The sequence below is a fragment of the Aliidiomarina sanyensis genome (genome assembly GCF_003987175.1).
Taxonomy (GTDB): domain Bacteria; phylum Pseudomonadota; class Gammaproteobacteria; order Enterobacterales; family Alteromonadaceae; genus Aliidiomarina; species Aliidiomarina sanyensis.
In genome coordinates, this window is sequence record NZ_PIPM01000001.1 from 1 (window position 1) to 230,686 (window position 230,686).

Annotated in this window: 207 protein-coding genes and 2 riboswitches; of the genes, 142 read left to right on the forward strand and 65 right to left on the reverse strand. The window is 50.2% G+C overall.

All coding sequences use genetic code 11. From position 1 onward, the window contains the following. Window positions 1-175 precede the first annotated feature (175 nt). Window positions 176-754, forward strand: a complete 579-nt coding sequence (locus CWE11_RS00005; RefSeq protein ID WP_126775554.1) for a hypothetical protein — start codon at window positions 176-178, stop codon at window positions 752-754. Window positions 755-813: 59 nt separating this feature from the next. Here the strand turns inward: CWE11_RS00005 and CWE11_RS00010 are convergent, their stop codons facing one another. The 9 genes from CWE11_RS00010 to CWE11_RS00050 all read right to left on the reverse strand — a co-directional run bounded on the left by CWE11_RS00010 (window position 814) and on the right by CWE11_RS00050 (window position 13,752). Next, a complete protein-coding gene (locus CWE11_RS00010) occupies window positions 814-2,463 on the reverse strand; it encodes an electron transfer flavoprotein-ubiquinone oxidoreductase (protein ID WP_126775965.1) in 1,650 nt (549 codons plus the stop codon). A gap of 51 nt (window positions 2,464-2,514) precedes the next feature. Beyond that, complete coding sequence (locus CWE11_RS00015) at window positions 2,515-4,710, reverse strand: putative bifunctional diguanylate cyclase/phosphodiesterase (protein WP_126775555.1); 2,196 nt, start codon at window positions 4,708-4,710, stop codon at window positions 2,515-2,517. An 86-nt stretch (window positions 4,711-4,796) separates the two neighbouring features. Next, window positions 4,797-6,743: an acetoacetate--CoA ligase gene (locus tag CWE11_RS00020; protein WP_126775556.1), complete on the reverse strand. Its 1,947-nt coding sequence runs from the start codon at window positions 6,741-6,743 to the stop codon at window positions 4,797-4,799. Between the two features lie 20 nt (window positions 6,744-6,763). Then, window positions 6,764-7,660 (reverse strand): hydroxymethylglutaryl-CoA lyase, encoded by an 897-nt coding sequence (locus tag CWE11_RS00025; RefSeq protein ID WP_126775557.1) that lies wholly within the window; start codon window positions 7,658-7,660, stop codon window positions 6,764-6,766. Between the two features lie 24 nt (window positions 7,661-7,684). Then, on the reverse strand, window positions 7,685-9,658 hold the full coding sequence (locus CWE11_RS00030; RefSeq protein ID WP_126775558.1) for an acetyl/propionyl/methylcrotonyl-CoA carboxylase subunit alpha: 1,974 nt from the start codon (window positions 9,656-9,658) through the stop codon (window positions 7,685-7,687). Next, window positions 9,655-10,488 (reverse strand): enoyl-CoA hydratase-related protein, encoded by an 834-nt coding sequence (locus CWE11_RS00035; RefSeq protein ID WP_126775559.1) that lies wholly within the window; start codon window positions 10,486-10,488, stop codon window positions 9,655-9,657. The genes CWE11_RS00030 and CWE11_RS00035 overlap by 4 nt, the downstream gene beginning before the upstream one ends. 9 nt (window positions 10,489-10,497) lie before the next feature. Then, window positions 10,498-12,105 carry a carboxyl transferase domain-containing protein gene (locus tag CWE11_RS00040; protein ID WP_126775560.1) on the reverse strand — a complete coding sequence of 536 codons (1,608 nt, stop codon included), beginning with the start codon at window positions 12,103-12,105 and terminating at the stop codon, window positions 10,498-10,500. A gap of 21 nt (window positions 12,106-12,126) precedes the next feature. Then, window positions 12,127-13,299, reverse strand: a complete 1,173-nt coding sequence (locus CWE11_RS00045) for an isovaleryl-CoA dehydrogenase (RefSeq protein WP_126775561.1) — start codon at window positions 13,297-13,299, stop codon at window positions 12,127-12,129. An 18-nt stretch (window positions 13,300-13,317) separates the two neighbouring features. Further along, the gene (locus CWE11_RS00050) at window positions 13,318-13,752 is read right to left on the reverse strand and encodes a MerR family transcriptional regulator (protein WP_241971679.1); all 435 of its coding nucleotides are present in this window, start codon (window positions 13,750-13,752) and stop codon (window positions 13,318-13,320) included. Between the two features lie 220 nt (window positions 13,753-13,972). On the opposite strand from CWE11_RS00050, the gene CWE11_RS00055 reads away from it, so the two are divergent. After that, a complete protein-coding gene (locus CWE11_RS00055) occupies window positions 13,973-15,154 on the forward strand; it encodes an acetyl-CoA C-acyltransferase (protein WP_126775562.1) in 1,182 nt (393 codons plus the stop codon). Window positions 15,155-15,641: 487 nt separating this feature from the next. On the opposite strand, the gene sppA is transcribed toward CWE11_RS00055, so the two are convergent. Beyond that, entirely contained in the window at window positions 15,642-17,483 is a 1,842-nt protein-coding gene (sppA, locus tag CWE11_RS00060) for a signal peptide peptidase SppA (protein ID WP_126775563.1), read from the reverse strand. A gap of 146 nt (window positions 17,484-17,629) precedes the next feature. On the opposite strand from sppA, the gene CWE11_RS00065 reads away from it, so the two are divergent. After that, window positions 17,630-19,528: a hypothetical protein gene (locus CWE11_RS00065; RefSeq protein ID WP_126775564.1), complete on the forward strand. Its 1,899-nt coding sequence runs from the start codon at window positions 17,630-17,632 to the stop codon at window positions 19,526-19,528. Here CWE11_RS00065 and CWE11_RS00070 read toward each other — a convergent pair. The 6 genes from CWE11_RS00070 to CWE11_RS00095 form a co-directional block, all read right to left on the reverse strand. After that, window positions 19,485-20,453 (reverse strand): metallophosphoesterase, encoded by a 969-nt coding sequence (locus CWE11_RS00070; RefSeq protein WP_157981263.1) that lies wholly within the window; start codon window positions 20,451-20,453, stop codon window positions 19,485-19,487. The genes CWE11_RS00065 and CWE11_RS00070 overlap by 44 nt on opposite strands. A 1-nt stretch (window position 20,454) precedes the next feature. Further along, complete coding sequence (locus CWE11_RS00075; protein ID WP_126775566.1) at window positions 20,455-21,351, reverse strand: EamA family transporter; 897 nt, start codon at window positions 21,349-21,351, stop codon at window positions 20,455-20,457. A gap of 82 nt (window positions 21,352-21,433) precedes the next feature. After that, window positions 21,434-21,820 carry a DUF3192 domain-containing protein gene (locus CWE11_RS00080; protein ID WP_198675550.1) on the reverse strand — a complete coding sequence of 129 codons (387 nt, stop codon included), beginning with the start codon at window positions 21,818-21,820 and terminating at the stop codon, window positions 21,434-21,436. A gap of 9 nt (window positions 21,821-21,829) precedes the next feature. After that, window positions 21,830-24,931, reverse strand: a complete 3,102-nt coding sequence (locus tag CWE11_RS00085; RefSeq protein ID WP_126775567.1) for an efflux RND transporter permease subunit — start codon at window positions 24,929-24,931, stop codon at window positions 21,830-21,832. Further along, window positions 24,924-28,193 (reverse strand): efflux RND transporter permease subunit, encoded by a 3,270-nt coding sequence (locus CWE11_RS00090; RefSeq protein WP_126775568.1) that lies wholly within the window; start codon window positions 28,191-28,193, stop codon window positions 24,924-24,926. The genes CWE11_RS00085 and CWE11_RS00090 overlap by 8 nt, the downstream gene beginning before the upstream one ends. A gap of 11 nt (window positions 28,194-28,204) precedes the next feature. Next, on the reverse strand, window positions 28,205-29,263 hold the full coding sequence (locus tag CWE11_RS00095; RefSeq protein ID WP_126775569.1) for an efflux RND transporter periplasmic adaptor subunit: 1,059 nt from the start codon (window positions 29,261-29,263) through the stop codon (window positions 28,205-28,207). A 252-nt stretch (window positions 29,264-29,515) separates the two neighbouring features. Between CWE11_RS00095 and CWE11_RS00100 the strand changes: the two genes are divergently transcribed. Continuing rightward, window positions 29,516-30,808, forward strand: coding sequence for an O-acetylhomoserine aminocarboxypropyltransferase/cysteine synthase family protein (locus CWE11_RS00100; protein WP_126775570.1), 1,293 nt, complete (start codon window positions 29,516-29,518; stop codon window positions 30,806-30,808). A gap of 13 nt (window positions 30,809-30,821) precedes the next feature. Here the strand turns inward: CWE11_RS00100 and CWE11_RS00105 are convergent, their stop codons facing one another. Together CWE11_RS00105 and CWE11_RS00110 are read right to left on the reverse strand one after the other, a co-directional pair. Further along, window positions 30,822-31,703, reverse strand: coding sequence for a homoserine O-acetyltransferase/O-succinyltransferase family protein (locus CWE11_RS00105; RefSeq protein ID WP_126775571.1), 882 nt, complete (start codon window positions 31,701-31,703; stop codon window positions 30,822-30,824). A 178-nt stretch (window positions 31,704-31,881) separates the two neighbouring features. Next, a complete protein-coding gene (locus tag CWE11_RS00110; RefSeq protein ID WP_126775572.1) occupies window positions 31,882-33,162 on the reverse strand; it encodes a citrate synthase in 1,281 nt (426 codons plus the stop codon). A gap of 308 nt (window positions 33,163-33,470) precedes the next feature. Here CWE11_RS00110 and sdhC point away from each other — a divergent pair, with 308 nt between their 5' ends. From sdhC to CWE11_RS00155, 9 genes are all read left to right on the forward strand, one after another. Beyond that, window positions 33,471-33,845, forward strand: coding sequence for a succinate dehydrogenase, cytochrome b556 subunit (gene sdhC, locus CWE11_RS00115; protein WP_126775573.1), 375 nt, complete (start codon window positions 33,471-33,473; stop codon window positions 33,843-33,845). Continuing rightward, window positions 33,839-34,186, forward strand: coding sequence for a succinate dehydrogenase, hydrophobic membrane anchor protein (gene sdhD, locus CWE11_RS00120; RefSeq protein WP_126775574.1), 348 nt, complete (start codon window positions 33,839-33,841; stop codon window positions 34,184-34,186). The genes sdhC and sdhD overlap by 7 nt, the downstream gene beginning before the upstream one ends. A gap of 9 nt (window positions 34,187-34,195) precedes the next feature. Continuing rightward, a complete protein-coding gene (sdhA, locus tag CWE11_RS00125; protein WP_126775968.1) occupies window positions 34,196-35,956 on the forward strand; it encodes a succinate dehydrogenase flavoprotein subunit in 1,761 nt (586 codons plus the stop codon). A 12-nt stretch (window positions 35,957-35,968) separates the two neighbouring features. Further along, complete coding sequence (locus CWE11_RS00130) at window positions 35,969-36,685, forward strand: succinate dehydrogenase iron-sulfur subunit (RefSeq protein ID WP_126775575.1); 717 nt, start codon at window positions 35,969-35,971, stop codon at window positions 36,683-36,685. Window positions 36,686-36,828: 143 nt separating this feature from the next. Beyond that, on the forward strand, window positions 36,829-39,627 hold the full coding sequence (locus CWE11_RS00135; protein WP_126775576.1) for a 2-oxoglutarate dehydrogenase E1 component: 2,799 nt from the start codon (window positions 36,829-36,831) through the stop codon (window positions 39,625-39,627). Between the two features lie 16 nt (window positions 39,628-39,643). After that, entirely contained in the window at window positions 39,644-41,242 is a 1,599-nt protein-coding gene (gene odhB / locus CWE11_RS00140) for a 2-oxoglutarate dehydrogenase complex dihydrolipoyllysine-residue succinyltransferase (protein WP_126775577.1), read from the forward strand. A gap of 129 nt (window positions 41,243-41,371) precedes the next feature. Beyond that, window positions 41,372-42,538, forward strand: coding sequence for an ADP-forming succinate--CoA ligase subunit beta (gene sucC, locus CWE11_RS00145; RefSeq protein WP_126775578.1), 1,167 nt, complete (start codon window positions 41,372-41,374; stop codon window positions 42,536-42,538). Then, a complete protein-coding gene (sucD, locus tag CWE11_RS00150; protein ID WP_126775579.1) occupies window positions 42,538-43,410 on the forward strand; it encodes a succinate--CoA ligase subunit alpha in 873 nt (290 codons plus the stop codon). Before sucC ends, sucD begins: the two co-directional genes overlap by 1 nt. A gap of 111 nt (window positions 43,411-43,521) precedes the next feature. Next, window positions 43,522-43,725, forward strand: a complete 204-nt coding sequence (locus tag CWE11_RS00155; protein WP_126775580.1) for a hypothetical protein — start codon at window positions 43,522-43,524, stop codon at window positions 43,723-43,725. Here the strand turns inward: CWE11_RS00155 and CWE11_RS00160 are convergent. Next, complete coding sequence (locus CWE11_RS00160; protein WP_126775581.1) at window positions 43,691-44,425, reverse strand: hypothetical protein; 735 nt, start codon at window positions 44,423-44,425, stop codon at window positions 43,691-43,693. The two genes, CWE11_RS00155 and CWE11_RS00160, sit on opposite strands and share 35 nt — an antisense overlap. A 248-nt stretch (window positions 44,426-44,673) precedes the next feature. On the opposite strand from CWE11_RS00160, the gene CWE11_RS00165 reads away from it, so the two are divergent. Next, the gene (locus tag CWE11_RS00165) at window positions 44,674-46,002 is read left to right on the forward strand and encodes a YncE family protein (RefSeq protein WP_126775582.1); all 1,329 of its coding nucleotides are present in this window, start codon (window positions 44,674-44,676) and stop codon (window positions 46,000-46,002) included. Between the two features lie 109 nt (window positions 46,003-46,111). Here the strand turns inward: CWE11_RS00165 and CWE11_RS00170 are convergent, their stop codons facing one another. Further along, the gene (locus CWE11_RS00170; protein ID WP_126775583.1) at window positions 46,112-47,023 is read right to left on the reverse strand and encodes a LysR family transcriptional regulator; all 912 of its coding nucleotides are present in this window, start codon (window positions 47,021-47,023) and stop codon (window positions 46,112-46,114) included. Window positions 47,024-47,105: 82 nt separating this feature from the next. On the opposite strand from CWE11_RS00170, the gene CWE11_RS00175 reads away from it, so the two are divergent. Genes CWE11_RS00175 through CWE11_RS00200 form a run of 6 tightly spaced genes read left to right on the forward strand, consistent with a single transcriptional unit; the run spans window position 47,106 to window position 52,772 of the window. After that, on the forward strand, window positions 47,106-48,338 hold the full coding sequence (locus CWE11_RS00175; protein WP_126775584.1) for an acyl-CoA dehydrogenase family protein: 1,233 nt from the start codon (window positions 47,106-47,108) through the stop codon (window positions 48,336-48,338). A 1-nt stretch (window position 48,339) separates the two neighbouring features. Further along, window positions 48,340-49,437: a phosphotransferase family protein gene (locus CWE11_RS00180; RefSeq protein ID WP_126775585.1), complete on the forward strand. Its 1,098-nt coding sequence runs from the start codon at window positions 48,340-48,342 to the stop codon at window positions 49,435-49,437. Continuing rightward, a complete protein-coding gene (locus tag CWE11_RS00185) occupies window positions 49,437-50,150 on the forward strand; it encodes a histidine phosphatase family protein (RefSeq protein WP_126775586.1) in 714 nt (237 codons plus the stop codon). Before CWE11_RS00180 ends, CWE11_RS00185 begins: the two co-directional genes overlap by 1 nt. 34 nt (window positions 50,151-50,184) lie before the next feature. Beyond that, complete coding sequence (locus tag CWE11_RS00190; RefSeq protein WP_126775587.1) at window positions 50,185-50,937, forward strand: SDR family oxidoreductase; 753 nt, start codon at window positions 50,185-50,187, stop codon at window positions 50,935-50,937. 46 nt (window positions 50,938-50,983) lie between these two features. Beyond that, window positions 50,984-51,790 carry a PhzF family phenazine biosynthesis protein gene (locus tag CWE11_RS00195; RefSeq protein ID WP_126775969.1) on the forward strand — a complete coding sequence of 269 codons (807 nt, stop codon included), beginning with the start codon at window positions 50,984-50,986 and terminating at the stop codon, window positions 51,788-51,790. A 31-nt stretch (window positions 51,791-51,821) separates the two neighbouring features. Continuing rightward, complete coding sequence (locus CWE11_RS00200; RefSeq protein ID WP_126775588.1) at window positions 51,822-52,772, forward strand: alpha/beta fold hydrolase; 951 nt, start codon at window positions 51,822-51,824, stop codon at window positions 52,770-52,772. Here the strand turns inward: CWE11_RS00200 and CWE11_RS00205 are convergent. Both CWE11_RS00205 and CWE11_RS00210 read right to left on the reverse strand, forming a co-directional pair. Further along, window positions 52,769-54,763: a PhoX family protein gene (locus tag CWE11_RS00205; protein ID WP_241971680.1), complete on the reverse strand. Its 1,995-nt coding sequence runs from the start codon at window positions 54,761-54,763 to the stop codon at window positions 52,769-52,771. The two genes, CWE11_RS00200 and CWE11_RS00205, sit on opposite strands and share 4 nt — an antisense overlap. A 90-nt stretch (window positions 54,764-54,853) precedes the next feature. Further along, a complete protein-coding gene (locus tag CWE11_RS00210; RefSeq protein ID WP_126775589.1) occupies window positions 54,854-55,792 on the reverse strand; it encodes a pirin family protein in 939 nt (312 codons plus the stop codon). A 178-nt stretch (window positions 55,793-55,970) separates the two neighbouring features. On the opposite strand from CWE11_RS00210, the gene CWE11_RS00215 reads away from it, so the two are divergent. From CWE11_RS00215 to glnS, 5 genes are all read left to right on the forward strand, one after another. Next, complete coding sequence (locus CWE11_RS00215) at window positions 55,971-56,441, forward strand: hypothetical protein (protein WP_126775590.1); 471 nt, start codon at window positions 55,971-55,973, stop codon at window positions 56,439-56,441. After that, the gene (locus CWE11_RS00220; protein ID WP_420808377.1) at window positions 56,442-57,206 is read left to right on the forward strand and encodes a 5-oxoprolinase subunit PxpA; all 765 of its coding nucleotides are present in this window, start codon (window positions 56,442-56,444) and stop codon (window positions 57,204-57,206) included. Then, window positions 57,203-57,958 carry a 5-oxoprolinase subunit PxpB gene (gene pxpB / locus CWE11_RS00225; RefSeq protein ID WP_126775591.1) on the forward strand — a complete coding sequence of 252 codons (756 nt, stop codon included), beginning with the start codon at window positions 57,203-57,205 and terminating at the stop codon, window positions 57,956-57,958. The genes CWE11_RS00220 and pxpB overlap by 4 nt, the downstream gene beginning before the upstream one ends. Beyond that, window positions 57,955-58,881, forward strand: coding sequence for a 5-oxoprolinase subunit C family protein (locus CWE11_RS00230; protein WP_126775592.1), 927 nt, complete (start codon window positions 57,955-57,957; stop codon window positions 58,879-58,881). The genes pxpB and CWE11_RS00230 overlap by 4 nt, the downstream gene beginning before the upstream one ends. 67 nt (window positions 58,882-58,948) lie before the next feature. Continuing rightward, window positions 58,949-60,622: a glutamine--tRNA ligase gene (glnS, locus tag CWE11_RS00235; protein WP_126775593.1), complete on the forward strand. Its 1,674-nt coding sequence runs from the start codon at window positions 58,949-58,951 to the stop codon at window positions 60,620-60,622. 48 nt (window positions 60,623-60,670) lie between these two features. Here the strand turns inward: glnS and CWE11_RS00240 are convergent, their stop codons facing one another. Beyond that, the gene (locus CWE11_RS00240) at window positions 60,671-60,934 is read right to left on the reverse strand and encodes a DUF1289 domain-containing protein (protein ID WP_126775594.1); all 264 of its coding nucleotides are present in this window, start codon (window positions 60,932-60,934) and stop codon (window positions 60,671-60,673) included. After that, window positions 60,924-61,850, reverse strand: a complete 927-nt coding sequence (locus CWE11_RS00245) for a helix-turn-helix transcriptional regulator (protein ID WP_126775595.1) — start codon at window positions 61,848-61,850, stop codon at window positions 60,924-60,926. The genes CWE11_RS00240 and CWE11_RS00245 overlap by 11 nt, the downstream gene beginning before the upstream one ends. Before the next feature lie 158 nt (window positions 61,851-62,008). Here CWE11_RS00245 and CWE11_RS00250 point away from each other — a divergent pair, with 158 nt between their 5' ends. From CWE11_RS00250 to CWE11_RS00280, 7 genes are all read left to right on the forward strand, one after another. Then, complete coding sequence (locus tag CWE11_RS00250) at window positions 62,009-63,514, forward strand: CoA-acylating methylmalonate-semialdehyde dehydrogenase (RefSeq protein WP_126775596.1); 1,506 nt, start codon at window positions 62,009-62,011, stop codon at window positions 63,512-63,514. A 16-nt stretch (window positions 63,515-63,530) separates the two neighbouring features. Next, entirely contained in the window at window positions 63,531-64,688 is a 1,158-nt protein-coding gene (locus CWE11_RS00255; protein ID WP_126775597.1) for an acyl-CoA dehydrogenase family protein, read from the forward strand. A gap of 26 nt (window positions 64,689-64,714) precedes the next feature. Further along, window positions 64,715-65,872, forward strand: a complete 1,158-nt coding sequence (locus CWE11_RS00260; protein WP_126775598.1) for an enoyl-CoA hydratase/isomerase family protein — start codon at window positions 64,715-64,717, stop codon at window positions 65,870-65,872. Between the two features lie 10 nt (window positions 65,873-65,882). After that, on the forward strand, window positions 65,883-66,782 hold the full coding sequence (gene mmsB, locus CWE11_RS00265; protein WP_126775599.1) for a 3-hydroxyisobutyrate dehydrogenase: 900 nt from the start codon (window positions 65,883-65,885) through the stop codon (window positions 66,780-66,782). 14 nt (window positions 66,783-66,796) lie between these two features. Further along, a complete protein-coding gene (locus tag CWE11_RS00270) occupies window positions 66,797-67,561 on the forward strand; it encodes an SDR family oxidoreductase (protein ID WP_126775600.1) in 765 nt (254 codons plus the stop codon). A gap of 142 nt (window positions 67,562-67,703) precedes the next feature. Beyond that, entirely contained in the window at window positions 67,704-68,315 is a 612-nt protein-coding gene (locus tag CWE11_RS00275) for a hypothetical protein (RefSeq protein ID WP_126775601.1), read from the forward strand. 45 nt (window positions 68,316-68,360) lie between these two features. After that, on the forward strand, window positions 68,361-69,227 hold the full coding sequence (locus CWE11_RS00280) for a mechanosensitive ion channel domain-containing protein (protein ID WP_126775602.1): 867 nt from the start codon (window positions 68,361-68,363) through the stop codon (window positions 69,225-69,227). A 45-nt stretch (window positions 69,228-69,272) separates the two neighbouring features. On the opposite strand, the gene CWE11_RS00285 is transcribed toward CWE11_RS00280, so the two are convergent. The 3 genes from CWE11_RS00285 to CWE11_RS00295 are packed head-to-tail and all read right to left on the reverse strand — an operon-like array spanning window position 69,273 to window position 73,025. Continuing rightward, entirely contained in the window at window positions 69,273-69,668 is a 396-nt protein-coding gene (locus tag CWE11_RS00285; RefSeq protein WP_126775603.1) for a DUF1318 domain-containing protein, read from the reverse strand. A 12-nt stretch (window positions 69,669-69,680) separates the two neighbouring features. Further along, a complete protein-coding gene (locus tag CWE11_RS00290; protein ID WP_126775604.1) occupies window positions 69,681-69,902 on the reverse strand; it encodes a YnbE family lipoprotein in 222 nt (73 codons plus the stop codon). A 9-nt stretch (window positions 69,903-69,911) separates the two neighbouring features. Next, a complete protein-coding gene (locus CWE11_RS00295; protein ID WP_126775605.1) occupies window positions 69,912-73,025 on the reverse strand; it encodes an intermembrane phospholipid transport protein YdbH family protein in 3,114 nt (1,037 codons plus the stop codon). 138 nt (window positions 73,026-73,163) lie between these two features. Between CWE11_RS00295 and CWE11_RS00300 the strand changes: the two genes are divergently transcribed. From CWE11_RS00300 to rlmM, 5 genes are all read left to right on the forward strand, one after another. Further along, the gene (locus tag CWE11_RS00300) at window positions 73,164-73,715 is read left to right on the forward strand and encodes a DUF1415 domain-containing protein (protein WP_157981264.1); all 552 of its coding nucleotides are present in this window, start codon (window positions 73,164-73,166) and stop codon (window positions 73,713-73,715) included. A gap of 160 nt (window positions 73,716-73,875) precedes the next feature. Beyond that, a complete protein-coding gene (locus CWE11_RS00305; RefSeq protein WP_126775607.1) occupies window positions 73,876-74,901 on the forward strand; it encodes a sensor domain-containing diguanylate cyclase in 1,026 nt (341 codons plus the stop codon). 104 nt (window positions 74,902-75,005) lie between these two features. After that, window positions 75,006-75,935 (forward strand): transcriptional regulator GcvA, encoded by a 930-nt coding sequence (locus tag CWE11_RS00310; RefSeq protein ID WP_126775608.1) that lies wholly within the window; start codon window positions 75,006-75,008, stop codon window positions 75,933-75,935. Beyond that, window positions 75,925-76,548, forward strand: coding sequence for an alpha/beta family hydrolase (locus CWE11_RS00315; RefSeq protein WP_157981265.1), 624 nt, complete (start codon window positions 75,925-75,927; stop codon window positions 76,546-76,548). The genes CWE11_RS00310 and CWE11_RS00315 overlap by 11 nt, the downstream gene beginning before the upstream one ends. A gap of 40 nt (window positions 76,549-76,588) precedes the next feature. After that, window positions 76,589-77,662 carry a 23S rRNA (cytidine(2498)-2'-O)-methyltransferase RlmM gene (rlmM, locus tag CWE11_RS00320; protein ID WP_126775610.1) on the forward strand — a complete coding sequence of 358 codons (1,074 nt, stop codon included), beginning with the start codon at window positions 76,589-76,591 and terminating at the stop codon, window positions 77,660-77,662. Window positions 77,663-77,752: 90 nt separating this feature from the next. Here rlmM and CWE11_RS00325 read toward each other — a convergent pair whose 3' ends face one another. From CWE11_RS00325 to queF, 4 genes are all read right to left on the reverse strand, one after another. Continuing rightward, entirely contained in the window at window positions 77,753-78,757 is a 1,005-nt protein-coding gene (locus CWE11_RS00325) for an isocitrate dehydrogenase (RefSeq protein ID WP_126775611.1), read from the reverse strand. Window positions 78,758-78,959: 202 nt separating this feature from the next. Continuing rightward, window positions 78,960-79,331 carry a DUF3192 domain-containing protein gene (locus CWE11_RS00330; protein WP_126775612.1) on the reverse strand — a complete coding sequence of 124 codons (372 nt, stop codon included), beginning with the start codon at window positions 79,329-79,331 and terminating at the stop codon, window positions 78,960-78,962. A gap of 2 nt (window positions 79,332-79,333) precedes the next feature. Next, window positions 79,334-80,692 carry a nucleotide 5'-monophosphate nucleosidase PpnN gene (gene ppnN, locus CWE11_RS00335; RefSeq protein ID WP_126775613.1) on the reverse strand — a complete coding sequence of 453 codons (1,359 nt, stop codon included), beginning with the start codon at window positions 80,690-80,692 and terminating at the stop codon, window positions 79,334-79,336. A 203-nt stretch (window positions 80,693-80,895) separates the two neighbouring features. After that, the gene (queF, locus tag CWE11_RS00340; protein ID WP_126775614.1) at window positions 80,896-81,765 is read right to left on the reverse strand and encodes an NADPH-dependent 7-cyano-7-deazaguanine reductase QueF; all 870 of its coding nucleotides are present in this window, start codon (window positions 81,763-81,765) and stop codon (window positions 80,896-80,898) included. 60 nt (window positions 81,766-81,825) lie between these two features. On the opposite strand from queF, the gene syd reads away from it, so the two are divergent. The 3 genes from syd to lysC all read left to right on the forward strand — a co-directional run bounded on the left by syd (window position 81,826) and on the right by lysC (window position 84,834). Continuing rightward, window positions 81,826-82,383: a SecY-interacting protein gene (gene syd, locus CWE11_RS00345; protein WP_157981266.1), complete on the forward strand. Its 558-nt coding sequence runs from the start codon at window positions 81,826-81,828 to the stop codon at window positions 82,381-82,383. 26 nt (window positions 82,384-82,409) lie between these two features. Continuing rightward, window positions 82,410-83,078 (forward strand): GNAT family N-acetyltransferase, encoded by a 669-nt coding sequence (locus CWE11_RS00350; RefSeq protein WP_126775616.1) that lies wholly within the window; start codon window positions 82,410-82,412, stop codon window positions 83,076-83,078. 100 nt (window positions 83,079-83,178) lie between these two features. Then, a riboswitch (Lysine riboswitch) is annotated at window positions 83,179-83,357 on the forward strand. A gap of 67 nt (window positions 83,358-83,424) precedes the next feature. Then, window positions 83,425-84,834, forward strand: a complete 1,410-nt coding sequence (gene lysC, locus CWE11_RS00355; protein ID WP_126775617.1) for a lysine-sensitive aspartokinase 3 — start codon at window positions 83,425-83,427, stop codon at window positions 84,832-84,834. Between the two features lie 26 nt (window positions 84,835-84,860). On the opposite strand, the gene CWE11_RS00360 is transcribed toward lysC, so the two are convergent. Both CWE11_RS00360 and CWE11_RS00365 read right to left on the reverse strand, forming a co-directional pair. Continuing rightward, window positions 84,861-85,442 carry a DUF3301 domain-containing protein gene (locus tag CWE11_RS00360; RefSeq protein ID WP_126775618.1) on the reverse strand — a complete coding sequence of 194 codons (582 nt, stop codon included), beginning with the start codon at window positions 85,440-85,442 and terminating at the stop codon, window positions 84,861-84,863. Then, the gene (locus tag CWE11_RS00365) at window positions 85,439-86,545 is read right to left on the reverse strand and encodes a DUF3549 family protein (protein ID WP_126775619.1); all 1,107 of its coding nucleotides are present in this window, start codon (window positions 86,543-86,545) and stop codon (window positions 85,439-85,441) included. Before CWE11_RS00365 ends, CWE11_RS00360 begins: the two co-directional genes overlap by 4 nt. A gap of 90 nt (window positions 86,546-86,635) precedes the next feature. On the opposite strand from CWE11_RS00365, the gene CWE11_RS00370 reads away from it, so the two are divergent. Continuing rightward, entirely contained in the window at window positions 86,636-86,971 is a 336-nt protein-coding gene (locus CWE11_RS00370) for a YqcC family protein (protein ID WP_126775620.1), read from the forward strand. Continuing rightward, on the forward strand, window positions 86,958-87,698 hold the full coding sequence (gene truC / locus CWE11_RS00375) for a tRNA pseudouridine(65) synthase TruC (protein WP_126775621.1): 741 nt from the start codon (window positions 86,958-86,960) through the stop codon (window positions 87,696-87,698). Before CWE11_RS00370 ends, truC begins: the two co-directional genes overlap by 14 nt. A 62-nt stretch (window positions 87,699-87,760) precedes the next feature. Here the strand turns inward: truC and dapD are convergent, their stop codons facing one another. The 3 genes from dapD to map are packed head-to-tail and all read right to left on the reverse strand — an operon-like array spanning window position 87,761 to window position 91,993. Next, window positions 87,761-88,585 carry a 2,3,4,5-tetrahydropyridine-2,6-dicarboxylate N-succinyltransferase gene (gene dapD / locus CWE11_RS00380; RefSeq protein WP_126775622.1) on the reverse strand — a complete coding sequence of 275 codons (825 nt, stop codon included), beginning with the start codon at window positions 88,583-88,585 and terminating at the stop codon, window positions 87,761-87,763. A gap of 22 nt (window positions 88,586-88,607) precedes the next feature. Next, window positions 88,608-91,211: a [protein-PII] uridylyltransferase gene (gene glnD, locus CWE11_RS00385; RefSeq protein WP_126775623.1), complete on the reverse strand. Its 2,604-nt coding sequence runs from the start codon at window positions 91,209-91,211 to the stop codon at window positions 88,608-88,610. Next, on the reverse strand, window positions 91,208-91,993 hold the full coding sequence (gene map / locus CWE11_RS00390) for a type I methionyl aminopeptidase (protein WP_126775624.1): 786 nt from the start codon (window positions 91,991-91,993) through the stop codon (window positions 91,208-91,210). The genes glnD and map overlap by 4 nt, the downstream gene beginning before the upstream one ends. 299 nt (window positions 91,994-92,292) lie before the next feature. On the opposite strand from map, the gene rpsB reads away from it, so the two are divergent. The 20 genes from rpsB (at window position 92,293) to lysS (ending at window position 113,789) form a co-directional block, all read left to right on the forward strand. Continuing rightward, complete coding sequence (gene rpsB, locus CWE11_RS00395; RefSeq protein ID WP_126775625.1) at window positions 92,293-93,042, forward strand: 30S ribosomal protein S2; 750 nt, start codon at window positions 92,293-92,295, stop codon at window positions 93,040-93,042. A gap of 102 nt (window positions 93,043-93,144) precedes the next feature. Then, window positions 93,145-94,023: a translation elongation factor Ts gene (tsf, locus tag CWE11_RS00400; RefSeq protein WP_126775626.1), complete on the forward strand. Its 879-nt coding sequence runs from the start codon at window positions 93,145-93,147 to the stop codon at window positions 94,021-94,023. 108 nt (window positions 94,024-94,131) lie between these two features. After that, a complete protein-coding gene (gene pyrH / locus CWE11_RS00405) occupies window positions 94,132-94,875 on the forward strand; it encodes a UMP kinase (protein ID WP_126775627.1) in 744 nt (247 codons plus the stop codon). A gap of 19 nt (window positions 94,876-94,894) precedes the next feature. Continuing rightward, entirely contained in the window at window positions 94,895-95,452 is a 558-nt protein-coding gene (frr, locus tag CWE11_RS00410) for a ribosome recycling factor (RefSeq protein WP_126775628.1), read from the forward strand. A 78-nt stretch (window positions 95,453-95,530) separates the two neighbouring features. Continuing rightward, on the forward strand, window positions 95,531-96,307 hold the full coding sequence (uppS, locus tag CWE11_RS00415) for a polyprenyl diphosphate synthase (protein ID WP_126775629.1): 777 nt from the start codon (window positions 95,531-95,533) through the stop codon (window positions 96,305-96,307). A gap of 2 nt (window positions 96,308-96,309) precedes the next feature. After that, on the forward strand, window positions 96,310-97,176 hold the full coding sequence (locus CWE11_RS00420) for a phosphatidate cytidylyltransferase (RefSeq protein ID WP_126775630.1): 867 nt from the start codon (window positions 96,310-96,312) through the stop codon (window positions 97,174-97,176). Window positions 97,177-97,191: 15 nt separating this feature from the next. Continuing rightward, the gene (ispC, locus tag CWE11_RS00425) at window positions 97,192-98,406 is read left to right on the forward strand and encodes a 1-deoxy-D-xylulose-5-phosphate reductoisomerase (protein WP_126775631.1); all 1,215 of its coding nucleotides are present in this window, start codon (window positions 97,192-97,194) and stop codon (window positions 98,404-98,406) included. A 3-nt stretch (window positions 98,407-98,409) separates the two neighbouring features. Next, window positions 98,410-99,753: a sigma E protease regulator RseP gene (gene rseP, locus CWE11_RS00430; RefSeq protein ID WP_126775632.1), complete on the forward strand. Its 1,344-nt coding sequence runs from the start codon at window positions 98,410-98,412 to the stop codon at window positions 99,751-99,753. 29 nt (window positions 99,754-99,782) lie between these two features. Then, complete coding sequence (gene bamA / locus CWE11_RS00435; RefSeq protein ID WP_126775633.1) at window positions 99,783-102,266, forward strand: outer membrane protein assembly factor BamA; 2,484 nt, start codon at window positions 99,783-99,785, stop codon at window positions 102,264-102,266. A 56-nt stretch (window positions 102,267-102,322) separates the two neighbouring features. Further along, the gene (locus CWE11_RS00440) at window positions 102,323-102,835 is read left to right on the forward strand and encodes an OmpH/Skp family outer membrane protein (protein WP_126775634.1); all 513 of its coding nucleotides are present in this window, start codon (window positions 102,323-102,325) and stop codon (window positions 102,833-102,835) included. A 44-nt stretch (window positions 102,836-102,879) separates the two neighbouring features. Continuing rightward, on the forward strand, window positions 102,880-103,902 hold the full coding sequence (gene lpxD / locus CWE11_RS00445) for a UDP-3-O-(3-hydroxymyristoyl)glucosamine N-acyltransferase (protein ID WP_126775635.1): 1,023 nt from the start codon (window positions 102,880-102,882) through the stop codon (window positions 103,900-103,902). A 13-nt stretch (window positions 103,903-103,915) separates the two neighbouring features. Further along, entirely contained in the window at window positions 103,916-104,371 is a 456-nt protein-coding gene (fabZ, locus tag CWE11_RS00450) for a 3-hydroxyacyl-ACP dehydratase FabZ (RefSeq protein ID WP_126775636.1), read from the forward strand. Further along, window positions 104,372-105,139 carry an acyl-ACP--UDP-N-acetylglucosamine O-acyltransferase gene (gene lpxA / locus CWE11_RS00455; RefSeq protein WP_126775637.1) on the forward strand — a complete coding sequence of 256 codons (768 nt, stop codon included), beginning with the start codon at window positions 104,372-104,374 and terminating at the stop codon, window positions 105,137-105,139. After that, window positions 105,136-106,326: a lipid-A-disaccharide synthase gene (lpxB, locus tag CWE11_RS00460; RefSeq protein ID WP_126775638.1), complete on the forward strand. Its 1,191-nt coding sequence runs from the start codon at window positions 105,136-105,138 to the stop codon at window positions 106,324-106,326. Before lpxA ends, lpxB begins: the two co-directional genes overlap by 4 nt. A gap of 133 nt (window positions 106,327-106,459) precedes the next feature. Further along, complete coding sequence (locus CWE11_RS00465) at window positions 106,460-107,440, forward strand: glutathione S-transferase family protein (protein WP_126775639.1); 981 nt, start codon at window positions 106,460-106,462, stop codon at window positions 107,438-107,440. 10 nt (window positions 107,441-107,450) lie between these two features. Next, entirely contained in the window at window positions 107,451-108,278 is an 828-nt protein-coding gene (locus tag CWE11_RS00470) for a pirin family protein (RefSeq protein WP_126775640.1), read from the forward strand. A 74-nt stretch (window positions 108,279-108,352) separates the two neighbouring features. Continuing rightward, window positions 108,353-109,246, forward strand: coding sequence for a site-specific tyrosine recombinase XerD (gene xerD / locus CWE11_RS00475; RefSeq protein ID WP_126775641.1), 894 nt, complete (start codon window positions 108,353-108,355; stop codon window positions 109,244-109,246). A gap of 51 nt (window positions 109,247-109,297) precedes the next feature. After that, entirely contained in the window at window positions 109,298-111,016 is a 1,719-nt protein-coding gene (gene recJ, locus CWE11_RS00480) for a single-stranded-DNA-specific exonuclease RecJ (RefSeq protein ID WP_420808380.1), read from the forward strand. A 127-nt stretch (window positions 111,017-111,143) separates the two neighbouring features. Beyond that, window positions 111,144-112,242 (forward strand): peptide chain release factor 2 gene (gene prfB / locus CWE11_RS00485; protein ID WP_126775643.1). Its coding sequence is split into 2 segments (ribosomal slippage): window positions 111,144-111,218 and window positions 111,220-112,242, totalling 1,098 coding nucleotides; the frame shifts between segments, so codons are not numbered across the junction. A gap of 29 nt (window positions 112,243-112,271) precedes the next feature. Further along, entirely contained in the window at window positions 112,272-113,789 is a 1,518-nt protein-coding gene (lysS, locus tag CWE11_RS00490; RefSeq protein WP_126775644.1) for a lysine--tRNA ligase, read from the forward strand. 4 nt (window positions 113,790-113,793) lie between these two features. Here lysS and CWE11_RS00495 read toward each other — a convergent pair whose 3' ends face one another. From CWE11_RS00495 to ygfZ, 3 genes are all read right to left on the reverse strand, one after another. Beyond that, the gene (locus CWE11_RS00495) at window positions 113,794-114,600 is read right to left on the reverse strand and encodes an EAL domain-containing protein (protein WP_126775645.1); all 807 of its coding nucleotides are present in this window, start codon (window positions 114,598-114,600) and stop codon (window positions 113,794-113,796) included. A gap of 339 nt (window positions 114,601-114,939) precedes the next feature. Then, entirely contained in the window at window positions 114,940-115,425 is a 486-nt protein-coding gene (locus CWE11_RS00500) for an FKBP-type peptidyl-prolyl cis-trans isomerase (RefSeq protein WP_126775646.1), read from the reverse strand. Beyond that, a complete protein-coding gene (gene ygfZ, locus CWE11_RS00505; protein ID WP_157981267.1) occupies window positions 115,400-116,386 on the reverse strand; it encodes a CAF17-like 4Fe-4S cluster assembly/insertion protein YgfZ in 987 nt (328 codons plus the stop codon). Before ygfZ ends, CWE11_RS00500 begins: the two co-directional genes overlap by 26 nt. Window positions 116,387-116,554: 168 nt before the next feature. Between ygfZ and CWE11_RS00510 the strand changes: the two genes are divergently transcribed. Next, window positions 116,555-116,827 carry an FAD assembly factor SdhE gene (locus CWE11_RS00510; protein ID WP_126775648.1) on the forward strand — a complete coding sequence of 91 codons (273 nt, stop codon included), beginning with the start codon at window positions 116,555-116,557 and terminating at the stop codon, window positions 116,825-116,827. Between the two features lie 334 nt (window positions 116,828-117,161). Here CWE11_RS00510 and nadB read toward each other — a convergent pair whose 3' ends face one another. Beyond that, complete coding sequence (gene nadB, locus CWE11_RS00515; RefSeq protein ID WP_126775649.1) at window positions 117,162-118,781, reverse strand: L-aspartate oxidase; 1,620 nt, start codon at window positions 118,779-118,781, stop codon at window positions 117,162-117,164. Window positions 118,782-118,938: 157 nt separating this feature from the next. On the opposite strand from nadB, the gene rpoE reads away from it, so the two are divergent. From rpoE to rpoS, 25 genes are all read left to right on the forward strand, one after another. Then, entirely contained in the window at window positions 118,939-119,520 is a 582-nt protein-coding gene (rpoE, locus tag CWE11_RS00520) for an RNA polymerase sigma factor RpoE (RefSeq protein ID WP_126775650.1), read from the forward strand. A gap of 21 nt (window positions 119,521-119,541) precedes the next feature. Further along, window positions 119,542-120,156, forward strand: a complete 615-nt coding sequence (locus CWE11_RS00525; protein WP_126775651.1) for a sigma-E factor negative regulatory protein — start codon at window positions 119,542-119,544, stop codon at window positions 120,154-120,156. A 23-nt stretch (window positions 120,157-120,179) separates the two neighbouring features. Then, entirely contained in the window at window positions 120,180-121,208 is a 1,029-nt protein-coding gene (locus CWE11_RS00530) for a MucB/RseB C-terminal domain-containing protein (protein WP_126775652.1), read from the forward strand. Between the two features lie 11 nt (window positions 121,209-121,219). Next, window positions 121,220-121,681 (forward strand): SoxR reducing system RseC family protein, encoded by a 462-nt coding sequence (locus CWE11_RS00535; RefSeq protein WP_126775653.1) that lies wholly within the window; start codon window positions 121,220-121,222, stop codon window positions 121,679-121,681. A 67-nt stretch (window positions 121,682-121,748) separates the two neighbouring features. Next, window positions 121,749-123,566 (forward strand): translation elongation factor 4, encoded by a 1,818-nt coding sequence (lepA, locus tag CWE11_RS00540; protein ID WP_126775654.1) that lies wholly within the window; start codon window positions 121,749-121,751, stop codon window positions 123,564-123,566. Window positions 123,567-123,617: 51 nt separating this feature from the next. Then, window positions 123,618-124,511 carry a signal peptidase I gene (gene lepB, locus CWE11_RS00545; protein ID WP_126775655.1) on the forward strand — a complete coding sequence of 298 codons (894 nt, stop codon included), beginning with the start codon at window positions 123,618-123,620 and terminating at the stop codon, window positions 124,509-124,511. Next, window positions 124,508-125,215, forward strand: coding sequence for a ribonuclease III (rnc, locus tag CWE11_RS00550; protein ID WP_126775656.1), 708 nt, complete (start codon window positions 124,508-124,510; stop codon window positions 125,213-125,215). Before lepB ends, rnc begins: the two co-directional genes overlap by 4 nt. Further along, window positions 125,212-126,135, forward strand: a complete 924-nt coding sequence (gene era, locus CWE11_RS00555) for a GTPase Era (RefSeq protein WP_126775657.1) — start codon at window positions 125,212-125,214, stop codon at window positions 126,133-126,135. Before rnc ends, era begins: the two co-directional genes overlap by 4 nt. Further along, window positions 126,135-126,872: a DNA repair protein RecO gene (recO, locus tag CWE11_RS00560; RefSeq protein ID WP_126775658.1), complete on the forward strand. Its 738-nt coding sequence runs from the start codon at window positions 126,135-126,137 to the stop codon at window positions 126,870-126,872. The genes era and recO overlap by 1 nt, the downstream gene beginning before the upstream one ends. Further along, the gene (pdxJ, locus tag CWE11_RS00565; protein WP_126775659.1) at window positions 126,853-127,611 is read left to right on the forward strand and encodes a pyridoxine 5'-phosphate synthase; all 759 of its coding nucleotides are present in this window, start codon (window positions 126,853-126,855) and stop codon (window positions 127,609-127,611) included. The genes recO and pdxJ overlap by 20 nt, the downstream gene beginning before the upstream one ends. Beyond that, the gene (locus CWE11_RS00570; RefSeq protein ID WP_126775660.1) at window positions 127,612-127,992 is read left to right on the forward strand and encodes a holo-ACP synthase; all 381 of its coding nucleotides are present in this window, start codon (window positions 127,612-127,614) and stop codon (window positions 127,990-127,992) included. It begins immediately after the preceding gene. An 89-nt stretch (window positions 127,993-128,081) separates the two neighbouring features. Next, complete coding sequence (gene relA / locus CWE11_RS00575; RefSeq protein WP_126775661.1) at window positions 128,082-130,292, forward strand: GTP diphosphokinase; 2,211 nt, start codon at window positions 128,082-128,084, stop codon at window positions 130,290-130,292. 8 nt (window positions 130,293-130,300) lie between these two features. After that, the gene (gene mazG / locus CWE11_RS00580; RefSeq protein ID WP_126775662.1) at window positions 130,301-131,143 is read left to right on the forward strand and encodes a nucleoside triphosphate pyrophosphohydrolase; all 843 of its coding nucleotides are present in this window, start codon (window positions 130,301-130,303) and stop codon (window positions 131,141-131,143) included. Between the two features lie 106 nt (window positions 131,144-131,249). Beyond that, the gene (locus CWE11_RS00585; RefSeq protein WP_126775663.1) at window positions 131,250-132,887 is read left to right on the forward strand and encodes a CTP synthase; all 1,638 of its coding nucleotides are present in this window, start codon (window positions 131,250-131,252) and stop codon (window positions 132,885-132,887) included. A gap of 46 nt (window positions 132,888-132,933) precedes the next feature. Further along, window positions 132,934-134,223: a phosphopyruvate hydratase gene (gene eno, locus CWE11_RS00590; RefSeq protein ID WP_126775664.1), complete on the forward strand. Its 1,290-nt coding sequence runs from the start codon at window positions 132,934-132,936 to the stop codon at window positions 134,221-134,223. 10 nt (window positions 134,224-134,233) lie between these two features. Continuing rightward, complete coding sequence (locus CWE11_RS00595) at window positions 134,234-134,908, forward strand: hypothetical protein (RefSeq protein ID WP_126775665.1); 675 nt, start codon at window positions 134,234-134,236, stop codon at window positions 134,906-134,908. Between the two features lie 77 nt (window positions 134,909-134,985). Continuing rightward, entirely contained in the window at window positions 134,986-135,279 is a 294-nt protein-coding gene (gene ftsB, locus CWE11_RS00600; protein ID WP_126775666.1) for a cell division protein FtsB, read from the forward strand. After that, complete coding sequence (gene ispD / locus CWE11_RS00605) at window positions 135,276-135,974, forward strand: 2-C-methyl-D-erythritol 4-phosphate cytidylyltransferase (protein WP_126775667.1); 699 nt, start codon at window positions 135,276-135,278, stop codon at window positions 135,972-135,974. The genes ftsB and ispD overlap by 4 nt, the downstream gene beginning before the upstream one ends. Beyond that, window positions 135,971-136,468: a 2-C-methyl-D-erythritol 2,4-cyclodiphosphate synthase gene (gene ispF, locus CWE11_RS00610; RefSeq protein WP_126775668.1), complete on the forward strand. Its 498-nt coding sequence runs from the start codon at window positions 135,971-135,973 to the stop codon at window positions 136,466-136,468. Before ispD ends, ispF begins: the two co-directional genes overlap by 4 nt. Continuing rightward, on the forward strand, window positions 136,465-137,583 hold the full coding sequence (truD, locus tag CWE11_RS00615; RefSeq protein ID WP_126775669.1) for a tRNA pseudouridine(13) synthase TruD: 1,119 nt from the start codon (window positions 136,465-136,467) through the stop codon (window positions 137,581-137,583). The genes ispF and truD overlap by 4 nt, the downstream gene beginning before the upstream one ends. Next, window positions 137,561-138,310, forward strand: coding sequence for a 5'/3'-nucleotidase SurE (gene surE, locus CWE11_RS00620; RefSeq protein WP_126775670.1), 750 nt, complete (start codon window positions 137,561-137,563; stop codon window positions 138,308-138,310). The genes truD and surE overlap by 23 nt, the downstream gene beginning before the upstream one ends. Beyond that, window positions 138,307-138,948, forward strand: a complete 642-nt coding sequence (locus tag CWE11_RS00625; RefSeq protein WP_126775671.1) for a protein-L-isoaspartate(D-aspartate) O-methyltransferase — start codon at window positions 138,307-138,309, stop codon at window positions 138,946-138,948. Before surE ends, CWE11_RS00625 begins: the two co-directional genes overlap by 4 nt. Then, window positions 138,945-139,523 carry a YqaA family protein gene (locus CWE11_RS00630; RefSeq protein WP_126775672.1) on the forward strand — a complete coding sequence of 193 codons (579 nt, stop codon included), beginning with the start codon at window positions 138,945-138,947 and terminating at the stop codon, window positions 139,521-139,523. Before CWE11_RS00625 ends, CWE11_RS00630 begins: the two co-directional genes overlap by 4 nt. Window positions 139,524-139,558: 35 nt before the next feature. Next, on the forward strand, window positions 139,559-140,434 hold the full coding sequence (locus tag CWE11_RS00635; RefSeq protein WP_126775673.1) for a peptidoglycan DD-metalloendopeptidase family protein: 876 nt from the start codon (window positions 139,559-139,561) through the stop codon (window positions 140,432-140,434). 24 nt (window positions 140,435-140,458) lie between these two features. Continuing rightward, window positions 140,459-141,457 (forward strand): RNA polymerase sigma factor RpoS, encoded by a 999-nt coding sequence (gene rpoS, locus CWE11_RS00640; protein ID WP_126775674.1) that lies wholly within the window; start codon window positions 140,459-140,461, stop codon window positions 141,455-141,457. A gap of 24 nt (window positions 141,458-141,481) precedes the next feature. Here rpoS and mutS read toward each other — a convergent pair whose 3' ends face one another. Then, window positions 141,482-144,031 carry a DNA mismatch repair protein MutS gene (gene mutS / locus CWE11_RS00645; RefSeq protein WP_126775675.1) on the reverse strand — a complete coding sequence of 850 codons (2,550 nt, stop codon included), beginning with the start codon at window positions 144,029-144,031 and terminating at the stop codon, window positions 141,482-141,484. Between the two features lie 88 nt (window positions 144,032-144,119). Between mutS and CWE11_RS00650 the strand changes: the two genes are divergently transcribed. From CWE11_RS00650 to CWE11_RS00665, 4 genes are all read left to right on the forward strand, one after another. Next, the gene (locus CWE11_RS00650; RefSeq protein ID WP_126775676.1) at window positions 144,120-144,656 is read left to right on the forward strand and encodes a CinA family protein; all 537 of its coding nucleotides are present in this window, start codon (window positions 144,120-144,122) and stop codon (window positions 144,654-144,656) included. 112 nt (window positions 144,657-144,768) lie between these two features. Further along, on the forward strand, window positions 144,769-145,815 hold the full coding sequence (gene recA, locus CWE11_RS00655) for a recombinase RecA (protein WP_126775677.1): 1,047 nt from the start codon (window positions 144,769-144,771) through the stop codon (window positions 145,813-145,815). Between the two features lie 287 nt (window positions 145,816-146,102). After that, complete coding sequence (locus CWE11_RS00660; protein WP_241971681.1) at window positions 146,103-147,863, forward strand: DUF885 domain-containing protein; 1,761 nt, start codon at window positions 146,103-146,105, stop codon at window positions 147,861-147,863. A gap of 44 nt (window positions 147,864-147,907) precedes the next feature. Next, a complete protein-coding gene (locus CWE11_RS00665) occupies window positions 147,908-148,981 on the forward strand; it encodes a patatin-like phospholipase family protein (protein WP_126775678.1) in 1,074 nt (357 codons plus the stop codon). A 47-nt stretch (window positions 148,982-149,028) separates the two neighbouring features. Here the strand turns inward: CWE11_RS00665 and CWE11_RS00670 are convergent, their stop codons facing one another. Continuing rightward, window positions 149,029-149,229 carry a YfhL family 4Fe-4S dicluster ferredoxin gene (locus CWE11_RS00670; RefSeq protein WP_126775679.1) on the reverse strand — a complete coding sequence of 67 codons (201 nt, stop codon included), beginning with the start codon at window positions 149,227-149,229 and terminating at the stop codon, window positions 149,029-149,031. A gap of 1 nt (window position 149,230) precedes the next feature. Then, entirely contained in the window at window positions 149,231-150,580 is a 1,350-nt protein-coding gene (gene trhP / locus CWE11_RS00675; protein WP_126775973.1) for a prephenate-dependent tRNA uridine(34) hydroxylase TrhP, read from the reverse strand. Between the two features lie 164 nt (window positions 150,581-150,744). After that, window positions 150,745-150,886, forward strand: a riboswitch (molybdenum cofactor riboswitch). Here trhP and moaA point away from each other — a divergent pair. The 9 genes from moaA (at window position 150,876) to modC (ending at window position 156,759) form a co-directional block, all read left to right on the forward strand. Further along, complete coding sequence (gene moaA / locus CWE11_RS00680) at window positions 150,876-151,850, forward strand: GTP 3',8-cyclase MoaA (RefSeq protein WP_126775680.1); 975 nt, start codon at window positions 150,876-150,878, stop codon at window positions 151,848-151,850. Its footprint overlaps the riboswitch before it by 11 nt. A 1-nt stretch (window position 151,851) precedes the next feature. Next, window positions 151,852-152,454 carry a molybdenum cofactor guanylyltransferase gene (gene mobA / locus CWE11_RS00685; protein WP_126775681.1) on the forward strand — a complete coding sequence of 201 codons (603 nt, stop codon included), beginning with the start codon at window positions 151,852-151,854 and terminating at the stop codon, window positions 152,452-152,454. Then, window positions 152,435-152,980, forward strand: coding sequence for a MogA/MoaB family molybdenum cofactor biosynthesis protein (locus tag CWE11_RS00690; RefSeq protein WP_126775682.1), 546 nt, complete (start codon window positions 152,435-152,437; stop codon window positions 152,978-152,980). The genes mobA and CWE11_RS00690 overlap by 20 nt, the downstream gene beginning before the upstream one ends. A gap of 7 nt (window positions 152,981-152,987) precedes the next feature. Further along, window positions 152,988-153,506 (forward strand): cyclic pyranopterin monophosphate synthase MoaC, encoded by a 519-nt coding sequence (moaC, locus tag CWE11_RS00695; RefSeq protein ID WP_126775683.1) that lies wholly within the window; start codon window positions 152,988-152,990, stop codon window positions 153,504-153,506. Between the two features lie 10 nt (window positions 153,507-153,516). Then, window positions 153,517-153,765, forward strand: coding sequence for a MoaD/ThiS family protein (locus CWE11_RS00700; RefSeq protein WP_126775684.1), 249 nt, complete (start codon window positions 153,517-153,519; stop codon window positions 153,763-153,765). Between the two features lies 1 nt (window position 153,766). Continuing rightward, window positions 153,767-154,231: a molybdopterin synthase catalytic subunit MoaE gene (gene moaE / locus CWE11_RS00705; protein WP_126775685.1), complete on the forward strand. Its 465-nt coding sequence runs from the start codon at window positions 153,767-153,769 to the stop codon at window positions 154,229-154,231. Then, complete coding sequence (gene modA / locus CWE11_RS00710; protein ID WP_126775686.1) at window positions 154,228-155,019, forward strand: molybdate ABC transporter substrate-binding protein; 792 nt, start codon at window positions 154,228-154,230, stop codon at window positions 155,017-155,019. Before moaE ends, modA begins: the two co-directional genes overlap by 4 nt. After that, window positions 155,012-155,698, forward strand: a complete 687-nt coding sequence (modB, locus tag CWE11_RS00715; RefSeq protein WP_126775687.1) for a molybdate ABC transporter permease subunit — start codon at window positions 155,012-155,014, stop codon at window positions 155,696-155,698. The genes modA and modB overlap by 8 nt, the downstream gene beginning before the upstream one ends. Continuing rightward, entirely contained in the window at window positions 155,695-156,759 is a 1,065-nt protein-coding gene (gene modC, locus CWE11_RS00720) for a molybdenum ABC transporter ATP-binding protein (protein WP_126775688.1), read from the forward strand. Before modB ends, modC begins: the two co-directional genes overlap by 4 nt. 13 nt (window positions 156,760-156,772) lie before the next feature. Here modC and moeA read toward each other — a convergent pair whose 3' ends face one another. Together moeA and narL are read right to left on the reverse strand one after the other, a co-directional pair. After that, entirely contained in the window at window positions 156,773-157,993 is a 1,221-nt protein-coding gene (gene moeA / locus CWE11_RS00725) for a molybdopterin molybdotransferase MoeA (protein ID WP_126775689.1), read from the reverse strand. Next, window positions 157,993-158,640, reverse strand: coding sequence for a two-component system response regulator NarL (gene narL, locus CWE11_RS00730; protein ID WP_126775690.1), 648 nt, complete (start codon window positions 158,638-158,640; stop codon window positions 157,993-157,995). The genes moeA and narL overlap by 1 nt, the downstream gene beginning before the upstream one ends. A 563-nt stretch (window positions 158,641-159,203) precedes the next feature. On the opposite strand from narL, the gene CWE11_RS00735 reads away from it, so the two are divergent. Continuing rightward, entirely contained in the window at window positions 159,204-160,856 is a 1,653-nt protein-coding gene (locus CWE11_RS00735; protein ID WP_198675553.1) for an MFS transporter, read from the forward strand. A gap of 54 nt (window positions 160,857-160,910) precedes the next feature. On the opposite strand, the gene CWE11_RS00740 is transcribed toward CWE11_RS00735, so the two are convergent. Next, window positions 160,911-162,728, reverse strand: coding sequence for an ATP-binding protein (locus tag CWE11_RS00740; protein ID WP_241971682.1), 1,818 nt, complete (start codon window positions 162,726-162,728; stop codon window positions 160,911-160,913). A gap of 245 nt (window positions 162,729-162,973) precedes the next feature. Between CWE11_RS00740 and CWE11_RS00745 the strand changes: the two genes are divergently transcribed. From CWE11_RS00745 to CWE11_RS00785, 9 genes are all read left to right on the forward strand, one after another. After that, window positions 162,974-166,693 (forward strand): nitrate reductase subunit alpha, encoded by a 3,720-nt coding sequence (locus tag CWE11_RS00745; RefSeq protein WP_126775692.1) that lies wholly within the window; start codon window positions 162,974-162,976, stop codon window positions 166,691-166,693. A gap of 89 nt (window positions 166,694-166,782) precedes the next feature. Continuing rightward, window positions 166,783-168,318, forward strand: coding sequence for a nitrate reductase subunit beta (gene narH / locus CWE11_RS00750; protein WP_126775693.1), 1,536 nt, complete (start codon window positions 166,783-166,785; stop codon window positions 168,316-168,318). 4 nt (window positions 168,319-168,322) lie between these two features. Next, window positions 168,323-169,066 carry a nitrate reductase molybdenum cofactor assembly chaperone gene (gene narJ, locus CWE11_RS00755; RefSeq protein WP_126775694.1) on the forward strand — a complete coding sequence of 248 codons (744 nt, stop codon included), beginning with the start codon at window positions 168,323-168,325 and terminating at the stop codon, window positions 169,064-169,066. Next, window positions 169,063-169,746: a respiratory nitrate reductase subunit gamma gene (gene narI / locus CWE11_RS00760; RefSeq protein ID WP_126775695.1), complete on the forward strand. Its 684-nt coding sequence runs from the start codon at window positions 169,063-169,065 to the stop codon at window positions 169,744-169,746. Before narJ ends, narI begins: the two co-directional genes overlap by 4 nt. Before the next feature lie 26 nt (window positions 169,747-169,772). Continuing rightward, a complete protein-coding gene (locus CWE11_RS00765) occupies window positions 169,773-170,588 on the forward strand; it encodes a peptidylprolyl isomerase (RefSeq protein ID WP_241971683.1) in 816 nt (271 codons plus the stop codon). Between the two features lie 185 nt (window positions 170,589-170,773). Next, entirely contained in the window at window positions 170,774-171,991 is a 1,218-nt protein-coding gene (locus CWE11_RS00770; RefSeq protein ID WP_126775696.1) for an alginate export family protein, read from the forward strand. Between the two features lie 242 nt (window positions 171,992-172,233). Continuing rightward, the gene (gene nrdG / locus CWE11_RS00775) at window positions 172,234-172,686 is read left to right on the forward strand and encodes an anaerobic ribonucleoside-triphosphate reductase activating protein (protein ID WP_126775697.1); all 453 of its coding nucleotides are present in this window, start codon (window positions 172,234-172,236) and stop codon (window positions 172,684-172,686) included. A 16-nt stretch (window positions 172,687-172,702) separates the two neighbouring features. After that, complete coding sequence (gene nrdD / locus CWE11_RS00780) at window positions 172,703-174,559, forward strand: anaerobic ribonucleoside-triphosphate reductase (protein ID WP_126775698.1); 1,857 nt, start codon at window positions 172,703-172,705, stop codon at window positions 174,557-174,559. A 109-nt stretch (window positions 174,560-174,668) separates the two neighbouring features. Further along, window positions 174,669-175,073: a ribonucleotide reductase subunit alpha gene (locus CWE11_RS00785; protein ID WP_126775699.1), complete on the forward strand. Its 405-nt coding sequence runs from the start codon at window positions 174,669-174,671 to the stop codon at window positions 175,071-175,073. Between the two features lie 67 nt (window positions 175,074-175,140). Here the strand turns inward: CWE11_RS00785 and ubiT are convergent, their stop codons facing one another. Beyond that, window positions 175,141-175,653, reverse strand: coding sequence for a ubiquinone anaerobic biosynthesis accessory factor UbiT (gene ubiT, locus CWE11_RS00790; RefSeq protein ID WP_126775700.1), 513 nt, complete (start codon window positions 175,651-175,653; stop codon window positions 175,141-175,143). 104 nt (window positions 175,654-175,757) lie between these two features. Here ubiT and ubiU point away from each other — a divergent pair, with 104 nt between their 5' ends. From ubiU to mog, 3 genes are read left to right on the forward strand one after another with little or no spacing between them, the layout of a single operon-like run. Next, window positions 175,758-176,753: a ubiquinone anaerobic biosynthesis protein UbiU gene (ubiU, locus tag CWE11_RS00795; RefSeq protein WP_126775976.1), complete on the forward strand. Its 996-nt coding sequence runs from the start codon at window positions 175,758-175,760 to the stop codon at window positions 176,751-176,753. 9 nt (window positions 176,754-176,762) lie between these two features. Beyond that, window positions 176,763-177,638 carry a U32 family peptidase gene (locus tag CWE11_RS00800; RefSeq protein ID WP_126775701.1) on the forward strand — a complete coding sequence of 292 codons (876 nt, stop codon included), beginning with the start codon at window positions 176,763-176,765 and terminating at the stop codon, window positions 177,636-177,638. A 30-nt stretch (window positions 177,639-177,668) separates the two neighbouring features. Beyond that, the gene (mog, locus tag CWE11_RS00805; protein WP_126775702.1) at window positions 177,669-178,211 is read left to right on the forward strand and encodes a molybdopterin adenylyltransferase; all 543 of its coding nucleotides are present in this window, start codon (window positions 177,669-177,671) and stop codon (window positions 178,209-178,211) included. Here the strand turns inward: mog and CWE11_RS00810 are convergent, their stop codons facing one another. Continuing rightward, complete coding sequence (locus CWE11_RS00810; RefSeq protein WP_126775703.1) at window positions 178,212-179,972, reverse strand: bifunctional protein-serine/threonine kinase/phosphatase; 1,761 nt, start codon at window positions 179,970-179,972, stop codon at window positions 178,212-178,214. Then, window positions 179,972-181,462, reverse strand: coding sequence for a NarK family nitrate/nitrite MFS transporter (locus CWE11_RS00815; RefSeq protein WP_126775704.1), 1,491 nt, complete (start codon window positions 181,460-181,462; stop codon window positions 179,972-179,974). Before CWE11_RS00815 ends, CWE11_RS00810 begins: the two co-directional genes overlap by 1 nt. 301 nt (window positions 181,463-181,763) lie before the next feature. Here CWE11_RS00815 and CWE11_RS00820 point away from each other — a divergent pair, with 301 nt between their 5' ends. The 3 genes from CWE11_RS00820 to CWE11_RS00830 all read left to right on the forward strand — a co-directional run bounded on the left by CWE11_RS00820 (window position 181,764) and on the right by CWE11_RS00830 (window position 184,805). Beyond that, window positions 181,764-183,038 carry an MFS transporter gene (locus CWE11_RS00820; protein ID WP_338022154.1) on the forward strand — a complete coding sequence of 425 codons (1,275 nt, stop codon included), beginning with the start codon at window positions 181,764-181,766 and terminating at the stop codon, window positions 183,036-183,038. Window positions 183,039-183,083: 45 nt separating this feature from the next. Further along, window positions 183,084-184,298, forward strand: coding sequence for an NnrS family protein (locus tag CWE11_RS00825; protein WP_126775705.1), 1,215 nt, complete (start codon window positions 183,084-183,086; stop codon window positions 184,296-184,298). 132 nt (window positions 184,299-184,430) lie between these two features. Next, on the forward strand, window positions 184,431-184,805 hold the full coding sequence (locus tag CWE11_RS00830; protein ID WP_126775706.1) for a putative zinc-binding protein: 375 nt from the start codon (window positions 184,431-184,433) through the stop codon (window positions 184,803-184,805). 4 nt (window positions 184,806-184,809) lie between these two features. Here CWE11_RS00830 and CWE11_RS00835 read toward each other — a convergent pair whose 3' ends face one another. Continuing rightward, window positions 184,810-185,607: a HesA/MoeB/ThiF family protein gene (locus tag CWE11_RS00835; RefSeq protein WP_126775707.1), complete on the reverse strand. Its 798-nt coding sequence runs from the start codon at window positions 185,605-185,607 to the stop codon at window positions 184,810-184,812. 178 nt (window positions 185,608-185,785) lie between these two features. Between CWE11_RS00835 and CWE11_RS00840 the strand changes: the two genes are divergently transcribed. Continuing rightward, entirely contained in the window at window positions 185,786-186,328 is a 543-nt protein-coding gene (locus CWE11_RS00840; protein ID WP_126775708.1) for a hemerythrin domain-containing protein, read from the forward strand. Window positions 186,329-186,396: 68 nt separating this feature from the next. Here CWE11_RS00840 and putP read toward each other — a convergent pair whose 3' ends face one another. From putP to pspF, 7 genes are all read right to left on the reverse strand, one after another. Further along, window positions 186,397-187,932 carry a sodium/proline symporter PutP gene (putP, locus tag CWE11_RS00845; RefSeq protein WP_126775709.1) on the reverse strand — a complete coding sequence of 512 codons (1,536 nt, stop codon included), beginning with the start codon at window positions 187,930-187,932 and terminating at the stop codon, window positions 186,397-186,399. 234 nt (window positions 187,933-188,166) lie between these two features. Next, window positions 188,167-188,934: an ATP-binding cassette domain-containing protein gene (locus tag CWE11_RS00850; RefSeq protein WP_126775710.1), complete on the reverse strand. Its 768-nt coding sequence runs from the start codon at window positions 188,932-188,934 to the stop codon at window positions 188,167-188,169. Beyond that, window positions 188,931-189,926, reverse strand: a complete 996-nt coding sequence (locus CWE11_RS00855; RefSeq protein WP_198675562.1) for an oligopeptide/dipeptide ABC transporter ATP-binding protein — start codon at window positions 189,924-189,926, stop codon at window positions 188,931-188,933. Before CWE11_RS00855 ends, CWE11_RS00850 begins: the two co-directional genes overlap by 4 nt. Continuing rightward, the gene (locus CWE11_RS00860; RefSeq protein ID WP_126775712.1) at window positions 189,926-190,819 is read right to left on the reverse strand and encodes an ABC transporter permease subunit; all 894 of its coding nucleotides are present in this window, start codon (window positions 190,817-190,819) and stop codon (window positions 189,926-189,928) included. Before CWE11_RS00860 ends, CWE11_RS00855 begins: the two co-directional genes overlap by 1 nt. Continuing rightward, a complete protein-coding gene (locus CWE11_RS00865; RefSeq protein ID WP_126775713.1) occupies window positions 190,806-191,834 on the reverse strand; it encodes an ABC transporter permease in 1,029 nt (342 codons plus the stop codon). The genes CWE11_RS00860 and CWE11_RS00865 overlap by 14 nt, the downstream gene beginning before the upstream one ends. Beyond that, complete coding sequence (locus CWE11_RS00870) at window positions 191,831-193,486, reverse strand: ABC transporter substrate-binding protein (RefSeq protein ID WP_126775714.1); 1,656 nt, start codon at window positions 193,484-193,486, stop codon at window positions 191,831-191,833. The genes CWE11_RS00865 and CWE11_RS00870 overlap by 4 nt, the downstream gene beginning before the upstream one ends. Further along, entirely contained in the window at window positions 193,479-194,609 is a 1,131-nt protein-coding gene (gene pspF, locus CWE11_RS00875) for a phage shock protein operon transcriptional activator (RefSeq protein ID WP_126775715.1), read from the reverse strand. The genes CWE11_RS00870 and pspF overlap by 8 nt, the downstream gene beginning before the upstream one ends. Before the next feature lie 228 nt (window positions 194,610-194,837). Between pspF and pspA the strand changes: the two genes are divergently transcribed. From pspA to CWE11_RS00935, 12 genes are all read left to right on the forward strand, one after another. Continuing rightward, a complete protein-coding gene (gene pspA / locus CWE11_RS00880; protein ID WP_126775716.1) occupies window positions 194,838-195,509 on the forward strand; it encodes a phage shock protein PspA in 672 nt (223 codons plus the stop codon). A 61-nt stretch (window positions 195,510-195,570) separates the two neighbouring features. Next, window positions 195,571-195,822, forward strand: a complete 252-nt coding sequence (pspB, locus tag CWE11_RS00885; protein WP_420808378.1) for an envelope stress response membrane protein PspB — start codon at window positions 195,571-195,573, stop codon at window positions 195,820-195,822. Window positions 195,823-195,830: 8 nt separating this feature from the next. After that, complete coding sequence (gene pspC / locus CWE11_RS00890) at window positions 195,831-196,265, forward strand: envelope stress response membrane protein PspC (RefSeq protein ID WP_126775717.1); 435 nt, start codon at window positions 195,831-195,833, stop codon at window positions 196,263-196,265. A gap of 225 nt (window positions 196,266-196,490) precedes the next feature. Then, window positions 196,491-197,714, forward strand: a complete 1,224-nt coding sequence (gene megL, locus CWE11_RS00895; protein ID WP_126775718.1) for a methionine gamma-lyase — start codon at window positions 196,491-196,493, stop codon at window positions 197,712-197,714. A gap of 9 nt (window positions 197,715-197,723) precedes the next feature. After that, window positions 197,724-198,527, forward strand: a complete 804-nt coding sequence (gene phhA, locus CWE11_RS00900) for a phenylalanine 4-monooxygenase (RefSeq protein WP_126775719.1) — start codon at window positions 197,724-197,726, stop codon at window positions 198,525-198,527. Window positions 198,528-198,608: 81 nt separating this feature from the next. Continuing rightward, complete coding sequence (locus tag CWE11_RS00905) at window positions 198,609-198,950, forward strand: 4a-hydroxytetrahydrobiopterin dehydratase (protein ID WP_126775720.1); 342 nt, start codon at window positions 198,609-198,611, stop codon at window positions 198,948-198,950. A 139-nt stretch (window positions 198,951-199,089) separates the two neighbouring features. Further along, window positions 199,090-200,643 (forward strand): transcriptional regulator TyrR, encoded by a 1,554-nt coding sequence (gene tyrR, locus CWE11_RS00910; RefSeq protein WP_126775721.1) that lies wholly within the window; start codon window positions 199,090-199,092, stop codon window positions 200,641-200,643. 252 nt (window positions 200,644-200,895) lie between these two features. Continuing rightward, window positions 200,896-201,972 (forward strand): 4-hydroxyphenylpyruvate dioxygenase, encoded by a 1,077-nt coding sequence (gene hppD / locus CWE11_RS00915; RefSeq protein WP_126775722.1) that lies wholly within the window; start codon window positions 200,896-200,898, stop codon window positions 201,970-201,972. Continuing rightward, complete coding sequence (locus CWE11_RS00920; protein ID WP_126775723.1) at window positions 201,965-203,101, forward strand: homogentisate 1,2-dioxygenase; 1,137 nt, start codon at window positions 201,965-201,967, stop codon at window positions 203,099-203,101. The genes hppD and CWE11_RS00920 overlap by 8 nt, the downstream gene beginning before the upstream one ends. Continuing rightward, window positions 203,098-204,123 carry a fumarylacetoacetate hydrolase family protein gene (locus tag CWE11_RS00925; RefSeq protein ID WP_126775724.1) on the forward strand — a complete coding sequence of 342 codons (1,026 nt, stop codon included), beginning with the start codon at window positions 203,098-203,100 and terminating at the stop codon, window positions 204,121-204,123. Before CWE11_RS00920 ends, CWE11_RS00925 begins: the two co-directional genes overlap by 4 nt. Then, window positions 204,120-204,764 carry a maleylacetoacetate isomerase gene (gene maiA, locus CWE11_RS00930; RefSeq protein ID WP_126775725.1) on the forward strand — a complete coding sequence of 215 codons (645 nt, stop codon included), beginning with the start codon at window positions 204,120-204,122 and terminating at the stop codon, window positions 204,762-204,764. The genes CWE11_RS00925 and maiA overlap by 4 nt, the downstream gene beginning before the upstream one ends. Before the next feature lie 150 nt (window positions 204,765-204,914). Next, window positions 204,915-207,413, forward strand: coding sequence for a prolyl oligopeptidase family serine peptidase (locus tag CWE11_RS00935; protein ID WP_126775726.1), 2,499 nt, complete (start codon window positions 204,915-204,917; stop codon window positions 207,411-207,413). A 47-nt stretch (window positions 207,414-207,460) separates the two neighbouring features. Here the strand turns inward: CWE11_RS00935 and CWE11_RS00940 are convergent, their stop codons facing one another. Together CWE11_RS00940 and rrtA are read right to left on the reverse strand one after the other, a co-directional pair. Next, complete coding sequence (locus CWE11_RS00940; RefSeq protein ID WP_126775727.1) at window positions 207,461-209,416, reverse strand: serine hydrolase domain-containing protein; 1,956 nt, start codon at window positions 209,414-209,416, stop codon at window positions 207,461-207,463. A gap of 58 nt (window positions 209,417-209,474) precedes the next feature. Continuing rightward, a complete protein-coding gene (gene rrtA, locus CWE11_RS00945) occupies window positions 209,475-210,050 on the reverse strand; it encodes a rhombosortase (RefSeq protein WP_126775728.1) in 576 nt (191 codons plus the stop codon). A 79-nt stretch (window positions 210,051-210,129) separates the two neighbouring features. Here rrtA and ggt point away from each other — a divergent pair, with 79 nt between their 5' ends. Together ggt and CWE11_RS00955 are read left to right on the forward strand one after the other, a co-directional pair. After that, window positions 210,130-211,911 carry a gamma-glutamyltransferase gene (ggt, locus tag CWE11_RS00950; protein ID WP_126775729.1) on the forward strand — a complete coding sequence of 594 codons (1,782 nt, stop codon included), beginning with the start codon at window positions 210,130-210,132 and terminating at the stop codon, window positions 211,909-211,911. Between the two features lie 43 nt (window positions 211,912-211,954). Continuing rightward, window positions 211,955-212,317 carry a histidine triad nucleotide-binding protein gene (locus CWE11_RS00955; RefSeq protein ID WP_126775730.1) on the forward strand — a complete coding sequence of 121 codons (363 nt, stop codon included), beginning with the start codon at window positions 211,955-211,957 and terminating at the stop codon, window positions 212,315-212,317. 58 nt (window positions 212,318-212,375) lie between these two features. On the opposite strand, the gene CWE11_RS00960 is transcribed toward CWE11_RS00955, so the two are convergent. Further along, the gene (locus CWE11_RS00960) at window positions 212,376-213,560 is read right to left on the reverse strand and encodes a class I SAM-dependent rRNA methyltransferase (protein ID WP_126775731.1); all 1,185 of its coding nucleotides are present in this window, start codon (window positions 213,558-213,560) and stop codon (window positions 212,376-212,378) included. A gap of 12 nt (window positions 213,561-213,572) precedes the next feature. Further along, a complete protein-coding gene (metG, locus tag CWE11_RS00965) occupies window positions 213,573-215,621 on the reverse strand; it encodes a methionine--tRNA ligase (protein ID WP_126775732.1) in 2,049 nt (682 codons plus the stop codon). Between the two features lie 174 nt (window positions 215,622-215,795). Here metG and apbC point away from each other — a divergent pair, with 174 nt between their 5' ends. Both apbC and dcd read left to right on the forward strand, forming a co-directional pair. Next, a complete protein-coding gene (apbC, locus tag CWE11_RS00970) occupies window positions 215,796-216,893 on the forward strand; it encodes an iron-sulfur cluster carrier protein ApbC (RefSeq protein ID WP_241971685.1) in 1,098 nt (365 codons plus the stop codon). 9 nt (window positions 216,894-216,902) lie between these two features. Next, the gene (gene dcd, locus CWE11_RS00975) at window positions 216,903-217,484 is read left to right on the forward strand and encodes a dCTP deaminase (RefSeq protein WP_126775734.1); all 582 of its coding nucleotides are present in this window, start codon (window positions 216,903-216,905) and stop codon (window positions 217,482-217,484) included. A gap of 74 nt (window positions 217,485-217,558) precedes the next feature. Here the strand turns inward: dcd and CWE11_RS00980 are convergent, their stop codons facing one another. The 4 genes from CWE11_RS00980 to CWE11_RS00995 form a co-directional block, all read right to left on the reverse strand. After that, on the reverse strand, window positions 217,559-217,726 hold the full coding sequence (locus CWE11_RS00980) for a DUF1328 domain-containing protein (protein ID WP_126775735.1): 168 nt from the start codon (window positions 217,724-217,726) through the stop codon (window positions 217,559-217,561). A gap of 216 nt (window positions 217,727-217,942) precedes the next feature. Further along, window positions 217,943-219,994 (reverse strand): S9 family peptidase, encoded by a 2,052-nt coding sequence (locus CWE11_RS00985; RefSeq protein ID WP_126775736.1) that lies wholly within the window; start codon window positions 219,992-219,994, stop codon window positions 217,943-217,945. Between the two features lie 32 nt (window positions 219,995-220,026). After that, entirely contained in the window at window positions 220,027-222,699 is a 2,673-nt protein-coding gene (locus CWE11_RS00990; protein ID WP_126775737.1) for a M14 family metallopeptidase, read from the reverse strand. A 17-nt stretch (window positions 222,700-222,716) separates the two neighbouring features. Next, window positions 222,717-223,670 carry a gluconeogenesis factor YvcK family protein gene (locus CWE11_RS00995; protein ID WP_126775738.1) on the reverse strand — a complete coding sequence of 318 codons (954 nt, stop codon included), beginning with the start codon at window positions 223,668-223,670 and terminating at the stop codon, window positions 222,717-222,719. Window positions 223,671-223,806: 136 nt separating this feature from the next. Here CWE11_RS00995 and waaA point away from each other — a divergent pair, with 136 nt between their 5' ends. The 8 genes from waaA to CWE11_RS01035 all read left to right on the forward strand — a co-directional run bounded on the left by waaA (window position 223,807) and on the right by CWE11_RS01035 (window position 230,651). Continuing rightward, on the forward strand, window positions 223,807-225,117 hold the full coding sequence (waaA, locus tag CWE11_RS01000) for a lipid IV(A) 3-deoxy-D-manno-octulosonic acid transferase (RefSeq protein ID WP_157981269.1): 1,311 nt from the start codon (window positions 223,807-223,809) through the stop codon (window positions 225,115-225,117). Next, entirely contained in the window at window positions 225,114-225,647 is a 534-nt protein-coding gene (locus tag CWE11_RS01005) for a DUF192 domain-containing protein (protein ID WP_126775740.1), read from the forward strand. Before waaA ends, CWE11_RS01005 begins: the two co-directional genes overlap by 4 nt. A 20-nt stretch (window positions 225,648-225,667) precedes the next feature. Then, window positions 225,668-226,099, forward strand: a complete 432-nt coding sequence (locus CWE11_RS01010) for a hypothetical protein (protein ID WP_126775741.1) — start codon at window positions 225,668-225,670, stop codon at window positions 226,097-226,099. Between the two features lie 61 nt (window positions 226,100-226,160). Continuing rightward, window positions 226,161-226,688, forward strand: a complete 528-nt coding sequence (locus tag CWE11_RS01015; RefSeq protein WP_126775742.1) for a YgjV family protein — start codon at window positions 226,161-226,163, stop codon at window positions 226,686-226,688. Window positions 226,689-226,808: 120 nt separating this feature from the next. Then, window positions 226,809-228,863: a M13 family metallopeptidase gene (locus CWE11_RS01020; RefSeq protein ID WP_126775743.1), complete on the forward strand. Its 2,055-nt coding sequence runs from the start codon at window positions 226,809-226,811 to the stop codon at window positions 228,861-228,863. Window positions 228,864-229,065: 202 nt separating this feature from the next. Beyond that, window positions 229,066-230,070: a low-specificity L-threonine aldolase gene (ltaE, locus tag CWE11_RS01025; protein WP_126775744.1), complete on the forward strand. Its 1,005-nt coding sequence runs from the start codon at window positions 229,066-229,068 to the stop codon at window positions 230,068-230,070. A 72-nt stretch (window positions 230,071-230,142) separates the two neighbouring features. After that, window positions 230,143-230,355, forward strand: coding sequence for a hypothetical protein (locus CWE11_RS01030; protein WP_126775745.1), 213 nt, complete (start codon window positions 230,143-230,145; stop codon window positions 230,353-230,355). Next, entirely contained in the window at window positions 230,352-230,651 is a 300-nt protein-coding gene (locus CWE11_RS01035) for a hypothetical protein (protein ID WP_126775746.1), read from the forward strand. Before CWE11_RS01030 ends, CWE11_RS01035 begins: the two co-directional genes overlap by 4 nt. Window positions 230,652-230,686 lie beyond the last annotated feature (35 nt).

Consider the following 230,686-nt stretch of genomic DNA (forward strand, 5'->3'; position numbering starts at 1 on the left):
AGCTGCCGATAACTCATGTTGGAACTCACTTTTTTTGGTCGAAAAGTAAGACTACCACATGTCGGTAGCTGACCTCCTTTCGACCTATCCCATTACATGAGTGTTGCGGTTATTATCTGAATTCAGGGAGAATTTATCGAGATTGGACTAAATTTTAACCTGGAGGTGGAATGTCATGAAAATACTAAAATCAAAATTAATCCTGACCACCAGCGTCCTTCTTTGCGTGATGTGGTCGAGTAATGTGTCGGCAAACTCTGAGTCCGAACAGCGCCAGATGATACGTGCGTGTCTTGACGCCCTCGAAAACTTGGATGGTGTGAACTTCCAAACTGAACGTCAAGGACTAGAGCTTCATAGAAAAGCCGCAGATCAGGAAATAAAACATCAAAACCTGCGCTCGGTTCAAAACAATCTTAGAATCATGGAACAAAATGCTCGTCAATGTAATGCTTATATGGATCCAGTTGGATGCAATAATCGACTCCAGCAGTTACGGAGCTATGCTTCCTATGTTCAGAATCGAGAAGCCCAATTCAATCGAGAAGTAAGGGAACTCCGCCAATTGTTACGTCAGGTTCAAGAGCTTGAAGCTCGGCAGGAGCCAGCTCATGACCGCATGGACCGTACATGCGGCCCTGCAGAAGCCGCGAGCCTCCCTATTCACCTCTGGCGTCAAGAGGTTCCCCGTTATCATCTCCGTACAACAGCAGCACGAGACTATGCTTCCCGTATGCAAAATCGGGCGTATTAAAAAAATAAGGCCCTTGGAAACGAGGGCCTTATTTGAGAAGTTTATTGTGGATCTTTTAGTTACATATTCGGGTAATTTGGACCGCCTGTTCCCTCAGGTGTTACCCAGCGAATATTCTGACTCGGATCTTTAATATCGCACGTTTTGCAGTGGATACAGTTCTGCGCATTGATCTGAAACCGCTTTTCTCCGTCGTCAGTGCTGACCACTTCATAAACTCCGGCAGGGCAGTAACGCTGCGCCGGCTCATCATATTTCGCGAGGTTTACCGCAATAGGAATGGATGCATCGGACAACTGTAAATGACACGGTTGGTCTTCCTCGTGATTGGTATTGGACAAATACACGGAAGAGTTGCGATCGAAGGTAATCACCCCATCAGGTTTCGGATAATCAATGGACTTTGCTTGATCTGCAAGTTCCATTCCTTCATGGTCGGCCCGCTCATCTTTAATGGTGAAGGGCAGTTTGCCACCAAACCAGTTTTGATCCAGTGTGTTGTAAGCACCCCCAAGCCACATGCCCCATTTGTGAATGACGGGACCAAAGTTACGGGACCGATAGAGTTCGTCGTACACCCATGAGCTTTTGAAGCGCTCTGTGTAATCCGTTAACTCGGTATGCGCATGATTTGCGAACAACGCGGCCGCAATTGATTCGGCAGCCAACATGCCGCTCTTCATCGCGGTGTGATTGCCTTTGATTTTTGCAAAGTTTAAGGTCCCGGCATTACAACCGACCAATAGAGCGCCAGGCATGGTCATTTTCGGTAAAGAGTAGAAGCCACCTTTCGCGATGGCCCGCGCACCATAGCTTACGCGTTTGCCACCCTTCAGATATTTGAGAATTTCTGGGTGTGTTTTATAGCGTTGAAACTCAGCAAATGGATTGAGGTGCGGGTTGGTATAGTTCAGATCAATAATTAAACCAACAAACACCTGCCCATTTTCTGCGTGGTAAAGGTATCCTCCACCGGTTCCATTATCATTGACCGGCCAACCTGTGGTGTGGACGACCAAACCGGGTTGATGCTGCTCTGCGGGCACGTCCCAGATCTCTTTAAAGCCAATTGCATAGTGCTGCGCCGTGGCGTCTTTATCTAAATCAAATTTTTGGATTAATTCTTTACCGAGATGCCCGCGACACCCTTCAGCAAATACGGTGTACTTGGCGCGCAGCTCCATGCCAGGCATATAACTATCTTTTGGCTCGCCTGTTTCGCTAACGCCCATATCACCGGTAATCACACCCGCAACGGCGCCATCGTCGCCATAAATTACATGCGCTGCGGCAAACCCAGGAAAAATCTCAACGCCCATAGCTTCTGCTTGCTCCGCTAGCCAGCGGCATACGTTACCCATACTGACGATATAGTTTCCGTCATTGTGGAACGTCTTGGGCACCATAAAGTTGGGGAGCTTTTTGCCTTTCTCACCGTCACTGAGCATATAGATATCATCGCCGGTGACAGGGGTGTTTAACGGTGCCCCGCGCTCTTTCCAATCGGGGAAAAGCTCGTTTAATGCGGTGGGCTCAAAGACCGCACCGGAAAGAATATGGGCACCAACTTCTGAGCCTTTTTCAATGACACAGATTTGGAGGTCTTGCTCTTTTTCTTGGGCGAGTTGCGCTAAGCGGCAGGCTGTTGATAATCCGGCAGGGCCTGCGCCAACGATGAGGACATCAAACTCCATACTTTCGCGTTCCACGGCTTGGTCCGCCATAGCAAATACTCCTCAAATCAATTCAATTAGTGACAGTTAGCTTATTTTAACAGGAATTAGACCGTCTGGCTGCGTTAGCAACTGGGTGATTTCATCGGCGGGGAGCGGGCGGCTGTAATAGAAGCCTTGGCCAATGGTACAGCCCCGTTCAATTAAGAACTCAGCTTGCTCTTCGGTTTCTACCCCTTCTGCAACAATCCCAATATCGAGGTTGCGTGCCAAACTAACAATGGTTTGTGTGATGGTTGCGTCGTCTTTGTCATCGGGTAGGTCTTTGACAAACGACCGATCAATTTTGAGCGCGTTAATTGGAAAATGCTTTAAATAGGACAAAGAGGAATAACCCACACCGAAATCGTCAATCGCTAGCGTGATCCCATTGTCGCGCATATCGTGCATGAATTGCGTGTGTGAACTGCTGTTCTCGATAAGCACTTGCTCGGTTAATTCAAGCTCAAGAAACGCAGTGGGAATACCCGCACTGCGAATTGCATATAAGATTTGTTCGGTGAGATCAGGAAGCTGGAAGAGTCGGCCGGAAATATTCACCGACATACGCAAATCCGTGAAGCCAAGATCGCGCCAGCGCGCAAGCTGGCGACACGCTGTCTGTAATACAAATTCGGAGATTGGGATAATTAACCCGGAATCTTCTGCGATCGGAATAAATCGGTCTGGCCCAATCATGCTCCCATCGTCCTCAATCCAACGAACGAGCGCTTCGACCCCAATAATTTTGCGAGTCGTCATATCCACTTGCGGTTGGTAGAACACGGTTAACTTGTTTTGCTCGATGGCATAGCGCAGCTTCTTCGATAAATCGAGACGTTCAGAGAGCTCATCATGGAGTTCTTGGCTATACACATGCCAAATGTTTCGGCCTTTGTCTTTCGCACGGTAGAGTGCCGTGTCCGCGTGACGCATCATTTCCTCGGCGTCTTCCTCACCCGTTTGGGTCAGTGCAATTCCAATACTGCCGGTAATGAAAATTTCGTATCCTTCGACATTAAATGGGGTATCGAGGATATGAATCACTTCATCAGCTAATTGCTCGAGCTCGCTTTGTTCATGGACATCACCCACAAGAATGGCAAATTCATCGCCTCCCAAGCGTGCGAGCAAGGAACGCCCGGTCTGGATTTCAGATAGGCGGCTTGCAGCTTGTTTTAAGAGCGCGTCGCCGATGTTGTGACCAAGCGTGTCATTGACTTCTTTAAAGTGGTCTAAATCAATCAGAAGTACGCCAATGAGTTCACGTTGTTCGCGTAAACGAAGGAGTTCACTTTTGAGGTGTGCGATAACTGCATTTCGATTCGCAAGGCCGGTGAGTGGATCATGCTCCGCGAGATAGGCTACGCGCTGTTCAACTTTCTCGCGCTCTTCAATTTCATCGTAGAGTTCTCGGTTGGCTTCCTGCAACATGCGTTCGCGAACCCGACTGACGCCTAAAAGATAGAGAACAAATGAGATCAAGGCAGTGACTAACAGGCCGGCTATCAGGATGAGGAGTGGTAATTTACTGCGCATCTCTTGGAGCCGAGCGGGTGTCGGCCATAGCTCGAGGTACCAAGTTTCACCAAACAATTGAAAGACGCGCCCGACAGACCAGGCCTCGCGTAATATGTCATTGCGCCCATGGTTAAATAGGATTTCTTCATCAGACTGCCGGACAACTTGGAACTGCGTGCCTTCGACAATGTGCCGCCCCGTAATCAGATGAAGGAGGCGGTTGGTATCGAGGAGTCCGGCGTAATACCCTTGAGGCTCTCGTTCGCGCTGGGGGACCACGAGCAGAAGATCCGCGGGATGGTCGCTCAGCCCGTCTGCCGCAATTAAATAGCGCACACCATGGTTAAATTTATGCAACCAATACCGCGCCTCGTCTGGAAGCGCGACAGGATGTTCTGTTCCTGCGGGATAGACACTCCTAATCTGTCCATCTGTATCCAGCCAATAAAGGTGTCTAAATTGGCGGTAGTAGGACGTGATGGTTTCGCCTTCGTCCACCCAGCTTGGGCCGTTTACGCCTTGGCGACTAATCCACGTGAATCCAAACATATGGGATTGGAGTTCTCGTCGAATTTCAAATTGGAGAGCGTAGAGCTCGGCGTCGAGTTGATCGCGAATGGTGTGGTTGTCTGCAAACCGTAGCGAAAAGGTCAGGACAAGCGTCAAAACGACGCCTGTGAGGCCTGCTATGATAGCTTCCCGATGTCTTCTCAGTTTGCGCATCTATCGATGTTCTTTATTATTGTAGGATGAAGCGGCGTCTCATCATTACGTAAACAGAGCAAGAACGCAATTCTTGCTCTGATATATCAGCTCAATTCCGGTCGATTTCTAAAAAACTCGAGCGCTTCAGGGTTGGCCAAAGCGTCGGTATTCTTCACGATCTCACCGTGAACTACCTGACGAACTGCGAGCTCGACGATTTTGCCACTAATGGTTCTCGGTATATCGGCCACTTGCAAAATAACTGAAGGGACATGTCGAGGTGTTGCATTGGCTCGGATGGTCTTCTTGATTGTTTCCCGCAGCGCGTCATCGAGCGTCAGGCCGTCTCTGAGTTTGACAAATAAAACAATGCGTTCGTCATCCTCCCAGCGTTGGCCAATAGCAATGCTCTCAAGCACCGCATCGATTTTCTCAACTTGCCGATAGATTTCTGCTGTTCCGATGCGAACCCCACCAGGATTAAGGACTGCATCGGAGCGGCCGTAAATGATCACCCCTTGCTCTGGGGTTAACTCCGCATAATCACCGTGTGCCCATCTATTTTCAAAGCGCTCAAAGTAGGCTGCACGGTATTTGCTGCCATCTGCATCGTTCCAAAAACCAATGGGCATACAGGGAAAGCTTTGTTCACAGACTAATTCGCCTTTTTCCCCTTGGACTGGCTGGCCCATATCGTTATAGACGCTGACGGCTAAACCGAGGCCCCGACACTGAAGTTGCCCTCGATACACGGGTAAGATGGGGTTCCCAAGGGCAAAGCAAGAGATAATATCGGTGCCTCCTGAAATAGAGCTCAAACAAAGATCGGCTTTGATATCACGGTAGACATAATCAAAGCTTTCTGGCGCCAATACGGACCCTGTGGTCAACACCGCTCGGAGCGACGTGAGCTGATGGGTTTGGGCTGGCTTCGCGCCGGCTTTTTCCAACGCAGCTAAATATTTGGCACTGGTCCCAAAGACGGTAATCCCTTCGCGGTCAATAAGATCTGGCATAGCGTTCGGTGACGGATAGAAGGGAGAACCGTCGAACAAGGCAAGCCGCGCTCCTAAAGCGAGGCCAGAAACCAACCAATTCCACATCATCCAGCCACAGGTTGTGAAATAGAATAGGGTATCTTCGCGGCGCAGATCCGTATGCAGAGCATGCTCTTTTAGATGTTGCAGTAGGGTTCCACCGATCCCATGCACGATACACTTAGGTACTCCGGTCGTGCCTGAGCTGAACATAATGTAGAGTGGGTCGTTGAATTTGCGCGGTACAAAGTCAATTTCAGTGGCGTCGCGGTCGAGGAAATCGGCCCATGCAACTGAATTTGAAGGTTTTCGTTGGGTGCTCGCGAATGGAATAGTCACCAGCGTTTCGACGCTGGTCAAATGGGTATGGATGGACTCTACTTTGTTCGTGACATCAATGGTTTTGCCGTTATAAAAGTAGCCATCGACCACAAATAGAACCTTGGGTTCTACTTGACCAAATCGGTCAAGCACACCTTGTTCACCAAAGTCAGGAGAGCAACTCGACCAGACTGCACCCAGACTTGTAGTCGCTAGCATCGCAACCAGTGTCTCGATGCAATTGGGGAGCATGCCGGCAACGCGATCACCCGCTTGCACACCATTTTTTTTCAGTGCGGCAGCGAGTTGCGCCGTGCGCACGTAGAGTTCCTGATAGGTTATTTCCTCGCGCGTACCATGCTCGTTGGTGAATACAACGGCAGGGCGATCGTCACGAAAGCGCAGCAAATTTTCGGCGAAATTTAAGGTTGCATCAGGGAAAAATTGTGCTCCGGGCATTTTTTCGCCGTTGGACAGAACGATTTCACCTTTTTCACCTTGAACATCAAAATAATCCCATAGGATCGACCAGAACGACGCGCGTTGTTCGACGGACCACTGGTAGAAGGCATGATAGTCGCCATTGAAATGCACCCCTTCAAGGCCTTCTACATGGCGCATAAAATGCGTCATCTGGCTGTTTTCAATATGTGCCTTTGAAGGTTCCCACAGTTTTTTTGCCGAACTCGTCATATTTACTCTCGTAGATTTTTTTAGTGTGAACCGCGTGCAATGCTGACTTGTGACCGAGGTGTCGTGTTCAATTCGCGAGTAATTGCATAGCCCGCGCGAATCACTCGTTCTAGATCGATCCCAGTCTCGATCCCCATCCCTTGGAGCATATACAGAACATCCTCGGTGGCGACGTTTCCGCTCGCACCTTGTGCATAAGGACAACCACCGAGACCGGCCACAGCGCTGTCGATGACACGCACGCCGAGGGGTAAGCATGCCGCTAAATTAGCTAAAGCCTGACCATAGGTGTTGTGAAAGTGCAGGGCAAGTTGGTCCATCGGAACCACATCAGCCACTGCGGACAGCATCCGTTGCGCATGCAGAGGGGTTCCCACACCAATTGTATCGCCCAACGAAATTTCGTAGCACCCCATATCGTGTAGCGCTTGCGCGACCCGAACGACCTCAGACACAGGAACTTCGCCTTGGTAAGGACAGCCTAAAACACAAGAGACATATCCTCGGACCGGTATGCCTTTCGCTTGTGCGGCTTCAAGAACAGGTGCAAAGCGTTCAAGTGATTCGGCAATCGAACAGTTGATGTTCTTTTGACTGAATGCTTCAGAGGCAGCACCGAAAATTGCAACTTCATCTGCCCCTGCGGCCATCGCAAGCTCAAAACCTTTTAAGTTCGGCGTCAGGGCTGTGTAGCGAATCCCCGGTGTGCGGGTAATACCACGCAAGACTTCACCGCTATCCGCCATCTGCGGCACCCATTTTGGACTGACAAAGCTGCCTGCCTCAATTGTGCGATACCCTGCTTCACTGAGTGCATTAATCAGCGCAATCTTCGCGTGGGTTGGAACCGCTGCTTCATTCTGTAATCCGTCGCGCGGACCGACTTCAACGATTCTGACATCCTTTGGTAGAGCCATAGCTTATCCTCCGACTCAGCGGTTCTATTCGTCCGATGACAGGCTGAGAAGTTCCGCGCCGTCCGATACGAGGTCACCTGCCGCGAAGTATACGTGTTCAACCGTGCCGGCAAATGGTGCCCGAATGGTGTACTCCATCTTCATCGCTTCCATAATGACTAACGCCTGCCCTTCGGTGACCGTATCACCCGCACCAACATGCACCGCAACGATTGTACCGTTCATGGGAGCAGTCAGTGAGCCGGCCTCCTCTTCATGGATGAGCGCTTCCACCGCATCATGTTTGATCGCATCAAAGCGTCCATAGTCAGTGAATAGTGTCCACTGAGCGTCCACGCAGGCGACGTCGACGCGCATTCGCTTGCCGTTCAAAGTAATTGCGTGATCATCGGCCCACGTGACTTCAATTTCCTCTTGGCGCCAATAGAACGTATTCCGATGCTGCGTAAAATCAATCGAAATAATGTCGTCGTGCCCCGGAATCCGGAACTCGACATGTTGGCGCGCTTCCGCGTTCATCCGGAACCCATCGGCAAAGCCCCACGGGTTGGAAGAGATGTTCTGGTGCGAACGGATCCAGGCGCACGCGAGAACAAATAGCGCTTCATTTTGCGGTAAAGCCGGCGTTTTTTGCAGAAGCGTGTCGCCAAATTGCTCAATAAACCGAGTGGTCACTCGACCGGCACGGAATGCTTCATGATCAGCAATCCGATATAAATAATCCGTATTCGTTGTGACACCAGCGATGCGGGTGTCGCGCAACGCATTGCGGAGTCTACGGAGCGCTGAATCGCGGTCTTCGTCCCAGACGATGAGCTTGGCGATCATGGGATCATAGAACGCGGTCACTTCGTCCCCTTCGATAATTCCGCTATCCCAACGGGAGTAGGGTGAATTTTCTGGGTGGCGTAAGAAGCTGACCGTGCCCGTGCTCGGCATAAAATTCTCATCTGCATTCTCTGCGTAGATCCGAGCTTCAAATGCATGACCGTCAAGCTCAATATCGTCTTGCTCAAGGGGTAAGACATCACCCGCAGCGACGCGAATTTGCCAGTCCACTAGATCAATGCCGGTAATCATCTCAGTCACTGGATGTTCGACCTGCAGGCGCGTGTTCATTTCCATGAAATAGAAATCTTCATTTTCATCGAAGAGAAACTCAACGGTTCCGGCACCCACATAATCAATGGCTTGTGCTGCACGAACTGCCGCTTCACCCATGGCTTTTCGCAGTTCTGGAGTAAAGCCGGGGGCTGGCGCCTCTTCAATGACTTTTTGATGACGACGTTGCACGGAGCAATCACGCTCCGCAAGGTACAATGCGTTGCCATGCTGATCACAGAATACTTGAATCTCCACGTGACGTGGTTGTGTGATGAATTTTTCGACCAACATTTTATCGTTACCGAAAGACGCTTTCGCCTCACGCCGTGCTGAGGCGAGCGCTTCGTTAAATTCATGCGCAGCATTCACGATCCGCATGCCTTTTCCACCACCGCCGTAGGCCGCTTTCAAAAGCACTGGATAACCGATTTTCTCGGCTTCTTGCGCCAGAAGGTCGTCCGATTGGTCGTCTCCATGGTAGCCCGGTACTAGGGGCACACCGGCTTCCTGCATGATTTTCTTTGCTGCACTCTTTGAGCCCATCGCGGCAATCGCTGACACCGGTGGACCGATAAAAATGAGGCCGGCTTCGGCCAGTTGTTCTGCAAAGGTTTCGTTTTCGGAGAGAAATCCATAGCCAGGATGAATGGCTTGAGCGCCGGTTGCTTGCGCCGCAGCGATAATACGATCCGCCCGTAAATAGGATTCGCTGCTAGCGCTTTGCCCAATGTGAATGGCTTCGTCAGCTTGCAGAACGTGCTGCGCGTGACGGTCTGCGTCCGAATAAACTGCAACGGTCTTGATACCCATTTCGCGAGCCGTGCGAATGATTCGGCAGGCGATTTCACCGCGATTCGCGATCAGAATTTTATCGATAGGGGTCACAGTGGTCATGATGAGGTTCCATTCGTTTGTTTTTGTTGCCACAGCGGGGCCCGCTTCTCTAAAAAGGCGCTCAAACCTTCCTGTCCTTCTGGGGACACACGGATTTCAGCGATTCGACGTGCCGTTTCATTGACAAGCTGTTGATCGAGCGTGTGATTGCTCACGTGATCGATTAATTGTTTGCAGGCAGCGACTGCCGCGGGGCCATTTTGCAACAGCGCCTGGATAACGGGGGCAGCAAGATTTTCAAGACTGTGCTGCGCATTATCACCCGCTTCGATGATTCCGTGAATGAGGCCGTATTTCTCGGCCGTTTCTGCATTGAATCGTTCGGCGGTCAACATGTAGCGACGTGCCGCAGACAGTCCGAGCGCTCGCACAACATAGGGGCTTATCACAGATGGGATGAGGCCAATCTTGACCTCAGACAAACAAAAGCTAGCCCGTGTGGTGGCAAAAGCCATATCACAACAAGCCACCAGTCCGACGGCACCCCCAAATGCAGCGCCTTGAACGAGGGCGATGGTTGGCAGGGGAAGGTGATCCAGTTCCCACATCAGCGCGCCTAACTGACCTGCATCCTCTAAGTTTTCTTGATAGTTTTTCTCTGCCATGGAGCGCATCCATTGCAAGTCGGCTCCTGCCGAGAAGTTCTTTCCATTGGCTTGCAGGATAAGGATACGGGCAGTTTTGTCCTCGCATACGGCGCGCAACGCCGCACGCAATTCACCAATCATGACATCATCAAATGCATTGTGAACGTCGGGACGATTCATCGTCAGACGTGCAACCCCTAGGCTGTCTGTTTCTAACGTAATAAAACGAAAAGCGGTGGTCATGAGCACTCCTTACATCCGGAACACGCCAAAACGGGTGTCCTCAATGGGGGCATTTAACGCTGCACTTATTGAGAGCCCAAGCACCATGCGCGTTTGCGCCGGATCGATGATGCCATCGTCCCACAGACGGGCAGAGGCATAATAAGGATGCCCCTGATGCTCGTAGGTATCAATGATGGGTTGCTTGAACGCTTTTTCATCATCCACACTCCACGTTTCACCTTTGCGTTCCTTGCCGTCTCGCGTTACTTGCGCCATGACTCCTGCGGCTTGTTCACCACCCATCACCGAGATACGCGCATTCGGCCACATAAACATCAATGTTGGGTCATACGCACGACCGCACATGCCATAATTACCCGCTCCATAACTACCGCCAATTAAGACTGTAAATTTCGGGACCTTGGCACAGCTCACTGCTGTCACCATTTTGGCACCATGTTTCGCGATCCCCTCGGCTTCGTACTTTTTACCGACCATAAAGCCCGTAATGTTCTGCAAAAACACTAAAGGAATCTTGCGTTGTGAACACAACTCAATGAAATGCGCCCCTTTTTGCGCAGATTCGGAAAATAAAATCCCGTTGTTAGCGACTATTCCGACTAAATGGCCATGAATTCGTGCGAATCCCGTGACGAGGGTGTTGCCATAGTTTTGTTTAAACTCGTCAAAATCTGAGTCATCCACAATTCGGGCAATCACTTCACGCACATCGTAGGGCTTGCGAAGGTCGGTCCCTACGATGCCATAGATTTCTTCTTCGGCGTATCGCGGCGGTTTAGTTGGTTGCACATCAAGGGTGGCTTTTGGGGGACGATTGAGGCGAGAGACTGCGCGGCGGGCAAGCTCAAGCGCGTGCTCGTCATTCAGTGCGAAATGGTCTGCCACGCCGGAGATCCGCGTGTGAACATCGGCGCCACCGAGTTCCTCTGCACTGACTTCCTCACCCGTTGCCGCTTTCACGAGCGGTGGTCCGGCAAGAAAAATGGTCCCTTGCTCCTTCACGATAATGGATTCATCTGCCATTGCGGGCACGTATGCGCCGCCGGCCGTACACAGCCCCATCACCACAGCAATCTGCGGAATGTTTTTGGCTGACATATTTGCTTGATTGAAGAAAATGCGACCAAAATGATCCCGGTCTGGAAACACTTCATCTTGACGTGGCAAATTGGCACCGCCTGAATCGACAAGATAAATACAGGGTAGGTGACAGCGCTCAGCGATTTCTTGAGCGCGAAGATGTTTTTTCACTGTGAGGGGATAATAGGTCCCTCCCTTCACAGTCGCATCATTTGCGACAATCATACATTCCACACCGCTTACGCGGCCGATGCCGGCCACAACACCCGCTGCCGGAACGTAATCTTCATAGACATCCCAAGCGGCGAACTGACCAATTTCAAGAAACGGGCTACCCGCATCCAGGAGTCGTTGAATACGATCGCGAGCAAGGAGTTTGCCGCGCGCCACATGACGCTCTTGGTAACTTTTCCCACCGCCTTGTTTGATTTGTTCGGCTTTCGTTTGCAAATCACGAATGACGTCTCGCATGGCTTTGTCATTTGCGATAAAGGCTTCGTCGCGCGCATTTACTTTACTGGTCAGGATCGCCACTGCTGAGCTCCTTGTTCAATCTTATTTCGATTCGGTGAAAAGTTCGCGGCCGATTAACATGCGGCGAATCTCCGAGGTTCCTGCACCGATTTCATAAAGCTTAGCATCTCGGAGGAGGCGTCCGGTGGGGTATTCGTTGATATAACCATTTCCACCGAGTAGCTGGATCGCGTCGAGGGCCATTTTTGTCGCAAGTTCCGCGGCATATAAGATAGCGCCCGCGGCATCTTTGCGCGTGGCCTCACCTCGGTCACACGCTTTTGCAACGGCGTAGACATAAGCACGTGCCGCATTCATTTGCGTGTACATGTCCGCTACTTTCCCCTGGACTAACTGGAATTCACCAATGGCCTTACCAAACTGCTCGCGTTCGTGAATGTACGGGACAACAACGTCCATACACGCTTGCATGATCCCCAAGGGGCCTGCTGCAAGAACGGCTCGCTCATAGTCGAGGCCGCTCATGAGCACCTTCACTCCTTCGTTGAGCTCACCCAAGATATTCTCAGCGGGGACACGTGCGTCCGCGAAAATTAATTCACAGGTGTTCGAACCGCGCATACCCAGTTTGTCGAGCTTCTGCGCGGTGCTGAATCCGGGGGTATTGTCCTTCTCGATGATAAATGCGGTGATTCCTTTTGACCCTGCCGACGGTTCGGTCTTTGCATAGACAACAAGAATGTCTGCATCTGGACCGTTGGTGATCCACATTTTATTGCCATTTAGAATATAGTGGTCGCCATCTTTCTTGGCATGAAGTTTCATACTCACCACGTCGGAACCTGCGTTCGGTTCACTCATGGCTAGCGCTCCGACATGTTCGCCACTCACCAACTTCGGCAGATACTTTTCCTTTTGTGCTTGTGAGCCGTTAATTTTGATTTGATTCACACAGAGGTTTGAGTGAGCACCGTAGCTTAAGCCGACCGATGCAGAAGCGCGGCTGATTTCTTCCATTGCGACAACATGTTCAAGGTAGCCCATCCCAGCTCCACCAAACGCTTCAGGTACCGTAATACCCAGCAATCCCATATCGCCAAATTTGCGCCACAAATCGGCTGGAAATTCATTCTTCTCATCAATTTCGGCTGCTCGCGGGGCAATTTCATCGCGAGCAAATGCGTTTACGTGGTCCCGCAACATATCAGCGGTTTCACCTAAATCGAAATTAAATGGTTTGTAGGTACTAAACATAACGACTCCTAAACAGATTTAATTGGCGCTGCGGGATGTTTTGGTTGCGAGTTCGGTGCGGCAACCGTTTTCGACGGCGCTTAACTCATGGAGAACAACCTTGATGTCTTCAAGTTGTTGACGCAACGCGGCCTTCTTGTCTTCAATTAAGGTGAGCATGGTTTGTAACTGATTGACACTGCTGCCATCACGGTCATACATATCAAACAAGGTGCGTGTTTCCGCGAGGGTAAAGCCGAGTCGTTTACCCCGTAAGATAAGCTTCAAGCGAACACGGTCTTTCTGTTTGTAGATGCGCGTTTGACCGCGACGTTCGGGCGTAATGAGGCCCTGATCCTCGTAAAAACGAATGGTCCGGGTTGTAACATCGAATTCGCGAGCGAGATCACCGATACTAAAGGTATCTTGCGTCCGACGCACGCGCTCGGGATTCATTGCAAACTCATCGTTCATTGCGGATGTGCACCTTGCCAAGTTTGTTGAATACGCGTTAAGCTAACATGAAGTTTACGTTAACGTAAAGTGCGATGCAAAGGTTGCCGTAAACGGAACCCTTGTCGCTGGTACGAGATATTTACGCCCATAAGACTGGGCTATAAAACAGTTTATACCGCGCTTTCCGACGAGGGGAGTGGGGGGGACATTAATTTATTTAGAATGGATGGAGAGCCGTATGAGTTCCGATGCAATTGTAATCGTGAGTGCGACCCGGACGCCGATGGGTGGTTTTATGGGTGAACTGAGTCCTGTCACTGCGCCAACCCTAGGAGCGACCGCAATTCAAGCGGCGATCAAGCAAGCGGGTGTAGCCTCTGAAGGCGTTAGCGAGGTCATTATGGGGTGTGTCTTGCCCGCCGGTTTGAAGCAAGCTCCCGCACGTCAGGCCATGCTTGAAGCAGGTCTGCCATTGGGGACGGGCGCGACCACGATTAACAAAGTGTGTGGTTCGGGCTTGAAAGCAGTGATGTTCGGCCATGACTTGATTCGTGCTGGCTCTGCGGACGTTGTGGTCGCTGGAGGAATGGAGAGTATGTCGAATGCTCCCTATTTGCTCGATAAAGCGCGTCAAGGATATCGGATGGGGCACGGCCAGGTGTTGGATCACATGATGCTAGATGGCCTTCAAGATGCCTACGAAGGAAAGGCAATGGGCTGTTACGCCCAAGATACGGCCGATGCTTATGGCTTCACGCGTCAGGACATGGATGCATTTGCGATTCGATCGTTAGAACGCGCGCAAGCTGCCATCGCCTCGGGTGCGTTCGAAGCAGAAATCGTCCCGGTCACATATCAAGATCGGAAAGGTGAGGTGACCGTTGCTATTGATGAACAGCCAGGCAAGGCTCGAATTGATAAGATCCCATCGCTGCGCCCTGCGTTTGCAAAAGAAGGGACTGTGACCGCTGCGAATTCGAGCTCCATTTCAGATGGCGCCGCGGCGCTTGTGCTGATGCGTGAATCCGATGCGAAAGCGCAAGGGTTGCAACCGATTGCCCGGATCGTTTCTCATGCAACCCATTCCCAGAAGCCATCGGAATTCACGATGGCTCCGGTGGGTGCCATGCAGAAAGCACTCGAAAAAGCTGGTTGGTCAAAAGAGCAAGTGGATCTGTGGGAAATCAATGAAGCATTCGCCATGGTCACGATGATCGCGCTGAAAGATATGAACTTGGATGCCAGCAAAGTGAATGTGAACGGTGGAGCGTGCGCATTGGGCCATCCCATCGGAGCGTCGGGGGCTCGGTTGTTGGTGACATTGATTCACGCATTAAAGCAACGCAAACTTCACAAGGGAATGACTTCATTATGTATCGGTGGGGGTGAGGCGGTTGCATTAGCCGTTGAGCTCGTCTAGGCCCCGCTGTTTGAAGCGAAGAATGAAAAATCCCGCAGCGGGTTGGGAATCGCTGCGGGATTTTTGTATGACGGGATATGTCCTGTGTGACCTCGCGAGGTCATCGACTCAGATTGCCGTTAGGCTGCAAACTAGCGGCTTAGAGTACGAACAAGTAGAGATACACAGACCCGATGATAATTCCAGCGACTGTTAGAACGCCGGGAATGATGACATTGGCTAACAGGTTCTTACGGATTTCTTCATTCATGGTCCACTCCTCAGTGTGCCGTTCGGCACTCACGACTAAAATATATTAACGCGAAAGAGAGCTCTGTTTCTCTTAATCCCTTGGGATTGCGCGTATTATATCGAAACGCACGATCGAAGTGGAAAAAATTCGCATGAAATCGATTTATGGATAACCTGAATTTCTTTTGGGTAAAAAATAAACAAAAGGGGCCCTCGGCCCCTTTACAGGTTTTCTGCTCGACGTGTTGTTAGAAAACTAAGGTCGTGTCACGCACTCTTGGCAGCGCAAATAAATGCCGCGCGGGTCGTTGTACTGACGGAACAAACTCCACGAGGACGCTGCATCCTGCATCAACTGTTTAATTTCATCATCGCTGCGTAGGTTAGCGCGGGAATTGAAGAGGTTTTGCAGGAGCTGATCACGGAATGATAACTCCCGCTCTGGCCACAGCACGGCGTAGTCTTCAACCTCTGCAAGCTCAGCGGCGCGTTCAATTGCATTCTCAACGCCACCAAGCGCATCCACGAGGCCGAGCTCGAATGCGCGTTTGCCGGACCATACTTTTCCTTGCGCCACTTCATGGACTTCCTCAACGGACATACCACGAGATTCCGCCACTAATGACAGAAAATCGTCATAGATTTGATCTACGCCTGATTGGAGCATGCGTTCAAAGCTCGCAGTAAGAGGCTTAGTGATGGTCATAAAAGGCAGTTCAGTCGTTTTTACACCGTCGTAGTGAATCCCGATGTCCGCTAACGCGCCATCGACTAGAGGAATCATCCCAAATACACCGATTGAACCGGTGATGGTGGTCGGCTCAGCGATGATGTAATCACTGCCGGCAGCGATCCAATATCCACCGGATGCAGCAACGGTACTCATACTGGTGACCACGGGTTTTCCGGCCTCACGCAACATGAGAATCTCCTGACGAATGACTTCTGAAGCCATGGCACTTCCGCCGGGGCTGTCGACCCGCAAAACCACGGCTTTTACATTGTCGTCAAAACGAGCCTTGCGGAGTGCCTCAGCCATGCGGTCACTGCCAATTTCGGTTGGACTACCGCGGCCGTCGACAATCACGCCAGTGGCCTGAATCACCGCAACCTGTGTACTCGAGCCATGAGTCTGTGTGTTTCTTTGCTGAATGGCGACAGGCAATGTCGTGAGATAATCTTGATGACGAATGCCGCGGAACCCTTTGGTATCCTCATCTCTTCCCGCAATATCCACCAAGAACTGGGTCATTTCGTGGCGATGCTTGAGTCCATCGACTAACCCTGCGTGAACGCTGACCTGCGACAAGTCATTGTTGTGCTCCTCAAGGAGAGCAATAAAATCAGCTTCGGTTCCTGAAACAATGCGCGGATCAAGGTCACGACTACGCTGCACGGTTGCGAGATACTCATCCCACAACTCATTTAGCCAAATTGCCAAATTGTCGCGCGCCTCATCTGACATACCGTCTAGGATGTAGGGTTCGACGGCTGATTTAAAATCGCCGACCCGGAAGACGTGGACATTGATATTCAGTTTTTCGAGTAAACTTTTGTAGTAGGGTCGCAGACTCTCCAAGCCCGTAAATTCGACGGCGCCCATTGGGCTGACAAAAACCTCAGTTGCTTGGCTTGCGAGCAGGTATGGACTTTGCGTGAAGAAATCCGCATAGGCATATACGGGTTTACCCGAGGCTTTGAACTGCTCGATTGCATTGGCGACACGGATGAGCTTGCTGACACCGCCACCGCCAAAGTTGCGAAGGTCAAGATAGACCCCGGCGATACGATCATCGGTCGCAGCGTAGGCAAGAACGCGCTCAATTTCATGAACGGGTTGCTGTGCCGGCGGAGTTCCAAAGAGTAGGGTGTCCGATAGATTGTCGAATGGGTTAATGCTTGTAGCCTCATCAACTAAAACCCCAGTTGGGGCAAGGACTAACAATCCACCCTTTGGGACCTCGACTTTATCGGTAGAGGAGAAAATCGCACTTAAAACCAGGACAATAACAACCACGGTCAACACGTGGGCAGTGTAGCGGCGAATCGCTGATAAGACAGCACCGATTCGACCGAAAACTTTTTTCAAAATTTCCATATTGAACTCCGGGATAATGATGTGGCGGACATTCTACGTGAATGTCGCGAGCCACGTGTTAGAATTTTGTAACAAGCTGTGTCATTTGTAAAGTTTTATTGTCCAACTTCTCGCAATTGAACGATTCCTAATGCACGAGGAGATGTATGCAGGTCCTGTTCAGAAAATTTCTCATGTTCTTTCTCCTTCTGGGGGTTATCGGAAGTCTTGGTTGGCTCGGTATTGGGCGGGGCTATCAAATCCTTCCTGCATGGGGACTTTTGCTTGTCGTGGGAGCCTTTGCATGGATGTATTTTAACTATCTAAGCGAAACGCGTCTGATTCGACGGCATGCTTTACTTAATTATGCCTTACGCGAAAACAGTGCGTTGAAGCAGTGGCTCTGGGACGGATTCTTCACACAGTTTGTGCATGCACTTAGCGCATGGCTGCTGGCCATCGCGGTGTTGATCTTTTGTATTCGGATGCGTCTTGATGAATGGATTGCTGTAGCGGTTGGGGTGTTATTATTCGCTCTTGTCTATACCCTGTCACGTGAGCGGTTTTGTCGCCAGTTCACCGATCACGTGGCCAAGTTAATGCAGGTTCGTTTCAGTTTGTGGGTGAGTGTTGGGCTCGTTGCGGTTGGTCTCTCCATTTGGCATCTCTTCTTTCTCGATCTACCTGATCTTCGGGGGCGGGAATTATCTGCAGTGCTCCATGAGGTTTGGTCAGAACGATCGGAAACACGCATTCCAGGCTTAGGAGCGTTCTTGCAAGTGGATGCAGTGCTGCGTCATTTGCTTTGGTTTGCTTTACAAAGTGCCCAACAGTTTCCGGTGTTTCTCAGTCCTTGGACCCAGTTCATTCTCTGGTTCGGTGTGTTTCTTTTGAATGCGCTCAAGCTTGGATTGATCGGCGTCTTGTTACTGGCGAGTGTATTGCCCGGACAACAAGGGCGTATCCATAAGTCAGCGGCTTTGGACAGAAAACCTATGGTGTGGGGATCTATGCTTGGGCTTCTCGCTCCGGCGGTACTCCTCGCTATGCTGGTGTATCTTGGTCCGAATGCGTGGGAACAACGTCAAGCCCGAACCGACCGAGCAATGTCTTCCGAGTCAAGCACGCCGGGTCAGATCGATGATCCCTGCGCACCTGACGTGCTCACAGCCGAAATCGATCAGCTATCCGCGGAAGGTGAATCGCAACTGAGAAGACGAGAAAGGGAGCTGAATCGAGCACTTGAGGCGAAACTTGTACGTGAGGTTGAACGTGCCTTTGGACCCGCAGAACAGGCGGTTGACCAGTTTCTAGATTGGAACTTTAGTGTTCGAGGTCAATATCAGCAATTAGGGATGTTATTGGCGAGTAGCATGACTGAGGAAGCGTTTGCAACACGGCTTGCCGAGCGCCTCGAAGCGCAGCTTTCCGCTGCATTATCACCGGAACTCACACGGCTGCAACGAAGCCTTGATGCGGAATACGCTGCCGCGCTCTCCGGCTTGATTCGGCAGCATGAGCGTTGGATGACTCAGGTTCAGCAACGGGCAGAATGTGAACTCCAGAACATTCGATTGGCACCGCTTTCGATTGACTTGGCATCTGCTGGCGTTGGTTCGGGAGCCGCAGTCGGCACGTTATTGGGTGGGCGAGCCTTGGTAGGGATCGGAGCACGCTTGACCGCTGGGGCTGGAACGCGGCGTGCGCTCGCGCAGATTTTTCGTCGAGCAGGCGCTCGCGCTGCAGCAACGGCCGGAGGCGCTGCAACGGGTTCCATATGTGGACCGATTTGCGTTGCTGTGCTCGGAACAGGCGCTGCACTTGCTGCGGATTTTGCACTGGTTGAACTTGACGAATATCGGAATCGTGCGGTCATGCGGGAGGAAATGCTGGAGGCGATTCGAGAGGAGCAAGTGCGATTAGTGGCTGCTTTACACAGTATTTATCAATCCGAAATCGCTCGGGTCGTTCTGGCCGTTGAAGCGCAGCAAAATGCCCGCTTCAACGTATGGCGCGATGGTATTAATCCGCCGTCGGCAGAAACCCCACGAAGTGAGCTGGATTGAGAACCGTTTCGCCCGACCAACGATAGGCCATCAACGGACCGTTGCGACCAGCCGAATAATCAACACAAGCACACAAAGGAGACTGCAGGTGAGGTTCTCCTTTCATCCAGTAGTGACCAAAGAAAACCGGCTTCGTTCCTCGATACGAAAATTCCTCGAGAACGGTCGGATCGGCACTTAAATCCGCGAGTGCATTCAGGGCGTCTTTGTTGCGCGCTGGATTCGGAATATGCGCGATCGCCGCCAGTGACTCGGGTGCTGTTTCCCACCAAGAAATACGAACCTGCCAGCGCTCTTTATCTTTATGATCACGAAAGGAAACGCCTTTTGGAAGGTCTACTTCAACGCCTTTAAGTACAGTTTCGGTTGCACGATAGAGCGCATGTGACTCGTCAAATGCAGGCACCCAAGCATGCTCAAGAAGACTATTATCCGCATTTAAATAGGGTTTCAGCACGTTCAGGGAAGGCTCGTGCCAACATGCATGAACGACACGGAATGGACCGAGATCAAGAAAAAGCGGAAGGGTTTTGAACCAATCTAACCATGGTTGTCGTTCCACCGGATCAGGAATCTCTTCCAAGAACTCAATATGATGAGCGACATTTTCGGGAATGTGGCGACGGAGAAAATCGTCACCCCCAGGGCGCGGAATTGCGAAGCCGACCGCATTAAACTCATGATTCCCCATGATGACATGGGCCGTTTGCGCATCATGCATGGCCTTTACAATTTGCATCACCCGCAAATTTTGACGGCCATTATCGATGAGGTCACCAATAAAAATCGCGCGACGGCTTGGATGACCAAATACGCCATTGTGTTCCTGATAACCGAGGGTCTCGAGAAGCCCAATCAGTTTGTCCGCGTGCCCGTGAACATCACCAATAATATCGAATCCATCCGTTCGCTTCGTATCTTCCACCTTAAATATTCTCCTTGCTTGGGTCGCTCGTGTTTGTTCCGTGACGTCGATTGGGCTGAACGCGCGATGCAATGACGACGGCAATCACAATGATAGTGCCACCAAGAATGAGCTGAGGCCAGTTTACATCCTGTCCCCACAAGGCAAAATTAACTAAGAGACCCGCGGGAATTAGTGCGTTGTTCATCGTGGCCAGTTGTCCGATGTTCACTCGCTTACTGGCAATGCTCCACAGCAAATAGCCGACCCCAGAGGCGCCTAAACCGAGCCACAGAAGAACGATCCAGTGAACCGTTGTCGTTGGCGTGCGGTTGAAATCGGCAAACAACAGCATACCGAGTCCACTGACAATCGTCGCTCCGACGAAAAAGAGGCCATAGTGCTGAAGCTGCTGTCGTGGAGTACCCAGCTCAAGGCGTTTGTAGGCGACTTGACCTAATGCAAAGCACAGGTTTGCCCCTTGAATAAGCACAAATCCAGTGATGAATCCGACGGATAAACCCTGATAGCGAATCAATCCTGCGCCAATAACCGAGATAAGCGCCGCAATCCACCAAGCCAAGGGAAGTTGCTTTTTGTTGAGCACGCGTTCATCGAGCAGGGTGATGTAGAGCGGCGTAAAAATCGTAAATAACAGCACTTCCGCCACACTAATATATAAAAATGCATGGTAAAGCAGCAGGTACATCAAGCCGATCTGAATGGCGCCAATGCCCATCAAGTAGAGACGTTTTTTTGTGGGAGTCTGGCCGATACGCAAGAAAGGAACAATGAGGACACAGGCCAGTACCATCCGAATAAAGACCGCGATGTAGGCGTCGACATCAGCAGCGAGATACTCACCGATCAACGAAAAACTGAATGCCCATACGAGGGTCATTAAAATGAGGATTGGCATGTCTGGCGCTCCGACAAAATTCGAGGCGCCAGTATGCCGCGCGATGAATGCAAGCGCAATCGTCTCGGGCGCGATGCTTTCCTTAACCTTGGATGAGACGAAGCTTTGATTCACCCCAACCGACGAGCTCGCCGTTTAGAAACACCAGAGGTGTACATTCATCCCGCGTTGTCATCCCATCGGCAGTGACTCGATGCGTGCGGTAGTACAACACTCGGTAACTGCGATCATCAACGACCACAAATTCGTCGAAATCGGGAGTTCCCATGGTGCGCATGACTGAGTTGACCGAAGCGCCGGGCGAGAGCTTTGCAATGGCCTCGCGGTTCTTCTGTTCTTGTCGCTCCCAATTTGATTCTGTCCCGCGGGATGAGCGGGTATCCCCGCCGACAGCAACCACGCACCCGGTAAGGGTTGTGGCAATCAGACCGGCGAGGATGGTGGTTTTAATAAGAACCATTTTTTGCATTATTTTCTCCTAACTTAATGGGTTGCTTTCACTTGATTTGGTTGGTGCGCGCAAGGGGCCTCCAGCGTGTTGCCAAACATCAGCCCAGTAAGCGCGCCAGGCCAAGAGGCGACTGTATGCATGCGGCACAAAGTAGAGACTCGTGATAGTTGAAAAAATCAGCCCGCTGATGATGGTAATGGCCATCGGCGCGTAGGGCGGACCATCGCCACCGATTTGTGTATTCCCCATCGCCAATGGGAGCATTCCAAGCACAGTCGTTGCGACTGTCATGAGAATCGGGCGCACGCGCCGTGACGCAGCTTCAATCAGCGCAGTCTCGAGTGCGGCGCCGGCTGCGCGCTGTTGATTTACTGCATCGACCAGAACAATGCCATTGTTTACAACAATTCCCATCAGAATCAGGAGCCCGATAAGCGCCATGACATCGAGCGATGTACCCGTAAACAGTAATCCCCAAAAAGCACCACAGATTGCCATGAGGAGTGAGCCAATGACCGCAGAGGGCAGTAGCAGGGATTCAAATAGCGCTGCCATCACCATGTACACGAGCGCCACGGCCAATAACATATTCACCAGCATGATTTGGTTCTGCTGTTGCTGGGTTCTAAATCCGCCATCCAGGGACCAAGAAGTTCCCGCAGGAAGCTCAATCGATCCGAAGAGATTTTGTAGTTCCGCACGGGCCTCGGACAGCGAGATCTCGTCAAGATTGGCGGTGATTCGGACGGCTGTTCTGCGATCAAACCGGCGAATCGCACCCAATTGCGCCACTTGCTCAAACTCAGCGACTTGATTCAAGGTGATCAGCTGGCCGTCGGCCTGACCTACGATCAGGGTCTCAAGCTCCCGTACATCGCGTCGAATGGAATCAGGGAAAGTGACCTGAATTCGCATATCCCCTTCCGGATGATGGCGAAACGAGCGCAGATTGCGTCCTCGTAAGGCGACATCAACCTGATCGGCTACCTGTCGCGTTGATAAACCAAATCGCTCGAGTTGTGCGCGGTCGAGGTGAATTTGAATTTCATCAAGCGCATTACGCGTTGCAGTTTGCACGTCGGTAAGACCTTGAATTTGACTCATCTGTGGGATGAGTTGGTCTGCAAGTCGCTCGAGCTCAGCGGTTGAGCGTCCTTGTAGCGTGACTTGGACGCCACTGGTGTTTCCTCCCTGAAACCCAAAGACGGGGCGTGAACGAGCGAGCGGAGGCATATCGGCCCGAATCCGACGTTGAATCTCCGATACCGAGAGCGTGCGGTCCGGTTTGAGAAGGATGACGGACATTGCGTAGCCGGGGGTGTAGTAGCTATAAACATGCTCGATCTCGAATCGCTCACGATGCTCATATAAATAGGCTTCGAGCCGATGCACATCGGTTTCCACCTGCTCAAGTTTATATTGACCTGTGACAAAATAGTTCATGAAGAGGCGGTCATTGAACGCCATATCAGTCTGATTTCCACTCACTTGGATAAACGGAATAGCAGTGCTCAGCAGCAGAGCAAGCATGATTACTGTTGTCCAACGCGGATGCCGGTGGCTCCAACGAAGCGAGTGTAAGTAGATCTGTTTCACGCGCCCATCACTGGCAGCTGTGGGCTGCCCATTGGTGATCAATTTGCTTAAGAGGAGCGGAATTAATGTTTGTGCAATCAGCAGTGATGCGAGGAGTGAAATACAAATTGCGACCGCAACGTGTTCAAGAAAAATCGTGATTTCTTGTTTTTCGCCAAAAATATTCGGCAAGAACACGATAGCTGTGGTGAGCGTTCCTGCGATGATGGCGAGCGAAACACGCCCTGCACCTAACTCAATCGTTGTTTTGTTTGGTGTTTCACCCCGTGCAAACGCGTCCTGTTGTTCTTGTTTGATACTCTCAGATACTACCACCGCATTATCTATCAGCATCCCGACCGCTAGCATCAGTCCCATCATCGAGAGAATATTGAGGCTGTAGCCCAGTAAATACATGAATCCCATCGTCAGGAACAGGGCAATCGGCACCGAAAGAACAATGACTGCAGTGACTCGCCAATCCCGTAAGAATAAATACAGCACAATGATGGAAAGCACGGCACCAAGCAGCCCCGCAGCCAGCAGATCACGCAGGGAGGTCGTGACACTCTCCGCTGTATTATCTAAGGTCATCAGGTAGATACCTGCAAATTCTGGATGCCCATCCGCTGCCTGGATCACTTGCGTGGCGGCCCGCGCAACGTCGACAAGATTAGCACTGCTCTCTTTGTAGATATCAATTCCGATCGCATAGGTTTGGTTAAATGACCTTCCAGCGCGAGGGCGAGGTAGTTCATAACCAATGTCTGCAACATCTGCGAGGGTCAGGTGTGCTGTAACCGGCAGACGGCGAATGTCATCTAGGTTACGAAACTCGCCGACCGGCTTGACCTGAATTCGCTCTCGGTCCGTCTCGACCGCACCTGCATTGAGCGTAAAGTTGGCTTGATTGAGGATCTGCGTAATGTCGAGGGTTGAAAGTCCTGTGGCAATGAGTGCATCGGGTCGGAGACGGATGATAATTTCTGGTTGATCCACCCCAAATAATTGCACGCGAGAGACTCCCTCGACACGTTCCAGCGGCTGTTTCAGGTTCCGGTTGATGAGATCGTATGCCATGGATAGGTCTCGGTCACTGGAGATACGTAGCTGCATGACGGCCATGTCGTCGGTATTAAATTGATAGACAAAAATCCGTTCGACATCAGCAGGCAGGGTATGACGAACCGTATCAATGGCCTCCCGAACCTCGATCCCACGCGCTGAGATGGGGTCATTCCAGTTGAAGTTTAGAACCACTTCCGAGGCGTCATCCCGTGACTCCGAGCGCATTTCGACAACGCCACTGATGGTCGCGAGTGCCTCCTCGATTGGACGTGTAATCAATCGTTCCACTTCTGCAGGCGTCGCTCCGGGATAGGGGACGACGACAGCAATTTGCGGAATGTCAATTCCAGGAAACTTTTCCAGCGGTAATAGACGGCTTGAGACCAAACCGAGCACCAAGAATGACAAGAACAGCATGCATATGGTCACCGGACGACGCAGCGCTAGTCGAGCCAAGGGCGCTGAAATATCGGATAGATCACGCATTCGATGTCTCCCCATCAAACTGTTTGCGATCAAATAGCTGATACACCAGTGGAATGAATAGGAGTGTCAACAGTGTTGCGAAAAGCAAACCGCTCATGACAGCTATGGCCATGCTGGCGCTGAGTTCTGCGCCTTCGCCGATACCGAGCGCGAGCGGCGTTAACCCAAGCACCGTGGTTAAAGTTGTCATCAAGATGGGTCGTAAGCGCTGCGCCGATGCTTCGCGAATTGCTTGCAGTTTCTCAACTCCAGATTGACGGAGCTGATTGATTCGATCGATCAAAACAATCGCGTTATTGACGACGATTCCCGCGAGCATAATTAAACCGATAAAGACCACAACGCTGAGTGGCGTGTTGGTCAGCCACAAGCCAACCACAGAGCCTGCAGCGGCAAGAGGAACCGAGAACATAATGAGCAATGGGTGTCCAAAGCTCTCAAATTGAGAAGCCATCACCAGGTAGACCAAGAAAACCGCAAGGCCTAGAGCAAGTGCCATGGAGCGATAGGACTCGGCTAAGAGTTCACCTTGCCCTCCTAGGCGTGCAGTGACTCCAGGAGGAAGTTGTAAGTTAGCGAGAATCACACTCAGCGCTTCTTGCGCACTGCGAATGTCGGTATTTGCAGGTGAGGCGGTGATAAGTGCCACGCGTTGCTGACCCAGGCGAGTGATCTCGCTTGGGCCGATGGCGCGTGTTATTTCGGCCACCGCAGAAAGTGGAATTTCGACCTCTGCGCCTGGATTAATAATGAGATCACCTAGGGCGTCTGGATTTTGGCGGGCATCGTCTGGAAGACGAACACGCACATCAATCTGCCGATCGAGTACTTGATAGCGCGTCGCAATTTGCCCACCAATATGGGTACTGATGAGGCGAGCGACATCGGGCGCGTTCAATCCGGCCCATGCAAGCCGCGCATGATCGAATTGAATTTCAAGTTCCGGCTGCCCCGCAGTCAGTCCATTTTGCACATCGCGAAAGTTTGGATGTTCCGTGAGTGTATCCGTTAGGCGTGCAGCAACTGGCAATAGCCGATCGAGCTCATAGCCATACAGCTCGACGACCAGAGGCATATCCATTGAAACGAGGCTTGGAAAGTCGATACGGGCTTGGACGTCCGGTTGTTGCGCGAGATAGTCACGAATGTCTTGCATCAACTGTTGGCGAGCTTCGGGCGACAAACCAGATTCCGTTACGACATGCATGCGCCCCCAGAAGTCACCCCCTTGGTTGGCCTGGACTTGCATCAAGCTGCCGGTTCCAGCAATCGAGTAGGTTCGTGTAATCCGAGGATCTGACGCAAACGCTGCGGCAAATTGAGCTAAAAATGCATCAGTTCGGGCAATCGGAGTGCCACGGGAAAGTTCGATGTCGACATAGAACTCACGTTGTTCCATGGCAGGTATAAGCTCTGCGTCGAGCCGTGGTAGGAGTAAGAAGCACGCAAAGGTAAGGAGTGCAAATCCAGCAAAATATGGCCAGGGTTTCTTTTGGGCTTTTTGAAGCGCATGTTGTTGCGCCCGGCTGGTGGTTTCGAGAACTCGGTCTACGGCAAACAGGAATGGTCGAGTCACCATGCGGCCGACCCAAGCGAGCCCAGCAATGAACAACCGAAGCCCACGCAAAACAAGTACTGGAAGCCAGTAGAATACTCCACGCAGCAAAGAACGAACGGGCCAGCTCAACCAAAATAACACACCGCGACGGGTTGGGGGCGCCGAGCGTGCTGTTGGTTGAGCGGCCGGTTCAAATTGCAGTTCAGTCGAGCCTTTGCGACTTGCGAGCATGGGGATTAACGTCAGTGCGACGGCCAAAGACGCAAGAAGCGCTACACTGACCGTAATGGCCTGTTCTGTGAAAAGCTGCCCAGCCATGCCTGTGACAAAAATGAGTGGAATGAACACAGCGAGCGTGGTCAACGTAGCCGCAATAATCGCGCCCGTTACTTCGTGTGCACCATGAATGGCCGCATCGCTTACATCATCGCCTTGTTCGCGTCGCCGTGCGATGTTCTCGAGCACAACGATCGCGTTGTCGACGAGAAGTCCAATCGCAAGGGCGATGCCACCGAGAGACATCATGTTCAGGCTCAAATTACTCATGAACATAAACAGGAAGGTGGCAATGACTGAGACTGGGATTGCAACGGAAATAATTAAGGTAGGGCGTATTTGTCGCAAAAAGAGAAATATGACGCCCATGGCCAATAGACCACCGATCCAAGCGTTCTGTTGTACCGAAGCAATTGCATTGCGAATAAATGTCGATTGGTCGTTGAGCAGTTCAAGTTGGTAATCACGAGGAAGCTGTCCGCGAACTTGGGGCAAGCGACGGTGCACTTCGTTCGCAACACGCACGGTGTTGGCATCGCCCTCTCGGTAAATATTTATTTCAATTGCTTCACGGCCGTTGACTCGGCTGATTGACGTTCGATCTTTAAACCCACTGCGGACCGTCGCGATATCCTGCAGCTGAATCGGCGCACCATTTCTTGTGGCAATATAGATATTTTCAATGTCGTCTAATGTTTGGAACTGATTCACTGTCCGCACGAGAAACTCGAGCGTGTTGGTCTCAACGCGGCCACTTGCTTGATTGAGGTTTTCTTGGCGAAGCCGAGACACGACAGTTTGTACATCGATGTTGAGTTGGCTGGCGCGACGCTCATCGATCAGAATTTGGACCTCGTCTTCAAGTCCACCGCCGACACGCACCGCAGCAATCCCCTGAATGCTCTCTAGCTGCCGCTTTAACTCTTCATCGGCAAACCGACGCATTTCCTGCATCTCACCTGGGCTGCTGATTTGCGGTTGATTCAGCGCGAAACGCATCATGGGTTCAAGGTTCGGGTTGAAACGAAGAATGATTGGTTTTTCAAGGTCAAGGGGTAAGCGCACTGTATCTAACTTTTCACGGACTTCGAGGCCCGCCATATCCATTTGCGTTCCCCATGCAAATTCAAGGACGACGTCCGATTGACCAGCCCGTGCATACGACGTGATGCTTCGTACGCCACGGACGGTACCGAGAACTTCCTCAATGGGGCGATTGACCAGTTGTTCGACTTCACTCGGGGCGGCACCGGGGTAGGCTGTACGCACTGTGAGCGTAGGGTAGCTTAGGTCGGGCAACAGATTCACCGGTAAGCGGCCAAGACTCACAATACCAAAGAGGACGATCGCAAGCGTAAACATCACGATGGTAACTGGGCGACGGACGGCTAGCGCGGCGATTCCAGATTTCTTATTATTCTGACTCATTTCGGTGGTCCTTACAGTGCAATCACTTCAACACGAGCATCTTCACGCAAGGTGTTTTGGCCGGTCACCACTAATGTGGAGCCCGCATCAATTCCCTCAATTATTTCAATGTAGCCATTTTCGCGCAGTCCTGGAATCACTGCTTTGCGCACGGCCTTGTCGTTCTCCACAACGAAAACATACGCAGTTTGATCGATGCGAATCAGTGCATGATGTGGAATCCGTACCACATTGTCTTTCTCGGCATAATGAAGCTGCACGCGGGCAAACATTCCTGCGCGATATTCATGGGCTTCGTTGGGAATGCTGAGGACAACACGGAAAGTCCCGGATGTTGCATCAACAACGGGGCTGATCCGAGCGACTTGTGCATCAATTTGTGTCAGGCCAGTTTGATTTAAGCTAATCCGCGCATTTTGACCAACCCGAACACTCGAGAGGGCTTGCTCTGGGAGGTGAATGGTGGCGCGCAAGGTTTGGTCATTTACGACGTGGAAGAGGGCACGTGGTTGATAGGCTTGAATCATGTTGCCAGTCCGGACGAAGCGCTGCGCGATATGACCAGAAATCGGTGCGCGGATAACCGCCTCGGATAAATCAAGTTCGGCCAGTGCTAATTGCGCACGAAGTCCCTCATAGCGCGTGTTTAGCCGTTCAAGGGTCTCTTTGCTGACCATTTGTTGCGTGGCTAACTGTTGCATCCGCTCAAGTTCTTTTTCAACACCACGGAACTCCGCAGCAATTTGGTCGCGGCTGTGTTGATAGCGAGAAGACTCAATGCGCGCAAGAGGCTGACCTTGTTCAACAAAGTCGCCTTCTTCTACATAAATTTCCGTAATTACACCACTGACACGGGCGATCACGTCGGTTTCTTCTTCAGCTTCGAGCACACTGCTTGCTTGGAAGCTGGCTCGTATTAATCCGCGCTCGACGGTAACCGCTTCAACGGGCACACCGCGTTCCCGCGGTTCCGCGGCAGAGGCTTGCACGTTGGTTGCTGATGAGTTTCCGCATCCTGTTAGGGCCACAAAGGCAAGTAATCCGATCACAATAAACGCTGAAGTTTTCATTTTCCTGTCCTAGTTAAAAACTAAAATCTCTCGTGCCTAGGAATATGCTAAGTTCGTGCCAGTAAATTTAAATTATTGATATATAACGAATATAATTATTTATTAGAAGGTGGTTACACCCATCAGTGAAGAAATGTAGTCAGATTGACGATTTGAGTTGGTGAAAAATACAAAAAAATTTTAAATTAATTATGGACATTTAGACGTCTGAACGTGTAGATTCCCAGAGTAAACATCGTAAGAGAGGTTATTATGCGTTTAGAGTCATTGGCGTTACATCACGGTTACACGGCAGAAGCGACGACCCGAGCTGCTGCAGTTCCGATATACCAAACAACTTCATTTACCTTTGAGAATACTCAACACGGGGCCGATTTATTTGATTTGAAGGTAGAGGGAAACATTTACTCGCGGATTATGAATCCTACCAATGCCGTACTTGAAGAGCGGCTTGCTGCGATTGAAGGTGGGATTGGTGCTTTGGCGGTCGGTTCTGGGATGGCTGCGATTACCTATACGATTCAAACATTAGCCTCGGCAGGGGACAATATCGTCAGTATCAGCAAGTTATATGGCGGAACCTTTAACCTCTTCGCTCACACATTACCCCAGCAAGGCATCGATGTAAGATTTGCCGATGCAGATGATTTTGAGGGGCTTGCTGCCTTGATTGACGGCCGAACTAAACTGCTGTTTTGTGAATCCATCGGAAATCCGGCCGGCAATGTCGTCGATTTGGTTCAACTTGCGAAAATCGCGCATCAACACGGGATCCCTCTGGTGGTGGATAATACGGTCGCAACCCCTGTTCTGTGCCGTCCTATTGAGCTTGGCGCAGATATCGTGATCCACTCGTTGACCAAGTATATTGGCGGTCATGGCACCACGGTGGGAGGGATTATTATTGATAGTGGAACGTTCGATTGGTCAGCGCAGCCCGAGCGTTATCCGCAACTGAATCAGCCGGATCCCTCCTACCATGGCGTGGTGTACACCGAAGCACTCGGACCGGCGGCATTTATTGGACGTTGTCGTGTGGTTCCGCTGCGTAATACGGGTGCGTCATTGGCAGCGCAAAGTGCCTTCAATATTTTGCAAGGCCTTGAGACCCTTGCATTGCGCGTTGAACGTCACTGTGCAAATGCGTTGAAAGTCGCTGAATATTTATCTGCCCACCCAGACGTCAGTTGGGTTCAGTATGCTGGACTTCCGACCGATAAGTATCATGGTTTGGCGCAAAAAATCACTGCAGGACAGGGCTCGGGGATATTGAGTTTTGGTATCAAAGGCGGAAAAGAGGCGGCCACCCAGTTCATTGATGCGCTCAAGCTTTTCTTGCGCTTGGTCAATATTGGGGATGCCAAGTCCTTGGCGTGTCATCCGGCATCCACCACACATCGGCAGCTATCGCCGGAGGAATTGGGGCGAGCCGGTGTCAGCGAAGATCTTGTTCGTTTGTCGGTTGGAATTGAGCATATTGATGACATTATCGCCGATCTCGATCAGGCGCTTGCTGTCGCTCATAAGGCCTTGCGTGTCGCTTAACAAAACTCGGTGATTAGCGAACCCAGGTCTCAAGCCAGTTTTCTAACAGACGAACCCCGTGGGCTTGCCAATCAGCCTGCGGGGGATGTTCTCTCTCGACTCCCTCCGATTCATCATCGGTTTCCAAATAATAGAATTCAGGTTCGTTTGGACTCAACCCTCTGGACACATCTCGTTGAAATTCGCGATGTAAGGTGTCGGCTTCATATTCAGGATGACCGAGGACAAACAATCGCTTGCGAATCGGATCAATGGTCACAAAAGCACCCGCGCGGCGTGAGTCCATCAGCACACGCAATTCAGGATGTGCGTACATCTGATTTTGTCGTGCTTCTGCGTTGCGCGAATGGGGGACTCGGATGTCCCGCGGAATCCCCTCGATAATCGGATGTTTTCGTAAAATCCGATGTTCGTACAACCCACTAATTTTCTTCGCACGCTGCACGCGCGGGATACCATAATGATGATAGAAGGCAGCATTTGCTGCCCAGCACAAATACATCACACTTGCGTAGCTCAGGATTGCGTCATCAAAGATGTGGCGGAGCTCTTGCCAGTAGCTAACCTCGTCGTAATCGCGCGTGCCAAGCGGCGCGCCCGTGATAATTAATGCATCGAGGTCATCCCGTGCATCCCAATCTTGGTAATACCGATCGAGATGGGCTTGACGGGTTTTTGATTTCCATTGCTTTAGCTTGAGACAATGAAGTTCCAGATCGAATTTCGTCTGTGCCAACAGACGTAACCAATGCCGTTCAGCAACTTCCTTTTCAGGCATTAAATTTAGAAAGCCTATTTTCAACACGCCGCGATGATTCGGATCGCAGCGCACGGGCAAACCTTCTTGCTGTAATTGCGAGATGATTGGTAATGGGCGATGCAGGGTTAATGGCATAAAAGTCTCATTCGAAGATCATGACAGGCCAAGTTTTGCCCTATTCTGATCTGAAACGTTATAGTTCGCCATGATGACATTTGATTATGGTCAAGACAAGCCAAGAGAAAGGTGACTAAGCCGATTAAAGGCATGAAAAAAGCCGCTCTCAGTGAGCGGCTTTTCGTATCATGGTGCTTTACTTCGCAATAGGCTTAAATTTGCGTTGTGCTTCGCCGGTGTATAATTGGCGCGGACGGCCAATTTTCTGGCTTGGTTCACTCAGCATCTCATGCCAATGGGAGATCCAACCGACTGTCCGTGACAATGCGAAAATCACCGTGAACATGTTGGTCGGGATACCGATCGCTTTCAAGATAATTCCCGAGTAGAAATCCACATTCGGATACAGTTTCTTCTCTACGAAGTACTCATCCTCAAGGGCAATCCGCTCTAATTCCATTGCAACGTCAAGGAGTGGATCTTTGATGTTGAGTTCTGATAGGACTTCATGACAGGTCTCGCGCATGACTTTCGCGCGTGGATCGAAGTTCTTGTAGACCCGATGACCAAAGCCCATCAGACGGAATGGATCGTTTTTATCTTTCGCTTTTGCGATGTACTCAGGGATCCGATCAACCGAACCGATTTCCGCGAGCATCTTCAAGCAGGCTTCGTTTGCGCCGCCGTGTGCTGGGCCCCAAAGTGATGCGACACCAGCCGCAATACATGCGTATGGGTTTGCGCCTGAAGAGCCTGCTAACCGAACCGTGGAGGTCGATGCATTTTGCTCATGGTCCGCGTGCAAGGTGAAGATCCGATCCATTGCGCGTGCAACAACGGGACTCACTTTGTATTCTTCCGCAGGAACCGAGAACATCATGTTCAGGAAGTTTTCCGTGTAGCTTAGGTTGTTTTGTGGATAAACAAAGGGTTGCCCGATGTTATGCTTGTAGCACATGGCCGCAATGGTTGGCATTTTCGCCACAAGGCGATAAGCACTGCGAGCGCGCTGCTCGGGATCTGCGATGTTTAAATCGTCATGATAGAACGAGGAGAGGGCACCGGTTACAGCGCACAACATGGCCATCGGGTGGGCGTCACGGCGGAATCCGCCAAAAAACTCATGAATCCCCTGATGCACCATCGTGTGCTTGGTGATGGTTTTCTTAAATTTCTGATATTCCTCAGCAGATGGGGCCTCACCATGAATCAGCATGTAGCAAACTTCGAGATAGTCTGCCTCGGTGGCTAACTGCTCAATTGGGTAACCGCGGTGTAAAAGTACACCGTTATCGCCGTCAATGTAGGTGATTTTCGACTCACATGAGCCAGTGGCGAGGAAGCCAGGGTCAAACGTGAAGTAGCCGTGCTTGCCAAGGGTCCGTACATCAATTACATCGTGACCGGCGGTGCCTGAAAGCACCGGCAGCTCGATACTATTGCCATCGATTTGAAGAGTGGCTTTACGCTCAGCCATGGATATCTCCTTGTATTCTGTGCGTCTTAGGTCAAAAAAGTGCGCTATTTGTACTTGATCTTGGGGTGATCTGTCAATTTAACGTAAACGGTAGTTGTTTGGATGCCTACCTCTTTTTTGCTACGACTTTAGTCTAATTGTTATAGTTCTATTGAGGTTGCAAGCCGTTCATTTACAGGGCTGTAACGACTGATGGGACCTGGCAATCTAAACCTTATTTTGCCGATGTCAGTAATTGTAATTGTAAACTGTGCCCGATATACTTGGGCGCACTGATTTCAACAGCGTTTTCAGATAAGGCAACAGTTGTGAAAAAACAAAGACCTGTTAACCTGGAGCTGACCACAATCAGCTTTCCACCTTCTGCAATCGCCTCCATTTTACACCGGGTTTCCGGCGTTATTATGTTGGTTCTCGTTGGCCTTTTGGTCTGGTTGCTCGCGCTATCGCTTCGTTCTTACGAAGGGTTCGTTCAAGCGCAAAATATTTTAGCAAACCCCGTCCTAAAGTTTGTCATCTGGGGCTTCCTCACAGCAATGGGTTACCACTTGCTTGCCGGTTTGCGTCACATGGTGATGGATTTGGGCTTCTGGGAAGAGCTTGAGTCGGGGAATACCAGTGCGGTGGTTACCATCGTGTTGGCTGTCATTCTAGCCGTCTTAGCAGGGGTTTGGTTATGGTAAAAATTGCTTCTACATTCGGTCGTAGCGGTACGCACGACTACATTCTGCTGCGCGCAAGTGCACTTATTTTGGCATCATACGCCGTCTTTTTGATTGCCTGGTTGGTATGTAACCCAGGCGTCAGTTATGCCGACTGGGTGGGCTTCTTTGGCCACATCGGGGTGAAAATATATACGTTGCTAGCGCTAACTGGACTCCTAATCCACGCATGGATTGGCATTTGGCAAGTGCTTACCGACTACGTGAAGAATTCACTGTTGCGCGGTGCAATTCAATACGTGGTTGTGATCGCCTTGTTCGTCTACTGGTTCACCGGCTTATTTGTTTTGTGGGGTGTCTAAGTGAGCAACTTGAAAGAACTACAGTTTGATGTAGTCGTTATCGGTGCGGGTGGTGCAGGTATGCGCGCTGCATTGCAAATCTCACAAAACGGGATGAGCTGTGCGCTGATGTCAAAAGTATTTCCTACCCGTTCTCATACGGTTTCAGCGCAGGGCGGTATAACCGTTGCACTGGGAAATGCGCACGATGACAACTGGGAATGGCACATGTTCGATACGGTGAAAGGCTCTGACTATATCGGAGACCAAGACGCGATTGAATACATGTGTAAGACCGGGCCAGAAGCCATTTTGGAACTTGAGAACATGGGCTTGCCTTTCTCTCGTTTCGAGAACGGAAAAGTGTACCAGCGTCCGTTTGGTGGACAGTCAAAGAATTTTGGTGGTGAGCAGGCGGCGCGGACCGCAGCGGCAGCAGACCGAACCGGTCATGCCCTGCTGCATTTGCTTTATCAACAAAACGTGAAGAATAAAACAACCGTCCTTTCTGAGTGGTACGCGCTTGATCTCGTTAAGAATCAAGATGGTGTTGTGACCGGCGTCACCGCATTAGAGATTGAAACCGGCGAAATCTATCACATTCGCGCGAAAGCAGTTGTGCTTGCGACGGGTGGAGCAGGGCGTATTTATGCGTCAACCACCAACGCACACATTAATACGGGTGATGGCGTTGGGATGGCATTGCGTGCGGGAGCCCCAGTCCAAGATATGGAAATGTGGCAGTTCCACCCAACGGGGATTGCTGGTGCAGGCTCCTTGGTGACCGAAGGGTGCCGCGGGGAAGGTGGATATCTGTTGAATAAGGACGGCGAGCGCTTTATGGAGCGTTATGCTCCGAACGCTAAAGACCTCGCAGGACGTGACGTTGTGGCCCGTGCCATGATGACTGAAATTCGTGAAGGCCGAGGGTGTGAAGGCCCTTGGGGTACTCACATTAAATTGAAACTCGACCACTTGGGCCGCGAGACCTTAGAAGCGCGTCTGCCGGGTGTCTGTGATCTGGCGAAAACCTTTGCCCATGTCGACCCAGCGGAAGAACCGATTCCTGTGATTCCAACCTGTCACTACATGATGGGCGGTATTCCAACCGACGTAAACGGTCAGTGTCTCCAAGTCGATGCAAAAGGTAATGTAACACCTATTCAAGGACTCTTTGCCTGCGGTGAGATTGCTTGTGTGTCTGTTCACGGTGCTAATCGCTTGGGTGGAAACTCACTGCTTGACTTGGTTGTATTCGGACGGGCGACGGGTCTGCACTTAGGTGATGCACTAGCGGCAACAACCGAGTCGCGTGCCGCATCAGACAGCGACGTCGATGCCGCGTTAAGCCGATTAAATCGCTGGAATAGCACCCAGAAAGGTGAAGACCCGTATCAGATTCGGAAGGATCTGCAGAAGTGTATGCAGCTGAATTTCTCGGTCTTCCGTGAAGGGGAAGCGATGGAACAGGGCTTGAAAGAGCTCCGTGAGATTCGTGAGCGTCTGAAGCATGCGCGATTGGATGACACGAGTCAGGATTTCAACACCGCGCGTGTTGAATGCCTCGAGTTGGACAATTTGATGGAGACCGCTTACTCAACAGCAGTTTCTGCATCGTTCCGTCAAGAAAGCCGTGGCGCTCATAGCCGTGCCGACTTCCCTGATCGGGATGACGAGAGCTGGTTATGTCACACTGTGTATCGTCCGGAAGATGAGAGCATGGTGAAGCGGGAAGTGAACATGGCGCCGAAGTTGCGTGAAGCGTTCCCTCCGAAAGCACGTACTTATTAAGAGGTTTGTACGATGAAAAAACTTACCTTTTCGATTTATCGCTACAATCCAGAGGTCGATACCAAGCCGCGGATGCAAGATTACACGCTCGAGCTTGAAGATAACCAAGACCTGATGGTGCTTGAAGCGCTCATTAAGATTAAAGAAGAGCAGGATCCGTCTCTGGCGTTCCGTCGTTCGTGTCGTGAGGGTGTATGTGGGTCTGACGGCTTAAATATGAACGGGAAAAATGGGTTGGCGTGTATCACCAACTTGTCTTCGTTAAAGTCAAACAAGATTGTCATTCGTCCGCTTCCTGGCTTGCCCGTTATGCGCGACCTGATTGTCGATATGACGCAGTTCTATAAGCAGTACGAGAAAGTAAAACCGTATCTGATTAATGACGAAAAAACGCCACCGGCGCGGGAGCGTCTGCAGAGCCCAGAAGAGCGGGCAAAATTAGACGGTCTATACGAATGTATTCTGTGTGCTTGTTGTTCAACATCATGCCCTTCGTTCTGGTGGAATCCAGATAAGTTTGTCGGTCCTGCGGGATTGCTTCATGCTTATCGATTCTTGGCAGATAGCCGGGATACTGCGACTGAGCAGCGTCTTGACGATTTGGACGATGCGTTCAGTGTGTTCCGGTGTCACGGCATCATGAACTGTGTGAATGTATGTCCGAAAGGGTTAAACCCGACGAAGGCTATTGGACACATCAAGTCTATGTTGTTGAGCCGCGCTGTTTAGCGAAAGCAGGCGGTCTCTGATATAGTATTGAATATGTTGTACAAATAGCCATCCCGCTACGGATGGCTATTTTTTTAAAAAAGTCGTGACCATTAACGCATATCTGCTGTTTTTCGCAGTCCGAACTAGTGAAAGGAAAAGCAATGCAAGAAGGCGCAATGCAAGCCTGGATTGAGTCCTCTCAGTTTGCGGGAGGAAACGCAGCTTACATCGAAGAGCTGTTTGAGTTGTACCTCGACGACCCCACGGCAGTCAGCCAAGAATGGCGAGAACTGTTCGATACCCTGCCGCAAGGTGCTTACGATGTGAAGCACAGCGAAATTCGTGAGCAATTTCGTGAAGCGGCAAAAAATAAGCTGAAGCAAGCGGGCTCGGGCTCGTTTAATGCAGAGCTTGCTGAAAAGCAAGTGCGTGTATTACAGCTAATTAATGCGTATCGCTTCCGTGGTCATCAGCATGCCAACCTTGATCCGCTTGGATTGTGGAAACAAGAGTCGGTTCCAGATCTTGACCCGAACTATCATGGTCTCAGCAAGGAAGACATGGACCTCGAGTTCAATGTCGGTTCCTTGATGATCGGCAAAGATACAGCGAAGCTGAATGAAATTCATAAGGCACTTGATGCCATCTACTGCGGGTCGATCGGTGCTGAATACATGCATATTGTGTCGACCGATGAGAAGCGCTGGATCCAGCAGCAACTTGAGTCGCAGCTGGGTAAGCCGAAATTTAGCACGGAAGAACGCAAACGCGCACTGAAAGAATTGGTGGCAGCGGATGGTCTTGAGAAATACCTCGGTTCCAAGTTCCCAGGTGCGAAGCGGTTCTCCCTCGAAGGTGGTGATGCCCTCGTTCCATTGATCAAATCATTGATTCGTCGTGCGGGTGTTCATGGGGCCAAAGAGGTCGTTATTGGGATGGCGCACCGTGGGCGCTTAAACGTTTTAATTAACGTCCTTGGTAAGAAACCCAAAGAATTATTTGATGAGTTTGCGGGTAAAAACACGACGGATAAAGCCGGTGATGTGAAGTATCACATGGGGTTCAGTTCTGACTTCGAAACGGAAGGCGGAAATGTTCACCTCGCATTGGCATTTAACCCGTCGCACCTTGAAATCGTCAACCCAGTCGTGATGGGATCCGTGCGCGCACGAATGGATCGTCGCGGTTGCAAAGATGGCAGCAAAGCACTCCCGATCACCATTCATGGTGATGCAGCAATTGCTGGGCAAGGTGTCGTCCAAGAAACCTTTAACTTGTCGAAAACACGTGCCTATGGTGTGGGCGGAAGCATTCGGATTGTGGTCAACAACCAAGTCGGTTTTACCACTTCGAAGCAAGAGGATGCGCGCTCAACACAGTACTGTACGGACATTGCAAAAATGGTCCAGGCGCCTATTTTCCATGTCAACGCAGACGATCCAGAAGCCGTATTGTTTGTTTCTCAGCTTGCTGTGGATTATCGCAATACCTTCAAACGCGATGTGGTGATTGACCTCGTGTGTTACCGTCGTCATGGTCACAACGAGGCGGATGAGCCGAATGCGACTCAACCACTGATGTATCAAAAGATCAAGAAGCATCCCGTTCCACGTGAGATCTACGCGAAGCGTTTGATCGAAGAGAAGATCGTGGAAGAGGATGATGTCAAAGGCTTGATGTCGGACTATCGTGATGCACTGGATCATGGTGAGTGCGTGGTTGACGAGTGGCGTCCGATGGAAGCGCATTCGGTTGATTGGTCGCCGTACATCGATAACGATTGGGACGTGGCCTACGATTCCAAAATTACGGTCGATGAATTAAAAGACCTCGGACACAAGGTCACCGCTATCCCGGCCGGATTCAAACTGAACTCGCGGGTTGCGAAGGTCTACGAAGAGCGCGTCAAAATGGCTAAAGGCGATCGCGCGCTCGACTGGGGAATGGCAGAAACACTGGCTTATGCCTCCTTGGTGAAATCCGGAGCAAGAATTCGGATGACTGGACAGGATTGCGGGCGTGGAACCTTCTTCCACCGGCATGCTGTGCTGCATAATCAAAAAGATGCGGCAACCTTCCTACCGTTGACTAAGATCGATGAAAAGCAAGCGCCGATCGAGATTTACGACTCCGTGCTTTCAGAAGAGGCCGTCATGGCGTTCGAGTACGGTTATGCGACTGCGGAACCGAACACCTTAGTCATTTGGGAAGCGCAGTTTGGTGACTTTGCGAACGGTGCTCAAGTGGTGATTGACCAATTCCTGAGCTCAGGCGAGCAAAAGTGGGGGCGTCTCTGTGGCCTTACATTGCTTTTGCCCCACGGCTATGAGGGACAAGGTCCGGAACACAGTTCTGCTCGGTTGGAGCGCTTCTTGCAGCTTTCGGCAGACCACAACTGGTCCGTTTGTGTGCCAAGCACACCAGCCCAAGTATTTAACATGATCCGCCGTCAACAATTGCGCCCTGTGCGTCGACCGTTGATTGTGATGACTCCGAAGTCACTTTTGCGTCATGCGGACGCAGTAAGCTCTTTGGAGGATCTGGCTGATGGTAAATTCCACAACGTTATCGGAGAAATCGATAAGATCAATCCGAAAAAAGTAAAACGTGTGGTCTTCTGTAGTGGTAAAGTCTACTACGACTTGCTAGCGGCTCGCCGCGAGCGCGAACTGGATAATGTGGCGATTATCCGTATTGAGCAGTTGTATCCATTCCCTCATGAAGAAATGGCCGAAGTGCTGAAAGAGTATCAGCACGTGAAAGATTTTGTTTGGTGTCAGGAAGAACCACAGAATCAAGGCGCCTGGTATTGCAGCCAGCACCATTTCCATGCTGCCATTCCAGACGGAGCGAAGCTTAGTTACGCTGGCCGTGCCGCTTCATCATCTCCGGCAGTGGGATATGCCTCGGTGCATAAGGAACAACAAGAGAAACTCGTGAACGAAGCACTCAGTATTTAACAGGTGAGACGAAATCATGGCGATTGAAATCAAAGTACCCGAATTACCAGAATCCGTAGCGGATGGCACTATCGCGACTTGGCATGTCAAGGAAGGCGATAAAGTGACGCGTGACCAGAACCTGGTGGATATCGAAACCGACAAAGTCGTGCTTGAAGTGGTTGCTGAGGCAGATGGAGTAATCGGCAAAATTAGTGCCGAAGAAGGCGCGACCGTGAAAAGCCAAGAAGTCATCGGCTCAATTGAAGAAGGTGATGGTAAATCGGACGCAAAAGCCGACAAGAAAGAAGCCAGCAAAGACGATAAGAAAGACGATAAAAAAGACGAGAGCAAAGACGAAAAGAAAGCCGACAAGAAAGATGACGGTGCGTCTGAGAAAAAATCGTCTAAGTCTGATGAAGAGAGTGGCGAAAGCATTGAGGTCAAAGTACCTGAATTGCCCGAATCTGTGTCTGAAGCAACGATCGCAACGTGGCATGTAAAAGCCGGTGATCAGGTTGCTCGGGATCAGAACTTGGTTGATATCGAAACAGACAAAGTCGTCCTTGAGGTGGTCGCGGAAGCCGACGGCGTGCTCGCTGAAATCATTCACGATGAGGGCGCGAATGTGGGTGCGAAAGAAGTGATTGGCAAAATCACAAAAGGGGCGAGCGGAAGTGTGAAAGCATCGTCTGAGGACACAAAGGAAGAGAGTGCTGATGACGAAGGGTCTGACAAAGACTCTGATGCCGTGAGCCCATCGGTGCGTCGTTTACTGGCCGAACACGATATTAAAGCAAGTGATGTGAAGGGAACCGGAAAAGACGGTCGCATCACGAAGGAAGATGTAGAGAAACACATGAAGTCAGCGAACGACAAATCTTCTTCAGAGAAGCAAGAAAGCAAATCTTCTGGACAGCCGGCCGTCAGCGGCGACCGCACCCAGAAGCGGGTTCCTATGACGCGTTTGCGCAAGACCATCGCGAAACGGTTGCTCGAGGCAAAGAATTCAACGGCCATGTTAACCACCTTCAATGAGGTGAACATGAAGCCAATCATGGATCTGCGTAAAACGTACCAAAAAGAATTCGAAGATCGTCATGGAATTCGATTGGGCTTTATGTCGTTCTATGTGAAAGCGGTTGTGGAAGCACTGAAACGCTTCCCAGAGGTAAATGCGTCGATCGACGGAGATGACATCGTGTATCACAATTACTTCGATGTCAGCATTGCGGTATCAACGCCTCGTGGGTTGGTGACACCGGTACTTCGTGATTGCGACAAATTGAGTTTGGCAGAAATCGAACAGGGTATTCGTGACCTCGCAATCAAAGGGCGTGATGGGAAGCTTACCTTGGATGAAATGCAAGGTGGTAACTTCACCATCACCAATGGCGGTGTATTTGGCTCCTTGCTATCGACGCCTATCCTGAATCCACCACAAAGTGCGATTCTTGGCATGCACAAAATCCAAGACCGCCCGATGGCGGTCGATGGGAAGGTAGAAATTCTGCCTATGATGTATCTTGCGCTTTCGTATGATCACCGCATCATCGATGGCAAAGAGTCGGTCGGCTTCTTGGTCACCGTGAAAAACCTGCTGGAAGATCCGCAACGTCTGTTGCTCGACATCTAACAGTATTGCGGCAGCAGGGGTCTGCTGCCGCTGTCATTTGCGCGGTAAAGTACGTATAATTGCGCGCGAAAATTCGGGTAAGCAGCGTTTCGCTGCTTTCGTTTTGAATGAACAAACGGAATAAGCATCATGAATTTGCATGAGTATCAAGCAAAACAGCTTTTCAGAGAGTTTGGTCTACCGGTATCTGAAGGATTCGCGGTTGACACACCTGAGGAAGCTGTCGAAGCGGCCAAGAAAATTGGTGGCGACAAATGGGTAGTTAAGTGTCAGGTTCACGCAGGTGGCCGCGGCAAAGCTGGCGGTGTGAAACTCGTCAGTAGCCTTGATGAAGTCCGTGCATTTGCCGAAAACTGGGTAGGCAAAAATCTCGTGACCTACCAAACCGACGCGAATGGTCAGCCGGTTGCAAAGATTTTGGTCGAAAGCTGCACTGATATCGATAAAGAGCTTTATCTTGGTGCCGTTGTTGACCGTGCAACACGTAAAATCGTATTTATGGCATCGACCGAAGGCGGTGTTGAAATCGAAAAAGTTGCAGAAGAAACACCTGAGAAAATTCTAAAAGCGATCATCGATCCAACGGTCGGCCCACAGCCTTTCCAAGGCCGCGATCTGGCATTCCAATTGGGTCTCAATCCGGAGCAAGTAAAGCAGTTCACGAAGATCTTCTTGGGCCTTGCGAAGATGTTCGAACAGTATGATTTTGCATTGCTGGAAATCAACCCGCTGGTCATCACAGACGAAGGCAACTTGCACTGCTTGGATGGTAAGATCAACATCGATAGCAACGCGATGTATCGTCAGCCGAAGATCAAAGAAATGCATGACCCTTCACAAGAAGACGCACGGGAAGCTCATGCAGCGAAGTTTGAGTTGAACTACGTTGCGTTAGACGGAAACATTGGCTGTATGGTCAATGGTGCAGGTCTGGCAATGGGCACGATGGACATCGTGAAGTTGAGCGGTGGTGAACCGGCAAACTTCCTCGACGTTGGTGGCGGTGCAACCAAAGAGCGTGTGACCGAAGCGTTCAAAATCATTCTTTCAGACGAGAATGTGAAAGCGGTTTTCGTAAATATCTTCGGCGGTATCGTTCGCTGCGACATGATCGCAGAGGGGATTATCGGTGCAGTAGAGGAAGTTGGCGTCAAAGTACCTGTCGTTGTTCGCCTCGAAGGAAACAATGCAGAACTGGGTGCGAAGAAATTGGCCGAGAGTGGCTTGAATATCGAAGCAGCGACCAGCTTGACAGACGCAGCACAGAAAGTTGTTGCTGCAGCCGGAGGTAAATAATGTCTATCTTGATTGATAAAAATACCAAAGTAATCTGCCAAGGCTTTACCGGTGGTCAGGGTACCTTCCACTCTGAGCAAGCAATCGCCTATGGTACGAAGATGGTTGGTGGTGTGACGCCTGGTAAAGGTGGTCAAACCCATCTTGGTTTGCCAGTATTTAACACGGTGAAAGAAGCGGTTGCGCAAACTGGCGCAACAGCATCGGTCATTTACGTCCCAGCACCTTTCTGTAAAGATTCAATTATCGAAGCTGCAGACGCAGGAATTGAGCTGATTGTGTGTATCACAGAAGGCATTCCGACCTTGGATATGCTGTATGTAAAAGAATATCTGACGCACAAAGGCGTGCGGATGATCGGTCCAAACTGTCCAGGTGTGATCACGCCAGACGAATGTAAGATTGGTATTATGCCAGGCCACATCCACAAGAAAGGTAAGGTCGGTATCGTCTCGCGCTCAGGCACGTTGACGTACGAAGCGGTCAAGCAGACTACCGATGAGGGCTTTGGTCAATCAACATGCGTAGGTATCGGTGGTGACCCGATTCCAGGCTCAAACTTTATCGACATCCTTGCGTTGTTCGAAAAAGATCCTGAAACCGAAGCGATTGTCATGATCGGTGAGATCGGCGGGACCGCTGAAGAAGAAGCTGCTGAGTACATTAAAAACAATGTGACCAAGCCAGTTGTCTCTTACATTGCGGGCGTGACTGCTCCTCCAGGAAAGCGGATGGGTCACGCAGGCGCGATTATCTCAGGTGGTAAAGGAACAGCTGATGAGAAGTTCGCTGCACTTGAAGCTGCTGGTGTGAAAACAGTGCGTAGCTTAGCGGATATCGGCAAGGCACTGCGCGAGAAAACCGGTTGGTAATCATCTTGCTTTAATAGAATGAAAGGCGCTCTTCGGAGCGCCTTTTTTGTTAAGGGTTGCGACGTTAGGTCAGGACTGATATATTAATCAAATCTAATATAAGGAGGTCCTATGCGTGACCGGATTTATCAGTTCTCAAGTAATCGAGGCGCTGCATCACATCGTGTCCGTTATGTGGAGGGCGCGCGGGCGGCAAATGAAGACGCTGGCGAATGCCGATTGTGTGCCGGCAGTCTGTTTATTCAAGAGACAAGGGATGCAAAAGTGCGAGGACGTCAGGCTAAAAACCCTGACGTCGAGCATTTGGAGTTCTGAGGTAAGCTTCATTTTGAATCAGCAGTTCGATCGCTGAGCGATACGTTCGCTGAATGGCGAGCTGCTCCTCTCCTGAGATTCCACAGCTCCGATAAAAATGATTAAGTTCTGAATCCAAATATTCCTCAATCATATAGATTTCTGCGCCGAAGCTGATGAAGAGCGCATTGAACCAATCTTCGCGGGCAAGACGATTCAAATCCGACGCAAGTGTCCACGCATGACGCGTTGCAGGCCGAAGTGTGCACGCTTCTAAGAGGTCTGGCAGCGGTGTGTATTCCCGATACATGAGTACAGGGTAGCCGTCTGTTTGACGCTGAAAAGGGTGAATAAATGCGATTAGCATATATCCATTCATAAAGTCCGCGTGTGAGACTTCGAGGACATAGCCACTCCGATAGCTTCCTCCAACGGTCGGAAGACGCCATGTGGTGCGTTCCTCTTCCCAAAGCGGAATCGAAAATTGCCCTGGAGTATCGCTCGTGAGGGGCGGTGAAGGGTAAAACTCATCGTTCTCTGTGCGTGCACGTAAGGTTACTTGACTTACTGCATCACCGGTGTGAGCGTCCCAAACCGAGCCTGTGGTTTGTGGAACCACGACCACTTCCTGTTGAATGGGAACACAACTTGCAAGGATGAACGTAGTCGCGACTAGCCATACCGGCAAGCGACCGAGCGTGATCTTAACCAGTGTCCACATATCCACCCCATCCCCGTTGAATAGAAAAGAACATAAAAACGAGACGCCTGCCAAACAGATGTAGAACGCCCGAGGGTCTTGATTATAGTTCAAAATGTAGACAAATCATGACGACAAAGATCATACGTCTTGGAATTTTATTTGTTATTAGAACTGTTATCTTATAACATAACGATTCGGCATGTATTGCGTTCGCCATTGAACGTTGTATTCCAATGACAACCAACCTGAATGATGGGTACATAACAATGAAGTCAAATACACTTCCGGCAATCAAATCTATTGTGCTCGCAGTGACCGCTGCTTTGGCCCTTTCAGCCTGCGGAGAGAATCTAGAGGTTCAATTGATTAATCCGCCAACCGGTGACGATCATGGTCATGACCACGATCACGACCACGACCACGATCACGGTGACCGTTCAGGTCGCTTAGTCATGACCTCGTTTGATTCGGATCATGCATATGTGCTTGATCTTCACGATGAAGAGATCATTGCTGATTTTCACCTTACAAACCCGGCGGCCCGTATTTATCCGAGCCCAGGCTATCGTTTCGCCATTGCAATTGAGCGAAATGACGGGGTGGTTCGCTTTATCGATAGTGGGTACGAAACCGAGGACCACGGTGACCACGGACATACCCATGAACATGATCCGTCATTACTTGATTTCCAATTGTTTGGTGAATTGCCGACCCATTATGACTGGTTCGAAAACCGTGGTGCGGTCTTTTTCGATGGTGTACCTGGCGTTGCAGCAAAAGTCGATGCACTGAGTGATCATAGCTTAAGCGAAGGCCGTGTGTTGGCGACTCTCGAGCTTGAGCGCAATCAGCATGGAGCCGCCGAAATTCGTGGGCATGATTTATTTGTAAGCTATCGAAGTGCAGACGCAGAGGGTGTGTTACCTGACTTCGTTGAGCAGTATGAGCGCCACGGAAGTCACTTTGACTTTGTTCAACGGTTTGAAGAACCTTGCTCACGCTTGCATGGCAGTGCGATTACCCAACTGTATGTGACCTTTGGCTGCGCCGATGGAGTCTTGGTTATTCAAGCGGGCGATGACGGATATGAGGCAACTAAGTTGCCGAATGTCGCAAGTATCACCGATGCGGGGACCCGCATTGGCACGCTCTATGCTCATGACACGACGCAGAACTTTGTGGGTCGAGCAGGTCAGGCGCTGTACTGGTTGCACATCGAAGCGAATGATATGCACAGCGTTGAATGGCGTGGTGAAGAGAATTCGGAAGCAACGATCATTTCTGCAGGATTCAATTTCAGTGGAAATCGTTTCGCAATTCTCGATAGCACGGGTCATTTGACGATCGTTCGCTTCCGCACTGATCACTATGAAATCCAAAGTGTAATGCATGTGCTTGACGAAGTCGGCGAACAAGCGCCAAGTATGGCCTTCAGCCCGGTAAACCATGACGCATTTATTGCGGATCCTGCCGGCCGTGAAGTGCTGGTCGTCGATTTGCATGATGGCGTGATTGAAGATCGTTGGGCTCTTGATTTCTCCCCGGCTGCTGTCACTTGGCTTGGCTTTACTGAAAGCCACGGTCACGCTCACTAGAGCGCAAGTTAGGTAGCCACAAGAGGGCGTATTTTCCCTCGTACGTTTTACCGCGGCGCCTTTGGCCCGCGGTTTTTTCTTTCTCGCGGATCATAGCGCAGGGAGTGATTTAGCTTCCATTTTCAACATGATTCACACCACTGATTACGTTGCGTAGCCATTCTGTGCCTGGATCCTGCGCATGGGCGTCGTGCCAATAGATTTGAAGCCGAGTAGGTGTTAGGTCAAATGGCGTCTCCCAAAGTTCGACTGAGAACTGATTAACGAGGCGTGCCGCTATCGACTTTGGAAGCGTCAGTAAGTCATCGGTACTTGCGACTAACTGCCCAGCAGTTTGATAGCTTTGCACCCTGCTCCCCAGTCGTCGTTCGATCCCAAGCTCACGCAATAGATAGTCTTCGAGAGCCGTGCCGCGCGGTCGTGAGGAGACGACAATATGTCGGGCGCTCAAATAACGGCCGCTCGTTAGCGTTGAAAGCCCATTGCGACGTCCCAGAACCACAAAAGGCTCCCGCGAAAGGGGTCTTTGATGGATAGGTCCTCCAATCGGAAGGGCTACATCAATCGCAACATCCACGATTCGATTTAATAGATGCTCACTGAGTTGGCTGTGTGGAACGGCGATACTTTCAAATCGAGCATGTGGTGCCGCATTTGCAAGACGCGTGTAGAGTCTTGGAAAAAGCTCAGGCTCGATTGCTTCAGGGATACCAAGCCGAAAGACGCGCCGTGTCTCATGCGGGACAAATGACTTTCCGCGCTCAATCAGGCCCTGCATTCGGAGTAGTAGTTCGTGCACTTCAGGGGCAAGTTTGTCGCACATGGGCGTTGGACGAAGCTGACGCCCACTTCGCAGAAATAGTGGGTCGTTGAATTGTTCTCGAAGGCGCCGCAGTGCATGACTAATAGCGGAGGGTGTTAAAGCGAGTGACGCAGCGGCCCGAGCGAGTTGACGCTCCCGATAAATGGCCACAAGCACCCGAAGTAGATTTAAATCGGTCTTTAAATGAATATTGTTCATGTTATTAGCTGATTAAATTTCACTTCATTCATCTTAGGAAACTTCGTAGGATGAGCCAACTTCTTTTTTTAAGGGATTGGGTATGTTTGGACGTTCAGAACTCGCACAGCAATATTTAGGGCGCGTAAAAGCTTTTATGGCTGAGCATATCGAGCCAATTGAGCATGAAGTGTTGCAAGCTATGCATACAAGCCAAGGGCATGGTCGTTGGCAGGAATGGAAAGTTCCTGCGGTGATCGAGACGCTGAAGGCACAAGCGAAAGCAGACGGTTTGTGGAATCTTTTTTTACCAGATAGCCGTCTGGCACAAGGATTAAGCACATTAGACTATGCGCCGCTTGCAGAGCAAATGGGTCGCTCGATCATTGCCCCTGAAGTTTTCAACTGCAATGCACCCGATACTGGGAACATGGAAGTGTTATATCACTACGGAACCGATCAACAACGTAAAATGTGGCTTACCCCGCTACTCAACGGCGAGATTCGTTCGGTTTTCGCCATGACGGAACCCGATGTAGCCTCATCCGACGCGACGAACATGGAAACGCGCATCGTTGCCGATGGCGATGATGTGATTGTTTCCGGACGTAAATGGTGGACTACCGGGTTGGGCCACCCAAATGCAAAAGTTGCGATTGTTATGGGGCTTACCGATCCTGAAGCAGATCGTCACGCGCGCCATTCGATGGTTCTCGTCCCCCTTGATGCCCCCGGCGTAACCATTGCGCGGATGTTACCTGTATTCGGAGACTACGATGCGCCTTATGGCCACGGCGAAGTCATTTTCGATGAAGTTCGTGTCCCCAAGAGCTACGTAATTGGACGATTGGGTGCAGGATTTGCGATTGCCCAAGGACGCTTGGGTCCGGGTCGTATTCATCATTGTATGCGTGCATTAGGAGCTGCCGAGCGTTGCTTGGAACTGATGATTCAACGAGCGACATCACGGATCGCTTTTGGGAAGCCGCTGATCAAGCTCGGTGACAATGGAACGCGCATCGCGAAACATCGGATGGCCATTGATCAAGCGCGCTTGTATACGTTGTATACGGCAGGTGTTATCGATAGTCACGGGGTGCGCGCTGCGGCGAGTGAGATTGCTGGCATCAAAGCCGTGGTTCCGACTGTGCTTCAGAGCGTTGTAGACGATGCAATCCAAATGCATGGCGGCGGTGGGTTGAGCCACGATTATCCCTTCACTGCTTTTTATGCAGTCGCACGCGCGTTGCGCCTTGCCGATGGCCCAGATGAAGTGCATCAAGCGATGGTGTTGCGCCAAGAGCTACGTAAATATAAATCAACACAGGATGTCTAACATGCCGAGCACGCATTCAACGGTGATTGACCGGGGCGTCGAGGTCCGGCCGGAAGAGCGTTTTGATGTTCAGGCGGTCACTGAGTGGTTATTACGAAAACGTCCTGAGCTTGAGGGAGAGCCTGAAGTTACACAGTTTCTAGGGGGCGCATCGAATTGGACGTACCGTTTAAAGTACGCCAATGCAGACCTTATTTTACGTCGTCCGCCGGCGGGAACAAAAGCAAAATCCGCGCATAATATGCAGCGAGAACACGATATTCAGCTGATGTTGAAGCGGTTTTACCCAACTGTTCCTACCATGGTGGGGTATTGCAGTGATACATCGATCATAGGAACAGATTTTTACGTCATGGAGCGAATCGAGGGCATCATTCCTCGCAAGAATCTCCCGGGTGATCTTCAGTTATCAAGCGAACAAGTTCGCACACTTTGTACCGAAATGCTTGACCAGCTTATTGCCTTGCATCAAGTGAATTATGTTGAAGCTGGGTTGGACAGCTTAGGCAAAGGCTCCGGTTACATTGAGCGACAAGTTGAGGGCTGGATCCGCCGCTATGATCAAGCAAAAACGTGGAATGTGACGCACGCTAAACAGATTAAGCGATGGCTCCGCGAGCACCAGCCGAGACAAGAAAACTTGTGTATAACCCATAACGATTTTCGTTTTGATAACTTGGTCTTGAACCCGGATAACCCGACCGAGATTCTCGCCGTGCTTGATTGGGAGCTTGCGACTATCGGTGATCCTCTCATGGAGCTTGGGAATATGTTAGCGTACTGGGTTCAAGCAGATGACGACCGACTCGCTCGTGCCACCCGGCGTCAACCCACCCACCTGCCAGGAATGTTCACGCGAGAAGAAGTGATTGCGTACTATTGCGAGAAAATGAATCTCGGTGATGTTGATATGACTTTTTATGAGGTGTTCGGTCTGTTTCGTTTGTCCGTCATTGCGCAGCAAATCTACTATCGATACCATCACAAACAGACTCGCAATCCTCAGTTCAAGAATTTCTGGATAATTGTCAATTACTTGCATTGGCGTTGCTGGCGTCTCATCCGTCGCAACGGACGGACTCAGAGGCGGGGTCGCTGATGCCGCTCGTAAGCTTAGTTCGCCATGGGCAAGCGTCATTTGGCGCCGCTGACTACGATCAGCTTTCGGATTTAGGGTATCAACAGTTAGAACATCTGGGTGCTCAGCTCAGGGAGCGTGATGAACATGTTGATGTTTTTGTCCGCGGAACCTTACGGCGTCACGCGCAGTCGCTGGATGCATTGATGACAGGATATGGTACATCCGGTGGGGCAACGGATGTTGTTGTGGATGCTGCATGGAATGAATTCGATCACCGCGCGGTGATGCGTGCACTTGGTAAAGCGCAACCGGAACTTCGTTCCTTGTTTGCGACAGATGGTACGCCATTGATTGATGGAGATAGCGTTCTAGCGCTCTTTATGCAGTCGGTAGAACGGTGGCAAAACGACGAGCATGATGCGGACTACGAGGAATCCTGGAGCGCATTTGTTGCACGGGTCGAACGGGCGTGGTCCCAACTTCAGGCGCGCTTCGATGCGTCACGGATTTTGGTGTTGACGTCCGGCGGTCCGATTTCTCTGTCGGCGTCTGCTAGTTTAGGACTGCCTTCAGAACACATGATGAAAATCAACGCTCAGTTAGTGAATAGTGGGATTTCACGTTTTCTCTGTCGTTCGCAGCGAAACACAGGCCCACATCGAAAACTTTTGAGCCTAAACGAACACAGCCACGTCAGTGGCCGCCACCAGCATTTGCTCACGTATCGTTGAGTGAGTGCATCAGGAATAGTGAAGGGAATTTAGAATGCGCAAGAATATAGTAATTACGGGAGCAAGCTCAGGTCTTGGAGAAGAAATGGCTCGGCAATTTGCGGCTATGGGGCGAAATCTCGGTTTGTGCGCCCGCCGGACCGAACGACTTGAAGCATTGAAGGCGGAGATCGAAGCAAAGCATCCGGATGTTAACGTCATTTTAAAGGAGTTAGATGTCAACGATCATGAGGCAGTCTTTCGCGTTTTTAATGAGTTTAAAGCAGCGTTTGGAACCATTGATCGGGTGATCGTGAATGCCGGGATGGGGAAGGGTGGACCGCTTGGAACAGGTCTATTTAAATACAACAAGTTGACGGCAGAAACCAACTATATCGCGGCGTTGGCGCAATGTGAGGCAGCTTTGGAAATCTTCCATGCGCAAAAATCTGGGCATCTCGTGACTATTGCATCGATCAGTGCATTACGCGGCATGCCTCGAGCGATGACATCCTATGCCTCGAGTAAAGCTGCGCTCGTAAATTTAACCGAGGGGATACGGGCTGAGCTCATTCGGACCAACAGTCCGATAAAAACGAGCTGCATCCTGCCGGGCTTTATTCGCTCTGAAATCAATGAGAAGGTGAAGAATACGCCGTTTATGTGTGATACCGTGCCCGGTGTGCGGAGTATGGTTCGTGCGATAGAAAAAGAGCGCGTTCATGCTTACGTCCCAGGTTGGCCGTGGACATTGGTGGCGTTCTTACTAAAGCGACTCCCGCTGAAAACGACACTAAAGCTCGGCTAATCCGCAAGCACTGGTGTTGATGGAACGGTTAACGAAGGAGGCAATGATGGATATTAAGCTGTATCAGGTGGATGCATTTACCGAACGTCCATTTGGTGGAAATCCTGCCGCAGTGTGCCCCTTAGGTGGATGGCCTGAAGATACTTTATTGCAAGCAATTGCCGAGGAAAACAATCTTTCGGAGACTGCGTTTTTCGTGCCTGAAGGTGCAGGCTTTCGCTTGCGTTGGTTTACCCCGAAAGCGGAAGTTGATCTATGCGGTCATGCTACCTTGGCGACCGCCCATGTCCTTTTTGCACGACTCGCATACGAAAAACCTGAAGTTACCTTTTACACGCGCAGTGGAGAACTTCGCGTAAAACGTGTTTCGGAAGGGTATCAGATGGATTTTCCCGCATCGATTCCGCTTCCTGTTGATCCTCCACAGGCGCTCATGGTGGGACTCGGTGTTGCACCTGAACAGGTATTGGCCGCTTATGATTATGTGGTCGTTCTTGGGTCCGAAAAAGAGGTTCGTGAGTTGAACCCTGATTTTCAAACACTTTCGGAATTGGACGGGCGCGGTGTGTTAGTGACCGCGCCGGGCGAAGACGTCGATTTCGTGAGCCGGTGCTTCTTCCCCAAACTTCGTGTTAATGAAGATCCGGTCACCGGTTCAGCTCATTGTGAGCTTGCCCCGTATTGGGCGGAGCGTCTGAATAAACACAACCTTCGTGCAAAGCAACTCTCAGCGCGGGGTGGACAATTACAATGTATGGTCGAAGTAAATGAAGAAACGCACGCTGCTGAACGCGTACTTCTCGTTGGTAAAGCGGTCGATTATCTCGACGGGATGATTCGTCTTCCAGACTAATCGCTGCATATCTTATTTGTGAGAACTCCGCATGAAGACTTTAAAATGGATTGGATTGACCCTTGCCTTGCTCCTGCTGGTGGTACTCGTTTTCGTTTTTTATAACCACTTTCGTCATTTTGATGAGTCTGTCACCTTAAGTGAGACTCATCGCACTGCAGCCCCTGGACATTTTGTTCGGTTATCGCAAGGCTATACACATTATGAGATTGCCGGTCCCGATGAAGGTGCTGTGGTGGTGCTCGTGCACGGGTTTAGCATTCCGGGGGTAGTTTGGGGGGATACGTTTGAGGCGCTGGCAGACGCCGGATTTCGGGTGATTCGTTACGACCTGTATGGACGCGGCTATTCTGATCGCCCGCGGGTACAATACAATCATGCGGTGTTTGTGAATCAGTTGATTGAGCTTCTTGATGCGCTCGAAATTCAAGATAAGGTGCAGCTTGTTGGGCTCTCAATGGGTGGGGCGGTGACCATGCATACAGCGGCCCTTCATCCGGAGCGAGTACAAGCTGTCGCACTCATAGCGCCTCTTCACCAGCCACTTCAACCGCCTCCGATGCCTGAGCGGATCGGGTATTACATGATCTCTGGATTCTACGTCCCGGGATTACGGAGCAGCCTGGAAGCCGAATATCTGCGTCCTGAGCAGCGCTCTGAGATGCAAGCAGCCTATGATGCGCAAATGCGCTTCCGTGGCTTTACCCAAGCGCTTACATCCTCATTTTATGCTTTCACCACCGAAGATCATCCGAGTCGCTATCGTGCGACCAAGGAATACGATTTACCCGTGATGTTAATTTGGGGAACGCGCGACACCATTGTTCCATACGGACAGCATGAAGGGGTGCTTACGGATGCAAATGTAGTGAAGTTCCTTACGATCGATGGTGCGGGTCATACACCGCACCTCGAGCAGCCAGATTATGTAAATGATCGCTTGGAGTACTTTCTTCGCAGAACGCTGCGCAACGGCCATTAAGTGCCAATCACGCCGCCGTCTTCGCGGGTAATGATGACGGTGGCGGATCGCGGCCGTGAGCCGAAGTTTCCGGGCCAATGACTCGATGGCGCCTCAATGGTTGAACCTTCCCCGGGGTGTTGGACGTTGATGAACATGGTTTTCCGATCCGGTGTGGTGACCACACCGGTGATTTCACATCCTACGGGTCCCGTTAAAAAGCGTTTTACCAGCCGGCGGTTTGGATCCGCCACGAGCATTCCATTGTTGCCATAGACCGGACCGCCCTGAATTGCGCCACTCATGTCAGTTTGGATCCAGAGAAGTCCGGCCGAATCAAACCACAGCCCATCGGCACACGCATGGTGATTGTCGTCGGAAAGCTGAATTGATGTCGCAGGCGTGTAGGTTCCCGGAGCGCCACCAAATAAAAAAATATCCCAGACAAACGCAGTGCTTGCTTGTTCTCCCTGTTCTCGCCAACGAATGATATGGCCTGCGTAGTTTTCTGCTCGCGGGTTCGCTGGGTCAACTTGTCCAGCAGTCCGTCGCGTGTTGTTGGTGAGCGTGAAATAGACTTCCCCTGTATCTGGATGCACTGCGCCCCATTCAGGACGGTCCATGGGCGTTGCCCCCGCAAGATCCGCAGCTAGTCGCGTATTAATGAGAAGATCGCCTAGGTCTTCGAACACAATCCCTTGTTCCATCGCACGTTTTTGTAGTTCTAAGTTTTCAAGGGTAAGGGGGAGCCACTCGCCGCGTCCTTGCTCATTGAAGCGGGCGACATAGAGGGTTCCTTCAGTCAGCAGATGAGAGCCCGCATTCGCTCGATAATAGGGCCGCGACGAAACGAATTTATAAATATATTCAAAGCGAGAGTCATCGCCCGAATAGGCGACCAGAGGCTCCCCTTCGACTGGAGGGGCAAACACCACGCCTTCGTGCGCAAAGCGTCCAAGTGCCGTGTGTTTCACTGGAACATGGCGTGGATTGAACGGGTCAATTTCGACAATCCAACCAAAGGTGTTCGGTTCATTGCGATAGTCCTCGTGAGCAGACGCTCCGCGCGGAGTTGCGTCAAAGCGGCGATGCTCATCAGCGGCGTCCGATGCCGTCTCCCAGTAGTACCGTCCATGCGTTGTCCCGACGCCATAGCGTGTATGCTCTTTAGGCTGTGAGTCGCGATTCACAAAGTATCGAGCCCAGTTTTCCTCGCAGGTCAGGTAGGTTCCCCAGGGCGTGTACCCATGTGCACAGTTATTCAAGGTGCCACGCGCCGCGTTCCCTTCCGGACTGTATTTTGTTATGAGTTTCTCATGTCCAGCGGCAGGGCCGCTAAACTTCATCGGTGTGTAGCCGGTGATCCGCCGATTCAAAGGGCTTTGTTGTTGCAGCTGCCAGGTTGCTCCGGTTTTTTTGATATGCGCAATGGAGACGCCATGCGCGGCCATTTCTTTGTGCACCTCATCGGCGGGTCGAGGCGGTGGAGTGGGGCCATGTGCATGCAGGAAGTTCGGATCCACGTATTCATGGTTCATCACCAATAAGCCTTCGTCTGAATTCAGCCCCGTGGTTCGCGCATCGAGCGGAAAGAAATGCATTCCATCGTGGTGGGCGCCGACCTGCGCCAACTGATCATTCCCCGTATTGGTCCCATCGGCTTTATATTCAGGAGCATTCGGTAACAGTGGCGATCCTTCAGGGAGAAATGCCTGCGCGCGGTAGCCGTCAGGTACCGTGACGTTATCCGCGTGACTAATCGGGATCGCTGAGAATGCGAGGGACTGCTCGCCGAGATTGAGGGGGTTATAAGAGCTCGCACATGCACTCAAGAGCGCAAGCGAGGCCCCACCTAAGGAAGCTTGTAAGAATCGACGCCGGCTAAGATTTACATTGACGACATCGTAGAAATCACGATTGCCACTATAATTCGTTTGCGGATCGATACCTGAATTATCGATCCGGGGGACGTCGTGGCGCCACATGGTGCTTTTGTTGGATTCTGGACGCATGAAAGGTGCCTCACTCGGTAAAGGGATGATTGCGTCCGTGACCCTAGCAAGGCAATGTGACAATTATATTTCAACGTAGCGCTTTTGCGATTAATCCCATGTCGGACTGGTCAGGCGCGCAGGACCATCGCCATATTGGCGATAACTTTCAACTGAACCGAACTTCTCGTGATGCGCATTCCATTCCTGCGCAGCTTGCTTTAAGGATTCGTTATCCATAGCCACAAAGTTCCAAAACATTTTGACAGGCTCGGGGAACGGTGTTCCGCCGACGATCAGTAAGCGTCCTTGACCGGTTAGAACAATGTTTTCGCGGCCCGGTCCAACGACATAACCTTCATGCATTCCGATCGTACCATCGTGTCCTTCGATAATGATCTCACCACTGGCAACGTAAAACAGATATTCGAAATCCGGATTCAGTTGAATATCGGCGTGTCCCGGAGCGTCACTTTCATACAGCAGATCAAAGGCCACCGCAGGTGAGCGCGTGGGGACTGATGACAAGCGATCACCTAACTCACCAAGGATAAGCTGTCCATGAAAATCACCAAAGGTGATCGATGGTAATTGATTTACGTGCTCAAAGGCGGGCTCGCAGTCCATTTCCTCTGGGGGAAGGGCAAGCCAAAGTTGAACACCGTGCAGTGCATCTGCGCTTTGGCGACCCGCAGGTATGAGCTCTGCATGAGAGATCCCTTTCCCAGCCGTCATAAGATTGACTTCACCGGGACGTAACCACTGTTCATACCCTAAACTATCAAGATGAAGAATGGAGCCCGACCATAACCAGGAGAGTGTTTGTAGTCCAATATGCGGGTGGGGTGGAACATCGAACTCGAGCGTTTTATCTGGGGCTGTCGGCCCAAAGTGGTCTAGAAAGCAAAACGGGCCAATCATTCGCTGTTGCTTCTGTGGAAGGATGCGTGCCACGCGCATCTCGGGGGTTAGTTCACTGGTTTTGGAGTGCAGGTGGCGTCCTTGGGTCTCACGTGGAGCACAGGCGCAGTCTTTATCGTAGTTCGTCATGGGTGTTTTCTCGCACAGATAAGCGGTCCAGAATAACTACGATGGCGTAAATAAGGGGCGATGTAAAATAGAATGCTCGAATTTTCAGTTGCATCATTACGACATTGGTCTGGTTTCTTTCAAATTTGGCATCTGGCATCATGCAGCCATGACAATTCGATTTTAAGCGGAAATCTGTATGCAACAACCTGACTCTCCGAGTAACCCGAATCGACCGAGTATTCAGCGTGTCATTGCGCTTGTTACCGCGCCCGTGGGATTGATTTTTCTTTTGTCGGACCCTCAAGACTTGTTACGTTTAATCATGCACACCGGCCTGAGTTGGTATGCAATCTTTACGCCGGTGGCGTGGGGAATTATTTTGGGAACCATAGCGGGTTTGCTCCGATGGGATCGTATTCAGAATTATTCAGAATGGGGGGTCTGGTTGAGCACGGCGCTGATGACGTTTGGCATGGTCGGAACGTTCGCAATCTATTTTGAACATCGCCTGTGGTATTTGGCATGGCCTACGATGTGGCTCGCGATGCTTGGGCTCGGTATTTTTGCCTTTTTCGCCATGCAAGTGCGTTTCTCGCTTAAAATTCAAGATGGTAAACAGAATCCAAAAGCACGGAGAACCTCCGGGCAAAATACCAAACGGAAGTAAATGATGGTGCAACTTAATTGCGATTTAGGTGAAAGCTTCGGCGCCTGGTCAATGGGTGACGACGCAGCGGTGATGGCCTTTATCGACGAAGCCAATATCGCCTGTGGATTTCACGCAGGCGATCCGCTGACCATGGAAAAGACCATCGCCCTTGCGAAGGCTCATGATGTTGCAATTGGTGCCCATCCCGCCTACCCAGACCTCGAAGGATTCGGACGTCGCTCGATGGCATTGAGTGAGCAAGAGGTCTACAGCAATGTGCTTTACCAAGTAGGCGCTTTGTCAGCATTTTGTCGGGCACAGGGTGTCGCGCTGCGATACGTGAAACCTCATGGCGCGCTTTATCATGATCTCCTCATCCAAGATGCAACTTTTCGGGGTGTCGTGCGTGCCATCGCGGACTTTGATGCGACCCTTCCGCTGGTTATTTTAGCGCAGCAGAATCCGTCGCATTGGCAAGAGCAAGCAGCCAAATATGGGGTGGAATTACGATTCGAAGCTTTTGCTGACCGCACCTATGAAGATGACGGTCGACTGCGTTCGCGGCGGGAGCCGGGGGCCGTGCTTCTGGAGCCCGCACAAATTGTGGCTCAGGCGCTACAAATTGCCCAGTTCGGTACGGTCACTACCTATTCAGGTCATACGATAGCACTGTCCGCTGACACCTTGTGTGTCCATGGCGACACACCGAGCGCTTTGGATGCCGTGAAGCAGATCCGGACAGCGCTTGATGCGCTTCGAACCTCTGCAGGAGAAGGAATATGAAGGATGGACCAGAAGCATTATTGGAGCGACCAGAACTGACGTTCACAGCAGCGGGCGTTGATGCACTTTTAATGCAGTTCGGACGGACCATGAATCCCTGTTTGCCTGATTTTCTGGCCCAGCTCCGCGAGACTATTTTGTCGGATCTTTCATCTGTGGTTCTTGAAGTCGTTCCCGCTTACACCACCTTGTTGGTGTACTATGAACCACGACTCGTTCGTATTTTTGACTTAGAACAGGCGTTGACACAATTAAGCGATGCGACGCCGTGGGCGTGCACTCCATGGTCTGGTGATCCTGAAAAAAACGAGTCGCTGATTCAAGTGCCTGTTTGTTACGACCGGCGGGTTGCACCGGATCTACAGGCAATTTCCGAAGCAACCGGAATGTCCGAGGATGACATCATTAAGTGCCACACCGACCCTATTTATCAAGTCTATGCGCTAGGCTTTGCCCCCGGTTTTGCTTACCTTGGCGAAGTACCTAAGCCACTGCAAATCCCACGTCTCGCAGAACCACGGACGCACGTACCTGCAGGCTCCGTTGGTATTGCAGGGGCGCAAACAGCGGTCTATCCCGACGATTCTCCCGGTGGGTGGCATTTGATTGGCCGGAGTCCGTTTCGTTGGTTCGATCCCCAAAGCACCCCAATGACCCCGGTACAAGTGGGTGATCGTATCCGATTCTACGGCATCGAGTACGATGAGTTCGAGGCGTTATGGAGTAAGCATCATGGGGAGAAGCCAGAATGACAGGATTTCGTGTTCTCAAAGGGGGAATCCTTACGCTCATTCAAGATATAGGGCGCTTGGGATATCAGCATTTGGGGGTATCTCGTGGCGGACCCTTGGATGCGCAATCAGCCTATTGGGCAAATCGACTACTGGATAATGAACCGAGCGCGGCAGTGCTCGAAATTACTGCCGGTGGATTTGAAGTTGAGGCGCAATCACAGACCATGGTGGCGGTCACGGGCGGTGACTTGAATTTAACCATCAACGGTGAGCCACAGGCTCCATGGCGCAGCTTCTGGGTTCGGCAAGGGGATCGTCTGAAGTTTGGAACACCTCGATATGGTTTTCGTGCTTACCTAGCGGTTTCTGGTGGATTCCAGACGGAGCCGGTGCTTGGAAGTCGGGCAACCGTTGCGCGGGATAAGTTAGGCGGCGTGAATGGACACGGGGAAGCTGTTCGAGAAGGGGATTACCTGCCTTGTAAGCATCTGACAAGTGAAGGGATTGCACGGCAAATTCCACAGCGCTATCTGCCGCAAATAAGCCAACAGATCACGTTACATCTCATACCTGGCTATCAGCAACATGAGTTCAGCAAGGGCACGTGGCAGCAACTGTGGAATCAGGAATTCAAACTCGATCATCAGAGCAATCGGCAGGGGGCGCGCCTGCAAGGTAAAGCACTTCCAGTTCCTGCGGGAGAGTTTTTATCGGAAGGCGTGAGTTACGGTGCGGTTCAAGTTCCTCCGAACGGTCAGCCGATTATTATGCTCGATGACCGTCAATCACTCGGTGGGTATCCAAAGCTGGGTAATATCCTTCCATTAGATGGCTTTAAGCTTGCGCAATGTGCGCCTGGAGCCGTCATTCGATTCCAGCCGATTCATCTGGCGGCAGCGCAACAACAAATGCGACGCTATCTTCGCTTTTTCGGCTTGTAAGCAACGCATATTATTGCGATCATAGCGGCCATTTTGCAGTCGCAACGAATTTACGGAGAGCATGTTCATGGCCGAAAGCGCCTCGCGTCCGACCAACTTTATTCGCAAGATTATCGATCAAGATCTTGAATCCGGTAAACACCAAAGCGTTCACACGCGGTTTCCACCTGAGCCGAATGGCTATTTGCACATTGGCCATGCGAAATCGATCGTGCTCAATTTTGGTATCGCGGATGATTATCAGGGTACTTGCAACTTGCGCTTCGATGACACGAACCCGTTAAAAGAGAGTCAAGAGTACGTCAGCGCGATTAAAGAAGATGTTCGTTGGCTCGGATACGAGTGGGAAGGAAAAGAACGCTATTCGTCGGACTATTTCGATGCATTGCATGGCTTTGCGATAGAACTTATCGAAAAGGGGCTCGCGTATGTAGATTTCAGTGCGCAGGACGATATCCGTGCGATGCGTGGAACCCTCACTGAACCGGGCGTGAATAGCCCATATCGGGATACTGATGTGGCCACCAACCTTGCGGAGTTTGCGAAGATGACCGCGGGAGACTATCCCGAGGGACATTGTTCGTTACGTGCCAAAATTGACATGGCGTCCCCGTTCATGTGTATGCGTGATCCAGTGATTTATCGAATTCGCCATGTTCATCACCATCAAACCGGCGATGCGTGGTGTGTTTATCCGATGTACGATTTTACGCACTGTATTTCCGATGCCCTCGAAGGAATTACACACTCGCTATGTACGCTTGAGTTTCAAGACAATCGTCGTTTGTATGACTGGATTTTGGATAACATCACAATTCCATGTCATCCACAGCAGATCGAATTTTCGCGTCTCAACCTAGAATATACGGTGATGAGTAAACGGAAATTAAACTTGTTGGTGACGGAAGGGCATGTATCTGGTTGGGATGATCCGCGTATGCCGACGATTGCAGGTTTGCGCCGCCGTGGCTATACACCTGCCTCGTTACGGGAGTTTGCACATCGGATCGGTGTGACCAAAATGGATAACATGGTCGAAATGGGGCTTCTGGAATCCTGTATTCGGGACGACCTCAATGAAAATGCGCCCCGTGCGATGGCTGTGTTGGATCCAGTCAAAGTGGTGATTGAAAACTACCCGAGCGGAGCAAGTGAAGTTCTTACGGCCCCAAATCATCCAAATCGAGAAGACCTTGGCGTTCGTGAGGTTCCATTTAGCGGTGAAATATACATCGAGCGTGAGGACTTCAAAGAGGAGGCAAATAAGAAATTTAAGCGTCTCGTGCTTGGCAAGGAAGTTCGTTTGCGTAATGCGTATGTGATTAAAGCCGAGCGCGTTGAGAAAGACGCGGATGGCAATATCACAACCATTTTCTGTCAGTATGATCCGGATACCCTTGGGAAAGATCCCGCGGATGGCCGTAAGGTAAAAGGCGTAATTCATTGGGTTTCTGCAGCGCATGCGTTACCTGCAGAAGTTCGATTGTATGACCGCTTGTTCAATGTCCCAAATCCGGCGACTGCGGAAACCCTTGATGACGTGATCAATCCTGAGTCGTTAATCGTGAAGCACGGCTTCGTAGAACCTTCATTGGCCCAGGCTAAGCCGGAGCAAGGCTTTCAGTTTGAACGCACGGGATACTTTTGCCTCGATAATAAGGATGCCACGAACCAGACGCTTGTGTTCAACCGAACGGTTGGACTCCGTGACTCGTGGGCTAAAATGAGTGGCGATGATTAAAGCGCTGGCCGGTGCTCAATGCGCCGGCCTGTTGTCATCTCGGGACGGCTACTTTAATAAATCAAGCTGTCCCGAACTTTCCTGTTCCTCTTTCTCTGCTGCAGATTGTTGACGAAGAAATGCAGCACGACGCTTTTGACGATCCGCTAATAGTCGTAAGATTCGCGCTCGCTCTGCTTCGGGCTTCTCGTGCCAGTTAAACCGTTCATCGCGCGAACGGAGGCAGCCACGACAATACCCACGAGGCCCGGATTCACAAACACCGATGCACGGGTTCGGCAGCTCGAAAAGTTCAATTTGATCAGCGGCCATCGTGTGTTCGCTCCTCGTGAGAATCTTGACGGTCTTCCGCTGCTTCGCGATAACGTTGAGGCGCCATTCCAATCACCTTTTTGAAAAGCCGCGAGAAATAATACGGATCGTCAAAGCCGAAACTCAAAGCTATTTGACGTACGCTCTGTTCTGTTTCTTCGAGCATCTTTCTCGCAGCTTGCATCTTCATCTCGTTAAAGTATCGGATGGGGGGAAGGCCCGTGAGCTCTCTAAATCGCTTACTAAAATAATAGCGGGAAAGCCCAGTAAACGCAGCAAAGTCATCCAATTCAAGTTGCCGATGGCTATTATCTCGCATAAATCGATCAAGTGCGGTGAGATTAAACCCAGATTCTAGCTTATCTGGATCGCGCACCAACAGCGGAAGCTGGGCGAGGAGTTTACGCAAGAGGGCAGCAGCAAGCATCGCGCGCTCGAAGGTAAGTCGCTGATGTTGTAAGTTTAACAACTCAGTGACATCGGGCAGTAGTGCTTGCCAACGACGCAAGGTAAGCACCGGAGGGCGCCCGGTGTGTCGTTGAATCCCAATATAGTCCATGAATTGTTGGGAATGTTCTCCGGCAAAATGGGTCCAATAGATACTCCATGGTTGTTCAGGGTCACTATGGTAGCTATGGGCGACACCTTTTGGGAGAAATAGGACTTCTCCTGCGGTGATTGTGCCTCGGTGCTGTTCGGTTCGATAAAAACCCCGTCCTGCATGACAAAAAATCAGCAAGTGATCCGTATGTGTAGAACGACGAACTCGATGATCACGTGCTTCAAGATAGTGCCCATAGGCCACAGGGTATAGTTGGCTGCTCAATGGATGCTGAGCAAGCTGTCGGGTAATATTATGGGGCAGCAAGAGGCGCGAACTTCCCGCGGGAAGGGGCCAATCAGACGGTTGACTCATCAATTAGGGTCTTCATCGTAAATAGCAATATTGTCCATCATACAGGCAATTTTATCGATTCTAAAGTGCGCGCGGTTTTGTTCTAATGCTGAACAGGTAAAAACCGAACAAAATTTTTACATCTGAGCGCATCAGGCATGCGCTCGAGCGAGGATATCATGAGTACGACACAAGGTTTGAAGGTCAAGTTGTTTATCGAAGGTGAATTTGTAGAATCGCAAACGACCCAGTATATCCCTGTCACAAATCCGGCGACCCAAGAGGTCATCGCCGAGGCTCCGTGTGCGACGGATGCTGAAGTTGAGCGGGCGATTGCACACGCGAAAAAAACCTTTGAAACATGGAGAGATACGCCAGTTCCAGAGCGCGCTCGTGTGATGATGCGCTATCAAGCGCTTCTCAAAGAGCATCACGACGAGCTCGCGACCATTCTTGCCAAAGAGACGGGTAAGACCTTTGAAGATGCCAAAGGCGACGTATGGCGTGGGATTGAAGTCGTTGAACAAGCCGCGAATATCCCTGCACTCATGATGGGTGAAACCGCTGAGAATGTCGCACGGGGTATCGACACCTATAGCTATATCCAACCCTTAGGCGTTTGCACGGGAATCACCCCCTTTAACTTCCCTGCAATGATTCCATTATGGATGTTCCCGATGGCTATTGCCTGCGGAAATACGTTCGTGCTGAAGCCGTCTGAGCAGGATCCGCTTACGCCCATGCGTCTCGCGGAGCTTTTTGAGGAAGCAGGCGCGCCGAAAGGGGTGTTGCAAGTGATTCACGGTAGCAAAGCCCAAGTGGATATTCTTCTAAAACACCAAGATATCAAAGCGATATCTTTCGTTGGCTCAGTCCCAGTCGGACAATACATCTATCGGACAGGTACAGAGCATTTGAAGCGAGTCCAAGCGTTTGCAGGTGCCAAAAACCACAGTGTCATTATGCCAGATGCGAATAAGCAAATGGTCATCAATAACTTGGTAGGTGCGTCCGTGGGTGCTGCGGGCCAACGTTGTATGGCAATCTCTGTTGCGGTATTCGTCGGCCAGTCAAAAGAGTGGATTCCTGAATTGGCGAGTGAGTTGGCCAAGGTCAAGCCAGGTGCTTGGGATGATCCAAAGGCAGCCTATGGCCCGTTGATCAGCCCACAGGCCAAGCAACGCGTTCTTGATATGATTCAGAAAGGAAAAGAAGAAGGCGCGGAGTGTCTCGTGGACGGCACGAATTGCGAAGTGGACGGATTCCCGAATGGAAACTGGGTGGGGCCGACGTTCTTTAGCAAAGTCACCAAAGAGATGAGCATCTATCAACAAGAGATATTTGGTCCGGTGCTGTGTGCTGTAGAAGTGGACACACTCGAAGAAGCGCTCGAACTCGTAAATAGCAATCCGTTTGGAAACGGAACCTCTATTTTCACCACAAATGGTGCTGCGGCGCGTAAATATCAGCATGAGGTTGAAGTCGGTCAGGTGGGTATCAATATCCCAATCCCTGTTCCATTGCCTTTCTTCTCGTTCACTGGTTGGAAGAATTCGTTCTTCGGTGATTTGCACGCTTACGGAAAGCAGGCGATCCGTTTTTACAGTGAAACCAAAACCATTACCGCCCGTTGGCCTGAAACCGATATTGATACAGGTCCTAACATGACAATCAAGCTGCAGTAATCGAGGAGAATTTCGCGTGAACTTCAACTTAACAGACGATCAACAAGCTTTTGTCGATACTGCGCGTGCGTTTGCGGAAAAGGAAATGGCACCTTATGCGGGTCAGTGGGATGCGGAACACCATTTCCCGCTTGAAGTCTTCCGTAAAGCCGGCGAGATGGGTTTTATGGGCATGTATACCCCTGAGGATGCCGGTGGTTTCGGGATGAGTCGCCTGGATGCGGCGCTTATCTTTGAACAGTTGGCGATGGGTTGCACCGCAACGACGGCCATGATGACGATTCACAACATGGTGACTTGGATGATCGGTTCATTCGCGCAACGTGAGATCATGGATGCGTGGGTTCCAGACCTCGTGGCTGGCGAAAAGCTGGGTTCCTATTGCTTGACAGAACCCGGCTCGGGTTCCGATGCTGCTAGTTTGCGGACGAGCGCCAAGAAAGACGGCGATGATTATGTCCTGAATGGCTCGAAAATGTTTATTTCTGGTGCAGGGTCGACCGATGTACTGGTGGTGATGGCGCGGACCGGTGGTGAAGGTGCGAGTGGGATTTCCGCTTTCGTCGTTCCTGCCGATGCTGCGGGTATCAGCTATGGAAAAGCGGAAGAGAAAATGGGTTGGAATGCTCAGCCTACTCGCTTGGTCACCTTTGAAGATGTGCGTATTCCTGCTAACCACTTATTGGGCGCCGAGGGCGAAGGATTTAAATTCGCTATGATGGGGCTCGATGGTGGTCGTATTAATATCGCTGTATGTTCTGTGGGCACCGCCCAAGCGGCTTTGAATACCGCGCGCGACTACATGCATGAGCGGAGTCAATTTGGCAAGCCGTTAGCAGCCTTCCAAGCACTGCAGTTTAAGCTCGCGGATATGGCAACTGAACTCGTCGCGGCGCGTCAAATGGTGCGTCTAGCTGCGTTTAAAGTTGATCAAAATGACAGCGATAAAACGGCATATTGCGCGATGGCGAAACGTTTCGCGACAGATATCGGCTTTCAAGTGTGTAACGAAGCGCTGCAAATTCACGGTGGCTATGGCTACATCAAAGAATACCCGCTGGAAAGGCATGTGCGTGATGTTCGGGTTCACCAAATTTTGGAAGGAACCAATGAAATCATGCGCTTGATTATCGCCCGTCGTCTGCTTGCGGATGGTGCCGCTGAGCTTTTGTAAGTGAATGCGACAGAAAAGGAATGAGCATGACGCAATCTCAACAAGTTGATTTAGACGCGATCCAAAATCCGGAAGCCGTTTTGTTTTCGGAACTCGAGACCGTGAGCGGAAAAAAGATTGGTGTGGCTTGCTTGAACGCGGAGCGCTCATTGAATGCGCTGAGCCTTGATATGATCAATTTGCTGTATCCTAAGTTGCTCGAATGGCAGGCCGATGACGCAATCGCGTGTGTCTGGCTCGAGGGAGCGGGGGATAAAGCATTTTGTGCGGGCGGCGATATTGTCGCGATGTATCACGCGATGAAGGCTATGCCCAACACCGCAGTGCCGGAAGTTGTCGGATTTTTCGAACGAGAATATCGACTCGACTACCTTATTCAAACCTATGAAAAGCCCATGGTGGTATGGGCCAACGGGTTTGTGATGGGGGGCGGCATGGGTTTGATGAATGGTGCATCCCACCGGGTCGTAACAGAAACGGCGCGGCTTGCAATGCCAGAGATTAGCATCGGTTTGTACCCGGATGTCGGTGCGACTTATTTTCTCGGGCAACTACCGGATAACATGGGTTTGTTTCTTGGATTGACAGCGACCCAAGTCAATACGTCCGATGCTCTGTACCTGGGAATGGCCGACTTTGCATTGGCGAGTACAGATCGCGAAGGAACTAAACAAGCGTTGATCAATGCGAGTTGGAGTGATGATTCAGACCTGAATTTAGCAACCTTGAGCGATACCTTGCAGCAACGAGCATTGGCGTCAGACGTCCTGCCCAAAGCAGAACTGAGCGAACGGCGTGAAACCATTCTCCGCCTTATGGACGGTTCTTCCATTGAGGCAGTTTGTGCACAGTTTTTACAACATGAGACGGATGATCCCTTGTTGCAACGTGCGCAGAAAACACTGGCTCATGGTTGTCCATTGACCGCTCATATTGTGTGGCAACAACTGCAATACGGGGTGGATATTGGCCTTGCGGATGCATTTCGGTTGGAACTCACCTTGTCTGTGAATTGTGCAGTGAAAGGCGATTTTGCAGAAGGGGTTCGAGCACTGTTGATTGACAAAGATCGCAAGCCAGCCTGGTCTCATGCGACTATAGAGGCCGTCACGACGGATGATTTGGATGCATTGTTTACCCCGCCTTGGGAATCTGATGTGCATCCATTGCACGATTTAGGATAAGGAGAATAGCATGGCGCGGATTGGATTTATTGGATTGGGAAACATGGGGGGTCCCATGGCGACCAACCTTGTGAAAGCCGGGCATGATGTGCGTGTTTTTGATTTATCACAAGAAGCACTTCAACGGCTGAAGGCTGTGGGAGCGAGTCCGGCCGCGACTGCACAAGAAGCAGTGCAGGGCGCCGAGTATGTGATTTCGATGCTTCCTGCGGATAAGCATGTACAGGCGCTTTATCTGGGTGAACATGGAATTGCGGATGACATCCCGAAAGGAGCGCTTGTTATTGATTCGAGCACGATTTCGGCTGATACGGCACGCTCGATGGCAGCAGAACTTGTCGAGAAGGGCTTGCGCTTTATTGATGCACCGGTATCGGGTGGTGTCGGTGGTGCCAAGGCTGGCACCCTCACTTTCATCTGTGGTGGCGAAGGGGCTGACATTGAAGAAGCGCGGCCAATTTTAGAGAACATGGGGAAAAACGTGTTCAAGGCGGGCGCACATGGTGCAGGGCAAGTTGCCAAAATTTGCAACAACATGCTATTGGCTGTGCTGATGGCGGGAACCTCTGAGGCGCTTCAACTCGGGCGTGCGAATGGATTGGATCCTGCTGTTCTATCAAATATCATGTTGCAGAGCTCGGGGCGCAACTGGACACTTGAAGTCTACAACCCTTGCCCGGGAGTGATGGAAGGCGTTCCATCGAGTAATGATTACCAAGGTGGGTTTCTGGTCGATCTGATGATTAAAGACTTAGGACTCGCGCAAGGAAACGCAGTGGACTCGAATGCAGCAACACCCATGGGAAATCTGGCGGCGGAGCTCTTTCGACAGCACAGTGAACAAGGGAACGGAAGTCTCGATTTTTCAAGTATTTTCCGCTTCTTTGAAACGCTCCAAAACAAATCTTAAAAGGTTAATTTTCGATGCAAATTGAATCCTCTGTAATTGTAATCACGGGCGGTGCGCAGGGACTCGGTCGGTCCATGGCAGAAGATTTTGCCCAGCGTGGTGCGACGCTTGTGCTGATCGATATGAATGATGAGATGCTGCAAGAAGCTGCATCTTCATGTCTGCAAAAAGGTGCCAAGGCGGTCACAACCCACAATGTAAATGTCACCGATGAAAAGGCTGTAGAAGCAGCATTTTCCGCTATTGATGCTGAATTTGAAGGCATTGATGTGCTCATCAACAATGCTGGGATCTTGCGTGATGGGATGTTGATCAAGTGCAAGGACGGGGAAGTGACCCATAAGATGCCCTTGCAGCAGTGGCAATCGGTTATTGATGTCAATCTCACAGGAACATTTCTGTGCGGCCGTGAGGCCGCTGCGGTGATGGCGAAACGTAATCGGAAGGGCGTGATCATAAACATTTCGAGCGTTGCGCGCGCTGGAAATATCGGTCAAACCAATTACGCCGCGACGAAAGCGGGTGTCGTTGCGATGACGGTTACGTGGGCTCGCGAGTTGGGTCGTTTTGGAATTCGCTGTGGTGCAATTGCACCGGGGTTCATTGAAACGCCGATGACGGCTCAAATGAAGCCGGAAGCGATCGAACGGGCACTTTCGATGGTTCCATTGCGCCGCTGGGGCCAGCCGAACGAGGTGGCCGATTCTGCGCGCTTTATTATCGAGAACGACTTTTTCAGTGGTCGGGTTATTGAGATTGATGGCGGCGTTCGCCTGTAGAGCTCCGATAAATTATCAGATTTGCTCTGAAAGCCCAGCCAGATGCTGGGCTTTTTTTCAGCCTACCTTGTGTAGTATCTCTTGTTCAAATGCTTTGAATTTGTTATCACTACAGTCTATTTCATGAGCGACCGAGTCTTCTATGTTCCAGACATTCCGACACTTTTTATCTCTCTCCTGCGTGATTTTATTCCTGGTTGGCTGTGCTTCGACCCCTCCCTATGAGCATTTTGATGGAGTCAGTAAGGTGGAGCGCTTGCTCACATATCGCGACAACAATGCGTTAGAGGAGGTGTGTTGGGACCTCGTCTGTCGAGAAGACTTTGAGTTGTATTTAAAGCTCCCGGAGGATGAACTGGATATTGAGCTTCCGCTTTTTTGGCCCGCCATTCACGACGGCACGGTAAGCTTGATGCCAGGCGAAACCTATTATTTGGCGATGGAGCGCGAGGGGAATTTCTTGACACCGATCTCGGTGCATGCCGATGACGATGCGGATGCACCGCGCGTGCGACTGTCTATGCGTCAAATTGGTGATGGTGTCGCGACCATGGTCTCAATTCAGAACCCGTATGAGTATCCCCTGAAACTTCACGCCCATGTGATTGACTTTGAATCACAAATTTTTCCGATCTCGACCTGTTCTGTAGCGCCTGACAGTGTGACCTTCAGTTCTCTAGCACACCCTATCCCTGAGTACTTTTTTACGCACTTTCGCTTATTGCCGGGAGTGCGTTCGGTCTGTGACTATTAATTCGAGTCCGCTTACATTATTTGATGTTTTGGTAAGGCTAAACGAATGGAATTTTTAACCGAAATAATCCGAAACGTGCAAATCCCGGGGAGTTCCGCTCGGCTGCTTGCGAGTTCAGGCCTTCTGCTGATCATCGTTCTTGTCCTGCGCGCGTTTCTTGCTCGTTTCATTCGTAAAAGCGTGAATTCCTCCGAGATGCGTCGGCGCTGGCTTGTACAAAGTCGTAATGGTTTATTGTTACTGCTCGTGTTGGGCTTAATTTTGATTTGGGCTCATGAGCTTCGCACCTTTGCACTATCGATTGTGGCAATTGCGGTGGCCTTTGTTGTGGCGACCAAAGAGCTCATCCTCTGCTTAATTGGCTCGATGGTAAAAACGGCGGGGCGGAGTTTTAATATTGGCGACCGAATTCAAATAAAAGATTTTCGTGGTGACGTCATTGATCAAAACCTACTGACCACGACGATTCTTGAAGTGGGTCCCGGAAAGTTAACTCACCAACGGACCGGCCGCATGACGGTCATCCCAAATGCGATCTTTGTTTCTGAACCACTCGTCAATGAAACTTACACCCATGATTATGTGTTGCATGTTTTTGTGGTTCCATTTAAGCGAGAGGAAAATTGGAAACTCGCAAAACAAGCATTGCTTGATGCGGCGAATAAGCATATCGCGCCTTATCTTGATGATGCTCGGCGTTACATGAAGCGAATGAGTGATCATAAAGGCATGGATATTCCTTCCATTGATCCACGCGTGACGCTGCAAGTCCCAAGCGCCGGTGAGATTCACCTGATTGTGCGAATTCCGGTAAAATCAGCACAACGCAGCTTCATTGAACAAGCGATTTTAACCGATGTTTTTATGCAAAATGATTTTGTGAAAGGGAAAGAAGATACGAGCAAAAACTAAAGCCGGAATAGTCGACACACTATTCCGTCTCTTGCGTGCCCAGATTTAGGGTTTGCGAACCCACTCACCATCGATCTGAATGAAATGGCCTGACCGGGTGTTATGAATGCTTCGTTGGCCCGCCATGGCTTCAATTTCCATTACGGAGACATTATGTTCCGCTGCGAGGCGCACAAATTCCTCGCGCCGCACTTCATTGACAAGACGGGCAACTTCCACTGCATGCTCTTCATCGCGAACTACACCGACATAGCCGGTTTGTGTTTCACCTAATAAACCGCGCTCTTTGTATTCGCGAATTAAGTGTGAAGCATCCTGCATGGTAATCGTGGTTTGCGACTGTTGGCCGGCAGCGGCTGGTTCTGCGATCAACGACGTTGTACCGGTGATCAGCAGGAGCAGGGTGAGGCTGCAGATAGCGCGTTTCATTTGTTTTTTCATCCTTTGTCTCCCTTAGAACAAACCGCTCGATTCACTGAATATTTGGTCGAGCTCCCGGGCGACACGAATATAAATCTCGTGCTCTATTTTTACATTTAAATTAATCGTTATAGGCTCGGGTGTGGCTACTTGCACGGTAGGGGTACATCCCGTTGTAAAGAAACCCAATCCAAGCACCCCGATGCCTAAAGCGAGGGAGCGCCGTATGTGGCGAGCCGCGTTGAGAGTTTGCATAGTGCCTCACTATCGTCCTTGCCCTTGCGGGCTATGGCGCAGTTGTTCAAGTAGTCGTTGCTGCACCCGTTGATGAATAATGTCATTGACTTGATTCGTTAATTGGAGCCCGGTAATTAAGGCGGGTAAGTTCTCAATTAACGAGAGATTCAAGTGAATGGGCCGTCCATCTCTTTGCTCTGGATTTTGACCGTGCAACCGGAGTTTCAGTTCCAAGGTTCCATCATCATGATAGATGACATTGCCATCGAGCACATTGTAATGGAAATTTTCAAGGGCTCCAGTCAGAAGACGCATTGCTTGATTTCCTTGACCGAGGGCCGCGGTGCGTTCAGACCGGTAATTCAAAACCCCACCCGGTGGTAGCGCAGCAATCTGCCCTTCATCAATACGCCACCCTTGGCTGCCGTATCGTAGGGGCAGAACTCCGGAAAAGTAGCCCGTTCCTGAGAGATCGGGGGCTGGATACTGGGTGAGCAATTGCTGCAGATCAAGCGTATCCAGTTCAATCGGTAAAACGAATGGCCGCTGGGCTAGATCATAGGTTCCGGGGCGCAATCGAGCGGATCCGCCAAATAAACTCAGACCATTCTCGCGTGCAGTCAGTTGACCCATGGGCATCCAAGGTTCCATATTCAGCATGGTCGTCAAGTCGTCAATTGAAATCTGATAATTACCGACGAAATAGAAAGGTCCGAACTCCATGCCTTGTTGCACTTGCAGAACGCGAAGGTTATCGGTGCTTAATACGAGTTCTTCCGGCGTGTAATGGACAGACAGCACGCCGTTTAAACCTGAAAAGCTTGTTGTATCGAACAGGCCCACAACATTCGCGAACTGAAGATCTGTTCTGAGTATTGGCGAAAACGTCGACAAATCAATTTCCAACTCGCCGGATATCCCCATTCGCCCGCGTTGGAGTGTTAGAAGCTCAGGCCAATCGGCCAGGGAGCGCGCTAAGGGATTTCCAGTCAGGAAAAAAATATCTTGCAGCGACCAGTTCAGTCGCAGGTGTTCTTGATTGACAGACGCTTCATGTCGAACACGCAATCCCGCTTGATTGGTTAATTCTGCTTGGGAGATGGACCAAGGTCCTTCGCTTGTGTCGAATGCGTATTGACCTCGCCAGTCCCAGCGTTGAGGTAAGAGGTATTCATGCTCGACTTGAGGTAAGTGGAGGTGAAAACTGCCGTGACTTACGAGACCGTGCTCGCTTATGGTCACCCGAGAAGGGGTAACATTCGCGCGAAATTGTGTTTCTAAACGTGCATCCTCCGAGCGAATGATTGCGTCGGCCACCAGCACGATAGGTTGAGTAAATTGGAAGTCCCAATTCAGCGCGCGAGCCTCGTTGGCCTGGACACTTCCTGCTAGGTTTAAACGGGCATTTTGTAGGGTCAAGTTCTCATTAAGTGTCAGCTCTGGATGGTCCAATCGTCCCGTAAAATCGGCCGTACGAAGCGCCACTTGCCAATCTGATTCCGATTGATGTGAGCGATAGATATCGACCGTCCAGGGCATATCGAGGGCGAAGCTTCCGGGCTCATCCGTCTGCGATGCCGCATCACCCGCTCGCGCATGAAACTGACCTTCGACCACCAAGGCGTCCGCTGTAAATATGTTGGTGCTTTCCTGGACCGATGCTGCATTCACCTGCCATTCAATCGAGCGCCATGGAAGCTCGACTGGCATGAGGCTTTCTCGTAATTTTTCATATGGAAAGAGCTGCCCACCGAGTTGGAGATCGAGTTGGGTGAAGGTCGAATCAACCACACGGGCATTGGCGAGCAGTGAGAGTGAAACATCCGCGTAGTCAGGCACATGAAGCATAACTTCATCTTGATGAATGGAAGCGAGCTGACCATTCCATTGCGCGGTCGGTGGGGACCAGTTCAGGTTCCATTCAAAACCGAGAGAACGCGGCAGCGTGGTGCCCTCGGAAGGATGCCATTGAGCGGCGCCAAGCGTAAGCGGTTCGAGCGCGCGTAACGCTTGAACGTCGATGTCTGAGAGTCTTCGCTGAGACTGGCTAAATATTAAGTTGCCAAATAAATGCGGTTCGGGATGCGCATCATGCTCAAGACCTGCGACCAACGTCAGCTGTCCGTCGAATACTTCGGAGAGGAGAAGTGCCGTTGTTCCAGATATCGCCTGCGGCCACTGGTGTATGCCATGGTCGAGCTCGGCTCGCACATCCCATTCTAATTGCGCGGTCGCCTGTGCTTGATGACGCAGCCAATAGGGCTCGAGGAACGCGGGCAGCTCAGATGCAAGGGAAGGTCGGAACACATGCAAAAAATCGATTGAGCTCGCGATGGCACCGGAGCTATGCAGGCTGTGAATCTGCCCTGAAGGTTCGTATGAAACCCCAACATCAAAGGATTGCGTTTCCATCTCATAATCTGGAAATACCAGGTGACTGGACAACTCGAGGAGCATCCCATTGTCATGGCGTGGGTTCCAGGCGAGTTTGTGGTGCCCCTCTATACGGGGTAGATGATATTGTGCTGGAAAATCTATCTCCAGGTGCAAAGAACGAGCATTGCGAGGGCGTTCGACGCGACCTCGCACGCGCAGTGGACACACGCGATTCGCATTGACACAAAACGCGAGGGGGTGTTCCTGCGTAACGTCTGTGAAATGCAGGGTCAGATTGTCGACGGATACGCGTTCGGGAAGCCACTGGTCGAATGGGTTTTGATGTAAAAATGCGAGCGAATCCCAGTGTTGGAGTGCTTCTGGAACCTGATCACGTAAAAGTACAGGTTCGCCATTACTCGATGTGAGCCACGCAGAGGGTAGCGTTATATTTGGAGCCTTGAGATGAACGGATATGGGTTGTGGAAGCGGAAGCCGATTCGGACGTAACCAACGCCAGTGAATCTGAACCTGTTCCATACGGACGGTAATAACTTCACCTTCGGCTTTATACAAAAACGATAGATTATTGAGGGTGGCTTCGGTCCGACGGATTTGAATTTGGGCATAGTCAAGATCATGAACTCCAGCCCGTGCGAGCTCTTGATGAAACCAGCGCCATGTGAGGCCAATACTGATCGCAATAAGCGAGGCCAGCAGGAGCATGCTTGCTAGTATCCACAGCCCAATCCGCTTTGCTCCCATGCAACACTCCCGTTCAGGAACTTATCCATTTCTTTCTATGCTATTTTAGCAATGGGATGGATCCAATGCCTGCAGTTTCACAGAATTCAGGATACACTTCATCGCAGAATTGACGATGTCCATAGCTTGGAGGATAGGGTGAGCGACAAAGTTCAACAGACACAGAAATGGGTTCAAGAGGTAGTCGTGCGGCATAATTTCTGTCCATTTGCCCACCCCGTAGTAAAAAACGATGCGGTACGTTATCAAATCATTGCGCCCGAGGAGTCCGAATCCTTGTTGCGGATTCTGGCGGATGAATGTGCATATCTCGAAGCCCATCCCGAGGTAGCAACCACATTGCTCGTATTCGAGACGCTTGCCGAAGATTTCTATGACTTTCTCGATTGTGTTGCGGAAGCGGATCATTGGATTGAAGCATCAAGATTCTATGGTGTATTTCAGCTCGCGAGCTTTCATCCGGATTACGTCTTTGCTGGGTCACAATATTCTGATCCAGCGAATTTCACCAACCGCTCACCATTTCCGATGCTGCATATCCTTCGTGAGGAGGAGCTTGAAACGGCCCTTGCAAACTGGCGCGAGCCAGAACAGATTCCGGAACGAAACATTCGACTTGCGCGAGAAAAAGGGGGACGTCATTTTGCGGATATCTTGCAGCAGATCAGAGGGACATCGTCAAAACGTTAAGTTTTCGCTCCAATCTTAAAAATCTTAACTGACACACACGATGGAAATTTCAGCATTTTTTTTCTAAAGTTTGATCCCTAAGAGTTTTTTATAATCGTAACCTAAGTGAGAAGTGAGAACACAGGTTAGGAATGCGTTGCTGAGGTACTACTAGACTATTATGGCTGATTTACTCGAAACACTGGCGCAGGTCATTGATAAAGATGGCATGGATGAGAGTGATATCGAGCAGTTCGTGCGCCCCCTATTGAGCTTATTGACGGAAGTCACCGCATTAGAATCGACCTACTTAACGGCGATTCATGAGCATGCATCAACCCAGGAAGTTTTGTACTCGCTGAATACGGGGCCATCTCCGCTGATCCCCGAAGGGCTTGTTGTGCCGTGGGACGATACACTGTGTAAGCGGGCGCTTGAAACTGGGGAACGAATCACCTGTGATGTTCAATCAAAGTGGGGCGATTCTGATGCGGCTCGACAGCTAGGCTTGACCACCTATGTGAGCCATCCAATTTGTGATGTGGATGGCAAGGTTGTTGGAACCCTCTGTGGTGCAAGTGTTGAACGTAAAGAGGTCAGCCTTGAAGCGCAACGCATGCTAAGTGTGTGCGCACGGCTTATTGAATGGCAGCTGCAACGCTCTCGCTTGTTACGGGAGCTTCGAACGCAAAATCAAGCCTTTGAAGCATCTGCGCATCAAGACCCACTGACCGGCGTTCTAAACCGGCGTGGTCTGGAAAAAGAACTCCGCAAAGCATTGGCAGCGTTTGAGCGGTCTGGAACAATCTTTTATGCGGTGTTTATTGATTTAGATGGTTTCAAGCAGATTAACGACACCTTTGGTCATGATGCGGGTGATCGCTTTTTAATTCACGTCTGTCATCGGCTTAACGAAGCATTACGGGAGGATGATGTGCTCGCGCGGGTTGGCGGCGATGAGTTTGTTGTTTTACTCCGGGATCAGCAATCAACGGCCATGCAGATTGAAGATATAAAAAAGCGGCTGTACGCTGTGCTCGTAGGTGATTATACCATTGATGACTTTGTGATTCCGTATGAAGGTGCGAGTATGGGGTACACTCAAGTAAAGCGTGGGGATAGTTCTGAGGCGTTACTTGAACGTGCAGACGATGCCATGTATGCAGAAAAACGGGCTCGCAAAGCAAAACGGAGTGCCTCCGCTTAGGTTTTTCTATCCTGCGACGGGCGCGCAATACACGCGATGGATTCGTGTTATCTGTAACCCTACCTGTTAAACTGTGGCAATCAAAGCCACCCGAGATTCCTGTTATGCGAAAACTTCCCCCGCTTAACGCACTCAAGTCATTTGAAGCTGCGGCAAGGCATTTGAGTTTCACCAAAGCCGCCGAAGAGCTTTTTGTGACCCAGGCTGCTGTTTCACACCAAGTGAAAACTCTTGAGGAGTATCTGGGGATTGCGCTGTTCATCCGTCGTAATCGGACACTATTACTGACTGAGGCAGGGCAAAGTTATTACGTCGACATTCGGCAAATGTTTGAGCAACTGACACTTGCCACGTCCAAAATAATGCTGGCGAGCGAGCAGGGTTCGTTGACGGTCTGTGTTCCTCCTGGGTTTGCCATTTTATGGTTGGTGCCTCGACTCAGTCGATTCCATGAAGCCCACCCGGAAGTGGATGTTCGACTCAAAGCAGTCGATGAGATTACGGGGTCGTTGACTGACCATGTGGACGTGGCAATATACTACGGGCGCGGCACGTGGCCAGGTGTAAAAGCCTACCGATTGCATAAAGAATATCTCATTCCCGTGTGTTCTCCGCTGTTATTGAGCGGTCCAAAAGCACTGAAAACACCAAAAGACTTAAAAGAGCATACCTTGCTGCATGATGAAACGCGCAATGCTTGGCGTGAATGGTTCTTAATGGTGAATGAGGAGCCACCCGCCAAGAAATCGGGGCCGGTATTTTCCCACTCTGCGCTCGCTCTCAAAGCAGCCGTGCATGGCCAGGGTATCGCGCTCGCTAACAGTGTATTAGCAAAACCCGAGTTGGATTCGGGACACCTGATTCAAGTCTTCCCACAAATCTTGCCAACCGCCGATGCGTTTTTCATGGTGTGCCGTGAATCACAGGCGGATGTAGGCAAAGTGGCTCGATTCCGCGATTGGATACTGTCGGAAGTACAGCGCGATGAAAACGAACTGCACATGATGGATGATGTGGTGTCCGATGACCGTTAATCTTTTTTTTGCGCACGGGGCCGGCGCGGGACCGGAAAGTGAATTTATGCAAACGATAGGGCAGTTATGTGAAGAAAAAGGCTATCGGGTGCATTGGGTGACCTTTCCTTATTGGCAAAAGGTTCAAGAAAGTGGTACAAAGCGGCCCCCGGATCGCGCGTCTGTGCTCGATGCCTATTTTGTAGACTATGTGAAGCAACAGCGAATTGGTGTCAATTCGCCCACTTTTCTGATGGGGAAGTCGATGGGCGCTCGCGTTGCTTTTCGGACGGCAGAGGCCTTGAATGCTGTAGGTGTGATAGGGCTCGGTTTTCCGTTCCATCCGCCCGGGCGAAGTGAAAAGCATCGATTGAATGAGGTTTTAGACACAGTACAACCCGCGCTTATTCTGCAAGGAGAGCGAGACCCATTTGGGAACCGAACGTGGGTTGCTGCGCATCATCAAGCGTTGCAGTCCAGGAAAAACCTCAAGATGATTTGGATGCACGAGGGCAACCATGATTTGGTGCCACCGAAGCGGTCTGGTCGAACATCGTCTGATGCATGGGCACAGGCGGTCGCAGCTATCCATGAATTTATAGAAAATACTATGGCGTCTCAGCAAGCCCGGTAAGTGAACCGTTGGTGGAGATGCATTGAAAAAAGGAATCAACATGTCCGTTGTTTTGCACTGCCGAGCAGGTTTTGAAGGTGAATGTGCTGCCGAGATTCAAGAGCGAGCGGCATCCCTTGGCGTGTATGGGTACTGCAAAACGCAACCCGAGTCCGCGTTGGTTATTTTTGAGTGCAAAACCGAAGAAGGGGACCACCTTGCCCGCAAGATTCCTGTCTCGGACTTGGTCTTTACCCGTCAACTGTTTGTCAAAGTGGCGGAACTGAATCAACTTCCCCTTGAAGATCGAATTACTCCGATGGTCGATGCCCTTAAGGAAGTTCAGTTGGCCGGGCGGCTCTGGTTAGAAACATCCGACACCAACGATGGGCGCGCGCTCTCTCCGTTGTGCAAAAAAATATCGCGTCCGTTTGAAACGGCGCTGCGTGACGCGGGCTTGCTCACGGCGGAGCCTGTTTTGAATCGTCCTGTGATTCATGTGCTTTTTCGAAGCACCCATGCAGCGTTAGTAGGATACTCTTATAGTTACAACCACGCTCCTTATCCAATGGGGATTCCGCGGGTTCGCACTCCGAAAGGCGCACCCTCGCGTTCAGCAGCAAAACTCGCTGAAGGGTTTAAGGTCATGATTCCAGAGAGTGAGTTTGAAAAACGCGTCAGTTCTGGAATGAATGCGGTCGACTTGGGTGCCTGCCCCGGTGGTTGGACTTCGGTCTTGGTGTATCACGGGATGATGGTCGCTGCGGTGGATAACGGCCCGATGGATGCTGGACTAATGGAAACGGGTCAAGTCCGCCACTATCAGGAGGATGGTTTTAGCTTCTTACCCAAAAAGAAAAATGTGCGTTGGTTGGTCTGTGATATGGTTGAAAAGCCGGTTCGAGTTGCTCATTTAATGGCGGATTGGTTTATCGGCGAGTGGTGCCATGATGCCATGTTTAATTTAAAGCTGCCAATGAAGAAACGGTACGCGGCGGTGCAACAATATCTCCAGGCGCTTCACGAACGGTTGTCAGAAGCGGAAGTCCGTGGATATGAGTTATCGGCAAAGCATCTGTATCATGACCGCGAAGAGATCACGGTGTACCTGCGCAAAAAACTAAAAACAGGGTGACCCTTTACCGGTGCGCCGATCGAACATGTGTTACAAAAAAGCCACGGGGAGCGAAGTCCAACCGTGGCTTTTCTTCAATAACCTGCCTGCTTAAAGTCGGTCAAGGATTGCCTGAGTGAAGTCTGTCGTCCCGTGATTTCCACCGAGATCGCGCGTGGTGCGGTCGCCGGTCTCAATCACATCACGTAATGCATTCAGGATCTTCTTTGCTTGTTCTTGCATGCCAAGGTGCTCGAGCATCTGAATGGAAGCTAAGATTACCGAGCTCGGATTCGCCAAATTTTGACCGGCAATGTCAGGTGCTGACCCATGAACAGCTTCAAAGATGGCACATTTTTCACCGATATTTGCGCCAGGCGCCATGCCCAAGCCACCCACAAGACCTGCACACAGGTCTGAAATGATGTCGCCAAACAAGTTTGTGGTGACAATCACATCAAAGATCTCGGGTGACATGACAAGTTTCATACAGGTGGCATCAACAATCATTTCGTCGAATTGAATGTCTGGATAGTCTTGCGCAACTTCGCGCGCGACCGCGAGGAACATGCCAGAGGTTGTTTTCAATATGTTCGCTTTGTGGACTGCGGTGACTTTCTTGCGTCCTTCGCGGCGAGCGAGATCGAAAGCGAAACGAACAATTCGTTCACAACCACTGCGAGTCACTTTACTCATCGCCTCTGCTTCGCTGCCGTCTTCTGCAGTGCGCTGCCCAAGGCCTGAATACATGCCTTCCGTATTTTCACGAATGGTAATGATATCGATATTTTCGTAGCGCGCTTTCGTGCCTTTAAAGGAATTTACTGGGCGTACATTGGCATAGAGGCCAAAGTGTTTCCGAAGCGTCACGTTGATTGAGGTAAAGCCACCACCCACCGGGGTTGTTAAAGGGCCTTTCAATGTAATGCCATTGCGCTCAATCGCCTCAAGCGTTTGCGGTGGCAACAATTCGCCGTGCTTGTCGAGAGCAACTAAGCCAGCATCCGCGTATTCGTACGTGAAGCCGCAACCGGCTTTGTCGAGAATCTGAATTGCAGATTCAATAATGTCCGGTCCGATACCGTCACCAGGAATCACTGTGATTGTTTGACTCATGAAATAACCCTTACTGTACAACTGAAATCTGTGGGGGAGTGTGTTGTGAATTTAGTCAAAAGACGCAACACCATGAGGCTACTTGCCCCAGAATGTGCGGTATCTTAGCATTTTTCCCATCTTCGGGGCGATGAGTGCGGTTATATCGGGTATTTATATGACGAATTCAGGCGCGCTATGCGCTGCATAATTTCAGTCGGGGCTAATTGTTGAATTCAGCTTCATAAGCGGAATCACCCCACGCAAAGAGCTCGTCATTGACGAATAACAAAGGAGTGGTTTCATCGCGTGTGGTCATCCCATCGGATTTCACATGATGCGTCCGATAAAACAAAATCAGCACATCCCCACGTAAACTGGTCCGTGCTTCACTGATATCGGGCGGCCCGAGTAAGCGCAAAACCTCATCTCGATGGGTGCCGATCTTAAGACGCCCAATATATTTTCGATTAAAGATTTCGCGCTCACGCCAGGTCATGGTTTCTGGATTTGCAGTATAAAACTGCTGTATGCCCACAAAGACGAGGGCATACAGGGCAAAACCCGCAAACATAATCAGAAACCCTTTCTTCATCGTTAACCTTTTACCACACGATAGCATGGCTGATATTTTGTACCACCTGGAAGCTTCATACGATCCTGTTGAACGAAGCTTTCGAGCAGTTCATCGAGTTCATGCATTAAATCGGTGTCGCCATGAATCAAATAGGGACCGTGTTTCCGAATTTCACGCAGTCCTGGCTCTTTCACGTTGCCTGCGACAATGGATGAAAATGCGCGGCGCAGATCCGCAGCCAGCTTTTCTTTCGGCTGGTTCTTACTTAGATTCAACGACGCAACATTCGTGTGAGTCGGCTCAAACGGCTGTTGGAACTGCTCGTCAATGTGTAATGTCCAGTTGAAGTGATATGCATCACCACTGTCTTGACGGTAGCGCTTCACGGCCGCCATACCTGTTTGAATGTGTTGGGCTACTGCAACAGGGTCATCGACAATGATTTTATAGTGCTTCGTTGCTTCCTCACCGAGCGTATTGGTGATGAATGCATTGACATGTTCCCAATATGCTTTGGCACTACTTGGACCCGTCAGAATGACAGGAAGTGCTTGGTCGTTGTTCTCTGGGTGCATCAGAATACCCAACAGATACAACAACTCTTCCGCGGTGCCTGCACCACCGGGGAAAATAATAATGGCGTGTGCGCAGCGCACAAAGGCTTCGAGGCGTTTCTCAATGTCTGGCATGATAACCAGCTCATTCACGATTGGATTCGGTGGCTCCGCAGCGATAATTCCCGGCTCGGTTAATCCGAAGTAGCGAGCATCTTTTACGCGTTGTTTTGCATGGCCAATCGTTGCCCCTTTCATTGGGCCCTTCATCGCGCCGGGCCCGCATCCTGTGCAAACGTTGAAGCCCCGTAAGCCTAATTCATAACCGACGACTTTGGTGTATTTGTACTCGATTTCAGAAATGGAGTGCCCGCCCCAGCAAACCACCATATCAGGCTCTTGAATTGGTTTTACCACACCCGCGTTGCGGAGGATGTCAAACACCACATGAGTTAAATGGCGTGTGCTAAGACTTTGCAAGACATCTGCGGGGTATTTCTCACCCACAAACAGAATATCCCGGAGGACCGCTTCCACATGCTCCCGTATCCCGACAATAAGCTCCCCATCAACGAATGCGGAGGGTGGGGGATTGATCAACTCAAGCTTCACTCCGCGTTCGCGGCGTAAAACGTTAACTTCAAAATCAGTGTACTGATCAAAAATATCGGCGCTATTGTCTGTATGACTGCCAACGTTAAGCACCGCCAGCACGCAGTTCCGGAAAAGGCGATAGAGCGGGCTGTCGGTTGATTGTTGCAGGCGGTCAATTTCTACCTGCGAAAGCAGGGACATACTGCCCTGTGGGGATAATGAAATTCTCATGATTAAATGGTTCTCCTCAGTGCCCGTTTTCCTTAGGCAGCTGTTGTTCGTCATGTTCTTTTTTGAATTTTTAGAATTCGCGCGCGTTAGACTACCAGAAACCTAACGCGACGGCATCTTATGAAGAGAAGATACGCAGGAAACTGCCGAATGATCAACTTTGATTCGTGTAAGCGAAGCCATTGATTAGTCGAGAGCCGGCTTTATTGGCGGACCAATCGGCGGCGTAATAGCAGTTCGGGATCCAGGACCAAATTTTGTCCGTGGGAATAGCGTAATGGATTGATATCTAAGCCTCCACGACGGGTGTAACGCGCGAGAACCAGCAACGATTCACATTTCGCATACTTCATTAAATCGGTGTAGATGCGCTCGACACATTGTTCATGAAATTCATTATGGGAGCGGAACGAAATAAGATAGGCCAAGAGCACAGATGGATTTAACTTTGGACCTTGGTAATGGATATAGACGGATCCCCAATCGGGTTGATTGGTGATCAAACAGTTCGATTTTAATAGATGACTATGAAGTTGCTCAGTCGTTACCTGACCCGATGGATCGCAGATATTCTGAAGCAGCTCCGGTGCATAGTCGTAGGTGCTGACAGTGAGTGGCGCTTGGTCAATGCACTGGCTTTCCCAGTGATGGATACTTCGTGCGGTATATGCATCGAGGGAATAGATTCGGACCGCAACCGGAACGCCGGCACAGGCTGATAGATCAGTTTGCAATTGGTGTTGAACGGCCTCAGTCGATGGGAAAGTTGTTTGATTAAATCCGTTGAGATAAAGCTTGAAGGACTTCGATTCAATCAAATTTGGGCTCGTTACTGGAACCTCGACTTCCAAAATAGCAACTGCTGGGACACCCGATGGTTGGAGCCATGACAGTTCATATCCGGTCCATAAATCGACCCCCTCGAATGGTAATGCATCATCACGCAGTTCGATTTCTTCACGATTCAAGGCACGGGGAACCGGATGTAACAGATTTGCATCAAAATGTTCTGGATAATCGGTTACTTGTCCGAGTGTTAAGTGTCCCATGGCCGTGTTGTGGTTTTCTGGCATTACATCAATCCTCTGCGTAGAATGACTTCTATTGTAAAAAGAAAAGGGCCCGGAGACCAGATGACAAATGCAACCACAGCGCTCGCTGAATTACATGAGCGTTATGCCGCTTGTTATGCGGCAAAGGAGCGGCACCCAACAACAGAATACATCAGCGGTTGGAATGCCCCCTGTTATCGCGGTAAACCCGCATCCGGTGAAATCGGTTGGGAAGCGGTTCCACAAGAGCCTGAGCTTGATTTCTCGGGTGTCGAACATGCGCTAGAGATGTCTATTGACCAAGGTGTGAAGGATTTTTACAAGGCCTATTATGCGGGCGATATGTATGTTCGGTTTCGTGATCGACCCCTGGTGCTTTTGCAGGTCATCCATCCAGAAGACGGTGAGCGCCTCCTGAAAAACTTGATTGGTCATGTGATGATGAAGCAGCGGCTTGAGCAAGCGGTCACGTTATTTATCGGGTTGACTGATGAAGATGATTTGATGTTAACCGTGAATAATCAGACCGGAGCGGTGGGGCTCGAGTACGTAGGCAAGGATCAGCATGAGATTTTGGCCGGTGACATGGAGTCTTTTCTTCGGCGGTTAGACCCTGTATATGTAGATGAATCGGAATGAGCGTAAACCTTCGAGAGTGAGTCGTTATGTCTTCAATTGCATCTGCCGAACATCAAGAACAGCACAGCCTTCAAGCTGCTTCCGGAGAACTCCTTTATCTTGGTGATGAGCATCTCGCCTCTGCCGCTTCGCTGCTGTTTCAAGCGTACAGAGATGATCCGCTGTTTCAGAGAATCTTTGTTTTTGAGAAAGAAGGCTATGAGCAACGGCTGCGGGCGGCCATTCGGGAAGAGCTGATGTTCTTTAAGACCAGCGAACAGCCGATGTATGGTTGGTTTGATGGAGATACCTTAGAGGGCGTTGTTTGCTTGACGCGAGCGGGTGCAGAATGGGCACCACAACGCGTCTGGCACTGGCGGTTACGTATGCTTCTGACAGCAGGGTTTGTAAGTACCCGTCAAATGCTCGAAAAAGAGCGTGTGATTGCAGAGGCGATGCCAGTAAATGATTACCACATGCTCTCCTTTATAGCAGTGCATCCTCGTTACCAGCAACAAGGTTTAGGGGCCCTCTTGGTGAAGGCTGCTGATAATATTCTGTCGGAAGTCCCTGAATCGGCCGGTATTGCGGTCTTCGCAACGCGCCCGGAGTATGCGCGCTTTTTTCGGCAACGGGGTTATGTTGAATTACGCGATGTGCAGGTCGATTCAATTCGTGGTCAACTGTTATTTCACAGCCGAGATGATTTGGGCTGAGTTCAAAAAAACATCAGTTAATCGCCTTGGGCTTGACATCAACTCTGATTTTCAGTCAAATTCCGCCCCTTGCTCAATTGGCACTTTGCGAGCCTTATTGAGCACCAGAAGAGGAGCGTTACCCAGGTAGAGCACTGGAAGGCACCATGGCCTGTTGAACGTGTTTGAGGGGGAGTAACGCCGAGGTTAATCATGGCATGGGGCGTGGTTGATCGGTCGACCGGGTTGAATCCCGTAGGCTGTCACCTATTCATTCTCAGGTGGAGAGCTTCTGGAGCGATGCCTTAACCGGCTTCCGGTTTTGTTCCGTTCCTGAACTCTCCGAACACGCAAAAGGTTCGGAGTTATGACACAATCAAAGTCTGTAGCGAGGTCTGTAGCGAGAGAAACCCCAACCACGGGGCTTGTCGTTGCTAAATTCGGCGGAACATCCGTCGCAGATTATCCCGCACTCCTGCGCTGTGCGCACATCATCGAAAACAATCCTATGACGCGCATTGTGGTCGTCAGCGCCGCCGCCGGTGTGACGAATCGTTTGGCCGCGTTATCCGCGGGTATTGACGAGCAGGCAGAACGCCAGCGCCTATTAAGCGAAATCATGGATATCCAACATCGGATTACCGCGGAACTCAAACCACGTCCCGAGGCGAGTGCACAATTACGCGAGTACTTAGTTCTGATGGCCCAGTACAGCGAGTTGATTGCCGAAGGAGCGGGCGATGGTGGAACACCTGACGCCTTGCTGGCGCTCGGAGAACGTTGTTCGAGTCTATTGCTCGCAGAGTTACTCCAACAGCGCGGGGTTCAAGCGAGAGATTTCAACGCGTGTGAGGTGATTCGTACCGACAGTCATTTTGGGCACGCGGAACCGCGTCCAAAACGAATTGGGATGTTGGCCCGCGAATTTCTTTTACCTGTTATTCAAGACGAGGTTGCCGTAACGCAAGGTTTTATTGGTGCAGATGCAGCGATGCGCACAACCACCTTAGGGCGTGGTGGGTCTGACTATAGCGCTGCATTATTCGCGGAAGCTGTTCGAGCACAGTCACTGGAAATCTGGACGGATGTTGACGGTATTTATACTTGCGATCCGCGACAAGTGCCAAAAGCACGCCCCATTGCGGAATTAACCTTTGCGGAAGCTGCAGAAATGGCGACATTTGGCGCAAAGATTTTACATCCAGCAACCTTATTGCCGGCACAACGCGGGGCGATTCCGGTATTTGTCGGATGCTCTCGTGAGCCAGAAAAGCCGGGAACCTGGATCCGAAACCAAACAGCATCACGTCCTGTGTGCCGCGCTTTGAGTGTCCGTCGAGGTCAGACGCTGCTGACGGTTCGTAGCTTAAATATGCTTCACGCGCGTGGCTTTCTCGCGGAACTCTTTGCGACTCTAGCACGTCACAGAATTTCCGTGGACCTCATTACAACATCTGAGGTTTCTGTCGCTTTAACTCTCGATCCGACCGGCTCTCACTCATCGGGACGCAAGTTAGTAACCGAAGCCTTGTTGGCCGATTTGAAAAAACTCTGCGATGTATCGGTCGAGGAAGGGTTAGCCTTAGTGGCAGTGATAGGTCATCAGCTAACGTCCACTCCCGATGTTGCGAGCCGACTGTTTAGCATGATTGGTGCGCGAAACATTCGGATGGTCAGTCATGGGGCGAGTCCGAATAACCTGTGCTTTCTTGTCCACGAAGCGGATGCAAGTGATGTCTTGCAGACGTTGCATCGAGGATTTCTCGAGAACCCGTAAGTTTTTATGGTTTTCTCTGGTTGCGGTTATCCCAGCCCATCACTATTGGAAGTGTGAGAGTCGATAGTGAATGGTGCTGGGGTCGCATCCGGTGATTCGTTTTTAAATACCGCATCAACAATCTCGTCGTCTGTTGATGTGGTTTCCTCCTGATGTCCGAGTCCCTTGCTTGCAGCTTGCCACGGAGCAACAGCAGGGAGCGTGCCGTAGGTGATACGAAATTGGTGGCGCGGTGGCTCTGAGGCGCGCTGCGTTGATTTTGCGCCTGTCGCTTCGGGGGACACATCTTCTGCGGACGGTTCGGTTGATTGGCGGTAGGTTGGCAGGGTGTAATCCAACATATGCCGATTCATCAAAATCACCGTTGCTTCATAGCGCGACTGACTGTCACTGCTAAATCCAAACACAAAAGTAGCTTCCCAGCCTGTTCGCGGGCGAAAACGGGGACGTCCTGAATGGCGCGCAATATCCAAAAACTGAAGTTTGTAGCGCTTACAGAGTGCTTCTGCATGTTGTCGCGCAAATTCCTCTTGCATCCGCCACTGCCAAAACAAGTAGCCGAGCAATAACAAGCTAAGAAGAACAACGAGCTCGAGCAAATTGATCATGCAGAACGACCTCGTGTGTGCTGTATCAAGGAGTCAATCGCGCGCTGTAAATCCGGTGAGGAGGGTGGTTGTCGGAGAAGGTTAAGAAGGAGTGGCCGAATGGCCGCCAACATCACCAAGTCTTTAAATGTCTGAACAAAAAGGCTCTCCGAGTGAGCCGCAAGCGCTTCGATGTACTGCCGTAAATTGTCATAATCAAGTAACGCCTCCCAACTGCGGGCCGCTAGCGTGACCAAGAGTGCCTCTGATGACGGAAACGCGTCCAATAATGTCCGCACGCATCCTTGATAATCGGTTGATAGTGATCGTCCGCTGGTCGACCGAAGCAAGCGGAGACTGTGTTCAGAGAGCGTATTTTGGGCAACATCATGAGCAATGGATTGTGATAAATCCGAAAGCAGCTTAGCCTGTAATGCCTGGGGCAACATCTGATGCTCCATTGCAAGCATAAGCGCATCAGCGAGAGGTTCTGGCCACTGTGAGTACTGTTCGGATAGATTACTCTGCAGCGCAGCTTGTCCTGGAGCATCCGGGTGCTGCAAACGAGCGATCACATCATGAATGCCTTGAATCCCAATGTCTTGCCACCTTGCTTCTTCTTGGACACCACTCAAAAAGCTGTGAGCATCTTCGTAAAATATCGAGGGGGGAAGGTCTAGGTCTCGGCTGACTTGAGCATGAAACGCTGCGAGCTTCACTTCGTCTGGGGTAAAAAGGTAAGGGTTTTGTTGCAAACGCTCTCGTTGATTTTCATCTAACGCCGCCGCTGGATCAGTTCCAAGGGCTTCAACAATGATGCGAAGAAAGTGTTGGCGCGCCGCATGCTGAAAAAGAGCGCGTTCATCCAGAGGTAATTTCACAAACCAAATATATGGATCGTGCGCTTGTACATCGGTCCAAAATACTACACCGAGCCAAGCATGTGCTTGTCGAGGGTGAGGGAACGGTTGTTCATCGCGCTCGATGGAGGCAAAACGTGTGGAGTCTATTGCTTGCACACGTCGACTGAGATCATACACACGAAATTGAGCCGCTTGTTTTTGCTGAGCAGCACCTTGAGCTGCTGCGGTCAGGAATTCAGTGATGGTGTCGATTGATTGCATGGTTTTCCGTTATAATCTGTCTCATTCGCCGCCACCGCGGCCTCAAAAATTTACATTGCGCTCATTGATTGTAGGAGAACGCTGCTGCTCATGTCCGTTGCCGAACGTACGCTAAGATTACTGACTGAATTAGAACATTCGCTCAAGGAACATTCACTGTGGGATGCCACACCACCGTCTCCTCGCGCACTTCAAAGCACCTTGCCATTTGCGACGGATACACTCGAATTTTATCAATGGTTGCAGTTTATCATGATCCCCGCGTTACGACAGCGGATTCAAACAAAGCAATCGTTACCAAACGCAATTTCGGTGCATCCGATGGCAATTGAAGTGTGGCGTGGGCAATTACGTGAATACAAAACGATTATTCTAACGCTCAAGGAAATCGATACATTGTTGGACGGTCACCATGGACGTCACTGAACCGAGTCCTTTGGAAATTTGCTATGAAGACGAGGCGTTGATCGCGATCGACAAACCAGCCGGATTGCTGGTGCATCGAACCGCTCTAGCACGCGGAGAACGATGGTTTGCCATGCAATTGCTCCGTGATCAAATTGGTCAACACGTATTTCCAGTTCACCGTCTCGATCGTCCGACGTCCGGAATTTTGTTGTTCGCGAAATCCGCAGAGCTCGCGACCTTAGTGAGTGAGAAATTTGCCGAACGTAGCGTAGAAAAAATCTATCACGCGGTCGTGCGAGGATACGTACCCGAATCGGGGCAGGTGGATTACCCACTGAAAGAAGAGCTCGATAAAATTGCCGATAAAATGGCAGATCAAAACAAAGCCCCACAGCCTGCGGTAACTGATTTTAAACGCCTCGCAACGGTTGAACTCCCCTATGCGGTCAGTAAAAAACATGCAACAACCCGCTATTCGTTGGTTCGGTTAAAACCGTATACGGGTCGTAAACACCAAATTCGCCGCCACATGGCGCATTTGCGTCATCCCATTGTGGGGGACACGAATCATGGAGACGGGCGACACAACCGGTTTTTCCGGGAACATTTCGGAATCCAGCGTTTACTGTTAGCTGCGACGTCATTGCGCATTCAACACCCGTTGACTGGACAGGCGTTGGATATCGAAATCTCAGTGCCAGATGATTTTTATCGACCGTTCCCCGATGCCGTAGAGCACCGATAACTGCCGGACAAAAAAGGGCCGCTTGCGCGGCCCTCTGTAGGGGACTGGTGTCGAAGAAATAGTTAATCTACGCTGCGTAGAAGCTCATTGATACCGACTTTCGCTCGGGTTTTCGCGTCGACTTTCTTGACAATAATCGCCGCATACAGCGAGTGGGTGCCGTCTTTTGCCGGCAGAGAACCGGGGACCACGACAGAACCTGCTGGAACACGGCCATAGTGGACTTCGCCGGTTTCGCGGTCATAGATACGGGTGCTTTGACCAATGTAAACGCCCATCGAGATAACCGCACCTTCCTCGACAATCACACCTTCAACAATTTCGCTGCGAGCACCGATGAAACAGTTATCTTCGATGATCGTTGGATTTGCTTGGAGTGGTTCCAGAACGCCGCCAATGCCAACCCCGCCACTTAAATGCACGTTTTTACCGATTTGCGCGCAGGATCCAACAGTTGCCCAGGTATCAACCATGCTGCCGCTGTCGACATAGGCGCCAATATTTACATAGGAAGGCATCACCACGACGTTTTTGCCGACAAATGCTCCACGACGGACCATGGCCGGTGGAACAATCCGGACACCATCAGCGGCGAAATCTGCGGCACTGTAGTCTGCGTACTTGCTTGGCACCTTGTCATAAAACTTCGTTTCACCGCCTTCCATGACCGCATTGTCATTCAGACGGAACGACAGCAAGACCGCTTTCTTGACCCATTCGTGAACAACCCATGCGCCGTCGATTTTTTCTGCGACACGAAGTGTTCCGGCGTCGAGCCCTGCGAGGACTTCATTGACCGCGGCGCGGATCGCTTCAGGGGCTTTGCTGGGGCTCAATTCGCCGCGGTTTTCAAAGGCGTTTTCAATGGTTTGCTGTAATTGGCTCATGTTCACTCCTCACTGGCCACATCTATTCTTCATCAAGGGCATCTATGATAGCTTTTTTCAGGCGTTCTCGCTCGCTTTCTGTCAACGCTTCCTGTTGATTCGACGCAACAATAAATAAATCCTCTGCCTGCTCACCAACGGTCGTGATTTTTGCCGCGACGAGGTTGATATCCAGTTGCTGAAGAACCTGAGCCAAACGCGCGATGAGTCCAGGGCGATCGAGCGCTGTCAACTCAAACGTGGTGCGGCGCTTGTTTTTACTTTGAATAAACTTAACGCGCGTTGGGACGTGGAAATTTCGCATTCGGCGGGACAGCGGTCGATATCCGCGTGGTACCGATTTGCGCTTTCGTAAGACGTCGTGGAGATGTTGATGGACTTCTTCAATGCGGGTGACATCGGCTAAAGCGCGTCCATCCCGTTCGAGGACGATAAAAGTGTCCATCACGTAGCCATCACGGGTATTGAGGATTTGCGCGTCATGGATGCTTAACTGTTCGCTGTCGAGGACGGCGGCAACTTTTGCAAATAAGTTACTTTCCTCCGTGTGGTAGATAAATAACTCGGTGGTTCCGTTGTTATTCTCATCTCCAATCAAGATCAGGGGCAGTTGATGTTCTTGCACGTGCATGATGTGCGTCGAATGCCAAGCAATTTGCTCTGGAGTGTGACGAAAGAAATAATCTGCGGTGAAACGTCCCCACAAGAGGGTGATGTCCTCAACGGAAAACCCGGCGCTTAACAACAGGGCCATGGCACTCTGACGATTTTGTTGAACCCGCTCGCGAACGTCGATCGTTTTACGATCACTCTGCGCAAGCACTGCATGCGTGGCACGATACAACTCTTCGAGAAGGGTTGCTTTCCAGTTATTCCAAAGATTTGAGTTGGTTGCGCGGATGTCAGCAACCGTCAAGCAATATAAATAATTGAGCCGCGTGACGGATTGGCAGGTCTCGGCAAAACGAGCAATGACTTCAGGATCATAAATATCGCGTTTTTGCGCCGTGACTGACATCAAGAGATGCTGCTCGACGAGCCAAGCGATAAGTTCAGTTCCTTCGGTCGGGAGTTGGTGTAATTCACCAAATTCACGTGCATCGATTGCCCCTAACTCGGAATGATCGCCACCACGCCCTTTGGCAATATCGTGGAAAATACCGGCCAAGAACAACCACTCTGGATGCTCCATCCGCTTGACCAACTCTGCACATAGCGGGAACTGCACTGCTGATTTCGGCAGGGTAAATCGATAGAGATTTCGAACGAGTCGGTAGGTATGCTCATCCACTGTATACGCGTGAAATAGATCGAATTGCATTTGTCCGACAATCTGATCCCAGGCAGGAAGGTAGCGCGCCATTACGCCGTATCGGTGCATTAATTCAAATGCATAACCAAATCCACGCGGATGTCGAATTAACTCCAAAAACCGTGTTCGTGCGGCCGGATCTTCGCACAAGGGGGTTGTCATTTCTCGCCGCGCGTTGCGCAATAATCGAATCGTGTGCGAGTGAACCTCTCGAACTGATTTATTTGCTGCGATGTGGCAGAAAAAACGCATAATCTGCTCGGGGGTGGCGAATGCTTGATCATGTAGGGCCATAATTTGCGAGCCTGATAGAGCGAAATCATGGTCTAGGGGGCGCGGTGTGAGCAGCTCCATAGGCCCAAGAATGGCTTGCTCGAAGAATTGCAGCAGCATGCGGTTCAATTCACCCACACGGACCACGGTTTTAAAGTAATCCTTCATCATGCGCTCGACTGCGGCCTTGCCGTCATTGCCGTAGCCAAGGAGTCGTGCAACATCGGGCTGATAGTCAAAGAGCAGTCGGTCCTCGCCTTTTTTTGCGACAACATGAAGAGCAAAACGGACCCGCCAGAGCATCTGCGAACAGGCTTTTAATTCCACAAACTCTTCGGCGGTGATGTAGTTGTACTCGACAAGACTTTCTTCACTGCGGGTGTTGAAATGCTGTTTCGCAATCCAGCTGATCGTTTGGATGTCGCGCAGTCCGCCTGGCGATGCTTTAATGTTCGGCTCGAGATTGTATGCAGTCCCATGGAAATGGCGATGACGTTCATCCTGTTCGTCTTTCTTGGCTTGATAAAAGTCTCGGCTCGACCACGGGAAATGGTGAAACACTTCTTGCTCAAGCTCAGCCATAAGCTCGAGGTCGCCCTGTAATAGGCGGCTCTCTATGAGACTTGTTGCGACGGTAATTTCATTTGCGGCTTCGTTCAGGCATTCATCGACGGTTCGAACCGCGTGACCAACCTGTAATTTGAGATCCCAAAGCAATGTAATGCACTGCCCAATCTTTTCTTCCAGCGCAGGGGATACGGTGTTCTTAACCAAAAACAGTAGGTCGATATCGGAAAAAGGATGAAGCGCGCCGCGCCCGTAGCCGCCCACTGCAAGCAGCGCAATCCCTTTGGTTTCAAACCCAAGGCGTTGCCACAGCGCCGCAAGCAAGCTGTCTATCAGACGGGCGCGATCTTCAATTAGGAATTCAATATCGGCGTGGACAAATTGCTCAGCCGACCATTCATCATAGGTACGTAGCTGCTGCCGCCAAGCCGCGGTCGATGTTAAACTGTCGGGCCAAGCAACGGTTGCACTCATGCGTGTTCGATAACGCGAGGTAAATCTTCATCGGAGCGTAACGTCAGCACCTCAACCCCGTTATCAGTTACCAGCAGCGTATGTTCCCATTGAGCACTGAGGCTTCGATCTTTTGTTAGCACCGTCCAACCATCACCGAGAATTTTCGTATGCGGTTTGCCCGCATTAATCATCGGTTCGATCGTGAGGCACATGCCGGCCTGGAGGACCTCGCCGGTTCCGGGCCGACCGTAGTGGAGAACTTGAGGTTCTTCGTGGAATTCATTGCCTATTCCGTGGCCGCAGAATTCTCGAACAATCGAGTAGCCAAAGCTTTCACCGTATTGTTGGATCACAGCGCCGATATCACCGAGGCGGACACCGGGCTTGACCATTTTAATTGCACGGTAGAGAGCTTCTTGAGTGACCGAGACGAGCCGTTTGGCTAGGATTGAACCCTCGCCAACGATAAACATTTTACTGGTGTCCCCGTGATAGCCATCTTTTCGAACGGTCACGTCGATGTTGATGATGTCTCCGTTTTTCAGGGGTTTATCGTTTGGAATCCCGTGACAGACACAATGGTTTACCGATGTGCAAATAGACTTTGGAAATCCATGGTAGTTAAGCGGCGCCGGGTAGGCATCGTGGGCCACAATGTAGTCATGGCAAATCGTATTGAGTTCATCTGTTGTGATGCCCGCTTGAACATGGGGTGTGATCATATCAAGCACGTCCGCCGCGAGTTTTCCAGCAATCCGCATTTTCTCGATTTCTTCGGGCGTTTTAATCTTTGCAGCCATGTCGGTCCTACTTTTACTGTGTCGTTTTCAAACTCTTATTGGGGGCTAATTGTATCAGAATCCGGAGAACTGCGGAATGTCTTCAAACACATGCCTTTATGCTTGCGGAGCACCGGGGCATATGGCATAATTCGCGCCGCTTGTTCTGGGTGTTGTGAATCAACTATTCCTCATCCCAGAGCACGCTTGAATTTATTTTAAATAACACACACATATCGACACATGCGTGCGGGGTGCCTGCAAAGCGGGTCGCAACATGGGATATGTGGAGGCCTAACCCCTTAAAAAGGAAAATTATCATGGCAAACGTGTCAATGCGTGACATGCTCAAAGCCGGTGTCCATTTCGGTCACCAAACCCGTTTCTGGAATCCAAAAATGAAGCCGTTCATTTTTGGCGCTCGCAACAAAATTCATATCATCAACCTCGAAGAAACCGTACCGATGTTCAACAAAGCGTTGGATTTCGTTCAGCACACTGCTGCGAACGGCGGTAAAGTTTTGTTCGTTGGAACCAAGCGTGCTGCTTCTGAGCAGGTTGAGATTGCAGCGAAGTCTTGTAACCAGTATTACGTAAACCACCGTTGGTTGGGTGGAATGTTGACAAACTGGAAAACAGTACGTCAATCAATCAAGCGTCTGAAAGAGCTTGAAACCCAAAGCCAAGACGGCACGTTCGAGAAGCTTACCAAGAAAGAAGCGCTGATGAACACGCGTGAAATGGAAAAGCTTGAGAAAAGCCTTGGTGGTATCAAGAATATGGGCGGTCTGCCGGACGTTCTGTTCGTTATCGATGCCGATCATGAGCACATCGCAATCAAAGAAGCCAACAATCTCGGTATTCCAGTGGTTGCGGTCGTTGATACCAACTCTTCACCAGACGGCGTTGATTTCGTTGTTCCGGGTAACGACGATGCGATTCGTGCAATCCAGCTGTACCTGAGTGCAGCCGCGACTGCGGTAAACGAAGGTCGTCAGAAGGGCGGTGCAGAAGTCAGCCCAGCCGATGATTTCGTTGAAGCTGCTGAAGAAGCAGGCGACGCAGAGTAAGACAGAAACGGCCTGCTACCCAGGCCGTTTTCTCACATATTTCGCGGGGCGCTCTCAGTCTGAGGGGGCCGTACATGAATCCTGAACACAGAGGATAGTATCATGGCAATTACAGCCGCAATGGTAAAAGAACTGCGCGAGCGTACTGGCGCAGGGATGATGGATTGTAAAAAAGCATTAGAAGAAGCGAACGGTGACATTGAGCTTGCCATCGAGAACATGCGTAAAAGCGGTCAGGCAAAAGCTGCGAAGAAAGCAGGCCGGATTGCTGCCGAAGGTGTTATTTTGGTGAAAACTGAAGGCAACGTCGGCACGATGGTTGAGCTGAACTGCGAAACTGACTTCGTTGCACGTGATGCAAGCTTCTTGGCAATGGGTGATCAAATCGTTAATGCTGCATTTGCAAGTAAAGAAAACGACGTAGAAAGCCTGAACAACGCTCAAATCAGTGGTGGCACCGTAGACGAAGTTCGTTCTGCTTTGGTGGCAAAAATTGGTGAGAACATGACCGTTCGCCGTGTGGTTAGCATTGAAGGCGGTGATGTGGCTGCTTCTTATGTTCACAGCGGCCGGATTGGTGTTGTTGTGTTGCTGAACGGTGGAAACGAAGATCTTGGTAAGGACATCGCGATGCACGTTGCTGCAAGCAACCCGCAATTCGTGAAGCCTGAAGATGTGGCAGCAGAAGTTATCGAGAAAGAGCGCGAAATTCAGATCGATATCGCAATGCAATCAGGCAAACCAAAAGAAATCGCTGAGAAGATGGTTGAAGGCCGTATGAAGAAATTCACCGGCGAAATCAGCCTGACCGGCCAGCCTTTCGTGAAAGATCCTTCGAAATCAGTTGGTGAGCTGTTAAAAGAAGCTGGCGCAGACGTGATTACATTCATCCGCTTCGAAGTGGGTGAGGGGATCGAGAAGAAGTCAGAAGACTTCGCTGCCGAAGTTCAGGCGCAGGTAGCAGCGGCGAAAAAAGGTTAATTTCGCCGTGGCCTACACGCCTAAAAAGAGCAAGACCTGAATGGAGACCGCGCTATGCAAGTGCTGCAGGCGCGGTTTTTTTTGACCTGAAAACAGGAAGCCAGAGATATGAGTACAAATCCGAAACCAAGTTATCGACGCATTTTACTTAAACTCAGTGGTGAAGCGCTCATGGGAGATGAGTCCTTTGGTATTGATGCCAAAGTACTGGACCGGATGGCCCAGGAAATCAAGGAAATTCTGGAACTTGGCGTTCAGGTCGGCATTGTGATCGGCGGCGGGAATTTATTTCGTGGCGAAGGGCTGGCAAAAGCGGGAATGAATCGAGTGGTCGGAGATCACATGGGAATGCTCGCAACGGTGATGAATGGCCTCGCCATGCGCGATGCATTGCATCGAAGCTTTGTGAACGCGCGGTTAATGTCTGCCATCGAGCTTGCGGGGGTCTGTGACAGTTATAACTGGGCTGAAGCCATTAGCTTGTTGAAATCCGGTCGGGTGGTTATATTCTCAGCCGGCACAGGAAATCCTTTCTTCACGACTGATTCGGCGGCATGTTTGCGCGGAATCGAGATCGAAGCCGATGTCGTCCTAAAAGCGACCAAAGTGGATGGCGTGTACTCGTCTGACCCAGTGAAGAATCCTGAAGCAACAAAATATGACGTGCTGGACTACCAAGACGTGTTGAAAAATGAGCTTAAAGTCATGGATTTAGCGGCTTTTACGTTAGCGCGAGATCATTCTTTGCCCATACGTGTCTTTAACATGAATAAGCCAGGCGCATTGAAAGCCGTGATTATGGGTGAAGATGAGGGTACACTCATTACCCATGTAGAGAGTGCAAACGGATAATTAGAACGAGGACTAAGCAGTGATTAATGAAATTATCGCTGATGCAAAACAACGCATGCAGAAGAGTGTTGAAGCACTCGGGACACAGATGTCAAAGATTCGTACAGGGCGAGCCCATCCGAGTCTCCTAGATGGCATCATGGTGCCTTACTATGGCTCGGACACGCCACTTAAGCAGTTAGCTAATATTACCGTGGAAGATTCTCGGACATTGGCTATCACGGTATTTGATAAGAGTGTGTCAGGGGCAGTGGAAAAAGCGATTCTTACCTCTGATCTGGGTTTGAATCCTGCAGGTGCAGGGAGCGTGATTCGTGTGCCATTACCGCCGTTGACCGAAGAGCGTCGTCGCGATTTGGTTAAAGTTGTGCGGGCAGAGGCAGAGCAGGGACGGGTTGCCGTTCGAAATATCCGCCGCGATGCGAACAGCGACATCAAAGAGTTATTGAAAGAAAAAGAAATTACCGAAGATGACGATCGCCGTGCGCAAGAGAGCATTCAAAAGATCACCGACGACGCGGTGAAGAAAATTGACGAGCTTCTTGCCGCAAAAGAAGCTGAGTTGATGGAAGTTTAAGCACTTACAAAGCGTCTCGTTGGACCTCAACGCCGTGTCGGGTATACTTGCGCGGCGTTTATTTTTTGTGGATGCAGCATGACAGGGAATGAATCAGAACAGCTTGCGTTGCCGTTGCCCCGCCATGTAGCCATTATTATGGATGGCAATGGGCGATGGGCCGAGCGACAAGGAAAGCGTCGTACTGCTGGGCACCGTGCAGGTGCTGAATCGGTTCGGCGCGCGATTACGTTTGCGCGTCGCAATGGGATTGAGGCCTTGACGCTCTTCGCGTTTAGTAGTGAAAATTGGCAGCGTCCAGCGCAAGAAGTGAACGTGTTGATGGAGCTGTTTATGACGGTTCTGCGGCGCGAAGTGCCCGAGTTAGCCGCTAACGATATTCGGTTGCGAGTCATTGGTGACGTTTCTGGATTTAGCACGCGACTGCAACGTCGAATCCGTGAGGCGGAGCGTGCGACAGAGAACAATACAGCATTGACGCTCAATATTGCTGCTAACTATGGTGGTCGTTGGGACATCGCGCAAGCGGCGCAAAAGTTAGGGAAGGAGGTTGCAGCGGGACGCCTGCAGCCTGAAAAGATAAATGAGTCAGCGCTTGCACAACATATGTGCCTCGCTGACGGGCCTGAACCGGATCTGCTCATTCGAACTGGTGGAGATATTCGCATCAGTAATTTTCTGCTCTGGCAACTTGCGTATGCAGAACTTTATTTTACCGATGTACTCTGGCCTGACTTTGATGAAATGACCTTCGCGGCTGCGGTAGATTCGTATGTCCGACGTGAGCGTCGATTTGGCCTGACCAGCGCACAAATACAACAATTAGCGGGTTCAGGTCCTTTGCAAGAGGAATAATTTTGCTAAAACAGCGTATATTAACCGCCATTGTCTTATTGCCGTTGGCCTTTTTTATCATCTTCGCACTCCCTATGCCTTGGTTCGCGTTGGCTGTGATGATTGTCTTGGGTTTGGCCGCGTGGGAATGGTCTCCTCTGATGTCGGTTCGAAATTTTGCTGGGCGAATTGGCTACGTTGGGTTTGTTCTGGCTGCAATCGGAATGCTTTGGGCGTTTGTTCCCGTTGAACAATTTTGGGATGGTGCATCGCTCCATCCATTTATTTTAGCAGTGGTTGCAGTGGGCGGACTGTGGTGGTTGCTCGCTATTTTATTGGTATTTAACTTCCCGCGTAGTCAGCGTGTCTGGGCGCGCAGCCGAGCTTTCGTTGCACTGTTTGGTTTTCTCATTTTGGTACCAACCTGGGCGGCAGCCGTCGCATTGCGATCGCTGTTTTTCGAAGATAACCCAATTTTCGGCGCGTGGATGCTGTTGTTCGTATTAGGGCTCGTATGGGCGGCCGACATCGGCGCCTATTTCGCTGGGCGCAAGTTTGGGAAGCGGAAACTGATGCCCCAGGTGAGCCCTGCGAAAACCTTGGAAGGTATGCTTGGGGGACTCGCCCTCTCGGTGCTGATTATGGCAATAGTTGCGCTTCTGTTACCGGTTAGTTATGGGCAACTACCTGGGTATTTTTTCGTGGGTGTTGTGACCGTTCTGGTGTCTGTTTTTGGTGACCTCAATGAAAGTATGTTCAAGCGATGTGCAGGTGTGAAGGACAGTGGCTCGATTCTTCCGGGGCATGGCGGGATTCTGGATCGAATTGACTCGCTCACCTCCGCGTTACCGATCTTTTTGATCGGTTACGTTCTGTTCGTCGTGGCATAAGGGGTGGATGGCAGTATGACCCCACATCGAACGTCGCCCTCGCGTCCGCAACGACTGACGATTCTCGGAGCGACCGGCTCAATCGGCTTGAGCACGCTTGATGTGGTCGCACGTCATCCGGAAGATTTTGAAGTGTATGCTCTGACCGCGCATAAAAACGTGCGAGCAATGCTGTCGCTGTGCGAAAAATATCGGCCAGAGGTTGCCGTAATGACGGACGCTCAGGCCGGCTCTGAGCTATCAGCAGAGCTCAATAAGCGGGGCATAAAGACAAAAGTCACGGTGGGATCGGATGCACTAATTGAGGTTGCGCACGATTCGACGGTCGATGTGGTGATGGCCGCAATCGTCGGGGCCGCAGGACTACTGCCTACGCTTGCAGCGGTTAAGTCAGGCAAGCGAGTCTTGCTGGCTAATAAAGAAGCCCTGGTCATGAGTGGGCAACTTTTTATTGATGCGGTACGGGAATCAGGTGCGCAACTATTGCCTGTTGATAGCGAGCATAATGCGATCTTTCAGGCGCTTCCTATTGCGGTACAACAAGATCATGGGGCGACCTTAGCAGACCATGGAATTCGAAAAATCTTACTGACAGGGTCGGGGGGGCCATTCCGTGAGCTTCCTCTCGATATGCTCCACACGCAAGGTCCCGAAGCGGCGTGTAATCACCCCAACTGGTCGATGGGTCAGAAGATTTCCGTTGATTCTGCGACCATGCTGAATAAAGGCCTCGAATACATCGAAGCGCGTTGGCTCTTTAATAGTCAGCGGGCAGAACTTGATATCGTGATTCACCCCCAGAGTGTTGTTCACTCCATGGTGCAATATTGTGACGGGTCTGTGCTGGCCCAGCTAGGACAACCGGATATGCGGACCCCCATTGCCTATTGCTTGGGCTACCCCGAGCGCTTAGAGAGCGGCGTGGCTTCATTGGAGTTCCCCACTTTAGGTGCGTTGACATTTGCAGCTCCGGACGCTGCGCGTTATCCGCTGTTGCAACTGGCAATCGATGCATGTTGGGCAGGACAAGCAGCCACTACCACGCTGAATGCGGCGAACGAAGTGGCTGTCGCAGCGTTCCTTGAACGACGTATCCAGTTCGGTGATATTGCCAAGGTTTGTTTGGCGGTCATGGAACAAGCTTCGTTCCCAGCGGTCCACACCATAGACGAGATTTTGGCGCTTGATCATGAAGCCCGGATGCTCGCCAGCAAGATGTTGAGGGTGTAGTCCATGGAACAGTTACTTTGGTCGATCGGTGGTTTCATTGTTGCTTTGGGGTTAGTCGTGACCTTCCATGAGTTTGGTCATTTTTGGGTCGCGCGCCGGTGCGGTGTCAAAGTACTGACGTTCTCGATTGGATTTGGAAAACCAATTTTCAGCTGGAAGGGCAAAGACGGGACGCAATATCAAATCGCTGCAATACCGCTTGGGGGCTATGTTCGAATGCTCGATCATGAGCTCGATCCGGTCAGCGAAAACGAGGTTCCCCAGAGCTTCCGAGCAAAATCAGTAAAAGAACGCTTTGCCATTGTGTTAGCTGGTCCGATGGCGAACTTTATTTTTGCAATTGCTGCGCTTTGGTTGATGTTGATGATCGGCATGCCCGCCGTGAAGCCGATCGTTGGAGATATTACCGAAGGGAGTATTGCGGATGCAGCTGGCCTCCAATCGGGCTCTGAAATCCTCGCGATTGACCAGCGTCGAGTCCAAGATTGGCAAGATGTAAACCTCGCCTTGGTGCGCCGGATGGGCTCATCGGAAACAACCTTTGAAGTTCTCGAACCGAGTGGGCAGCAGCGTGAAATTCGAATTCCCTTGGACACGTGGCGTTTTGATCCGGATCGCGAGTCGACCATTGGAAGTTTGGGCATTGATGTCTTTCGGCCAAAAATTCTTTCAAATATCACTCAAATTGCAGCGGATTCACCCGCGGCGTCCAGTGCATTAGCGGTGGGTGATAAAATTATTGGATTTAATGGAACTCGCAGCGAAGATTGGGAACAAATAAGGAGCTTTATTGCAGAGCGTCCGAATACGGTGGTCACTTTTTTAATTGATCGCGATGGACGCGAGCGTTCTCTCGAGGTGAGACTCGGTGAAATAGAAGGACGAGGGTATCTCGGGGTTGTAACAGAAGCAGAACCTTATCCTGAAGCCTATCGCTTTACGCTGCAGTATGGTCCAATTGAAGCGTTACAAGGGGGCGTAGCGCGCACTTGGAACCTTATGGGACTGACCATGAATATGGTTGGTAAACTCTTGACCGGCGATGTGTCTGTTAAGAACCTAAGCGGTCCAGTGGGAATTGCTCAAGGAGCAGGTGCCCATGCCAGTTATGGTCTGGTTTATTTTCTCAGTTTCCTTGCGTTGATTAGCGTGAGTTTGGGAATATTGAACTTGCTGCCGATCCCAATGCTCGATGGGGGACATTTACTGTTCTACGTGATTGAGTGGATCCGCGGAAAACCTGTGCCAGAGCAAGTTCAGGAAGTGAGTTTTCGAGTTGGTTTGTTGCTACTGATGACGTTGCTAGCGGTAACGTTGTTTAATGACGTAGGCAGACTTTTCTCGTAAAGAATTTATCTAACAATAAGACGTGTTGCATGACATTGAAAAAGCTGTTTATTGGAGTAGTACTAGCGGGGACGGGGTTCACTTGGAACGCTCAAGCGTCAGACTCGTTCGTGGTGGATGACATTCAGGTACGCGGGCTACAACGAGTCGGTTTAGGTGCGGCATTGACCTATATCCCTATCCGAACCGGTGAGGAAGTCGATTCACAGCGTATTCGGCAAACGATCCACGAGTTGTACTCATCGAGTCATTTTGACGACATTCAAGTGTTTCGTGAAGGCGACTCCTTGGTCATTCGAGTCACTGAGCGACCAACGATCTCTCGTATTGTTCTCGATGGAAATCGTGATCTAAAAGACGATCAATTACTTGATAGCCTGAAGAATAACGGGATTGCAGAGGGAGAGTCGCTCGATCGGACGGCAATCTCATTTCTTGAGAAAAATCTAGAAGATTTCTATCACTCCGTGGGTAAATACAATGCCCAAGTGAATATTCGCGTGGTCAATTTGCCGCGAAATCGCGTGGAGTTACGTTTTAACTTTCAAGAAGGCCCAGCCGCTGCCGTTGAACAAATTAATTTCACCGGGAATGAGAACTTCAGTCGTGCGCAGTTAGTGCGTTTGATGGAACTTCGTGATCAATTGCCGTGGTGGAATATTCTCGGTAAGCGAAATTATCAGCAGCAACAACTAATGGGTGACCTCGAAGAGATTGAATCTTTCTATCAGAACGAAGGGTTTATCCGGTTCGAGATTTCATCTGTTCAGGTTGCTATCACACCTGAGCTTGAGGGCATTTATATCACGGTCAATGTCGATGAAGGTGAGCGTTATGACATTGACACCGCCCGTGCAATTGGTGAACTCAGAGAGCATGAAGAGTTCTTGAATGCGTTCGTGGATGCACTTCGCGGACGCCGTTTCAATCAAGCGGAAGTAACCAGTGTAGAGGAAACGATCAAGCGTTATTTTGGGCGTTACGGCTATGCCAATACGGAAGTTCGAACGGTTCCAGATATTGATGATGAGCAACGCTTAGTCAACTTGACGTTTTCCATTGATCCAGGCCAGCGAATCTACGTCCGTCGTGTGATTTTTGAAGGAAATGATGCAACGCGTGACGAGGTTTTGCGCCGTGAGATGCGTCAGATGGAAGGCTCTTGGCTGTCTGAGCAACTCGTTGAGGTAGGTAAAACGCGCTTAGACCGGCTCGGCTATTTTGAAACGGTCGATGTAGAAACAGTTCCAGTTGCCGGCGAGCAAGATCAGGTTGATGTTGTTTATCGCGTCGTTGAGCAACCTTCAGGCACTATTTCTGCGGGAATTGGTTATGGCGATTTCGCGGGTTTGAGCCTGAACGCATCGATCGCGCAGGATAACTTTCTTGGATCAGGAAATCGTGTCGGCTTTGCGGTCGATACCAACCGCTTCTCGCGCCAAGTCCAGGTCAATTATGTTGATAATTACTTCACAGACGATGCGGTAAGTTTAGGCGGAAGTATTTATTATTCGCAATTTGACGCTCGCCAAGCAAACCTGCAACAGTTCAATCAGCGTTCGTGGGGCATTGGCACGGATGTAGGATTCCCAGTCAATGAATATAACCGCTTAAACTTTGGCGTTGGCTTTAACAATACTGGGATTACCCAGTTACAGCCTTACGATCAAATTCGGTCGTTTTATCAACGCTATTCGGATCCAGCAGACCCATTTGGTTCGTTGAATTTCCGGAATTTTGATTTCACGGCGTCCTGGACGCGAAACACGCTGAACCGGGGGATGTTCCCGACTGCGGGTACGTCGAATCGCTTGGTCGGTAAAGTGACTGTGCCTGGCAGTGACCTGCAGTATTTTAAACTGGATTATCGTTTCCGTTGGTATCGGCCGCTCGATAATGACCACGATTTCGTTGTATTGACACGCTTTAATGCGGGATACGGGAATGGATATGGGAGCGAAAACGGGTTAGATTTCACGTTACCGTTCTGGGAAAACTTCTACGGGGGTGGGCATGAGAGTCTCCGTGGATTCGAAACAAACCGTGTTGGGCCACGTGGAATCATTCGTCAGCCGCGCTTCATTTTGGGGCCACCTGACGCAGACGGTAATCGGGAGCAAATCGCACTCGGCCCGGAGAACGACCAGATTGAAGTGGCACGTTTTGCTTCGATTGGCGGTAACGCGATGCTGAACGGTGGTTTTGAGCTGATTTTCCCAACGCCATTCGCCAGTGAAGCGGCAGCTCGCTCAGTACGGACGAGTGCCTTTATCGATGTCGGCGTGGTATGGGATACAGAATTTGACTTTGATCGCTATCGGAATCTCGATGTGGTCGGAAACACAAATTTCTGGGATTACGGGAGTCCGCGAAACTATCAGGCATCCTATGGTGTCTCAGTTCAGTGGCTTTCGCCGATGGGTGTGTTGAGCTTCAGCTTCGGCTTCCCATTGCGGTCCCTCGATTCGACGTTTGAAGATCGCTTTACATTTAATATCGGAACGTCGTTTTAAGCGCGCTTCGATGACTGTATAATTTAATAAATTTTTTGCATGAAGAGGATAGAACCTTGAAAGCAGTAATGACTAGCGTTTTTGCAGTACTTGTTTTAATCACCATGGCCATGCCATCGGCAGCGTTCGCAAGTGACGGAAAGATTGGAACGGTGAACGTAAACCGGATCCTTTCGGCGATGCCTGAATATGAAGAAATTGGCGCCAAGCTTGAAGAAGAGTTTGCCGAGCCAATTCAACGAATTCAGCAGCTGGAACAGGAATTCGAAGCCTTAAATGAGCGCTTGCAGCGTGATCAAGAAACCATGACACCGGATGAGATTCAAGAGGCTCAACAAGAATGGCAAGCACGCCGTGTTGGATTGCAACGGAGTGGCGAGCAGTTAAACCAATACATTCAAATGCGGGAAACAGAAGAACGGAACCGTCTGTTACAGAAAATCTTTACCGAAGTTGAAGCGTACGCTGAAGCCAACGGATATGATTTAATTCTTGATTACACCCGCGTTCCTTTCTCTCGTGAATCGATGGATGTGACTGATAAAATCATTGAGCGTCTGCTAAACTAAAGCGCATTCTATTGAGCTTAACGTTTAGAACAAAAGGATCATAAATGACGCTGAACGATCTCGCGGCGATGATCGGTGCAACAGTGCGTGGAAACGGCGCAACTGAAGTAACCGGTCTCGCCACTCTTGCGAATGCCGGCCCATCTCAGGTCGGCTTTCTTGCGAATGCTAAATATAAAAATCAACTGAAGACCACTCGCGCAGCCGCTGTGATTATCAGCCCAGAGCATGACGACGACGCACTGTTACCCGCTGCACTTCTTACCGATAATCCATATCTTGCATACGCTCGTGCGGCTCAAGCCCTCGATACGACACCCAAACAAGCCCAAGAGATTCATCCGAGTGCAGTGATTGCCGAGGATGTCGTGCTGGGTGAGGGCGTAAGTATTGGCCCCCATGTCGTGATAGAGAAAGGCGTAAGGCTGGGTGCAGGGGCAGTTATTGGTGCAAATTGCTCAGTGGGTGAGGGAGCGCAAATTGGTGAACATACACGTCTGTGGCCAGGCGTTCACATTTACCATCGGGTTGTGATTGGAGCGCGTTGCACCCTGCACTCGGGCGCTGTTATTGGTGCGGATGGCTTTGGTTGGGCCAGTGATCGTGGAAAATGGGTTAAAATCCCCCAGCTCGGTTCGGTTGTGATTGGCGATGACGTTGAAGTCGGCGCGAATACGACAATCGATCGGGGTGCGCTCGATGACACGGTCATTGCTTCGAATTGCATTATTGATAACTTGTGTATGATTGCACACAACGTTCAAATCGGCGAGGGAACAGCCATTGCAGGTCAAACTGGAATTGCTGGTAGTGCGAAGATCGGACGGTATTGCCTTGTTGGTGGGCAGACCGGAATAAATGGACACATCACCATTGGTGACGGCGTGCAGATTCATGGCATGACAATGGTCACCAAGGATTTGCCAGCGAAAGGCGTGTACGCGTCCGGGCTTCCCGTAGTTGATCAGTCAACCTGGGCTAAGTCCGGAGCGCGCGTTCGGCAACTCCCGGAGCTCTTTCTCCGTGTCCGAGCGCTTGAACGCAAGCTAGAGACGCCTGATAAATAACGGAGGAATTCCATTGAACGAAAATGCGCAACCTGGATTTGATATTCAGGAAATTCAAAAGATTTTACCCCATCGCTATCCATTTGCACTGATCGATCGGGTGATTTCCTATGTCCCGAACACCTCACTTCATGCGATTAAAAATATCACCATGAATGAGCCGGTGTTTATGGGACATTTCCCTGGAAACCCAATTTTTCCCGGCGTACTATTACTTGAAGCGATGGCGCAGGCAACCGGGCTCCTCGGTTTCAAAATGATGGAAAACGTGACAGACAACGAAATCTATCTTTTTGCGGGAATTGATAACGCACGCTTCAAGCGTCAGGTTATCCCTGGGGATCGTGTCGATTTCCATGTTGAGTTCGTCAAAGAAAAGCGTGGAATTTGGAAGTTTACTGGGCGTGCAGAGGTGGATGGGAAGATCGCCTGTACCGCTGAAATCATGTGTGCCAGAAGGACGTCTTAATTGATTCACAACACTGCGATAATTGATCCAAAAGCGCGTATTGGCTCCAACGTGACAGTGGGGCCTTGGACGTATATCGGTCCCGATGTTGAAATTGGCGATGATTGTATTATCCACTCGCATGTGGTGGTAAAAGGGCCAACGCGCATTGGGCGTGGCAATCGTATTTTTCAGTTCTGTTCCGTAGGCGAGGATTGTCAGGATAAAAAATACAAAGGCGAGCCGACGGAGCTCGTCATTGGCGATCGCAATGTGTTTCGTGAGGGATGTACGATCCATCGAGGTACGGTGCAAGACAACAGTCTGACGCAGATTGGCAGCGATAATTTATTTATGGCATATGTCCATGTCGCTCACGATTGCTTGATTGGTTCGAACAATATTCTCGCGAACAATGCGACGCTCGCAGGCCATGTTCATGTCGGCGATTTCGTGATTTTGGGTGGCTTCACGGGAGTGCACCAGTTCTGCCGAATTGGCTCACACAGTTTTGCTGCGGTCAGCTCAGTGGTTGTGCAAGATATTCCTCCGTTTGTTATGTGTCAGGGCCACAATGCAGTGCCTCGCACAATCAATAGTGAAGGGCTGCGTCGGCGCGGGTTCTCTGCTGAGGCCATCACGAACATCAAGCGTGCCTACAAATCGCTGTATCGAAAAGGCTTGACGATTGAAGAGGCGATAGTGGAAATCAAAGCACTGAATGAGCCTCACTTAGACGACTTCGTTGATTTTATTCGTGACTCTCAACGGGGCATTATCCGACCATGACGGACGCCACATCACAGTTGACGAACACAACGGGCGCCACGAAGCGCCCGTTCCTTATTGGCATTGTTGCAGGCGAAGCATCGGGAGATATCCTGGGTGCTGATCTGATGCGCGGCTTACAGCAGATTTTCCCTGATGTGGAGTTTATTGGTGTCGGTGGCGAACGTATGGAAGCCGCCGGTTTACGCTCACTTTTCCCGCTGGAAACGCTCTCGGTGATGGGGATTGTCGACGTGATCAAGCAGCTGCCGAGTTTGTTGCGCGCGCGGAAGACTGTGGTAGAGACGATGCGAAGCCGGCAGCCCGATGTTTTTATTGGTGTCGACGCGCCGGACTTCAATCTCCCAATTGAAAAGAAGCTGAAACACGCAGGGATCCCAACCGTCCATTATGTGAGTCCGTCGGTTTGGGCATGGCGTCCAAAACGTATCTTTGGCATCGCCGAGGCAACCAATTTAGTTTTGGGAATCCTCCCATTTGAAGTCGATTTCTATGCACGTCATCAGGTGCCGTATAAGTTTGTCGGACATCCGCTTGCAGATGAAATCCCTGAGGTTAGCGATCCTGTTCAAGCACGTGAGGCGCTTGGAATACCTACGGATGGGCGATATATTGCACTGCTACCGGGGAGTCGGGGCAGTGAGGTCGGTTTGTTAGCGGAACCCTTTTTAAAGGCCGCCGCAATATTGAAGGACCGCTTTCCAGACGTAAAATTCCTCGTTGCTTTCGCGAATGAAAAACGCCAAGGACAGTTCATAGACTCACTTGAACGTCTGGGGCTCGAGCTACCGTTGATTTCTTTTCAACAGCAAAGTCAGTCGGTTCTCGCAGCCAGTGATGCTGTGCTCTTGGCGTCTGGAACGGTATCCCTCGAGGCCATGCTGGTGAAACGCCCGATGGTGGTCTGTTATCGCTTTGCATGGCTGAATTACCAGTTACTCCGACATTTCGTTCGATTACCCCACTTTTCGTTACCCAACCTTCTTGAGGGCGGCCCGCTGGTTCGGGAATTACTGCAAGATGAAGTAACCCCAGAGCGCATTGCTGCGGAGCTCGAAATCCTGTTGACCCACGATCAGGGCACAACGATCGCACGTTTTCACGAATTGCATCAGGCTCTGCGCCAAAATGCGGGACTACGGGCGGCAGAGGGTGTCCGGGACGTAATCTTCAGCGCAAAATCTTGACGTCCAAGCTTCTATATTTAACTTTCGAAATCATATAAAAACCATTATTCATTCTTCGAATAGTGGTTTTTCGCTTGTTGATTTGAGTTGATCCGGACCCACTCCTTATACTTTAGGCAACTGAGGAGGAGTTATGGGTTTATTAGTCGACGGTAAATGGCACGACCAATGGTATGACACCAGTGAATCCGGCGGACGGTTTGAGCGGTCTGAATCCCAATTTCGAAATTGGGTCACGGCAGATGGCACAGCCGGACCGACCGGAAAATCAGGATTCAAGGCTGAATCAGGGCGTTATCACTTGTATGTCTCATATGCGTGTCCGTGGGCCCACCGTACCCTTATCTTTCGGAAACTGAAGGGATTGGAGCAACACATAAGCGTGTCTGCAGTCCATCCAGAAATGTTGGAGAACGGCTGGGAGTTCGGTGAATTTGCGAACGAGGACCTCCACGACCCGCTGTTTGGCTTTTCTTACATGCATCAGGTGTATACCAAAGCCGATCCGAAATACAGTGGACGCGTAACGGTTCCCGTATTGTGGGATAAGCAACAAAAGACCATTGTGAGTAATGAGTCTGCTGACATTATTCGAATGCTGAATGAGGCATTTAACCACATTACGGGCAATCAACTTGATTTCTACCCTGAGGCGCTGCGCAGTGAAATTGACGCAGTGAATGATTTTGTTTATGACAACGTAAACAATGGCGTTTACAAAAGTGGCTTTGCAACCACGCAAGAAGCATACGAAGAGGCGTTCGATGCTCTGTTCGCAGCGCTTGATCAACTCGAAGAGCGTCTTGCTTCTCAGCGTTACCTAGCCGGAGCGACGTTGACCGAGGCCGATTGGCGTCTGTTCACGACATTGGTCCGGTTTGATGGAGTCTATGTGGGGCATTTTAAGTGTAACTTACGCCGTATTGTCGATTACCCGAACTTGTGGGGCTTTTTACGCGATCTGTACCAAGTTCCGGGGGTTGCGGAGACCGTACGAATGGATCATATCAAGACCCACTATTATGTCAGCCATGACATGATCAACCCCACACAAGTGGTTCCGAAAGGGCCCGATATTGACTTCACGACGCCCCACGGGCGCGATAAATTTTAATGAGGTGTCTATGAGCGCGATAATCAAACATCGAGTACGGGGTATGCCGGCACAAGATGGTGCAGGTGTGAAACTAAAGCGAGTGGTCAATCAACCCGCGTTCCGTCATCGGGATCCGATCTTGATGCTCGATGAATTCAAGTCGGACGACCCCAACGACTATATTGCAGGTTTTCCTCCCCATCCACACCGGGGATTTTGCACGCTGACGTATATGTTGGCGGGAAACATGGCCCATGAGGACTCAACGGGAAATCAGGGGGAGATAAGCACGGGCGGTTTGCAATGGATGAAAGCCGCGCGGGGTATTATCCACTCTGAAATGCCGAAGCAAAAAGACGGTTTGATGTGGGGCTTCCAACTCTGGCTTAATTTGCCTGCAGCAGAAAAAATGGATGATCCGGAATACGCGGATATCCCTGGTTCTGTGGTTCCTGAGGTGAATTATGAAGGAGGGCTCGTGCGCGTGCTCTCGGGTGAGTTTGCGGAGCAGACCGGCCCTGTCAATGCACCAGGACGAGAGTTTTTATATCTCGATTTCCGCATGACGAAACCTGCGAAATTTACCTTGCCAAATCAAGGGCAGAGCACACGCTTATTGTATGTGTATCAAGGGGCCGTTACTATTGATGGAGTCACAGCGCAAGCAGGCGAGTTGCTTGAGTTGGATGCCGAGGCGAATGTTCCTGTTACGATTCAGGACGCGGGTCACTTTTTGTTGATTGCCGCGAAGCCGATTGGAGAACCAATTGCACAATATGGACCATTCGTCATGAATACAGAGGCTGAATTGCGCCAAGCTTTTATGGATTATCAGAGTGGGCGTCTGACGCAATAAGCCCCACATAACTCCATTGAAAAGCGTCTCGGGAATTCCTCAGGCGCTTTTTTTGGATAAATTGAGAACTGTGCATGGCAAATCCATCCGACTATGGAATCGACCAATTTTTGGATCGCTTATGGCTTCAGGAGGGCGTGAGTAAACATACCCTATCTGCCTACCGTAGCGATCTCAGCCATTTTGAGCGATGGTTAGCGAAACAAAAAATCGCCTTGGTCGATACCAAGAAAGAACATGTTGAGTTCTATCTGGCGCATTTACATGATCACGGCCGGAATCCTCGAACGATCGCTCGTTTTTTGAGTGCGGCGCGAAAATACTTTGGCTGGTTGCTCTACCAGCAATTCCGTGCACAGGATCCAACCGTTCAAGTCAAAACACCAAAACTCCCAAGCGCTTTACCGAAGACATTAAGTGAAGAGGCAGTCAGTGCTCTATTGCAAGCACCGAACACGCAAACGGCGCTCGGGATGCGAGATAAGGCGATGCTCGAAGTCTTATATGCGTCTGGTTTGCGGGTGAGCGAACTGGTCCAACTCACCATGAATCAAGTGAGTTTACGGCAGGGCCTCGTCCGCGTTGTGGGAAAAGGAAACAAGGAGCGATTGGTGCCCCTCGGAGAAGAAGCCGTTGCTGCCCTTGAACGGTATTTAAAACACGGCCGGCCCGATTTGGTTGAGAAACCTGTTGATGTCGTTTTTTTGTCGTTGCGTGGACGACAAATGACGCGACAGACCTTTTGGCATAGAATTCGTTTTCATGCACAGGTGGCTGGACTGCCCTCCGATATTTCACCTCACCGGCTGCGGCATGCTTTTGCGACGCATTTATTGAATAACGGTGCTGATCTGCGGGCGCTGCAAATGCTGTTGGGTCACGCGGATATTTCAACAACACAAATATATACACACGTTGCGCAGGCACGCCTACAACAATTGCACGCCCTCCATCACCCGCGCGGATAAGTCGTCGATTGAATTGAGGAAACACTAAATGGATAAACAAATAAGCCCATGATGAGAGCTGTTGAAGTCCGTCGGAGAACCCCGCAAGGTAAGATTCTTGAAGATGAAACCTTACCGGCGATCCTACGCCACATATATGCCTGCCGTGGCATCCAAGATCGCGATGAGCTTGGGTTGGGCGCCCAGCAGCTGGTGCATTTCAAGCAATTGACTGACTGTGAGAAAGCCGCGGCGCGAATTGGGCAAGCGATTCTCAATCGTGAATGTATTTGTATCTGTGGCGACTTTGATGCAGATGGTGCAACGAGTGTGACCTTGTTAATGGATGCCTTGGCTCAGTGTGGTGCTCAGCGATTATTTTATCTGGTTCCGAATCGATTTACCGATGGCTATGGGCTGTCTCCCGGCTTAGTCGAGTTAGCGGCACATGATGGAGCAAACCTCATCATTACCGTGGACAATGGAATCAGTAGCCATGCGGGTATTCAACGGGCGAACGAATTAGGGGTTGAGGTGATCGTTACCGATCATCACTTGCCAAGTGCGGAACTACCGAATGCGCATTCAATCGTAAATCCGAATCGGCGCGATTGCCCGTTCCCCTCAAAGCAATTAGCCGGCGTCGGGGTTGCTTTCTATGTGCTTCTTGCACTGCGAGCATGGTTTCGAGCGCATGAGGCATCACACCCCGCTGCATCTATTAATGTGGCGCAATGGCTTGATTTAGTTGCGGTAGGTACGGTCGCTGACGTGGTTCCGCTTGACCAAAACAATCGAATATTAGTCCAACAGGGGTTGGCGCGAATCCGTCAACGACAGTGTCGACCGGGAATTTTAGCATTGCTTGAGGTCGCCGGTCGCGAACCCGAAGCGTTGCAAGCACAGGATCTTGGCTTTACGGTTGGACCGCGAATCAACGCTGCGGGACGTTTGGATGATATTCAATTAGGGATTGAGTGTTTACGGGCCAAAACACTGGAACAAGCAAAAATGATGGCTCTACGGCTCGATGAGCTCAATCGTGAACGTCGCTCCATTGAACATGGCATGCAACAGGATGCAGAGCGCTTCTTGGCTTCATTTCAGGTTGAACAGGACACACTTCCCCCGGTGTTGGCGGTTCATCAAGCGGATTGGCATCAGGGGGTGATCGGGATTCTCGCCGGACGGCTAAAAGAACAACTTCATCGACCAGTCATGGTTTTTGCCCAAGGTGACGCGGGGCTCTTGAAGGGCTCCTGTCGCTCGGTTCCGGGAGTGCACATTCGGGACTTACTGGAACAGGTTTCAAGTCGCGCACCTGAATGTATCGAGCGATTCGGTGGCCATGCAATGGCAGCTGGATTGAGTGTCCCACAGACACAATGGGGCCGTTTTTGTGAGGTGTTGCAAGACGTCGCGATGACCTGGGTGAGTCCTGATGTTTTACACCAAGTGATTTGGACCGATGGCGCCCTTGAAGGCAAATATTTGAATGTCGATACCGCGAAGATCCTTCAGAATGCTGGACCTTTTGGTCAGGGGTTTCCTGCGCCTACATTTGATGGGCACTTCCGCGTGCTGGATGCGCGTTGGCTGAAAGAGACGCATTTGAAGTTCCGATTGCAACCCGTCGGTACCTCTGAGGTGATCGATGGTATCGCGTTTTTCGCGAACCGTGCGCCCTGGGAATGGCGTGAGCAAACCGAGGTTCACATTGTGTACCGTCTGGAAGTGAATGAGTTCCGGGGACAGCAAAGTGCTCAGCTGTTAATTGAATCCCTGCGTTGAATTCCGTGTTTTCTCTGTTGTTTACCTTGATTTTCCGCTAAAATACGCGCCCATTTTTAAGAGAATTGTTGGTGTTTGACGCGAAGCGGAGAACGCCCTGAACCCGACCGAATTAGGATGTGAAAGCATGCTGGAAACCAATGCTGTAGCCCATGAAATTGACGATCTAAAGCAGCGCATGGCGCAGCTTAGGGGGTATCTTTGACCTCGAGTCAAAGTCCGAGCGTCTCGAAGAAGTCGAGCGTGAGTTAGAAGACCCCGCCGTTTGGAACGAGCCGGAAAAAGCGCAGGCACTGGGCAAAGAGCGCGCATCATTAGAAGAAATAGTCCACACCTTTCGAGACCTTGCACAAGGTTTAGATGATGCGGCAGGCTTTCTTGATCTCGCTGTTGACGAAAACGACGAAGAGATGCTTTTAGAAGCCGAGGGCGAAGTCGGGAAGTGGCGCGCTGCACTCGAGAAACTTGAATTTCGGCGCATGTTCTCTGGGCCTAACGACGCGAATGATTGCTACCTTGATCTCCAAGCCGGTTCCGGGGGCACGGAGGCGCAAGACTGGTGCTCTATGTTGTTGCGTATGTATCTGCGTTGGGGTGAAGCTCACGGCATGAAGTGTGAGATAACCGAGCTTTCTGAAGGAGAGGTCGCAGGTATCAAATCAGCCACCATTCGATTCCAAGGTGATCATGCTTTCGGCTGGTTACGGACGGAAACAGGGGTGCATCGTTTGGTTCGGAAATCTCCGTTTGATTCGGGTAATCGGCGTCACACATCATTCGCATCGGCATTTATTTATCCGGAAATTGACGATGATATAGAGATTGAAATTAATCCCGCCGATTTACGGATTGATACGTATCGTGCATCAGGAGCCGGTGGTCAACACGTTAACCGGACAGACTCAGCGGTGCGGATTACCCATGGACCAAGCGGGATTGTTGTGCAATGTCAAAGCGATCGTTCACAACACAAAAACAAAGATTTCGCGATGAAGCAATTGCGCGCGAAATTGTATGAGTTTGAATTGCAGAAGAAGAATGAGGCGAAGCAAGCCCTCGAAGATACGAAGTCCGATATCGGTTGGGGTAGTCAGATTCGTTCTTACGTTCTTGATGACGCCCGTATTAAAGATCTTCGCACTGGCGTTGAGACGCGGAACACACAAGCCGTCTTGGACGGTGATCTTGATCGGTTTATTGAAGCAAGCCTGAAGTCTGGTCTGTAAGATCAGCATGAAGTAAATGAGGATAGGATATGTCAGATAAGCAACAGCCAGAAGTTCAGGATATTAATCAACAAATGCGCGAGCGCAAGCAAAAGCTTGCTGCACTTCGTGAGCAAGGCATCGCATTCCCGAATGATTTTCGTCGTGAACATTTGGCTGCAGAACTCCAAGCAGAGTTCGGTGATCTCGAAGCTGAAGAACTTGAGGCGAAGGGGGTCCGCGTTTCGATCGCTGGCCGTATGATGCTCCGCCGCATCATGGGAAAGGCAAGTTTTGCCACGCTGCAAGATATGAGTGGACAGATTCAGGTCTACGCAGCACGTGATAATTTGCCAGAAGGCGTTTATAACGATGGCTTCAAGAAATGGGACCTCGGAGATATCCTCGGAGCGACTGGGACCTTGTTTAAAACTCGCACGGGCGAACTAACGATTCAGGTGGACAGCATTCGTTTATTGACGAAGGCATTGCGCCCACTCCCCGACAAGTTTCATGGATTGGCCGATCAGGAAATGCGCTACCGTCAGCGCTATCTTGATCTGATCGTGAATCAGCAAAGCCGAAATACATTTTTGATGCGTTCAAAAGCCATCGATTACATTCGTCGTTTCCTGACGGACCGTGCGTTTCTGGAAGTGGAAACACCCATGATGCAAACCATCCCAGGCGGCGCCTCGGCACGCCCATTTGTAACGCACCATAATGCGTTGGATATGGATTTGTATTTACGAATCGCACCGGAGCTATACCTCAAACGGTTGGTTGTTGGTGGGTTTGAAAAGGTTTTTGAGATAAACCGTAATTTCCGGAACGAGGGGCTTTCAACTCGTCATAACCCAGAATTCACCATGCTCGAGTTCTACTGGGGCTATGCGGATTACCGTGATTTAATGGATCTAACCGAGAACATGGTGCGCGGTTTGTGTACTGAGTTGCTCGGAAGCACGACTGTGAATTATCAGGGTGAAACCTTTGACTTTGGTCAGCCTTTTGCACGCATGACGGTGGTTGAGGCAATTCTACACCACAATCCGAATATCACCGCTGAAGACGTATCAACCCGCGAGCGTGCCACAGACCTAGCGAAACAGCTTGGTATTCAAGTGCATAAGAGTTGGGGCTTGGGCAAGATTCAGATTGAAATATTTGAGGAGACTGCAGAGCACAAGTTAATGCAGCCAACCTTTATTACTGCGTATCCTGCTGAGGTGTCGCCACTTGCTCGCCGCAATGATCATGATCCCTTTGTGACGGATCGCTTTGAATTTTTCGTGGGTGGGCGTGAAATTGCGAACGGTTTCTCAGAATTGAATGATGCCGAAGATCAGGCTGAGCGGTTTAAGCAACAGGTTGAACAAAAAGAGGCGGGCGACGCGGAAGCGATGTTCTACGACGCAGATTATGTTACCGCGCTCGAGTATGGATTGCCGCCAACAGCCGGTGAGGGGATCGGGATTGATCGATTAGTGATGCTTTTGACCGATTCACCGTCTATCCGTGATGTTCTCTTGTTCCCGCATATGCGCCCGAATAAGCAAGAAAGTTAGTTGATCAACCTCGGCGGCTCAGCCAGCCAAGCAAGTCTTGGATTGGCATGGGGCGCGCAATGAAGAAGCCCTGCGCAAGATCAAAGTGAAGTGCTTTGACAAACGCTAGGGTTTCTTTATTTTCAACGCCTTCTGCGGTCAATAGTGCCTTGCTTTGTTGCGCAAGTTTAAGGGCTGCTTTGGCCAAAAACTCAGACTCCATGCTGGCTTGCATTGTCTGGACAACAGAGATATCGATCTTGATCTCGTAAAGGCCCAGTTTCTCCAGTTTTAAGGCATTCGATTCACCGGTTCCAAAATCATCGAGTGCCACTTTAAAGCCGGCTTTGTGAAATGCGAGAAGCCGTGTTGCGAGGACTTCGAGGTTTTGATAGGTCTGTGCTTCTGGAAATTCCAAGATCACTTGAGTTGGCTTAACGTGCTCCGCTTCACATTGGGCAATGAGGAAGTCAAGAAACTCGGTCCGCTCAAACATCATGGGACTGACATTTATGGACAGCGTGAGGTCAGGTAACGCGTTCAGGGCTTTTGCAAATGCTGGAATTCCGATCGAAATAATTTCTTCACTGAGCTGATCAATGAGTTCACGTTCTTCCGCCAAATGGATAAACGCGCCCGGTTCAATATCACCGAGTTCACTGTGGGTCCAACGTGCATACATTTCTACGCCAGCGACTTGATTGCTCTCAATCCATACGCGCGGCTGAAACACGACTTCGACACCATGTTGTTCAAGGACTTGGCGAAGATGCTCTGCATTGAGTGGCATGACGTGAATGCCACCTTTTTCTGTTCCTGATGCCTTAACCATGAAGACCTGTCCTTCTGAGTACTGCTTGCCAATCCTTGGTAGCGTTCTGCTGCGATCGCGAAATGAAGCTTGATGTGAACCTTATTTCCTATCTATGTATTTCGGCTTCAACTGCATAAACTTGAGTGGTTATATTTTGGTCCACATAGGGCTATTGCGCAACTGATCGAATCTTTGAATAAGCGCGTCTAAATAGGGTATTTATCAATGTACGAGACGGGCTGAAATCCGTGCGAGTGCAGGAAACATTGCCGAATAAACCGATGGTGTCGACAAAAAAAACCGACCGGAATGCAGTGCTTCGCGGTCGGTTTTTATATGTGGAGGGGGAGGATGAACTTAGTGCTCAACGCCGCCCGGACCGTGCACGTGACCGTGAGACAACTCTTCTTCGGTTGCATCGCGAACGTCAACAACTTTGACATCAAAGTTGAGGTCGACGCCTGCCAATGGATGGTTTCCATCGACCGTAACCGTTTCGTCAGTCACTTCGATAACCATGACCGATTGCTCGCCATGGTCGGTGGTTGCGCGGAATTGCATACCCGGATTGACTTCCTGGTCGCCGAATAAATTCCGAGGAACGGTTTGCACTAATCCATCGTGACGCTCGCCATATGCGTCTGCTGCTGGAATTTCGGCACTCAGCTCATCGCCGGCAGCTTTCCCATTAAGCACATTCTCTAATCCTGGGATCAACATGCCACGACCGAAGATGAAGGCGAGTGGACGCTCTTCTGAAGACTGGTCAATCGTAACGCCTTCGGCATTTTTGACAACGTAATGGATGGTGACCGCTTTATCTTGACTGATGGTTTGACTCATTCTTTGCTTCCATTGTGTCTAAATTGGACAGGGGGGTGAATTGACTGTCGTCCTGTCCTTTAATACGCATTTTAGCGCCAGCTTCCTGATCGACAGGGAGCACAGCTTGTAATGCAACGACTTCTCTATCATAACGCACTGCGGCCAGGACTGCACCTGCACGTCGCCAGTTCTCGCCGATTTGAACCTCGAGAACATCATCGGAAGTGGGTAATGCCGAGCAGGTCCCCATCAGCACCGTGAGGCGGCGTTTTGTTTGTCCTTTGTAGTGCATTCGGGCGACTGTTTCTTGCCCGATATAACATCCTTTCTTGAAACTTATTCCTTTTAGCTTATCGAGGTTTAGTGCCTGTGGAATATGCATTTGTTGCTGTTCGACAGGTAATAGAGGCCAACCGAGGTCAATTTCCACCGCTTGAGCAGCGTGTTCCGAGTTCTTGGGCATAGAAAACGGGGCAGATGATAGGACAAGGTATGCATTTGGATGAAGGCCAATCACAAATCCTTGTTCAATGTGATAAACGGCATGATGTCCAGTCGCCGTGTCTGAGATGGGGAGTGTTCCGATTGAAAAGAGGTCTCTACAACGCGTTGCTGCGTCGACACCCACACACCATCCAGCGTACCAGCTTGCGCTCTCGTCGGTAAACGTAACTTTGCTAAAAACCCCAAACTTCTTGAATTGCTCTTGTGTTGTCCCCAGCAAAGATTTGTTGATTAATAACAGATAATCTTCTTGGATTTGGATCAGTCTAAACACACTCCACAGTTTGCCGGTGGCGTCACAATGACCGCCAGCGACACCGATGGTTTCTGAGACCTGAGCAAGGTCACAGGTGAGCTGGCCTTGCAAGAAGCGCTTTGCATCCGGGCCAGAAACGCGGAGCACACCCAATTCAGGGTATGGAATAAATGGGATATCAGACCGTTCTGTCAGTAGTTTCGGCGTGGACAACGACACGTGAGTTTTCCTTGTGTGACTGCGTAAAAAATATCGTCTGCATCCTCGTACTATGGCGACGGTGATTGCGGAATTCAAGCAGGGGAGTTCGGGATTCTCTGGAAGAGTGATAGAATGACGCATTGTGGCTGAACTAGGTTTTTATGATTAACAGAGTAGAGGTAGTCGATGCAGTTCCTGAAGCAATCAGAGGATGCGCTCAAAGATAAGCGACGGATGCGATGGGCTTGTCGTCGGGGGATGTTGGAATTGGATGTTCTTTTCGCGCCCTTTGTTGAAGAAGCTTACGATGATCTGGATGAAACGCAACAAGCAGTATTCCGGCGGTTGCTGACCTGTGATGACCCAGACCTTTTTGCGTGGTTTATGGGGCATAAAGCCTGCCCAGACCCTGAATTGGCCGATATGGTTGCATTGATGCTTCGCCGCGTGAAAGTTTAAGCTGTTTTACCGCCCTGATGCTTTATTCGTTTGTCTGGCGGTCCTACTGGCTCCATCAAATCAAGCCGTGGTGGCCTACTCGGTTGAATGAACGAGGTGGAGGATTCAACGCCTCGGAACAAGAGGTTCAGCTTGAGTCGCCTGCTTTTTTGCTGCCTTGGTGCTGTTTTGTGCGGGTCCGAGACAAGTCCAGCAAGAGGCTGCATTGGTGGACTCTATGGCGCGGACAATGCGACGGTGTAGCGTGGGCTCGGCTGCGGCGGATTGTCTTAACCGTTCGACATCTGCCGCCCGTCGACCAGCCACGGTCGTTATCGGGCGGGAGGCAAGATAGTTAGGCCTTATCGTGTCGAAAAAGGGCGGGCTCTAAGATGGTTGGTTGGGTCTGCTCGGCAGGGTCCGGATAATCCAACGTGTAATGCAGCCCACGGCTCTCCTTGCGTTGCATCGCACTCTCAATGATAAGCCGTGCGACCTGCGCCAAGTTTCTCAACTCAAGCAGGTTATTGGTCACCCGAAAATGAGCGTAATACTCATGGATTTCCTGCTGAAGCAATTCCACTCGGCGAAGCGCACGCTCGAGGCGCTTTTCGGTGCGCACAATGCCTACATAGTCCCACATGAAGAGCCGCAATTCGTGCCAATTATGTTGAATGATAACCTCTTCGTCTGAATTCGAGACTTTACTTTCGTCCCACGGGCGAATGGGGCCGGGAGGCGGAGTTTTACTCATGAGTTCAGCAATATCGCTCGCTGCGGCCCGAGCAAAAACCACACACTCCAATAGAGAATTACTGGCCATGCGATTTGCACCATGCAATCCGGTGTAGGCGACTTCACCAATAGCATATAGTCCAGGAAGGTCTGTCCGCGCATGCAAATCGGTCATTACACCGCCACAGGTGTAGTGCGCTGCTGGAACCACCGGCATCGGCTCTTTCGTAATATCAATCCCGAGGCTCAGGCATTTTTCGTGGATGGTTGGAAAATGTTGCCGAATAAATTCAGCGGGTTGGTGAGAAATGTCGAGATACATGCAATCTGCACCCAAACGTTTCATTTCAAAATCGATTGCTCGCGCAACGACGTCACGGGGAGCGAGCTCAGCTAACTCATGAAAGTCTGGCATAAAGCGAGAACCGTCCGGACGTTTTAAGTGTGCGCCTTCTCCTCGCAAGGCTTCTGTGAGTAGGAAGTTGTGTGCTTTGGGATGATACAGGCAGGTTGGATGAAATTGATTAAATTCCATATTTGCGACACGGCAACCTGCGCGCCATGCCATGGCGATACCATCACCACTAGCCACATCAGGATTGGATGTGTATTGGTATACTTTGCTTGCGCCGCCGGTGCAAAGGGCGGTGAACTTCGCAGCAATGCTTAACACCTGTCCATGCGATCGACTCCAAACATAAGCACCGATGCAGCGTCGCTCACCATCGACGTTCTGCTCCGAGATCAGATCGACCGCATTGGCTTGTTCCAATACCCGAATATTTGGGTGACTGAGGGTACGAGATGTGAGCGTGCTTTGCACAGCACGACCGGTTGCATCGGCTGCGTGAAGGATACGGCGGTGGGAGTGTCCTCCTTCGCGCGTCAAGTGAAATCGTGTATTTCCAGCTTCGTCCGACTCTTGATCGAAAGCAACACCGAGGTCGATCAACCATTGCAAACTGTCTTTCGCCCGTTCGGCGGTGTAACGAACAACGGCAGGGTCACACAACCCAGCTCCTGCCACCAACGTATCGCTCACATGGGATTCAATGCTATCATTCTCATCGAATACAGCCGCGATACCCCCTTGTGCATAGTAGGTTGAGCCCTCAGCAAGTGGGCCTTTACTCAGGACGATGACCTGATATGATTCTGCCAGTTGCAGCGCAAGGGATAGACCCGCTGCGCCGCTACCAATGATCAAAACGTCGCACGTAATCGTAGCGTCAGAAGTCATGATGAATTATCGTTGGTGAATGAATTATTTGAATTTTACCGTTGTTACGGACTAATTTGCGAACTTTTTCCAAAACCATCGGTCTAGCTCTTACAGAGAGCATGCGGGCCCAAAGCAAATAGTCAAAGGACGCGGTCACAACAGAGAGTGGGCTCGAATGAGCGAACAGGATATTGATCAACAGCTGGTGGAACGAGTACAGCGCGGTGATCAACGAGCATTCGACGTGTTGGTGAAAAAGTATCAGCACAAAATTATGAGCCTCGTTGCGCGTTACGTGAAGCATCCGGGTGATGTTCCGGATGTTGCTCAGGAAGCTTTTATAAAAGCGTACCGAGCGTTACCGAACTTTCGTGGTGACAGTGCGTTTTATACGTGGCTGTATCGGATCGCGGTCAACACAGCAAAAAATTATTTAGTTTCGAAAGGGCGGAAGCCGCCTGCGTCAGACATTGATGCACAAGATGCGGAATTTTTGGACAATGGACATGGTCTGAAGGATATCGCTTCACCGGAGAGCATGCTGCTCTCTGAAGAAATACGGCAAACTGTGATGGATGTAATTGATAGTCTTCCGGACGATCTGAAGCAGGCCATTACGTTACGGGAACTTGATGGTTTAGGATATGAGGAAATAGCTCAAACCATGGATTGCCCGATAGGAACAGTTCGGTCACGAATCTTTCGGGCGCGTGAGGCCATCGATAAAGTGATTCAACCGCTACTGGAACAGGATTAGGTAAACTGAGGATACACCCTGATGACAGAAAATCAGAATGAAAAACTGTCGGCACTCATGGATGGCGAACACACTGATGATTCGCTGCGTGAGCTCGTGGAAAACGCGAGCCATCGTGAGCGATGGTTCCGTTACCAGCTCGTTAGCGCAATGATGCGTGGTGATGCGAAGCATGGCCAACCAGTTGATATTTCTGCCGCTGTATCCGCAGAAATCGCCCGAGCGCCTGCGCCGGTGAGCGAGATTTCTTGGTTCGCAAGTTTGCGGCGGAAATTGATGCGAGCAGGGTGGATGCGTCCGGCCGCGAACGTGGCAGTGGCCGCAAGTGTTGCCGTCGTGACGGTCGTTGCCGTGCAGAACTTTCAGCAACCAGAAGAGGTGATGAATCCAGCACCGCAGACACGATCAACGGTAACAGCGCTTGAAACCATGCCGATTGGTGGTGTCGTGAATCCGGTTAGCTTTAACACCGTCCATACACCAACCGAAGAACCTGATCTTGGTGTGGAGCGGAGCTTGTTGCAATCATTTATGATGGATCATCAACAGCAATTGCAGTTGAGCCAACAAGATCAGTTACTGGAAGGAAACGCTCAATCCGAGCGCGAAACGCCGCGTCAGCCAGATAACGACTGAGCGTCATTGATTAGGAACGGTGTATGATGCAAACTCGCAACGTCATGCTAGCAGGAGCAGTTCTGGCATGGCTGTGCAGCCTTCCCGCGGCCGCGGGCCAGGCGCAAAGCCGTTTAGAGCCATCAGCTAGTCAAGAGCCGACAACTCAATCCACCAGCCCAAATACCGTTCAGCAAGAGCGTGATGGCGCGACTTGGTTCGATCGCATGCAACAAGCGCTGCGGACTCAGAACTTTTCAGCGTCCCTTGTCCATGTGCAAGGTCAGCGGGTTGAACTATTTCGGTGGCTGCACGGACGCACAGAAGATGGCGTCGAGCTTGAGCTTCTATTTAGCCTCAATGGTCCAGATATCTATCTTGTGCGCCAAAACCAGCAGGTTTCGTATTTCCACCCCATGATCTCGCCCTATAGTTTGCGTGCTCAGGCCTTATTTGGGCCCATCCCGACGGCATTCTACGAGAGCTTTGATCGCATCAGCCCATCGTATAGCGCGGTTGCAATGGGCGGTGGTCGAGTTTTAGACCGGCCGGCACAGCACATTCGTTTAGTTCCGAAAGATCAGCAACGGTTTGGATATTCGTTATGGTTGGATCGCGAAACGGGGATGTTGTTGCGGATGGCCACTGTCGCACCAACCGGAGACATTTTGGAGCAAGTACAGCTCACATCGTTGGACTTCTCCACAGAAATTCAAACCGATCTGTTGCAAGTACAAGATTCACCCATGCCCCCCTTAGTGCGCGATCCAGATGCTGGAAGTGCATTGCAGCACGAATGGCGCCAAACATGGTTACCAGAGGGCTTTTCTCGGGTCCGCGCAAACCATCATCGCTTACCAATGACAGGTATCGCTGCAGATTACTTTTTATATACCGATGGTATGACGCGAGTCTCTGTGTACGTCTCCCAAGATCCTCGCGCGTCGACAAACCTGCAATATGAGGGACTCGAATCGTTATATACTCATCGGCACCGTGACTTTAGTGTGACCGTGGTTGGCCGCTTGCCGATGGAGACCCTGCAACGAATCGCCGCTTCGGTTGCGCGGTAACGAGCAGAGAGATGATTCGAGAACTCGGAGAAGTGACATCTGTCGATGGCCAGCGGGTCACGATCAAAACCCAACTCAAGCAGGGCTGTGGTGGATGTAAACAACAGTCTCACTGTGGAGCAGGCTTGCTCTCCAAAGCCTTTCCACAGCGGCGGGGTGAGCTGGACGTCTGGATGGAACAAGCACCAGAGCCAGGCACGCAGGTTGAGTTGCTCCTGCCGGAACAAGCCATGGTCCGCTTCTCGGTCTGGCTTTACCTTTTGCCTCTCCTTGCCCTTTTCATTGGCGCCTGGTTCGGCAGCGCGCTTATGTATCACGAGGGGTGGAGTATCCTCTTTGCCACGATCAGTTTTGCCGGTAGTTTTTGGGTTCTGAATCGTTGGCTGCGCAAACGAGACGTCCAAGTTCGTGCGTTAATGCAAGTGAAGATTATTGCCCCGAGCAACGTTGATTGTTTGTCGGTCCAAAAGTAAGTAAAATTCCCCCCTGATATGCAGTCATAAAGTCGGTTCTTGGGAAAGTACCGCAGTTGAGGTGTTCATGAGCCAGAATGGCATTCCAAAGAAGAATATTCGAAATTTCTCCATTATCGCCCACATCGACCATGGAAAATCGACCTTGTCTGATCGGTTGATTCAGTTCTGCGGCGGTCTTACTGATCGTGAAATGGCGGAACAGGTGCTCGATTCGATGGATATCGAGCGTGAGCGCGGAATTACCATTAAAGCGCAAAGTGTGACCTTGTTTTATGATGCAAAGGATGGTGAACGGTATCAGTTGAACTTCATTGATACCCCGGGGCACGTTGACTTTTCATACGAGGTCTCACGCAGCCTTGCAGGCTGTGAAGGTGCGCTTCTTGTGGTTGATGCGGCGCAAGGGGTCGAGGCACAGACGCTTGCGAACTGTTATACCGCGATCGACATGGACCTCGAAGTGGTGCCGATTCTCAATAAAATCGACCTACCCCAAGCAGAGCCCGAACAAGTGGCTCAAGAAATTGAAGATATTGTCGGAATTCAGGCAGTTGATGCGGTTCGTTGTTCAGCCAAGACGGGAATCGGTATCGAAGAGGTTTTAGAACGAATTGTCCTTCAAATTCCTTCACCTGTGGATCAAGCGGATGATGAAGCGCCTCTGCAGGCGCTGATTATTGATTCGTGGTTCGATAATTATCAGGGCGTCGTCTCATTGGTTCGGATCAAGAAAGGTGTATTGCGTGCCGGTGAGAAAATGAAAGTGATGTCGACCGGGCAAGATCACTTGGTTGATAAAGTTGGTATTTTCACTCCCAAGCAACATGAAACCGGTGTTTTGCGGGCCGGGGAAGTGGGTTACGTTATTGCTGGTATCAAAGACATTCATGGTGCCCCAGTAGGGGACACGTTAACCCATGCAAAGCGTGCTGCTGAGAAGCCACTTCCTGGCTTCAAGCGGGTTCAACCGCAAGTCTATGCGGGAATGTTCCCAATTTCCTCGGACGACTATGAAAGTTTTCGGGATGCGCTTGATAAGCTGAGCCTGAACGACGCCTCGTTGTTTTTCGAACCAGAAAACTCCGGAGCGCTTGGGTTCGGATTCCGCTGCGGATTTCTCGGTATGCTGCATATGGAAATTATCCAAGAGCGGCTTGAACGAGAGTACGACATCGATCTGATCACCACAGCCCCAACGGTCGTATACAAGGTCGAAACCACCAAAGGCGAAGTACGGATGGTCGATAATCCAGCGTATTTGCCTGCGGTGAATGAAATCGCAGTGATTAACGAACCCATTGTTGAGGCGCATATATTGGTGCCACAAGAGCACGTGGGGAACGTGATTACCCTGTGTATCGAGAAACGTGGTGTCCAAACCAATATGGTGTATCACGGGAAACAGGTGGCTCTGACATACGAGCTTCCGATGGCTGAAGTCGTGATGGACTTCTTCGATCGTTTAAAATCCACGAGTCGCGGCTATGCGTCGCTCGATTACCATTTCAAGCGTTTTGAACCTTCAGACATGGTCCGTGTGGACATTTTGATCAACGGCGAGCGGGTGGATGCGTTGGCAATGATCCTGCACCGTAGTCAAGCTCAGTATCGTGGGCGTGACGTGGTTGAGAAAATGCGTGAGTTGATTCCACGTCAGATGTTCGATATCGCGATTCAAGCGGCGATTGGGAACCACGTCATTGCGCGGAGCACTGTAAAGCAGCTTCGCAAAAACGTTACCGCGAAGTGTTACGGTGGTGATGTGAGTCGGAAGAAAAAGTTGTTGCAGAAGCAGAAGGAAGGTAAGAAGCGGATGAAACAACTTGGCAATGTTGAGGTCCCACAAGAAGCCTTCTTGGCTGTTTTGAGAACAGGGAAATAATAAACAAGGCGCACACACGGTGCGCCTTGTGTTAACAAACAGGACGCATCCATGACGACCTATTATTTTTCATTGCTGTTGGTATTCGGCACCCTGATTACCGGTATCATTTGGGCCATCGACCACTGGCTTTGGAAGCCGAAGCGCCAAGCGAAAATCGACGAGGCCGAAGCGAAGAGTGGAGTCAAACTCAATGACGTGCAGGCGCAACAACTGGCGCCTCAGTCTGCCTTGGCGGACTTTTCTCAAGCGGCATTTCCGGTACTGTTGGCTATTTTAATTCTACGATCGTTTATTTATGAACCGTTTCGAATTCCCTCAGGTTCTATGATGCCCACCTTATTGGTGGGTGATTTCATCATGGTGGAGAAGTTCCGGTATGGATTGCGTGAGCCAGTAACACGTAAAGAGTTCCTACGAACCGGTCGTCCAGAGCGCGGCGATGTTGCAGTCTTCAAGTATCCCGTGGATCCAGATATCGACTATATTAAACGAGTGATTGGCATGCCCGGCGATCGGGTCGTCTATCGGGATAAGTCATTTATTATCTATGCAGGATGCGCCCCCCAGTGCGAGGGTGTGGAGCCATTGGAGATTGCGCAAACCGAGCAAGAAAATGACTTATTTTTCCGCAATCAGATGCCATTGGAGCGCTTTACCGAGACCATCGGAGAGCGAACTTTCGATATCCTTGTCGATCCTTTACGCAATCGTGTGTCGGATGACTTGATGTGGGATGTTCCCGAAGCGCATTACTTCCTCGTGGGTGATAACCGCGACAATAGCCTTGATAGCCGCTTTTGGGGATTCGTTCACGAGGATAAACTCGTGGGTCGGGCAACCTTCGTTTGGCTCAGTTTAGAGTTTGAGCGAGATACGTCAAGCTGGCTCCCTCAATGGGTGCCTAGCCGCGTTCGGTTTGACCGCCTCGGGAGGATTGAGTGAGTTTAACAGCGCAACAACGCAAGGATTTAGAGCAACGGATTGGATATCAGTTTACCGATGTAGCGTATCTTCACCAAGCGTTGACGCATCGCAGTGCCTCTGAAGCGCACTATGAGCGGCTCGAATTTCTCGGTGACTCGATTTTAAGCGTGGTAATTGCTGAAGCACTCTATCATCAGTTCCCAAAATCGCCGGAAGGGGAATTGAGTCGAATGCGCGCAACATTGGTGTGTGGTTCGATGCTCGCCAAGATTGCGCGAGATTTCGACCTTGGCCGTTTTTTAAACCTTGGGCCTGGGGAAATGAAGAGCGGAGGGCATCGTCGTGAGTCGATTCTCTCTGATGCGGTTGAAGCAATTATTGGTGCGGTATTTTTGGATAGTAATATTCAAACTGCACAAGCATTGGTTCGTGCATGGTTTGCACCCCGTCTTGCAGCGATAAAGCCCGGAAATAATCAAAAAGATCCAAAAACCCGTTTGCAGGAATTCTTGCAAGGACGCCAGCTCTCTCTCCCGGTATATGAAGTTGAGATGACTCAAGGGCAGGCACATAATCAACGGTTTACCGTGAGTTGCACGGTTGAGAATCTTCCCGAGGCCGTACTCGCCACAGGAACCAGTCGAAGAAAAGCAGAACAGGCCGCGGCCTCGAAAGTTATTGAATTGTTGGCGGAACAAACCGGCAGCAAGGAGTTGTTATGAACCTACCAGAGCACAATGAACAAGGCTTCCAAACATATAATGGGTTCGTAGCCATTGTAGGCCGTCCAAACGTGGGGAAGTCGACCCTTCTCAATCAGCTGTTGGGACAAAAAGTCAGTATTACATCGAAGAAAGCGCAAACAACGCGCCACCGAATTTTGGGGATTGATACGGAAGGGCCTTATCAGACAATTTATGTGGATACTCCGGGGCTCCATAAAGATGAAAAGCGTGCGATCAATCGCTTGATGAATCGCGCAGCAAGCTCATCGATTGGTGATGTCGACCTCGTTCTGTTTATCGTTGAAGGCACCCACTGGACTGAAGACGACGCGATGGTTTTAAGTAAAATCCAACGTGCGAATCGTCCAACGATGTTGATCATCAACAAAATTGATCAAGTCAAAGACAAGGGGAGTTTGTTGCCTCATATTCAAAAGCTCAGTGAGCAATACGAATTTGTTGATATCTTCCCGTTATCCGCTTTGTCCCCGGAATCAATGCCGAAGCTCAAGAGCATTGTGCGCCCGTATTTGCGCGCGGGTATCCATTTTTATCCGGAAGATTATGTAACGGACCGAAGCGTTCGATTCATGGCCGCGGAGATCGTGCGCGAGAAACTGATGCGTTTTACCGGGGATGAGCTGCCATATTCAACAACTGTGGAAATAGAGAAGTACGAGCAAGGGGCCAATGGAATCGTCCACATTCATGCACTAATTCTGGTCGAGCGGGAAGGGCAAAAGCGCATGGTCATTGGCAACAAAGGAGCAAAATTGAAAACAGTTGGAGCTGAGGCTCGGCGTGACTTGGAAAAGCTTCTTGATACCCAAGTCAACCTGCAACTGTGGGTGAAGGTGAAATCTGGCTGGGCCGATGATGAGCGTGCCTTGCGCAGTTTGGGTTACGGAGAGGACTGATGCAACAGGCCTTCGTGTTGCACCGATGGCCTTATCAAGAGCATGGGTTGCTCATCGACTTATTGCTGAGCAATGACACCCGTATTCGTGCCATCTCGAAATATGCGCGAAGTCGACGAAGCAAAATTCGCGGTTCGTTTGAACCGTTTCAAACCCTTGACCTTGAGCTCATCGGCCGGGGTGACTTAAAGGTCGTTCGAACCGTTGAGGTCACACAGCGCTTTTCTCTCGCGGGTGATCGCGTCTACAGCGGTCTCTATGTAAATGAAATTACCCAGCGCCTTTTGCGTGAGCATATTGAGGCGGAAGGGGTCTACGGGGCATATGCTCAAACACTGAGTCTTCTCGCGGACGGTGTGGATCCGCATTTCGTATTGCGACGCTTTGAATGGCAGTTATTGGATGCGTTAGATCTACTCGACTCCTTTACCCATGAAGCCCGTGCGGGGGATCCCATTGATCCCGAACGAAACTATACTTACGTTCCCGGCACGGGCTTTTTAGAAGTGGCGCCAGGGCAACGCGAATCCAATGCCCTCGCCGGTGAAAGTATTTTAAAAATGGCTCAATTTACCGTTGATGATCCGCTCGTGATGCGTCAGTTTCGGAGTATTTTGCGTCGCGCACTGGTCCCGCATCTTGGTGATAAGCCGTTAAAGAGTCGTGAGCTCTTATTGGCAAGCCGCGCGACCCAATCCAGAATTCTTGAGGAGAAGGATGCAAGTGATACACGATAAAACCACATTGCCTGTTGGCCCCGCACTTCTTGGGGTGAATATTGATCATGTTGCGACACTGCGAAATGCCCGAGGTGTTTCCTACCCTGAGCCCGTTCATGCGGCCGCCGTCGCAGAGCAGGCCGGGGCTGATGGAATCACCATTCACTTGCGGGAAGACCGCCGGCATATTACGGACCGCGATGTTCGTTTGCTCGCGGAAACCATTCAAACGCGCATGAATCTTGAAATGGCGATGACCGATGAGATGGTCCAGATTGCCATAGACACCAAGCCGACCTATGTATGCCTTGTGCCCGAAAAGCGTGAAGAATTGACGACGGAAGGAGGCCTCGATGTAGCCGGGCAGCTGAACCGCTGTCGTGATGTAGTCACGCGATTAAGTGAGGCTGGAATACTTGTCTCGCTCTTCATTGATGCAGATCCTCGACAAATTGACGCCTCTGCCGCCGCGGGCGCTCCTTATGTAGAACTCCACACGGGACACTACGCGGAGACAACGGGCTCTGCACAAGCGCAAGCTTTGTTGAATATTGAGAAGGGCGCGCAGCTCGCACACCAAGCAGGACTGGTTGTGAACGCGGGGCACGGTTTGCACTATCACAATACGGCGGCAATTGCGCGAATTCCGGAAATCTATGAACTGAATATTGGGCATGCAATTATGGCGCGCGCCATGTTCTGTGGCTTACATCAAGCGGTTGCAGATATGCGGGCAATTCTTCAGGCGGCCCGTTAAATGGCGATCGTCGGGATTGGCACTGATATAGTCGAAGTCGCCCGTGTGCAACGGGCGATTGAGCGGCAACCGATGTTCGCTGAGCGCCTCCTGACCGAATCAGAACGCGCGGAGATGTCCGCTGCTCGATTTCCAGAACGCTACCTAGCGAAGCGCTTTGCAGCGAAAGAGGCAGCACTCAAAGCACTCGGAACTGGTCTCGCACAGGGTATTCGCTGGCACGACATGGAAGTAAGCCATTCGGAGTTAGGGCAGCCGTTGCTCACTTTTTATGGTGGGGCACAGCAGCGGGCCGAATTATTGGGTGTTCAGCGCGTTCACCTCTCGCTCAGTGATGAGGCCCACTACGCACAGGCTATGGTGGTGCTTGAAAGCGCGTAAAAACATCCATTTCGCGTTGACAGGGCGTTCAGGATTTCGCACATTGAATAGCTGAGGAGCCCATCGTTTAAGTCGTCGCAGGGGGAAGCATGGTTCAGGTTCGAAATGTGCACGTGGATAAGCAATCCAGCAGGCCAGAAGCATGGCAAGCGGATGACGTGCCACGAGACCAACAAGAAGCGCTGCTTTCGCTCTCACAACAACTCCATCTTATTATTGAAAACCATCCTGACGCTGAGCAGCATCGCGAGCTCTTGCTCAAAGGCCAGGAGATGGTTGAAATTCTCGCTGCCCTTAAATTGGATCTTCGTGGCCTCCAAGCTGCACTCTGCTTTGCTCTTTACGACGCTCGATTGATCGATGATGCGTGGGTGGAAAAACACCTTACAGCGGAGAGTGTGGTCCTCCTTGCGCATATCAAACAAATGGATAGCATCGGTGCTTTACAATACTTTCGTCATGGTCGTCCTGGGGAAGCGCAGATCGATACGGTGCGTCGAATGCTGTTGGCCATGGTGGAGGATGTTCGTGCGGTTTTAATCAAACTCGCCGAGCGTATTTGTCAGCTGCGACAGGTGAAGCGCTTCGATGAAGAAACCCGCGTCCTGATCGCTAAAGAATGCAGTGAGATCTACGCTCCTTTAGCGAATCGTTTAGGGGTGGGGCAGCTCAAATGGGAGCTTGAAGATCTCGCCTTTCGATATCTCCATCCTGATATTTACGCCTCCATTGCGCGCCAACTGGATGAGAAACGGTGGCAGCGCGAGCATTACATCGATGACTTCGTAGCGCAATTACAAACCGCATTGCGGGAGCAAAATATTGAGGCTCAGGTGTATGGGCGGCCGAAACATATCTTTAGCATCTGGAAAAAGATGCAAAAGAAGAATTTGCGTTTCGATGAGCTTTTCGATATTCGAGCGGTTCGGGTGGTGACCCAAAACTTAAAAGACTGTTATGGCGCGTTAGGAATCGTACATTCGCTCTGGCGGCATTTGAATTCTGAGTTTGATGATTATGTCGCCACACCCAAGCCCAATGGATATCAATCAATCCACACGGTGGTCATTGGGCCGGAGCAAAAACATGTCGAAATTCAAATTCGATCGGAGCAAATGCATGACGATGCTGAATTAGGCGTCGCTGCGCACTGGGTCTACAAAGAGGGGCAACCCAGTGGCCGAGCGCAGGGCTACGAAGAGAAGATTTCTTGGTTACGCAAGCTACTCGCTTGGCATGAGGATATGGCGGAAAATGAGGAATTGGTCCAAGAAATCCGCAGTCAAGTGTTTGAAGACCGGGTCTATGTGTTTACCCCGAAAGGGGATGTGATCGACCTGCCGATGGGATCAACTCCATTGGATTTTGCTTATTACGTCCACTCGCAAGTCGGACACCGTTGTATTGGTGCCAAAGTCGATGGCCGCATTGTTCCGTTCACTTACGTTCTGCAAAATGCTGAGCGGGTTGAGATTCTTACGCAAAAAGAAGCAAGGCCGAAGCGTGATTGGATGAACCCAGCGTTAGGCTATCTGAAATCTGCTCGGGCCCGGAGTAAAGTCCATGCGTTTTTCAAAAAGCAGGACCGCGAACAAAATATTCTTCAGGGTCGCGAGTTACTCGAGACCGAATTGGCGAAGGTCAAACTGACTTTGAACGACGTCGGCCCGGCTGTAGAGCGCTTCAACATGACGCATGTTGATGATTTACTCGCGGCGATTGGCGCGGGAGATGTTCGTCTCCATCAAGTCGTGAATTTCCTCAAGGCGCCAGCCAGCGAAGATGAGACTGAGGAACTTGAAAAACTTGCCAGCCGGAAGAAGCCCTCTGAGCGTTCGAAGAAGACACGCGACGGTGTTAAAGTAGGCGGGATTGGGAATCTCATGATGAGCTTTGCAAAGTGCTGCCAGCCGCTTCCCGGTGATCCCATCAAAGGATATGTCACACAAGGGCGCGGAGTTTCCGTACACCACGAAGGATGCGATCAGTTATTGCAGTTGCTCGAACAAAATCCGGCACGGGCGATTGATGTGACTTGGGTTGAGGATCAACAACAACGATATGCCACGCGGTTGGTGATTGTGGCGGATGATCGACCCGGCTTATTACATGACATTACGAGTATCATCAGTCATGAGAAACTCAACGTAAATGATGTCTCCGCACGGCACGACGATACAACACACAGTGTGCTCATTGAGCTTGAAGTGATGGTGTACAACAACAGTGAAATCCAACGGGTTTTGGGCCGGATCCAGCAAGTAAGTCACGTGCGAAGCGCGCAACGAAAATCATCTTAGGAACGCTTATGAAACCATCAGCAGAGGCCCTTGTTGCGTCTCAAACGAGTGAGCGAACGCTCCCACAGACAGCGCGTCTGCTTGATATTATGCAAGCACTCCGCGATCCACAGACCGGCTGCCCATGGGACTTGAACCAAACCATGGAAACTTTGATTCCTTATACAATTGAAGAGACCTATGAGGTTGCCGATGCGATTACGCGGGGTGGCCGCGAAGAAATAAAAGATGAATTGGGCGATTTGCTTTTTCAGGTCGTTTTTTACGCCCAACTGGCGCGCGAGCAAGGTGATTTTTCGTTTGATGAAGTCGCTGGCGCGATCGCGGATAAACTGGTTCGACGCCACCCTCATGTATTTGGAGACGGGCAAGCGGATACGCCGGAAGCGGTGTTACGTCAATGGGAACAGATTAAACAACAAGAGCGGGCTAATAAACCAGACGATCATTCCGTTTTTTCAGGGGTTCCCGTAAATTTACCTGCGCTTATGCAAGCACAAAAAATCCAAAAGCGCTGTGCGAATGTTGGGTTTGATTGGCCTGATGCTGAACCGGTCTTGGCAAAAATACGGGAAGAAGTCGCGGAGGTGGAAGACGCCCTAAGTCAGACGTCAGTAAACGCTGAAGCTGTCGAGGAGGAAGTGGGGGACTTGTTGTTCGCGGTGGTGAATTTAGCGCGCCACTGCCAAGTTAACCCTGAAACCGCCTTACGGAAGGCGAATCAAAAATTTATGCGGCGTTTTAGAGCCGTTGAGCAAACGGCACAGCAGCAGGGGGTTGGCGTCGAAGCGTTGGACCTCAATGCCCTTGAGGTGCTTTGGCAATCGGTAAAAAGGACAGAAAAAACGTAATTCCCCTTGATTGTGAATTGTCGTAAGGCCAATGCACGAGTATACTGTGATCCCGTCTTTACGTCCTTTTCCTTGATTCATTCATCCTGACGCAGCAGGTTTTTGCATGGCGACTAAATATATTTTCGTAACCGGCGGTGTAGTATCTTCGCTGGGGAAAGGTATTGCGGCGGCTTCGTTAGCTTCTATTCTGGAAGCTCGCGGACTCAATGTAACCATTATGAAGTTGGATCCTTACATCAATGTGGATCCTGGCACCATGAGTCCAATCCAACATGGCGAGGTTTTTGTTACCGTCGACGGAGCAGAAACAGATCTCGATCTGGGTCATTATGAGCGCTTTATTCGCACACGAATGACCAAAAAGAATAACTTTACGACAGGTCGCGTCTACGAAGATATTATCCGCCGCGAACGGCGTGGTGATTTTCTTGGCGCCACGATCCAAGTCATTCCTCACATTACCAATGAAATCAAGCGCCGAATTATTGATGGTGCCGAAGGGTATGATATTGCCATTATTGAGATTGGTGGCACGGTGGGGGATATCGAGTCTCAACCATTTTTGGAAGCCATTCGTCAGTTGGCGACCGAGATTGGGCGCCACCGGACCTTGTTTATTCATTTGACCTTAGTGCCCTTTCTGGGCGCAGCGGGTGAAGTGAAGACCAAACCTACACAGCACTCGGTCAAAGAGCTTCGTTCCATCGGTATTCAACCTGATATCCTCATTTGTCGCTCGGATCGCATCATTCCCGCCAATGAGCGAGCTAAAATTGCCTTGTTCACGAACGTACCGGAGCGTGCAGTTATTTCCCTAAAAGACGTTCCGAGCATCTACAAGATCCCGGCAATCTTGAAGTCCCAAGGATTGGATGAGTTTGTACTTGAGCGGTTTGGTCTCGAATGCCCGGATGCTGACTTGGCGGAATGGGAGAAAGTACTTTACCTTGAATCAAACCCCACCGGTGAAGTGACGATTGGTTTCGTCGGTAAATATGTTGAACTTCCTGATGCATACAAATCGGTAAACGAGGCACTTGCTCATGCGGGACTGCATAATCGTTTGACGGTTCACATTCGTTACATTGACTCGCAGGATGTCGAAGCGAAGGGTGTGAGTAAGCTTCAGGGCGTTGACGCAATTCTTGTTCCGGGTGGTTTCGGTGGTCGCGGGATCGAAGGGAAGATCATGGCTGCGCAGTATGCCCGGGAGAACAAAATTCCTTATCTCGGTATTTGTTTGGGGATGCAGATAGCGGTGATTGAATATGCGCGTCATGTTGCAAAATTAGAGGACGCGAACAGTACTGAATTCGATGAACAAACCGCGCATCCCGTGATTGGATTAATTACGGAGTGGATGGATGAGTCTGGGCAGAAGGCGTACCGTGAAGCAGGGGGAGACCTCGGTGGAACGATGCGACTCGGCGCGCAGCAGTGTCATTTGTTGGCAAACACTAAAGTACGGTCGATCTACGGTGCGGATACGATAGAAGAGCGTCACCGTCATCGGTATGAGGTGAATAATAATTACCGCGATCAGTTGGAACAAGCAGGATTGATTTTTAGCGGCTTGTCGGCTGATAAGCGCTTGGTCGAAGTGATCGAAATTCCAAATCATCCTTGGTTTGTGGCTGCACAATTCCACCCTGAGTTTACGTCAACGCCGCGGGACGGACACAAATTGTTTGAAAGCTTTGTCCGCGCTGCTCGGGAATACCAAGAAGCGCAGCGCGCATAAGCCCTGGAACTTTATTTCACTGACAATAGCAGGAAAGGAATTAGAAATGAGCAAGATTGTAAAAATTGTGGGTCGCGAAATTATGGACTCCCGCGGCAACCCAACCGTGGAAGCGGATGTCTACTTGGAAGATGGAAGTCACGGCCGTGCAGCAGCCCCAAGTGGTGCTTCAACAGGCAGTCGCGAAGCGCTTGAGCTACGAGATAAAGATGCCGGTCGGTATCTAGGTAAGGGCGTGAAAAAAGCCGTGAGTCATATCAATGGTGCGATTGCTGAGTTACTCAAAGGTATGGATGCATCGCATCAACAAGCCATTGATGATGCAATGATCAAACTTGATGGAACCGAAAATAAAGAAAAGCTCGGTGCAAATGCTATTCTTGCAGTATCTCTGGCTGTCGCGAAAGCAGCGGCACAAAGCAAAGGAATTGCCGTGTTCGAGCATATTGCAGAATTAAACGGAACGGCAGGAAAGTACAGCATGCCGCTCCCCATGATGAATATTCTGAATGGCGGCGAACATGCAGATAACAACGTCGATATTCAGGAGTTTATGGTGCAACCTGTGGGTGCTAAGAACTTCGCAGAAGGATTGCGCATGGGGGCTGAGATTTTTCATGCCCTAAAAGCTGTTCTAAAGGCACGTGGCTTAAGCACTGCGGTTGGCGATGAGGGTGGTTTTGCACCAAATCTTGCTTCAAATGAAGACGCATTGAAAGTGATCGTTGAAGCAGTTGAGAACAGCGGTTATCGCCTTGGTGAGGATGTCACGTTAGCGCTCGATTGTGCTGCGTCTGAGTTTTATCGGGATGGGAAGTACCACCTAAGTGGTGAAGGGAAATCATTTACTGCGGCTGAATTTGCTGACTATCTGGCGGATCTGTGCGATCGTTATCCGATCGTGTCGATCGAAGATGGCTTGGATGAGAGTGATTGGGAAGGCTGGAAAATCCTAACCAATAAAATTGGTGATAGAGTTCAGCTGGTGGGTGACGACTTGTTTGTGACCAATACTAAGATTTTGAGCCGCGGTATTGAGGAAGGTATCGGCAACTCGATTTTGATCAAGTTCAACCAAATCGGTAGCTTGAGTGAGACCTTAGCGGCAATTCGCATGGCTCAAGAGGCTGGCTTTACGGCCGTTATTTCGCATCGTTCAGGTGAAACCGAAGATGCGACCATTGCTGATCTTGCCGTGGGGACTGCGGCGGGACAGATCAAAACGGGAAGCCTTTGTCGCTCTGATCGCGTTGCGAAATATAATCAGTTACTTCGTATCGAGGAGCAACTCGGTGAAGTTGCTTATCGCGGACTTGCGGAAGTAAAAGGTCAGTAAGGATGAGGTAGTGAATACGCAGTCAGATATTTTCAGCTACGCAGACTCGAGTAATCTCGGCCTCTCAGCCGAGCTCGCGGAGCTTTGTAATACGCTCTATGACTCGGAGCTGAAAATTCTGGCTGACACGGGTCCCGATGACCCACGTCTTCTGAAACGGCGTTTGGGCTCGTTAAGTCACTACGTTCGGCGTGCGGCTCATGCGCTGATTGTTGCCGCGAAGCGCACCGATAACCCATTGCAATTCGATGTTCAAAACGCGTGTTGGCTTTCCCGTCAGCGCCCTCATGCTCCGCTTCCTAAACTATCCCCAGCGGCTTGGCTACAAAAGCATGTGCAGTTAGCAATGCCGCTACCTGTATGGGAGCGTTTACCGGCTCAGCAAGGGGCGATCGAGCGGATTCGGTTAGATACCGTGGATGAGATAGACATTACTGGGGAGCGGGTGCATCTCAATCAAACGGGATGGTTTCATTTTTCAGGTGACCCGGAAGATCCTTCGAGTGATGTCCCACAACGTCGCCTCTTGCGACCGGATAAGGCGTCGATGGTTGCCGCATGCGCCGGCCATCGTTGGGGGCCTACGGGGCGTCTAGCACCGCAAACGCTGTCTTTACGCGAATTACTTTTGACGACCACGGTCAGTTGGACGGGATTTAGCAACGTTCAGCGACTGCCATTTTAGATTAGATAAAAAGATGTATGCTTTCGGTTGGATCAACGAATCGAAGGGTACAGATAGAAAGAAGACGGGAGCATAAGATGCGCGTATTGACCCTTGTTGCGATCGCCATTGTTCTAATGCTGCAATACCGAATATGGTTTGGCCAGAACGGCCTTCAAGACCTGCGTGAATTGCGCCAAGAAGTGGCCCGGCAAGCGCAAGCAAATGAATCCTTGCAACAGCGTAATCAACTTCTTGCAGCGGATATCGATGACCTTCGCACGGCCCTTGAAGCGGTTGAAGAACGCGCACGCAATGAACTCGGGCTAGTGCGTCCTGACGAAACGTTTTTTCGTCTTATCGCGGTTGATGAACAGGAACCCGATACATGATCGGTATTATTCCCGCTGCAGGAATCGGCTCGCGTATGGGTCTGGAAATTCCCAAGCAATATTTGCGCATTCACGAACGTAGCATATTGGATTACAGCATTGCAGCGTTGCTCGCTGATGCCAGAATTCAAGAGGTCATTGTGGCCTTACACCCTGATGACACCCTTTTTGTATCAACCGAAGCGGCAAACGATCCGCGGGTCCATTCCGTTATCGGCGGTACTACCCGAGCAAAGTCCGTGCAGAACGCTCTTGAACACGCAGCGCTTCAGGCGGAAAAGAACACACTTGTTGTGGTCCATGATGCGGCACGACCTGGGCTTCCGCCGGATGCTTTGGCACGTCTTCTTGATCAAGCGGAGCGGGATCCTCAGCGCGGCTGTGTCATGGCGTTGCCGGTGCGAGATACGTTAAAATCAGCGAGTTCCCAATGGCACATCACGGGGACGGTTGATCGCCAGACGGTTTGGCAAGCACAGACACCTCAAGTGTTTCTGTTGGAAGCGCTCCACCATGCACTGCAACATGCAGAGCGAGCGGGATCTCAGATCACAGATGAGAGTTCAGCGATTGAAGCGCTGGGTGGAAGACCAAAACTCGTGTTAGGGTCTCGTGCGGCAATGAAAGTGACAGATCCTGATGATCTTCCGCTGGTTAGTTTCTATTTGAGTCAACAACAGCAAGGTGACCTGTGAGAATTGGACAAGGGTTTGACGTGCATAAATTTGGTGGTGACGGTCCAATTGTTTTGGGCGGTGTCACCATTGAGCATGAACAAGGGTTGGTTGCTCATTCTGACGGCGATGTAGCGCTCCATGCGCTCGCTGATGCCTTTTTAGGTGCGTGTGGTTTGGGGGACATAGGGGTTTGGTTTCCGGACCATGATCCTGCTTTCGCGGGAGCGGATTCCGGCGAGCTCTTGAAAAAGGTTTATCTGGAAGTCCGACGGAAAGGGTTTACCCTGGGAAATCTCGATTTGACGATCATTTGTGAAAAACCAAAAATTGGACCCTATCGAGCCGCGATTCGTCGTCGTATCGCTGAGCTCTTACTCACGTCTGAAGAACGTGTAAATGTCAAAGCAACGACAACGGAAAAACTCGGGTTTACAGGTCGCGGTGAGGGAATTGCAAGTATGGCTGTCGTGTTGCTTATCCCCCGACATGTAGCGAACGAGGTGGAAGCGTGAGCGAACTAGCACGTTGGGCAGAAGTCGATGAGCTACAACGGGGCATTGCGATTCAAGCCGGTGAGGTACTTCCTACGGGAGTTTATAAAAGTCGCCCTGAAGATTTTGAAGTCATTGAACAGCTTGGATTTGTCCCCGAGCAAAATCCGAAGGGTCAACAACACTGGCTTCGTATAAAAAAAGTCGGGGTGAATACCGAAGACTTAGCCAAGCAACTGAGCAAAGCACTGCGAATTCATCCACGTGACCTCGGCTACTCGGGTCTCAAAGATAAACATGCGGTGACAGAACAATGGATGAGCGTTCAGTTGCCCGCCTTGGACAACCCGGATTGGTCCGTGTGGTGGACTCAGAATATGACGAGCGAGCGTTTGCGTGGTGGCTCTGCTGAGTTACTTGAGGTGGTTCGCAGCAGTAAAAAACTTCGAAGAGGAACCCATAAAGCGAACCTTTTTCGTTTGTGCGTGCGCGATATTTCGAACCCGGAAACTTTGCAACGTCGGCTTGAGGCTCTTGCGCACGTTGGGTCGGTCCCTAATTATTTTGGTCCACAACGTTTCGGTAGGCGGGGCGATAATGTTACACAAGCCCTTGCGATGGCACGGGGGGACCACCACGTTCGGGATCGTAATCTTCGTAGTATTTTACTCAGTAGTATTCGTTCCTGGCTATTCAATACCTATGTACATCGCCGGTTGACGGAAGGCTTTCCCGCAATCACCGCAGGGGATGTGGTCATCCTCTCCGGGAGTCAGTCCTACTTTACGATTGAAACCTTGGATGATGTTATTCGTGCGCGTCATCAAACCGGAGACATTCTCGTATCGGGCCCGTTATATGGTGACGGCGAGAGCCCTGCGCAGGGGGCGGTAAAAGCATTTGAAGATCGCGTGGCAGCCGATTACCCGGAACTGGTTCATGTGTTGCGAGACGCCCGCATGAAGGCGGAACGGCGTGCGCTTGCGTTATCGCTCTCAGAACTGCGATGGGATTGGCTTGAGGAACAGACGCTTCAGCTAAGCTTCGCGTTGCCAGCGGGTAGTTTTGCAACATCTGTATTAACTGAGTTAGGTGACTTTCAGGAGGCTTCTCATGCGAATATTGCTCAGCAATGATGATGGAGTTCGTGCGCCAGGTCTTGCCGCCTTGCACAAGGAACTCTCAAAAATAGCCGACGTCACCGTGATAGCTCCCGATCGAAATTGCAGTGGGGCAAGTAACTCACTGACTTTGCATAATCCACTGCGCGTTGAGCAGTTGGAAAACGGTTTCTTTTCGGTGAATGGCACACCGACTGACTGTGTTCACATCGGCACAAATTCACCACTCGGTGAGTCACCTGATCTGGTTGTTTCGGGCATTAATGATGCGCCAAACATGGGTGATGACGTGATTTACTCGGGGACTGTTGCAGCGGCCACTGAGGGGCGTTTCTTGGGGTTGCCTGCAATTGCAGTCTCCATGGGAGAGTACGGCCATGATTTCTATGAGACGGCAGCCCGTGTCGTCGCTGAACTCGTTGGTCAGCTGGATCGTGATCCTATTTCCTCTGATTTCGTCCTGAATGTGAATGTGCCATATCGTCCGTATGAACAAATTAAAGGGATCCAAATGACGCGACTCGGTCGCCGCCACCGGGCTGAAACCATGGTCCGGGATTCCGATCCTTGGGGCCGTGAGATTTTCTGGTATGGGCCCGTCGGACCTCACCGTGATGATGGTCCAGGAACGGACTTCGCAGCGGTCGCCGATGGATATGTTTCGGTCACGCCATTGACAGTGGATATGACGGCGCGGGATGATCGAGAAAAAGTACAGCAGTGGTTAACAAAACACACATGAAAGTGACCAATCATCAGGGCTTAGCCAAACGTCTTGTCGAAAAACTAAGGGCATTAGGAATTCGGGATCAGCAGGTTCTTGACGTGCTCGCACGGACACCACGACACGAGTTCATGCCAGAGTCTCTGGCACATCAAGCCTATGAGAATACCGCATTGCCGATCGGGAATGGACAAACCATTTCACAGCCCTACATGGTTGCGAAGATGACGAGCCTGATTTTGGAACAGACCCATGGGCGAGTCCTGGAAATTGGAACCGGCTCAGGGTACCAAACGGCAATTCTGGCACAACTTGTTTCTCATGTTTATTCGGTCGAACGGATAAGTCAGCTGCAGTATCATGCGCAGCGCCGAATGAAGCGGCTTGACCTGCACAATATTTCAATGCGGCATGGAGACGGATGGCAGGGGTGGGTGAGTAAAGCCCCATTTGATGGAATTATCGTAACAGCCGCGGCGAGTCATGTACCCGACGCACTGCTTGCTCAGTTGAGTCCTGACCAAGGGCGGCTGGTGATTCCCGTGGGAGCTCAACAGCAGGAGCTTTTGGTGATTGAGCGTCGGGGCGATGAATTTTTAAAGCGAAGTGAAGGAGCTGTGCGGTTTGTACCGCTGGTGCAAGGAGATTTAGCTTGAAAGTTTTCAGTACGTTGTACGATAAAGCGTTGGTGTGGGCACAGCATCGACGCGCGCCCGCCATTTTATCGGGGATAAGCTTTGCCGAGTCGGTAATATTTCCGATTCCAGTGGATGTGATGTTGGCCCCTATGGCGATTGCTCAGCCAAATCGTGCAATGTATTTCGCCATGTTAACGACGATTTTCTCGGTTCTAGGCGGAATTGCTGGTTACTTCTTAGGCTTGTTGGCGTTTGAACCCATTGTGTTGCCAGTGATCGAGTATTTTGGCCACACGGATACCTTGTTGCAGGCACAGCGCTGGTTTGCCGAATGGGGATTTTGGGTCATTTTCCTCGCTGGCTTTTCACCCATTCCTTATAAAGTTTTTACAGTCACCGCAGGTGTGATGACCATTGCGTTTCTACCCTTTGTGATCGCTTCGGTGATTGGTCGAGGGATGCGCTTTTTTTTGGTTGCGTGGCTCATGAAGTGGGGCGGACCGATTATGGAAAAACATTTGCGGCAACATATGGATACCATCGGATGGGCGGTTGTTGTTCTCGCGATTGTCGCGTATTTTATTCTTCGATAAGGCAGTGGCTTCAATAACACATAGGTAGGCTGTTTATGCGCCGATTGGGGATGTTACATGTTGTGGTTGGAGTCCTGATATTGCAGGGCTGCACGGCACCTCATGAGCCCGCTCCTGTCGAACGTGTTTACCGAGGGAAAACGTTTCTCGATTATGAACGCGCTTCGTTGAATCAAGAAACCTATCGTGTGCAAGCCGGCGAAACACTCTATTCCATCGCATTTCGCGCGAATATGGATTTACGGGAGATTGCCCAGCTCAATGGTCTCTCGCATCCCTATACTATTTTCGTCGGTCAAGAGCTGCGACTTCGCCCCTCAACTCCTGGGCCTTCGCCTCGTTCATCGCCCACCCAAGAAACGGTTGCGACTCGTTCTTCATCGGAGTATGGTGTAACAAACAATCAACAAAGCACACAAACCACAAGCGAACAAAGGGCCGGACCGAGCACACCGCGTTCAGAAAGCAGTGGAACTCCCGCTACACCTGTTGTTAGCTCACCCTCTGTGCAAACGCAACGCTCGGTTCCCACCGCTGATTTAAGGTGGCAATGGCCGAGTCGAGCGCGTGTGGTTCGCAGATTCTCCACCCACGAAACGGGTGGACGCGGCATGGAATTCGCTGGGAATCGAGGGGACCCAGTTCTTGCGGCCGCTGCGGGTCGTGTTGTTTATGTTGGGAGCGCATTGCGTGGTTACGGGCAGTTAATCATTTTGAAACATAATGATGATTACATCACTGCTTATGGTCATAACGATCAACTGCTCGTCCGTGAGCAACAATGGGTTGAGGCGGGCGAACAGATTGCGACGATGGGTAGTACCGGCCGGGAGGATGTCCGGCTTCGGTTTGAACTGCGGTTTCGGGGAAATTCGGTGAATCCGGAAAACTATCTTCCCCGTCAACGCTAGTGTCAAACACAAGGGGAGAGGAGTATGTCGATGCGTGAACAGGAAGACCATCTGAAGGACGACGATGATGCTGACGAATCAGAGGACCTGGAATTCTCTGGCGATGACAGTAGCAACGACAATGAGCGCGAGTCAATTGATGCTGAGCTTGAAGAAGCGTTAGCGAACAAAAGCAAGTATCAGCGCAAACTCGATGCGACTCAGATGTACCTCAGTGAAATCGGATTTTCGCCTTTGCTCACTGCAGAGGAAGAAGTCTACTTTGCCCGAAAAGCACTTAAGGGTGACCTCAAAGCACGCCAACGCATGATTGAAAGTAATTTGCGTTTGGTGGTCAAAATAGCTCGCCGTTACCACAACCGTGGTCTTGCTCTTCTCGATCTGATTGAAGAAGGGAACCTTGGGCTCATCCGCGCGGTGGAAAAGTTCGATCCCGAGCGGGGCTTTCGTTTTTCAACCTACGCGACATGGTGGATTCGCCAAACAATCGAGCGGGCTATTATGAACCAGACCCGAACGATTCGTTTACCGATTCATGTTGTGAAGGAGCTCAATATTTATCTCCGCGCGGCGCGTGAGCTTGCGCAAAAGCTCGAACATGAGCCCACGGCAGAAGATATCGCTCGGAGTTTAGAGAAACCAGTCGATGATGTTTCAAAAATGCTCCGCTTGAACGAGCGAATTGCATCGGTGGATACACCGATCGCGGGAGACAGTGAGAAAGGTTTGCTCGACATTATTGCCGATGAGAATGAGGATGGACCCGAAGGCGCGCTTCAAGACGAGGACATGCGTGAGCGTTTGTTGGGTTGGATCGACTCGTTGAATGCGAAACAAAAGGAAGTGATCGCACGGCGTTTTGGATTGCTCGGTTATGAGCCATCGACCCTCGAAGATGTGGGGCGCGAAATCGGTCTCACTCGCGAGCGAGTGCGGCAGATTCAAGTCGAGGCTTTGCGTCGTCTCAAGGAATTGATGGAACAACAAGGCCTCTCGAACGAATCCGTGTTCTCTCGCGAATAATTTAAAAATCAATTCATCGTGGCGCTATTTCATCGACTTTAATTGATAAAGTAGCGCCAACGCTTCCCGAGGGGATAAATCATCGGGATGAATCGCATCGAGCTGTTGCAAGCGGGGATCGATTGGCGAATCTTTCTGCTCAGCAGGCGCAGGAACGTCCAATGATAACTGTGCCCCCGCTGCGGTGTCGCGGTTATTTTCGAGCTCAGTCAGGCGCGCTCGGGCACGATGAATGACACGCTCAGGAACGCCAGCGAGTTGGGCTACTTGAATCCCAAAGCTCTTGCTCGCCGCGCCATCGCGGACGTGATATAAAAACGCGATCGTATCTCCATGCTCCGTCGCATCGACGTGTACATTCACGACCTCAGGATACAGGCTACTGAGTTCAGTTAACTCAAAGTAATGGGTAGCAAAGAGAGTCATGGCGCCAAGCTCTGCTAATGCCTCTGCACTAGCCCAAGCCAACGACATTCCATCGTAGGTTGAGGTTCCTCGTCCAATTTCATCCATTAGAACGAGCGATTGCGAAGTCGCATTATGAAGAATGGCTGCTGTCTCTGTCATTTCAACCATGAAAGTCGATCGCCCGGAGGCGAGTTCATCCGCGGCACCGATGCGAGTAAAGATACGGTCAATTGGACCGATCGTGGCGCGCTCTGCGGGCACAAAGCTGCCGGTGTGTGCGAGAAGTGCGATCAGTGCGGTTTGACGCATAAAGGTCGACTTACCACCCATGTTTGGTCCGGTTATCACATGGACGCGGCGGTCTTTTGTGAAGGTCACGTCGTTTGCAATGAATGGTTGCTCTGAAAAACATTCAACGACTGGGTGACGCCCCCCACGAATGGTTAGCTCAGCCTCGGTTGTAAATTCTGGTTTGATATAGTTTAAACGTTGGGCTCGTTCAGCGAAGCAACAAAACACATCAAGTTCAGCCAAATCACGAGCACAATCTTGTAGCGCTCCTAATGAGGGAAGCAGAGCTTCCAAGATCGCTTGGTAAATGGTTTTCTCAATCGCAAGTGCACGACTTTGACTTTGGAGCACTTGGTCCTCAAACGTCTTGAGCTCAGGAATGATATATCGTTCCGCATTTTTGAGGGTTTGCCGACGTTGATAGTCGTCAGGCACTCGATCTGCGGCTAAACGGCTGAGCTCAATATAAAACCCATGAACCTTGTTATAACCGACTTTGAGATTCTGGATTCCGGTCCGCTCGCGTTCACGGGCTTCGAGTGCGGCGAGCTGTTCGGTTCCTCCATCGCTGAGTGCCCGATAATGATCGAGGTCAGCATTGTAGCCAGGGCGTATGACTCCGCCATCGCGAATCAAGACAGGCGGATTATCAATGATGGCGCTCGCCAACAGCGAATGGACATTTTCGAACTCTGGGAATGCCTGCAGTACCGTCTGATTTGCCGCAAGAAGCGACGCATTGATCTGCGGGATATGTGCCAAAGCATGACGTAATCGCGCAAGATCGCGAGGACGGGCCGATTGCAAAGCAATACGCGCAAGAATTCTTTCCAAGTCGCCGAGTTCTCTTAGAAGGGGTTGCAGCGTGGCAGCCAGACCACTGTGAAGGATCGTTGCTACCCGATCTTGCCGAGATCTAAGTTGATGTATATCGCGCAGCGGCCTGTGGAGCCAACGTTTAAGAAGCCGACTACCCATGGGTGTCTTGGTTTTATCTAAAACCGCAGCGAGTGTGTGATTCTCACCACCTTGCAGATTCTCTGTTAGCTCAAGGTTACGTCGGGTACTCGCGTCGAGATGAATCGCTTCTCGTCCATATTCTTGTTGCAACCCACGAAAATGAGGAAGCGCAGCGCGTTGCGTGTCCTTAATATACTGAAGGACGCAACCCGCTGCGGGAATACCTGGATGATCACGCGCGATACCGAACCCCTGAAGATCATGAGTCTGAAACTGGCGAGTCAAGGCAGAGAATGCACTTTCGCTATCGAAATCCCACTCAGGACGCCGACGAAGACCATTGAACACCGCTAACGAGGGGGGTAAGACAAGCGTTTCTGGATAGAGTAATTCTGCTGGCTTTAGGCGTTCGAGTTCAGCGACCAAGGCTGCTTCACTCGAGGGGTGACTCACCACAAAGCGGCCACTGCTGATGTCTGCAGTCGCGAGACCCCAGCCACTGTCTTGTGGATAGATCGCCACCAATAAGTTTTCACGATACGCATCAAGTAGGGCTTCATCGGACACCGTCCCTGGCGTTAAGATGCGGACTACTTTCCGTTCGACAGGACCTTTACTCGTTGCTGGATCGCCAACTTGTTCACAAATGGCAACAGACTCTCCCATACGAATCAGACGGGCCAGATAGTTTTCCGCTGCATGGTAGGGGACTCCGGCCATCGGAATGGGACGTCCCGCGGATTGGCCACGTTGAGTTAATGAGATATCAAGCAGATCGGCGGCGCGCTCGGCATCGTCATAAAAGAGCTCATAGAAATCGCCCATTCGGTAAAATAGGAGAATATCGGGATGTTCGGCTTTGATCGCCAGGTATTGTTGCATCATTGGCGTGTGCGCAGAAGCTGATTTGCTCATGGGTCCCTGTTATTCTTATGTGATTCAGAGGTGATTGCGTAATGATCCTTAATTTGGTGGCAAATGCCAAGCGTGCTCCGCATAATAAATGCGCGAACAAGACTTTCAGCTTACAGGAATTTTTGGTGTGAACCTAGAAACTGAATTATCCGAATCACTGCATGCGCTTGCGAGTTTACTGAAGCAACGATATTGGCGGTTGGGCTCTGCTGAGTCATGCACTGGGGGAGGACTTGCTTATGCTTGCACGGCGCTGTCAGGAAGTTCGGACTGGTTTGAAGGGAGCATTGTAAGCTACAGCAATGCAATGAAAATCAATCTCCTTGGGGTGCCTGTGGAGACCCTAAAAGCATTTGGCGCAGTGTCTCACGAAACCGCGGAGGCCATGGTACGTGGATTGCAAACTGCGCTTGGCGTGCAGGCTGCGGTGAGTATTACGGGAATTGCAGGGCCAACGGGAGGAACGGCAAATAAACCTGTTGGAACGGTGTGTTTTGGATTCGCGATGGATAAAAACACATGGACTGATATCCAGTACTTTCACGGAGAAAGAGATGAAGTTCGCCGACAGTCGATTATCTACGCGGTGTCACAAATAATAAAATATCTTCGTGAAAACAAATAATTACATTAAGAATGAGCAGCCTTTCGAAAAAAAATTCTATCATAGCTTGATACTGTATAGATAAACAGTATACTTGACGAGGTACTTTCCTCAGGAATCTGGAGCAGCAACGATGAGCAACAACGATAACAAGCAAAAGGCACTGACCGCAGCCCTTGGTCAAATTGAGCGTCAATTTGGAAAAGGTGCGATTATGCGTCTGGGCGATAACCGAGCGATGGACATTGAAGCCATCTCAACGGGCTCACTTAGTCTTGATATTGCTTTAGGCATTGGTGGTCTCCCATGTGGGCGTGTGATCGAGATATTTGGTCCTGAATCGAGTGGTAAAACAACGCTCACCTTGCAGGTTATTGCGGAAGCACAAAAAAATGGCAAGACCTGTGCGTTCGTTGATGCTGAGCATGCATTGGACCCAGTCTATGCCGAGAAGCTCGGTGTGAATGTCGATGAATTGCTCGTTTCGCAGCCAGATACCGGAGAACAAGCACTCGAGATCTGTGACATGTTAGTTCGTTCTGCGGCGGTTGATGTCATTATTGTTGACTCGGTCGCAGCCCTGACACCCCGTGCGGAAATTGAGGGTGAGATGGGAGATACGCACGTCGGCTTACAAGCCCGCTTGATGTCACAAGCGCTCCGTAAGTTGACAGCCAATATTAAAAAATCAAACACCATGTGCATCTTTATTAACCAGATTCGGATGAAAATTGGCGTGATGTTTGGTAACCCAGAAACGACGACCGGTGGTAACGCGCTTAAGTTCTATTCTTCGGTTCGTCTGGATATTCGTCGCACCGGAGCACTCAAAGAAGGCGACGAGGTCGTTGGAAATGAAACGCGAGTGAAGGTGGTTAAGAACAAGGTTGCGCCTCCGTTTAAGCAGGCTGATTTCCAGATCATGTATGGCGCTGGAATTTCAAAAGAAGGTGAGCTGATTGACTTGGGCGTTAAGCATAAGATTGTTGAGAAATCCGGTGCTTGGTATAGCTATAAAGGCGATAAGATTGGTCAAGGGAAAGCAAACTCAATGAAGTTCTTAACTGAGAACCCAGCGATTGCTCAAGAAATTGAAAAGCGTTTGCGCGATATGTTACTTCTCAAGCCAACGATTCCTGCAGAAGAGGCGATTGCGAATCCGGGTGAAGAGGACGCATAGGTTCGCATCTCGGAAGGTTAAACAGAGAAAAAAGCCGAATTTTTATTCGGCTTTTTTTGTGTGAGATTCAGACAGACGGACTTTAGGATAAAGTAACCGGGGAATTAGTTTCGCTTCCATGTGTTCAAGGGTATGCTAGAACGAATAGAACAAAATGCGTGCTGCTGCTTGTTTTCCGAATTCTACGTAAGATTGGTTTTGATAGTGATAAGAGAGTATTTCCAGTGAACCGCTTCCATCGATTTTCCTCTACCTGTATTTTTCTCGGCATGTTAAGTACCTCGGTCATGGGACTTAGCGCATGCTCACCCGCACCGCAAGATTCGAGTGTGGTTCAACAGCAACAGGCGTCGCAGCTTCTTGCAGCCACTTTTGAAGAATATAGCCACGCATTGATGGCTCTTGAGCCAATGCGTGCGACCTTTCGAGGGCAACACCAATACAACGATCAACTACCGAATATCTTTAGTGCAGAGCACCGAGAGAGACGCCGCCTTTTAGAGGAAGAGTATCTCGCTGTTTTAAATCGCATTAACCCGGAGCTTCTGAATGCAGATGATCGGTTGAGCTATCGAATTTTTCGGTACGAGCGGGAGATGGAATTAGCGCGCATGGCGCATCCAGAGCATCTCATGCCACTCAATCAGTTTTATAATATGACCAATACTTGGGCGATGCTCGGCTCAGGGACTTCGGCACAACCATTTCGTGATGTGCGGGACTATGAGAATTGGGCGGCGCGAATGGAACGCATTCCAGTTTTGATTGATGAAATGATCACCAATATGAATGAAGGGATTGCACAGGGTGTCACTCAACCTCGAGTATTGATGGAGCGCGTGCAGACTCAAATTGCAGCTCATCTGGTGGATGACCTGCAAGAGAGCCTGTTTATGCGTCCAATTCTCTCGTTTCCCGAAGGTGTTTCCGAGGCGGATCAAGTGCGTCTTGCTGAGCGCTATGAAACCTTGTTGAGTGAAACCGTGCTTCCGGCGTATCAACGCCTTTTTGATTACCTAGAGCGCGACTATATTCCAGCATCGCGGACCGGCAGCTATGGGATTGGTTCTTTGCCTGGAGGGCAGGCATGGTATCAGTTCCTTGTGCAATGGCATACCACCACACCGATGACGGTGACCGAAGTTCATGAAGTTGGGCTTGCAGAAGTCGAGCGGATTCAGAGTGCTATTCAAGCCGTCATGGATGAAGTCGAATTCGAGGGCTCGATGGAAGCTTTTTTTGTGTTTACTCGCGACGATCCGCAATTTCACTACAGTTCCCGAGAAGAAATGCTTGAAGACTATCGCGCGTTCGCCGCAAAAGTCGATGCAGTATCTGATCGGTTATTTTTCCCAGAAATGCTCCCGCAAGCCGATTACGAAATTCGCAAGGTTGAACGGTTTCGCGAACGCAGTGCAAGTTCAGGAAGCTACTCACGCCCGAGTGAAGATGGCTCACGACCTGGAATCTTTTATTTAAATACCTATGATTTGCCGTCTCGTCCCACATGGGCAAAAGGTGCGCTCACTCTCCATGAAGCGGTTCCAGGCCATCATTATCAAATTGCGTTACAACAAGAACTGACGCATTTACCGGATTTTCGACGGTTTGGAAGCATCACCGCGTACATTGAAGGCTGGGGATTGTATTCAGAATCGTTGGGGGATGAATTGGGAGTTTATGATGCATACGACCGTTATGGTGCGTTGATTGCAGAGCTTTGGCGAGCGATTCGCTTAGTCGTGGATACGGGTATCCATGCGAAAGGGTGGAGTCGTCAAGAAGTACTCGATTATATGGCAGCGAATGCGCCAGTCGGTGAGGCAAGACGGGTTTCTGAGGCAGAACGATTTATGGCGCTGCCGGGACAAGCGCTCGCTTACAAAATTGGTCAGCTGCACATTCAGTCTTTACGTGATCGCGCAGAAGCCGCGCTTGGTGAGGGTTTTGATGTGCGAGAGTTCCATCGTCAGGTGCTGAAAAATGGCTCGCTTCCGCTAGCAATTCTGGAAGAAGAGATTGATGCGTGGATTGCACGTGAAATGTAACGTAAGCTTATTTTAGGGCAGTTTGGGTGATGTGAGGGAATGCGATGAAACCTTTAAAAATTGGTCTTGCGTTGGGCTCGGGAGCGGCTCGCGGTTGGGCGCACATTGGAGTTATTCGAGCGCTTGAAGAGATGGGAGTTGAGCCCGATATTGTGACGGGAACGTCGATCGGTTCGCTTGTAGGTGGTGCCTACGCTGCCGGGAAGCTAGACGAACTTGAACAGTGGGTACGCGATATGGACCGCTGGACTGTGTTTAATCTTCTTGATCTCGGACTGTCTGGCGGTGGAATGATTTCGGGCAAGAAGGTCTTTGATCATGCGCGCGAGCGCTTTGGGAAGACAGATATTCGTTCGCTCCAGCGTCGTTATGCAGCCATCGCCACGGATCTGTACACAGGAAAGGAAATTTGGCTCCGAGAAGGCGATCTTTTTAGCGTTGCCCGCGCCTCCTGTGGAATGCCTGGCTTACTCGCACCCACAGCGCATGACGGACGCTGGCTGGTCGATGGTGCATTAGTTAATCCGGTCCCAGTATCTCTTGCGCGCGCGCTTGAAGCAGATTTTGTCATCGCAGTTCATCTAAATTCTCAAGTTCATGTGGATGATGACGATGAGTTCCCACCACACGATCAAGCACCCCAAAGTGAAAACGATAAAACCGCGAAGGACGCGGAGCAAAAAGCGCGCGCGGAGCGTCAAGATGAGCTCGAGGATGAAGAAGAACAGGGGCTCTTTCAAAACTTTTTGGCTCGTAGTCAGAACTATATGGACCAAGTACGTAGCAAGTTTAATAAGGAACCGCGCTCACCAAGCATGCTCGGTGTGATGGCCGGTTCCATCGATATTATGCAGGAACGGATTACCAAAGCGCGTATGGCGGGTGATCCGCCGGATATCTTGCTGCAACCGAAACTTGGCAGCATCGGTTTGCTCGAGTTCGATCAAGGGGCTGATGCGATTCGTATTGGGTACGAGACAACCATGCGCTTGAAAGATTTAATTCTTGATGAAATCCGCATTATGTATAAGCGTCGGAATGGCGGTCCAACGCTTCCGAAGACTAAAAAGCGGAGTTCAGAGCAAAAGAAAATGAGTCCTTCCAAAGCTGGGAAATAAATTGAATAACCGCTCCGAGAAGGTTATTTCGATTAACTTCACTGAAGTTAAGGTTGCTTTGGTTGCTTGATAATACAATCGACCGGACACACAGGGATACACTGCGGTTGATCGTAATATCCCGCGCACTCGGTACAGGCGAGAGGATCAATCTGATAGTGAGCCGAGCCCAGATGAATCGCATCATTTGGGCATTCCGGTACACACATATCACAATTAATACAATCCGCGGTAATCTGTAATACCATATTAAACCGCCTGTCTTACGATTGCTTGCGCTGGACGATCCACAGAATCGTTGCGAAGAATCATCATATACGCGTCAACAGACTGCGTGTTCAATTCTTGGGGCACTTCAATCCATGCCATATAACCTGAGCCTGGAACGGTTGGAATTGATGTTCCGGCTACATCAAATAGTCCCACACAGCGTGTCGTGATGTTGCCCTGAGGAGTCATCCATTCAAGCATGTCTCCCAAAGAAAGTTTATTTTTCACAATAATCTCGGCCGTGCGCTTGCCTCCGACACGTGATTCAGTGCCGGTTAACTCAGCGACAATCTGTTGTGAACCCGGTTGATGACTGGATTGATAGTTTTGTAACTCCGATTGCGTTACATGCCGGCGTAAAAAGCCTTCTGTGAATCCTCGATTTGCCATCCCATCGAGTGCCACTAAAAGCTCAGGATTAAAAGGACGACCGGCTACAGCATCGTCGATAGCTTGTCGATACACTTGTGCAGTGCGGGCGACATAAAACGGCGACTTGGTGCGACCTTCAATCTTCAGCGAGTGAATACCCATGTGAGTCAGTTCTGCCACATGCTGAACGGCGCGTAAATCGCGGGAGTTCATAATGTAAGTTCCATGCAAGTCTTCAAACATTGGCATGAACTCCCCTGGACGCTGAAGCTCTTCAAGCATAACGGCATCCTGAAGCAATTTGGGGAGCGGATTGATTTGACCCACTGAGTCCTCCACGGCGGGACTTACACGATACTGCCAACGACACGCATTGGTGCAGGCCCCTTGATTTGGATCGCGCTTATTGAAGTACCCGGATAAAAGGCATCGACCTGAATAGGCCATGCAGAGCGCACCGTGAACAAAGACCTCTATCTCCATTTCGGGTACACGGGTACGAATCTCTGCGATCTCCGCCAATCCAAGCTCACGTGATAAAATAATTCGTTGAACACCGGCTTGCTGCCAAAATTTGACCGCCGCCCAGTTCACCGTATTTGCTTGGACTGATAAATGGAGAGTTTGATCTGGGAAATGCGTCTGTAGCAACCAGATTACGCCGGGATCAGATACAATCAGGGCATCCGGCTTCATGTCTATAATGGGACGAATTTGCTCGACAAAGTGCTGAATCTTCGCATTATGAGGTGCGATGTTGCACACCACATAGAATTTCTTGCCTTGCTGTTGAGCCTCAGAGATGCCTTCAGCTAGCTGTGGCAGATCAAATTCATTGTTGCGCACACGAAGGCTAAACCGAGGTTGGCCAGCATAAACAGCATCTGCGCCATAGGCAAAAGCCATCCGCATTGCTCGAAGGCTGCCTGCCGGTGAGAGTAATTCAGGTTGCACGATGGGGAACTCCGTCAGTTGGCTTGCATGGGCACAGTGTACGGATCCGCAGGTGCAGTTGTTTGATCTAGTGCAAAGATGAGGGCACATTGCCAATAAAACTACCCAAGGAGGGGTAGGGTACCACCTCTTTCCGGTAATGATATTTTTTTGATCCACCGATTAGTATACGCCTTGTACGCCGAGCCCGAAGCTCTTAGGCCATGTGTTTGCTGGTGATGAATTCGGAGCCGTGGCAATTCTGCCACCAGGGTCGTCTTGGAAACGAGGCGACCTCCCGACTAGGAAAGGTGTGGATATGCAACTGACAGACCGCTATGCGCGTCGCTTTCATTACTTGCGACTCTCAATCACTGAGAGCTGCAACTTCAAGTGCAACTATTGTTTGCCCGACGGGATGGATTGTGGCTCTCGTCGCGATGAACTTACGTTGCCTGAAATCGAACGTCTTGTTTACGCCTTTGCCCTCGCAGGAACACAAAAAGTGCGAATTACCGGGGGAGAGCCTTCGTTACGCCGCGATCTTACCGAAATTATTCGTATCTGTAAGGATACTCCGGGAATTCGTGAAGTTGCGATTACAACCAATGGATATCGTTTGGAGCGTGACATTGAATCGTGGCATGCGGCTGGACTTGATGCAGTTAACGTGAGTGTTGATAGTCTAGACACTGGTACCTTTCAAATGATTACCGGAGATAGCCGGCTACCGAGTATCTTACGTGGGATTGAAAAAGCGCTTTCGTTAAACCTACCGAAAGTGAAACTCAACGCGGTTCTCCTACGGGGCTATAATTTTGGCGAATTCGATCAATTCCTGAGTTACGTAAAGGACCATCCCGTCGCACTTCGCTTTATTGAGTTAATGCAGACCGGAGATAACCGGAAGTACTATCAACAGCAACACGTAAGTGGTTCAGTAATTCAGCGTCGACTTGAACAAACCGGATGGCAGCGAATTCAGAAGAGTAAAACAGCAGGTCCAGCGCAAGAATATGCGCATCCGGACTTTGCTGGCAAACTCGGTTTGATCATGCCATACAGCAAAGATTTTTGTGCTGATTGCAATAGATTGCGTGTCTCTTCCCGTGCGGAGTTATTTATGTGCCTGTTTGCGGCACAACATCAAAGTTTACGTCACTTACTACAAGACGATGCCCCCGATGCGGTCATCGAGTTTCTGCAACAGACGCTCCACAACAAAGAAGCGGCGCATCACTTACACGAAGAATTTACTGGAGCCACCCGTCACCTAGCGATGATTGGAGGTTAGTGTGCAGAGGATTTCAGGCATTCTACTGGCAGGTGGTCAATCACGTCGAATGGGCCGTGACAAAGCGTGGCTGCCGGTACCCTGCCATAGTACAAATAGCCCTCCCATTCTTTTGGAGTTCATGCTCGAGCGATTGTACACGGCCGGTATTGAGCGCGTTGCTGTGAGTTGCAACCGGTCCGATTTACCGCAGTCAATTCCTGGAAATATTCTGATTAGCGATCGTGGTATCTCGAATGGCCCGCTCACGGGGATTGCAAGTTGTCTTGATGCACTTCCTGACGGACGCGTCGTGATTATTCCTGTGGATATGCCAGGGTTGTCAATTAGCGCGATTCATCAGCTAATGCACCACACTGGTGTCGTGTGTTATCGAGACCATGCACTACCGTGTGGGATAGTTAACTGCACCGAGACGCGTTCGCTCGTCTCACAGCGTGCGCTGCAAAATGGGCGATCCGCATCGGTTCGAGCCCTGTTAGATGAGTTGCACGTAGAGCATCTACGCTGTAGTTCTCGAGATGGATTGATAAACACCAACACACCCGAGGAATGGCAGCAGTTTTGGGAACAGGAGAGGGGTTATGACAAAGCGTGTTGCTGAATTTAAGGCTCTTGGAGTGACCATTGTAACCTGTGGTCGTAGTCCGGAACGCCCTGATAGTACGGGTGACTATCTTCATCAGGCGCTGAATGATGCGGGGCATGAGGTGATTGCTCGGCATCGAGTGCCACATAATCGTCACCAGATTCGCGCTGTTGTGAGTGCATGCATTGTGGAGCCACGGGTCGATGTTGTCGTTTTAAATGGTGGGACTGGATTTGCGCAGGATAATCAAACAGTCCAAGCGATCACACCTTTGTTTGATCGCATGATCAGCGGGTTCGGCGAGATCTTTCGGCAATTAAGCTTCGCGGAAATTGGTGGCGCCAGTATTCAAAGTGAGGCCACCGCAGGGTTGGCGAATGGCACATTAATCGTTGCATTGCCAGGAGCTCAACAAGCCGCAGCCTTGGCATGGGAAAGAATCCTCAAAAACCAACTTGATGGGCGAACTGGCCCATGCAATTTCATTCCGCATCTAGTTTCCTCTCTGGGACCGTGTCGGAAGTCAGAGCTAACGAAGTGAGAAACGAATGAACCACGAATTAACCCATCTGAATCAATCCGGTGAAGCACACATGGTGGATGTTTCACAGAAAGAAACAACACATCGAATGGCTCGCGCTGGTGCCGTTTTGCAGACAAATCAAGATGTCGTTGCATTGGTAGAACAAGCTTCCGCCAAAAAAGGCGATGTCATAGCGACTGCGCGTATTGCTGGAATCATGGCAGCGAAGAAAACGTCAGATTTGATTCCGCTCTGCCATCCATTAGCACTGACCCAAGTAAGTATTGATGTGGAAATGCAACCTCAGCAAGGAAGAATTTATCTAACCGCACAGTGTGTGGTCGCCGGACAAACGGGTGTCGAGATGGAGGCTTTGACGGCGGTGTCAATCGCGGCACTAACCTTATACGACATGTGCAAAGCGGTTGACCCCAGCATGACGATAGAACAGACGTATTTGATTGAGAAAACTGGCGGCAAAAAAGGCCATTGGAAATCTGTCAAAGGTAATCTCGCGCATCACGCGACGAGAGATTTAGGGTAGGTAAAAAGGTATGACTCGAATTCGATTTTTTGCATTGCTGCGCGAACGTCTAGGTGTTAGCGAATGGCACTACGCGCAAGAGAAACCGGTAGACGTTGAAGCACTTATTCGGATCCTCAAAGCTGAAAGTCTTGCGTGGGAGACCGAGTTGAATGCGCAAGAGGTTCTAGTGGCGGTAAATCAAGCGTTAGTCGAACGATCATTTATCGTTAACCCAGGCGACGAAGTCGCGCTTTTTCCACCGGTTACCGGGGGCTAAGATGAAGACGATCATCCGCGTACAAATGGAAGCCTTCTCTGTTGGTGACGAATATGAGCGACTCACGCATGATCCGGATTGTGGAGCAGTTGTCACCTTTACTGGGCTAGTCCGTGATTTGCCTCACGCGGCGATCCAAGCGTTAGAACTAGAACATTATCCGGAAATGACCGAGCGTATGCTTCAGGGTATCGCAGATCAAGCGCGTCAGCGGTGGTCTGTGCGCGGGATAACGATTATTCATCGGATCGGTCGCCTGACCAGGAACCAGCCGATCGTGTTTGTGGGCGTGGCAAGTGCACATCGCCATTCCGCCTTCCAAGCTGCAGAATTTATAATGGACTTCTTAAAAACCCGAGCTCCATTCTGGAAGAAAGAGGAAACCAGTGATACCTGCTACTGGGTTGCGGCGAAAGCCAGTGATCAGCGTGCTGCGAAGCGCTGGGAACAGGACAGCGCTCAATGAGAATGATGCTCTGGGTTGTGCGGGTTTTGCTGTGTTTCGGCTTAACTGCTGGGACCGTATATCCTGCGCATGCTGATAGACCCTTGCAGCTAGCCGTTGCATCGGACTTGCGCTTTGCAATGCAGGATATGATTCGTGCCTATAACGATAAATATCCTAACTACCGAGTCCAATTGATTTTTGGCTCGTCCGGTAAGTTGACCACACAAATTCAACATGGCGCCCCCTATGATATCCTCTTCGCTGCAGACATCGCATTTCCCGAGCGCTTGGTTAGCGCAGGGCTTGCAGCGGGCGATCCTGAGCCCTACGCTCTTGGAAGGCTCGTATTGTGGAGTCGTCATCTTCCGGTGGAGTCGCTAGGAATCGAAACTTTGGAGCAGCCCCGTGTCCGCCGGATCGCCATCGCCCAACCGCAGCACGCGCCCTACGGTATGAGAGCACAGCAAGCACTCGAAAAACTCGGGCTATGGGATACGCTCAGTCACAAAATTGTCTATGCGGAGAATATTGCGCAAGCAGCGCAAATGGCTCAATCCGGTGCAGTTGATGTTGCGATTATCGCGCAAGCATTGGCGCGTTCATCGGGAATGCAACATCGTAATTATTACTTATTAGATGAGGCACTTCATGAACCCCTTGTACAAGGCTTTGTCGTTACAATTCGAGGAAACACACATCCGCAGTTAAATGATTTTCTTAAATTTATCCAGTCGAGCGACGCGGCCGTAATCAAGCAGCGGTATGGTTTTGGGTTGATATCCACACTGGAAGCACGCAATGATTGAGCTTTCAGGCGCCGACTGGCAGGCAATTCAATTAACTTTGAAACTCTGCGCGTACACCACGATCATTTTGTTATGCATCGCTACGCCAATCGCATGGTGGCTTAGCGGAGGACGTAGCCCTCTGCGTACATTTGTGCAAGCAATTGTAGCACTACCCTTGGTGTTACCACCGACAGTACTTGGCTTTTACCTTCTTCTAGTTCTCGGTCCTGAGGGGTTGATCGGTGGAACGCTCGAATCATTCGGCGGGAGACATTTGGCATTTAGTTTTGAGGGGATTCTGTTCGCCTCAGTGCTCTATTCAATGCCTTTTGCTGTGCAGCCGCTTTATGATTCATTTTCACGCCTTGGACGACGGCCTGTGGATGTTGCTGCGAGCTTGGGAGCGGGGCCATTGGATCGTTTCTTTACCGTCGTCTTACCCATGTGTCGCGGTGGATTTGTGGTCGCTGCCACGCTCTCATTTGCTCACACCATTGGAGAGTTTGGAGTCATTTTGATGTTGGGCGGAAGTATTCCTGGAGAAACCAAAGTACTCTCTGTTTTAATCTACGATCATACAGAAGCGATGAATTACGGAGCAGCGCATCAACTTTCCCTTATGTTGTTGGTGTTCTCTTTATTGGTGCTATTTACGGTCTACGCGATCAACAAACGCTTTGAGGTTGTTCGCATATGACGTTGACAGTAAAAACCCATTGGCATCGTCCAGACTTTACGCTTTCGGTGGATATGGCGTTTCCATCGCAAGGTATTACGGCTTTATTCGGTCGCTCAGGTTGCGGAAAAACCAGCCTATTTCGGGTGATATCTGGACTGGAACGGGTTGCAGACACGTATGTGTCTTTTCAAGGCCGAGCCTGGCAAAGCAACGCGCAGTTTGTGCCTTTGCATCACCGTCGAATTGGATTTGTGTTTCAAGAGGCAAGCCTGCTCGAGCATCTCTCAGTGCGAGATAATTTACTGTATGGTTACCGCCGAACGCCAGAAGCTGAGCGACGCTTGCAGTTAGATGAAGTCACTGACTTACTCGCTATCAAACCGTTATTGAATCGCCGCATTCATGAAATCTCAGGTGGCCAGCGGCAACGAGTGGCACTCGGCCGAGCTTTACTCTCAAGCCCACAGTTACTGTTACTGGACGAACCCTTTGCCGCACTCGATAGCGCAACGAAGAACGAAATTATTCCTTATGTCCGTGAAATGACCAATCGCTGGGCGATCCCCGTTATTCTCGTTAGCCATGATGTGCGCGAAGTAGAGCAACTTGCAGACTATGTTGCATTGATGGAGGAGGGCACCGTTCGGAGTTTGGATACCCTTGAGCAAACCATGCGTGATCCACACAGTCCGTTATTTCGTGAAGTGGAGCCCGCCACAGTTCTCAGTGGAAATGTCACTGCACAGTCCGGTCCTCGGATTTTTCAGATCTCTGACGGAACTTGCACTTGGTTGACGCATTCACCTCGCCCATTAACAATCAATGAATCGGTTCGCTGTCAGGTGAAGGCATCCGATGTCGCCATCGCCTTACAACCACTGCAAGGAATAAGTATTCGAAACCAGTTTGTTGCGGTTGTTGAGTCGCTCGGGAATGAGCAGGGTGGTCCTGTGCTCCTGAAATTAGAGAACGGTCATCTCATATTTGCAGATATCAGCGAAGAAGCTGTTGATGAGCTTCGCTTAAAAGTCGGGCAATCCGTGATTGCCCTGATCAAATCAGCTGCAATTCTTGTGTGAGCTCTCTCTTGTTCTAAAAATAAGGGGCTTGCAAAATCTCGACGGTTACCTTCTCACCGGGTTGAACGCTACCTTGTTCGTTCGATAGACGGATTAAACAATTTGCATGGCAAATGGAAGAGAGCATTCCAGAACCTTGTGGACCTGCGCTGAATACCTGATTTATACCATCTTTAGTCTTCAGAACACCGCGTTGGAAATCCGCCCGGCCAGGGCGTTTTTTCAGAGGCTCACCTGCCACCGCATGAATGAGAAGTGGGGGTGTTGATAATTTACCTGCTAATTTATATAACGCAGGAAGTGCCAGTTGCTGCAATGTTACAGTTGCCGAAACAGGATTCCCCGGAAGACCAAAAAACCAGCTGCCATTCACTTGCCCAAAGGCAAAGGGTTTCCCGGGTTTCATCGCAACCTTCCAAAACCCGACATTCCCCATTTTTTCGATCACTTGCTTCGTATAGTCTGCATCGCCGACGGAAACACCTCCCGAACAGACAATTGCATCCGCTCGACTCGCTGCGGCAACAAAGGCATCGGCAATTTCCATTTCATTGTCGGGGATAAGTCCAAGATTCAAAACGTTAAATCCCGCTCGCTCAAGCATAGCGTGAAGCACGAAGCGGTTGCTGTCAAAAATCTGATCGGAGCGACGAGGCTGACCAGGCTGAACCAATTCATCTCCGGTAGAAAATAAGGCGACGGTCAGTGGCTTGTAGACATTTAGCGTTGCGATGCCGAGCGATGCAAGGAGCCCAACATCCACTGGACGGATTTGATGCCCTCTCGCAAACACACGGGCACCTTGCGATAGTTCTTCACCTCTGCGTCGAATATGTTGCCCTATTTTGAAACTATTTAAGACGGTCATCTCCCGTGTGTGCGAATCCAATGAAGTGTCTTCGATTGGCACCACAGCATTCACTTCTTCCGGTACGGCAGCACCCGTCATAATGCGTATTGCTTGGCCACGTTTGATTTTTCCTTGAAACGGATGTCCAGCAAGCGCCTCTCCTATGACTTCAAATGTATGCAATCTAGTTTTGGTTTCGACCTCGTTAACCACCAATCCATAGCCATCCATTGCTGAATTGTTGTAGGCAGGGATATCGAGTTCGGAGATCACGTCCGCGGCTAAGATTCGGTCGACGGCCGCACTTAGCGGTATTTGTTCGTCTGTCATGCGCAACGAGAGCTGACCGAGCATGTGTTGCAGTGCTTCGGAAATGCTGAGCATTATGAGTTTCCTTGTTGGTTCACCATCCACACAGCGGCCTCAACGCGAGAGCGTAAGCCAAGTTTTTTCAAAAGGTGCTTGACGTGAACTTTTACGGTCCCGTCGGAGATGTCTAACTCTCTTGCAATAAGTTTGTTACTCAAACCTTTGGCAATTAAGCTCAGGATTTCATACTCGCGATTGGTCAGGTTATTTAAATCGGCCGTGTGACGGGAACTCGGCTTTCTGAGAGCAGATGCTAAGATCTCTGTGACCGCCTCGCTCATGACCATTTTGCCGTTCAAGGCGCGTTTCAGTTGGGCGATCAATTGCTCGGGATCCATATCTTTTAGCAAATAGCCATCAGCGCCAGCACTGATGGCTTCAACGACATCCTCATCCGCATCGGAGACAGTGAGCATAACAATACGCGAGGTGACGCCCGCATCGCGCATAGCGCGCAGGGTCTCCAGGCCGTCCATTCCTTGCATATTGAGATCAAGTACGACTAAATCCGGGTCAAGCTCAACAACCTGAGGTACCGCCTGCGCGCCACTGTTTGATTCACCAACGACCTTAATTTCATCTTCAAACTCGATTAACTGCTTCAAACCTTTGAGTAGCAGTGGGTGATCGTCTACGAGGAAGACGGTGAATTGTTCAGACATTGGGCTCTCCTTGATGTGTTTATCGGTTGGTTGGCGAAGCGCCACATTGATAGGGCTTATGTACCACTATTAGCGCGCATACGCTCTCTGAAAACATTGACCTAAATCATATTAGCAGGTGAAGTGCCCTCAACCGAGGTACACCGAAATATTTAAACGATTGTTTTGTTGATTTTTAACTTATTGAAAAATATACGCTATCAAATAAATTCACGCCCGATATACCTACTTAGGAGTACTTCTTATGCCTCAGTTTACGGTCAGGCGCCAGGGCTATTGTAAGACACCGTGCAAAGGCTTTCGTTTGTGATCTTTTGGGATACCTCTCCTGTCCTATGACCCTGTGTGAGTGGCTTGGCTAGTGGGTCTTTATTCTAAAAAGCAATATAAAACAGTGACTTGAAAATACTTAGAATACCAATTTGCGAGTAAGTAAAGGACAAGGGCGTCATTTGTATCCGCTTTACCGATGTTTGCGAACCAAGTGTAATGCTCCGGTCCTGTTCCATTATCGGGTCGCGTAGAACGAAATATTCCGTCGACCCATACGCTGGAGAATCAACATGAGTCAAAATAATGTCGGTGGCGTTTCCAAACGCAACACAAAGCGATTGAATGCTGATATCGACCGATGGGATGTCGAAAACCCCCAGTTTTGGGAGAATACCGGGAAGCGGATTGCGACACGGAATTTGTGGATTTCGATTCCGAACCTTTTGTGCGGATTTGCCCTTTGGATGATGTGGGGAATTATTACGGTCCAGATGTTAAATTTGGGTTTTCCCTTTGAAGCCAGTGAACTCTTTACGTTAACCGCAATTGCTGGGCTATCTGGTGCGACCTTGCGTATTCCAGCTTCCTTTATGATTCGCATTGCCGGCGGACGAAACACGGTGTTTTTGACCACTGCACTTCTATTGATTCCAGCCTTCGGTGCGGGCTTCGCGTTACAGAATCCTGATACTCCGTTATGGGTGTTCCAACTCCTTGCACTTGTTTCTGGGATCGGTGGAGGTAACTTCGCCGCCTCTATGAGTAACATCAGTACCTTCTACCCAAAGAGCCAACAGGGCCTCGCCCTTGGTATGAACGCTGGGTTGGGTAACTTCGGTGTGACAACCATGCAAATATTGATTCCCGCAGTAATGACAGTCGCGCTTTTTGCTTGGCTCGGAGCGGGTGAAAGTATGACACTGATTCGTGATAGTGGCACCTTAATTGGCCGAATTGAAGCTGGATCAGAAACCTACATTCAAAATGCCGGATTTATTTGGGTGGTGATTCTGATTCCGATGGTAATTGCCGCATGGTTTGGTATGAACAATCTGCGGACCATCACACCTCAAATTAATTCCACATTCACTGCATTCTTGCAAATCCTGGGATTGTACGGAATCGGTCTGTTCACGGCCGCTGTGGGGCTTTATTTGTACTTGCCTGCACCAACAGGGTTGGGAATTCTTAATCCGTGGCTCGCGGTGTTGTTGATCACGGGTGGAACTCTATTCTTGATGCGTATTATGCCTGGTCGGATTGGGGAAAACTCGAAGCGTCAGTTTGCGATTTTCAAGAATCAGCATACCTGGTCAATGACGATTCTGTATATCCTCACCTTCGGCAGCTTTATTGGCTTTTCCATGGCGTTGCCCCTCTCGATCACCGTGATCTTTGGGAGTTCTGCAGTGGAGGTTAATGGTGTGATTGAGCGGGTATCTAATCCCAATGCGCCCAGTGCGCTGACTTGGGCATGGATTGGTCCATTCGTTGGTGCGCTCATTCGCCCGGTCGGTGGTTGGATATCAGATAAGTGGGGTGGCTCGATCGTGACACAATGGATTGCGATAGTCATGGTTTTTGCCTCGGCAGCAGTGGGTTATGTGATGATGCTTGCTTATCAGTCCGAAACCCCTGAGCAGTATTTCCTGACGTTTATCGTACTCTTTATTTTAATATTTGCTGCAACTGGAATCGGGAATGGCTCTACCTTTCGCACGATAGGGGTTGTGTTTAACCAGGAGCAAAAGGGACCGGTACTCGGTTGGACTTCTGCGGTTGCCGGTTTCGGTGCATTTATTGCTCCGATGGTCATTGGTGATCAAATCCGAGGTGGAACGCCGGAATACGCAATGTATGGATTCGCAGTCTTTTATGCATTGTGTTTGGGATTGAATTGGTGGTTCTACTTGCGAAAGAATGCAAAAATTAAAAATCCATAATAGGACGCAGTGACGTGAAATCGCCCAGCATCAGCTGGGCGCTTTTTTCTCAGGCTAGTAAACCTCGGTTATCGGAACAGGAGATTTCAAATACATGGGTGTAAACTCGAAATAGACTCCGGTTCCACCCTCCGGACGCTTTTTAATATTGACCTCGCCACCTAAATGACGACCACGCTCGCGAATAATGGCAAGCCCATAATGATTCAGTTTTTCAGGTGTGTCGGGAATGCCCACGCCATTGTCTTCTATGGACAGCAAAATCCGATGCTCTGAGAGTTGCTCTATACGAATCCATACATCGCTCCCTTCGCTGTGGTGAATGGCGTTTTGACAACCTTCACGAATGATTTGTAAAAGATGAATCTCCTCATGCGGCGCGAGCGGAGCATTTTCGATACGTGATTCTACATGAACCCGCAATGAGCCTTGGTTTTGTAATTGTTTCGCGGTGTTATGCAGCGCCTCAAGAAATCCACCACCGTCCACTTTTAACCGGAAGGTGGTCAATAACTCTCGAAGTTGTCGATACGCTGAATCCAAGCCCTGTTTGAGCTCTTTTGATACGTCCTCAATCACGGCTTTATTATTATGTTCTATCGCTTTATTAAGCCGTGTAACCTGAATTTTCAGATAGGATAGTGCTTGGGCCAAGGAATCGTGCAATTCTCGGGCAATGACCGTGCGCTCTTTGACGAGCGTTAGGCGTCTTACTTGGTCTTCCTCATTGCGCACACTTAACGCGAGTGCGAGTTGATCTGACACAGATTGCAGGAGCTGCTGTTGCCAATCCGCTAGCTTCTCATCGAGTTCAAGACGACAAACGAGCACACCGAAATGTTGCGCGTCACGACGGAGTGGAAAACGATAGATGCGTTTGCCATTTTCTTCGGCACAGGTCTCGCCGCGATAGACGCAGTCATCACAATTCAAGCTGACACATTTCCCCTGAACGTTATCGCCTTGGAACTGTAAATATGGCGCTGAACCTCCTTCTGTGAGCAAACAGAGTTCGATGTCTGGCACGTCAAGGAGCAGTCGCAAGCGTTGAATAATCTGCTCAAAGTTATCGAAATTAACCGCTTTTTCGTTTGTTTTTTGGGCAATGTCGTACAAGAACATCAGGGTGGTGTGACTATGCTGAAGACTCTCGGTCTGCTCCTGTACCCGCTGTTCGAGCCGGCCATACATAAACCCGATGGTATCGCTCATTTTATTCATCGTTTTTGCGAGGGCACCGAGTTCGTCGTCAAAAGGGACGTGAACTCGTGCAGTGAAATCGCCTTGAGAAATGCGCTTTGCTGCTTGTCCAAGTTGAATTAACGGTTTTTCGAACCGCGTTTTTAATGAATGCATGACAAGAACAGTGACAAGGAGTGTCGCGATCAATGAAATAATTAACCACACTCGAAGTTGTTCAATCTTCGACTCAGCACTTTGTTGAATCGAAGTTACTAATGTATCTATCGCATTCACCTGTGCCGCAATGGCTTGCTCTAGGGCATGACCATCTAATCGTTGTTGGTCTATATCAAAGCGCAAGGTCTGCCAACGGCTATAGGCATCTTGATAGAGGCTTCGACTGCGTGCATCGCTGTAGGTATAGCGGCGGAAAATAGGGTGTTGCCATGACTGCTCGATTCGATTAAATGCTTGCTCTAGTTCTCCTGAGCTTGGTTCTTCGCGTAAGACTAGAAATCCAATTTGATAAGTCTGCATTCGGAGCGAGCCTGCCACGTTAATCGCTTCCGGATCTTCGTTTACGCGCTCGGAAAGCCAATACGATGCGATCAGTGTTACCACCGCGAGCGCTACAACGAGTAGCAGCCCAAAACTAATGCGTGCGATGAGCGAGACTGGGCGGTTATTCACGGGGAATACCTCTTTTTTGTTTTGAGCCATTTCTTGGCTAGGTAATGACTATTCAAATTACTCTGAAAGGCCTTATTTCGCAGGCATTTAAGGGCTTAACTCAAATACTCCATTGTGGGTAAAGCCCTTGTATTCTGCAGGATTCGGGCACTTTCAGCCTTGATTCAGATCAAGCATTATCGGGCACTAATCACCTAGTGTACTTCCTGAACTATGAATGCAGTAGCCCGACTGGAGTCTGAATAATGAGTCATTTACTCGATAAACTGCGCTTCTTTAAGTTAAAGAAAGAATCCTTTGCCGAAGGGCACGGGGTTCTTACTAACGAAGATCGCGCCTGGGAACAAGGATACCGCCAACGGTGGCAACACGACAAGGTCGTGCGCTCAACCCATGGCGTCAACTGTACGGGTTCGTGCAGTTGGAAAATTTACGTGAAAGATGGACTTGTCACTTGGGAAACCCAGCAGACCGATTATCCTCGCACACGCCCTGATTTACCGAACCACGAGCCGCGAGGATGTCCACGCGGAGCAAGTTACTCTTGGTATATTTATAGTGCGAATCGTCTTAAATACCCCAAAGTTCGCAAACAATTGATGAAGCTTTGGCGTGAGGCGCGCAGTAAACATAGTGACCCAGTGAACGCGTGGGCTTCGATCGTGTCGGATCCGAGCAAAGCAAAAAGCTACAAAGAGCGGCGAGGCTTAGGCGGCTTCGTACGTGCAAGCTGGGATGAAGTGAACGAGCTCATCGCTGCGTCAAATGTTTACACAACGAAAACATATGGACCGGATCGTGTCACTGGATTTTCGCCAATCCCCGCCATGTCCATGGTTTCGTATGCTGCGGGAGCCCGATATCTGTCACTGATTGGTGGTAACTGCCTCAGCTTTTACGACTGGTATTGCGATCTTCCCCCTGCATCACCGCAGATCTGGGGCGAGCAAACCGATGTGCCTGAATCGGCTGATTGGTACAATTCCAATTACATCATTGTTTGGGGCTCGAATGTGCCACAAACACGCACACCAGACGCACATTTCTTAACCGAAGTGCGCTATAAAGGCACGAAAACCTGCGTCATTACCTCTGACTATTCAGAGGCTTCAAAATTTGGCGATACCTGGCTTGCCCCGCGTCAGGGGACTGATGCTGCGCTAGCGATGGCATTTGGCCATGTCATTTTGAAAGAGTTCCATGTTGATCAACCAAGCGAGTATTTTACGGATTACGTGCGCCGCTACACTGACATGCCGATGCTCGTAATGTTGGAATCCCAAGATGACAAGCTAGTTCAAGGTCGTTTTTTGCGTGCCGCAGACTTGGTCAATAATCTCGGTGAAGAGAATAACCCAGATTGGAAAACTATCGCTATCGATCGTGATGGGGATCGTTTGGTCAGCCCGAATGGTGCAATCGGTTATCGGTGGGGACAGAAGGGTAAATGGAATCTTGAGCAGAAGGATCAGAAAGGGAATATCGATCTCCATTTGTCGCTCAAGGATCATGCTGATGAAGTGGTCGACGTTGCGTTTCCGTATTTTGGTGGAAAACCGCATGAATATGAGTATTTTCAGCACACGGATCACGATGAAGTTCAGCTACGAAAAATTCCAGCTAAACGCGTGCAATTAGCGAACGGCGAGACGGCACTGGTCGCCACAGTATTTGATTTGATGTTGGCAAACTATGGCGTAGACAACGGATTGAATGATCCGAATCGTGCACAAAGTTACGACGACGACGTGCCCTATACACCGGCCTGGCAAGAGAAAATTACTGGTGTGGATCCGAAAGATGTGATTCGAGTTGCCCGTGAGTTTGGCCGAAATGCGGACAAAACCAAAGGTCGCTCGATGGTGATTGTCGGTGCTGCATTAAATCACTGGTATCACATGGATATGAATTACCGTGGCCTGATCAATATGCTGATGATGTGTGGTTGTATTGGTCAGAGTGGCGGGGGCTGGGCTCACTATGTTGGGCAAGAAAAACTCCGTCCGCAGACTGGCTGGGCGCCTCTTGCTTTTGCACTCGATTGGCAACGCCCACCCCGTCATATGAATGGAACATCATTCTTCTACAACCATTCAAGTCAATGGCGGTACGAGAAGTTGGAAATGACGGAAGTTGTCTCTCCCTTGGCTAATCCGAATAAGTGGAAATCAAGCATTATTGATTACAACACTCGGGCTGAACGGATGGGCTGGCTGCCAAGTGCACCCCAATTGGGAACCAACCCACTCGGACTCGCGGCAGCGGCAAAAAAAGCGGGAATGGATGTCAAAGATTATGTGGTTTCCCAACTAAAAAATGGAAGCCTAAAGTTTGCCTGTGAGCAACCAGATAATCCACAGAACTTTCCGCGCAATATGTTTATTTGGCGTTCGAATTTACTGGGTTCATCCGGGAAAGGCCACGAATACATGCTTAAACACCTCTTAGGTACGAAGCATGGACTTCTCGGCAAAGATCTCGGCGACTTCGGCGGTCAGAAGCCGGAAGACGTTGAATGGGTAGATGAGGGCGCTGAAGGGAAAGTGGACCTTTGGGTTACCCTTGACTTCCGTATGTCCACCACGTGCTTGTATTCCGACATCGTGTTGCCAACCGCGACTTGGTATGAAAAAGACGACATGAATACTTCGGACATGCATCCATTTATTCACCCGTTAACCGCCGCGGTAGATCCAGTTTGGGAAGCTCGCAGTGATTGGGAGATTTTTAAAGGGATTGCCAAAGAGTTTTCGCGCGTGTGTCAAGGGCATCTAGGCGTTGAGCAAGACCTTGTTACCGTTCCGATGCAGCACGACACACCAAATGAATTGGCTCAACCGTATGGCGTGAAAGCTTGGTTTAAAGGGGAGTGCGATCCTATCCCTGGTCAAACGATGCCAAATCTAGTTCCGGTCGAACGAGATTATCCTAATACATACAAACGATTCACCTCGCTTGGCCCGCTTATGGACAAGCTTGGAAACGGTGGTAAGGGAATATCGTGGGATACCAAAGAAGAAGTCGAGTTCCTCGGAAAGCTGAATCGGACCCATGTGGAAGAAGGCGCGAATCAAGGGCGTCCGAAAATCGAGTCTGCGGTGGACGCCTGTGAGGTCATCCTTTCGCTGGCGCCCGAGACCAATGGTCACGTGGCCGTTAAAGCCTGGGGTGCATTGAGTGAATTCACGGGAAGAGATCATACGCACCTTGCGGTGCCTAAAGAGGAAGAAAAAATCCGCTTCCACGACATCGTGGCCCAACCACGCAAGATTATATCTTCACCGACTTGGTCTGGTTTGGAAGACGAACATGTCTCGTATAACGCGGGCTACACGAACGTTCATGAGCTAATCCCATGGCGGACCATTACAGGGCGTCAACAGTTTTATCAAGATCATGAATGGATGCGGGATTTTGGCGAAACGCTCTGTGTCTACAAACCGCCCATCAATCTCAAAACCGTACAGCCGATTTTGAATAAGCAACCGAACGGCAATAAAGAAATTGTGTTGAATTGGATTACCCCTCACCAAAAATGGGGCATTCACAGCACATACTCCGACAACTTGTTGATGCTGACACTGTCTCGGGGCGGCCCAATCGTCTGGCTCAGTGAAATCGATGCAAAAGCGGCAGGAATTGAAGATAACGACTGGATTGAAATCTTCAACGTCAATGGTTCGATCTCTGCGCGCGCGGTGGTATCCCAACGGGTTCCGGAAGGGATGAGCATGATGTATCACGCACAAGAGCGAATCATTAATACACCGGGGTCCGAGATGACCGGAACCCGGGGTGGTATTCATAACTCGGTGACTCGTGCCGTTATGAAACCCACACACATGATTGGTGGGTATGCGCAGCAGAGCTATGGCTTTAATTACTACGGCACTGTGGGCTGTAACCGTGATGAATTCGTGATTGTTCGCAAAATGAACAATGTGGATTGGTTAGACACCCCGTGAAGTGAACGCCCGGTCATCGCGACCGGGCAAACTTGTCCACTTGATAGGCCAAGGGTTCACAGGTATCACCGAATTTTAGGATGAAGATTATGAAAGTTAGAGCTCAGATAGGCATGGTGTTGAACCTCGACAAGTGTATTGGTTGTCACACCTGCTCAATTACCTGTAAAAACGTCTGGACCTCACGGGAAGGGGTTGAATACGCGTGGTTTAACAACGTAGAGACCAAACCGGGAGTCGGTTTTCCCAAAGAGTGGGAAAACCAAGAGAAATGGAATGGCGGTTGGGTTCGCAATAGCAAGGGCAAATTGCAATTGAAAATGGGTGGAAAGCTCCGGATTTTAGCGAATATCTTCGCCAACCCCGATCTACCTGCGATTGACGATTACTATGAGCCATTTGATTTTGATTATCAGCACTTGCATACCGCAGGCGATAGCAAGCACCAACCGGTGGCACGTCCGCGCTCGTTGATCAGCGGCCAACGGATGGAAAAGATCGAATGGGGTCCCAACTGGGAAGAGATTCTTGGGACGGAGTTTGCCAAACGAAAAGTTGATAAGAACTTTGATGAAGTGGTGCAAAAAGACATTTATGGACAGTTTGAAAAAACGTTCATGATGTATCTACCTCGTTTGTGTGAGCATTGTTTAAACCCTGCGTGTGTTGCGGCTTGTCCTTCAGGTGCGATTTATAAACGAGAAGAAGACGGTATTGTTCTGATTGATCAGGACAAGTGTCGCGGCTGGCGTATGTGTGTGTCCGGCTGCCCATACAAGAAAATTTACTACAACTGGAAAACCGGAAAATCGGAAAAATGTACTTTCTGTTTCCCTCGGATTGAAGCGGGTCAACCCACAACCTGCTCTGAGACCTGTGTGGGCCGAATTCGCTATCTCGGCGTGTTGTTGTATGACGCAGACAAGATTGAAGCGGCGGCAAACACTCCCAACGAGAAAGATTTGTATCAAGCACAGCTCGATCTATTTCTCGACCCCTTTGATCCCGAAGTGATCAAAGCGGCGCAGAAAGAGGGTATTCCGGAAAATTGGTTGAAAGCAGCTCAGCGTTCTCCGGTGTACATGATGGCGATGGAATGGAAAGTCGCGCTGCCATTGCATCCTGAATATAGAACACTGCCAATGGTTTGGTATGTTCCGCCGCTGTCACCAATTCAAACTGCAGTTGAAGCAGGGCATGTTGGTATGAATGGGGAGATTCCAGACCTTAAGTCGCTGCGCATTCCACTTCGTTATTTAGCGAATATGTTGACCGCGGGTGATGAAGCGCCGGTTGTTCGAGCTCTTGAGCGGATGATTGCAATGCGAGCTTACAAACGGTCGCAAAATGTTGACGGTGTCGAGGACTTCGAAGTCCTGAAACAAGTCGGCCTCACACCCAATCAAGTGGAAGAGATGTATCGCTACATGGCGTTGGCAAACTATGAAGATCGTTTTGTAATTCCAACAAGTGCGCGGGCCTATGCTGAAAATGCGTATGACCTGAAAGGCGATTGCGGATTTAGCTTCGGGAATGGATGTGGCAATGGTGAGAGCGGGCTAAATCTGTTTGGTGGTGATAAGAAAGGGGTGCGTAAAGTCATTCCCGTGGTGATGAAGGATTAATGTGATGCAAATTTTACATGCTTTATCGTTTTTGCTCGATTATCCAACTGCTGGTGTGATTGAAGCAAATCGTGATTTGCAGAAAATCATTTCAGAAAGCGCGCTACCGGGTGAGGATAAAAATGCGCTTAGCGACTTTCTAATGCAGCGCTGCAGCGGTGACTTAATGGAATGGCAAGCGGAATACGACAGCTTGTTTGAGCGCGGCCGCGCGCTCTCACTTCTCTTATTTGAGCACGTGCACGGGGAATCTAGGGATCGGGGCCAAGCGATGGTTAACTTGCTGAAGCAATATCGAGAGGCAGGACTCGAAATCGGCGTGCGCGAACTACCGGATTACATTCCGCTCTATTTGGAGTTTCTTGCTACGCAAGGAGATGAAAACGCCGAATTAGGGTTGCAAGAGGTCGCACATATCCTGGCGCTCCTCGCCGCACGTTTAGAACAACGTGACAGTAACTATGCCAGTATTTTTAGGGCGTTACTGGCGATGTCTGGGGTGAGTATTGACCTTGAAGACGTGCGGGAGCAAATCATTAACGAACAGCGCGACGATACGAAGGAAGCACTTGATAAAGTCTGGGAGGAGGAGATGGTGACCTTTGGGCCGGATGCAACCGCTGATGGATGCGCAAGTGCTGTCAATAAGCCGTCGGAAGGACAGCGAAAAGACCAACTAGTACCGATCTCATGGGCCGACTTCAAAGATGTAGGCCAGGGAGATGTCCAGCGAGGAAATGAATCATGAATTTCACCGATATGTTACTTTTCGGGATCTACCCGTACATTGCTTCCGTGATTTTTTTCGTTGGTAGCGCGCTTCGTTATGATCGAGAACAATTCACTTGGAAAGCACAATCCAGTCAAATTCTTGATAAAACCTACTTTAGAACGGCCAGTGTGCTCTTCCATGTGGGTATTATCATGATTTTCCTTGGACACTTTGCAGGACTCGTAATGCCTTACGAAGTTTGGAGTTTTCTGGGAATCACCCTTGCCCAGAAGCAGTTAATTGCGATGGGTGTCGGTGGATTCTTCGGCGCTATCTGCTTTATCGGGTTAACCATGCTGGTTTGGCGGCGGTTATTTAATCCTCGAGTTCGAGCAAGTAGCTCAGTCATGGATACCCTGATTTTGCTTTTAATTTACTGGCAATTGATCCTCGGTATCATGACGATCTTTGTTTCAACAGGCCATATGGATGGGTATGTGATGCAGGACCTTATGAGCTGGTCTCGGTATTTGCTGACTTTCCGTCCGGCGGAAGCAATTGAGTTCATGGCGGACATTCATTGGATCTACAAGGCTCATGTGTTCTGGGGAATCACATTGTTTGTCTTATTCCCATTTAGTCGATTGGTCCATATCTGGAGTGTTCCGGTGAAATACTTCGGTCGCAGTCACCAGATTGTACGTCGTCGCTATTGAAGATAAGGGCATACTGGATGCACAGTATGCCCATCCTGACTGGGGATCTGCAATTCACGGTCAATGAGGTGTTTATGATTTACGTTAATGAAACAGCAATTCCTGAACAAGCGATCTTGGCAGAAATGCAATACCATCCGGCCCCATCGCAAGAGGTGGCCATGAAGAAAGCAGCTGAGGCATTAGTTATCGGTGAGCTACTGAAGCAGCGTGCACAGGCACTTGGCCTTAAGGTTACGAGTGCAAAAGCACAGGCAGCGGAAAACGATTACATTGAGCGCTTAATTGAAAAAGAAGTTCACATTCCAGCAGCTACCGAGATTGAATGTGAGCAATATTTCCGAGCAAACCGCGAGCGCTTTACGACATCGCCTTTACTTGAGGTTCGTCATATTCTCTGCGCAGCAACTCCAGAGGACGATAAAGTCCGTATGGAAGCGCTCACCTTGGCCGAGGCAATCATTCAGCAACTACAAGCGGGCGGTGATTTCACCGGCCTTGCAAATCAGTATTCTGCGTGTCCCTCTAAGTCAACCGGGGGAAGTCTTGGGCAGATCAGTCGGGGACAAACGGTGCCGGAATTTGAGCGCATTGTCTTTGCCCTTGAGCCGGGTCTCTACGACTCGCCGGTTGAAACACGCTATGGCTTTCATATTGTTTGGGTTGAACGAAAGATTGCCGGACAACTTCTGGAGTATGCGCAGGTCAAAGAAAAAATCCGTGACTACTTGAATGAAAAAGTCCGACACAAAGCAATCGCTCAATATATTCAAACCTTGATTGGTGGTGCGACGATTGAGGGATATCAGTTTGAGCTCGACCACTCACCATTGATGCAGTAGCAAAGGATGCACGTTTGAGTTCATCTCGGCTCTCTCTATAACCCAGCTTATTGCTGGGTTTTTTCTACCTATACCATGGTAAAAGACGTACCTCATCGTCCTTTCAAACTACTCCTAAGGACACCAAAAAGCTGATGCCGCGTGTTCTAAAATGGTCACACGAAACCACCAAGGAGTGATAGTCGATGTATCGAACTGCCGGTCTTAATTTCTGTTGTTCCCTTTCGTGGCCCCTTGCCACAGTCGTTTTATTTATGGGCGTTCCGCATGCATTTGCCGCAGAGGAAGCTCATCTTTCGCCCAATCAGGTCAAGGTCGACTTACGCTATCGGCTTGAACACGTAGACCAAGATAACCTATTAGAAAATGCAGTTGCTTCGACGCTTCGAACGCGCGTGCTCGCAGAAAAGTCGGCTTTCTCTAATGTGCGTTTGTGGATTGAAGTAGATCACGTGGAGACATTGGGCGGGATGGGTTATAACGACACGGTCAATGGCATGGAGAGTCATTCCGTCGTTGCGGACCCTCGTGGTACCGATATAAATCAAGCGGCCGTTGCGTATCGCACTGAGATAGGAGAGCTAACGGCAGGTCGTTTCCGTATGAACCATCTAAATCAGCGTTTTCTGGGTGGGGTGGGTTGGCGCCAGAATGAGCAAACCTTTGATGGACTTCGGTTCAGCCGAAGCACCTCGTCAGATTTCTATGTAGATGTTGCACGCATTCATCGGGTAAATCGAATTTTCGGACCGAAAGGGCCTAATGCTTATGAGCGAGGCGCTTTATACGCGGGGTTGGTGACTTTTCCCTTGCAAAAAAATCATCATGTAGGCGCATTTGTTTATGATTTCGACTTTACAGACTGGAATATTCGCGACAGCCAAACCCTCGGAATGAACTATCACGGGAGTTTGAATCCGTTCTCGGTCCCAATAAAGCTCAGTGTCACATTCGCACGTCAAACCGACGCACACGATCAGCCTCTGTCTTTCTCCCACCATTACCACCGAGTGAGTGCTGAAGCCGAGTTGAAAAGAAAGGTTCATCTTGAGCTTGGGCAAGAGCGCCTTGCCGGAGATGGTCTTAGCGCTTTTCAAACACCATTGGCGACGCTTCATGCCTTCCAGGGATTCACCGATTTGTTTCTCGTGACTCCCCATGATGGATTGCGTGATACCTTTTCCCGCCTTCGTTTTGAGGCCTACGCAGTAAATTGGGGAATCGGGTACCATCGGTTTGTATCCGATAGAGCGAGCCGAGCGTACGGCGACGAGTGGAATTTGACGCTGAGTTATCAACTCCCTCAAAACGTGAATGTGTTATTTAAATATGCAGATTACCGAGCGAAGACCTTTGCTGTGGATACACGCAAGACTTGGTTAATGCTTAGCTACGCATTTTAATTACACTTAACCCTTTTCAAAAAAACCGACTTCGTGTCGGTTTTTTCATTTCCGATATCCCATGAAACAGCATCTACCTCTGACGAGGTATGGGATCCAGAAGGACTGGGGGGTCTAGCGAAGGTCCATGATCACAGGCATGAAAAGCTTGATCCAGATCAAGGGATTGAGCTCGCGATCACTTAGTGTAAGCACTACATATAGTGATAATGAATCAATAAAAACACAAGATGTGGTGTTTTATGCGGATTAGATATTCAGAAGAGCAGGTCGTTTGGTTAGAGGTGCCAGGAGAAACAACGCTCGCTTACACGATTACCGGATGTACGGTTGGATGCCGTGGTTGTCATAGCGTAGAAACCTGGCCAGCGCATCGGGGAGAGATTTTGAGTGAGCGGTATTTGGCTGCTCAGCTGGCGAGGTATCGGGGACTGATTACCTGCGTTCTCTTTCTCGGAGGCGAATGGTATCCCCGACAATTGCTCCAATTGCTCAAGCAGGTTAAGAACGAGGGATTAAAGACCTGCCTATACACCGGGCTTGAGAGCATTGATGAGTCACTCAAGGAACAATTGGATTACCTAAAGCTCGGTCCATGGATGGCGGAGCGTGGCGGGCTTGAGAACCGGGGGAGTAATCAGCGTTTTATTAATCTGCGAACGGGGATGACTGAAAACTATAAGTTTTGGTCCTAAGACCAAATTTCGAGCGATGAAAATAATAAGGGGAAAATCTATGTTGCGCTTATCCAATGAACAAGTGAATGGCAAGATCTCGTTTATTAAAAATTACCTTGATGCTCAAAATGCAGCAGATGGCTCAACCATGGATGCCAATGCGAATGTTACCCAAAAAAATGTGGCGACACTGGAATCTGAGATCATGAAGGACTTTTTCGTGCAGGTGAACCGAGGTTTAGTAAGTCAGAAAATTGCTAATCTTTTCGGGCAGGAACTTGCCGACGAATATGTCCGCCAGATAGAAGATCATGAGATCTACGTCCATGATGAAACAAGTCTAAAACCCTATTGCGTATCGGTCACCATGTATCCGTTTCTACGCGATGGTTTGACAAAATTAGGTGGAGAATCTCAAGGGCCAAAGCATATCGAGTCCTTCTGCGGAACTTTTGTGAACTTTGTTTTTGCCGTGAGTTCACAGTTTGCGGGGGCGGTCGCGACGGTCGAGTTTTTGACGTACTTTGATTATTTTGCACGAAAGGATTACGGAGATAATTATCTTGTCACCCACCGGCACGAAATCGCTAATCACCTTCAGCATGTGGTTTATGCATTGAATCAACCGGCCGCAGCACGCGGCTATCAAAGCGTTTTCTGGAATATTTCAATTTACGATCAACATTACTTTGACAGTATGTTTGGTGAATTTGTGTTCCCCGATTTCAGCAAGCCTGAGTGGGATTCGGTCGCAAAGCTCCAGGACTTCTTTTTGGATTGGTTCAATACCGAGCGCAGCAAAGCAATTCTCACATTTCCTGTCGTTACTGTGGCCATGTTAACTGAATCAGGACAGTGCAAAGATCAAGCGTTTGCGCGAGGAATGGCAGGACATATGGCAAAGGGAAGTTCGTTCTTTATTTATCTCTCGGATAATGCGGACAGCCTGGCGAGCTGCTGCCGTTTACGCAGTGAAATAGCGGATAATACCTTTTCGTATACCCTAGGAGCAGGTGGCGTGGCAACCGGATCGATTAATGTCATCACCATTAATATGAATCGTTTGGTTCAGGATGGGAGAGATTTAGCGCAGGAGATTTGTAAGATCCACAAATACCAAGTTGCATATCGAAAGATCATGGAGGAATACCTTGAGGCGGGACTTCTCACTGTCTACGACGCAGGATTTATTAGCCTGGATAAGCAGTTCTTGACTATCGGCATTAATGGTATGACGGAGGCAGCTGAATCTCAGGGAATTCAGGTGGGGAATAACGAGGAATACAAAGCGTTTGTGCAGCGTCATTTAAAGGTTATTTATGACGCGAATAAAGAAGCCAAAACAAGCTATGGTTATATGTTTAATACGGAATTTGTACCCGCAGAGAATCTCGGGGTTAAGAATGCAAAATGGGATCAGAAGGATGGATATTTTGTTCCACGAGCGTGTTACAACAGTTACTTTTATACGGTTGAAGACGATCGTATTCATGCGCTGGATAAGTTTATTTTGCACGGTCGAGAATTGATTGAATATCTCGACGGTGGTTCGGCACTGCATCTTAACCTAGATGAAAAATTGAGTACCGATGGATATCTAAGCTTGTTTAATCTCGCCGCGAAAACTGGGTGCAACTATTTTTGCATCAATGTGCGAATTACTATTTGTAACCTGTGTGCTCATATCGATAAACGAACCTTAAATCGGTGTTCCGAATGCGGAAGCGAGGACATCGATTTCGGTACACGGGTGATTGGGTACTTAAAACGAGTCTCTGCGTTCAGTGAGGGACGTCGCAAGGAACACGCATTGCGCCATTATCATCGCGAACATCGAGCTGGCGACGCAAGCAGCGAGGCGCGCGAGCAGCCAGTATCTGAAATCGCTTGACCTACCTATAAGGGGGGAGGGGCTCCCCCTTATGCTTCGTGCTGTTTTTGAGCTCACTTTGTTACACTTTAAGCATATCATCGGCGCCCACTGAGGAACGAAGACACTCATGCAACTAAGCAGTTATCACGATTTTATTCACGCGGCAAAATCGCAAAATGAGCCGCAACGGCTACTTTTTGTGTTTGCAAAAGCGACCATGCCAGACCACGCAACTGACGACCAAAAGCGTCGTTTTGAGCAGGGTGAGGGGGGGAATTTAGAGCCGGTGTTGTGTGTGGATAAATTGCCGGATGAGGTTGCCGATTTCGATGTGCTGATCGCTGAATCAGCCGAAACGGGTAAAGATTGGGATATTGCGTTCGCCGCAAGTATGAGCGGTTTAATTGGTATTCCTCCTACACCGGAACAGGCTGAGCAGCCTTTAAAAATGATGGTTGAGAGTATTAAAAGTGGGAATATTGCTAATTTTCTCGCGTTTAATCGTCAGGGGGAATTACTCCGGATTCTATGATCTGACGTTTAGAGATGCCGCCATCGGCCGAGCGCTCGATGGCGGCTTTTTTATTGACGTCTCGGTTTTATTGCGTGGAGTACGCTTGAACCTTCTCGCCAAAGGATTTTACCCAAGATTGAGTCAATGATGGAAGTCGAGTGTGGAGCTCAACGGTATCAAGTAGGTTCTTCACATGGAGGCCTAGCTCCGTGTCACCGGTCATACGCAGGCGACGCCGAAAGAACAGTGTGTCGGGGTCCACTTGCTGTGTGATAAGCAGACTAAAGGCAAAGAAATCACCTGTGAGTGTCACATCGGCATTTTGGACTGAGAGGGGCGTTGTATTCGCTTCTACCACTAAACCAGATTCATTGCGTTCAATGCGCAAATGTAAATCAAGGTCTTGAACAATCACCGCAACACTTCTCCCAAACATAAAATCTAGCTCCTGTTGCTCTATTTGTGGGGCGAGAATGTAATTCAGTGCGGATTGCAGCGAGCGATTTAAGGGAAATCGAGGAGCATATCGTACCGCATGTTTAAGCCCACGAGGTAGGCCAGGTACTACTTTGTGAGTAATCCAATTTATATCGAACATTCAAAGGCTTCCGAAGATTATTTGCGTACAATAACGATACGTTTTTAGGGCGCTAGGTTTCTTATTCTAAATCAAGAAAGGGCGATTGATAGCTGGAGAAAATGATGGAGTTATTATGTCCCGCGGGAAGTATGCCCGCGTTGAAAACGGCGTTAGAACATGGCGCGGACGCTATTTATGTTGGCTTAAAAGATAATACCAATGCGCGTCATTTCGCAGGTCTCAACTTGAATCATGACGCACTCCCTGACGCTGTACGATACACCCATCAACGTGGCCGCAAACTCCATGTTGCCATCAATACATTTGCGCATCCTGCGACCTGGGGGCATTGGCAACGCGCAATCGACACCGCAGTGCGCGCTGATGTGGATGTGCTTATCATTGCTGACCTTTCGTTGTTGGCTTACGTGCGAAATACATACCCCGACCAAGAGGTACATTTATCAGTGCAGGGTTCCGCAACCAATGCAGCAGCGATCGAGTTTTATCGAGCCCAGTTTGGGGTTCGTCGTGTCGTATTGCCGCGCGTATTAGCCATGAATCAAGTACGTGCACTAGCTCGAACGACGGCGGTAGATCTCGAAGTATTTGCATTTGGAAGTTTGTGCATCATGGCTGAGGGGCGCTGTTATTTGAGCTCGTACATGACCGGGGAGTCCCCTAATACAGCAGGTGCGTGCTCTCCAGCTGCTTATGTGCGGTGGGAAGAGCGGGGCGATGTGCTTGAGTCGCGTCTTAATGATGTGGTGATTGACCGCTTTGGCGCTGATGAAACCGCAGGCTACCCGACTTTGTGCAAGGGGAGATTTCGTGTTGAAAACCAGCTTTATCATCCACTTGAAGAACCCACAAGTCTCAATACTTTAGACCTCCTTCCTGAATTGTATCGAGAGGGTATTCGCTCACTGAAGATCGAGGGAAGGCAGCGAAGTCCTGCTTATGTCGCACAGATCACGAAGGTATGGCGCGCAGCTATTGATCGACTGCTTCTGGATCCTGCTCGGTTTGAAGTAGCAGAAGAATGGCACCGTGTACTTGCGGGACTTTCCGAGGGAAATCAAACCACTCTGGGTGCGTACCACCGGAGTTGGAAATAGGAGTTAGATATGCAGTTCTCAGTTGGACCCATTCAATATTTCTGGCCTCGCAATATTGTTTTTGATTTCTATGACGAAGTTGCACATAGCCAAGCCGATATCGTTTATTTGGGAGAGACAGTCTGCGCCAAGCGCCGTGAATTGAAGTTGGCCGATTATCTCGACCTTGCTCATGGCTTACGCAAAAAAGGAAAGCAAGTCGTGTTATCCACGATGACCTTGCTAGAGGCTCCATCGGAATTGCGCGAGCTGAAGCGGTACGTTGAAAATGGAGAGTTTTTAGTTGAAGCCAATGATATGGGTGCAATTCAACTCTTGCATGCAGCATCGTTGCCCTTTGTCGCAGGTCCCGCGATTAATTGTTATAACCAGCACAGCCTATGTCAGTTGCTTGATCTCGGAATGCAACGCTGGGTGATGCCTGTAGAGCTATCGGGTGAATGGTTAAGAACCACCTTGCAGCAGCCTGAGATTGTATCGCGCCGTTCTGATTTTGAGGTTGAAGTCTTCGCCTTGGGCCACTTGCCACTTGCTTGGTCCGCGCGATGTTTTACGGCGCGGTCGGAGAATCGTCACAAAGATGACTGTGAGCTATGCTGCATTAAATACCCAAGTGGAAGAAAGGTGGTAAGCCAAGACGGAACTGAAGTTTTTGTTTTAAATGGAATTCAGACACAATCGGGAAGCCGATACAACTTAATTAACCAACTCCCTGAGATGTCTGGCTGGGTAGATATAGCGCGGTTAAGCCCGGAGCCCGAGCAAACGTTTGACTGGCTTACACGGTTTCAACGGAATATTCATGGCGAAGCGCCTGTTCCTCTGTCTGAGGGTGATTGCAACGGGTATTGGTTGCAGTTGGCGGGCATGGTACGGAACGTGTGATCACAACAATGTAGTGTGGAGAGTGAGGAAATGAGCCAGAAAAATGCAGCAAAAATTGGCGTAGTGACGGTCAGTGATCGTGCTAGCGCAGGCGTGTACGAAGATCTTTCAGGTGCGGCAATTATGGATACACTGAACGTGTATCTAACGAGCCCTTTTGAGTTTTGTTATGAAGTCATTCCAGATGAGCGTGAGCAAATAGAGGCTACGTTGGTTCGTCTGGTGGACGAGGAAGGTTGCAGTCTGATCGTAACCACAGGGGGCACTGGTCCTGCAAAACGCGATGTGACTCCAGAAGCAACGGAAGCCGTTTGTGATCGTATGATGCCCGGCTTTGGGGAACTAATGCGTGCCGAGTCATTGAAGTACGTGCCAACAGCGATTCTATCGCGACAAACCGCGGGCTTGCGTAAGGATAGCCTGATTGTCAATTTACCTGGGAAGCCCAAGGCTATCCGACAGTGCTTGGACGCTGTGTTTCCTGCAATTCCTTATTGTCTTGATTTAATGGATGGGCCCTACTTGGTTTGCGATCCTGCAGTGATTCAAGTATTTCGCCCGAAATCGGCATAGTTAGGTTTGGTTCAACACAAATAAGTAGATAACCAGAAGTAAAGTCACAAACCAAAAGCCAGAGAGAAGTTGCCAGAAAAGGAGACTGCTGCTTCGGGTATTTTGCTTTACTTCCTCACGCAAGAACGCAGGGTTTGGATTTTTGAGATCAGTCAGCAGCGCTTCCATTGTTGTATAGCGTTGCTGTAGATCAAAGCTCACACCTTTCTCCAACGCACGATCAAACCACACGGGAATGGCTGGATTATGTTTTCGAGCACTGATATACCGGAGCCGATCGTAGTCACTGGGTGTTTGGCAGGCTTCAATTTTCTCACCGTAGGGTAGGCTGCCCGTGAAAAGTTCGTAACAGATCGTCGCCAACGCATACACATCGCCCTGAATGCCTGAGTTTCGTCCTGTGAGGTATTGCGGGTCGGAATAGGATGCGGTTCCAAGCACCGCTTCATGCTCGATGGGAATGAAAACCTCAGCAACACCGGCAACAAAGACACTACCGAAATCAACGATTTTAATGCTTTCCTTTTGTGAGACTGGGTCCGTTGTAATGATAATATTGCCCGGCTTCAGGTCTTGATGAACGGCCTCACAATCATGAAATGCTTTCACTCCGAGAGCAATTTGCTCAATGAGTTTAATGGCTCGTGCTGGCTTGACAGGGTAATTCTGTGTGAGCCACTGCTCCATGCTAATACCATCAACGTATTCCATTAAATAATACAGGAAGCTTCGAGGACGTGATTGGCGAATGATTTTGACGACGTGTGGACTGTCTACGCGGCTTCCGATCCATTCCTCGCGAATAAAACGTTCAATGTAACTGCTGTCGTCTTCGTAGTTAGCAGAGGGCGTTTTCATCACGGCACGTTGCCCGCTGTCCAAATCACGCACCAAGTAAAGATGGCTCCGACTACTAGCAAAGATTTCTTGAATGACTTCCAGGCCATCGACTTTCATCCCTGCCTTGAGAGCGGGAGGAAAAGGGAGCCGAGTCAGTTGATCATGAAAATCATCGATATCGATATTAGGGAGTTGCTCCACAGTAACAACAATGACACTTATGTTGTCATCACACCCTTGCATCATGGCTAAGCGGCGAAGCTCTTCACATACGGCCTTCGGATCAGATATTTGACTTAACACCTCTTGCATTTGGGAATCTTGAACATAATCATGCAGTCCATCGGAGGTGAGAAGAAAGCGATCACCGGAAGTAATGTCTTGCTTACCATGGTCCAACTGAAGGCGACCATCCATCCCTAATGCGCGGGCCAAGAACCGGCGCTCGGGATTAAGTTGCGCTGAATGATCTGTGGTTAATAGGCGTAAGAAGCCACTTCGCCAATGATAAATGCGGGTGTCACCTACGTGGAAAAAATGAGCGGTATGAGATTTTAAAACCAACGCACTAAAGGTGCACAGTTGCCCCTTCATTTCATTGTTGAACTGATGGCTGTGGCGGTACAATCTGAGGTTTATCGTGGAGAGAACTTGACTCGCACTATGGGCAACAGACCAGGTATCCGGAGTCGAAAAATAATCGCGTAAAAATGTGCGGATAGCAGTTTCGCTCGCATCTTGCCCTGCTTCAGCACTGGTGACACCATCTGCAACTGCGAATACAGCACCCTTATAGGTGAGCATGTGCGCATCCACAGGGACACGCACACCAACTGCATCTTCGTTACCATCTTTACCGCCCTCATCACAGAGAGAGGCGTGACCGACCACTAAGTGCTCGGCGCTCGGAATCCCGTTCATTATTTGTGTCCAACCTCAATGGTATGCACGGTTCCATCAGGCATGACTTCCGCGATGTGGCCCCTTGGATTGTCCATGAACCACACTGCAACGAAACCGATTAATGCAGATGCGGCAATGACATAGAAGAATGTACTGTAGCTGACAAAACTTAAGACTGTGAGATAAATAACGGCGCCTACGTTGCCATATGCTCCTGCCATACCGGCAATTTGTCCAGTCATACTCCGTTTGATGAGCGGAATCATTGCAAATACTGCACCTTCGCCCGCTTGAACGAAGAACGAGCAAGCCATGGTCACTAACACCGCCATAACAAGCCACCAATGGCTGTCAATCAGTCCCATCATAAAATATCCGAGTGCTAATCCAGCGATCATATATAACAGGCTGCGACGACGGCCGTAGCGATCCGAGAACCAGCCGCCCATGGGCCGGGAAACTAAATTCATAAAGGCAAATGCAGACGCTAATAGGCCTGCAGTGACAGCGGTGAGTCCTTCAAATGTCTGTAAAAAATAAAGCGGTAACATGGAGACCACGGCAAGCTCCGATCCGAAGGTAGCGAAATAGGCAACATTCAGGATTGCTACTTGTTTGAACGAATATTTCTCTAGTTCTGGAACGCCGGCGCGGAGGTGTTCGGCATTGACTTGATAGGTGGTCCAGGTTTGATAAATGAAGATGATCACCAAAGCAGCCCAAAAGCTATACAAAACGCCATCACCATAGAGATTTACTCCTGATGGAGAAAGACGCCATGCGAGGATCGCGAGGGCGAGGTACATTGGAATGTTCATTAGAATAAGCGCCCACAATGCACCCCAGGATGAAACGAGCATCGCCCCAGACTTTTTCGGTTTGAAATAAATAGACCCTTTCGGAGTATTGCGTGCTTTGGCATAGAAAACAAAACCATAAACACCACAAATGAGACCTACGAGGGCAATCGCGTACCGCCAACCGTCGTCCCCCCCAAACGCGAGTGCAAGTGTAGGAAGTATCATAGCAGCTGCAGCTGAGCCGAAGTTGCCCCATCCACCATAAATACCTTCTGCTGTGCCGACCTGGTGTGCCGGAAACCATTCACTAACAAGGCGAATTCCAATCACGAAACCAGCACCGACAAAACCGAGCAGGAAGCGAAAGATAGCAAGTGAGGTGTAGGTGGTTGCGAAGGCGAACCCAATACATAGAAATGCCGAAACAATCAGGAGGACAGCGTAGATAATCCGAGGACCAACTTTGTCAACGAGCATTCCCACAATAATTCGTGCGGGAATCGTAATTGCGACGTTTAGGATTAACAGAGCCCGTATTTGCGCATCGGTTAGTTCCAAAGAGGCTTGAATTGATGAGAGAAGCGGCGCATGGGCGAACCACACCGCAAAGGTGAGAAAAAACGCAAACCAAGTTAAATGCAGTGTTTTAATCTTTGGGTCGGATAACCGTAACAGATTTAGACCAGTATCTGCAGAAGCGGTGGACATAGTAAGACCTCAATGGTTGTAAGGGATTTTTCGGCGCCAGTGTGCGTGACCCGAATACAACCTTGCTTGATCTGCATCAAAAAGGCTATCTAACTGATTTTAATTAGAAAATCGAGAATACCTCGGAAAGGGTAGTTGTGATTGGCCCGTAACCTAGTGTTCTTCGAGATTATTACTCATTAAGTGGTAGCGTCGGACACGAGCGTCTGGTGGGGTGCATTTTGGGGGTATTCCCAGCGCGCTCGAGCGTTTAAGTGGAAAATCGCTAAGATAACGAAGTCTCGCGATATTTCGGAGTTTAATGATGGATGCGACCTTGCCCCGTGCGTGGCAGGCCTTGGGTATTGCCACCCTTGCTTTTTCTGCCAATTTTTCTGTGTGGATTCTGTATGCAGTGCTCGCAATCGACATTCAGGAGCAATTGCAGTTGTCAGGTTTCAAGCTTGGCATTTTGCTCTCAGCACCAATGCTATCTGGCTCATTACTTCGTATTCCTGTAGGAATTTGGGCGGAATATACCGCTGCTCGAACCTTGTGGATATGGCAGATGGTGCTCACGCTCCCTGCGCTATTGCTATTACCCTTCATTTCAACCTATGCCGGTTTTATCTTGATCGGATTGTGGATTGGAATTAGCGGCGTCTCCTTTACTTTGGGGGTTCGTTACGTCACGGATTGGTTTGCTCGTTCACAACAGGGTACCGCGCTCGGAATTTTCGGAGCCGGAAATGCTGGTGCGGCGATCTCGTTTGTTCTACTACCCATCTTTGTCCATTGGCTCGATTGGCCGTGGACTGGCCCATTGTATGCTGGGGGGCTATTCATCATGCTGTGCATTTTCGTAGGACTCGCACCGAAAACACCTCACTATGTTCCTCGCGCTACATCGCCATGGCGGGAACAGTTGATACCACTTCGTGAGAGTCGTGTGTGGCGCTTTGGTTTGTATTACTACTTCGTATTTGGGAGTTTCCTCGCCTTGATCATGTGGCTTCCCCAATACTATATGCAGGCCTACGAACTCCCTTTTGCGCAGGCAATGGGATTCACACTGTTTTTTGTCACCACATCAAGCATGGTTCGAGCACTTGGTGGCTGGTTAGCAGATCGTTACGGGGGGCAGATTGTCAACTGGAGCGTTTTTTGGGTCTGTTTAGTGTGTTTATTTTTCTTAAGCTACCCGCCAACCACGATGACAATCCATGGACTCGAACGGGACGTTGTTTTGCACATCGAGGTTAACGTATGGCTATTTACGGCGTTGATGTTTGTGATTGGGATCGCGCAAGGCTTGGGTCGCGCCAGCGTCTTCAAGGTCTTGAATAATTACTACCCACAACAAATGGGTTCAGTTGGTGGGATGGTTGCCGCATTGGGTGGGCTGGGAGGATTTTCTCTGCCGATTTTATTTGGCCTCGTACAAGATCTCCTCGGTATCGCAAGCGGCGCGTTTATGGTGCTTTATGCGGTTCTCGCTCTGTGCATGATGGTGATGTTTCTTGCCATTCGAGCGGAGCGATTTCGTCATGCGATAGAAGACGCGAAGGCGAATGATTTCTTTCGCGACGAGGTTTAATAAAACTGGAACGGCCTTCAACTTCCAGATAAACAGGAGTACAAGATGCAAGTCACCGATTATGATAGAGAGTCAGCAATGACTCCCATTTTAAGACAGGCTTTCCGCCCATTCTTCCTTCTCGGGGCAGGATTTGCGGCACTTTCGATGTTGCTATGGATTCTTGTGTTATCGGGGAGTGTTGTTTGGAAACCATACCATAACGTTATGTTTTGGCATCAACACGAGATGATTTTTGGTTTCGTCGTAGCCATTGTGCTGGGCTTTTTACTCACGGCGGTGCAAAACTGGACGGGTTTAAGGGCTGCACACGGAATGAGTCTTCTTGTTTTAATTGTCTTGTGGTTGAGCGGACGCCTCGTGTTGGCATTGGGCGGAGGTCTCCCAGCGTCGTTTGTCATTGCGGTAGATCTTGCCTTATTACCTGTTGCTGCCTTTTTATTTGGTCGCTTGGTCATTCGAGTGAATCAAACGCGAAATTTGATGTTTATTCCTATTCTGTTGCTACTGATGATCATGAATGGGGCGATGCATGCAGGAGTGGTATATGGTCGTTTTGATTGGATCCAGTATGGCAGTAATGGGGCAGTTTGGCTCATTACGCTCGTGATGATTATTATTTCGGGCAGAATCCTGCCGATGTTTACGGCGAATGGCACGGGGACACCCCGCGTGCCCTCCATTCAGTGGCTAGAATGGGGGACTATAGTATCGGTTTGGTTGATCGCACTCATTCACATCTTTATGTTGAATACATGGCTCCCTGATCAGTTGATCGCTGGATTGTTTGCGTTCGCTGCTGTTTTCACCATGGTACGGTGGCTCCGAGTCAAATTCTGGATCACTTGGCGGATTCCGCTGCTATGGTCACTCCACGCCTCGATTGCATTTATCCCGCTCGCATTTATGTTGTTTGCATTGCGGTACTCGGGTTTTGCCTGGGGGCAGGGAATCTCACACAGTACCGCCTTGCACACCCTGACCGCTGGTGCGATGGGCGTGATGATCTTAGCGATGATGGCACGCGTTGCGTTGGGGCATAGCGGGCGACCTTTGCGGCCCAATCCGCTGATGTCCGCTGCATTTCTTGCGGTGATTATCGCCGCCGTGCTGCGCATTGGCGGTGGATGGTTCTTACCAGGTGCATCCTTAATATGGTTTCAGTGGGCGAGCGGGCTGTGGGTTATTGCATTTTTCTTATTCTGTGTGGTCTACCTCCCAATATTGATCTCGCCTCGTGCAGATGGACGACCCGGATAAGTTCATTGTAGGTATGCCCTGGGGAATGATGAATCGGCTTGATACAAATCAATTTAAAGGATTGAGCGCAGGGTACACTTCTTCTCGTATTGCGCCCTCATAGGAGAGGGCGTAATGAAAAGGAGAAGACAAATGGCAGAATTGAAGCAATTAAATGATGTAAAGCCCTTGGTTTATGCATGTTCAGGCTGTTCAAATGTTGCGCAACTTGCCAATGATATTGCGTTACGATTAACACGCGACGGTGTGGCTGAAATGTCGTGCATTGCTGGCGTAGGTGGTCATGTGCGCCCGTTGGTAAAAACCGCGCGTTCTGGACGACCCATCATCGCGCTTGATGGTTGCCCGCTTGCCTGTGTAAAACATTCGCTGGCGCAGGTCGGTGTTGAGCCAACCTGGCATATCGAGCTGTCGCGATTAGGATTGAAAAAACGCGATCATGAAGAGTGTTCGATCACAGAGACATTTCAAGCACTGTCTCATGTATATAAAACGCTTGATCTGTGAGCTGCTAAGCGCGTTTTGCACATATCGAGCAGTTCTCATGTTTGTGGAATTGAAAGCTTTGCCATTCAGAATGGAGTGCGTCGAAATGAAGCAGTGTCCCCCCGTTTGGGTTGTGCAATTGAAGTAACACCTTCAGCGCTTCGAGTGCTTGAAAGGAGCCAATAACGCCCACTACAGGCCCTAGAACACCTGCCTCCATGCAGCTCAACTCCTTTTCCTTAAAAAATTGGCTGTAACAGCGATAGCAAGGCGCGGAATTCGTCATCGGAAAGACCGCGATTTGCCCCTCAAAACGAATTGCAGCCCCTGAAACTAACGGGGTATTGGATTGAAAGCAGAGTTCATTGAGGAGCTCTCGTGTTGATAAGTTATCTGTACAATCCAGCACAACATCAACCGTGGATAGCTGCGCACGAAGCCAATCCGGTTGGATAGCCTCCGTGTAGGCGTGGATCGCAATGTGCGGGTTCAGCGCCTGCAAACGCTGAACGGCTGCGAAGGCCTTATTTTTCCCGAGTTCATGGTCCGTAAAGAGCGTTTGTCGTTGTAAATTACTCATTTCGACTGTATCAAAGTCAACACAAGTGACGGTTCCGACACCTGACGCGCATATATAGGGTGCGGCAGCATTGCCGAGACCACCCATTCCGACAATCAACACATGCGATGACTTAAGGCGCTCCTGTCCTTCAAAATCCACCTGCTTTAGCATCATTTGCCGGCTATAGCGCCGAATATCAGTCTCGGAAAGCTGCTCCGCTCGGTTGTTCTCAATGGTTCCGATCTCGCGTTCTGTAGCCATGGGATATTCTGAGTAGATAACGAATGGTGAGAGCATACCACGGATGCATCAACTGCCCCATAAACCAAGGGGAGTACCTCTTTCATGTGCTTGTGACTATCCGGTGACAGGCGTACTGTAGCGACTCTGGGGGAACTAAGCTAGGTTTCTGATTGTTGCATGAAAGGGTGATTTGGGTATGGGTGAAACAGTTTCTTTACATCGTCATGAGGCACGCCAAACGTTGAGTGAACATCAGTTGCGTCACATGTCGAACATTCAACTTGTGCAGTATGTTCTCGAGCGCTTTCACGTGGTTCATCGAACCCAGTTAGAGACAGCAATTGAGTTAGCACAGCGAGTGGAGTCGGTCCACGCCGGAGAGCCATTGTGTCCTAATGGGTTACATGATCATCTGTTGGTCCTGCAGGCTGAGCTTTTGCACCATATGTTTAAGGAAGAGCAGATTCTCTTCCCCATGTTGATGAATGGTCAACGCCCCACGGGCCCTATTTTGGCGATGGAAAGTGAACATGAAGAGCATGCGGCATCCATTAATCACCTGATAGACTTAACGGGTGGGTTTGATCTCCCTTCGGATGCCTGCGGAAGTTGGCGTGAACTCTATCGAATTTTAAAAGAGTTCGTTGCTGACCTTGAATTGCATATAAAGATAGAAAACGACATTTTGTTCATATCGGAAGCGGTACGGCATGGTACATGTTGCGGCGGTTGCCAATAAAGAACACCCACCGCTCTCACAAAAAAGCCCAGCACACTGATGTGCTGGGCTTTCCTTTGGCCAGAAGATTACTGCGCGTTTTGTTGCACTTCACCTTCCATCGCATCAAACTCGCGATTGATTTCTGGTGTGGGTTTCTCAGTCATCCGGCTGACGACAATAATTGCAATGGTTGCCGCAATCACACCCGGAACCATTTCATATAGATAGGACGCAAGCGGTGCGCCTGCTATCGGGACGTAAATCCAGAACAGCACTGTAAAGGTTCCGACCACCATGCCTGCGAGGGCTCCCCAGCGGGTCATACGCTTCCACCAGAGGCTCAGAATGATTAGGGGCCCGAACGCGGCACCAAAACCAGCCCATGCGTTACCAACTTGGGATAACAGATTCTGGCTTGGATTTAAAGAAAGCGCACAAGCGACAATTGCGACCAGAAGCACAGAAGCGCGCCCGGCAAGAACTAGTTCTTTATCCGATGCATCGCGGCGCAAGAATGCCTTGTAAAAATCTTGCGTTAATGAGCTGGAAGTAACCAGAAGTTGTGAGGAAATTGTGCTCATGATGGCTGCCAGGATAGCCGCAAGCAAGAATCCACCAACAAATGGGTGAAACAGAATTTGCGAAAGGACGATAAAGATGGTCTCTGGATTCGCTAATTCACCTGTTTCGGTTAGGTACGCTGCCGGGCCCATTTCGGCGCTGAAATTGGCCATGTAAGCCGCGCCGAAAATTCCCGTCAACATGGCGCCGATTAGGGCGATGATCATCCAGCTCATTCCAATCCGGCGGGCAACTTTAAAATCCCGCACCGACTTGATAGCCATAAACCGCACGATAATGTGAGGTTGGCCAAAATAACCAAGGCCCCAAGCCAGAAGGGATACAACACCCAAGAAGGTCGCGCCATAGAACGGATTGAGCATTGCTGGGCTGATGGCGCTGACGTCCGCCATGACACTTGTACTGCCTGCGCCACTCAATACCAGGTACGCTGCAATAGGGACCATGATGAGTGCAAGGAACATGATACAGCCTTGCACAAAATCCGTCATACTCACCGCTAAGAAGCCACCGATTAGGGTATAAGCGACAACCACACCTGCGGTCAGTAAGAGTCCATACTGATAATCCAATCCGAAGGCATTTTCAAATAGGGTGCCTCCAGCGTATACGCCTGCGGCCGTGTATAGCGTAAAGAAGATAATGATGACTATTGCTGAGACGAGTCGTAATGCGCGTGAGTCATCCGCAAAGCGATTCTCGAAGTAGTCTGGGAGTGTAATGGAATCCTTCGCGATGTACGTGTACGTGCGCAAGCGTGGGGCGACAACTCGGTAATTGACGTAAGCACCGATGATGAGTCCAATCGCAATCCAAACTTCACTAAATCCTGCGACAAAGAAAGCGCCGGGCAGCCCCATGAGCATCCAACCGCTCATATCGGATGCGCCCGCAGAGAGGGCCGTTACTCCGGGACCGAGGCGACGACCACCTAACATATAATCGGAGAGGTCGCTCGTGGATTTGAAGTATCCGTAAACTCCGATGCCGAGCATCGCAATAAAGTACAGCGCTAACGATATTAGCGTTTCTGTTTCCACAATAAAGACTCCTGTGTTGTGTCGCTTTTTATGATCGTTGTTTAGTGCGTCAAGATCTTATGCGCTAAGTGCGCAAGCAGTCTGCAAGGAAAGCCTAAGATGCAAACTATACTTTGCTTCTATTTTGAAAGCGCATAACGCTAACAAATTGTGAACATCTTCTCAAGGACGCCCTCATAGCTTGCGCTGTGCGGCGGTAAATCTGCGTTGCGTTGGCTAACTCGGCATGTTCATTTAGGTCAGCTCCGACAATAACAGGCTCTGGGTATATCGTTCCTGGGGGTCATCGAATACTGTATCGACGGCACCTTGTTCAATAATTCGGCCATCTTTCATAATGAGCACATCATCGGCTAAATGACGCACAATTTCCGGACTTTGACTAATGAATATGTAGGACATTTTAAGGTCCTGCTGCAAGTCGAGAAGTAAGTTGATAATCTGCGCGCGAACGGAAGAGTCGAGCGTTGCGAGTGCCTCATCGGCGACTAATAATTGTGGGTTGAGAATAATTGCGCGGGCAATACTGACCCGTTGCTTTTGTCCCGTGGAGAGCATGTGCGGATAAAAGACCATATGCTCCGCAAGGAGACCGACTTGTTGCAACGTGTGCACAACTCGTTCGCGACGCTGAGATTGATTTAAACCGGTATTAAACAGCAAAGGCTCTTCTAATTGTGAACCGATCGTGAGGTGGGGGTTCAACGATGCCTCTGCATCTTGAAAGACCATCCGTATATGCTGTGCGCGCTGACGATAGTTATCGGGCTGTAAACGCTGACCATTCAGCAAGATCTCACCTTGGCTTGGTTGAATGGCTCCGGCGATGAGACCTGCTAATGTGGACTTGCCTGAACCATTTGCACCCATGATGGCAAGTGTCTTCCCGGCCATAAGCTGAAAGCTGGTTGGTTGCAACGCAGTAAAAACAGTGCGGCGAAAGAAACTTTGTCGTAATGGGTAAACCTTGCCCAATTCACGGACTTCGAGGAGTGGTTTCATTCTTTCTCCTCCAAGTTGAGCGGATAATGGCACGCAAAAGCGCGATCCCGTAACTTGCTCAATTCTGGGGTTTGGACACATTTTGGACGCGCATTCGCACAGCGGGGGCCAAGACGACATCCAATGGGTAAATGCTGGAGACTGGGTTCTGTGCCTGCAAGTGTCGGTAGTCGTGAGCGAGGCTCTCGTTGCGATTGTCGGTACAGCGAGGTATTCAACAGGGCCTCGGTGTAGGGATGGTGTGGTTTATCAAGGAGTGCTCGGGTTGGGCCGGTTTCCATCAGCTGCCCGCTATAAATCATGCTGAGTCGCTCCGTTTCCTTCATAATCGCGCCAAGATCTTGGCTAATCAGCAGAATTGACATGCCATACCGCGCATGAAACTGAGCCAATAAACGATAGATTTGTTGCCGTGTTGCAGGCTCCATAGTGCTGGTGGGCTCGTCAGCGATTAACAGTTTCGGTCGATGCGCGATCGCGCTCGCAATCATGATCTTTTGTGCAGCACCTTCTGATAACTCATGAGCGTAACTAGTCATCATAGACTCATGATTTTTAATCCCGACCCGATGCAAAAGCTGAATCACGCGTTCTTTTCGTTGTTTTCTTCGTTGTAGCCAACGACCCGAAAGGTCTTGGTCAAGGACGGCTTCCCCCAGTTGTTCGCCGACGGTCAGGTTCGGATCCAAATAACTCTTTGCATCTTGAAATATCATCGCAATGTCGACCCCAATGATATGCCGACGTTGAGAGGCTGTGAGTGTCAGTAGATCATGTTCTTCAAACCACAGGCGATCTGCCTGAATATGCCAGTTACTACTTAAAAAGCCCATAATCGCCCGAGCAATAAGGCTTTTCCCAGAACCTGACTCACCGACTAAGGTATGAATTTCACCTTCATTGATTTGGAGGTTCACCCGTTCGAGTACCTGGACTCGACCCGTAGGCGTGTCGCGCGAAATTGTAAGATTTCGGATATCGAGCAACATAATTAACGCTCCAACTGCCGTTGAATGGCTACACGAAGTGTCTCGCCGACGAGGTTTACACTGACCAAAGTGAGAAAAAGTGCCAAGCCAGGCAAAGCCATGACCCAAGGCGACACGTAGGCCACTTCTAAACTCTGGGCTAACATCGAGCCCCACTCTGGGGTAGGAGCTTGTGCACCCAAGCGCAGAAAGCCGAGTGCTGCAATATCCAGAATGGCAATAGACAAACCGATGGTAAATTGCACCACGAGGACCTTGATGATATTTGGAAAAATTACAGTAAACAGAAGATAAAGCTGTGAAACCCCATTAAGTCGACTCGCTGTAACATAGGCACGCTTTTGTTCGTCGTGCACGGCATTTCGAGTGACGTGGAGAAATTGCGGAATCAACACAAGTCCGATTGCAAGCATTGCGTTGAACAATCCCGGGCCAAGGATTGCGATGATAATTAACGCAAGCAGCAGGGACGGGATAGACATCAATACGTCAAGGAGGTGTTTGAGCGTTGAGCTTTTTACTCCAACAGTCATGGCTGCAGCGGCGCCAAGACCGATTCCGATAAGGGCGGCGCTCATCACGACCAATAGAGGCAGCCCAAAACTGTACCGGGCCCCATAAATCAGACGTGTGACCATATCGCGACCCAACTCATCGGTTCCTAATAAGAAACGGATATCTCCAGCGGTGGACCAAGCAGGGGGAAGGGAGATGGCATCAATAAATTGCTGATTTGGCTCATAGGGGGTGAGTAAGGGACCAATGAGTACCAGTAAACTGATGAGGAGCAAAATGTAGAGTGCTGCCATAGCTAATGGCTTACTCCGAAACTCGAGCCAAACCATTTCAAGCGGGGCTGGCGAGCGTTCTTCATAATACAAATTAGGGCGTGCCATAGAGGTCTTTCCTTACTTGTGGATACCGCCAGGCATGGAAGAGGTTCAGAATAATCGACACAATCAGGATAAGCGCTGCGATCACTAAAAGGCCACCTTGAATGACAGGGTAATCACGCTCATAGATACTTCGCACCAACCAGCTCCCGAGTCCAGGCCAGGAGAAAATCACCTCAACAATCATGGTGTTGGTGATTAATAAACTGATGAGCGCTCCAAGTTGCCGTAAAAGTTGTTGCATGGCGTTTGGGATGGCGTGACTCCAAATCACTCGGGCCGTGGAGAGTCCTTTCGCATAGCCCGCCGTGATGTAGTTTTGCTGGAGGACGTCAAGCATGGCATTGCGAGTTAGACGGATGATTAACATCATCGGCATGACCGCAAGTATACTTACTGGAAGTACCATGTGTAGCAGCGCGTTATGGAGGGCCGCTGCCAGATAGGAGGGCTGCGCCAGCATAATGTCAAGCAAGATCGAACCGGTACGAGGAGGAATGTCGTACAAAGGGTTGATTTGCCCAGAGATAGGAACCATTCCCCAATGAACCGCAATGACTAAGATCGCGATTTGGGCAAACCAGAAAACAGGGATCGAATAACCCGATAGACTTATCGTGAGAATGGTATGGTCGACTGGTTTTCGGAAATACAATGCAGCAAGCACACCAAGTGGTATACCGGGAATCAAAGCAAGCAGAAAAGCGAGCAGGGCGACTTCTAGCGTCGCGCCAAAACGTAGCTGAAGTTGCTCAAAGACCGGCTCTCCGTCCAGAAGGGACACGCCCCACTGGCCTGAAAATAGATGCTGAAGATAGGCGATGTATTGCGAGAGGATACCGGCATCTCCCGCCCGCTGCTCAACAATATCTTCATAACGAATATCATCTGGAAAAATTCCGCTGCTGTTCGTAATGAATTCGCCCGGGAACCAATGTCCAAGGCCGTAAGTAAGCAGCGTGAGTAACCAAAGGGTCACGAGCAAAAGTCCGATTTGCCGGAAGAGGTATCGCGTCATTGTTCGGACTCCTCAAGCACCACGGAATTCGTCTTTGCCGAGTCGCGTCGGTATACGCCACGCAATGATATGCCACCAAATGGTGTGAGCGTGGCACCGCCAATGTGCGCGCGAGAGGCTTGAAATCGAATGCTATGGGCAATCGGGATAAGCGGGATTTCTGCGCCAAGATATTCTTGAGCCTGGGCATAAAAATGACCACGAACATCCGGTTGATTACTGCGAATAGCAGCATTCAAAAGCTCGTCAAACATGGGATCACACAACTGGGCTCGATTTGCACCGCTTGCTTTGGCAGTACAGCTGAGTAGAGGCCGGAAGAAGTTGTCGGGATCTGCATGGTCAGCGGACCAACCAATCAGCACACTATCATGCTCACCATCACCTAGCCGGCGTCGAAAAGTCGACCATTCATACGTAACAATGGTTGCTTGAATCCCAACTTGGGCGAGATCGGATTGTATCCGTTCTGCCATTAATCGTGCATTCGGATTGTAGGCACGTTGTACGGGCATCGCCCACAGCGACATCGAGAAACCATTGGGATATCCGGCATCTCGGAGAAGCTCACGGGCTCTCGAAGGGTCATGGGCAAAGGCCTGCGGTTGCGGCGCATGCGCCCACGAACTCTCGGGCAGAATAGAGTCTGCGCGGACCGCATGCCCGAAATACACAGCGCGGAGGAGGGCATCGCGATCGATTGCATGGGCGAGGGCTTGGCGAACGTTCGGATCGTCAAATGGCTCGCGGGTGGTGTTTAGTGCCCAAAATGCAGTGTTCGGACTGGTCGTTTGCTGCACGTCAATGGTTGGTTGCCGCTTTAACCATTCGACGTCCCGAGCCGGAGGGTACGGCGATATATCGCAGTCTCCGGTTAGGAGCATTAACATCCGCTTGTGGTCGCTTGGGGTGATTCTAAAAACAACTTGCTCCATGCGGGCAGGTTCACGCCAGTAATTGGAATTTCGAATGAAACGCACATGAACATCTTTACGAAAGTCAGCAAATTGAAATGGACCTGTTCCGATGGGGAGCTGGTCGATCATTTCTGGTGTTCCATTTTCCATTTGTAAAGCCGCATATTCCTCGGACAATACGATCGCAAAATCAGAAGCAAGGTTGGCCAGGAACGAACTATCAGGCTGCGCCAGTTGAATGACGACTTCGCGTTCGCTTGGTGTTGAAATATGCTCGATGAGTTCCGGCAAACCAGAGCTCGTGAAAAATGGATAACCACGACCAGACACACGATGATACGGATGCTCGTCGTCGAACCAACGGGAAAAGGAGAACAGCACATCTTTGGCTGAGAATTTGCGGGTCGGCTGAAAATATTGTGTTGTATGAAAAGAGACATCGTCACGCAAAACAAATGAGTAACGTAACCCATCGTCACTAATATGCCATTCGGTGGCGAGAGCGGGTACGAACGCTTGCTGTTCAGCATCGTACTCGATCAGACGGTCATACAGTTGATTCGCTGTCATATCGAGAGTCGTACCTGACGTGACCAACTGTGGATTGAACGACTCAGGATTTCCCTCGGCACAATATAACAGGCCCTCGAGCTCGGGAAGATCGCGGCCGGGTTGACACGCGGTCATCACCATACAAGTCGAGAGCGCGAGTAATGCGCGGGCCGCGTTAGTCATCTTTAGCGTTGACCTCGAGTAACTGATATTTTTTCAAGTAACCTCGCAGTTGATGATAGGTTAAGCCGAGGCATTCTGCGGTTTTTTTCTGATTAAACTGACAGTGGGCAAGCGCTTGATTGAGCACGTCGATTTCAAAATTTTGCGATAGCTCTTTGAAATCGAGCACGTTCTCAAACGATAGTTCCATCGAATTTGGGGTGACTGTGGGCTGCAGACTGTCTAACGATGCGGCGGCGTGCGCATTGTCCGGTTTGTGTGCATGATCCGCGGGTATCGCGATCGCTTGCGGCGCATCCGTCGGCACAGAACTTCGTTTTTTTATCGCCTGCGTCGGCCGATACGGACTGGTGAACGGGTCAAAAATAATATCATGCAGTGGCAGCTGCGCTGAATTTAAGCGATAGAGACTGCGCTCCACGACATTTTTTAACTCGCGTACATTCCCAGGCCATGGGTAAGCGAGTAACTGTTCTTTTGCTTTCTGTGTAAAACCGGCAAAGCACTCAAGCTGCAATTCACGAGCCATTTGAATAGCGAAGTGCTCTGCCAATAATAAAATATCTTCCCGACGATGCCGAAGAGGGGGCAGTGTGATGACATCAAATGCGAGTCGGTCGAGAAGGTCAGCGCGGAACTCTTGCTGCGCTGCAAGCGTCGGTAAGTCTTCGTTTGTCGCTGCAATAAGCCGTACATCCACACGGACCGCTTTGCTCCCGCCGACTCGTTCGAACTCACCATATTCAATGACGCGTAACAACTTCTCTTGAACTAGGTCTGGCGTATTTCCAAGCTCATCAAGAAATAGCGTTCCTTTGTGCGCCCGCTCAAACCGTCCTTCGTGCTTTTTTTGCGCCCCCGTGAATGCGCCTGATTCATGTCCGAAGAGCTCACTTTCGATAAGGTTTTCATTTAAAGCAGCACAATTGAGTGTGAGGTAGGGTTGATCCCAACGGGTCGACAAATAGTGGAGGCGAGCAGCAATCAGCTCCTTCCCGGTACCGCGTTCGCCAATGATAAGCACAGGTTTGTCGAGAGGAGCGAGGCGCGATACCTGCTCAAGCACTTCGAGAAAACTATTGGATTCACCAATAAGATTTTCGTTTTCGCGAAAACGAGACATGGAGTGGTCCTGTTGGCTAATTTCACTAATTATTAGTCTAATTATCTAACTTTCACAATCATAAAGAAACGGATGTTTTTTTAGGGAGCTTCTGAAAGCCACAAAATATCAGCACTTTATAACGAAGTGAGAAAGTTGGCACGCTTCCTGCTTTATCTCTTCATGAAGGGCCATTTTATCAAAACAATGGCTTTGCAACTTGAAGAGCATAGAAACGAGGTACATGTTATGGGTATTTTTTCACGCTTCACAGATATCGTAAATGCGAATTTGAATGCATTGTTAGACAAGGCTGAAGATCCGCAGAAAATGGTTCGCCTGATTATTCAGGAAATGGAAGACACGTTGGTTGAAGTTCGTTCAGTCTCCGCGAAAACTTTATCGGAGAAAAAGGATTTGAACCGTCAGCTGACCCGGCTTGAAAATGAAGTGGTTGAGTGGGAGCGTCGTGCTGAATTGGCGTTGAGTAAAGAACGCGAAGATTTGGCGCGCCAGGCACTGCTTGAAAAGAGTAAGTTAGAAGATACTATTGCAACGATTCACGCAGAGATCCAACGGGTCGATGATCACGTGGACCGTCTCAGTGGGGAAATCACCCAGTTGCAGGAAAAGCTGGCAGACGCTAAAGCACGGCAGAAGTCGATCTTGATGCGCGAGCGGACGGTGAGCTCACGGTTGAGCGTGAAGAAAACGCTCGACAGCAGTAAAGTCGATGATGCGATGTATAAGTTTGAGCGTTATGAAGCGAAAATTGACGATCTCGAGTCGCAAGTGGACGCGTATGAGCTTGGCAAGAAAACTTTGACAGACGAATTCCGTGCGTTGGAAAACGAGAATAAGGTCGATGCCGAGCTAGAAGCGTTGAAAGCGAAGTTGAACGATAAAAATAAAAAAGACTAATCTGTAGGCATGCAGAGCGCGGCAACGCTCTGCAGTCTATTCCCAGAGAGGAGATAGGGCGATGGGTGAGATGGAAGTAGCAATATTTAGCGTGATTATGGCGCCTTTCATTCTGTTTGTGATTTTCGTGGCACCGATTTGGGTCATTCTGCATTATCGCAGTAAACGGAAGATCCGGGAAGGAATGAGCGCCACCGACGCAGAACTCGTACGCCAGTTGGCCAAGCAAGCCGAGGATATGCGCGAGAGAATTCGTACGCTTGAAAGCTTACTTGATGCTGAACACGCCAACTGGCGGAAAGAACAGCGCTAGGAGGGATCATGACGAAGATAAAGAAGAACTTAATGCGTGATCCGGTCGAGGGAAAGATCGCCGGGGTTTGTGCAGGGCTTGCGAAGCATTTTGGGTGGGAGCTCTGGGTCGTTCGTATCGTCGCAATTACTGCGTTAATTCTGGCTTCAAAGATCACCCTGACTGCTTACATCATTGCGTGGATTGTTCTCGATAAAGCGCCAGAGGGAGGTTCTTCGAACGCAGAGCCAACCACACTGAGAGAAGAGACGCGGATTGAGCGCACCAACGATGGCCGAACCATTGAAGTAAAAACCAAAGTGTGGGAAGCAGGGAAACCACCAGCCGAAGCACTAAAAGATATTCAGGCTACATTTGCCGATATGGAAAACTCGGTTCGGAAGATGGAAGAATACGTAACGTCCAGCGAATTTCGGGTGCGCCAGGAAATCAACCGTCTTTAATCTCGTAGTCTTCAATGGTAGCCCCAGACACAGAAAGCGAGAAAACCAAGGAAGCTCCAATTTACTGGGGCTTTTTTTATGGCCGAACGGGTTGGTGGCACCGAGTGGAAATTAAACCTTACAGTATTCTGCGGTAGGACCACTTTGCTTTTATTGCTGTGTCCTGAAACCCTGCCGTAAGCTACGGCTCAAACATAATAATAACAACCGACATGAGAACTCATTATGGCAAAGGGTAAAACAATGCGTCCGGAGACGCTGGTGATTCACGGTGGGACGGCTTTCAATGATCCGCATGGCTCGTTGACGACCCCACTGTATCAAACATCAACCTTTGTCTTTCCCGATGCAGAAACAGGTGGGCGCCGGTTTGCTGGTGAAGAATCGGGTTATATCTATTCGCGACTTGGCAATCCGACAGTGGCACAACTCGAGCAACGAGTAGCGGCGCTCGAAGCAATGGAAGCAGGCGCGGCGTGTGCGACTGGAATGGGTGCAGTTGCAGCCGCAACCATGGCATTTTTAAAAGCCGGCGACCATGTGATCGCGTCGGACTGTATTTATGGATGCTCATTCGCTTTATTCAGCCATCTGTTTGAGCGTTTCGGTGTGCATGTTGATTTCATCGATATGACGGACGAAACCGCGCTTGCAAACGCGTTCCGAGAGAACACGCGTGTGGTCTTCTTGGAAACCCCTGCAAACCCTCACTTGCGCTTGTTAGATTTAGCAATGGTCGGTGAGCACTGTGCTCGCCATAACGATGTTCGTCTTATCGTAGACAACACCTTTATGACCCCGTTATTACAAAAACCTGGCGCATTTGGGGCGCATTTAGTGGTGCATAGTGCGACTAAGTACCTTAATGGCCATGGTGATGTTGTGGCGGGAATCATTACCGGGTCGGCAGAGGACATCCATACCATTAAAATGACGACGCTCAAGGATATGGGGGCGACGATGTCTCCACACGACGCATGGTTGATTATCCGTGGTCTGAAAACCTTAGCTGTGCGTATGGAAAAACATTGTGCCAATACCGAGCGGGTTGCTGAGTTCTTGCAAAGTCACTCTTGCGTATCCAAGGTTTATTATCCGGGGTTTGCGGACCATCCGCAGCATCACTTAGTCGGAACCCAGATGGCGCACCCTGGTGCGGTGATTGCCTTTGAAATGTTGGGCGGCTACAGCGCTGCAGTGCAGCTACTGAATCAATTGGAGATGATACGCGTTGCTGTGAGCTTGGGCGATGCGGAGACCTTGATTCAGCACCCAGCATCCATGACCCATTCACCGTTAACGCCGGAAGCGCGGGCGCGGGCAGGGATTACGGATGGTTTAGTACGGATTTCTGTCGGTCTTGAGCATGTAGATGATATTATCGGGGACTTGCAGCAAAGTTTTGAGCGTGTCCTCAGCAATCCACGAGCCCGCCTTTCCGCGGTATAGGAGCGAGCTATGAGTAAAAAACAGAGTAAATACGTTTCGAAGCAGCCCGACGCAAAGGGCATTATTCATTGGACAGACGAAGAGAACCGCATCTGGCACGACCTTGTAGCGCGTCAACTGGATATCATTCCTGGCAAAGCCTGCGATGAATATATGGAAGGCTTGCGTTTGTTAGATATGCCGAAGGATCGTATTCCTCAGCTGCATGAGATAAATGAAGTCCTGATGGAAACGACAGGTTGGCAAGTGGCGCAGGTCCCTGCGTTGATTCCTTTCGATGAGTTCTTTCGCTTACTGGCGAATAAACAGTTTCCTGTGGCGACCTTTATTCGTACACGAGAAGAGTTTGACTATCTTCAGGAACCCGATATTTTCCACGAGATATTTGGTCATTGCCCGCTGTTAACCAATCCTGCATTTGCTCATTTTACGCATCAATACGGCAAGCTCGGCTATGCAGCGAGCCCCAAAGAACGGGTTTACTTGGCTCGCCTGTACTGGTTCACCGTTGAGTTTGGCTTAATGCAAACTGAGCAAGGATTGCGGATCTACGGGGGCGGAATTCTATCGTCACCCGGCGAAACAAAGTACGCATTAGAGAGCGATAAACCTGAGCGTAAGCCACTTAAGCCCCTTGATGCGCTGCGGACGCCATATCGGATCGATATTATGCAGCCCATTTATTACACCATTGCCGATACCCAAGAACTGTTTGAGATTGCAGATATGGATATCATGGCTATGGTTGAAGAAGCGATGGAACTTGGTTTATTCGAACCAAAATTTCCACCCAAGCCGAAAGATGCAGCCTAGCCGTGGCGGATACCGCCGCGCATATTTTTTACTAAACGAAGAGAAGTCATACTCGGTCGAGTATGGAGAAAGGAACAGAGCATGTCTGACTTAAAAGAAATGAAGTGCGAAGCTTGCCGTGCAGATGCCCCAAAAGTTTCCGATGCTGAGCTGAAATCACTTATGCGTGAGATTCCTGACTGGGCCCCAGTGGTGCGCGATGGTGTCATGCAATTGGAGCGTGTGTATAAATTCAAGAACTTTAAGCTAGCGCTGGCATTCACGAATAAGTTGGCGGAGCTGGCGGAAGCCGAATTCCATCACCCAGGTATTTTCTTGGAGTGGGGAAAGGTCACCGTGACTTGGTGGACCCATGCAATTGGGGGACTGCACAAGAACGATTTCATTATGGCAGCGAAAACCGACGCCCTTCTGAATGATTAGCCCGTGGTTTTTAGATTGCGACTGACGCAATCTCACTGCGACTCATCGAGAATCAGCAGCAAGCAGTCCGCTTCTGCTGATTTTTTATTTGCATCCCTGTATAATTTTATTTACATACTTTGTTGGGAAGCCTACTTACATGCGTTTGGAAATTACCTGCTCAGATCGGCTCGGACTCTGCCAAGACGTTCTGACGATTTTGCGCGAGAATGGCATTGACCTAAAAGGAATCGAGGTCGATCCGATAGGGAAAATCTACCTTAGCTTTCCGACCATCGAATTTGCTGATTTTCAAATGTTGATGTCGAAGATTCGCCGCATTCCCAACGTCGAAGACGTCAAGACGATCCCGTATATGCCCACCGAGCGAGAGCACTATGAGTTCAATTTGTTGCTCTCAACACTACCGAATCCAGTCATTTCAGTTGATTCGAAAGGGCGTGTAGACATTATCAACAGTGCAGCTGCGGCGTTACTTGATACTGAAAAAGACGCATTACGCGGTGAGTTGGTAAATGATTTAGTCGGTGGGTTTCATGTCCATCGCTGGCTCGAAAAACAGCCGAGCGAACCCCATACAGATTATGTGCGAATCGGAACCGCAAATTATCGTGCGAGCTTTCTACCCGTGTGGGTGAACGATAAAGAAGGTGAACCTGCATTTGCGGGCGCCGTCGTGCATTGTCAATCGGAGCCGCTGCCAAGTCGACCGAATAGCAGTGGCCAGGTTTCCCCCTTCAGTCATGTCTTGACTCAGCATGCGCATGTTAAACGTGTGCTGAAAGATGCCGAGCGAATGGCGCAGTTGGATGTGCCCTTGTTGATTGAAGGAGAAACCGGTGTAGGCAAAGAACTAATTGCCCGAGCCTGTCATCAAGCCGGTAATCGAAGCCAGCAACCATTTCTTGCTGTGAATTGTGGTGCACTGCCCGATAACGTGGCAGAGAGTGAGCTTTTTGGCTACGGTCCGGGCATTTTCACCCATCATCCGAGCGGAAAAAAAGGAATTTTTGAGCAAGCGAACGGTGGGACGGTCCTGCTTGACTCAGTCGGGGATATGTCCCAAGAGCTGCAAGCGAAGCTTTTGCGCTTCTTAGAGGATGGAACCTTCCGTCGGATTGGCGAAGAGCAAATGGTTCGGGTTGATGTGCGGCTGATTTGCTTGGCACGCGGGGCGCTTTTCGAGCGAGTCGAATCCGGCCATTTCCGCGAGGACTTGTATTATCGCTTGAATGTCCTCTCGCTTCAGCTGCCACCATTACGGGATCGAAAAGGCGATGTGTTGTTGTTGGCTGAACACTTTGTTCAAAAGTTTTGCCAACAATTGCAGCGCGCACCGATTCGTTTATCACCTCCCTGTAAAGATTATCTCAGTCAATACAGTTGGCCGGGTAATGTGCGTCAATTAGAGAACACGTTGTTTCGTTCGATTTCTATGCTCGAGCGAGAGACGCTCGAACCCAGCGATATCAATTTACCCGATGTTCCTGCAATTGCAGATTCTCTGGCGATCGATCTTGAGGACGGAACACTTGAAGATGCAGTGAAACGGTTTGAAAGCACGCTGTTGCGTCGGCTTTATCCAAGTTATCCCAGCACCCGTCAACTCGCGCGAAAGCTGGGCTTAAGCCATACAGCCATTGCAAACAAGCTGCGCGACTACGGGATCGGAAAGCAGCGTAAGCGGACCTAAACAGCTAAACGTACAGATTTCATGCCAGCGCGCGGGGCTTTTGTAATGTTTTGTTTACAAACAGCCCCTTAAGCGATGCATAATCAATCGAAGTAAACTATTCTTTACGAATGTCTTAAACTTAAGCACATTCTCATTCAAGGCTGACGCCTAGCCGAGCCACGCGCGTTCGCGATACAACACCATAGAAAACTTACAACAAAAGCGGTATGCCGAGAGAGGGGTACCGCGCGACATGAGAGGAATTTAGTTATGACTGACCACAGCATTAATCCATTGGGCACCGATGGCTTCGAGTTCGTCGAGTACACCGCAGCCGATGCAAAGGGCATCGATGCGCTGAAAAATCTTTTCAAACAACTTGGTTTTACCGAAGTTGCGAAACATCGCCGCAAAGATGTTTGGTTGTACAAGCAAAATGACATCAACTTTATCGTGAATGCGCAACCCTCATCGCAAGCGGAAAAATTTGCGCGCGAACACGGACCAAGCGTATGCGGTATGGCGTTCCGCGTAAAAGACGCGAACAAAGCAATGGCCCATGCTCTTGCCAATGGTGCAAAAGAATTCAAACCTGATGTTGGCGCGATGGAACTAAACATCCCAGCCATTTATGGAATTGGTGAAAGTGCTCTGTATTTTGTTGATCGGTACGGCGATAAAACAATCTACGATGTCGATTTTCAATTCTACGAGAATTGGGAAGCGTCAATGAACGATTTCCAAGTTGGTATGGATTATGTGGATCACCTGACCCACAACGTCTTCCGCGGTAATATGGATGTCTGGGCTGGCTTCTATGAGCGGATTGGAAACTTCCGCGAAGTCCGTTACTTCGATATTGAAGGCAAATTAACGGGACTTTTGAGTCGTGCAATGACCTCTCCTTGCGGAAAAATCCGTATCCCTATTAATGAGTCACATGACGACAAGTCGCAAATTGAGGAATACCTGCGTGAATACAACGGCGAGGGAATTCAACATATTGCCATGTCGTCTGATGATATCTATCACACCGTTCGAACTTTGCGCGAGCGCGGGATGGAGTTTATGCCAACGCCTGACACCTATTATGACAAGATCGATGAGCGGGTTGAGGGTCATGAAGAAAGTGTGGATGACCTCCGTGACCTGCGTATCTTGATTGATGGCGCGCCGATGAAAGACGGTATCCTTTTGCAAATCTTCACCAAGACCGTGATTGGTCCGGTGTTCTTCGAGATTATTCAGCGGAAGGGCAACGAGGGATTCGGTGAAGGTAATTTTAAAGCACTGTTCGAGTCGATCGAGGAAGATCAGATTCGTCGAGGAGTCTTAAGCGATGCGTAAGTGGATCTCTTTCCCGAAGCAAGTGGGTACGGCCTCGCGCCAAGCCCACGCTGACTTCCCGGAAGAAGCGATTTACGAACGAGAAGCTGGTCGCAGCGGTTTTTTTGGGCCAGCTACCCATTTCCATCATACTCATGCCCCAACCGGTTGGAGTGATTGGGAAGGGCCGTTGCGTCCACGCTGCTTCGATTTCAATCAATTGTCGGGAACGGACTCAGCATCTCCTTGGGTTGCGCCGCATCTGCTGTTCAACGCGCATTGTAAATTCCGTATTTGGCATCTCAACGAGCCGATGAAGCGCCTGGCTCGAAATGCCGATGGTGACGATTTATTGTTCGTCCACGAAGGTGCAGGTGAACTGTTCTGCGATTATGGCCACTTGACACTTCGTGATGGGGATTATGTGGTGATTCCACGCTCGACCAATTGGCGGATTGAACCAACAGCTCCTATGCAACTTGTCATGATCGAGGCGACGAATGGGGCTTATCAGCTGCCCGACAAAGGGCTGGTCGGGAATCACGCAATATTTGACCCGGCCTGCTTGGATGTTCCCGAAATTGATGAGGCGTTCAAAGCGCAATACAGCGAAGACGCCTGGAAAGTGGAAGTAAAACGTCACGGACAAGTCTCGGTGATCACCTATCCTTACAATCCGCTCGATGCGGTGGGTTGGCATGGAGACCTAGCGCCTGTGCGTATCAACTGGCGTGACATTCGTCCGTTGATGAGTCATCGCTATCACTTGCCACCATCGGCGCACACCACATTTGTTGCGGATCGTTTTGTCGTATGTACTTTTGTTCCGCGTCCAATTGAAAGCGACCCGGGTGCATTGAAAGTGCCTTTCTATCACAATAACGACGATTACGATGAGGTACTATTCTACCACGCGGGCGATTTCTTTAGCCGAGATAACATAGATCGCGGAATGGTGACATTCCATCCGGCTGGATTTACGCACGGCCCGCATCCAAAAGCCTTCAAAGCAGGGCAGGAATACAAGAAAAAATTCACCGATGAAGTCGCAGTCATGCTCGATACCCGAGATGCGCTTGAATTCAGCGAAGCTGCGGTGAGTGTCGAAAATCCAGACTACGTGAATAGCTGGAAGGAGAAAAAGGAATGAAATTAGCCACGTATCGAGATGGTACCCGTGATGGCAAACTCGTTGTAGTCAGTCGTGATCTAACGCGTGCGGTGGCCGTGCCTGAAATAGCGCGGACATTGCAGTCCGCACTTGATCGGTGGGACAAGGTCGAGGGACGTCTGAAAGAGGTCTATATTGCGCTCAACAACGACAAACTAAGTGATGATTTTTCGTTTGATGAGACCCAATGCGAGAGCCCATTGCCACGCGCTTATCATTGGGCGGATGGCAGTGCTTACGTCAATCACGTGGAACTGGTTCGGAAGGCTCGAAACGCTGAAATGCCACCCAGCTTTTGGGAAGACCCACTGATGTATCAGGGGGGATCAGATGCCTTTATTGGTCCTCGTCAGGATATCCCTTTGGGTTCTGAGTCGTGGGGCATCGATTTTGAGGGTGAAATCGCCATCATCACCGACGATGTTCCGATGGGTGTCGAAGCCAAAGATGCACGTCAATACATTCGTTTGTTGATGTTGGTCAATGATGTGTCGCTGCGCGGTTTGATTCCAAATGAGTTAGCAAAGGGCTTTGGTTTTTATAACTCGAAACCGAGTTCAGTATTTTCTCCGGTCGCGGTTACGCCAGATGAGCTCGGTGATGCCTGGCAGGATGGAAAGGTTCATTTGCCGCTCCGCTCGACCTATAACGGTGAGCTTTTCGGGTACCCGAATGCGGGTGTCGATATGACGTTTAATTTTGATCGTCTCATTCAACATGCGGCGATGACGCGTCCGCTCTGCACGGGCACGATTATCGGCTCGGGAACGGTATCGAACAAACAGGGCACTGATCATGGAAGCGCCGTAACAGAGGGGGGCGTTGGCTACAGTTGTATCGCTGAAATCCGAATGATTGAAACGATCCGAGACGGCAAGCCGAGTACGCCGTTCATGAAATTTGGTGACACGATCCGAATCGAAATGCATGACGCGGACGGAAACAGCATCTTTGGCGCGATTGATCAAAAAATCGTGCAGTACTCAGGGCCATCTGCATGAAGTTGTTTGGTTACTGGCGCTCGTCTGCCAGCTACCGGGTTCGTATTGCACTGAATCTTAAAGAAATTCAGTATGAGACGGTTCCCGTTCACTTGCTGAAAGACGGTGGGCAACAAAAAACAGATGCCTATGCAGCACTAAACCCAGCACAGCTGGTTCCAACGTTGATCACCGATGATGGTGTTCAGCTGAATCAATCGCTTGCCATTATCGAATATCTTGATGCATTGGTTCCGTCACCCGCACTGGTTCCGAAGGATCCACTGGGCGCAGCTGTTGTTCGGACGCTCGCGCTGGATATGGCAGCCGATCTCCAGCCGATAACGAATCTACGAGTTTTGCAGTATCTTACAGGCACGTTAAAGCAACCTGAAGCAAGCAAAGTGGCGTGGATTCACCATTGGGTTTCGCAAGCTTTTGGTGCATTCGAGAAACGCTTGGAAACGACCGCAGGACGCTACTGTGTGGGTGACACCGTCACCCTTGCAGACGTGTGTCTCATGCCGCAGGTCTACAATGCAGAGCGCTTTGCGGTGGATATGACGCCGTACCCAAGGATTCGTGCTGTCGTAGCACAACTTCGTGAGTTACCTGCGTTTATTCAAGCAAGTCCTGAGCTGCAGCCGGATGCAAACACCTAAAGAGAAACCATAGTTCGGAGTCATTTAACGCAGGTTTCCGTCTGAATAGCCCGTGTTGGCCGGTTCTTGGCTCGCCAAACATGGGCTATTTTGGTTTAATGGCTCAGGTTTTCTCATAAGCACTTTATTCCCATCATAAGGAATTCAGGAATGAAAAGAAAAATTACCATTGCGATAGCAGCGGCGTTAATGACGGTTGCATGTGCAAGTTCCGAGCCAATGAACCAAACCGGCGCGAGCTACTCGAGCCCTTCACAGACAGAACCTCGGACATTGACGCGTGTAACAGGCACCCCGGATAGCGAGCAAGCGATTCGGATGACCCAGATTATGGCGAATCCAGACTGGATTGCTCGGTCACCTGAGAATGCGTATTGGTCTTGGGATGGACGCACGGTTTTATTTGACCGAAAACGAGAGGGCAGCCCTCAACGCGATCTCTTTATACGAGGTCTTACAGATGGAGGGAATGGTGAACGCGTTGCGCTAGCTGACTTGCATCAACATGCCTATCGAGATGGGATTAAGAATTCGGATCGCAATTTGAAGGCTTACGTTTTTGAGCGGAATGTTTTCGTTCTTGATCGGGAAACCGGCGCAGTTACGCAAATTACCCGGGACAGCAGCAACAAATCTGAACTGCAGTTTTTGACAGATGGCCGCCTGAGCTATCGGTCGGGCAATGACTTTTATGCGGTGAATTTACGAAATGGCTTTACCGAGCTGCTGGTGTCTTTACAAACCCAAGATGCACCGGTTGCAGTTCAGGCTCCTACAGATATTCTAGCGCAAGAAGAAATTGAGCTTATTGAGTGGACGCAAGTGCAACGTCGGAATCGGCAGGAGCGCTTTGATGACCAACAGCGGATGCATGCAGAAAATCCGAGTGTTGCACCAGCGCCGATCTTCTTGGGCCGTAATAAGCAAATCGCGGAAGTTAGTTTATCGCCGGCCGGAGACCGCATGGTGGTCGCGGTGCAAGATCCACAAACTTGGCGGGGTGATTCCGATGTTATGCCGCGTTATGTCACAGAAACAGGACGAATCGAGAATCAAGATGTGCGTCGTCGTGTTGCGGATGCGAAACCGGTTCACCACACGTTATACCTGATTGATTTAAACAGTGGTGAGAAAACCGAACTGAGCTATGAAACCTTACCCGGCTGGGATGAGGATGTTCTTAAATCAGTGCGCGAAGAGAACTATGCAGCGCGCGGCGAGACCTATGTCAGTGAGCGGAAACCGCGTGCAATCAATGTGATGCAACGCTGGTCTGCACCAGAAGGAAATATCGTCTGGAACGATGATGGAAGTGCTGTCGCAATTATGCTGCGAGCGTGGGACAACAAAGACCGTTGGATCGCAACGATTGATCTCGAACGTGGTCGTTTGCAAAACCAAGATCGTTTGCACGATTATGCGTGGATCAATCGGGATTTTAACGCGTTTAATTGGCTCCCGAACAGTAACAAGATCTGGTTCTTGTCAGAGGGTTCAAATTACTCACATATCTACGTGCGTGACCTCGATGCGCAAAGTACACGAGCCGTTACGTCCGGACGTTACTTAGTTGATCATGTGACCTTGAACCAAGCCGGTGACACATTCTATTTTCAAGCAAACAAAGAACATCCGGGTATCTTCGAAATTTATCGGGTGCCCGTTGCTGGGGGCGATGTTGAGCGACTCACTTACCTAGAGGGCATTACTCAGTATCGGTTGAGTCCAGACGAATCACAGTTGTTGCTTACGCATAGCAGTGCACTCCTGCCGCCAGAACTGTATGTGCAGGATAATCGTGCAAACGCGAGTGTCACCCGGTTGACAGAAACAGTGAGTGATGAGTTTCTTGCGTTGCCATGGCCTGAGCCAGAACTGATTGGCGTGCCATCGAGCCACGTAGAAGACCCGATCTGGAGCCGCGTCTACGTGCCGGATGATTTTGATCCAGACCGTGCTGAAGGCTATCCAGCCGTCGTATTTATTCACGGTGCGGGATATTTACAAAATGCCCACGCCGGGTGGTCACAGTACTTCCGTGAGTTCATGTTCCACAGCAAGCTAACGCAACAGGGTTATGTTGTGCTTGATCTCGATTTCCGCGGTTCTGCTGGCTATGGACGTGATTGGCGCACAGCTGTCTATCGTCAGATGGGTACCCCAGAAGTGGAGGATTTGGTGGATGTTGTTGCCTGGATGGGCGAGCATCGCAATGTCGATGTGGAGCGCGTAGGCACCTACGGTGGCTCCTATGGCGGTTTCCTAACATTCATGGCGTTGTTTAAAGAGCCAGGATTGTTCAAGGCGGGTGCTGCGCTGCGCCCCGTGACCGATTGGGCGCATTACAACACGGGATATACATCAAATATTCTCAATCTTCCGCAAGACGATATGATTGCCTATCGTCGCAGCTCGCCGATTTACTTTGCAGAAGGGCTCGAGGATGCATTGTTGATTAGTGCACCGATGGTGGATGCCAATGTGTTCTTCCAAGATTCGGTTCGCTTGGTTCAACGATTGATCGAGTTGGAAAAAGAGAACTTCGAAACGGCTATCTTCCCAGTGGAAGATCACGGATTTGTAGAGCCTTCCAGTTGGCTTGATCAATATCGCCGGATCTACAAGTTGTTTGAAGATAATTTGAAGTAACACACTTCAACTGAGAAGCCCGGCGTGACGCCGGGCTTTTTTTTTGCTTAGCCCAAGGTCGAAGCAGTGAGAATGTTCCAGTAGCCGAGTAAGCCCACAAGAACGATCAAATTGACGGTAAAGATACTTGCAGTGATGCGCCGTCCCAAACCCCATTGGGCCCGATACCAAATTAAAATGAGGGCCACCACCATGGCGAAGGTGAGCAGGGTAATGACGCGGGCGAGCAAAATCCATACGGAGCCCATGAAGGTCGGCCACTGCGCAAAATGCGTTGCGACCATCGCACCGAGTTGTCCGCCATCTACCTGAATCGCCCAAACAAACCCAGCCCACGCAAGGACAACGGCAAAACTTAGGTAACGAAAAACCTGACCACTTCGAAACTCGGGTTTGTTTTGGTTTCGGGTAAAGGTCAGAACAAAGAACCAGACCAACGACATAAATATGGCCAACATGAAAATACTTGTTGCAAAACCCGTGGTCTCCCACACCTGAAGCCGCTCAAAATTATTGTGCCCGAGTGTGTTATGCAGCAACAAAACGGTGTTATTCGAACTGAATGCGATGCGGTTTCCGTTATCGGGGTTAATAAAAGTGTCTTCGCTGAAGGGGCGATACCGTTCTGTGAGCCCGCCCTGGGTGAGCGTAAGAAATCCTTGGTCGTTACTTCCAATGGTCAGTTCCCCGCCAAACGAAAGCAGCTTGTCGATCGTTTTATAGCCGCGTCGCTGTGCACGGTAAAGCCCGTGGAACGCGGTTAAGTCTCGGTCCATATCTGGCTCAAATGAAGGCAAGTAATGGGGGAAGAACTGCTTCACAAACCGATGGGGAAGCTGAGAGCTCAAACGAAATCCTGTCCCGGTGTTGGTGGATACAAAGATCCCTAAATCGAGATCTGGAAAAAGCACCATATTCGACATAAAGCCGAAGATTGAACCGCCATGTTCCAGTGTTCGGTAACCCCAAATATCCTTTACCCAATAACCTAATGCGTTTGCACCGACGTCCGCATGATTGCTGATGCTTGCCTCATGTAAAAGCCTGAGTGTTTCGGGTTGCAATACGCCGCCGCCATCACCAAGTTGTGAAATCATAAAGCGCGCCATATCAGCAGCATTGCTTATAAGGCCTCCTGCGGGCATATTTCCCGCATGCATCCAAGCCAAATCTGGTGCCTGAAACCGCCCGGAGGACCACGCATAGGAATAGGCTAAATCTTCATATGCCGCTGGACTCAGCCGACCATCCTGTGGCTGGCCGGTCCAATCACGAAAATAACTGTGCTCCATACCCAGAGGACGCAGAACGTGCGTTTCCATATAGTCTGCGTAAGGCATTCCCGAAAGCGTTTCGATGAGCAGTCCGATGACCGATGTACCATAGTTGGAGTAAACCACCCGCTCACCGGGAGCGCGGACTTGGTTGGGTTGAAAGCGTGCAACATAGTCATGAAGGCTATGATCTGTGTCGGCGTCGATGGCCCAGAAATGCCCCAAATAGCTATCTTCAAAGCCAGCACTATGTGTCAGTAAATCACGCACACGCACGGTGCCTTTCGGGAGGTCAAATGCGATATCGGGTAGGTAGTATGTGAAGTCCGCATCGAGGTCAATTCGCCCTTGTTCGACTTGCTGCAAAAGACCAATAGAGTTGAATATTTTTGTAATTGAGGCGACCCGGAATAGGTGCCGCTCGGGGTCCACACCAATTTGTTCGGGCTCGCGCGCGAATCCATAGCCCTTGATCAAAATAGGTTCACCGCGATGAATGATCGAAATGGTCACCCCCGGAATTCGATGATCCTCGATAGCCGTTGTGATGACACCATCGATAAAGGATTCGACGGCAGTTTGATCAAGTGCCGTAAGTGGGGTGGGAGCTGCTATCGGCGCGGTGCTAAAGCAAGCGAAAGCCATTGCGAGGATACAGACACTCCAGCATCGTTTGATGTTGGGAGTAGGCTTTGGACTGCGTCCACGCATGAACCAGAGTTTCCACATTGTGTTGGTCCTTTTAAACGTAAATAAACGTGTAAGTCCCAACAACAACGCGATGCGTTTAGGACCGTTGTAACGGTTGTCTTTTTTGCAGGCTTGGAACGGCAATTACGCCTCCAAGAGCGCCACCTAAATGTGCAAGGTAGGCTACTTGCGCATTGAGCCAAGGATCGACGGTGTCGGCACCGGCCATATCAAGAACCAGTTTTGCGATCAGCAAAGCGAGAACAGCAAACCCGACCTTCTGACCTTGCTTCACCATGACAATCCCGGCATACGCAACGAGTCCATGCAAAATCCCTGAGAAACCGACAAAAACAGGTTGCTCACTGAATGCAAGGGGCAACAATGCTGCGAAGAGTCCGGCAAATACCATGACATTTAACATGGTTCGGCCAAACACATACTTTCTTAACACGACCGCAGCCAAAAACAAACCAAGAATGTTGGTCACCAAATGATAGGTATTCAGGTGGACCAGATGCGTGGTGAGCAAGCGCCAAGCCTGAGCAAGCAAACCGTCTTCCGTGAGAACAAGGTATGGATGCAAGCCCGGAAGAAAATGGATGAGCACCAAGGCGAATATTACCCCTGTGGGTGCGAGGTAAGGACGGAATAACGACTGGATCGATTGCATGATTTCGACTACCTGAAAAGTTTTCTCTATGATACCGTTATTTAAAATTGAAGCGCAAAAGAAGTCGTGAGGTGTTCCAATGCAACGAAAGCGTTATCCCGGTCTTTCTTCGGGTCCATCTTTGTTATCGAAGCTCGTTTTTGGAGCTGTCAGTGCTCTTGTGCTCTCTGCGTGCGCACCGGCGCCTGTCGAACGTGAAGCTTACGAACCTGAGGCTGCAACGGGATGGCGTGACCAGCAGCTCAGTTTTGCTGAGAATTACATGGTTGCCGCGGCGAACCCTGCTGCCGTCGAAGCGGGGCTTGCTATCCTGCGTGAAGGTGGAACCGCGATTGATGCTGCAGTCGCTGTGCAAGCGATGTTGACCCTTGTGGAACCTCAATCTTCGGGGATCGGCGGTGGTGCTTTTATTTTATATTGGGACAATGAAACGCGTGCGCTCCATTCACTGGATGCGCGGGAAACCGCGCCGATGGCAGCAACACCCGAGCTATTTCTGGATGAGGAAGGGAATGCACCTCGGTGGATTGACGCAGTCGTTGGTGGCCGTTCGGTGGGAACGCCTTCTGTTGTGCGGGGACTTGAAGTAGCGCATCAACGGTGGGGGCAGGTGCCGTGGAATCGCCTGTTTGAAGAAACGATTGAGTTAGCCGAAGTAGGATTTGAAGTTTCTCCGCGCCTCGCAGAGCTGATTGCGCTCGACTTTAATCCAGGGCTTCCCCGGATGCCGGTTGCTCGGGATTATTTCTTCCCAAACGGGCGGGCACTACAAGCAGGTGACATTCGTAAAAACCCCGAGCTTGCGGATACGCTTCGAGCCATTGCGGAGCAGGGTGCAGATGCCTTGCATTACGGCCCGATAGCGGAAGATATTGTACGGGCCGTGCAAGAAAGCCCGATAGCTCCTGGGTTGCTCTCCATGGAGGATTTAGCAGCGTACCAGCCGATTTGGCGCGATCCGGTCTGTGGTGGCTATCGAGTGTATCAAATCTGTTCCATGGGTCCGCCAAGTTCAGGTGGCATTACCTTGCTGCAAACCTTAGCGCTTTTAGAACCTTTCGATATTGCAAATCTTCCGGTGAATGGCGAAGCTGCGCTTCATTACTTTACCCAAGCCTCGCGTCTCGCGTTTGCCGACCGTAATCGATACATTGCGGACGATGATTATGTTGAAACGCCGATCGACGCTTTGCTTAACCCAGATTACCTCACCCTGCGTTCGGCGCTGATCGGTGAAGAGGATATGGGGCACGCTGAAGCGGGGGACATTGGACATTTCTCACGGGCCGATGATCAATCGCTCGAACTTCCAAGCACCACCCATTTCAGTATCATTGATCAGTACGGCAATGCGGTCTCCATGACCAGTACGATTGAAATGGGCTTTGGTTCCACGGTAATGACTCGCGGATTTTTGCTCAATAATCAATTAACCGACTTCTCATTAGTTCCGGAAGTGGATGGTGTTCCGGTCGCAAATCGGGTGGAGCCTGGGAAGCGACCTCGCAGCTCGATGTCACCGGTTATCGTGTTTGATGAAGCAGGTGATGTACTGCATGTGGTTGGCTCCCCGGGAGGTCCGCGGATTATTAATTATGTAACGCAAACGGTGATCGGACTCCTTGACTGGGATCTCGACATGCAAGCAGCCATCAATCTGCCGCGTATTACGAACTTGAATGGAGCGACATCGCTCGAACAAGGGACTGATATTGAGGGGCTGAAGCCACTGCTCGAGGGACGCGGACATCAAGTGGAGATACGGTCTTTGAATAGCGGACTACATGGTATTACTCGAACAGCAGAGGGCTTAGAGGGTGGTGCAGATCCGCGTCGCGAGGGCAGTGCGCAAGGGCATTGAGCAGTCGAAATAGCCTCTGCACAGAACACAGGATAAATTCCCTATGAGTGAAACGATTTTTACGAAAATTATCAATCGCGAGATTCCAGCAGACATTGTTTATGAGGATGACCAGGCCCTTGCTTTTAAAGATATTAATCCGCAAGCACCGATTCATCTTCTGATCATCCCCAAACGGCCTATTGCGACGGTGAATGCAATTGAGAAGTCAGACCGTGAGTTGGTGGGGCATTTGTATTGGGTTGCTGGGGAAATTGCGCGTCGGGATGGCTTTGCTGAAGATGGGTATCGGGTCGTGATGAACTGCAATGATGATGGAGGCCAAACCGTCTATCACATTCATGCACACCTACTTGCGGGCAAGCCACTTGGTTGGCCTCCGTATCAAGAGCGGCTAAAAAAATAGCGCGGAGCCCGCGCTATTTTTGCCAGAACCGATGTTTAGTCTGTTGAGGCGTTCCACCTTAGCGCTTTAAGACCAGCCCCTTGAGATACCACCCCTCAGGGTAATGGACATGCACTGGATGGTCCGGCGCTTGCTGGGTCCGGTCGATGATTTTTAAATCGACTTTAGCATCTAAGCATCCGTCGGCCACCACTTTTTGAAATAGTTCAGAACTTAGCAATCCAGAACAGGAAAACGTCATAAGAATACCATCTGGATTGAGCAGGGACGCTGCGAGGCGATTAATATCTTTGTAGCCTCGGCATGCTCGATTTAAGCTGGCTTTTGAATCGACAAATTTTGGTGGATCAAGCACGATGACATCAAAGGTTTCACCTTCTTCCACGAAGGTCCGCAACTGCTCAAAGACATCTGCCTGAAGATATTCAATCACGCCCGGGCGAATGGGGTTGAGGCTCTCGTTATGCCGCGCGAGATCGAGTGCACTCTCCGAAATATCCACGTTCACGACGCGATGAGCCCCGGCAAGGGCTGCATAGATACCAAAGCCACCGGTGTAACTGAAGCAATTCAGGACGGTTTTGCCTTTAGCATATTGCTGAATCTTGTGACGGGCATCACGTTGATCAAGGTAGTAGCCTGTTTTATGTCCAGTCATGACATCAACGGTTAACTGGACGCCGTTTTCGTGAATGGTGACAGGTTCCACATGCATGGTGCCACGGCGTGGACCCTGTACTTTTTTAAGGCCTTCCTTGCTACGGACATCTACATCGGAACGTTCATAGATAAAGGAGCCCGGGAATAATTCCTCGAGCACATCATAAATAGTCTCTTCCCAGTACGCTGCCCCAGCAGAGAGAAGCTGACAGACGAGAATATTGTCATAGCGGTCAATGGTAATTCCCGGCAGACCATCGGACTCGCCTGCCACCACGCGATACGCATTGGTGTGGGGACACACCTCGGCTTCACGCAGCCGTTGTGCAGCGATAATACGATCAGCAAAGAACTCACGATTGATATGACGCCCCGGCGTAAAGCTCCAGACGCGAGCGCGAATCTGTGAATGCGGCGAGTACGCTGCAACCGCGAGCCACTCGCCAGATTCTGTGTAGACATCGACAGTTGCGCCGAGATTGGGCTTTCCTTGGACTTTTGCGATCGCGCCACTAAAGATCCAGGGGTGGCGGCGCCGTAACGATTTTTCACGGCCCGCTTTAATAATGATTCGATCGCTCATGATATTGCTTCCTTACATCACCCGTTGGCCCGGCTGTGCGCCATCGTGTGGATTGAGGATGTAAATCTCTTTTCCGCCAGGACCGGCTGCAAGTACCATTCCTTCTGAGAGCCCAAAGCGCATTTTTCGTGGCTTTAAGTTGGCAACCATGACCGTCAATTGCCCGATTAACGCTTCTGGCTGATAGGCTGATTTGATTCCAGCGAATACCTGTCGGGTCTCGGAACCAATATCGAGTGTCAATTTCAAAAGCTTATCCGCACCTTCAACGGGTTCTGCATTGACGATACGCGCCACACGCAAATCAATTTTGGCAAAATCTGAAAATTCAATTTCATCTGCGATTGGCTCGATGTTTTGTGTCGTCTCCATTGGCGTGTCATTCGCTCCATTAGAAACGGCTGCGGCGGTATTCTGAGACTTCGATGACTCCAACATAGCGTCAATCTTCTCGGTTGGCACCCGTTGCATGAGGGCCTTGAACTTCTCAATGGGGTGGTCAGTTAACGTGGTCTGCACGGAATCCCAGTGAAACCGGTCATTCAGGAAAGTTTGTGCATCATCGGATAATTTAGGAACCACCGGGGTTAGGTAGATCATTAGAATACGGAACAGGTGAATACCCATGGAGCACACGTCGTGGACTTCATTTTCCTTGCCTTCTTCTTTGGCAAGTTGCCATGGCTCTTTCACGGCTATGTATTCGTTGGCACGATCCGCCAGCTTCATGATTTCCCGCATGGCTTTTGAGAACTCGCGTTCTTCATATGCTTTCTTTAGCTCGCTGGCCGCAGCTTGGAAAGATGCCAGCATCTCGGGCTCTGCGATGCGTGGGGATAGCTTTCCAGAGAACTTCTTGCTGATAAATCCGGCACAACGACTCGCGATATTCACCACTTTGCCCACAAGATCGGCGTTTACCCGTTGTGCAAAGTCTGTCAGATTGAGATCGAGGTCATCAATGCGCGACGTTAATTTTGCGGCAAAGTAATAACGCAAGTACTCAGGATCTAAGTGATCAAGGTAGGTCCGAGCCATAATGAATGTCCCTTTGGACTTGGACATCTTGGTGCCGTTGACGGTAATGAAGCCGTGAGCCCACACGTTGGTAGGCTGACGAAATTGTGCGCCTTTCAACATGGCAGGCCAGAACAGACTGTGGAAATAGATGATGTCTTTACCGATGAAGTGATACACCTCGGCGGTACTGTCTTCTTGCCAAAAATCCTCAAACTCCAGATCATCTCGTTGCGCGCAGTAGTGCTTGAAACTACTCATGTAGCCAATCGGCGCGTCGAGCCACACGTAAAAATACTTGCCTGGAGCATCGGGTATCTCAAAGCCAAAGTATGGCTTGTCACGGCTGATATCCCATTGTTGAAGCCCTTGCTCAAACCACTCGTTGAGCTTGTTTGCCATTTCACTCTGGAGTGAGCCAGAACGTGTCCACTCTTTGAGCATGCCCTCAAAAGCGGGGAGGTCGAAGAAATAGTGTTCAGACTCGCGTAGTTCTGGAACGGCCCCAGAGACCGCGGAGCGAGGGTTCTTCAAGTCGGTCGGTGAGTACGTTGCGCCACAGACGTCACAGTTGTCACCATACTGCTCCGTGGCGCCACACTTGGGACAGTCGCCTTTGACAAACCGATCGGGCAAGAACATTTCCCGTTCTGGATCGAACAGCTGTTCGATGGTTCGAGTATGGATATATCCATTATCGCGCAGCCGTGTGTAGATGAGGGTGGCAAGTTCGCGGTTTTCTGGACTATGGGTGGAGTGATAGTTGTCGAAAGACACCCCAAAATCAGCGAAGTCACGTTGGTGTGCCGCATTCATATCGTCGATCATTGCTTCAGGGGTAATTCCCAACTGCTGGGCCTTGAGCATGATGGGCGTACCGTGTGCGTCATCTGCACAGACGAAATGACACTCATTACCTTGCAATCTTTGGAATCGAACCCAGATATCCGCTTGAATATAGCCCAGCATATGGCCAATGTGGATAGGGCCATTCGCGTAGGGAAGCGCATTCGTAACCAAAATACGACGCTGATTTGCTGTCATAGATACTCTCAAAATATTGCTGTGGCATTCGCTCCGTTGGAGCGTGCGCGTGTGGATCTGAAACGATCGCCATAGTAACGGAAAATATCCGGCTTTTCATCCGTTAAACATAGCGATCCCATGCCAAAAACCGTAATATTTCGATGCGTTTCGTTGAGTTTGCAAGGAGGGACTGTGTCTGCTGAATTGCTTCACTATTGTCAAAGTTTGCGCAGTGATGTTTTTCCCGAGGGTTTACAGCCAGATTGGCTGCAAATTCGCGGGCCTGTGATTCACGTGCAGTTGCCGTTCCCTGCGGCTCCTGCGTTGCGGGCTTTGGTAAAACGCGATCGGATGTTGAGTGCCTACCAGTGGGATATCAAGCACAACGTTGTCCCGCTTCCTATAGAGCGCAGGCCTGATCTTCAAGGGGCCGAAGCGAAGCCGCTTCAACGGGGTGTGAAAAATGTGATCGCCATCGCTTCGGGCAAAGGAGGCGTTGGAAAGTCAGCCGTAACGCTTGGCCTGGCCAATGCCTTGAGCCAACTAGGGGCGCGGGTTGGTATTTTGGATGGGGATATCTACGGCCCTAGTTTACCCACCATGCTGGGGAATGTAGACAGCAAACTCACGTTTACACCGAATCGAAAAATGCTCCCTGTCCGAAGCTTTGGCTTAGAGGGGAATTCGCTCGGTTATTTGTCTGACCCCGATGACGCCACCATTTGGCGGGGCCCCATGGCGAGCCGAGCGCTCGAGCAGCTGTTTTTTGATACGCAATGGTCAGATTTGGATTATCTTTTCATTGATATGCCACCGGGAACCGGTGATCTTCAGCTCACATTAGCGCAGAAACTTCCGGTGACGGCCGCCGTCGTGGTGACGACACCGCAAAATATTGCGCTTGCCGATGCCCAAAAAGGTATTCGTATGTTTCGAAAAGTCGGCGTCCCCGTGATCGGAATTATCGAGAATATGAGTCATTATGCCTGCTCGGCGTGTGGTCATGAGGAGGCTATCTTTGGCGAAGGTGGAGGAGTGTTCCTTGGGGACCAACATAGCGTGCCCGTGCTTGGTCACTGGCCATTGCACGTTGGATTGCGCCGAGCACTCGATAACGGACAGGACCTGAATCGTGTTCTTGATGGCGACTCGATCCTGACCACGCAACAGGATACCGCGCAGCTTTTAGTTGCGAATCTCTGGTCGCTTTTGCATGATGAGATAACACCGCTTGTGAGCAGTCAACCATCGCAAGCGAAACACGCCAACAGCAAGCCTTCAAAAGAATAGGATCATCACATGCGTTTGACGGATGAACAGATTGAAGAATATTTGCGTGCAGGCCGCATTGGAATCGATCCTGCACCTAACCCGAAAGACATTAGTGGGGTAACTGTTGATATTCATTTAGGAGACAGTTTTCGCGTGTTGCAAGATCACGCCGCGCCCTTTATCGATATCAGTGGGAGTCGGGAAGATATCGATGCGGCTATCGCACGGGTTATGAGCGAAGAAATACTTATTCGTGATGGGGATGCATTCTTTATTCATCCCGGTGAGTTTGCGTTGGCTGTAACCCATGAATCAGTCACCCTGCCTGCGGACGTGGTAGGCTGGCTTGATGGTCGATCGTCATTGGCACGGCTAGGGCTGATGGTACATGTGACTGCACACCGAATTGATCCGGGTTGGTCCGGACAGATTGTGTTGGAGTTTTTTAACAGCGGCAAACTCCCATTGGCATTGAGACCGCTGATGAAAATTGGAGCGCTGAGCTTTGAAACGCTCAGCCAACCCTGCGCTCGGCCATACAGTCGACGTGCGGATGCCAAGTATAAAGATCAGCGTGGGGCGGTTGCGAGTCGTATAAGCAACGATTAAAGCGCAATAAGTACAAAGAGGAAAGGGCGCATGGCGCCCTTTTCTAATGATTAAGCTTGTGACATCACATGACGTTACACGGGAGGTGGTCGACGGCCGGTAATAAAGAAAATCACGGCAAGGATAAGACCGACTACAAATAGGATCCATGCGATATTTGTTGCAACACCTGCAATCCCTGACATGCCAAAAATCCCCGCGATAATTGCAACAATTAGAAAAACGAGTGCCCATGAAAACATAATAACGTTCCTTTGGTTGTGTTGAACTCTGTTTTTTCTTCCTCACGCAAAGCAGATTAACGAGCCTGCGTGTTCCATGTCTATCAATACAAAGTTTAGTAAATCACCGAAAATTCGCCAATTTTCGATGTCAATGAAACGTAAAGTAGCCCGTTGTGCGCAAAAAAAGCCAGCCCTTCGAGGCTGGCTTTGCATCAGGTGTTGGATACGAACGGTTTAGTCACCGTTGATTGCGGGGTTGTGTCTGTCAAACCAATCGACAATCCGATTGAGCCGCTCTACAAGGTTAATCGGACGGCCGTTTCGGCTCAGGCCATGGCCTTCTCCGTGAAAAATGACCATTTCAACAGGGACGTTGTTTGCCTTTAAAGCGTAAAACCATTCTTCACCTTGACCAATCGGAGTAATGTGGTCATCGGTGCTGTGAATAATTAGGGTTGGGGCCGTGACCTGATCCGCATACTTGAGAGGTGACCGACCCCAGTAGTAATCGTAATTTTCCCAAATCGTCCCACCAAACTCGGTGATCATGGAGAGAGGAGGGAATGCCTGGGTGCCGGCTTCGGAGATCCAGTTGCTGACACTACGCTGCGTTACAGCCGCCCGGAAACGGTCAGTCTGCGTTGTGATCCAGTTGGTGAGGAATCCACCGTGACTGCCACCAGTTACATATAAACGATCGGTATCGATCCAGATATGTGTATCGAGTACGGCATCGACGGCAACCATATTATCTCTAAAATCTGCGCCACCGTAATCGAGGCGAACTTGATCAGCGAAATCATGGCCATAGCCCGAGCTTCCACGATAGTTCACGAATGCAACGGCATAACCCCGGGCGCGCATCAGTTGTTTTTCAGGGAACCATTGGTGCCCCCACATGCCGCCTGGACCACCCTTGATGTTCAAAATTAACGGATAAACGTCGCCGTCTTGCCAACCTTTGGGGCGCAAGAAAAATACGTCGAGGACATCACCGCGCTCGTTTTCAGCGCTGATCACTTCGTACCGTGCAAGGTCCAGCTCGGCGACTAAAGCATCATTAAACTGAGTGATGATATTGGCGGAAGCTTCTGCATCGGCCGCTGTCACGACGCGTGGTGCAGTGACCTCGTTTTCTTCAACCCACGCAACGTTCGAGGCATTTTTGGCCATCACGAGGTCACTCATGGAATCACCGACACCGCGAACGCGCTGGTAGCCTGAACCGTCGAGGGCGAGGCGGAACAACGGGCGACTGCCCCGATCATCCGCAATAAACCACAGGGCACCCTGATGATAGGTCAGTTCGCTTGGACTGTGGTCCATCTCTGCACTCAGAATCCTCGTTTCGTTTTGTGCCTGATCAAACAGTTTGACGTTCGGTGCGGCGTATTGCTCGGCGCGATACACAAATGCGAGCTGATCATCGGTAATCCAAATGGGATTGCCAGCCCAGCCTTCGGGAGCCGGAACCGTTGTCTCATCGTCACCGCATCGGATATAAATCCGGCTATTAAAATAACCCTCATGCGCGAGTTCATGACGATTGCTTTGGTACGCAACGCAATCGCCAGACGGGGAATACTGTGCGCCGTTTTCGTGCCAGTCCGTATCGCCTGTGATCGATGTCAACTCATGACTCGTCAGAGAATAGTGCCAAAGACCACTGCGCGCTTCGTTAAGATAGCCTCCTTGCCGTTTGTACACTGCTTCAGTAATCACACTGATGTTCGGCTGGGGGCCTTTATCTTCAGCTTTCTGACGTGGATCGTCGACATCAGGTTTCACTCGAATATTTAACAGGAGTTCGCTTCCATCTGGGTGCCATTGGACATCGCTGATGCTTCCTTGCTCGAGTTTAAGAACTTGCGCAGCCTCACCGCCCGCCATGGCGATACGATACAACGCAGTTCCATTATCTCGGCCCGAGAGGAAGATGAGATATCGACCATCAGGGGAGAAACGCGGCGCGAAATCCTGTTCATGTCGAGTAAATTGGAAGGGTTCATCCGTTCCGCGTTGCAGCCAGAGCGTTTGTTTGCGGCCAGTCCGTTCTTGATTCGTGGTCGTTTTCACGAATGCTAGGTGCTCCCCATTAGGAGACAGCGCCAGGTCACCGAGAAAAACCATCTGATAGTAATCTTCGGCCACGATCGCTCGTTGGTTATTCTCCGTTGCCTGAACATGAATAGCGCCTAATGCGCCTGATCCCATGAGGACGGCAAGCGCAATATGTTTGGTCGCTCGCCACGACTTCGTTGTTTCTGAAAAACACTCTTTTTTCATTTTTTTATTGCATCCTGAATCACAGAGGTTTGTTAGCGCACTGGATTTGCATGGGCTGCTGCGCGGAAAATTGCGTTCATTAACAACACATGTTGACCGTCTAAGTAAGCGCGGAAATTTGGTTCCTGAGTAAAGCTAATCACCATGCCTCGTCCTTGTGGTTGCACCATTAAGTACGGTTTGTGTGCGACCTGTTCAATATTCTCGGCCCACATGTAACCACTTGCGAGCAGCTCATCTTTTCCTGCGTAACTCACGACGTTTCGTCCATCCGTGATGCGCAGGGGCGTGTAGATATCATTTCCGATAAACATGGCATGGACTTGTTCATGGATACCGGCGGTGAGCCAATGTTCTTGATCGACGCGGGTCCGGGTAATGACCCCTGAGACCCAATCGGGACTGACGCGCGGATCACGAATATGTCGCTGTTGGTCTTCGAGGTCAGTGATGATCTGCCCATCGACCCGGTTTTCGCCACTTGGTTTGACGAGGTCATCGACTTGCGCTTTCCGCTCGAGGGCACTCGCAAGTAGTGGACGTTCGCCACTTACTGCGAAACGAGTCGCATTTCCTAAAGTGACTAAGACGCCACCACGCTGAATCCATTGGCGGAGATTTTCACGCCCGGCATCGCCAAGTGCTTGCTCATAGGATCCTTGTCCTGTCGCAGGAAGAATCAGAACTTGGTAGCGACTCAAGTCTGCAGACCGGAGCTGTGCGGGGCGAATCGCGGTGACTGGATAATTGAATTCACGCTCAATAATAAAACGCGTGCTGCCCGCGCTCAATACATTCGCAGGCTCGTCCCAGAGCATTGCAATATTTGGAGCATGCATGCGCTTCACGTTGACGGAGCCAACATTCGGTCCATCGTTCATCCATGAGCGATCAAGGCCATACACTTGAGCCCCGCTTTCTTTGGCAAGCGCGGTCACCAGCGTCGTTAAGTCTTCTGGGTTTCCAGCCCGAGGAATAATGAGGCTCCCCGCTGGGTAGGTTTTGCCAGATGCATGCGTGAACTCTAGGTCGGAGCTGCGAATCAAAAGTCCCTCGCGCAGGGCTGCCGTCAGGAGGCGGCCAGTGTTCATATCGCCCCAAGCTACTGCAAAACCAAAGGCTGCATCGGGGTTTTCAACATAACCTGGGACAATTCGCTCATGGGTTACAGGCGTTGTGGCCACCCGTGGTTGCTGATTACAGATATCCATATCCACATTGAACATCAGTGGGAGGGACCACGCCGTCACATCATAGATTTGATCGCGCAGATTGTTGGCGCGCAATCGCTCTTGTTCCTGTAAGAAGTCATCGTCCATGGGGACATGTTGATCCAATAGAGTCCGGATTAAATGATAGGCCGGCTGTGATGCTTGAACGACATAAGCCCCTTGAGCGTAATTGGTGCCACAGGCACGAAAATCTGCATCGGCCTGTCCGACTTCAATTCCCTGCTCGGCAAGCACGGCTGCAAGCTTGCGATTTCCTGCAATATCACGGGTATTGGGGAAAATGTAGCTTCGGTTACTACCTCGGCTACCTTGCTCAATCCCTTGCTTACGGTAATCGTAAAAGCGCTGGAGTAGTTCGCCACGTCGTGCGGCAGCGGTTTCGATGGTCGCCATGAAGGCGACAAAGTTCTGTTGAACACCATCACCATAGGTGAGGATCTCACCCTCATTGGTACGGAAATGGTGCCCACGCGCTGAGCCCATCTCATAGGTACTCGCCAAACTTCCGTGATAGAGCGGCCAACTAGCGCCATACCCGGGATAGAAGGCATCAAAAATTTCACGGGTAAAGTAATCATACCCATAAGTATCGAACCATTTCGCATTATTCTCGCCAATCCAGTTCAGGCCTTCACGTTGGGCTTGAGTAATAAATGGATTGTATGGGTGGGCTTCCGGTGTGAAATAGTAGGGCAGATCGCCTCCCATTTCATGAGAATCCACGAAAATGAGTGGGAAGGTTTGTAACAACGCCGCGATACGGCCTCTCGTTTCCGGTTGCGTGAGTGCAAGCCAGTCACGGTTCATATCAAACAGGTAATGATTGGTTCGGCCATTTGGCCATGGCTCATTGTGCTCAGCTGAAATCCGATCATCGGATGGTTCTAGGCCGACCGTCGCATAGTAACGGCTGACAAAGCGGGCGCGACCGTCTGGGTTTTGCAGAGGATCCAAGTAGACCACGGTATTTCGTAACAGCGCTTGATTATCATCGCTCTGGTCAGCGAGTAGATGCCAAGCCGTAACCATAGCTGATTCAGCCGGTGATATTTCATTCCCGTGCACACTATTCGCGATCCACACGGAGGCCGGCAGGTCCTGCATAAGCTCTCGTGCTTGTCGGTCATTTAATGTGCGAGGATCTGCGAGCCGTCGCATGCTACTTTCAATGGAGTCGAGCCGTTCAATATTTTCTGCAGCAGAAATGGCGACGTAATACAGGGGGCGTCCCTGCCACGTCTCACCATATTCAAATAGCTGTATTTGTGTGGGATGTGCTTCCACCAATGCTTCGAAATATGCCCGAATCTGTTCTGGGCTTGAGATACGGCTCCCCGCAGGATAGCCGAGCACCTGCTCAATCGTAGGCGTGTCCCGGTATTCTGCGTTAGGCCATTGGGGCAGTGTGTCCGCGTGGACTGCCGAAAAACTAAGACTCGCCGCAATCGCGAGGGTAAGAAGCGTTCGTTTCATATGGATTCCTGCTGTCATCATGAGATTGATGGTTGTTCTTGTTCTTTCCGTTCCGGCCAAATGAGTGTCACTGCCTGATTGAGGGCACCCAATAATGCGTCCTGTTGATGCCGATGGGCGACCCGTGCATCGGCCCGAACATTGGTAATGACGGGTAAATCAAGCGCGTCATCGGTGTGCGGCGAAATAATCACGTCTACGGGTTGAAAACCGAGTTGAGATTCTAACCACCCCAAACGCTCGGATAAACTCAGATATCCTGCCGGACTTGGCTCTTGAGTCAGATTATCAATAAAGACCACTTTTGCAGACGTGTTCGCGATAGCATGTGCAATATCACCGACCAACAGCGGAGGCAGTAGGGAGGTCAAAAAACTTCCTGGCCCCAAAATGACTAAGTCGGAATGAAGAATATGTTTAATGGCCTCGGGTGTTGCTTTGACATCTGGAGCCAATTTCATTTTTTGCGGCATCGACGACAATTGATCCACGGTGATCTCACCAAAACACTCGAAACCATTATCTAAGTACGCCACGAGATCCGTGGGTGATTCTGCCATGGGGAGAATTCGATTCTCGACTTTTAATAGACGACTTAATAATTGAATTCCGTCGAGGGGCCGGGCACTTAATGCATCCATCGCATAAAGAAGTAGGTTTCCAAGGCTATGGCCATGGAGGTCCTTTTCCCCATCAAAACGAAAATTTAATACTTCGGCGGCAAGCGGTTGGTTGGCCAACTGCGACATACAATTCCGGATGTCGCCCCAGGCAATGCATTGATGATCGCTTCGCAGACGTCCAGTCGAACCGCCATTATCGGTCGTTGCGACAATCCCGACGAGCCGTCGCTTCATAAAGCTCAGTGTTGACATGACACGGCCAAGGCCATGCCCTCCGCCTATTGCGGTGACATTCAACGATTCAATTGGAAGTGTTCCTTTTCTAGCACTGTAACTGCGCGCGTTCACGAATTTCCTCCTTGTTCCTGAGCCTTCGACTATAGCCTGTGGCGCGAATCCTGTGAACCAATTCACGTGTATTTCGTAGCCAAACAGGCAGTTTTTCTGGCAAGATAGGCGCGTTTTTATGATGGTTAGGCAGACTATGGGCAAATCAGATACTCCATGGGGCGTTCGGCTCTACAGTGCACTTCTTATCTCCTTTACTCCATTGGTTCTTTTTTACTTTTGGTGGCATGGACGCAAGAACCCGGATTACCGGAGTCGTTTGCGTGAGCGTTTTGCACGCCAAGCTGTCCCAGCAGAAGCGCGAGGGGCTATTGTCTTTCACTGTGTTTCAGTTGGCGAATTTATGGCCGCGCGGCCCTTAATTGAACGATTTGTGCAGGAAGACACCGGGCGGCCGATTGTCGTTACGTGCATGACACCCACCGGGGCGAAATTGATCCAAGAAACATTTGCTCATGTCATCGGCGACCGCGTATTCCAATATTACATGCCCCTCGATATACCGAGCGCGGTAAAACGTTTTTATGACAAGCTGGAGCCGCGCGCCATGGTGATCTTAGAAACCGAGCTGTGGCCAAATTTGGTGTTGCAAGGGCGAGCGCGGCAGGTGCCAATTCTTCTCGTGAACGGCCGCATGTCAGATCAATCGAAAAAGGGATATACGCGAATGAGTTGGCTCTTTGAACCGGTCTGGGGTGCACTGAACTACTGCGGAGCTCAAAGCGAGCGGATAGCTGATCACTTTCGGGCGATTGGGGTGCGGGACGAAGCACTTGAGATTGCAGGGAACTTAAAATTTGATGTGCAAATACCACCCCGGATCTACCAAGAGATTGAGCAGTTTCGTGAGCTTTTTGGAACACGGCGGGTTATCACGGCGGGAAGTACCCACGAAGGGGAAGAGGACATCATTCTCGGCGCATTTCAAGACGTGTTACAGAGTAAACCAAGCACCTTGCTCATTCTTGTTCCACGGCATCAGGAACGTTTTGAGGACGTCGCCAAGAAACTCGATGAAGCCGGTGTACGTTACGTTCGCCGAAGTAGTGGCCGACCAATTTTACCGGAAACACAAGTGTTGCTGGCTGACACTATGGGTGAGCTCCTCATCTGGTATGGTCTCGCGACTGTGGCGTTTGTGGGCGGCTCATTGATTGAGCGTGGAGGACACAACCCGTTGGAGCCAATGGCGTTCGGTGTGCCGGTTGTTTCCGGCAGGCATGTTTTTAATTTTGTTGAGGTTTACGATCAGCTTGATCAACGTCAAGCGGTTCGCTGGGTTCAGGATCGCGAGTCTCTTTTTGCGACCTTGAGTGGCCTTCTGACGACCGTAGAGACCGCGCAGCGTCTCGGCGCACAAGCCCGACAAATATTTGAACAACACAAAGGTGCGACAGCGCGAACCAAATCACGAATTGAGCAGGTGATGGAAGGAACAGGAGAATGATGCCAGTAAAAGCGAAGTGGAAATCTGTACTTCAATCTGTTGGCGTGGTGTCCATTGGGTTCATCCTGAATGGATGCGTCCAAGCTGAACCCGAGATTTCCCCCATACTCCCCCAGACGAAAGTGTGCCTGACTCCAGCACAAGGCGATCCCATTTTACTCGAGATTGAGCTTGCTCGAACGCCCGCACAGCGGAGCCAAGGGCTGATGGAGCGCGACTCGCTGGGAGAATATGCCGGCATGTTGTTTGTGTATTCCTACACGCAGTCGTTGAGCTTTTGGATGTACAACACATTGATTCCTCTCGACATTGCATTTCTGGATGAAGAGGGAGCCATCGTCGATATTCAACAGATGCTCCCTTGTGAGACGCGTATCGCTAGCTTGTGCCCGCGTTATATTTCGGCTGAGCCCGCATTGATGGCACTGGAAGTGAACTATGGCGCATTTGAAAATTGGGGTGTACGTGTTGGCGACACGCTCTATAATGAAACCTGTCATGAACCGGTCACAGGGTCGACCCAATGGTAAAGGTCAACGGAATAGTGCGAGTGAAAGTGCGTCATGGCCCCGGATCTTGGTGGGTTCGCGGTACGTTTAGCTTATGGATGATTGCGTTGCTGGGTGGTTGTATGGTGACCGAAACGGTTGAACGGGACCCGAGACCGAATGTTATTCAACGTGTCGACGCCACACAGTCGCAACCTGCACGCTCAACACGATCAACAGCCCCCAAATTGTCCGAGCTGACGTATCAAAATGCGCAGTTTCACTTGGTCGTAAACCAGACCACTATCCGTGATGTGGAGCATTGGTGGGGACGCGCACACGGCCGCGGTCAATCGGGTGATTTGGTCTTTTTGAACTATACGGATCGCCACCATCAAGGCAATCAATCACGCATGGTTATGATGACGCTTTATTTTTCAACTTATGGCGTTCTTCAAGATTACGATCTGCAAATACATGAGTTTAATCAATAACTAACCTATTGCAACGCGTCTTGCTCTCCAACATTTTGTTTATTTATATTGAGTTTATGTAATGGATATTTGGATTCATATCTTTGGTGCTGCTGCGTTAATTACTAATTTCATTGGCTATCGACAAGATACGGTCAACGGATATCGGTTCGTTGTAGCATTTGCACTTGCGTTTTTAAGTGTTCATTTTTTCCTGCTCGGTGCAATGGCCGCTGGAATTGGACTTGCGATTGGAGCGGTTCGCAATATCGTTGCAATGCGCTATCAAAGTGTTCCAGTGCTTCTCATTTTCGTCGGATTGAATGTGTTTTTCTGTCTGGTTGAGTGGTTCGTTTTTAAGAATTCACCCATTCTTTTCATTGCTTACACCGCGTCGCTCATTTTTACCGTCGGCTCGGTGATTCTGAAGAGTGCAGATACGATCCGTAAATGGTTTATTGTCGCGGAAACTATGATGCTGTGTTATGCCTTCTTGATTTTCACACCATTTGGCATGCTTTTTAATATCAGCAACCTGACCAGCATTTTCCTTAAGTTGCGCAGCGATAAACGCCGGATTGAGGCGGTTCAGGAACAATCAAAAGATTAGATTCCGACCCTTTATCGCAAGGCAAAGTCAGTTAACCGAAGGCGGCTTGTATTGCGAGGCACGCTTAGGAACACTATCGTTCGAAGCTTTATAATGAAAAACCTACAAAGGGCACTCACGATGAAACAATTAACTGCGGTCGCATTGGGGGTCGCGCTGGCGCTTGGCCTAAGCGCTTGTGCAGAGGCTCCCCGGGATGGGGCACAAACGGAACAAGTTGAACAGCAACAGGTTTCGGGTGTTGAAACTCATAACATGGACACCACGGTCCGTCCTCAAGATAACTTTTTCCGGTTTGTAAACGGTGGGTGGTTAGAAAACACTGAGATTCCGAGCGATCGGGCGCGCTGGGGCGCATTTGACGAACTGCGTGAAGCAGCAGAAGAACATGTGCAGACCATTGTCCAAGAGTTCGCCGCGATGGATGCCGAGTACGGAAGCGATCAACAAAAGATTGGTGACCTCTATCGCTCATTTTTGAATACCGATCGGATTGAAGCCTTGGGTTTAGCGCCGTTGTACAGCGAAATCGAGTCGATCGCTGCGCTTTCGAGCCATGATGAGCTCGTGCGTTTTTGGGGTGAGCAGCAACGCTATCGTGCGGGAACGCCATTTTCGATTTTTGTCGGTCAAGACCAGATGCAGTCGGATCAGCACGTTACTGCTATTTCACAATCTGGCTTGGGAATGCCCGATCGTGACTACTATGTGAATGATAGCGAGCAGAATCTGCAACTTCGTGAACAATACACGGCATTTATTGCTCAGTTGTGGGATGCCGCAGGTTGGGACGGAGGTGCCGAAGCGGCCGCGAATGTGCTGGCTATTGAAACAGCCATCGCACAGCATCACTGGACACGGATTCAAAACCGCGATCGGTTGGCAACATACAACAAAATGACGATTGCTGAATTGAATGATGCGGCGCCGGGCCTTGCTTGGGATCAGGTGTTTGCTCATGCGGGGCTTGAGATTGATGAAGTCGTCGTCCGACAGCCAGAATATTTGGCGAGCTTTGCCGCGCTATATCGGGACATCGATATAGCCGACTGGCAAGACTATTTGCGCTTCCACTTGTTGCGCTCGACGGCCAACTTCCTACCAGCAGCGTTTGCGGATGCTAGCTTCGAATTTTATGGACGCACGTTGCAAGGCTTGCAAGAGCAGCGAAGCCGTGAGCGTCAAGCGGTGAATACCGTTGAAAGCGTGTTGGGCTTTATGGTGGGTAAAGAGTACGTCGCGCGACATTATCAACCGGAAGCCGAAGCGCGAATGGCCGAAATGGTCGATAATATCCTTGTTGCGTTTGGCGAAGCCATCGACGATCTCGATTGGATGACCGAAGACACAAAGCAAGAAGCGCACGCGAAACTTGCTACCTTCAATACAAAAATTGGCTACCCAACCGTTTGGCGCGATTATGATTGTATTACGATCGATGCAGATGACTTGATGGGTAATATGCGTCGAGCTTCTTCTTGTGAGTATGACCGTAACATCGGACGTTTGGGTCAGGAAGTCGATCCGGAAGATTGGGGGATGACCCCGCAAACCGTGAATGCATACTACCGAGCAACGATGAACGAAATCGTGTTCCCAGCAGCTATTCTGCAACCGCCTTTCTTTAACGTTGAAGCGGATGATGCGGTGAACTATGGTGCGATCGGGGCTGTTATCGGTCACGAAATTGTGCACGGGTTCGATGATCAAGGCCGCCGCTCAGATGGTGAAGGTAACCTGCGTGACTGGTGGAGTCCGGTCGATGAAGAACGTTTCCGTGAACGCGCGAATTTGATGGTTGAACAGTTTAATCAGTTTAATCCGATAGATGACTTATATCTGCAAGGGGCACTGATGCTGGGTGAGAATATTGCCGACCTCGGTGGCCTCAATGTCGCATTGCGTGCGTATCGCAATTCTTTAGCGGGGCAAGAAGCACCGGTCATGGACGGATTCACTGGAGAGCAACGGTTCTTCGCAGGGTGGGGCCAGATCTGGCGGATTAAATTCCGTGATGAAGCGCTGCGTCGTCAGGTAATCGTGGGGCCGCATAGCCCAGGTAAATACCGAGTCCTTGGTCCGTTATCAAATATGCCGGAATTTTATGAAGCATTTAATGTGCAACCCGGCGATCCGATGTATCGCGAAGAAGACGTTCGCGTGAAAATCTGGTAATTAAGGTCAATCCATTGACCATCAGCGGAAGGGGTCGTTTTACGGCCCCTTTTTTCTAGATTGCCATCGCACGTGCATTGGCATCTGAAGCGAGACTCGTTCAAGCATTATATGAGCAGCCAACACATCGCATTGGGCCAGGGATAACAATCATTTGATGCCGAGCGCCTACCGCGAGCCGCTTTCATTCTACGAGGACATCATGAACTGGATCGATTTACGAAGTGATACCGTGACACAACCCACTGAAGCCATGCGCGAAGCGATGGCGCGCGCTAAAACCGGCGATGATGTCTACGGGGAAGACCCGTCGGTGAATGCGCTTGAGGAGCGTGTAGCAGCTCTTACCGGCAAAGCTGCCGCACTTCTTTGTACCAGCGGCACACAAAGTAACTTACTGGGCCTTTTGAGTCATTGCCAACGCGGGGAGGAGTATCTGGTCGGTGAGGAGTACCATACGTATCGGTACGAGGCGGGCGGGGCAGCTGTGCTAGGTGGTATCGTTCCTCAGACACTCACAGTCCAATCCGATGGAACACTCGATCGAGACGCGTTGAAAAGTAAAATTAAAGTCGATGATCCGCATTTTCCAATGACCCGATTAATTGCCCTTGAAAACACCCACACAGGAAAAGTCATGCCAAACGGATTTATTCAATCCGTTCGGTCACTGGCAGATATCCACGGCTTGTCGGTCCACCTAGACGGTGCGCGTTTGTGGAATGCTCATATTGCATCGCAATCAAGCATTTCTGACCTGTGTCAGGATGTTGATTCTGTTTCCCTCTGCTTTTCAAAAGGTTTAGGCACCCCGATAGGTTCGGTCCTTACCGGAAGCGAAGCCTTTATTAAACGTGCAAGACGGTGGCGGAAAATGCTTGGAGGCGGAATGCGTCAGGCCGGCGTAATAGCCGCAAGCCTCGATTATGCGCTTGATCATCATGTCGAGCGGCTTGTCGAGGATCATCGCAATGCACGCATGCTGGCCGAGGGTTTAAAAGGAATCTCTGGCTTCACTGTAGAGCCAGTGCAAACAAATATGGTTTATCTCGAGGTTGAAAGCATGGAGCGCGCAAAGGAGATACAGGAAAAGCTTTGGGCGCAACATATTAAAGTTCCTGCCTCCAAGCGGATGCGGTTGGTGACTCATTTGGATATTCAAGAACAGGATATTCAGATGGTCATTGATGCGTTTCGTTCGGTCTGACAGGGAGCGTGACACCAAGGGAGTCAACTGCTTAAATGATAGCGTGCGAATAATGATAACAAGGAGCAGGCAATGGATATCTTTATGATGGTCGCGGTCGTGACCGTGGCATGGGCTGTGGTCGAAATTTTTCGTCAAAAGTACAAGAATACAGAAAAAGCGGATGACACGCGGGTGGAACAATTGGAAGCTACAGTGAATAAATTGAAAGAACGTATCGAAGTGCTTGAGTCATTGGTGACGGACCAAAGCTATCAAGTGAAGCGAGAGATTGAACGTTTATGACGCGCAATTCTGGGGTTCTTTTCCAGCGAAGAATCTTCGCATATATCGCGCTTGGGGCCTCGTTGCTGTTCATCATCCCATGGGTGGCTATGCAATTGAGCGATCAAGTGCAGTGGGATGAAACTGATTTTGTCGTGATGTGGTTGCTTTTCTTCAGCTTTGCAAGTGGCTACGTCCTACTCGCTCGTCGGTTTGAGAAACGGAAGCGATGGCTTGTGGGGAGTGTTTTATTTCTCACACTGATCTATATATGGGCAGAACTAGCCGTTGGTATCTTTACGCGCTGGGGAAGTTAGTCAAAAAGAGGCTCGCAGTCGCCTGCGAGCCTCTT

Coding starts and splice junctions, on each gene's coding strand:
- CWE11_RS00650 (WP_126775676.1), top strand. CDS start 144,120: ATGCGCGAACAAGACTTTCAGCTTACAGGAATTTTTGGTGTGAACCTA.
- lepA (WP_126775654.1), top strand. CDS start 121,749: ATGAGCCAGAATGGCATTCCAAAGAAGAATATTCGAAATTTCTCCATT.
- CWE11_RS00770 (WP_126775696.1), top strand. CDS start 170,774: ATGTATCGAACTGCCGGTCTTAATTTCTGTTGTTCCCTTTCGTGGCCC.
- waaA (WP_157981269.1), top strand. CDS start 223,807: ATGGGCAAATCAGATACTCCATGGGGCGTTCGGCTCTACAGTGCACTT.
- CWE11_RS00530 (WP_126775652.1), top strand. CDS start 120,180: ATGATGCAAACTCGCAACGTCATGCTAGCAGGAGCAGTTCTGGCATGG.
- CWE11_RS00160 (WP_126775581.1), bottom strand. CDS start 44,425: ATGTGGACACTGGTTAAGATCACGCTCGGTCGCTTGCCGGTATGGCTA.
- modB (WP_126775687.1), top strand. CDS start 155,012: ATGATTGAGCTTTCAGGCGCCGACTGGCAGGCAATTCAATTAACTTTG.
- CWE11_RS00305 (WP_126775607.1), top strand. CDS start 73,876: ATGGCTGATTTACTCGAAACACTGGCGCAGGTCATTGATAAAGATGGC.
- CWE11_RS00240 (WP_126775594.1), bottom strand. CDS start 60,934: ATGGCCGCTGATCAAATTGAACTTTTCGAGCTGCCGAACCCGTGCATC.
- syd (WP_157981266.1), top strand. CDS start 81,826: ATGACAAATGCAACCACAGCGCTCGCTGAATTACATGAGCGTTATGCC.
- rpoS (WP_126775674.1), top strand. CDS start 140,459: ATGTCGATGCGTGAACAGGAAGACCATCTGAAGGACGACGATGATGCT.
- CWE11_RS00735 (WP_198675553.1), top strand. CDS start 159,204: ATGAGTCAAAATAATGTCGGTGGCGTTTCCAAACGCAACACAAAGCGA.
- CWE11_RS00365 (WP_126775619.1), bottom strand. CDS start 86,545: ATGCAATCAATCGACACCATCACTGAATTCCTGACCGCAGCAGCTCAA.
- uppS (WP_126775629.1), top strand. CDS start 95,531: ATGACAGGGAATGAATCAGAACAGCTTGCGTTGCCGTTGCCCCGCCAT.
- lepB (WP_126775655.1), top strand. CDS start 123,618: ATGACGACCTATTATTTTTCATTGCTGTTGGTATTCGGCACCCTGATT.
- CWE11_RS01005 (WP_126775740.1), top strand. CDS start 225,114: ATGATGCCAGTAAAAGCGAAGTGGAAATCTGTACTTCAATCTGTTGGC.
- CWE11_RS00165 (WP_126775582.1), top strand. CDS start 44,674: ATGAAGTCAAATACACTTCCGGCAATCAAATCTATTGTGCTCGCAGTG.
- CWE11_RS00990 (WP_126775737.1), bottom strand. CDS start 222,699: ATGAAACGAACGCTTCTTACCCTCGCGATTGCGGCGAGTCTTAGTTTT.
- CWE11_RS00920 (WP_126775723.1), top strand. CDS start 201,965: ATGCGTAAGTGGATCTCTTTCCCGAAGCAAGTGGGTACGGCCTCGCGC.
- recA (WP_126775677.1), top strand. CDS start 144,769: ATGAGCAACAACGATAACAAGCAAAAGGCACTGACCGCAGCCCTTGGT.
- CWE11_RS00090 (WP_126775568.1), bottom strand. CDS start 28,193: ATGAGTCAGAATAATAAGAAATCTGGAATCGCCGCGCTAGCCGTCCGT.
- CWE11_RS00940 (WP_126775727.1), bottom strand. CDS start 209,416: ATGTGGAAACTCTGGTTCATGCGTGGACGCAGTCCAAAGCCTACTCCC.
- rpoE (WP_126775650.1), top strand. CDS start 118,939: ATGAGCGAACAGGATATTGATCAACAGCTGGTGGAACGAGTACAGCGC.
- recO (WP_126775658.1), top strand. CDS start 126,135: ATGCAACAGGCCTTCGTGTTGCACCGATGGCCTTATCAAGAGCATGGG.
- CWE11_RS00275 (WP_126775601.1), top strand. CDS start 67,704: ATGTTCCAGACATTCCGACACTTTTTATCTCTCTCCTGCGTGATTTTA.
- ftsB (WP_126775666.1), top strand. CDS start 134,986: ATGCGCGTATTGACCCTTGTTGCGATCGCCATTGTTCTAATGCTGCAA.
- narL (WP_126775690.1), bottom strand. CDS start 158,640: ATGTCTGAACAATTCACCGTCTTCCTCGTAGACGATCACCCACTGCTA.
- CWE11_RS00825 (WP_126775705.1), top strand. CDS start 183,084: ATGCAAGTCACCGATTATGATAGAGAGTCAGCAATGACTCCCATTTTA.
- CWE11_RS00200 (WP_126775588.1), top strand. CDS start 51,822: ATGAAGACTTTAAAATGGATTGGATTGACCCTTGCCTTGCTCCTGCTG.
- nrdD (WP_126775698.1), top strand. CDS start 172,703: ATGAAAATAATAAGGGGAAAATCTATGTTGCGCTTATCCAATGAACAA.
- hppD (WP_126775722.1), top strand. CDS start 200,896: ATGACTGACCACAGCATTAATCCATTGGGCACCGATGGCTTCGAGTTC.
- CWE11_RS00155 (WP_126775580.1), top strand. CDS start 43,522: ATGCGTGACCGGATTTATCAGTTCTCAAGTAATCGAGGCGCTGCATCA.
- glnS (WP_126775593.1), top strand. CDS start 58,949: ATGGCCGAAAGCGCCTCGCGTCCGACCAACTTTATTCGCAAGATTATC.
- megL (WP_126775718.1), top strand. CDS start 196,491: ATGGCAAAGGGTAAAACAATGCGTCCGGAGACGCTGGTGATTCACGGT.
- CWE11_RS00005 (WP_126775554.1), top strand. CDS start 176: ATGAAAATACTAAAATCAAAATTAATCCTGACCACCAGCGTCCTTCTT.
- CWE11_RS00570 (WP_126775660.1), top strand. CDS start 127,612: ATGGCGATCGTCGGGATTGGCACTGATATAGTCGAAGTCGCCCGTGTG.
- mmsB (WP_126775599.1), top strand. CDS start 65,883: ATGGCGCGGATTGGATTTATTGGATTGGGAAACATGGGGGGTCCCATG.
- pspC (WP_126775717.1), top strand. CDS start 195,831: ATGACGAAGATAAAGAAGAACTTAATGCGTGATCCGGTCGAGGGAAAG.
- CWE11_RS01035 (WP_126775746.1), top strand. CDS start 230,352: ATGACGCGCAATTCTGGGGTTCTTTTCCAGCGAAGAATCTTCGCATAT.
- CWE11_RS01020 (WP_126775743.1), top strand. CDS start 226,809: ATGAAACAATTAACTGCGGTCGCATTGGGGGTCGCGCTGGCGCTTGGC.
- dcd (WP_126775734.1), top strand. CDS start 216,903: ATGCGTTTGACGGATGAACAGATTGAAGAATATTTGCGTGCAGGCCGC.
- CWE11_RS00290 (WP_126775604.1), bottom strand. CDS start 69,902: ATGCAAACTCTCAACGCGGCTCGCCACATACGGCGCTCCCTCGCTTTA.
- CWE11_RS00535 (WP_126775653.1), top strand. CDS start 121,220: ATGATTCGAGAACTCGGAGAAGTGACATCTGTCGATGGCCAGCGGGTC.
- CWE11_RS00985 (WP_126775736.1), bottom strand. CDS start 219,994: ATGAAAAAAGAGTGTTTTTCAGAAACAACGAAGTCGTGGCGAGCGACC.
- CWE11_RS00215 (WP_126775590.1), top strand. CDS start 55,971: ATGCAACAACCTGACTCTCCGAGTAACCCGAATCGACCGAGTATTCAG.
- moaC (WP_126775683.1), top strand. CDS start 152,988: ATGAACCACGAATTAACCCATCTGAATCAATCCGGTGAAGCACACATG.
- CWE11_RS00220 (WP_420808377.1), top strand. CDS start 56,442: ATGATGGTGCAACTTAATTGCGATTTAGGTGAAAGCTTCGGCGCCTGG.
- CWE11_RS00465 (WP_126775639.1), top strand. CDS start 106,460: ATGGGTTTATTAGTCGACGGTAAATGGCACGACCAATGGTATGACACC.
- era (WP_126775657.1), top strand. CDS start 125,212: ATGAACCTACCAGAGCACAATGAACAAGGCTTCCAAACATATAATGGG.
- CWE11_RS00180 (WP_126775585.1), top strand. CDS start 48,340: ATGCCGAGCACGCATTCAACGGTGATTGACCGGGGCGTCGAGGTCCGG.
- CWE11_RS00905 (WP_126775720.1), top strand. CDS start 198,609: ATGTCTGACTTAAAAGAAATGAAGTGCGAAGCTTGCCGTGCAGATGCC.
- ispC (WP_126775631.1), top strand. CDS start 97,192: ATGACCCCACATCGAACGTCGCCCTCGCGTCCGCAACGACTGACGATT.
- narJ (WP_126775694.1), top strand. CDS start 168,323: ATGCAAATTTTACATGCTTTATCGTTTTTGCTCGATTATCCAACTGCT.
- rpsB (WP_126775625.1), top strand. CDS start 92,293: ATGGCAAACGTGTCAATGCGTGACATGCTCAAAGCCGGTGTCCATTTC.
- CWE11_RS00315 (WP_157981265.1), top strand. CDS start 75,925: ATGACCGTTAATCTTTTTTTTGCGCACGGGGCCGGCGCGGGACCGGAA.
- CWE11_RS00020 (WP_126775556.1), bottom strand. CDS start 6,743: ATGACGAGTTCGGCAAAAAAACTGTGGGAACCTTCAAAGGCACATATT.
- CWE11_RS00700 (WP_126775684.1), top strand. CDS start 153,517: ATGACTCGAATTCGATTTTTTGCATTGCTGCGCGAACGTCTAGGTGTT.
- CWE11_RS00660 (WP_241971681.1), top strand. CDS start 146,103: ATGGGACTTAGCGCATGCTCACCCGCACCGCAAGATTCGAGTGTGGTT.
- CWE11_RS00260 (WP_126775598.1), top strand. CDS start 64,715: ATGACGCAATCTCAACAAGTTGATTTAGACGCGATCCAAAATCCGGAA.
- phhA (WP_126775719.1), top strand. CDS start 197,724: ATGAGTAAAAAACAGAGTAAATACGTTTCGAAGCAGCCCGACGCAAAG.
- CWE11_RS00820 (WP_338022154.1), top strand. CDS start 181,764: ATGATGGATGCGACCTTGCCCCGTGCGTGGCAGGCCTTGGGTATTGCC.
- CWE11_RS00470 (WP_126775640.1), top strand. CDS start 107,451: ATGAGCGCGATAATCAAACATCGAGTACGGGGTATGCCGGCACAAGAT.
- CWE11_RS00295 (WP_126775605.1), bottom strand. CDS start 73,025: ATGGGAGCAAAGCGGATTGGGCTGTGGATACTAGCAAGCATGCTCCTG.
- ppnN (WP_126775613.1), bottom strand. CDS start 80,692: ATGAGAATTTCATTATCCCCACAGGGCAGTATGTCCCTGCTTTCGCAG.
- CWE11_RS00075 (WP_126775566.1), bottom strand. CDS start 21,351: ATGCCAATCCTCATTTTAATGACCCTCGTATGGGCATTCAGTTTTTCG.
- map (WP_126775624.1), bottom strand. CDS start 91,993: ATGGCTGCAAAGATTAAAACGCCCGAAGAAATCGAGAAAATGCGGATT.
- CWE11_RS00015 (WP_126775555.1), bottom strand. CDS start 4,710: ATGCGCAAACTGAGAAGACATCGGGAAGCTATCATAGCAGGCCTCACA.
- CWE11_RS00065 (WP_126775564.1), top strand. CDS start 17,630: ATGCAGGTCCTGTTCAGAAAATTTCTCATGTTCTTTCTCCTTCTGGGG.
- rlmM (WP_126775610.1), top strand. CDS start 76,589: ATGTCCGTTGTTTTGCACTGCCGAGCAGGTTTTGAAGGTGAATGTGCT.
- CWE11_RS00310 (WP_126775608.1), top strand. CDS start 75,006: ATGCGAAAACTTCCCCCGCTTAACGCACTCAAGTCATTTGAAGCTGCG.
- CWE11_RS00525 (WP_126775651.1), top strand. CDS start 119,542: ATGACAGAAAATCAGAATGAAAAACTGTCGGCACTCATGGATGGCGAA.
- CWE11_RS00195 (WP_126775969.1), top strand. CDS start 50,984: ATGGATATTAAGCTGTATCAGGTGGATGCATTTACCGAACGTCCATTT.
- queF (WP_126775614.1), bottom strand. CDS start 81,765: ATGCCAGAAAACCACAACACGGCCATGGGACACTTAACACTCGGACAA.
- ggt (WP_126775729.1), top strand. CDS start 210,130: ATGCAACGAAAGCGTTATCCCGGTCTTTCTTCGGGTCCATCTTTGTTA.
- pxpB (WP_126775591.1), top strand. CDS start 57,203: ATGAAGGATGGACCAGAAGCATTATTGGAGCGACCAGAACTGACGTTC.
- CWE11_RS00085 (WP_126775567.1), bottom strand. CDS start 24,931: ATGCGTGATCTATCCGATATTTCAGCGCCCTTGGCTCGACTAGCGCTG.
- truC (WP_126775621.1), top strand. CDS start 86,958: ATGGACGTCACTGAACCGAGTCCTTTGGAAATTTGCTATGAAGACGAG.
- CWE11_RS00925 (WP_126775724.1), top strand. CDS start 203,098: ATGAAATTAGCCACGTATCGAGATGGTACCCGTGATGGCAAACTCGTT.
- CWE11_RS00665 (WP_126775678.1), top strand. CDS start 147,908: ATGAAACCTTTAAAAATTGGTCTTGCGTTGGGCTCGGGAGCGGCTCGC.
- CWE11_RS00100 (WP_126775570.1), top strand. CDS start 29,516: ATGCGTTTAGAGTCATTGGCGTTACATCACGGTTACACGGCAGAAGCG.
- CWE11_RS00055 (WP_126775562.1), top strand. CDS start 13,973: ATGAGTTCCGATGCAATTGTAATCGTGAGTGCGACCCGGACGCCGATG.
- relA (WP_126775661.1), top strand. CDS start 128,082: ATGGTTCAGGTTCGAAATGTGCACGTGGATAAGCAATCCAGCAGGCCA.
- narI (WP_126775695.1), top strand. CDS start 169,063: ATGAATTTCACCGATATGTTACTTTTCGGGATCTACCCGTACATTGCT.
- CWE11_RS00230 (WP_126775592.1), top strand. CDS start 57,955: ATGACAGGATTTCGTGTTCTCAAAGGGGGAATCCTTACGCTCATTCAA.
- moeA (WP_126775689.1), bottom strand. CDS start 157,993: ATGCTCAGCATTTCCGAAGCACTGCAACACATGCTCGGTCAGCTCTCG.
- CWE11_RS00955 (WP_126775730.1), top strand. CDS start 211,955: ATGAGTGAAACGATTTTTACGAAAATTATCAATCGCGAGATTCCAGCA.
- CWE11_RS00370 (WP_126775620.1), top strand. CDS start 86,636: ATGTCCGTTGCCGAACGTACGCTAAGATTACTGACTGAATTAGAACAT.
- pspF (WP_126775715.1), bottom strand. CDS start 194,609: ATGTCTCGTTTTCGCGAAAACGAAAATCTTATTGGTGAATCCAATAGT.
- CWE11_RS00745 (WP_126775692.1), top strand. CDS start 162,974: ATGAGTCATTTACTCGATAAACTGCGCTTCTTTAAGTTAAAGAAAGAA.
- CWE11_RS00325 (WP_126775611.1), bottom strand. CDS start 78,757: ATGAGTCAAACAATCACAGTGATTCCTGGTGACGGTATCGGACCGGAC.
- CWE11_RS00190 (WP_126775587.1), top strand. CDS start 50,185: ATGCGCAAGAATATAGTAATTACGGGAGCAAGCTCAGGTCTTGGAGAA.
- CWE11_RS00830 (WP_126775706.1), top strand. CDS start 184,431: ATGGCAGAATTGAAGCAATTAAATGATGTAAAGCCCTTGGTTTATGCA.
- pyrH (WP_126775627.1), top strand. CDS start 94,132: ATGAGTACAAATCCGAAACCAAGTTATCGACGCATTTTACTTAAACTC.
- CWE11_RS00095 (WP_126775569.1), bottom strand. CDS start 29,263: ATGAAAACTTCAGCGTTTATTGTGATCGGATTACTTGCCTTTGTGGCC.
- ltaE (WP_126775744.1), top strand. CDS start 229,066: ATGAACTGGATCGATTTACGAAGTGATACCGTGACACAACCCACTGAA.
- CWE11_RS00360 (WP_126775618.1), bottom strand. CDS start 85,442: ATGATCAATTTGCTCGAGCTCGTTGTTCTTCTTAGCTTGTTATTGCTC.
- narH (WP_126775693.1), top strand. CDS start 166,783: ATGAAAGTTAGAGCTCAGATAGGCATGGTGTTGAACCTCGACAAGTGT.
- mazG (WP_126775662.1), top strand. CDS start 130,301: ATGAAACCATCAGCAGAGGCCCTTGTTGCGTCTCAAACGAGTGAGCGA.
- lysC (WP_126775617.1), top strand. CDS start 83,425: ATGACACAATCAAAGTCTGTAGCGAGGTCTGTAGCGAGAGAAACCCCA.
- pspB (WP_420808378.1), top strand. CDS start 195,571: ATGGGTGAGATGGAAGTAGCAATATTTAGCGTGATTATGGCGCCTTTC.
- CWE11_RS00130 (WP_126775575.1), top strand. CDS start 35,969: ATGAAAAAACTTACCTTTTCGATTTATCGCTACAATCCAGAGGTCGAT.
- CWE11_RS00860 (WP_126775712.1), bottom strand. CDS start 190,819: ATGGCACGCCCTAATTTGTATTATGAAGAACGCTCGCCAGCCCCGCTT.
- CWE11_RS00510 (WP_126775648.1), top strand. CDS start 116,555: ATGCAGTTCCTGAAGCAATCAGAGGATGCGCTCAAAGATAAGCGACGG.
- CWE11_RS00270 (WP_126775600.1), top strand. CDS start 66,797: ATGCAAATTGAATCCTCTGTAATTGTAATCACGGGCGGTGCGCAGGGA.
- CWE11_RS00935 (WP_126775726.1), top strand. CDS start 204,915: ATGAAAAGAAAAATTACCATTGCGATAGCAGCGGCGTTAATGACGGTT.
- mutS (WP_126775675.1), bottom strand. CDS start 144,031: ATGAGCAAATCAGCTTCTGCGCACACGCCAATGATGCAACAATACCTG.
- recJ (WP_420808380.1), top strand. CDS start 109,298: ATGAGAGCTGTTGAAGTCCGTCGGAGAACCCCGCAAGGTAAGATTCTT.
- lpxD (WP_126775635.1), top strand. CDS start 102,880: ATGACGCTGAACGATCTCGCGGCGATGATCGGTGCAACAGTGCGTGGA.
- xerD (WP_126775641.1), top strand. CDS start 108,353: ATGGCAAATCCATCCGACTATGGAATCGACCAATTTTTGGATCGCTTA.
- CWE11_RS00870 (WP_126775714.1), bottom strand. CDS start 193,486: ATGACTAACGCGGCCCGCGCATTACTCGCGCTCTCGACTTGTATGGTG.
- CWE11_RS00500 (WP_126775646.1), bottom strand. CDS start 115,425: ATGAGTCAAACCATCAGTCAAGATAAAGCGGTCACCATCCATTACGTT.
- CWE11_RS00635 (WP_126775673.1), top strand. CDS start 139,559: ATGCGCCGATTGGGGATGTTACATGTTGTGGTTGGAGTCCTGATATTG.
- CWE11_RS00030 (WP_126775558.1), bottom strand. CDS start 9,658: ATGACCACTGTGACCCCTATCGATAAAATTCTGATCGCGAATCGCGGT.
- CWE11_RS00960 (WP_126775731.1), bottom strand. CDS start 213,560: ATGAGCGATCGAATCATTATTAAAGCGGGCCGTGAAAAATCGTTACGG.
- CWE11_RS00285 (WP_126775603.1), bottom strand. CDS start 69,668: ATGAAAAAACAAATGAAACGCGCTATCTGCAGCCTCACCCTGCTCCTG.
- bamA (WP_126775633.1), top strand. CDS start 99,783: ATGACATTGAAAAAGCTGTTTATTGGAGTAGTACTAGCGGGGACGGGG.
- sdhD (WP_126775574.1), top strand. CDS start 33,839: ATGGTAAAAATTGCTTCTACATTCGGTCGTAGCGGTACGCACGACTAC.
- CWE11_RS00785 (WP_126775699.1), top strand. CDS start 174,669: ATGCAACTAAGCAGTTATCACGATTTTATTCACGCGGCAAAATCGCAA.
- CWE11_RS00810 (WP_126775703.1), bottom strand. CDS start 179,972: ATGAACGGGATTCCGAGCGCCGAGCACTTAGTGGTCGGTCACGCCTCT.
- ispD (WP_126775667.1), top strand. CDS start 135,276: ATGATCGGTATTATTCCCGCTGCAGGAATCGGCTCGCGTATGGGTCTG.
- sppA (WP_126775563.1), bottom strand. CDS start 17,483: ATGGAAATTTTGAAAAAAGTTTTCGGTCGAATCGGTGCTGTCTTATCA.
- metG (WP_126775732.1), bottom strand. CDS start 215,621: ATGACAGCAAATCAGCGTCGTATTTTGGTTACGAATGCGCTTCCCTAC.
- CWE11_RS00175 (WP_126775584.1), top strand. CDS start 47,106: ATGTTTGGACGTTCAGAACTCGCACAGCAATATTTAGGGCGCGTAAAA.
- CWE11_RS00210 (WP_126775589.1), bottom strand. CDS start 55,792: ATGACGAACTACGATAAAGACTGCGCCTGTGCTCCACGTGAGACCCAA.
- CWE11_RS00105 (WP_126775571.1), bottom strand. CDS start 31,703: ATGCCATTAACCCTGCATCGCCCATTACCAATCATCTCGCAATTACAG.
- CWE11_RS00245 (WP_126775595.1), bottom strand. CDS start 61,850: ATGAGTCAACCGTCTGATTGGCCCCTTCCCGCGGGAAGTTCGCGCCTC.
- eno (WP_126775664.1), top strand. CDS start 132,934: ATGAGCAAGATTGTAAAAATTGTGGGTCGCGAAATTATGGACTCCCGC.
- CWE11_RS00045 (WP_126775561.1), bottom strand. CDS start 13,299: ATGTTTAGTACCTACAAACCATTTAATTTCGATTTAGGTGAAACCGCT.
- lysS (WP_126775644.1), top strand. CDS start 112,272: ATGTCAGATAAGCAACAGCCAGAAGTTCAGGATATTAATCAACAAATG.
- rseP (WP_126775632.1), top strand. CDS start 98,410: ATGGAACAGTTACTTTGGTCGATCGGTGGTTTCATTGTTGCTTTGGGG.
- ubiU (WP_126775976.1), top strand. CDS start 175,758: ATGGAGTTATTATGTCCCGCGGGAAGTATGCCCGCGTTGAAAACGGCG.
- lpxB (WP_126775638.1), top strand. CDS start 105,136: ATGACGGACGCCACATCACAGTTGACGAACACAACGGGCGCCACGAAG.
- CWE11_RS00050 (WP_241971679.1), bottom strand. CDS start 13,752: ATGAACGATGAGTTTGCAATGAATCCCGAGCGCGTGCGTCGGACGCAA.
- surE (WP_126775670.1), top strand. CDS start 137,561: ATGCGAATATTGCTCAGCAATGATGATGGAGTTCGTGCGCCAGGTCTT.
- CWE11_RS00110 (WP_126775572.1), bottom strand. CDS start 33,162: ATGGCTGAGCGTAAAGCCACTCTTCAAATCGATGGCAATAGTATCGAG.
- CWE11_RS00815 (WP_126775704.1), bottom strand. CDS start 181,462: ATGTCCACCGCTTCTGCAGATACTGGTCTAAATCTGTTACGGTTATCC.
- CWE11_RS00495 (WP_126775645.1), bottom strand. CDS start 114,600: ATGGTTAAGGCATCAGGAACAGAAAAAGGTGGCATTCACGTCATGCCA.
- CWE11_RS00835 (WP_126775707.1), bottom strand. CDS start 185,607: ATGGCTACAGAACGCGAGATCGGAACCATTGAGAACAACCGAGCGGAG.
- mog (WP_126775702.1), top strand. CDS start 177,669: ATGAGCCAGAAAAATGCAGCAAAAATTGGCGTAGTGACGGTCAGTGAT.
- CWE11_RS00170 (WP_126775583.1), bottom strand. CDS start 47,023: ATGAACAATATTCATTTAAAGACCGATTTAAATCTACTTCGGGTGCTT.
- rrtA (WP_126775728.1), bottom strand. CDS start 210,050: ATGCAATCGATCCAGTCGTTATTCCGTCCTTACCTCGCACCCACAGGG.
- moaA (WP_126775680.1), top strand. CDS start 150,876: ATGCAACTGACAGACCGCTATGCGCGTCGCTTTCATTACTTGCGACTC.
- glnD (WP_126775623.1), bottom strand. CDS start 91,211: ATGAGTGCAACCGTTGCTTGGCCCGACAGTTTAACATCGACCGCGGCT.
- CWE11_RS00840 (WP_126775708.1), top strand. CDS start 185,786: ATGGGTGAAACAGTTTCTTTACATCGTCATGAGGCACGCCAAACGTTG.
- CWE11_RS00800 (WP_126775701.1), top strand. CDS start 176,763: ATGCAGTTCTCAGTTGGACCCATTCAATATTTCTGGCCTCGCAATATT.
- CWE11_RS01030 (WP_126775745.1), top strand. CDS start 230,143: ATGGATATCTTTATGATGGTCGCGGTCGTGACCGTGGCATGGGCTGTG.
- dapD (WP_126775622.1), bottom strand. CDS start 88,585: ATGAGCCAATTACAGCAAACCATTGAAAACGCCTTTGAAAACCGCGGC.
- maiA (WP_126775725.1), top strand. CDS start 204,120: ATGAAGTTGTTTGGTTACTGGCGCTCGTCTGCCAGCTACCGGGTTCGT.
- CWE11_RS00205 (WP_241971680.1), bottom strand. CDS start 54,763: ATGCGTCCAGAATCCAACAAAAGCACCATGTGGCGCCACGACGTCCCC.
- CWE11_RS00280 (WP_126775602.1), top strand. CDS start 68,361: ATGGAATTTTTAACCGAAATAATCCGAAACGTGCAAATCCCGGGGAGT.
- CWE11_RS00035 (WP_126775559.1), bottom strand. CDS start 10,488: ATGACCACCGCTTTTCGTTTTATTACGTTAGAAACAGACAGCCTAGGG.
- CWE11_RS00250 (WP_126775596.1), top strand. CDS start 62,009: ATGAGTACGACACAAGGTTTGAAGGTCAAGTTGTTTATCGAAGGTGAA.
- pspA (WP_126775716.1), top strand. CDS start 194,838: ATGGGTATTTTTTCACGCTTCACAGATATCGTAAATGCGAATTTGAAT.
- CWE11_RS00670 (WP_126775679.1), bottom strand. CDS start 149,229: ATGGTATTACAGATTACCGCGGATTGTATTAATTGTGATATGTGTGTA.
- CWE11_RS00690 (WP_126775682.1), top strand. CDS start 152,435: ATGACAAAGCGTGTTGCTGAATTTAAGGCTCTTGGAGTGACCATTGTA.
- sucD (WP_126775579.1), top strand. CDS start 42,538: ATGTCTATCTTGATTGATAAAAATACCAAAGTAATCTGCCAAGGCTTT.
- CWE11_RS00980 (WP_126775735.1), bottom strand. CDS start 217,726: ATGTTTTCATGGGCACTCGTTTTTCTAATTGTTGCAATTATCGCGGGG.
- pdxJ (WP_126775659.1), top strand. CDS start 126,853: ATGCAAGTGATACACGATAAAACCACATTGCCTGTTGGCCCCGCACTT.
- sucC (WP_126775578.1), top strand. CDS start 41,372: ATGAATTTGCATGAGTATCAAGCAAAACAGCTTTTCAGAGAGTTTGGT.
- CWE11_RS00850 (WP_126775710.1), bottom strand. CDS start 188,934: ATGAAACCACTCCTCGAAGTCCGTGAATTGGGCAAGGTTTACCCATTA.
- CWE11_RS00585 (WP_126775663.1), top strand. CDS start 131,250: ATGGCGACTAAATATATTTTCGTAACCGGCGGTGTAGTATCTTCGCTG.
- odhB (WP_126775577.1), top strand. CDS start 39,644: ATGGCGATTGAAATCAAAGTACCCGAATTACCAGAATCCGTAGCGGAT.
- ubiT (WP_126775700.1), bottom strand. CDS start 175,653: ATGTTCGATATAAATTGGATTACTCACAAAGTAGTACCTGGCCTACCT.
- CWE11_RS00080 (WP_198675550.1), bottom strand. CDS start 21,820: ATGCAAAAAATGGTTCTTATTAAAACCACCATCCTCGCCGGTCTGATT.
- CWE11_RS00135 (WP_126775576.1), top strand. CDS start 36,829: ATGCAAGAAGGCGCAATGCAAGCCTGGATTGAGTCCTCTCAGTTTGCG.
- CWE11_RS00865 (WP_126775713.1), bottom strand. CDS start 191,834: ATGACGCGATACCTCTTCCGGCAAATCGGACTTTTGCTCGTGACCCTT.
- CWE11_RS00330 (WP_126775612.1), bottom strand. CDS start 79,331: ATGAAGAAAGGGTTTCTGATTATGTTTGCGGGTTTTGCCCTGTATGCC.
- CWE11_RS00765 (WP_241971683.1), top strand. CDS start 169,773: ATGCCCATCCTGACTGGGGATCTGCAATTCACGGTCAATGAGGTGTTT.
- tsf (WP_126775626.1), top strand. CDS start 93,145: ATGGCAATTACAGCCGCAATGGTAAAAGAACTGCGCGAGCGTACTGGC.
- nrdG (WP_126775697.1), top strand. CDS start 172,234: ATGCGGATTAGATATTCAGAAGAGCAGGTCGTTTGGTTAGAGGTGCCA.
- modA (WP_126775686.1), top strand. CDS start 154,228: ATGAGAATGATGCTCTGGGTTGTGCGGGTTTTGCTGTGTTTCGGCTTA.
- CWE11_RS00025 (WP_126775557.1), bottom strand. CDS start 7,660: ATGGCTCTACCAAAGGATGTCAGAATCGTTGAAGTCGGTCCGCGCGAC.
- CWE11_RS00625 (WP_126775671.1), top strand. CDS start 138,307: ATGAAAGTGACCAATCATCAGGGCTTAGCCAAACGTCTTGTCGAAAAA.
- moaE (WP_126775685.1), top strand. CDS start 153,767: ATGAAGACGATCATCCGCGTACAAATGGAAGCCTTCTCTGTTGGTGAC.
- CWE11_RS01015 (WP_126775742.1), top strand. CDS start 226,161: ATGGATATTTGGATTCATATCTTTGGTGCTGCTGCGTTAATTACTAAT.
- modC (WP_126775688.1), top strand. CDS start 155,695: ATGACGTTGACAGTAAAAACCCATTGGCATCGTCCAGACTTTACGCTT.
- CWE11_RS00185 (WP_126775586.1), top strand. CDS start 49,437: ATGCCGCTCGTAAGCTTAGTTCGCCATGGGCAAGCGTCATTTGGCGCC.
- nadB (WP_126775649.1), bottom strand. CDS start 118,781: ATGACTTCTGACGCTACGATTACGTGCGACGTTTTGATCATTGGTAGC.
- tyrR (WP_126775721.1), top strand. CDS start 199,090: ATGCGTTTGGAAATTACCTGCTCAGATCGGCTCGGACTCTGCCAAGAC.
- CWE11_RS00350 (WP_126775616.1), top strand. CDS start 82,410: ATGTCTTCAATTGCATCTGCCGAACATCAAGAACAGCACAGCCTTCAA.